The organism is Burkholderia sp. AU33803, from assembly GCF_002223095.1.
Lineage (GTDB): Bacteria > Pseudomonadota > Gammaproteobacteria > Burkholderiales > Burkholderiaceae > Burkholderia.
On sequence record NZ_NKFJ01000006.1, the window covers coordinates 229,220 to 452,679 of the forward strand.

Genomic DNA, 223,460 nt, shown 5'->3' on the forward strand with positions numbered 1-223,460 from the left:
CTGATTCGCTGGATCGCCGATGCCGTGATCAAGGCGGCCGAGCAGGCCCCGTTCGATTTCAACTTGCAGCAGCTGCGTTTCACTGCCGACATGGGTTGGCTCAAGCTGCATCGGGTCGGCGGGCGCGTGCTGGTGCTGTCGCGGCCCTGAGGGGTACGTCACGCGGCGCACATCGTGCATCGATCGTAGATTGGCCCCACAAGCAAGAAACCGGTTGATCACGCGTGCGTTCGCGATGTCGATAAAGAACGTGCAGACCATCGGCACGATCAGGAATGTCATGTACTACGTGCTGCGCCGCGCGGTGACGGCCAGTATGTTTGCGATCACGATCGCCGCGGCCAATTCAGCACGAACGCCATCGGCACGCCGAACAGCAGGATCCAGCGCACCGTGTAGTACACCAGCACGTTCGAGTCGAACAGGAAGAACAGAAACGGCAGCGGCCACAGTACGGCTCGCAGCGGCAGCCACTTGCGGGCGCGCTTGCCCGTGTTGTTCGGCGGCGGTGTGATCGCGATCACGCGGTGGCCGGAGCCACTGCGAAACCGGAAAGCGAGCGATAGCCGCAAGTCGTTACGCATCACGATCGGTTGCGTTGCCGGCTTGGGGAACGGACGAATTATCGGGATAGCAGGCTGGCGAGTATGTAGGGCAGTCCGAAATAGTGTGCGGCAGTTGCTAGGACTAGTCCGATTTAGGTGGGTGCGAGCGCGGTGCGTTTATAAGGCGGGTGTGGCGCGTGTGTCAAATGGAATCGGAAAGAAACCTTGGAGGCATGACGTGATTTGCATGGCAGCGTGTACGCGGCGGCGATCTCGATCGCGCCGGAGGCGATCGTCGCCGCGCCGGTGGCGGCGGTTTCGGCCATGGTGGATGCTGCGGCGGCGGATACATCGATCGCGTCGAATACGAAGCAGGGTGCGTCATCGGATGCCGCCCCGGCCGCAAGCGTGCTGGCTGGCGCGCAGAACGCACGCAACGGCGATACGGCGGCGACGCAGCCTGCGCGTGTTGCATCGCGGCCTGCGAAGGCGGTGCGCGGCAAGTCGGATGCGGTGTCGACGCGTTCGACGGTCGCGTCGAAGGTGGCCAGTGTCACGCGTAACCGGAATGCGCAGGGTGCCACGCCTGAGGGGCAGCGCGCGGCGCCGGTGGCCGAGGTTGCACGCACTGCGTCATCGAACACGCGTGACACTCATCGCCTTGCGGGACAGGTGACCGCTTCGTCACCCGGCACGGCCGAAGCAGTGGGCATGACCGCAGCCGAATTCACGCACTGGCTCGCGGCGACGCGCGACACGGCGCGGCCGGCTGCGCCGTCGTCGAAGACGGATGCGGGCGGCACCGATCTCACGGTCGATCTGCCGAACCACACGCGACTGGTCCGGTATTGAGTAGCCTGGACTGGACGGCAGCCTCGCTGCGCAGGCGTACGTCGGCGCAGCTACGTTGCTGCCGACACGCGGTGCGTTCACGTCACGCGCCGCGACGAATCGTGGAAGTTTCTCCCCTCCTTGGCGGCCGCTTGTCACGACTGGCTGCCGTTTTTTTGCCGTGTGTTCTTCAGCATGCGTCCGACATGCGGCGAGACCCTTCGGCCATTTGCGCGTGGGAATCGCATCGAGCATCGCTCCGCAAAATCAGACACGGCTGATTTCCCGCCTGCCCCGCTTCATCGACAATCGGGGTTCTGCGGCCGGCGCGCCCCCTGCGCGCGCCGGACTTTGAGGGGTGTCCTCCTGGCGGCCGGTCATCTCGACCGGTCGCCTTTTTTATTCCCTGTTCGTTACCGAGGAGCACGATCGCGATGCCGGTCGACCGCCTGATTCCAGAAATCCTGTTCGGCTTTACCGGCCTGATCGGCATCATCAATCCGTTCGGCATGGCGTTCGTGTTTCTCGAGCGCACGCAATCGCTGACGGAGGCCGAGCGCGCGACGCTGTCGAAAAAACTCGCGACGAACGTGTTCTTCACGCTGCTCGTGATCTTTTTCATCGGTGCGCCGGTGCTGAACTTCTTCGGGATTTCGATGGAGGCGCTGCGGATCGGCGGCGGCTTCGCGGTGGCCGTGGCCGGCTGGTCGATGCTCAACGCGCCCGACGTGCCGGGTGGCGACAGCGCCGTGCATGGCGACGATCTGCCGAAGCTGATGGCGCGTGCATTCTTCCCGCTCACGGTGCCGCTGACGATCGGCCCCGGCTCGATCGCGGCCGGCATCGCGCTGCATGCGAACCGGGCTCGTACGGCCGTTGACTATCTGACCTCCGGCGTGGTGTCGGTTGCGGTCGCGGCGCTCGTCGCGTTCGCGATCTGGCAGATCTACAGCCGCGCGACGACGCTCGCGCGCTATCTCGGCAGCGAGGGGACGAAAGTGGCGATGCGGGTGTCGGCGTTCCTGCTGCTGTGTGTGGGCGTGCAGATCATGCTGACGGGGTTGGCGGCGTTCGCGCAGACGCTGGGCGGGCAGGCGGGGTGACAAGGGTCAGGCGTGATTGTGTAGCGATATATCCATTTCTCGGTGGACGAGGGTTTTCGTCTGCTTGCGTGAGCGGTTGGTGCTAATATTGAGGCAATATTGCATCAATTTTGATGATGGGTGAATCATGCGAACTACAGTGACGATCGACGACGATCTCTATACGAAGGCACTGCAAATGGCTGAGCCAGGAATGGACAAGGCGGACCTGTTCCGGGAGGCAATCAAGACGTTTGTACGTGTCCAGGCCGCCAAGCGTCTGGCAGCGCTGGGCGGGACTATGTCTGACATGGCCGATATTCCGCGGCGGCGCGAAGAGCCGGAATCGCAATGAATGTGTTGATTGACACGTCTGTCTGGGTCGATCACTTTCGCAACAGAAATCAAACGCTGCTCGGATTGCTCGCGCTCGATGCCGTATTGATGCATCCGATGGTGCTAGGCGAACTTTCGTGCGGGACGCCGCCGGCGCCGCGGCTGCGAACACTCAACGACCTTGGGCTGCTTCAGGAGTGCAATCAAGCCAGCATGCAGGAGGTTATGGCATTCGTGGAGCGCGAGCGGCTATACGGCATGGGATGTGGCCTCGTAGATTTGACTTTGTTGGCGTCGACACTGATTACGCCTGGGGCGCGCTTCTGGACGTTGGACCGGCGCCTCGCCGCGTTGGCGGATCGCTTTGCCGTAGAGTTTCGCTCGACATCTGTCTAAGCGTCGGACGTGCCTTCGATGTTGGTTCGAGCCCCGTGGATCGACTAACGGGATATGGCGCGTGCCCGGGTTCAACTTGCCAAGATCCGCGCCACCGAGTTACAGCAATTTCGCTTGAGCGCGCGCGATCCCCTGCTGCGCACAGGCTTCATCGAGATGCCCGCCCGGCGCCCCGCCCACCCCCACCGCGCCGATCACTTCGTCGCCGACCTTGATCGGCACGCCGCCGCCCAGCACCAGGAACCCGTCGATGGCCGCCATCTGCGCGGCGGCCGGATTCTTCTGCAGGTTCGTGGCGAGCGTGCCGGTCGGCGTCTTCGTCGACAGCGCCGTATAGGCCTTGCGTTGCGACGCATCCACCGTATGCAGGCTGGCATGGTCGGCGCGCAGCATCGCGCGTGCGATGCCGCTGCGGTCGACGACGGTGACGGCCACGTTGTAGCCGCTGGCCGAGCAGGCCTGGATGGTCTGCTGCGCGATTTCGGTCGCGAGGTTCAGCGACAGGTTCTTTTCCTGAAGGACTTGTGCGGAAGCGGCGGTGGTCAGTGCAGCGGCGGCGAGCGTCGCCAGGGTCGATCGAATGATCATGTGAACTCCTTATCGAAATGGCTGGAAAGCGAGCGGCGAATTCGCGGCGCGCATCGCGTGTCGTGATGCCCGGCGATGCAGCGACCGGACCGCTCGATGAGCCCAGTTTCGACCAGGGGACGGTGAAGCTGAATAGGACGGGGCCTATTTTTGATGCGGCGTGTCGCTCGTGCCGCGCTCCGGCAGCGAGACGCCGCAATGCGGACAGCACGGCTCATCGCCCATGGCTTGCCGTGCGCTCGCCCGCGTGCGCTCCAGCGCCGACGCGACCAGCTCCGCGCCCATGATGCCGGTGGGAAACGCGATGATCCCGTAGCCGAGCAGGATTGCGCACGACGTGATGAGCCGGCCGAGCGGCGTATGCGGCGTCAGGTCGCCGTAGCCGGTCGTGCTCATCGTCACGGCTGCCCAGTACACGCCCACCGGAATGCTCGTGATGCCGTTCTCCGGCCCTTCGACGAGAAAGATCACGGTGCCGAGAATCACCGTCAGCACGAACATCCCGCCGATGAACGCGAAGATCTTGCGCCGCGCGCGGGTCAGTGCGCGCATCAGCACCTGCCCTTCCTCGAGATAGATCGACAGCCCGAGGATGCGGAACACGCGCAGCAGCCGGAGCAGCCGCACGTCGATCAGCGCATGCAGGCCGGGGAAGAAGAACGCGAGATAGGTCGGCAACACCGACACGAGATCGACGATGCCGAAGAAGCTGCGCGCATACGCGGCCGGCTTCTTCGCGGTGCAAAGGCGCAGCAGGTACTCGGCCGAAAACAGCAGCGTGAACGCCCATTCGGCCGCATAGAGCGTGTGGCCGTACTGCGCATGCAGCTCCTGCACGCTGTCGGCCATCACGACGAGCACGCTCGCGACAATCAGCACGAGCACCGCGATGTCGAGCTTGCGCAGGAACGAAGGGCGGCGCACGACATGCGTGAGCGCATTGCGCGCCGTATTGACGGAGGACTGGATCAGCGAAATCATGTGCAGCAGTGTACGGACGGCATCTCGCCCGGCCAATCGGACCTGTCCGATATCAACTTGTCTGAGGCCACGTTCTGGCCCTGTTTATAGGGGTGTGCCGAAAACCATAAAGATTGACGCAATGGCGCGTCTCGAGTTAGTGCCGCTCAGCCTATCGGTGCCATTCTGAGTCTTTAACGCATGTGCTTCGCAGACTTGCACCGGGCCGTATTGGCGCTCATCGAACGTAGTCCCGAGACGTTGTGCGCTGTGCCCGCTCAACGCAACTGATGTACCTTGCGCGCGCAACATGAGACGGGACGGAAAACCACCCGATGCCCGTCTAGGCCTGTTCGATCAGGAACCGCTCGCGCTTTTTCCCCTTGATCCAGCCGGGTTCGCGGCCGCGTCCACTCCACGTCGCGCCTGTTTTGGGATCGCGATACCGAGCCGGGATACGACCTTGTCCGACCCGCGTGGCGGATGCGCTGCGCCGGCGTCCAAAGATCTGCTCGGCAGTCAGCGCGTATTCGGCCACACGCGCGCGAACCTCCGCGAGAACAATGTCAAGCTCAGCCAGGCGGGCCTGTTCCGCTTGTTGTCTGAGCTGTTCAGCTTGCGCCTTCAATTCGAGATACGTTGGCATCGAATCGACTCCTATCGGATGAGCTCGCGTCGCAATTCGGAAAGATCGGCTCGTAGGACCAGTTAAACCAGCTCGCGAAAGCGAGGGTGCGTGCGTTCGAATGGATTGTCGCGGAAAACTTGAGGCTTCTGACCTCCATAGTCTCCTAGTTGACGACGCGTCGTTCTGCAATAAACACTGCATTGGCGGACCGGCCAACGATATGCGACGACGTCACACATCGAGTGCGTAGTGCTTCAGCCAGTTTTTTTGCGCGCGGTGCTGGCGCTTTTGAGTAGGTTGGTCCCGTTGTGGCTCTGTGCCGAGGTGATCATGGTCGTGAAGAGGTGGACGCATGGAACGCCCCGAGAAGGCTGACTACACGAACGAGCGGTGTTCGCCACCGCTCGACGAACACTCGTCGCTGCAAGCGCGGGTGCGGCGAGTAGAACAGGAAGTCGGTCGATTGCACAATCGCCTCGAACTGAAAACCCAGGAACTCGCCAAACTGACCCGTGTAATTGTCAATTCTTCGATCAGCCATTGCGACGTCGAGACGCGCTTGCAACGCGAGCTTCACGCGATGTATATGGGCATGGGCGACACCGCAATGCCAATGACCGATTTGCCCATGCGAGCTGATTCAACCGGCAAGCTTGTCACGGTCGAATTGCCTTATACGACCACGATCTTGGGCGTGCTGTTTGAGAGCATGTTCACGTTTTGGGCTGATTGTGATCCTCGACGCCTGCCCAAATCGTCGACCGTGGCGCGCGCCATCGACGAGCGCCTTGGGTTTTCTGCTCAGCCCAATGGCGAAGCGTCACGCAGTGCTCAGGCATACGCATCTGCGATTCGGCCGGACTGGGTGAAAGACGCGGATCGCCGACATCATCGCTCGGGCCCACGCACGTAGCAGGTTCGCGCCCAGTCGGCGTTTTCAAACCGGGAGCTGTGCGGCATCTCGCCGAGATGCGGCATCAGTTTCTGCTCAGACACGGAGTCCGGCACCGGCCAGCGGCCTGGATCAATGGTCGCTGGTTTCAGGTGGAGGCGCCAACGTCGAAAGTCCCACTCGCGCGTGACGGGCACCGAGCCATGTCACGGCACCCAGTAGCGCGTGAGCGTCGCACCCCAGGTTCGTGAACGTCGATCGGCTAAGTTCGATTGCACCGATCAGGTAGTCTGGACGACCTGCGTTTTCGACGGTGTTGACGAGTTGCAGCGCCAGACCGCAATGCTGGTATAGCCGTGCCACGGCACGTGTCATGGCACCAATGACGCATGTCGCGCCCAGCGACGCCGCAATCGCGAGAATCGATGGAAACAGCTGCATGCCAGTTGAGGCGCGTGTGGTTGGACTTACCCCGCAGCGCGCGGCAAACCGCGACAGTTCCCAAATCGTGGGGGCGCACGGTAAGTCCAGAGCCGCTGAAGGCGCGCATAGTGTTTGGAGCAAATACGGCTGTGTAGTCGGTATCAATCGCGCACACCCGCAAATGTGCTGAGCCTGATCGACCGAGACAACGTGAATCGTACGACCGCGATCAAATTGATCCCATTCGGTCAGGCTCGTCGCGTCCGCTCCGGGCAACTGCCAACCCAGTCGACCTACGAACACGTCGTATCGGAACACGCCGAGGCGTCGATGCATCGTGGTTGGCATGTCGTCGAGACCGCCAGCGAAGATGAATGGCACGGTTTTCCCCTCACGCAAAATAACCGATGCCACGCTATCAAGCGCGTGAGGTGAGGTGAACTAGTTAGGTGGGGAGGTGCGACGCTGCTGAAGTTGACAGGACGCTGGTTGCGACTCGCCCCCGCGCCGCATCCGATTGCGTGAGCACGGGGGACAAGCCCGAATGTGCTGATGGCGCCACGAGTCCACGTGAGACCCAGTCGTTGGTGGGGTGGCCGGCAGGAACTGCGGTCGATGGCCCCGCTGGCCGCTTACACCTGGATCAAGCCGGTTGCGACGGCATGCACAGCTGCCGCGGTTCGACTGTTGATGCCCAGAATCTTCATTGCTTCGGCGATATGGTAGTCGACGGTATGAGGCGATATGCCGACAATGGCGGCGATCGCCCATGAAGATTTACCCCGTGCGACCCAGGCAAGGCACTCTTGCTGGCGCGGAGAGAGTTGAAGTGACGGCTCAGGCCGACGTGGCTTCATCAATCGATGAAGCTCTTGATGAAAGAGTGCGCCAATTAAGCTCGCGAGCCGCAGGTGGACTTCTGTCCTGATCTCCGGTGACGGACTGGCGAGATTCACCAGCAGGATGTCGCCGTTGGCCTCGCGAAGCGGGATACTCACGCCACTGGTTAATCCCGCGTCGCGTGCTTCGCCGAGCACGCGTTGCTCGATGCGATTCAAGCCTCTGATGTCGGCCCATCGATAGGGTGTGGCACGGGCAAACGCCATTCGATGGACCGGATCGACCGGACCGTAGTCTCGTTGCGCGTAATGCGCGACCCAATGATCCGGATAGCATGCGCAAAGCGTCTCGACCGCCATTGCCCGACCGTTCCCCGCGTGTCTTCGCGATACTCGGCTAATGGCAAAGCGTGGGAAGCCCAACGAAGCGGACACGTCACCGAACAACTTTAGCAAAGACGATAGGTCCACGGTATTGAGAAAGGCAGTGGCCAGCGGTGCCCATCGGCTGGCCAGGTTTGATGTTGAAGGCAGCGGTACGATGGGTGGGTTACCCGCGCCGCATTGACAGACTCGATCCACTGGGGCCCTCTCGCAGGAACTTCGCGCGCTGGCGCACGGCGCGGTGGTCGTGCGTGCGTTGATTGAGATTGAAGTAGCACAATGCGTGGCGATTGAGGTGACGCTTGTTTTGCTAGTGACTGCTCGATGCGCCGTGCAAAAAAAGTGTAGTCGCTTGTCGCCAAATCACAGCCATAAAAATGTAATGTTTTGATACATCGACCAACACACTCGCGTATATCGCATCGACTCGCCGCTGCATGGCATGCGACCGTAGGTTTCCAGGGCCGACCGGGTGTGGAGTGTGCGCGTCTAATGAATCAGCAACGCGGTAGCTGAAAATCCTCCTACGCCCTGTGCATAGAGCAACAAGGGGGCGCCTGGCGCGAGTGGGCCGCAGTCGGCCAGGTTGATAAATGGATCGCATACGGTGACGTGCGCGATACGGGAAAAATTGTGCGCGAAAAGGCGTTCGGGTGGCAGACCCATCGATTGGACGAGACGCCGCCAGGCAGGCTGATTCAGATGAGGCGGCAAGATGCGATAGAGCTCGGTGAGCGCAATGTGTGCATCCTGAGTGACTTGCGTGATGAGTTTTCGCGCGACGAGCTGGTACTGCGCAAGGAAACTCGCTTCGGTCTGCCCTAGCATTCCGCGCCAGCCGCGACCACTTGCGTGTGTGGCCAGTGCGACGAGGCGATTGGTGCGCGCGTGGCGCTCGACCAACGCGGCGAATGCGCCGTCGCTGAGCAGCGCTGATGTGCCCATCGCGCGTTCGGTCTCCATAGGCATCACGTCTGCCCCAACGATCAGTACGCGATGGAGGGCGGGGTGTGCGATGAACATTGCACGAATGATGCGCAACGCACCGAGCGAGGACGCGCAGTGTTGCTGGGCAAACGAGAACGACTGGACGCCTACAAGGCCAAAATGCTCGCATAGCTGCCGCGGCAAAGATGCTGGTGGCGGCGCGATGCTGCCCTGCAGCGTGTGAGTGTAGACCAGGCAGTCGATTGACTCGGCGGCGATTGGTGCATTGCGCAGCAGCGAGTCGACAGCTTGGATCGCGAGACTGAAGGCACTTTGCCCGCGCGCCACGTGAAAATTGCGTACGCCCGCCTGCTCGAGCTTTGCCACCACGGCAGCGGGTTGACCGGTGCGGCGTGCCCAGTGGCGAACGGAGTCGACATGTTCAGGAAGATGGTAGGCGACACACGGGATGCCGATTGTGATGTCTACCATCAGGAGTTCGCGCCAAGGGAGCGCGCGAGCACAGGCGCACGATGTGCGTCGAGTAGCGCGCAGCCTACATAGCCGCACGAGGCGATATCCCATAGCAAGAGGATGCCTTGCGACGGCAAGGTATGCGTCTGGACCATGCACGTCAATTGTTCGATCGAATCCGCTGCACCGAGATTCGCATCGTGCGTGCGCACGCGTGCAAGCGAGGCGATACCCAGTTCCTGCTGCAGTGCAGTTACAAGCGCGTGCGTGTGGCATTGTCCGACGGCGGTGACATTGCACGGGGCAATCGCGTGTTTTGCGAGCAACGCGGTGATCAATTGGAGCATCGTCTGAAATAGATGTGAGTCAGGGTGCGCGTGACGATGCGGCGAGTCGCCGCGTGGTGCCGGACAAGGGTGTGTTTGAGCGTCGATGAGGCGTAAGCCGCGTGTGCTTGCACCAAAGCGCTCCAGAAGGACGGCGGCGGCCGCGTCCCCTTGCAGTGGGCCCATTTCAGTGCGGCGAGAAAACGGTGCCACCCACTTCTCTGCGGCAGCAATCAGGATCGTATGCACGTCGGGTTCGGCGACGAATAGGTCCCGAGCCAGCCGCAAGGCCGTGAATGGGGCAGCGCTGCCCTGCTGCGAAATTGAGAAGGAGAAACATGGGCTACTTGGAGCACCTACCACGCTTGCTAGACGCCCTGCGGTCGTTGTCGAGACATGTTCGTCGGCACTGCTGTGGCAAAAAATGACGACATCAACCGGCGCGGCAGCGCAAGGTCGAGCGGCACAGATCGCCCGCGTGACGCATGCCGCAAGCCCCGACAGATCGGTGGTGTGGGCGACCGGTGCACGCAGGGACCTATCGCCGGGACCGATACGTGGCATTGCTGTCGGCCCGAACGGCGTCCATTCTGTGCGCCACAGTGTCATCCACGCATCCCAGCCGGCAAGCGGCCTCGCCTCGGTGGACTCCATGGCCGATATCTGTCCGTCGAGCGCCATAACGGGCGGCACGTAGGAGCACAGTGCGGTGACGACCGGGGGCATCATATTGGCGTCGGAAGGCTTAGGTCGTGCGGGAGCAGGTCGTAGAGCAGACGCCCCGTGCGTTGGCCGTCGATGACATGGCAGTCGCGTTGCAAACCGATGAGGCGAAACCCCAAACGTGCGAGCAGTCGCTGTGACCGAATATTGCTTTGCGCCGCCCACGCACCAATGCAATGCAGTTGATCACGCTCGAAACCTTCTCGAAGCACCTGTCTCGAAGCTACGAGCGTCATGTTCGCGCAAGCGGCGCGAGTCGGGTCGCGCAGCACCCAGAAGGAGCCGAGACCAAACCGGTGAGTAACATCGCTGATTGCGACCAGTCCGCTTGGGCGGTTCGTGCCGTGCACGCCAAATACGCGTAGTCGATGTCGATCACTTTGTGTCATCGCCTGGACCGCGAGTAGGGTAAGCGATTGTCGACCGAGCCCGAAGTCAAACCACTGCGCAATGGCTGGACGCGCCAGCCAATCGGCGATATCGCGCATGTCGTCGCGATTCGCTTCGCGCAGCCAGCACTCAGGTGGCGACGTCGCGGATCTGACCGAATGGGGTTCGCACAAGCGGCGATGGTGGGAGAATTGGTGTGCATTCATGTCGATGCGCCTGTGCTGGAGTCGAGCGGATGTGGGGCCGTGAGCTGAGCGAGCGCCGTATCAACACGCATGAGGAACATCGCGAACCAGTGACATGTCGTCAGGCGCGCAGCGGGCGGCAACCCTGAGACATAGCCGTGTGCGCCGCAAAATTGAACAAGCTCATGGGTAAGCTCCACGTATTCGGCTGCAATGTGACGGACCAGCTGGCGCACGAGCGCGGTTGATATGTTCGGCTCGGCAAGCGTGAGCGCGCTCAAGAAAAGATGCGTGCCTTGCGTTGCAATGAGCATGTCGGCCAGCCGCGTGGCCACGCGCTGATGTAGCATGATCGGCTTGCGAAATGCGCGTCGCTCGGCTCCGTAGCGAAGTGCAAATGCAACGTCGTGCTGCATGGCACCGTTGAGCAAGGCCGACAAGTACAGGGCGATGTTGGTGAGCCATGTCTGCGCGGGAGAATCGCTTTGCGCATCGCACTGATCGATCGAGGCAAGTGCGGCGGCCTGCAGTGTTCCTTTGCAGCGCCATTGCTCGAGTGAAAGGGCGCCAAGTACAACGAGGCAGCGGCGGCATGCGTCAGCGCTCCCGTGGGTCGAGTCGATGAGGGCGAAGCCGCAGGCATGCGGTGCGAGCATCAGCGGTGCAACAGGCGTGCAATCTTGATCTTGCAGGTGCCAGAGCGTGGCGGCGTGAAAATCTGGCACTGTAAGCGCGATTGCGCGCGTGCCGTTAAAGTAGTCACCGATGGGATGAGGCGCGAGCGCGTCGAGCATGTCGTATGCGCGCAGCGTCATGAGCGCCGGAATGCTCTGAGTGAGTTGTGCGGCGCGTTCAATCGGGCCACAGGCCAACGTGCTTACAATACCGCTGAGATCGTGCTGGCCGATGGCCATACCACCTAGGGACGTCGGCAAAATCATGGTTCCCAGATCCAGCGAGCTTGCATGTGTGACGATATCGCGCCAGTCCGCTTGCGACGGCGGGGCAGCGAGCAAAGGCTCGAGCTGGTCTTGAGCGAAGCGTTGGCAGGCGGTGACGAGTGCGCGCTGATCGTCAGATACGGTCCATGTGGGCGGCACCAGATCGGACGATGGCGGTACAGGGTTGCGCATCATGGCTCTCTCCGTATTGGGTGTGAGTCATCGGTGTCAGACGAGCATCTCGATTGCTGCGGGATGACCGAGGAAATCCCGGGGACTTGCCGAGCGCGCGTAGGCACCCGATTGCAGAACGACAACGAAGTCGCCAATCCGAGCTTCGGGAAGCAGCACGTCATCGGCGATGTGATCAAGCGGAGTGCACGAGCAGCCGACGATGTGACATCGTTCAGTTGGCGTATCGCCGAACCGATTGCCGAGTACTACTGGGAAATTGCGGCGCAGTACCTGACCGAAGTTGCCCGAGGCCGCGAGGTGGTGGTGCAGGCCACCGTCGGTAACAAGGAAGGTGGTGCCGCGTGAAACTTTTCGATCGATGACGCGGCATACATAGGCACCGGCCTCGCCGACCAGGTAGCGCCCAAGTTCGAGCACGGGGCGCACACCGGGCAAAGCCCGTTGCATGCGCGAGAGCCAGGCGTGCATTGGCTGGGCGACGGCATCGAGATCGAGCGGCACTTCGCCTGCGAAATAGGGAATGCCAAAACCGCCGCCCAGATTCACGTACCGGGGCGGCAGTGGCAAATCGGATGCGAGCTGCATGACGAGCTCGGCACTGCGCCGCTGTGCTTCGACGATGGTAGCCGGGTGCAGGCACTGCGAACCCCAGAAGACATGGAAACCCGCCAGTGTCACGTCACATGCGCCCAGTTCTTGCAGTAGTGCCGGAACCTGTTCGGCGTCGATGCCGAACTGAGTTGCTCCCCCGCCCATGCGCATGCCGGCGTGCGTGATCTGAAAATCCGGGTTCACGCGAATTGTCACGTTTGGGCGCAGGCCCAGCTCCCAGCCAAGGGCTGCCACCAGATGCAGTTGAGTGAGCGATTCGATATGCACGTTCACGCCGCTGGCCACTGCACACCGTAGCTCCTCACGTGTTTTGCCCGGACCGGCAAAGCCGATCTGATCAGGCGGCATGCCTGCGTTGAGCGCCAATGCCAACTCGGCGCCGGAGGCCACGTCAAAGCCGTCGATGCGCGTGGCCAGATGGTGTACGACAGCAGGCATTGGATTGGCCTTGAGCGAGTAATGCAACTGTATCGACGCCGGCAGTTTTGCACGCAACTGGCACACGCGGGCATCGATTGCGGCGCGCGCATAGACGAAAAAGGGCGTGGACCCTGCACGATTGGCAAGCCGCGTGACATCGATACTGTCGGCGAACAGGACGTCATGGCGGCGGGTCAATGATCGATTCATATTGGCCTCGCTTGGTTGTTCGGCGCGCTCACGAGTGCTTCTCGCAAGGCCACGCGATCGAATTTGCCGTTGGCGTTGCGCGGGATGTCCGTCTGAACGATGATGCGATGCGGCACCATGTAGCCGGGCAGGCGTTGCTTGCACCACGACAGCAGCGTTTGGGCGAGAAACGGCGTGGCTGCCGGCACGACGACCAGCGTGATCGTCTCGCCAAGCGCATCATCGGGCACACCCACGGCGGCGACTTCGGAAACAAGACCACTTTCGTGGATGGTTTCCTCGATTTCTTCCGGGCTAATCCGGTAGCCGGAACTCTTGATTTGCGCGTCGTTGCGCGCAATGAAATACAGAAAGCCGTGTGCATCGCGTCGCACGAGGTCCCCCGACCAGACGGCGGTGTCCGGCGCAGCCCCGCCAGGTTTTTGCTCGGGAGAGGGACGATAGCGCTCAGAGGTTCGCGCTGCATCACCCCAGTAGCCCATCGTGACGCATGCGCCGACATGTACAAGTTCGCCGGGTTCATCAGGCGCACACGGCGAACCATCGGGGCGCACGACCAAAATGCGTGCGTTGGGCACGGCCTTGCCGATCGAGTCAGGACGGTGATCGACTTCGGCAGGGTCGAGGTAGGTCGAGCGGAACGCCTCGGTCAGACCATACATGAGGTAGGGTTTGGCCTGCGGAAACAGCGCACGCAGGCGTTGCAGTACTGCCCTGGGCATGCGGCCGCCGGTATTGGCAAAGTAGCGCAGCGCGGCGCGCGCTGCATCGGGCCAGCGAGCATGGGCCAGCTGCATCCACATGGGAGGCACGCCCGTGATCGCGGTGATTTGCTCACGCGCGCAGGCCTCTATCACGTCTTGTGGACAGAGATAATTGACAAGGATAGCAGTGGCGCCGCTCGTCCACGCCGACGTGAGTTGGCTCAGGCCTGCATCGAAGCTAAGCGGTAGTACGGCCAGAATTCGATCGGCGCGCGTATGGTTCAGATAATGAGCGACGCTCCACGCGCCTTCGAGCAGGTTGCGGTGGCTGAGCATGACGCCCTTGGGTCGCCCCGTCGAGCCGGATGTGTAGAGAATGGCCGCGAGGTCCGTATCAATGCCCGATGTCGGGACATCGGATGCTTTTCGTTGCGTGTCGACAGCGTCCCGGGCGAGGCACTCGCTCCAACGACAGACCCGTGCAGTCCCGTCGTATGTAGGTGCCGTTTCATCGGGGGCATCTGTGAGGATCGTATGGGTGAGGGCGAGCGGCCCGTTCTCGGCCAGCAAGCGTGCTCGAATTGCGCTGGTAATCAGGCAGATCGCGCCGCAGTCGTGCAGGATATGTGCGACCTGTTGCGGTTTGAGCAGCGGATTGATCGGCACAAAAACGCAGCCTGCGGCGGCAATACCCAGCAGCGAAACGACGGTTTCGATGCGCTTGTCCAGAAAGATGCCGATACGTGCGCCGGGCGCGATACCGAGCGAGGTGATCGCGTGGCCAAGTGCGCATGCGCGCTCGGCAAGCTCCTGGTAGCTCAGGCGGATATCGCCGAAGACGATCGCGTGCGAATTGGGTGCCCGATTTGCGGTTGTCTGCACGAGGTCAAGTATGTTTCGCATGGTGTGGAATGGAGTCGTCGGGTTGAGGAAGATGCTCGTTGGACGTCATTGACGAATCACCAGGGCGCCGAAGCAGCCGGCCAGACCGCTAGAAAAAAGCAACGACCATTCTCCGGCCTGCTGGTTGCGACAGGTCTCGAAATTGATGAACGGATCTGCACCGAATGCGTGGCCAACCGTGCCGAAATTCGTGGTGAATAGCCGCGCCTCGGGAATGGCGAGCATTCCCATCAACCGTGCCCAGCCTGGTAGATTGACGTGGTGAGGCAGTACGTGCGCGATGTCGTCGGGTGCGATGTTTGCCTGGCGAATAGCTGCGCGCATGGTGGTAAAAGCCGACCAGTAGTACCGATCGTCGGGAATCGGCTGCAAGGTGTCATCCGTACCGCGAAAGAAGCGCGCATCGGTATATAGATGCAAGCTGGCGATGACGTTGTGTTCGGCCCCCCGGTCAAGTAGCAACGCGCATGCGCCATCGCTATGCAGCGCCATGTCCCCGATCGCGCGAAGTCGATCGCAGCCCGAACCGATGGCGTCAGCACACACGATGATGGCGCGTTCGATGGTGGGGTGTCGCGCCGCAAGCGCGAGCAGCACCCTGATGGCTGCCATCGGAGACACGCACTGCTGCTGCGTGATGGAAAACGTCAATGCCCGGTTCAGTCCGCAATGGCGTTGAATGTAATGGGCAGTACTGGCAGGTGGCGCGAGCACGCTCGTCTGTATCGTATGTGTGTGAATGAGGGCATCGACTGTTGAGCGTGGTGTGGCGGTTTCGCGCAAAAGTTTCGCGATCGCATGTACGGCCAGATTTGCTGGTGACTCACCCTCGGCGTCGTGGAAATGCCCCACACCGTGATCGCGCAGTGCACGAGCGCGCGCGTTAGGCAGGCCGCAACGTTTGACCCACTGATTTACATGTACGGTTTGAGCCGGCAGACTGTGGGCGACCGCGGAAAGCGAGAAGGGACTCGTTCTCATGATGGCGCTTCGCAGAATTGAAGAATCGCACAGGCGACCTGGCCGTGAAATCCCGTAGACCATACAAGCAGATGTTGGCCATCGCGCGGTGACACAGCCCGTGTGAGGCTATCAAGACGCGCAGGTGTGTGTGCTGCGCAAAGATGGCCAGGCGTGTCACCTGCGAGCCAGATGCGCTCGAGCGGCAAGTCACCGTGCGTACGGATACTGCGCAACAGCCCGTGATCCGGCTTCGCTGGGACAATCCAGTCCATTTGTGTGGCCTGACAGGCAGCTCGTGCCAGCGCCTTGTTGATGGCGCCCATAAGCGTGGCGGAATCGACAGGCGTTGCGATGACGCTGGAGCTGCTGGGCGTGGCCGGCGTACAGATGGTCAGGCCGCGCACGCGCCAGCCAGGTGTCGGATGGCGTGTGACGAGGGCGGCAGCGGCTCCATCCGCGAGGAGCGTGTGTAAGCCAACGTGCCGAGAAAAGGGGGGAAGCCAACGCTCGGCCGCGACAATCAGGACGGTATTGAGCTCGGTGTCCGCATCCATCATGGCTAGCGTGAGATCGAGCGCCGTTGCAAACGAGACGTCCTGAAGCTGCCCGATCGCGAATGGCGGGCGACGCGATGCGAGCTCGTGATGCAAACGTCCCGCACAGGACAATGCCAGATCGTGTTCGAAGCTGGTCGAGCAAACGATGATCTGGTCCGGCCGCGGAAGTTGTGATGCACCGTCATACAGCAGGTGTGTCGCGCGCAGTGCCATATCGGACAGTGAAAGATTCGACTCGGCTACGACGAGCTCGTCTGAAAGCGTAGGCGGCGAAGGCGCCTTTGGACCGCGTCGGGACTCACATTCGTCACGCCAGCGCAGTGTGTCGCCATAGACCGCTTGCATCACGGAATCAAGCGGGCATCGCCGCAGCGGCGAGCTCACGTCGGTGCGTGTAGGGTGCGCGCTGCGTGCGAATGGAATGTACTGAGCGGTGGCGACGATCCTGGGCACGGGAACCCTGGACTCAGTTCGAGGGAACATGGGAGGCGACGAATGCAACCAGATTGTCGAATCGCAGGAAGAGGTCGCTGCTCAGATCGTCAGGGTCAAGCACAAACTTGAAGCGCTGCTCCACTTGCAGCAGGAGCTCGGTCATGTTCATCGAATCGACACCAAGGTCGAAGAGGTTTGTGTCGCCATCGATGAGCTCGGTGCTCAGATGCGTGCCGAGCGTTGACAGCAGACAGGATTTGAGCTCGGTAGCAATATCGTCAGGGCGATTTGATACGGAATTGGATGTCATGAACGTCTCCTGTATGAAGGGAAGGTGAGGTCATGCACGCGGCATGGCGACCGAATGTGCAAGCTCGTTTGAAGCGGATTCCCACGGCAATTGCGGCGCGCGTTGCGCCGCGCGGGCGATCATCAGGCGCTGCATGTCGCCGGTACCCTCCATGATGTCGAACGCCTTGGCGTCTCGGCAGCATTGTTCGAGCGATGGACAATGCGCGATACCGCCAAGCCCAACGAGTGCGAGTGCTGTTCGAGTGACGTGGGCTGTCACGCGTGCGGCGTATGCCTTGGCCATCGAGGCGTGCATGGCGCTCGGGTGGCCCTGATCTGCGAGCCATGCTGCGTGATGACAGAGCAGGTGCGCGGTCGTGATATGCCGGTCGAGATCCAAAAGATGCACGTCGATGTCGCCGGGACCGCATCGCAGGTCGGCCGGATGTGAGCCTGATTCGAAATAGGTTGCAAGTTCGTCACGTACCCGTCGACACGTACCGACCATCACTGCGGAGAGCAGCGGCCGAAAATAGTCCCATGACCGTTGTGCGCCGGAAAATGCGTCGCTCAATGGCGCTTGGTCGTCGTGCGTGAGGCAAGCATCGTCGGGCACTTCGCAATCGCTGTACGACAGCACGGCCAGTTGGCTGGCCCGCAGCCCGGCCATGTGTTCGACACGCGTGACCGAGAACCCCGGTGCGTCGTGCTCGACGCAAAATGCCCGGATGCCGAAGCGACCCGCGTTGCGGTTGATCGTTGCGAACGTAATGATCGTGTTCGCGCGCGCGCCGTTCGTGGTGAAACATTTGGTGCCATTGAGCACCCAGCCGTGCGCGGTTTTGCGGGCCGATGTCCGCATGGCTGTTGCGTCGGACCCGCAATCGGGCTCCGTAATCGCAAACGCGCCCCAGCGTGGCGCGTCGCTGTGAAAGCCCGCAAAGAATGCTGCCTGCTGCCGTTCATTGGCGAGCGCGAGAACCGGCGGCATGGCAAGTCCTGGGCCGGGCAGCGCCAGCGCGAGCGCGGCGTCCGCGTGGCCCAGATATTCCATCAGCATCACGCGTGAGGTGAGCGATTGCGCCCCGGGGCATCCCCCGTATTGGCTCGGCACGAGATTCAGGTTCAACGCGCGGACCATATCGCTCTGCCAGAACGTTGCGGGGATTTGTCCGGTCCGGTCGGCTTCGTCGCGATGTGCGCGTATTTGCGCGCACAGTCGATCGAGATCCAGCCCGGAGGCTGCCAGGGCCGCCTTAAGCGTTGCGACGTCATGGTGCGGTTGCGATGTTTGCAGAGCGTCTGGCATGTCCGATCGTTCCGAATGGCGCACGCGCGCCGGCCGATGGCGTGGCATGGACGACATGCTCGCGCGGCGTCCATGCCGTGTGACATGCAGCGTAGGCATCTGAGAGAGGGTTTGCTACCTCCCAACTTAGGGAGGGTGGCTTCGGGTGAGGAAGGTCAGGGATTTTCGCCAGCAGCGATAGCGATGTCCGATAATGGCGCCGATATGGAATGACGCTGGCCACCACGGACGTGACTAATATGGCAGAACGACAACGAGCAACGCGTAAAACGCAATCTATGTCGCCGGACAAACGCGGCCCGCGTACGACCAAGCGGGGCGATCAGGTGGCCGAGCTGATCAAGGGTTGGATTAATGACGGGCGGGTGCGCCCGGGCAAGCGCCTGAACAAGGAAGCTGAGCTGCAGCAGATGTTCAACGTGAGCCGCGGCTCAATGCGCGATGCGCTCAAGGCACTGGAAGTGCAGGGACTCGTGAGTCTCAGTACCGGCCCTGAGGGAGGCGCCACAATTACGCGTGTGCCGCTTGCGCGGGTGTTCCAAGCACTGCAGAACTATTTGTTCTTCGAGAACATCACGCTCGAGGAGCTCTATGCGGTGCGACGCACGCTCGAGCCGATTGTCGCTGCTGGCGCAGTAGCGCACTTGACGGATGCAGATTTCGAAGCACTCGAGCGCAGCATTTCAGTGTGTGAGCCATTTGTGGTCGGCCACGAGCAGGCGCTCGATCAGCGCTGCGAGGATATTCATTTTCACGACGTGCTGGCCGCGGCCCATCCGAACGCGTTTTTACGGTGCCTCTGCCAGATCATTAATCAGATGCTGCACTCGCTGGTGATCGTGGCGGGCAACGTCACGCAGCGTGACTATCAGGCGTTCGGCCGTACGACGCTCGCTGCGCACCGTGCAATCCTCGAGGCTGCAAGGCGGCGCGATGCTCAGGCAGTGGAGCGCTTGATGGCCGCGCATATGGACGAGGCCGAGGCGCAACTGCAGAAAGTACATGCCGCGTTGAGGCAAAGGCTTGTGCTCGACTCCGAACTCGATACGCAGATGAGCCGCGACGCGTCCTGAGGCGGCATCCACGCACAGCACGGGGGCGCCATCGCATGGTCTGCGGATGCCCGCCGAAGTTTATGACAGGTCGGTCACAATGCGCCGGTTAATTGCAATAAATAAACTAAATGAGAGTAGGTGCGCTCATCGCGAGCGTACATAGGCGGGGAGATTAATCGGAATTTCCGGGGGTAAACGCCGACATTTTGTCGCTTGACCAGGTGAGATATTCGATCGTAAATTTATGATAATAAATAGACGTCAAGACCGAAGCTGTGCGCTCGGCCGGTCCGACCGATCTCCGTGGTGGCTCATCGCGTCAGGTCGAGGCGGGCGAGGTTTTATTCCAAGGCAGCGGCGATCGTTGGCGGGCGGCTTGCGAGTGACGAATGGCCGATCGCCGCCGGCGAGAGGCTCATGGTTGCTGTATCTGTGAGGCCGACGGGATCTGGCGAAGATCTGCCCGAGCCTCTGCCGCTTTAACCAATTGCGAGAGAGAGGTGTCGAGGGCTGCAGCAAGCGTAAGTAGAGCGTCGATCTTTGGGATGATTTGGGCACGCTCGACCAAAGAGATCGTGTTGGGATGAACGTTGGCCCGCGTCGCGAGGCCCACTTGGGTGAGCTTCTTTGTTTGGCGACGAGTGCGAACTTCGTCTCCAAGGGCCTTGATAAAGTGCGCAGTGGGTGTGCTATTCACCGACGGGAGTGACGAGCTATTCTTGCGCGAGCGATTCTGCCGCTGCGACAAGGGCCCGCTTCTTTTCTTTGCTCAGTCGCCCAGCAATTAAGAGGAGGTTGGCCAGCAGGTCGTCCTCCTCGTACAGGAAGCTTGTCGGAATGAGAAGCGCTCGCGCGAGCCGCTGGCTGGTCTGTACGGTTGGAGCATGCTTGCCCTTCTCGTACTGGTTGACGCGAGCGCTGGCGGAAAATTCGTCGATTCCGGCGAGAATGCCAAGCTGTTCCTGGGTGAGGTCGGTACGCAACCGCGCCTGCTTCAGGCGTTTCGAAAACACAGAGGTGACGGTCGAGTCGCTGGACATGCATCAAGTGTCCCGGAATCGATTGCCCGGTTTGCTAAGTAACTCTTAGTCTGAGGCTGTATCAGGAATCAAGAGGTGGTGGCTCGTGACAGCCGTTCGGCGTATTCGAGAAGTGCTTCTTGGCTGTCCTGCGGGAGCGGTGCGGCCACGACGAGAAGCCGCGCAAGGAGGTCATTGCCTTCGTATAGGAAGCTGGTTGGGACGTGTAGTACTCGGGCGAGACGGTGCGCCGTCTGGAGCTTGGGCGCGTGTTTGCCGGTCTCGTATTGATTCACGCGTGCGCTTGCCGAGAATTCGTCAATCCCGGCTTCGATGCCGAGCTGTTCCTGGCTCAGGCCCGAGCGCAGACGTGCCTCTCTGAGGCGCTTGGGAAAGATCGAGGATGTCGATGAGGTCCGACGCATCCTAAGAGTTTCTTAATTTTTAATGGACTTTTCACTAAGTATTTCTTAGTCTGAAGGCTAAGAGTTACTTAGTTCTGGTGGCGACATGCATCATCTCTGTGTCGTCTTGGTGGGCTTCGCTGTCACATGTCTAGCGAGGGCTGGGTGGGTTAGGCGGTCATTGAATACAGGATTTGGAGTAATGGCGACGATCTTAAACATTCTTAGTTACGTTAGCGTGCTTACGCTTGTGGCATTGGGCCTTGCGATCGTGTTCGGCCTGATGGATATCGTGAACCTCGCGCATGCCGAGTGGGTGACGATGGGGGCGTACACGTTGGCGGTGGCGCAGTCCGTGGGAGGTCAACACGCGTTCTGGGCTGCGCTGCTCGCCGCGCCGATTGTCGGCGCGGGGCTCGGTTGGTGTCTTGAGCGCTTCGTCATCCGACTGCTCTATGCCCGTCCACTGGATACGCTACTGGCGACCTATGCGGTCAGCCTGATCGTTCAGAAGGCGATCGAGCTCGTCTTCGGCACTCAGCCGATGCTGGTCTATGCGCCGTTCAACGCAACCGTTGACGTGCTGGGCGGCAGCTATCCTGCCTATCGGATTTTCGTGATCGGTGTGGCACTGGCTGTTACCGCTGGATGCTGGGTGCTGTTCACCCGCACGCGTTTTGGTACGAAGCTGCGTGCAGTCATTCAACATCCGGCGATGGCTGAGGCCGTCGGTATCAATACCAGAAGGCTGAATCGGGTGGCCTTTTGTGGGGGCGCCGCACTCGCTTCGCTCGCCGGTGTTCTGGTGGCGCCGATGGTGTCGGTGGAGTCCCATCTCGGAGTGTCCTATCTTGCCAAGGCGTTTTTCGTGATCGTGCTGGGTGGGATCGGCTCGGTGGCCGGAAGCATACTCGGCAGCGCTTTTGTCGGCACGATCGAGACCTTGCTCAGCTATCGCGTCGATCCGTCGCTCGCGTCGGCGATTGTCCTGATTGTATCCATTGTCCTGATTCGTTTCCGGCCGCAGGGTCTGCTCCCCGGCTTTAGTGCGGCGCATCAGCTTCTCGGAAAGGGGTAAGGCAATGTTCGACCGTCATTTTTCTCGTGCGCGGACCTGGTTGTCACAGCCCGCCTTGAGCCGCAGCGATGTGTCTCCGGTTATGACCGGTTTTGCGATGGTTGTGGCCGGCGCGATTCTGCCTATTGTCGTTGGGGCGTATCAGCTTACCGTGATACGCGATGCACTCGTACTGGCGATATTGGCGCTCAGTTATGACTTGCTGTGGGGGCGTGCCGGTGTTCTGACGCTGGGCCACACGACCTTCTTCGGCATTGGAGCATACGGCTTCGCCGTGACTACTGTCCAGTTTGGGCAGACGCCGTTCGTCGGATTTCTCGCTGGCCTTGCCTGTGCTGCCGTCGCAGCGGCCGTTCTCGGTTACTTCTTGCTGTATGCAGGGGTGAGGCTGCATTTCTTTGCCATTCTCAGTATGGCAGTGTTGATTATCGCGCAGCAGCTTGCAACTAGCTGGCAGTCGGTGACAGGCGGAGACACTGGCTTGCTCGGTATTCCCGGGCTGTCCTTCCAGCTTGCGGGGCACACACTCGATTTGAGCGGCCCGGTCGCGTCCTGGTACGCCGTCGCGACAATCCTCGTTGCGCTTCTGGGTGCGGTGTGGCTGCTTTGTCGCAGCCGATACGGGAAGGTGCTCGCGGCGATCTCGACGAATGAATGGCGCGCGCTGGCGTGCGGATATCACACGTCCTGGCATCTTCTGTTGATGTTCATGGCCTCGGCGGTGTTGGCCGCGGTGGCGGGTTGCTTGATGGCAGCAACCGCCGGCGTTGTTGCGCCCGATGTGTTTTCACCGGTATTGGCCACCGAAGTCATCCTCTGGGTTGCCATAGGCGGACGTGGCTCGCTGGGCGGTCCCGTGCTCGCTGCTGTCGGCCTGACGCTACTCAAGCATGGTGCGTCCAGTCTGAGCACACAGTGGTGGCCGCTTATTCTCGGTGCAGTTTTTCTCGCGTGCGTGCTTTGCCTGCCGAACGGTGTGCGTCTTGGGGGCATGCTCAAGGGACTGCATCAATTCACTGGAATATCGCTCAAACGCATGCCGCGCTCTTGTGCGCAGCGCGTCGAAGGAGGGTCGTGATGAACGCGCCGATCATCAAAGGTGTCGGACTGTACCGTGCATTCGGCGGCATTAACGCGATTGCGGGCGTTGACGTAGAAATTGGCGCCCGAGACTTGCTTTGCGTCATCGGCCCGAACGGCGCTGGAAAAAGCACGCTGGTCGGGCTGATGTCGGGCGCGATTGTGCCTGGGGCTGGCGAGCTGTATCTCGCAGGCGAGCGAATGACCGGCCGACCGATGTATCAATACTGCCGGCGTGGCGTCGTACGGAAATTCCAGGGAACAAATGTTTTCCAGATGATGAGCGTACGCGAGAACCTCGAAGTGGCCGCGCTCGGTGTGTCGACTCGACAGGCATTTTCGATGCGCGATCTCGATGGCGTTCTCGAGCAAATCGGACTTGCCGCGCAAGCCGACATGCTGGCGATGCATCTGCCACACGGCGAGCGCCAGTGGTTGGAAATCGGCATGGCGATGATGTGTCGCCCCGCCTTATTGCTGCTCGACGAGCCTGCTGCGGGTTTATCTGCCACTGATGCTCAGCGGCTTGTGCACCTCATCCACCGCCTGCGTGAGCAGTGTGCGGTACTTGCCATCGAACATGACCTGCGTTTCGTGCAGTCGCTCAATTGCGAGACGTGGGTTATGCACCGGGGGCAAATCGTTCGCCAAGGGCGCTACGACGACATTGCGAAGGACGAGGAAGTCCGACGCATTTATCTGGGGCAGGGGGCAAGTCATGCTGCACATTGAAAATCTGTCGGCCGGATACGGCGACATCGCTGTCTTGCACCAGATCACGCTTGCCGTTCAGCCCAACGAAGTGGTGGGGGTGCTCGGATGCAATGGAGCGGGAAAAACGACGCTTGTGAAGGCGATCATGGGCTTTTTGCCGCACGTAAGCGGCGAGGTTCGCTTTGGCGAGCACGTCATCAACGGCATGCGCTCGCATGAAATCGCTCGACTGGGCATCGGCTTGGTGCCGCAGGGGCGATGGATTTTTCCGAAGCTCACGGTGCGCGAGAACCTCATGATGGGAACCGCGGCGGCGGGCGACGCCGAGATTCTGGAGGAGGTGTTCGAGTATTTCCCGGTATTGAAAACGCGGCTCTCGCAACATGGCGGAACGTTGTCGGGCGGCGAGCAACAGGTACTGGCTATCGCGCGTGCATTGTGTGGTCGACCGAAACTGTTGTTGCTGGACGAGCCTTCTGACGGCGTGCAACCCAATCTTGTCGAGCTGATCGGCGATGTGATCCCGGTGCTGTGCCGTCGTTCGAAGTTGGCGGTGCTGCTTGTCGAACAGAATCTTGACCTCGTCTTGCGCTGCGCGCAGCGATGCATTGTGCTCAAGAACGGGCAGCTCGCCCATGCGGGAAAAATCGAACCGCAACGCGGCACGGACAGCGCTCACCCGTTGGCCCAATTCTTGTCACCTGCTGCTGAACGAACCGCTGATTCGCAAGCAGCATTCGTTGAAAGAGAACCTACATGAATCGACGCGACTTTTCACGATCTGCTTTTTGGGGCGCGCTTGGGGCGTTGAGCGCCGCCGCTTGTCCGAACCTTGTCCGAGCGGCGGCGCCGATCAAGATCGGATTGCTTGCGCCGTTGAGCGGCCCACTTACCCGGGTTGGCGAGACCAATCGACACTGTGCGATGCTCGCCATTGAAGAAATCAACGCAGCCGGCGGGCTGCTCGGGCGGCCACTCGAACTAGCCGTCGAAGATACGCAGATGTCGACGGCAGTGACGCTCGAGAAGGCCAGGCAGCTATTGATGCGTGACGAAGTGGCGATGCTCACAGGCATGGTGCTGCCGTCTGAACGCGAGGCGGCGCTGCAGGCCGCTAAGACGTCCGCGCGTCTTGTCGTCTATCCGAATTTCGACGAGGGCCGCTGTGATCCGCTGTTGTTAAGTACCGGTCTGAGCGTTGCTCAGCGGGTCGAACCACTCATTACGTGGCTCATGCGTGGTGGTGCAAAAAGCGTCAGCGCGGTGGTCTCGGACGTCGGTAGCAACCGCAAGGTGCTGGTGCCTGCGCTGGAGGCGGCCGTATCTCGTCACGGTGGCCGCTTGTTGAACGTGTACTGGTTGCCGTTCGGCACGCGCGATTACGGTGCCGTGCTTCAACGGATTGCGGCACAGCAGCCGCAACTCGTATGGCACAGCATCGGTGATGATCCGGTCACGTTTGTCAAACAGTATCGGTCGTTTGCGATGAGGCCGCAGTTGGTCACGGATATCGCGCACGAATCGCTATCGATTGCAACTGCGGGCGCATCAACGAGCACCATCGGGGTGTCGTCGTACTTCATGAGCATTGATAGCGCTGAAAATCATCGCTTTCTTGCGCGCTACACCGCGCGTGTGGCCGACACCCGTGCGCCGCGATTAGGCCCCTATGCGGTGATGCTGCCTCACGGGGAATGCACGTACGCGGGTATTCGGCTCTTTGCGCAGGCCGCACAGGACGCTGGCAGCGTCGAGGTCATGCGTGTCAAGACGGCGTTGTCGGGTATTTCGCTGAATTTGCCGCGCGGTAAGACGGGCGTGAACCGGGCAGGCGATCACGTCACATGCACGACGCGCATCGCTCAGGCGCAGGCGGATAACAGCTTTGCGCTTTTGGATTCGGTCGGGCCGATTTTGCCAGCCTGTCAGGGATAAAGCGGTCACAACATCCCGTCATTACTTTATCTCTATCAATAAGGAGTGCGATATGAATGATATATCCATGATGAGTGCCGAGACGTTGCTTGTCGAGTATCGACGCCACGCACTGTCGCCACGTGAGTATATGGAGGCAGTGCTGGAGCGCGTCCAGCAGTTCGATTCGCTCGTGAATTGCATGTGCGGCTTCCATGCAGATGTGGCGCTGCAGGCGGCGCGCGAATCGGAGCAGCGCTGGATGCGTGGCGAGCCGCTTGGTTTGCTCGATGGCGTGCCGGTATCAGTCAAGGATCTCATCGATGTACAAGGTTTTCCGACGCGGTATGGCTCATTGACGAGCCCGGACACACTGCAACGTAGCGATGCGCCTGCGGTTTCGCGCCTGCGCCGCGCCGGTGCATTGTTGTTCGGAAAAACGACGACATCGGAATACGGCAACAAGATTGTGACCGACTCCCCGCTCACCGGCATTACCCGCAATCCTTGGGATCGGCGCGTGACGCCGGGTGGCAGCAGCGGGGGCTCGTCGGTTGCGGTCGCGCTCGGTATGGGTCCTTTGTCGCTGGCCACCGACGGCGGTGGGTCGATTCGTGTGCCGGCGTGCTGGAGTGGCGTCGTAGGCTTTAAGCCCACGTTCGATCTCGTGCCGACCGGTGTAGCCGGCTCCTGGACGCGACTGTCCACGCTCGGACCAATCGCACGCAATGTGCGTGACGCCGCGTTGATGCTCAGCGTTGCGTCGGGAGCGCACGATCCTTTTCGGTCAGAGTCAGATCGCCCGGTGGACTATCGCATTGGACTGGAGGATGGCGTCGCTGGGTTGCGCGTGGCGTATTGCCCTGGCATTGCGGGCGTGACGGTTGACCCCATGGTCGCTGCAAGTGTCGCTCAGGCCGCGGACGTATTCGCGGCCTTGGGTGCGCACGTCGAGCAAGTCGATGTGAAGCCGCTGGCCAATTATCTGGACAGTCATATGCACGCGATTCAGTGGTCGGTGTTCTTTGCGCAACGTGCATGCGCGATGAGCGAGACGCAACGCGCGCAGCTCGACTCGGACGTACAGGTCCTTGTGCAGTCCGGTCTGCAAGTCACCGCGCCAGAACTTGCCGGTGCACTGCGTGCACGTCATCTGCTGGGTGTCGAGATGGCCGCGTTCTTCGAGCGCTACGACTTGCTCGTGACACCGGTGTTTCACTGCGGCCCATTGCCGGTGCCCGGGTTGCCGAAGACATTGCTCACGGCACCTCAGCAGACATCGTGGTGCAACCAGACCGGGCTGCCTGCCGCCAGCATACCGTGCGGCCTGCCCGGTGGTTTGCCAACGGGAGTGCAGATCGTTGGGCGCCTGCACGCGGATGCGCTCGTGCTGCGCGCTGCACGCGCCTACGAGTCGGCACGCGGCGCGTTTCCCACGGCGCCCCTGTTGCAGGGCGAGCACGCAGTGGCCACGGAGGTAACCCCGTGAGCGTTCAAATCGCAAAGATCGTGGTGCATCTGGTTGATCGGCGTGCCGAGTTGGGCACCGCGATCTATCCAGCGCACCGCCAGGCCATTGCGGCTGCGGTCCTGTCGCGGCAGAACTGGCGAACAGACGATCCGCTCGAGTTTCTATACGAGCTCGGTGCGGAGCTGGGGACGTCGCTGACCGAACACGCCCGATGCGCACTGGGTGTGCAACGCTCCGCCATTCAAGTGTACGGCAAGGCTGCCTTGGTGGGCACGGCGGTGCCGCTCGAGTGTGCGGCCGCACTGTTACATCCACGAATGGGTAAGGCGATACGCGCCTGTTTACCGGGGACTACCTCGCTCATTCCGTCAGTCACGAAGCGCGGCACCGCAGGTGCGTGCCTGGACATTCCGCTGCATGGCGCGGTTGACATGTGGAACTTCGACCACTTCGATACCGCGTCGCTGATTTTGCCGGATTCTCCTGCGCCGGATGAACTCGTGGTGGCCGTCGCATTGGCCGAGCACGGTCGGCCGCTTGCGCGCGTCGTGCCCGCGTAGACGCGTCGCCCCGGTTGCGCGCGATCGATACGAACAACGAGGAGGAGAACCTATGCAGAAGTTGGTTTGGGGCATGGCGCGCGCTTGCGCCGTTTCGGTTGGGATGTGGGGCGCCACGGGAGTCGTCCACGCACAGTCTTCGGTATCGCTTTACGGGTTGATCGACGCATTTGTTGGCGAAACGCATGCGCCAGGCGCTGCCGGCAGTGCCTGGCAGGTTGGCTCTGGCGGGATGACGACGTCATTTTGGGGCGTGTCGGGATCGGAGGATCTTGGCCAGGGCATGAAAGCGGTATTCACGCTGGAGAGCTTTTTTAGAGTCAACGCCGGTCAGCTCGGTTCATTCAATGGTCAGTCATTCTTCGGCCGCAATGCCTTTGTCGGACTGAGCGGAGGCTTTGGGGAAGTGACGCTCGGGCGCAATACGGCACCCCTGTTCGTCTCCACGTTGCTCTTCAATCCGTTCGGTAACTCGTTCGCGTTCTCGCCGATGATCTCCCACGGATACCTAGGCTCGGCCATGGGGGCGGCTTCCGTGCAAAGCGATACGGCAATCGACAGTTCGGTCTTGTATCAGACACCGGAGGTCGGAGGGCTCTCTGGAAGCCTGCTCTATAGCAATGCGGGTGTGGCCGGCCACACTGGGCAGGCGAACTATAGTGCTAACGTGCTGTACTTCGCCGGCCCGTTTTCGGCAACGGCTGCGGTGCAAAGTCTGCACACAGCTTCGCTTTTTCTGAATGGTGCGACGGCACAAACGGCATGGCTTGTCGGCGGTGCCTATCGGATCCACGCAACGAAGCTCATGGTCCAGTACGAGCGGGTGGGCAACAATAGCAACGTGACCGACGACACCGTGCAGGTGGGAGCAAGCGCGCGATTCGGTATGGGCAGTATGCTGCTGTCGTGGGCGGGCACCCGTCGGCGTCCTGTCACCGGTTCCGGCATCCGGTGGTCGACGTTCGCGCTGGGCTACGACTACCCACTGTCGAAGCGCACAGACATCTACGCGGCGTGGCGCTATGACACGATTACGCATGCCTCATCGGGAAATGGCGTCGGAGCCGGGGTGCGGATGCGGTTTTGATTTGCTTATGCAAGCACGTCTAGTCGAAACGGATGTCGGTGCCTATGGCTGGTTTGGTGATCCCATTCAACTGGTGCCGGCGCTCGTTGGGACTATCACGCTCAGTCCCGGCAGGTCCGCAAAATCCGCCACGTTCAGCGTCATCAGTGCGTAGCCGTGCTCAATCGCCAGCGCGGCAATCCACAGGTCGTTGTAGCGGGGCCGCGGCGAGCGGCCAGTTTGCTTGGCGGCGGCGGCCAGCACGCCGAACTTGGCCGCGGTGTGGCGCGTGATGTCCAGCACAGGGCGGCGCTGGAGCTGGCGGAGGTGCGCGGCGCGGCGCGCGCTCGGCCGCATCCGCGCAGGACTGCACGCCGAACGCCGGTTCGCCGAGCGAGATCGTCGAGATAAGCACCGGCGCATCGCTGGCCACATCGATCACCGTACGCGGCCCGACCATTCCGCCGGCGAGCCCGACCCACACGCAGCTGTCGATGATCATGCCCACGAGTCACGCACTCCGTCTTCGAAGCCAGTGCGGCTGTCGCGTAGCCAACGGGCCGTGTCTTCGGCACCGATCATCGGCAGACCGGCGAGCGCCTGGGCGGCGTTCATCGCGGGCTCGGCGGGCACCAGGCGCGCGATCACGGTCTGGTTGCATTTGACCACGATGGTCTCGCCTTGGCGGGCAACTTGGTCGAGGATCTGGCGAGTGTGGCGCGCCAGATCGGTGGCGGTGATGGTGGGCATGACAGCCTCCTGACACAGTGAATACGTATTATGCGTGCTATACGTATTTTCACGGCTCGACGGCAGGGTGAGTTGCGGCCCTCAGTACGTGCCAGATTTTCAGCCCAACGGTCTCTCTAGCCGGCGGAAGGTTCGTGTTCGCGAACGGGCGCCGTCGGTTCGTGTGGTCTCGCGATCACGGAGCGCGCGTTACCGGTCGAGGGCGGGTCGACGCGTGTTACCCCGGCATTCGGAATGCTCGAGCGCATCGGGCATTTGGACCTGGGGGGCAACGGACATACCACGTAGTCATTTCATGGTGACATGAAAGTCGATTTCAGCCGGACATTGCGGCTTTAATTGTGGCAATGCTGCTGTCCCTGAAAGTCCGCAGGTTGGCCCAGGCAGCGAGCGCTGGTAGTGCGAGGACCGGGCACGGGCTCACGCTGCGCTGGTGTCTGTGGGCGACGCGACGAGCCGGTCGGCGATGCAGTACGTCACGCAAACTGAATCGACCTTCAGCTCTCTTGAAGCGGTGTGAGCGGACATCGAGCGGCACCGCAAACCGGGGTGGGCCACTGACACGGTTCAACTGGCACGCGCACATGCGCCCCACCGGCTGGGACGGCACAATAGTAGAGCCGGGCCCGCTTTTAATCAGTGTTCCCAGAGCCAACCCGACGGGAAGAACCCGTCGACAAGACGGGTTTGGGTCAGTGCTTATCGGCTGCTTGAATACCCTCGTGTTCCCGCCATCGTTTGCGCGGGGCCGACGGCGAGGGGCAGATCATGCGCGTGAACGACAATGTGGACCTGATATCGCTTCGCGGCCGAGCCGAGGGTGCGACTGCCATGCGGATGGCAGGGCCGTCCGTATTGATGATATGTCGATCCGATAATATCAGCGCGGGCTGCGCGAGCGGAGATGGGCGATGACCACTCAGGACTTCGTGGCGATGGCTCAGCAGTGTGCGCCTGCCGTCGCCCCCCAGACATTGGCGGCCATTGTACGGATCGAATCGGGATTCAATCCCTATGCTATCGGTGTCGTCCACGGCCGTTTGGTGAAACAGCCTCGGCACGAGGACGAAGCGATCGCCACGGTCCAGGCATTGCAAGCGGCAGGATGGAACTACAGCGCCGGCCTCACGCAAATCAATCGCGAAAACTGGTCTCATTACGGATTGACCGCGAGGTCCGTCTTCGACGTCTGTCGGAACCTGAGCGCTGGTGCGGCGATTCTTCGGGCGTGCTTCATGCGCGCTCGCGTCATTCATGTCCATCCCCAAGAGGCGTTGCGCGCTGCGCTGTCGTGCTATGCGAGCGGGAATTTCGTAACCGGATTTCGCGTCGGGTATGTACGGCGGATCGTGGAGGCCGCGGCGTCGGACGACACTATCGTCCCTGCGCTGTCGTCATCGGTAAAGCCGATTCCAGTGATTCCCGACCGTGTGACTGGATCGCGGGCTGAGAGCCGCGGGCGCTCGACACCCGTGGCTCCTTCGCCCTCGCCCCCGACCGGCGACGCAGCGCGAAGCCCAAATGACGGTGGAACTGAAAACAGTGCCGTGATCTTCTGAGCAAGGCAGGTGGAACTCGGCCGGATGGAGTGCGTTATGAGATCAGTACAACTAATGGATGTGAGCGATGTGAGTTTGAGAAAAGCGCGTATTGCGTGGATCTCATTAAATTGGCGCCGCATCGCCGTGCTCAGCGTGCTTGTCGTGGTGGCCCCCACGGCTTCTGCGCAACTCAGTCAGGTCAATACCTTGCTGATCACTATTCAGAACACGTTGCTCGGTGTGGGCGGGGTGGTGTGTTCAATTTCCATCATCTGGGCCGGCTTCAAGATGATGTTCCAGCACGCCCGGTTTGGCGATATCGCGCATGTTTTCATCGGCGGCCTTTTCGTTGGCTGCGCAACGGTCATTGCTGGCATGTTGATTCCGACGGCCTAACATGAACACGGAGATGATTGTGGACACACTCTCCGATCCCGTATTCAAAGGCTGCACGCGGCCAGCGATGCTATGGGGCGTTCCACTTGTCCCGCTGTTGATGGTCAGTGGCGGCATGCTGATCCCGGCTATCTGGGTATTGATGGCGAGCGCGCCTTTGGGTGTTGCAATCGTATTGTTGATCATTCCCGTATTCGCGACGATGCGCATGATTGCGCGCCAGGACGACCAACGTCTTGCACAGCGCATGCTACGCGTGAAAATGAGACTGCGCCAGCGCAACCGGCGCTTCTGGGGCGCGCATGCCTATGCGCCGATGCGGTTTAAGGCGCGAGGGTGACATGAGCACACCGTCGGCACATGCAACCCTCGTACCGCGCGAAGTGGTGCTCGCAGATTTCATCCCATTTTCGTCGCATGTCACGGACCGCGTGATTCGCACGCGCGAGGGTGACTATATACAAATCTGGAAGGTCCCCGGGATTGCATTCGAGACGGTCGATCCTGCCGATATTCTCGCGCGTCATGTCACCTTCAACCAGTTGGTGCGCAATTTGCCGGGTGGCCACGTCGCGCTATGGACGCATCGGCTGCGGCGGCGTACTACGGACAGGTTCGAGACGACCTATGCCAACCAGTTCTGTCAGGACTTGGCTGAGCGCTACTACGCGAGCTTTGCCGGTTACACGATGATGACCAACGAGCTCTACGTGAGCGTCGTATATCGCCCCCACCGGACGCGATTGGGGCGGCTGTTCAGCCGTGCGGCACGCCGTGCACTTGACGATATTCAGCGCGATCAGCAAGAAGCATTACGTGCGTTGTCCGATATCGCCGCGCAGATCGAGTCTGGTCTCAAGCCGTGGTCACCGCGTGCGCTCAGTGTGTATGAACGCTGCGATCCATTGACCAAGCGGCTCGGTCGCTACTCCGCCGCGCTCGAGATGCTTGGCTACCTGGTGAACGGAACGTGGGAGGCGGTACCAGTTGGATCCGGTCGAATTTGCGACACTTTACCAACCTCACGCCTGTTCTTCCACCGTGAGAAGCTCGAGATCCGCACACCTACGCGCACCCGCTATGCGGCATTGATCGACCTGAAGGACTATCCTGAGCAAACCGAGCCAGGCATGCTCAATGGACTGCTCTACGGCGACTTCGAGTACATCGAAACGCAAAGCTTTACCGTGCTCGACCGTCCCAGTGCCAAGGAGGCACTCGAGCGCCAGCGCAACCAACTGATTGCGGGAGATGACGTTGCAGTCTCGCAGATCGAGGCAATGGATCAAGCCGCGAATGATCTCGTCAATGGCGATTTCGTTTTGGGCGAGTACCACTACACGTTGGCTGTGCTGGGAGATACCCTGAACGAGGTAGTGCGGCATGTCGCTCAAGCACGAACGAAGCTTGCAGACGCCGGCTTTCAGAGTGCGCTCATTGATCTGGTCGCCGATGCTGCGTGGTTCGCGCAGTGCCCCGGCAACTGGCGATACCGACCGCGAGAGGCGAAGCTCACGTCACGCAACTTTTGCGCGATGGCCAGTTTGCATAATTTCGCGACTGGAAAGCGAGAGGGCAATCCGTGGGGCGAAGCTATCACGATTGTCAAAACGCCCAGCGGGCAACCGCTCTATCTCAATTTTCACGCAACGCCCGAGAAAGTCGACTCAAACGACGAGAAGGCGCTTGCCAACACGCAGATCATCGGCCGAGCAGGTGCAGGCAAGACGGTGCTTGAACTGTTCCTGCTCGCGATGGCCATGAAGTACGGTGTGATGGGCGTGCTCTTCGACAAAGACCGAGGAGCGGAGATCGGGATTCGCGCCATGGGTGGTCAGTACACGGTATTTCACCGTGGCGCACCCACCGGAATGAACCCGTTCCAACTGGAGGCGGACGAGGCGACACACAGCTTTTGGATACGTCTTGTGTGCAAGCTGGTCGACAACGGAGTACCGCTGTCCGCGAAGGATGAGCTCGATATTTCTCGCGCGATCCGGGAGGTCGCGCGCATGGATCGATCGCTGCGTCGATTGTCCATGGTCAGGCAACTCTTGCCAAACGTTGGAGATAACAGCCTTCATGCGCGGCTTGCCAAATGGTGCGCCGGCGGGCGCCTCGGGTGGGTGCTTGATAACCCGGTTGACCTGATTGATCTACATGCGCACCAATTGTTCGGCTTTGACGACACAGAACTGCTCGACGATCCGGAGGTATGTGCGCCACTGACGATGGTGCTGCTGCATCTGACCGAACGCCTGATCGATGGGCGGCGTTTCATCTATGTGATGACCGAATTCTGGAAGCGCCTGCGCGATCCGGTGTTCAGCGAGTTTGCCAACGACAAGCAAAAGACCATTCGCAAGCAAAACGGACTGGGTATCTTCGACACCCAGTCGCCTGCGGACGTGCTGAGCAGTCCGATCTCGCGTGCGCTCGTGGAGCAGACGGCTACGTTTTTCTTCCTGCCCAACCCGAGCGCGGACCACGATGATTATGTCCACGGTTTCAAGCTGACCGAAGCCGAATTCAACATTGTGAGACGCATGGGCGAGCATAGCCGGTTGTTCTTGGTCAAGCAGGGTCATCGTTCGGCAATCGGGCGACTCGATCTCTCGGGATTGGATGACGTGCTCGATGTCCTGTCGGGCACGTCAGACAACGTTGCGTTGCTCAATGCGATCCGGGCCAAGGTCGGGGACGACCCCGATGTGTGGTTGCCGCGCTTTCATGATGCCGTGACTGCTCGCCGGCGCCAGACGAGTGCGTTTCAAACCTCATTGTCGAGCACCGCTACACACGTGCAAGGTAGTGTTCTATGAATGGCCTCTTCAGCGCGGTGGGCGGTTCGCTCGAAAATGGAATGCACACGTACGTGAGCGATGCATCGTCTGCGTTGTCGTCCGCGTTAGTACCCGTGGCTACCACGGGAGCGGTGATCTGGATTCTCGCGTATGGCATGGCGGTGATTCGCGGAGAGGCACACGAGCCGGTGCCGGCATTTGCCTGGCGAGGTATGAAAGTCGTCATCACGCTCGCATTCGCGCTAAGTGCGGGTCTGTATCAGTCCCAGGTCGTCACCTCCGTGAGCGAGGCGACGACTGGCGCCGCCCAGGCAATTCAGGCAGCAGCCGTTCATACCGGCGCGGGAAATGTTGGATGCGGGTCGGTTGAACAAGCGAGCGAGGCAAGCGAACATGCCGCGGGAATTTACCGGACGCTCGATTGCTATGACCGGCAGCTTAACCTCGTGGTCGACGCCTATTTCGACAAGGCGACCCATGAAGGTCTGAGCATGAGCGGCATCGTCGCAGGTATCGGCGACCTCGCTTGTGGTCTGGTTGCGGCCTTCGGTGGCGCAATCTTCCTGATGGTGCTCGGCGTCGAAGTGATGATGGCGCGCATGCTGCTCGACCTAGTACTCGCGCTGGGTCCCATATTCATTACATGTGGAGCATTTAGTCCTACTGTTAGATTTTTCGAAGCGTGGACTGCCAAGCTTGTGAACTATGCGCTGTTGCAGGTGTTGGTTGCGGCTTTTCTCGGTCTCGCGCTCGCGGCGTTCTCGGCCAACCTCGCACCGTTTCAAGTGACGACTGCTGATCCGGACGCTTCTGCCGATGCGCTGGCCGCTGCAGCCCGTCAAGCACTTCAAGCAAGCGCCCCGTGGGCGGCAGCTTTCGGCATGTTTGTTACGTCCGTGCTGCTGGCGATGATTGGGTGGCAGTTGCCGGCCGTGGCTTCGGGGCTTGCGGGCGGTGCGACTGTCTCGGGTTTTGGAGCGTTTGTCGCCGGCTACGCATCCAGACAGGCCGCCGGTGCGATGGCCTTCGCACTGCGCGGTGCAAACCGAAGCGCATCTTCCGGCGGTCGAATATCGAGGCCAGGCGGATTCGCGAGCACCGTCTCGCCGCATTCTCCCGCCTATCAACGGGCTGCACGCGAGCAGCTTGACCGTGCGCACGACTGAACAGGAGACGAAGCCATGAAGCGATACCTATTCACGCATACCGTGCTGATGAGCGCCGTTGTTGCGGGTGTGGCGTCTTTTATTGAGCCGGCAAATGCGGAAATCTATTCGGTCTATGACGAGAAGAACGTCGCCCAGGCGATTGCGATGGTTGAGCAGCTCAAACAACAAGTGCAGCAGGAGATGGCGTTGTACCGCTCCATGAGTGGCGCGCGCGGCTTTGGTGCGTTGCTGGATCGACCGGGAGTGGTCAATGCGCTACCGGGCAATTGGCAGAGCGTGTATGCCGCGATTCGCGAGGGCGGGTATGCCGGGCTGACTGGTCCGGCTCAGGCGCTACGCGCACAAAGCAAGCTCTACGACTGTGAAGACCAGCGTGGCATCGATCAGCGAGTTTGTCAGCGCGCGTTAAACAAGCCATTTCAGGATAAGGCACTTGGCCTGCAGGCATATCAGACCGAGCTTGCCGAACTCGGCAGGATTGAGCGTCTGATGCAGCACATCGATACGACACGGGACCCGAAGGGTATCGCGGAACTGCAAGCACGAATCCAGTCGGAGAGCGTGGCAGTCGGCAACGAAATGACGAAGTTGCAGATGTTCAAGATGCTCGCGGAAACCGAGGATCGCTTGATTGCCGAACAGCAGACTGAACTGCTCCTGAAGCGAGCGGGCAACACACGTCGACTCCAGGATCAGATGGCGCCGGTCACATTTGGCCGATAAGGAGAACTGCGATGACGCGACGCTGGATGATATGCGTGCTTATCGAGTTGAGCATGTCGATGTCCGGGTGCAACGGTGTGCCGTCCAGGCTTGCGCTACCCGATGGGGCTCACCGGGTACCGGTCAATCAGCAACCGCCGGTGTCACCGGGGGCGAGCGTGTCGGTGGATGGAGCTTGTCCGTGAACGACCAAAGCGATTACCGGCGCGCGCTTGATTTTGAAGCGTCGCTCACCGCGTTGCAGGCATGCTCCGAGCGTCGCGCATGGAAAGTGGCGTTTGCCGCCGTTATTGTCGCGATCGGTTCTGTAGCGGCGCTTGCCGTGATGATGCCGTTTTATCGCGTGGTGCCGTTGCCTATCGAGGTGAACAAGCTCACCGGCGAGGCACAACTCATCGAGGTGGTCGACGCAAAACACGTACCACTGCGTGAGATCGAAGACAAGCACTGGGTCGAAGTCTATGTGCGCACTCGCGAGCGCTACGACTGGGGACTGCTGCAAATGGATTACGACCGTGTCCTGGAGATGAGCGACGATTCTGTGGCGCGCGCATATCGTCAAATCTACAGCGGTCCGAATGCGTTGGATCAGCAACTGGGCGCATCAATACAATACCGTACCCGAATAGTATCGACGACGCTCGTGCCCGACGAGCCGGGACATGCCGTCGTGCATCTCGAGCGCACGGTGCGCAAGAACGGCATCGATACCGGTGAGCCGGCAAAGCGCTTTGTGATTACGCTCGCCTTTACCTACCGTCCCACTGTGCTGGTGCGGGAGCGTTCGGCCATCGAGAATCCATTTGGCTTCAAGGTGACGGCGTACAGCCGAGATGCGGAGGATACGCCACCGGCTCTGCATCCCGGTGCAGGAACTGGCCAATGAATGCGCTCGCAACCGTGGCGATCCTGTTGGCGTGCTTTGCGACGCAAGCGGTCGACGCGCACGTCATGCCGGGCTGGACGCGCGATGCCAGGGTGCGCAAAGTGCGTTATGTGCCGGACGAAGTCGTGCGCATTATCGCGCAGCGCGGCTTTGCCACCCACGTCGCGCTCGATCCGACCGAGCACATTCTTGTGGTTGCGCCAGGGGACCGCGACGGCTGGTATGTGGTAGCCAATCGGGGAGACCATGACGTTTATCTGAAGCCGAAACTCGCCGCTCATGACACGAATCTCATTGTTCGGACCGATCGGCGCAGCTACAGCTTTGATCTTCTCGTTCTGCCCCTGAAAGCACGCTTTGGCAACGCGCATGAGATGTACCGGGTAAGTTTCGTGTACCCAGACACCGCTGCGTCGGATGCGTCTATTGCCACGCGCTTTGCGTGCCTGAAGCAACGGCTGTCTCAGCCGTCCGTCGTGCGTAACGCCGCGTACTCGATGCAGATCATGCCGCATGCCGAGGATATCGCACCGTCCGCAGTATGGGATGACGGTCGCTTTACGTACATTCGAATCCCCAACAATCGTCGTATACCCGCGATCTTCCGAGTCGAGGACGATGGCACCGAACGCGTAGTGGACAAGCACATGGACCGCGACGTGGTGGTCGTCCATGAGCTTGCCCGCCGACTTGTGTTGCGTCTGGGCGATGAGGCGGTTGGTTTGTGGAACGACGCATTCGACATTGATGGAGTCGCGCCGCAGCACGGGGTGACGGTCGACGGCGTACGCCGTACGCTGCGGAGTCGCGAACATGACTGACGACACTTCACCCAACGGCTCATCTGTAGACGACGGGATCCGTCGCGACAGCCATGCAGAGATGGATACAGGTACGGGATCCGACCCGTCTGTCATGCTCGATCGCGGCATGCCCAGCCTGGATGGGCTCGGGCGACGATCGTTCATCAACTGGCTGGTACCGCTCGCGATCATCGTACTTGCGCTACTAGGCGCAGTCTGGACGGTTCATGGTGTGCTTGCTCACCGAGATGATGCTGCGCGTGCGCGCCGCAGTGCGCTTCATGCGCGAGGCGAACACGAAAAGGTGTTCGACGAGGCGCCGGCACTTGCCGAGTCTGCGTCGGCCGCTGTAATGCCGACACCGACGCTAACACCGGCTGCGGTACAGGCTGCGCCGTCCAGTGATCGTGCTGCACCGATACGAAGCTACTACGACGCGCCGTTGCTCGCGGTGGGGACCAGCAATGGGCAAATGGCAGACGCGAGCGAGAGTGAGTCAGCTGCCCCCAGTATTTTGCCCGTGCACGCGGATCAGCAGCCGCCAAATGCGACTGCCGGTATGGTCGATGAGGGGGCGAAATCCTTCTCACAGCCGCTGTCTCACGCGCTCACGCCGACGCGCGTGCCGAAGGTGATGGCAGCGTTTATCGGCAACCGCAGTTTGCTACTCGCTCAGGGCACCAAGATTGATTGCTCGGGCGACACCGCTTTCGATTCCACCCAAGCAGGTATATCGACTTGCACGGTCGCACGTAACGTCTATTCCGACGACGGGCACGTGGTGCTCATCGAGCGCGGCTCGCAAATCAATTGCGAATATCGCGCGAATCTTTCGCCTGGACAACGACGTGTATTTATTCTGTCAGCACGGATTGCTACACCGCACGGTGTCACCGTACAGATCGATTCGCCAGTAGCCGACGCGCTGGGCCGCATGGGTATGGATGGATCGATCGATAATCACTGGGGCGCGCGCGTGGGCGCGGCCATGATGCTCGGACTGAGTCAGGACGCAATCGGTTATCTGGCCACGCGCGGCGGCAATGGCAACGGCACGATTGTCTACCAGAACACACAGGCGCAAGGCAACGACATGGCCACGCGCGTACTCGATCAGACCATCAATATTGCCCCGACTCTCAGGCAACATCAGGGTACCGAGTTCACGATCGTTCTGGCTCGCGATCTGGATTTCAGCTCGGTCTATGCACTGGAGCCGGAGGGTGTGCGATGAAGGCGTTCGAGGCAACACTTCAGCCGCAAACCGATCGCGTAGCCGATGCGATGCCGGTGTTGCCCGATGATGCATCGGTGACGGAGCTGATGCGTTCATTCGCACCGTTACTCGCCGACGAGGCAGTAACGGAGCTCGTGATCAACCGACCGCAGCGTATTTTGACCGAAACCCATCGGGGGTGGCAGGCACATGATTTACCGGAACTCGATTTCGAACGACTAATGGCGTTCGCCGTGGCGATTGCCACATTGACGAATCAGGGCGTCTCGTCCGAGCATCCGCTGCTTTCCGCGCTGTTACCAGACAACGCGCGCCTCCAACTCGTGGTGCCGCCCGTGGTGCCGTCGCGCACGGTATCAGTCACAATCAGGCGCCCAAGCGCGGATGAAAAGACGCTTGAGTGCCATCGCGCCGACGGCATGTTCGAGGACACGGTTTGGCGACACGTTGACGGTCTCGGTAAGACCGGCTTGGCGTTGCGCGGTGTCGATCGGATGCTCGTCGAGCGGCTCGAAGCGCGTGATTTTGCCGCCTTCTTCGAAAGCGCCGTGCGAGCACGCCGCAATATTGTCATTGTCGGCAGCACGGGATCCGGCAAGACGAGCTTCATGCGCAGCTTGTGCCGATACCTGAGCGCAAGCGAGCGCATCGTGACGATCGAAGACGTACGCGAGCTGTTCATTCGGCATCTCGAAAACTGCGTCCATCTGCTCTATAGCAAAGGCTCGCAGGGGCGCGCACGCGTAACGCCTGCAGATTTGATTGCCTGCGCCATGCGCATGCGTCCCGACCGGGTGTTGCTTGCCGAGCTCCGAGGGGCGGAAGCGTACGACTTCCTGAAGCTTTTGACCACGGGGCACGCCGGCTCCATGACGAGTTTTCATGCGTCCAGTGCGGGCATTGCCATCGAGCGGTTTGCGCTCATGGCAAAGGAGCATCCCGAGGCAGCCGCCTGGGACATTGCTTCGCTCAAGCGCGTGCTGCGCTTGACCATCGACGTGATCGCGCACATGGAGGCGCAGCCCGTATTGGACTCGCACGGTGTCCAGGTCGGCAAACGCTGGGCGATGACCGAAGTCTGGTTCGACCCGCGCGAGAAGGCCGCCGTCGAATTTAACCAGGCCGAAAGGTGCTGCGATGCATGACGTGTCTGAGACGCTTACTCAAGCGTGGCGTGTGACGGTTCTCACGCTTGCCATCACGATCGCGATATACGCCGGATTGGCCGCAGCCGAATGGTTGGCCTCATGTGTGCTGTATGCAAGCATGCACCGCAACCCCATCCTCGCAGGCTGGTCAACATGGCTTGATGCGTTAGAGGCATGGTACGACGGCCGTCTTCCGAATATGGGGCGACGTGTGGTCGGTGCGGGCCTCATGGGGTTGCTCGTCGCCTTCGGCGGCCCTGCGCTTGCCGTGTATGCGTGGCTGGAACAAGCGAGCCGCAGACCCTTGTATGGCGACGCGCGCTTCGCGAACGAGGCGGAGATTCGTCGAGCGGGGCTGTTATGAGACAGATTGCACCCGCGAATTCTCAACCGACGCTGGTGGTGGGCCGTTGGGGTGGCCGCTATCTGCGCTTTGCCGGTCAGCAATTCGTACTACTTGCCGCGCCCGCTCGTTCAGGAAAGGGCGTGGGGATTGTGATTCCGAATCTGCTGAGCTATTCCGATTCCGTGGTCGTGCTCGATATCAAACAGGAAAATTTTCGCCTCACGGCGGGCTTTCGGCGTGCGCACGGACACGCTGTGTACCTGTTCAATCCGTTCGCAGAGGATGGCCGCACGCACCGCTACAACCCGTTGTCGGTAATTGCAGACGGCATGTTTCGCGTCGGCGACATTCTGGCGATCGGTCACGTGTTGTATCCGGCCGGCGGGCATGACGAATTCTGGAAGGACCAGGCACGCAACCTTCTGTTGGGACTGGTCCTGCTGCTGTGCGATTGGCGTGAGGCCCGTCGTGCTGGCACGAGCGGGGTGCCCGACTACCCGATCACAATGGGCGAGGTACTGCGGCAATCATCGGGAAATGGTCTGCCGGTCAAAACATACTTGAATCGGATGCTTATACAGCATCGACAGTACTTGAGCCGAGCCTGTATTGATGCACTGAATCGGTTCCTCGCGAATGACGACAAGGTCCTGGCGAGCATTCTGGCGACTTTTAATGCGCCACTGACGATCTGGGCCAACCCGATTGTTGACGCGGCGACGAGCGCGAACGACTTTGATCTTCGAGACGTCAGACGCCGCAAGATGTCCGTATATCTTGGCGTGACGCCCGATCACTTAAGTGAGGCGGCGATACTGATGAATCTGATGTTCTCCCAGCTCGTGAATCTGAACACCAAAGAGTTGGCAGAGGACAATCCGGCATTGAAATATCAATGCCTGCTGCTGCTTGACGAGATGACGGCGATCGGAAAAATCCAGATTATCGCGCGTGCGGTGGCCTATATGGCGGGCTACAACCTGCGCCTGCTCTCGATCGTGCAGTCCGACTCCCAGCTCGAATCTGTTTATGGCCGAGCTGACGCGCGGACCATTGTCACGAATCACGCGATGCAGATCCTCTTCGCCCCGCGCGAACAGAAGGACGCCAATGCTTACTCCGAGATGCTCGGTACGCGCACGGAGCGATCGCGCACGACGAGCCGATCGAATGGCATGTTCGGTGCGCGCAGCGGTGCGAGCGAGAGCTTTTCCGATCAACGTCGTGCGCTGATGCTGCCGCAAGAGATCAAGGAGCTCGATCGCGACAAGGAAATCATTCTTCTCGAAAATACCAGGCCGATTTTGGCGGACCGGATCTGCTACTGGCGCGATCGTGCGTTCACTTCACGGTTGATGGCCGCGCCTACGGTGGCCGCGCTCGATCTCGTGCGATTTGGTGCACAAATTGAGCAGCGACTGCGCGAACTGAGCGATGACGAAGTCGATGATCAGACAGGCGAGCTGGCGCATGTGCGACCGGACTATCTGGAACTTGTACACGCCTGGGATCAGCGCGACCTGCCGCAGGCTTTGGACGATATCAGTTGCGAGGAGGCCGCTGCATATGTGGATCGGCATTTCACGCTGCTGGGGGTGCCGGCAGATGACGTAGCGCGCGCCGGACGTCGGTTGGCGCGTGACGAAGATGGCATGACCGATGCTGAGGCGGGCTCGCGAAAGCGCGACCGGAGTCCTGCTGCGCGGGCAAGCGGTGGTGTTCAATGAGCGTTGCATATATCAGTGAGGCCGATCGCGTGCGCGCGGCTTTGGCAACGATTCCGGCCGACGACTATACGACATGGGTCGACATGGCGTTCGCCGTGAAGCAGGGGCTTGGCGAGGCAGGTTTTGATCTGTGGGATGCATGGAGCCAGACGGCGCCAAATTACGATGCACGCTCGGCGCGTGCGACATGGCGCTCGGCGAGCGAAAGTGGGGCGATCACGCTTGCATCGCTTTTTTGGCTGGCCCGCGAGCATGGGTTCGATCTGGCCGGCTCGCGCGCCGTTGGCGATGTCGCAGCTCGGTCCGCGCCGGCGCGTGCACTCATTGTGGGCGCCGAAGCCCCGCTCGAGCGTAAGCGCCAGGCGCGCCGCACCGCCGTCGCCCGTGAGGCGCTGAGTATCTGGCATTGGGCACGGCCCGTGGCGCCCGATCATCCTTATCTGACGCGCAAGCAGATTGCGCCGTTGCCTACCCTGCGCGAGCTTGAGGCAGAAGAGTTGCACGTGCTGCTCGGCTACGCCCCGAAATCCAATGACGCCGCTCTCTTGGGACGTGTGTTGATCGTGCCTGTTCGTATCGGTCATCAGATCTCGACACTCGAACTGATCGATTGCGAAGGGCGTAAATCGTCACTGGCAGGCGGTGCGAAGGCGGGGGGCTGGTGGTCGGTTATGCCCGAACAGTATCGACGCGGGGCGTGCTTGCCGGTTCTGATTGCCGAGGGCGTGGCGACTGCCGTATCGGCATGGCAGGCGACAGGGTGGTACACGCTTGCGGCTTTGTCGAGCGGAAATTTGCCCAAAGTGGCAACGGTATGGCGCGCGCAGCACCCGAAGGATGAGCTTGTGATTCTGGCCGATCTTGGTGCTGGATATGCGCATGCGGAGCACGCGGCGCGCGATGCGCATGCACGACTGGTCGCTCCTCGGTTCGCATCAGGGGCGCGTATTGCCAATCAGTTGCCGACCGACTTTAACGATATGGCGGTGCTCGACGGAAAGGACGCGGTCGGCGAGCTGTTGCGGCGTGCGGTACTCGATACGCCAGCGCCTGCGTCGACTGAGGCCAAGGCGAGCCGAGCGCGAACCGAGGGTATGGCGTTTAACTTGACGGGAGACGGAGATATGGGATCGAGGAAGGCGGGCAACGGTACGGCGGCGGACGACGTGCGCCGGCACGCCGAGGTCGACAGCTCAGGTAGCGATCGCGCGTCGACACGGCCATCCGGTACCCCGGAGGAAGGGAAACAGGCATTCACTCACGAACCGGCGGCGAGCTCAATTACCGAAACCACGGGCGAGGGGCAGCATTCGAACCGTGGGCCACGTCATGCGGCAGGCGAACTCATATACGGGCTCGACGCCGTGCCCACTGACGTCAAGTTGGCGGCCGAGCGGCGTTTTGGGGCTGCGCTGAGGATGTCCACACCACGAGAAAACGGAGGCCCCTATCGCGGGGAGGTATTCAATACCGAGCATTACCTTGTTCAAGAGGTGGCACCACGCAGCGTGGTGTTTCATGCGAAGGGAAAGATGACATTCGTGTCGGACCGGTTGCGGTGGATGGATGAGCACCATCGCCTAAATGGCGCGGACGTACAGATTGTCTACGAAGGTGAGCGCGCGAAGCTGTACCCGTGGGACCGGGCCCGCGATCAGCTAGAGCGGGCGGTTGCGTCGCTGAAAAAATCTGCGCGGGAAATGGGATTCGATGGCATGGACGCGAAGCTCGATGCGCTGCATGCAGCGTCATGGGCTCGCGTGAAAGCCGCGCGTGCGGCCGCGCTCGCGCAAGCAAGGTCACGAGTGGACGGGCGTGGGGACGTCGATGACCCGCAGCGGTAGCGATGCGGTCGTCCGCAATATCAATATGTATGGTGACGCCGCGCAGCGCAGCATTGCGCGACGCAAAACCGGTGAGGTACATGATGGATGATGCCCAGTCGCCGACGCTTTTCGCACGCAGTGCGAACTTCGCCATGAACGCCATCGAGCCTGAATGGACTCCGGACGTCGACATCGCGCGACGCCACCCGTCGGAGCACTTTCCTGCACAACAATTCGGCTACCTCGCAATGCTTGCGCGTCGGCGCAGCGAGTTTGATGCGGCGCGCGCCCTGCTACGAGAGCAGGCTGGTGGCAGCCGCGTCGAGGCGGGGCGAGACGACGCCGGCACGGACGGTGTGTCCGACACCAGTGCGATAGATTCAGTGCCGAAGTTCACGCAGATCGCCGACGCGCCAGAGCGAGTTAGGCGAAGCTACCTGCGCGCCGGCGGTCAGTATTTTCTGAAGGATGCCCCATACTCGCTGGCATTCGAGGACCGGGGGCGATATCTCGTCACGGCGCACACTCATACAGACATTGTTGCTTCCATGATAGATATGGTGCAGGCGAAGGCGTGGGCGCGCATTCGCGTGTCGGGGCACGACGCTTTTTGCCGCGAAGTATGGCTGCAGGCCGCTTCAATCGGTATTGAGGTAAGCGGGTACACACCGAAGCCTGCCGACCTCGCACGTCTTTCTGAGTTGAACGGGCCGACTGAACACACGCGCGATCGCGATTCCGAGCATCTTGCGCTGCAGCCACAAGCAGCGGCGATTCCAGCGCCTGGGAGTGTCCGTGACGAGAGTCCAGCCCGTCCCGTGGATGCATCGGTGCGCCACGCGAAATGGGAGGACGACGGGATTCATCTCGCCGTGATTGTGGCGGCCATGCGCGAGCAGGGTTTCAGTGATCGTTCGGTCGATCGTGTTAAGCGTCGCGCTGTGCGCATGCTCGACGCGCTTCACGCCGAGGACGTCGAGCTTCCCCGACCTCGCGTGTTCGATCCGGCGGTACCGTCCGCGCGAGCGGAAAAGGTCGAACACCAGCAATCGTCTGCCCCGTCGCGAGAAATCGATCAGGCACCCGCCATGCCGTTGCCTGGCGAACGGTAGACGAACATGGGATCGCGAAACCGAGCGCGCATTGCGGTCGAACTGGGTCCGCTCAAGCCCTTGTGGCAGGCACGATGTGTGCAGAACGGGGTGAGCGCCGGCGAGGGGATCAGGCGGCTCGTGGCCGAAGCACTGGACATCGCCCATGAGCCGCCCGACACGTCTGCAGTACTTTCGGCGCCGAGTGAGCCGTTTGTACGAATCGGCGTAGGCCTTATGCCGGCCGAGTTGGAATGTATCAAAGGACTGGCCCATGTTCAGGGTTTCACCGCAAATCGATGGATTGCTGCGTTAATTCGCGCTCATCTGACCGGCGAGCCGCAATTGGGAAACCGGGAGATGATGCTGCTTGCGGAATCGAATCGGCAGCTCGCCGCGATTCGTACGCGGCTGGGTGAGCTTGCTCGCAACACGGGCGAGGGCCATCACGTGTCCGATTGGGAGCACTCGCGCGCCATAATCCTCACACATCTGCGTTTTGTCGCACAGTTGCTGCAAACTAATCTGGACCGATGGAGCCGTTGAGATGCCGTTTCCCAGACAGTACGTCGATGCGCTGCTCGTCAACTGGGGCGATCGACTGTTTCATGAGCCGCTGCGGCATGTGCGCGCCCCGCATCTGCCCGGCGTGGCATTGCCGCGCGATGCGCTGCGTCTGCGCGAACGACTGGCTTTGACGCTTCGACGCGCGCCCGAGGTCATGGTCAAGATTACCAACAGAGCGTCAGGCGCACAGGGCATGGGTGCGGTGCGGCGACATCTGCAATATATTTCACGCGCTGGCCATGTCGAGCTGGAAGACCAGGACGAGCACGTGTTGGTCGGAGACGCTGCCCTGCAGGACCTTTTTGACGAATGGCGGTGGGGTGGTTGGGGGATGCCGGAAGAGAGCCGGCGTCGGGAAACCTTCAATTTGATGCTATCAATGCCCGCGGGCACGGACCGCGCGGCCGTCCGAGAGGCGTCAAGGGCATTCGCGCGCGAGATATTCGGCGACGGACGATCGTACGTGTTCGCACAGCATGATGACCAACCGCATCCGCACGTACATCTGTGTGTTCGGGTGCGTGGTCCTGACGGACGGTGTCTGAATCCGCGCAAGCGGGACCTGCGCACATGGCGCGAGGTGTTCGCGCGACAGTTGCGCGAGCACGGGGTCGACGCCAACGCAACGCCGAGGCTGGTTCGCGGTGAGACACAACGCTTTCGGGCGCAGGCCGTTGTACGGATGCAGTCTCGTGGAGTTGCCCCACGCTTTTACCGATCAGTGCTCGATGAGCGGGCAACAATGGTGTTATGGGACGCACATATCGAAACATTGGCAGTCTGGCGCGGAGTCGCACAAGCATTGGCACATTCCGGTATCCCGGAAGACCGAACCATGGCAATGGCTATTGTGGATTTTGTGCAGCACATGCCGGCACGGCAATTGGATCCCGGCGCTACCCGACTCGAGCCGGCCACCGAGTGCTCACATCGTGACCGCCCCGTCGCGCACAGGTATATCGCCCACTTCACGGGAAGACAGCGCAGTGTCGATGACAGGCCAACCGAACCTGATCCGCCATTTGACCGAGACTGATACTACGCTTAATGTGCACGCGCTTGATGGTTCACGGGTGTCGTGCGGCGGTGCCGCCGGTGATTGGCACCGGGTGAAGCGCAGGCGTCCGTCTGTCTGACCGGCCCACGACGTAGGCCGGCGCCGTTCGTGCTGACGCATGCAGTGCGTGCATCTGCTTGCGCGCATGTTCTGGTCCGGCGTTGAAGCCACGTGGCCTCTTGTCGAGCCCTTCGGCGTAGGCCGATGCCACATCGGCGATGCCATCAGGCAGAGCGCCGCATACAGATACGTCGTGATGGCATCCGTCTCCTGGCCGATGTGCAGGCCGTCGCGCAAGTTGGACACGATCGGGCTGACGCATTCGGTGAGGCCTATCGGATCGGTCGTTGTGTACCGCCTGGCCGTGGTCGAAGCGCGGATGTGACGAAGCGGCGTGGCGGCGCTTTCCGGTCAGCCACCGGTATTACTGCCCGAAGCGCTGCGTGACGGTGTCCTTCAGCCGCGCGACGGTCAGCTCGCCCATGTGCGATTCGACGAGTTCGCCTTTTGCGTTGAAGAACAGCGTGGTCGGCAGTCCACGCGATCCATAGGCATGCATCGCGTGCAACGACGGATCGAGCAGCACATGATTGAAGCGCAGGCCCTTTTGTTCGAGGAACGCGCGCACGGTCTGCGCATTTTCGCCCTGGTTGATCATCAGCACCGTGATGCCAGGATGGTCACGCTGCACCTGTTCGAGGATCGGCATTTCGCGCTGGCACGGCGGGCACCATGTCGCCCACAGGTTCACGACGACCGGCTTGCCGAGGACGCTCGCCGGCAACACGGGCGTCGCGTCGAGCGCCTGAAGCTGCATCGCGGCGAGCGGCGGTGCACTCTGCTGCAACGTCGCCAGCGTGCCTTGCGCGACGCCCCACGCACCGAGGCCCGCGACGATGCCGGCCAGCACCGGTCGCCGCAGCGCGGGCAAGCGGCGCAGGCGCCAGCCCGCGAACATCAGGCCGGCCACCAGGCCGATGCGCCAGTCGAAGCCGCCGTCGCCGAGCGCGATGATCGAGCGTGGCGATGCCGCATAGTCGCTCCACCACCGCGCGATATAGCCGACGCGCGCGGCGATCAGCCCGAGCAGCAGCACGTCGAGGATCAAGCTCGATGCCGTCTTGTGATGCCCGTCAGGCGGGCGGCGCTGGAAGAAACGCGCGACGAGCCACGCCAGCAGCGCGGCGGCGGCTACCGCGACGACGCGGATCGAGAAGGGACCGATGCTCAGCATGAAAAGGGAACAGTTGGACGTGGACGAGCGAAGGAGGAGAAGTGATTGTCCGCCAAGGCGATGAAGCCGTCGACGGTCGTGCGGCGATTCGACAGGTCGCCGCGTATGGGGGTTCCCGTCGAGAACGTAACGGCGCGTTGCGGATTCGAACGAGGTGGCGGGCTCAGGACTCCGTGATTTGCAGGCGGGCAGGCTGCAAATCAGACCGGTCTGATGGTCATCGGAATCGCGTTCATCAACAATACTCAGGCCGGTCCGGAGTGGTGTCCGCCGGCATCCCGAATAGGGATCTCTCCTTGACGGCCGCTCTCCCCGGGCGGCCGATTTTTTGTCGTCAAGCGTGCGGGCGTGAATGCCCGGTGGCGGCCGGTGGGCGCGGCCGCGAACCGACTCATGTCGGCTGATCAAACGGAATAGGGCCGCTGCCAGATGCGAGCACCGGGCATTCACTCGCGCATTGCATGAATTGCATGAAGCCGGCCAGCGGCCGGCGGGGATCACCCGATGGAGGAGACACATGACGAACCATGACGCGGCACTTCGCACCGCGCCACCCGGCGATACCGCCACCACTGCGTCTACTGGCCGCTACGTTCAGCTTGCGCTGCTCGTCTGCGCGGCCGGTGCGATCTACCCGATGCTGTACCTGCGCCAGTTCTACCAGGACACGATGCTGGACCTGTTCCAGATCACGCGCACGCAGCTCGGTTATCTCTATTCGGCGCTCGGCACCACCTTTCTCGTCTGCTACCTGCCGAGCGGCTGGCTTGCCGATCGCCTGCCGCCGCGCTGGCTGATCGGCTTCTCGCTCGCGGGCACCGGCGCGCTCGGCTTCTGGTATGCGAATGCGAGCGCGCCGACGTATGCGACGTTGATGGCAATTTTCTGCGGCTGGGGCGTGACGACGGACCTGACGTTCTGGGCATCCGTGATCAAGCGCGTGAAGACGATCGCGCGACCGAGCGAGCAGGGCTGGTTCTTCGGGTTTCTCGACGGCGGCCGCGGGTTGATCGAGGCGCTGCTGGCGACCGCGTCGCTTGCGCTGTTCGCGTGGCTCGTCGACACGCGCGGCGTGTCGCACGGCGGCGCGTTCCGGCAGGTGGTCGTCGGCTATTCGACGGTATGCATCGCGCTCGGCGCGCTGCTGCTGTTCGTCAAGGATGCGGGCGGGGCGGCGGCGCACGATGCGGTGACGGCGGAGAAAGGCCACCTCGGCCGCGACCTGCTCACGCTCGCGCGCAATCGCCGGCTGTGGGTGTTCGCGCTGATCGTGTTCTGCGGCTACCACCTGTCGTGGGCGACCTACAGCATTTCACCGTATCTGCAGCAGAAGGGCGTCGGCATGTCGATCGTTGCGGCCGGCTTCATCGCGTCGCTGAAGCTGTGGATGCGGCCGATCGGCGGCATCGGCGGCGGCTTCGTCGGCGATCGCATCGGCACGCTGAACGTGCTCGGCGGCGCGCTGTTCTGCGCGGCGCTCGCGTTCGTCGGGCTGATCGCGTTTCCGTCGCTCAACCAGATTGCGCTGCTCGTGGGTGTCGTGATCGTGATCGGCCTGCTGACCTATGCGGTGCGCGGGCTGTACTGGAGCGTACTCGAACGCTGCGACGTACCGGCGCGGATCACGGGGCTCGCGATCGGCATCATCTCGCTGCTCGGCTATTCGCCGGACGTGTTCCTGCCGCTGCTGAACGGCTGGTTGACGACCGCGTATCCGGGCATGCGCGGCTATCAGCTGTACTTCGGCTATGTCGCGTGCGTGAGCGCGGTGGGTGGGGGCGCGTGTCTGCTGCTGAAGGGCATGCTGAAGGACGAACATGCCCGCTGAACGTCTCACCGGTCGATATCCGCTTCGTCGTCGAAGCGGCGCGCGCCGGGGTGACCGCCCGACGAGCCGCGCATGCGCGGCCCGTCGGGCGTCGACGATTACAGCTTCTTCGCCTGCGCGGCGTCTGCCTGTTGTTGCGCGTCAGCCGCCGGTTCGAGCGTCGTCAGCGTCTTCTCGGTGAACTTCTCGTAGAGCCAGTTCATGCGCGTGTCGTCCATGCCGCCGGCGATACCGCCGAGCGCATACGAAGCCGACACCTTGAAGCGGTCGACCTGATGATTGTCGGCGTCGACGAGCGTCACGGTGCCGTCGACATGATCGTTGCCCGCCATGAAGCCGAACATGACGGCCGAGAAGCTCGAGCGCACGCGAATGCCGTTGACTTCCACGTTCAGGTGCATCGCATCGGTCGAATCCGCCTTTGCCAGCAGCTTGCGTGCGGCCAGTGCGCTTTCGATTTTTCCTTTCAGGTTCTCAGGGCTGAATTTCAGATTGTCTTTCAGCGCTTCCTGGGCGGCGTTGTCGAGCGTGACTTGCACGATCACGGGTTTCGAGCCGAATTTGGGCGTCGATGCCGTTGCGATGGCCCCCGCCTGATCGCTGGCGTCGCGTGTCACGCTGCTCGCGCAGCCCGACAGGAAGCCGATCGTTACCAGTGCCAGTGCGGCATGACGGAATACAGATTTCATGATTTGGTCTTTTTTAGTTCGGGTTATGTGAGATGGCTCTGTGGCCGGGCGGAAATCTAGCACGGGACGATTCGATTCAAAAGGTCGAATAAATCGGAAATTGAATCGGCATGGCTTCATCGCCGCGTTTGGCATGCATGAAAAAGCCGCGGACTGCGTGGCGAGAGATTTTTCACACCCGTGATCGGGTCTTGCTGTCGCGGCGGGGGCCGCCGCGGGCACTCATTGCCCGGTGCCGGACACTGCGCCGCCGAGCCGATACGCGGTGAAGAATTCGTACCAGGGCGAGCCTTCCCCGACCGGCACGTTGAGTGCCGCCGTCCGCTGCTTCAACGCGCCGAACACGTCGTTGATACGCGCCGTCTGCCCCGCATCGTTGAACGGATAAGGCCGCGCCCGGCCGGCTGCGAACGCGCCATAGGCGATCGCGAGCAGCCGCGCGCCGTCGTCGGTCGACGCGATCGAGCCGTGGATCACGTCAGCGAAGCGCGGCCGGTCTTCCGCGCGTGATCCGGACAGGCACAGGAACACGATCGCCGACAGTTCGTGCAGATCCTTCACGCGTAGCAGGCCCGGCAGCCGCGCGACGATCTTGTCGACCGGCTCGTCACGCAGTGCGTCGCTGAAGTCGAGCACGGCGGTCATCGGATTCGTGTCCGCTTTCAGGCGATCGAGCGGTAGCGGTGCAGACGACGCGTTGGCCCCGTCCGGTGACGCTGCCGGAGCCGCCCGCAACGCATCGGCCACCTGCTGCGTCCATTCCGGAAAGATCATCCGCACGTTGCCGAACTGCTCGCCGCCTTCCGCGGCGGGATTCCATCGATACACGATCGTGCCGCCGCGAATGAACGGCGAATACAGGTGCTCGGGCGTTTGCGGCAGCGGCCGCCGGTTTATCGGCAGCCACGCAAGCGTCAGCCAGTCGTAGCGGCCGGTGGCGGGCACGGAAGGGCTCGAGCTCGCGACGACCTGCCACGTGCCGCGATTCGCATAGCGGCGTCGCGCGTCGGGTACCGGGACGGTCTGGCCTTTCGCAGTGTCGAAGTACGTCGTACCGGTTACGTTGGTGCCGCTGTCCGCGGCCGGCGTGAGGGTGGCGATGACCCACGACGCACCGTCCGCCGCACGGTAGTCGGACAGCTTGAGCGTCGCGACGTCGTGCACCATGCGCGTTTCGGCCGCGACGGGGCTCGGGGGGAGATTGGTGGGCGCGGCCAGGATGCTCGGCATGGGGTGTCCTCGGAATCGGGGGCGCGTCGTCGGGCGGCGGCGATGTGCAACGGCGCGGATTGTTTTATGTCACTGTAGAACGTCGTGGCTGGAAACGGAAACCAGTTGGCCGGTGCACCCCGCCGACGCGTGCCGCCGCTTCGGCTTACCATGCGCATCCGGAGCCAACGACGCACACCGGGCGGGAGCGCACATGACCGACACGACAGCCATCACCGAACACTGGACGCAAGTCGCCGACCAATGGATCGACTGGGCCGGCAAGCCGGGGCACGACGCGTTCTGGAAATACCGCGCGGGGCTCGCGGCCTATATCGGCCGCGACACCGGCCGCGCGCTGGAAATCGGCTGCGGCGAAGGCCGCGTGAGCCGCGAGCTGAAGGCGCTCGGCTACGACGTGACCGCGAGCGACGTGGTGCCCGCGATGCTCGACGCCGCGCGTCACGCGGATTCCGCGCATCGCTACGAGCTGGCCGATGCGGCGTCGCTGCCGTTCGACGCGGCCAGCTTCGATCTCGTGATGGCGTACAACGTGCTGATGGATCTCGACGACATGCAGCGCGCGTTGAACGAAGCGCGCCGCGTGCTGAAGCCGGGCGGGACGCTGTTCATCTCGATCGTGCATCCGTTCCGCGATCGCGGTGGCTTCGCGGGGCCGCAACACGATGCGCCGTTCGTGCTGAAGGGCAGCTATTTCGGGCGCGAGCATTTCGATGGCGTCGAAACGCGCGACGGGCTGTCGATGCACTTCGCGGGTTGGTCGCTGCCGCTGCAGGCAAACATGGAGGCATTGGAAGCGGCCGGGTTTGCGATCGTGTCGCTGCGCGAGCCGCCGCCCGATCATGCCGATACGGAGCAACTGAAACAGTGGGCGCGCGTGCCGCTGTTTCTCTGGATCAAGGCTCGGCCACTGCTTTGAGCGCATGCGAATGAGCGGCGACGCGGATGTTTCGCGCGGTTTTCAATTCGGATGTTTTACCGACTTATCGGGCGGCCCCTGTGCTAAACGAGCGGTAGCCAACGCTGTGCTTCGGCACCTCGACATCTTATTTGCGCGGAGTATCTGTAACGCTGATCTTGCGTTATACAACCTGCTGTTCGTCGCTGGTCTCGATCGAAACCGACAAGAACTGCTTGCCACGCGCCGGTGCACCCGCGGGTTCCAGTCGCAAGAGAAAATCGAAATATCGTTCCGGAAGCTTTCCAAGTTGTTCTTGGATCGCTGCCAGCTTGATGAGGCACTGGGCGTCCCAGTTCATTCCGACAACAAGCTCGCTCGTCACACCGTTCCACTCGCTAAGTAGAATAGAGGCCGCACGAGCATGCTCCTCGGCGAAGCGTTCGATGCGTTGTTCGATGTAACGCGCATCGTCACGCATCAACGTACCCGAGATGCACAATGAAACGGTATGCGCTACGGTGTCGTGTTTCACGTACACGGTGGCGATACCGCTCAGGTGCCGGGATACCCGATCGAGTTGTTCATCGTTCAAGTCGTCTTGGACGGGCAGTGCGCCTGAGAGGCTGTACGGTGCGGGCTCTTCCATTGCGAACCTCCAGAGGTTGGGGGGAAACCAGTGTCCCGATTGGGGCGAAAATCTCGGCTTTTAGATAGCCTTGGCGGATCATCCGAGCGGAGCCGACAGTATCTGAGTGTTTTGACTATCAGAATGCGGCGGCGTAGGCGTGTGATGCCGGACGTATTCTTTCGCCGGATCCTGCAACCGTTCGACGTGTCGGCCCGGCGCGAGGGGCATGAGGGATTGTTCGCCGAACCGTATGCGACTGAATACGGCGGCGGTTCGAGCCCACTTCTGGGAGAATTCTTTCAGATCGCCTTCGATAGAGGTGACCTCTTGATCGGTAAGTGCGCCGCGAACGCGGATCATGACCGAATGCGTGACGGCGTCAGTAACGCAGTACACGGTCGCGGAGGCGGGCAAGCGTTCCGCGAACTGCTGCGCGTGATTGCGTCGGAAGCTACCGACGACGGAAAGTGCGCCGCAGATTTCGTACGTGGATGGCATGAGTCCTCCGATACATCGAGATCGTGTGCAGGCAGGAGCAGGAGTTTCTCAGGGCTCTTGTCCATCCCGGGACACAACTGAGTACATGCTAACGATAGTCAACAAATGAGTTCATGTCAACAGAAAATCCACACATGAGTAACTTTCCGCTTCGCTTGAAGCAGGAGCGGCGACGCCTGCAAATGAACCAAGCCGAATTCGGCGAAGCAGGAGGTGTTCGGAAACAGGCTCAGTCCAACTATGAACAAGGCTCGAGGATTCCGGATGCGAACTATCTGACCCGACTTGCTGAGATTGGTGTCGATGTTCAGTATCTGCTTACCGGCCGCACGTCCGACCCCGGAACTTTGGCGCTAACTGGCGACGAAGAACTGCTCCTCGCGGGCTTCCGAGAATTGAAGCTGCGAGAAAAACGCGGGGTGCTGGCGCTAGTGGCTGCGATCAACGGCACGCCAATGGAACAACCGGGGACGGGGAGGGCGGCGGACGAGACCGAAGACGTTTGATTTCGTTGGACGTGCGGGAGATTTGAAGCTCCAGAGCAGGGGAATGGCCAGTCCAGAGAATTGATATGCCCCCATTATGAGCGACGAAAACTGACATATCGAAATGGTGTCCTTGGAGATACAAATATCCAGTGAAAGGACGAATTCGTATCCCGCGGGCTACCGTGGGGTTGGGACGGCACATGTCCACCGACGGTCTCGCGCACGTGGCGGGTCGCCAATGCGTCGAATGAGCGGGGGATAAATACCCGACTAACTGTACTCAGCGCGGCAGCGTCTTTCTGTAAACAATTCCGCCCGTTTTTTCCGCGACGGTGTCGTAGAGCCGCATCGCCGTGTGGTTCGTCTCGTGTGTCTGCCAGTACACGCGTTCGGCGCGATGCGCACGCGCGGCGTCGTACACGGCTTCGATCAGCGCGCGGCCGATGCCCTTGCCGCGCTCGCTGTCGAGCGTGAACAGGTCCTGCAGGTAGCAGGTCGGCCCGATATGCGTCGTGCTGCGGTGATACAGGAAATGCACGAGCCCGACGAGCCGGCCGGCGCGCTCCGCGACGAGCGCGTGCACGGGCTCGTAACCGTCGAAGAAGCGCGACCACGTGAGTTGTGTGACCCGCATCGGCAGAGCCGTGTCGTCGAAGCGGCCGTAGAAGCGGTTATAGCCGTCCCACAGCGGCAGCCACTGGTCGTAGTCGTGTTCCGTGACCGCGCGTACGGTCAGTCCGGTGTCGTTGGTGTTCATGTTGGCGGACCTGTCGAGGAGAAGAGGGGGCGCTGCCGATCCGGCCGGCGCGTCGCAGGTCTCCACGATAGGAAGGTCGCGGCCCCATGGGTAGGCCCATGGCGACCGCATTTCATGGTGCCACGATCCGACACATTCTCACGACTTCGACCGTCAGGCAGAACCTGCGGCGATCACGTCGGCTGCGCTTGGAGCCGTCAGGTTTGGCCTTCGCGCATCCTGGAGCCGCGGGCTTTCGTCCGCGCAACACCGCCGCCATCCCGTCCGAACGACGCCACGCCTTTCACTCTGTTAGACTTTTTCGCCCATCGCCGCCAACCGGGCTGCGCCGCGCCCGGTTCATCCCGCCATGAACGAAACCCGTGCGTCGCATCCGATCACCGAGGTCCTGCGGGCCTACTGGAAGGCCGATCGCCTGATGTTGCTGACGGTCGTGGCGGTCGTCATCCTGTCGAGCGCGAGCGCGGTTGCCGCCCCCTATCTGTTCTCGCGCCTGATCGACGCGCTGTCGCACCGCGGCGTGGTCCACGCGCTGATCCCGGGCTTCCTGCTCTACGCGGTACTGCTGGGCCTCTCCAGCGCGCTGCAACGCGTGGTGCAGTACCTGGCGTTCATGAGCTCGGAGAATCTCGGCTTCATCACCAGCACGCGCTTTTTCGAGCGCATCCTGAAGAAGACCACGGCGTTCTTCGTCGAGCACAATCCCGCCGAAATCCAGAACGCGAACCAGCGCGGCAGCCGGGCGCTGTCGGTGATCGTGCAGCTGAGCCTCATGGAACTGATCCCCGGCGCGCTGCAGATCGTGCTGACGCTCGTCACGCTCGGCGCACTGATCAATGTCGAAGTCGTGGCCATCACTGCCACCTACGGTGCGGTCGCGGTGACGATCGCGATCGTCGGCGCGCGGCGCTCGCGCGCGTTCCTCGATCGCGCGATCGAGGCCGGGCAGGAGAATGCGCGCTTCGTCGGCGGCGCGATCAACGCGATGGAGACGCTCCGGCATTTCGGCAGTCATCGCTGGATGCACGAACGTTTCTCGGAGAAAGCGCGTGTCGTGCGCGACAGCTGGCGCGCGTATGTGCTGCAGCACGTCCGCTATCTTGCGGCGCTGGGCCTCGGCCTCGCGATCCAGTTCGCGGTGACGTTCTGGCTGCTGCTGCCGCGCCATGCGGCGGGCGCGCTGTCGATCGGCGACATCGTGCTGTTCAACACGTTGCTGCTGCAGCTGAACCAGCCGTTCGAGATGATCGCGCGCGCGGTCGGCGAGTGCGCACGCTCCCGCGCGGCGCTCGGGCCGTTCGCGGCGCTGTGGATGGCGCCCGAGGAGCGGCAGGTGTCGCACGCGTCGGCGTTCGCGCCGCGCGACGGGCGCATCGTGTTCGACCGCGTCGCCTATGCGTACGACAACGGCCGCGGCGTGACCGACGTCGACTTCGTCGCCGAACGGGGGGCGATCACGTTCCTCGTCGGCGAAACCGGCGCGGGGAAATCCACCGTCTTCAAGCTCGCGCTGAAGTCGATCGAGCCGACCGGCGGGCGCATTCTCGTTGACGGCGTCGATCTCGCGGAGATCGATCGGGCCGACTGGTACGGCGCGGTGGCCGTCGTGCCGCAGGATGTCGTGCTGCTGAACGAAAGCCTCGAGGACAACATCCTGCTCGGCCGGCCGCGCGATGCGCAGCGTCTGCGTGAAGCCGCGGCGAAGGCGACGATCCTGACGTTCATCGAGAGCCTGCCGGACGGCTTCCGCACGACGGTGGGCGAGCGTGGGCTGAAGCTGTCCGGCGGCGAGCGCCAGCGCATCGCGATTGCCCGTGCGCTGTACGGCGAGCCGACCGTGCTGTTCCTCGACGAAGCGAGTTCCGCGCTCGACGAAGCCACCGAGCGCGACATCATGGAACACGTGCGGCTGCTGGCCCGCGACGTCACGGTCGTGGCGATCACGCATCGGCGCTCGGTCATCGGGCCGGCCGACAAGGTCGTGCGGCTCGGCGATGCGCGCGTGCCGGCTTAGCGCTGCACGGCCCCGTTCGCAGGCTCCGCCGGCCGTCGGCGCTTACCCGCGCAGCGGCGGATTGAGCTGCGCGAACGCCTGCTGGCGGCGATACGGGAAGTACGGATAAGGCGCTTCCACCGCGCTCGTCGCATCGAGCTTCGCGACCTGCGCATCGGTCAGCGCCCAGCCGGCCGCGCCGAGGTTCTGCCGCAGTTGTTCCTCGTTGCGCGCGCCGATGATCACCGACGACACCGTCGGGCGCTGCAGCAGCCAGTTCAGCGCGATCTGCGGCACGGTCTTGCCGGTTTCCTCGGCGATCGCGTCGAGCGCATCGACCACGTCGTACAGGCGCGCGTCGTCGACCGGCGGCCCGAAGCCGGCCGTTTCATGCAGGCGGCTGCCTTCAGGCAGCGGCGTGTTGCGCCGGATCTTGCCGGTGAGCCGGCCCCAGCCGAGCGGGCTCCAGACGAGTGCGCCGAGCCCCTGGTCGGCGCCGAGCGGCATCAGGTCCCACTCGTAGTCGCGGCCGACGAGCGAGTAGTAGACCTGGTTCGCCACGTAGCGCGACCAGCCGTGCCGATCCGCCGCCGCCAGCGACTTCATGATCTGCCACCCCGCGAAGTTCGACACGCCGATGTAGCGCAGCTTGCCCGCGCGCACGAGATCGTCGAGCGTCGACATCACTTCCTCGACCGGCGTGCTCGCATCGAATGCGTGGAGTTGCAGCAGGTCGATGTAGTCGGTGTCGAGGCGGCGCAGCGCGTCGTCGACGGCGCGGACCAGCCGCGCGCGCGACGTGCCCGCGTCGTTCGGGCCGCTGCCGGTCGGCAGGCCCGTCTTCGTCGAGATCAGCGCCTGGTCGCGGCGTCCCTTGATCGCGGCGCCGAGCACGCGCTCGGATTCGCCGTCCGAATACACGTCGGCCGTGTCGAACAGGTTCACGCCGGCTTCGAGGCAGATGTCGATCAGGCGGCGCGCTTCATCGACGCCCGTGTTGCCCCAGGCGCTGAACAGCGGGCCGGTGCCTCCGAACGTGCCGGCGCCGAAGCTCAGGGCGGGAACCTTGAGGCCGGAGCGGCCGAGGGTGCGGTATTCCATGGCGGGTTTCCTTTGGGTGATCGACGGGTCGAGGGGCGGCCGCGAGGCCACGCGTTGGCACACTGTATCGCTTGCGGATATTTCGGATAATTGGGCTGACTTCGAAAATATCGTTCGGAAGGAGCGAATAATGCTGCTCGACAATCTCGCACTGTTCCTGCGCATCGTGGAGAAGGGCGGACTGGCCGCGGCGGGCCGCGAGTTCGGGCTGTCGCCGGCCACCGTGTCCGAGCGGCTGACCGCGCTCGAGCGCCACTACGGCGCGGCGCTGCTCACGCGCACGACGCGCGCGATCAGCCTGACCGACGAAGGCCGCACGCTCGTCGACGGCGCGCGGCGCCTGCTGGCCGAAGCCGACGAACTCGAAAGCCGCGTGCGGCTCGGCGTGCAGACCTTGTCGGGCCCCGTGCGCCTGAGTGCGCCGGCCGATCTCGGGCGCGAGCGCGTGGTGCCCGTCGTCGACGCGTTTCTGGCCGAGCATCCGGGCGTCACGATCGATCTGCATCTCGGTGACGGCTACGTGGATGTCGTCGGGCAGGGGCTCGATTTCGCGATCCGTCGCGGGGTGCTCGCCGACAGCTCGCTGCGCAGCCGGTCGCTCGGCCGTGCGCGGCGCGTGGTGTGCGCGTCGCCCGCGTATCTCGCGGCGCACGGCACGCCGCAACATCCGGACGATCTCGCCGCGCACGACTGCATCGTGATGCGCTTCGGGCCGGACCTGTATGCCGAATGGCCATTCCGCATCGATGGCGAACCGCGGCGCGTGACGGTGCGTGGCCGGCGGGTGGCCAACGACGGTGCGCTTGTGCGCGCGTGGTGCGTCGCGGGGCACGGCGTTGCATTGAAGTCGCTGGTCGACGTCGAGCAGGATCTGGCGTCCGGCGCGCTCGTCGAAGTCCTGCGCGCGTTCTCGCCGGGCGATGTCGATTTGCAGATCGTCTATCCGGGCAACGCCGTGCAGCCACGGCGCGTGCGCGCGCTGATCGACAGGCTGGCGGAGGCGCTCGCGGCGTGAACGCGGATCGGCGTCAGTCCCACTTCGACGGGTAGTCGGGACCGCAGTCGATCTTGGCCGCGCTCAGCTCCAGCATCGCGCGAGGGGTGAACTTCCTGACCGGCGGCTGGGCAGCGACCCACTCGGGATAGACATTGCGCCACTTGTCGAGCAACTCGCCGCGGCGGGTTTCGCTGATGCTCGCCTGGTACAGGTCGCTTTGGCTGTATGGCATCGGGGCCGGCATCGCGAAGTCGGGAAGCGCGGGCGCCTGTTCGAGCCGGCTGCCGACGAGCGGAACGGCCGTCAGGTTCGGCAGCGTGCTCGACGCCTTGCGCATCCGGCGATAGGCGCAGACGGGTGCATCGGCGACTGATGCATCGGCCGTTGCCGGTTCGTCGGGCGGCGCTTGCGTCGCGGCCGGCAGCGCGACCGCGAACAGATAGACGGGCCCGCGCTTCAGCGGGCCGATCTTGTCGATGGGCCGCCGCACCTCGATCCCTTCGGGCCACGTGTAGGCGCGCCCGAGCGGTGTCGTGTGCTCGACGGCTTCGCCCGTCGACAGGACGGTCATCCCTTCGGGCCACCTGTTGACGCGCACGAGCGGCTTTGCATCCCCGCCCGCCGCGACATACAGGATGCCGCGCTCGACGACCATCGCCGGTACCGGAAACGGCGGCGTGCCACCGTGCCTGCCGGAGTTGCTGGAGATGGCGTGAGCGAGCGCGGGCAAGTCGATTTCGCGGTGCAGGAAGTGCTGCCCGCCGTCGGTCGAGAGCAAGATGTAGAGGCGCGGGCACGCCTGGCCCTTGGCGACGCCGGAGGTGCAGCGTGCGACTGCATTCTGTCCCGCATAAATGACGATCGTGTCGGGATTGTCGCTGCGGAACGTCATGTATTGGATCCCCGCGCCGGACGGGAAGGCGGTCGACATATGCCGTGCGCTGTCGACGAAGCGCCAGCGGGTCGCCGGGCCCGTGTACGCAACGGCTTCGGCCAGCAACGTGCGTTGTGCGTCGAACTGCATGAACGGGTAGGCCGGGCCGACGACGAGGCGCGGCTTGGTGACGGAAGTAGTCGCGCATGCGCCCAGCAACAGGGAGACGGTCAGCGCGGCGAAGACGCGCGCAGGCTGCGGCTTTCGATCGATCATGAATGGCCCCGGTGGAATGGATGATCTTGTTGTTCGACGAAGAGGGGGCACTTTAGCGCATCGTCCGACCCGGTTGATCACTTTTCGTCATTTAGCTAATATTCGAAACGTTAATCGCGCTCCGCACTCTCATGGACGACGTCACCCGTATCAGCGCACTGGCCAACGAAAGCCGCCTGGCCGTAATGCGCTGGCTCAAGCAGCCGCGCAAGCATTTCCCGCCGCAGCCGCACGGCGATGTCGACGAACTCGGCGTGTGCTGCACGTACATCACCGAGAAGCTCGGCATCGCGCCGGCCACGACCACGCGCCACATGCGCATCCTCGCGGATGCGGGGCTCGTGCAGGCGACCCGCGTCGGCAAGTTCACGTACTACAAGCGGATCGACGGCGCGCTGCAGCAGCTCGGCCGCGATCTTTTGCAACTCTGATTCCCCACGAGGCAACCGACATGGACGAACTTGCATTGCTGGCCGACGCCGACCGGCGCGCACACGCGTATCTGGCCGCGACGAACGAGCGGCGCGCGTTTCCCGACGCGGCCGCCTTGGCCGGCCTGACGGCGTTCGACGAGCCGCTGCCCGATACGGGCCGCCCCGCGGACGACGTGCTGCGCCTGCTCGACGAGCGCGGCACGCCCGCGACCGTCGCGTCGAACGGCCCGAACTACTTCGGCTTCGTGATCGGTGCCACGCTGCCGGCCGCGGCGGCGGCCGAGCGGTTGATGCTCGCGTGGGACCAGTGCGCGTCGTCCTATGCGAATTCACCGGTCGCCGCGACGATCGAGCGCCAGGCCGCGCGCTGGGTCGTCGACGTGCTCGGATTGCCCGAAGGCAGCGCGGTCGGGTTCGGCACGAGCGCGACGGCCTGCACGCTCGTCGCGCTGGTGGCCGCGCGGCGCGCGCTGCTCGCGCGCAAGGGCTGGGACGTCGATGCGGATGGCCTGATCGGCGCGCCCGAAGTGAAGGTCGTGATCTCCGAGCTGGCGCACATCACGGTGAAGAAGGCGCTGCGCGTGCTCGGTTTCGGGATGAAGCGCCTCATCGTCGCGCCGGTCGACGCGCATGGCCGGATCGATCCGGCACAGCTGCCGGCGCTCGACGACATGACGATCCTCTGCGTGCAGGCCGGCGAAGTGAACACGGGAGAATTCGATCCGTTCGCGGCGCTGATTCCGCCCGCGAAGGCGGCCGGCGCGTGGGTGCACGTCGACGGCGCGTTCGGCCTGTGGGCCCGTGCCTCGTCGAAGCGCGCGCTGACGGACGGCATCGACGGCGCGGACAGCTGGACGACCGACGGCCACAAGTGGCTCAACACGCCGTACGACGGCGCGATGGTGATCTGCCGCGACGCGGCCGCGCTCGCGACCGCGATGAACAGCGACGCCGTGTACCTGAGCGGCGCGCAGGACGCGCAGAAGAACCTGAACCTCGAGTTCTCGCGGCGCGCGCGTGGCATCCCCGTGTGGGCCGCGCTGCGTTCGCTCGGCCGCGCCGGCGTGGCCACGATGGTCGAGCAGCATTGCGCGCAGGCGGCGCGGGTCGCGGACGGCCTGCGGGCTGCCGGCTACGACGTGCTTAACCGCGTCGTGCTGAACCAGGTGCTCGTGCGCGCCGGCACCGACGATGAAACGGCGGCGATCCTCGCGGCCGCGCAGGCGTCGGGTGACGTGTGGTTCGGCACGACGGTGTGGCAGGGGCGGCCGGCGTTCCGGATCAGCGTGTCGTCGTGGCGCACCGACGACGCGCACATCGATCGTCTCGTGGCCTTGCTGACGGAGCTGTGCGGCGTGCACGTGCGCTGAGCATCATGCGCCGTCCGTGCCCTGAACGGTTGCAGCCGCCCCCTTCAGGCACTCGATGAAATGCAGCGCGGCCGGCGTCAGCAACGCATGCCGCCGCATCACGATCGCGACCGTCAACGCGGGCATCGGCTCGGTGAGATCCAGCGCGACGATGCAGCGTGACTTGCGTTCGACGTCGGCGAGCGGCCGCGCGAACACGCCGAGCGCATCCGTTTGCGACACGAGCCCGAGTGTCGCGGCAAACGACGGGCAGTGGACCACCCGCTTCGGTACGTCGATGCCGAACGGCTTGAAGATCGAGCGCACCAGATCGTCGCCTCCGTCGCCGTAGCGCGGCACGCACCATTGAGCATCGACGAGCTCGCGCAGCGAGCGGGCGCGTGCGAGCCGATGCCGGCTTCTCGCGACGACCGCGAACGCCGTCCGGAACAACGGAATGCTCGCGAATTCGTCGGGGTCCGGTATTGCGTTCGACAACTGATGCGTTACGATGAAGTCGAGCGAGCCGTCGCGCAGTCGCGCGAGATCCGTGGCGGTCAGCGCATCGTCGACGTTCAGCGTGGCGCCGGGCAGGTCGCGCGAGAACGCGGCGAACGCGCGCGGCAGGAGCGTCAGCGCGACGGTCGGGCTGACCGCGATCGACACCGAGCCGGTCGTGCCGAGCCGCAACTGCTCGATTTCGTCGCGCGTGCGCTGGATCTCCTCGACGATCAGCCGCGCGCGAATCGCAAACGCGCTGCCGTAATCGGTCAGCTCGATTCCCTTCACGCTGCGCACGACGAGCGGTACGCCGAGCTCCTGTTCGAGCTCGCGCACGATGCTGCTGATCGCCGGTTGCGTGACGCCGAGCGCGCGCGCCGCGCCGCGAATGGTGCGATGCTCGGCGACCGTGAGAAACGCATCGAGCTGCTTGAGCTTCATGAATGACCGATCCGAATACGAAGGAAGCGCAGGCCGGGCCGAACGCCGGGTGACAAGAGAAAGTTATCGTCCACAACGAAATCTTGGATTTTTCTTATTGGGTCGAGTGTATATGCTCGGTGCTTTTCAGGAGCGGTCACGATGATTCTCGTTAACCAGCAACGGCTGTGGGATTCGCTGATGGAGATGGCGACGATCGGCGCGACCGCGCACGGCGGCAGCTGCCGGCTCGCGCTCAGCGACGACGACGCGCGCGGCCGGCGCCGCTTCATCGCGTGGTGCGAAGCAGCCGGTTGCGAGATCCGCATCGATCCGATCGGCAACGTGTTCGCGCGCCGGCCGGGCACGGAACCGGGTTTGCCGCCCGTGACGTGCGGCAGCCATCTCGACACGCAGCCGCTCGGCGGCCGCTTCGACGGCGTCTATGGCGTGCTCGCGGGCCTCGAAGCGATTCGTACGCTGAACGAGCGCGGCATTGAAACGCGGCATCCGATCGACGTCGTTGCGTGGACCAACGAAGAGGGTTCGCGCTTCACGCCGGGCATGATGGGCTCGGCCGTCTACGCCGGCGCGCTGGATCTCGACTACGCACTGGATCGCCCGTGCATGCAGACGGGCGCGCTGCTGCGCGACGAACTCGAACGCACGGGCTTCGCTGGCCCTGCGCGCGAGCGGCAGATGCCGAAGGCGTATTTCGAAGCGCATATCGAGCAAGGGCCGGTGCTGGAGCAGGCCGGCGTGCCGATCGGCGTCGTGACGGGCGTGCAGGGCATCTACGAACTCGACGTCACGGTGACCGGCTTCGAGTCGCATGCGGGCACGACACCGATGAGCGTGCGTCGCGACGCGATGGGCGCGGCGGCCGCGATGATCGCGGCGATCGTCGAGCACGGTCACACCTTCGACGACGATGCGCGCGTGACGGTCGGCCATGTCGCGTGCCAGCCGAATTCGCCGAGCACGATTCCGGGCAAGGTCCGGTTCAGCGTCGACGTGCGCCACCCGTCGCGGCCGGCGTTGCAGCAACTGGTCGCCGACATCGAAGCGATCTGCACACAGCGCACCGCGCTGCGCGGCACGAGCGTGCAGGTGCAGACGATCGCCGAATACGAGCCGGTGGTGTTCGATGCGGAATGCGTCGAGCGTGTGCGGCAGGCAACGGCGGCCGCCGGCTATCCGTTCATGGAGATGTGCAGCGGCGCGGGGCACGACGCGGTGAACCTGTCGTACGTCGCGCCTTCCGCGATGGTGTTCGTGCCGTGCAAGGCCGGCTTGAGCCACAACGAAGCGGAAGAGGCCGATCCGGTGCACCTCGCGCAAGGCGCATCGGTGCTGGCGAACCTGCTGGCCGATTGCGCGCGTTAGCCGCGTGCGAGGGCGGGGCTCGCAACCCCTCCGCAAGCGTGAAAATGTCGGACAATGGCCGCTGCGCGCGCCACGCCGGCGCCGCGTTCAACCGAAGCATTCACGCTTGCGAGATCCCCATGTCGACTCCCTTTCCCCGAGAACTGCTGAAGGCCGCCGATATTGCGAACATGGAACCGACGCGCGCGGTGCATTCGCTGAATCCCAATGCCGTTCGTCTCAAGCGAACACTGAGCGACCTGACCGGCCTGACGCAATTCGGTGTTCACCTGCTCACGCTGATGCCCGGTCACGAATCGGCCGAGTATCACCGTCACCTGTACGAAGAAGAGTTCGTGTACGTGCTGTCCGGGACGGGCGCGGTCACGATCGGTGAACGCACCAGTGAAATCGGGCCGGGCGATTTTCTGGGCTTTCCACGCGGCGGAGAAGCGCATACGGTGCAGAACACCGGCGATACGCCGCTGGAGTTGCTCGTCGGCGGGCAGCGGCTCGAACACGACGTCTGCGAATACCCGCGACTCGGCAAGCGGCTGTATATCGCCGGCGAGCTCGAAGACTATGTGGATCTGCCGAAGCAGCCTTGATCACCAATCACGCATTCACCGCCCCATTCCACATAAAAACCGAATCAATAACGGCGTGTTTAGATAAACGAAATAAAAATTCGTAAAAACACGGGGTAGAGAAAACGCGTTTATTTGGGCACGCTTGTGCGCATTGTTCGTTGCGGGGCGCCGGTATTTCGACATGCCGGCGCGTCTGTTTCCAGGTGCGCGCATTCGGAAATAACGACAAGCAGCCGGGACTTTCGACCGATTGGCCGGGCAAGCGGAATTCATCAATAGCATCCTGATTGAAAGTTCAGTAGCTCGAATCAATATCCAGATTCAAGAACGATACGGAGACGGACGATGTCCAGGAACTGGGGGTTGGGAACGGCGCTGCTGGCGCTGTGCGTGGTCTTGTCTGCCTGCGGCGGTGATGGCGATTCACCGTCGGCGGCCGCGGCGAACCTGTCGGCTGCCGCGCAGTCGCAGGGCAATCAAGACGGCACCGGCGGCAACGACAACGGTAACGAGAACGACAACAGCAACGGCAACGAGTCGCTGAAGAAAAACGTCGACATCCACGTCGCGCAGTACGTCAATCCGCTGATCGGCACCGACTACGCGACCGACCAGCCGGCCGACCCGGTCGGCTCGGGCCTCGGCGGCGGCACGTTCCCGGGGCCGACGGTGCCGTTCGGGATGATGCAATGGAGCCCGATGACACCGACCGCCCAATACGACAGCAGCAAGGGCGACGGCTCCGGTTTCTCCGGCGGCTACTGGTACGGCGACACGTCGATCAACGCATTCAGCATCCTGCACCTGAGCGGCACCGGCTGCTGGGCGAACGGCGGCTACCTGAACGTGATGCCGCAGCTCGCACCGGCCGACGCCGGCACGCCGGCCAGCTTCAGTCATGCGAGCGAAACCGCGCAGGCCGGCTATTACGGCGTCACGCTCGGCAACGGCATCAAGGCCGAGCTGACGACGACGGTGCGCACCGGCTTCGCACGCTTCACGTATCCGGCGCTCGCGCAGGGCCAGCAGGCGACGATCGCGATCGATCCGACCGTGCTGAACAACCGCGCGCAGGGCACGACGAGCGACACGATCAGCCAGGTTGGCGACCGCGCGTTGTCGGGCACGATCGCGGGCGGCGGGTTCTGCTGGGCCGGGCACGCGGTGCCCGTCTACTACTACGCGGAATTCAGCCAGCCGTTCGCGTCGAAGCCGGTGCTGTCGAACAACAGCCCGGTGACGGTGACGTTCAATGTCGATCGCAAGCATCCCGACGTGATGATGAAGCTCGGCATTTCGTTCGTCAGCGAAGCGAATGCGAAGGCGAACCTGCGCGCGGAAAATCCGGAGACGGACGCGCAAGGCAACCGGAACTGGCGTTTCGACACCGTGCGCCGCGCGGCGAGCACCGCGTGGAACGCGCGCCTGAATGCGATCCAGGTCACCGGCGGCAGCGATGCGGACAAGACGAAGTTCTACACCGCGCTGTATCACGCGTCGCTGCACCCGAATGTGTTCAACGACGTGAACGGCCAGTACCCGGATTTCTACGCGTCGAACGGCGCAGCGGCCGCGCCGACGCGTCAGGTCGAGAAAGGCCGCACGATGTACGCGAACTTCTCCGGCTGGGACATCGACCGCACGTTCATCCAGCTGCAGGCGATGCTCGACCCGGTGCGGACCAGCGACATCGTGCAATCGCTCGTGCTCGATGCGAAGGCGTGCGGCGCGTTCCCGCGCTGGGCGTACTTCAATACCGAGACGGCCGTGATGCCGGGCGACGCGGGCTCGATCATCGTCGCGAACGCGCATGCGTTCGGCGCGACGAACTTCGACACGCAGGCCGCGCTGTCGATCATGAAGAACAGCACGGCGCCGGGCGCCGCGTGCGCCGGCACGCCGGTGATGGGCAGCCGCGCGGACTACGACCGGCTCGGCTACGTGCCGTCGTCGGGCTCGGGCGACAACCAGACCGCTTCGAACACGCTCGAATACGCGGTGCGCGATTTCGCGGTGTCGCGCTTCGCGACGGCGCTCGGCGATACCGCGACGGCCGGCACGCTGCTGAAGTCGAGCGGCAACTGGCACAACCTGTTCGACCGGGGCGTGATCCAGCCGAAGACGTCGGCCGGCGCATGGGTCACCGACGGCACCGGCTTCATGGAAGGAAATGCCGAGCAGTACACGTGGTACGTGCCGCACGATCTCGCCGGCGTGGTCGCGCAGGCGGGCGGCGCCGCACCGGTCGTCAAGCGGCTCGACACGTTCTTCACGCACCTGAACATCGGCACCGTGCAGCCGTATTTCTACGTCGGCAACGAAGCGACGATGGCCGTGCCGTGGGTCTATGCGTGGGCCGGTGCGCCGTCGCATACGCAGCGCGTGCTGCATGCGTCGCTCGCGAACGAGTTCGGCACCGGCGCGGCCGGACTGCCGGGTAACGACGATCTCGGCGCGATCTCCGGCTGGTACGTGTGGGCCGCGCTCGGTCTTTATCCGGTCGTGCCGGGCGTGAGCGGCGTCGCGCTGTCGAGCCCGCAGTTCGAGAAGATCACGGTGCGGGTCGGGCAGAAGGACGGCAGCTACCGTCTGCTGCACATCGTCGCGCCGGGGGCAGGCTCGGGCGACAACGCGTCGTTCTATGTGAAATCGTTGAAGCTGAACGGCGCACCTTACGCCACCGCGTGGCTGCCGTTCGAGCAGATCGCGAAGGGCGGAAAGCTGGCGTACGCGATGACGGCCGACGCGAGCGCCACGACCTGGGGCACCGACGCATCCGCGATGCCGTCGTTCCCGCAGGCGGCCAGCGCGCCGTAACAGCCAGGGAGATCAACGAGCGGTTCTTGCCGACAGGATCGACGCAGAGAGAGGGAGGGACGAACGGATGAAGCTACGTCATGTGGTGGGGATCGGGTGCCTTGCCGTGTTGTCGGGGTGCGGGGGCGATCGGGGTTCGACGGATGCGAGCGTGCTCGCGCAGCGGTCGAACGTGCAGGGCAACCAGAACGATCAAGGCAACCAGAACGACCAGGGCGATCAGAACGATCAAGGCGAAAACGGCGGCGCGCCCCAACGGTCGGTGCTGCACAGCGTCGACCCGATGATCGGCACCGCGAATCTCGACATCAACGCGGACTGGAGCAGCGGCGTGCGCGGCCACGGCCACGTGTACCCGGGCGCGACCGTGCCGTTCGGGATGGTGCAGCTCGGGCCGGACACGACCGGCGGCGCGCACACGCTGCCGTGGAACTGGGATCGCACGTCGGGCTACCAGTACGACGATCCGCTCATCACCGGCTTTACGCATACGCACCTGTCGGGCACCGGCATCGGCTCGGGCGGCGAAGTGCGGTTCCTGCCGACGCTGGCGCCGGTCGATACCGCGACGCTGGCGAAGGTCGCCGCCGATTCGTCGATCACCTACAACGCGTCGTTCAGCCACGACGACGAAACCGCGAGCCCCGGCTACTACCGCGTGAAGATGGCGCCGGTCGGCAGCGGCAACACGCCGTGGAACGTGCAGGGCGCGAAGATCCTCGCGGAGATGACGGCCACCACGCACGCGGGCGTGCATCGCTACTCGTATTTCCCGAGCGCGGCCGCGCAGAAGCGCAGCATGATCGTCAGCATCGACAACCCGATCGGCGGCTCGACCGCGAGCGGCAAGATCCAGGTCATCGACGCGCAGACGATCGCCGGCTGGGAGATCACGAACAACTGGGCGAACAACAAGCCGACGTATTTCGTCGCGCGTTTCTCGAAGCCGTTCGATACGAAGCACGTCGCGTTCAGCGCGGACGGCTTCAAGGCCTACCTGACGTTCGCCGACGGCAACGACGGCGGTGGCGCGGTTACCCTGAAGGTCGGCATCTCGCCGTCGAGCATCGCGGATGCGCAGGCCAATCTCGCCTCGGAAGTCGGCGCGAAGTCGTTCGACCAGGTGCGCGGTGCGGCCGAGCGCGTGTGGAGTGCCGCGCTCGACCGGATCCGGATCAAGGGCGGCAGCGCCGACCAGCGGACGATGTTCTACACGTCGCTGTACCGCACGATGCTCGCGCCGACCGTCTACAACAATGCGGACGGCAGCTACGTCGGTACCGATTCGACCAACGACGGCACGACGTCGCCGCCGACCACGAGCAAGCATGCGGATCCCGGCTTCGACTATTCGTCGACGTTCTCGCTGTGGGACACCTTCCGCGCCGAGTCGCCGTTGATGACGCTGGTTCAGCCCGAGCGCGTCGACGGCTGGGTGAAGTCGCTGCTCACGCAGTTCAGGCAGAACGGCAAGGGGGAGCTGCCGGTGTGGCCGCTCGCGCAGACGGAAACCTTCACGATGGCCGGCCACCCGTCGATCCCGCTGATCGCCGATGCGTACCTGAAACACCTGACGAGCGCGGGCATCGACGACATCTGGACCGCGCTGACGACCACGCAGAGCGCGAGCGCGCACGGCTTCGACCAGTATCGTCAGAGCGGCTACGTGTACGCCGGCGACAACGCGTCGGTGTCGACGACGCAGGATTACGCGTTCGACGACTGGGCGACGGCGGCAGTCGGCAAGGCGGCGGGCAAGAGCACGGCCGACTACCGGCCCTACCTGCAACGCAGCCAGAACTACCGCAACGTATTCAACCCGGTGCCGAACAACGGCTGGAAGTTTGCACAGCCGAAGGATTCGCAGGGCAACTGGGTGGCGGGCTTCGACCCGACGGCGGCGGAGAAGACGGACTTCTCCGAATCGAATTCGTGGGTCGATACGTGGAACATCTTCCACGACTTCCCGGGCCTCGTCGCGTTGCTCGGCGGCAAGAGCCAGTTCATCGCGCAGCTCGATCGCACGTTCGATCCGGCGAACCCGCTGACCTTCCTCTACAACCAGGGCTTTCCGGACCTGACCGGCCGCAGCGGCCAGTTCTTCGCCGGCAACGAGCCGGCGAACCACCTGCTGTACCTGTACGACGTCGCGGGCATGCCGTCGAAGACGCAGGATCGCGTGCGCACGGTGATGGACGACATGTACTCGTTGACGCTGACGGCCGGCGATCGCGCGCTGTTGAGCGGCGACAGCCTGAAGGCCGCGCTGGCGGACCCGCGCCGCGTGCGCGATTCGGCGATTCCCGGCAACGACGATTGCGGGCAGTTGTCCGCGTGGTACGTGCTGTCCGCGCTCGGCATCTATTCGCTGAACCCGGTGGGCGGCGTGTTCTACCTCGGCACGCCGCTGTTCGAGGAAGCGACGATCGACATTCCGGTTGCGTTGGCAGGCGGGGACGGAAAGGGCCTGAAGTTCGGCGCGACGCGGCGCTTCAGGGTGACCGCGCATACGGCCGGCGGCGGCGCGCCGTCATCGGTGAATCGTTACGTCCAGTCGGTCAGCCTGAACGGCACGCCGCTGCATCGGCCGTACATCACGTACGACGAGATGAAGGCCGGCGGCACGCTCGACTTCGTGATGGGCGCGACGCCGAACGACGCATGGGTCAGCACCTGGAACGGGCAGGATCCGAACAGCGCGCTCGCGCCGTCGCTGGCGCTGGCCGGCAAGTAGCGGCCGCAAGCGGCCCGTGTGACGCGGGCCGCTTCTCCTTCCCTCCACGTGACGGTGCGGGTCGCGGCCGCGAGGCAGGCAGCGGCCTGCTCCGGGGATATGGCTTCGGGGCGCGCGGCGGGGATGCCATGCGCCAACGCGGTGACTGCTTCGGTGACCAACACGCGATATGGGGCGCGACAGCAGGCGACGGTCTCCGTCCCGGCCGGCCACATGCTCATGCTGCTCCGGCTCGGCGTCGAACGGATCCGGCGCCTGGCGGCTGACCGCTTCGGCTTGACCGGTTCAATCCCGATGGGGGGCGCCGTCACGTTCGTGTCACGGAGCGTCGTCGCGCTTATGATGCGGGAACACCACTGACAGGGTTCCCCGATATGGACGCGCCGCTCCCGCCGATGTCTGCCCCGATTTCCGAAGCGGAACCTGAAACCGAAACCGTCGCCGAGCCGCGTGCGTCGCGCGTGCATCGGCCGGTCGCGCTCGTCACCGGATCGACGTCGGGGATCGGTGCGGCGATCGCGCGCCGCCTGGCGGCGGACGGCTACGCGGTGATCCTGCATTCGCGCCGCTCGGCCGACGTGGGACGCGCGATGGCGCGCGAACTCGGCGGAGCTTATGTGCAGGCCGATCTCGCCGACGATACCGAGCGTATGCGGCTGATCCGCGAAGCCGTTGCCGTGCACGGGCGGCTCGACGTGCTCGTCAACAATGCGGGCGTCAGCCGCGTGATTCCGCACGACGATCTCGCTGCGGCGACGCCCGACGTATGGCGCGAGATGCACGAGATCAACGTGATCGCACCGTTCCGGCTCGTTGCCGAGGCGGAAGCTGCGTTGCGCGAGGCGGCGTCGCACGGGCGGGCCGGGTGCGTGGTGAATGTCAGCTCGCATGCGGGCGTGCGGCCGAAGGGCGCGTCGATTCCGTATGCGGCGGCGAAGGCCGCGCTCAATCACACGACGCGGCTGCTCGCGAAAACGCTCGCGCCGGCGATTCGCGTCAATGCGGTTGCGCCGGGGCTCGTCGATACGCCGCTCACGGCCGACTGGACGGACGCGCAGCAGCTCTGGCGCGAGCGCGCGCCGATGCGCCGTGCGGCGACGCCGGACGACATCGCGCAGACGGTCGCGATGCTCGTCGCGTCCGACTATGTGACGGGCGAGATCGTGATGCTGGACGGGGGAATGAACCTGACGTGAGGCGAGCGTCGGGGACGCACCGAAGCACCGAAGCACCGAAGCACCGAAGCACCGAAGCACCGAAGCACCGAAGCACCGAAGCACCGAAGCACCGAAGCACCGAAGCACCGAAGCACCGAAGCACCGAAGGCGGATGCGGCTGCGCACCCGCGCACAGGCGTCACACGCGTGATTTCCGCGACCGCCAACTTGCCGAACGACGCGATCAGCCGAGGCGCGACCGCAGTTGCGCGAGTGCCTGATCGTGCGTGCGCTCGAATTTCAGCGGCGTGACGGCGACATACCCGTCACCCAGCGCGACCGTTTCCGAATCCGCATCGTCGTCGCGCGGCGCGCGGGCGAGCTTCAGCCAGTGATACTCGATGTCGCGCGGGTCGCGCCCCGACACGATCTCGACGCCCTGCAGCGTGCCGGCGCCCTGGTTCGTCACCTTCAGCCCTCGCACCTCGTCGGCGGGCCGCGGCGGGAAATTCACGTTCAGGCAGGCGTCGCTGTCCCAGCCCGCGGCCACGAGCCGGCGAATGACGTCCGGCGCAAGCGCGCGTGCCGTGTCCCACGGCACGGCGTTGCGATCGGTGAAGGCCTGGCTCAGTGCGATGGCCGGCACGCCGACCAGCATGCTCGTCATCGCGGCGCCCACCGTGCCGGAAAACACCGTTTCGGTGCCGAGGTTCCCGCCGCGATTCACGCCGGACAGCACGATGTCGGGCCGTGCGTCCTTCATCAGGTGGCTGGTCGCGATGGCGACGCAATCGCCGGGCGTGCCGCGCACCGCGAAGCGGCGTTCGCCCTTGCGATGCACGCGCAGCGGTTCGTGCAGGCTCAGCGAGTGCGACGTGCCGCTCTGGTCTTCCGCCGGTGCGACGATCCACACTTCGCGCGCCAGTTGCGTGGCGACCTGTTCGAGCACGTTAAGGCCGGGGGCGTCGATTCCGTCGTCGTTGGTGAGCAGGACGCGGTCGAACAGCGGGCGGGTTTCTTGCATCGGGACGATCCTCGCGGAGTTGGGCAATGAGAGGGGAATGCAGCGTGGCGCAAGCCACAAGGCTAGCATTCCCGCGTGAGGATCGTCGTGTCGCGCGATGGGCGCGGACGTGAAAACGGGCGCACTGCGCGCCCGTTCGTGGTGGCCGTGCCGCAGCGCGCGCGGCGGGTCGGAACCGTTCAGCCGAGCAGGTGCCGCAGCAGGCCGGCCGACACGACGCCGACGATGACGGTCGGCAGGATCGACAGGCGCGTCGCCGCGATCAGCGTCACGGCCAGCGCCAGCAGGTCGGCCGGGCGCGTCGACACGAAGGCCGGCGCGATCACCGAGATCAGCACGCAGCCGGGCACGTTCTCCATCACCGACGCCATCCGCGGGCTCAGCGTGCGGTTGCGCAGCAGCACGTAGCCGAGGATGCGCGACAGATAGGTGGTCGACGCCATCAGCACGATCGTCGCGACCGTACTGAAATCCGGAAGCTCAGGCATCGCGCGGCTCCCACAGCAGCGCGGCGATCAGCCCCGCGCAGGCACCGGCCGCGACGTACCATGCGCCGGGCACGGCCAGGTGCGTGGCCGCTGCGACCACGAGGCTCACGAACCACGGGCGGCTCGCACGCATCCCTTTCCACATCCCGCGCAGCAGCACCAGAAACACGGCCGTGAACGCCATGTCGAAGCCGTACTGCTCAACGTTGCCGATCGTCGGGCCGACCGCCGCGCCGAGCGTGGTCATCGAGATCCACGTCAGGTAGAGCCCCATGCAGATGCCCGCGTAATAGGGCACGCTGATGTGCGTGGCCGAGCGGGCCCGGGCGTCGGCGAGCGACATCGCCCAGCTTTCGTCGCACATGAAGAACAGCGCGAAGAACGCGCGGCGGCGCGGCAGGCGGCGGATATACGGCTCGAATGCGGCGCCCATCAGGATGTGGCGCGAATTCACGAGGAACGACATCGCGACGATCAGCGCGATGTGCGGCGGCGATGACCACAGATGGATCGCCGCGAATTCGGAGCCGCCGCCGAAGTTCATGCCGGTCATCATCGGTACTTCGAACAGGCTCAGCCCTTTTTGCGCGGCCTGTGCGCCCAGCACGAGCGCGAACGGCACGAAACCCAGCATGACGGGCAGCGCCGCGCGCAAACCGCGGCCCATCTCGGCGACATAGGCGGGCTTGTCGCGAAGCCCGGACGACGTTGAAACGCTACTGCTCATTACTCCTCCTTCGGGGGAGGAATTGTCTGCTTTTTTGACTCGAATCGGGTTGCGTTGTGGCCAGATTTTTCTCATAATTTGGCATTGAACACGCGATTTGAAAATTTTTTGGAATCGGATGCCAATGAAACTTGACGCCATCGACCGCCGGATCCTGAGCGCGCTCCAGCGCGACGGCCGCATGCAGAACGTGGAACTCGCGCACGAGGTCGGGCTGTCGCCGTCGCCGTGCCTGCGGCGCGTGCGCCTCCTCGAGGAAGCCGGCGTGATCGAGAAATACGTGGCCGTGCTGAATCCCGCGAAAGTCGGCAAGGGGCTGACGATCTTCACGCGCGTATGGCTGAAGGGGCAGGACGCGGAATCGGTGAACCGCTTCGCCGAGGCCGTCCAGCAGATGCCGGAAGTCGTCGAATGCCACCTGATGGCGGGCGACTGCGATTTCCTGCTGCGCGTCGTCGCGGCCGACATCGACGATTACCGGCGCTTCCAGATGGAAACCCTCACGCGCATTCCGGGCGTGCTGAGCGTGAAGACCGACATCCCGATGCAGAAGGTCAAGCTCACGTCGGCGCTCCCGACCTAGCGTGACGCACGTGCTCGGCCATGCGACGACGACGGGTCGACGAACGGTCACGGCTCGGTGACAATCGTCCGATAGACTGACGAATCACGCCGCTCCGAACCGGTTGCCCGAGCGATTGCGCGACGTTCGATGCGCAAGCAACTAACGGTCAATGTCGGCGTGAGCGGGCAGGCGGCGCTGCGCGCCGGGTCGTGCGCGGATGCGAATGCGTTTCTTCTTGTCGGGCCATTCATGCAGCCAATCAACACACCGTGGAATTCGCTGGAAATCGTCAAGCTCGTGCTGGGCGTGCTGACGCCGTTGTCGGTCGCGTGTCTCGGCTGGCTCGTCGCGCGCCGGCTGAAGCGGCTCGAACTCGTGCAGTGGACCAACCAGCGATTGATCGAGAAGCGGCTCGCGCTGTACGACGCGGTCGCGCCGCAGCTCAATGCGCTGCTGTGCTTCTACACGTGGATCGGCTACTGGAAGGACATCTCCCCGGACGACGTGATCCGCGCGAAGCGCGACCTCGACCGCACGTTCCACATCTACCGCTACCTGTTCGACGACGACGTGTACGACGCGTATCACACGTACATCCATGCGCTGTTCGACGTGCATACGGGCCCGGGCCGCGATGCGCGGATCCGTTCGCTGGTCCAGGCGCCCGACGGCGATCGCAGCGTGCACGGCTCGTATGAATGGAAACCGGCGTGGTCGGACCGTTTCGCGACCGCGAATGTCGTGCCGAAGGACGACGTGCTGCGGTACTACACGCAGTTGATGGAGCGGCTGCGCGTGGCGCTGGGCGCGACACGCTGAAGGCCGCGCGGCGTCCGCCCGGTATCGAAATTCGCCACCCGGCGGCGCGGATACCCGCCTTTGCGCACGAAGCGGATGCGGCGCGCGGCGGCGGCTGACATGCTCGCGCCATCCCCACTCGCGCGAGGTCCGTATGGTTGTCGATACCGGCTGCCGGCCGCTCATGATCCGTTCGCCCGAAGCGGGCCGGCGGCGTCTCTTTTCCGTGGGTTCACACGATCCGCATGACACGCGGTTGCCGATCGAGCCGGAGATCGGCGACATCGTCTTCATCCGCGTGACCGTGCGGCCGTTTCTCGAAGTGGCGAGTGCGACGCGCTCGTGGACGAATCACGTCGGGATCGTCGTCGGCGAGCGCGGCGGCGAGCCGTTGATTGCGGAGAGCACGTTTCCGCTATCGCGCGTCACGGCGATGTCGCGGTTTCTTGCGCGCTCCGATCGCGGCGCGTGGGTGATCGCGCGGCTGAAGCAGCCGCTCGATGCCGCGCAGCGGCGCCGGCTTGTTGACGCGGCGATGCGCCGGATCGGCGTGGTCTACGACACGGGGTTCAATCTTGCGTCGCGCCGGCAGTTTTGCTCGCGGTTCGTGCGCGAAGTCGTGCGCGATGCGACGCGGATCGTGCTCGGCGACGTCGAGACCTTCGACATGCTGCTGCGCCGGAATCCCGATCATCCGCTCGGCTTCTGGCGGATCTGGTACTTCGGCCGGATTCCGTGGCGCCGCCGCACGGTGACGCCGGCGAGCTTGCTGGGTAGCGGGGCGTTGCGGGTGGTGGCGGATACGCGCGAACGCATTGAAAACGTGTCCGAAGGTGACGATCCGGACAGCGTCTGACTCAAGCGAGCGCGATCACGAACCTTTTGTCACCGGCCGTCGCCCGCTTGAGGGGCGATCGCGTGATCGCGCATGCCGGCTCGCTATGAACGCGAGCCGGTGTTACTCCACAGTGGGCGCGCTCGGCTCCGTGTCTTCCACGATATCGGTCGGCATTACGCCGGCTGCTCGACGCGCAGCAAGCGTTACGTCGAGCGTTGCAAATTCCTCGCGGTTCAGTCGATCGTATTCAGCACGCAACTCGGGGTCGGACAATGCGCGTTTGCGCAGATCTTCATACGTTCCCATATCAAACCTCATCAACTCGATTGCACCAGCGTGATTCTCCGACAGCTTCACGACTACTGCCGCCCCGCCACCGCCAACCGCGCCGCCAGCCCCACGAACACCGACCCGAGCAAATATTGCGGCAGCTTCGACGGGCGGCGGCGCGCACCGATCCGCTGGCTCAGCCGGCTCGCGGACAATATGACCGCGCCGTTCACGACGAGGCCGATCAGGTTCAGCACCGTCGCGAGCACGAGAATCTGCACGGCGATCGAACCGTGTTCGGGCCGCACGAACTGCGGAAACAGCGCGAGCACGAACAGCGCCATCTTTGGGTTCAGCAGGTTCGTCGTCAGCCCCTGGCGGAAGATCGCCGCGCTCGAGTGGCGTCGCGGCGACGCGACGGGCGACACTGCGGTCGCATCCGAACGGAACGTCTTCCACGCGAGATACAGCAGATAGGCGGCGCCCGCGAAGCGCACCGCGTCATAGGCGAGCGGCACCGCGACGAAGAGTTGCGACAGCCCAAGCGCGGCCGCCAGCGCATGGCAGTAGGTGCCGGCCTGGATGCCCGCGAGCGTCGCGAAACCTGCACGCCGGCCCTGGCTCACGCTGCGGGATGCGATCAGCAGCATGTCGGGGCCCGGCGTGGCAGTCAGCGCGAGACACGCGCCGGAGAACAGCGCGAGCGTGGAGAGGTCGATCATGGAAGTCCCTTTTGTGGATACCGCGTAAAAGGGAGGTCAGTTTAGGAGGGCGCGCGAGGCCGGTCAATCGAACGAACGGACGATGGGCTGGCGAGCCGTTGAGGCCGATCGTCAACCCCGATGCGCTGCCCGCGGCACGCCGATCGTGCCCGCCGCTGCCTCAACGGCATACGCCCATGCAGCGCCTTGCGTGCGCGATCGCCGCCCTGCTCAACGCTTGCGGCAGGCCACCTGATAATCGATCACGGTATTCGCCGACGGCTTGTCCGGCTCGCCGCCGACCGTCGTCACGCCGAGCACGCCGGCTGCGTTCCGGTAGCGCAGCGCGCAATAGCCCATGCCGGTGCCCGAACAGGCTTCGGCTTCGATGATGCCGTGCTTCGCGAGCGTCGCCGCGCCGTCCGTCGCATCCGGCTTCTCGCGCGGGCGCAGCGGTTGCCAGCCTTTCGCGATCAGGATCCGGCGCGCGACGTCGAGCGGTTTGCCGTACACGTTGGGCACGACCGCGCGGCCCTGGCAGTAGGTGCTTTCAGCCGCGACCCGGGCCAGGCGCAGGCCGCCGTTCTCTTCGCGCAGTTCGCCGACGGGCGGCGCCGGGCCGTCGCCGCCCCAGATCAGCAGCGCGCCGCTTTCCAGCCGATCGGCCGTGCCGAGCTGCCAGCCCGCCTTGCGCGCCGTGTAGCCGAGCGCGACGAGCGTCGTGCCGTCGAACACGCCGACGTTGCCGTTGCGTGCGAAACAGATCGCGCTCGTGCCGGCACTGAATCCGCTCGCGAACGTGACGACCGTATAGCGGCCGAGCGGCGCTTCAGACGTCACGATCCAGTCGCGCTTCGCGACTTCACGGCCGGCCGCGGTGGTCGTCTTCGCGCGGTATTGCGTGCAGAACGAGTCCAGCGAACCGTTCTCCGGCGAGTGCGGCAGCACACCGAGCGACACCAGCGACGCACCGGCGATATCGGAGGTCGTACGCAGCGTGTCGGCCGACGCCGTACCGCTGAGCGCGGCACATCCGACGGCTGCGATCGACACGATCGACACGATCGACACGCTCGACGCAAGACCGCGGGCAAACGGCAACGCAACGAAACGGGACACTTGGGTGGTCTCCGGGGAAAGGGGGACGGACGCGATGATCGCGGGTTTGCGCTCGCGTGTCACGGCCGCGCACCGTCCGGCAGCAGGCGTGTGTGCCGCCGGCGGCTCAGCCCTTCGCGACGACGTCGATCCGCAGCGCTTCGCCGCCGTCGACGATGGCCAGCAGGCGATCGACGTTCGGATGCGCGCCCGGGCGATTGCGTGCGTCGGCCGTATGTTCGGCGAACACGGCGAGGCCGTGCTCGGCCGCTTTCGCGTCGAGCGTGCCGAATGCCTGCTTCAGGTAGTGGTACACCGCGAGCGAGCCTTGCTTGCCCGGCTGGTTCTCGATGGTCGCGACCACGTCGCCGTTTGCGCCGACGAGATCGATGCGCGCGACGCCGTCGATGGCCGGCAGTTGCGCGAGGTTGTCCTTGAATACTTGGGTCGGTTGAATCACTGAAAACACTCCGTCGGTTCGGTCAGGGGCCAATGAGCATGGCCGGCCGTATCTTATCCGATTGGCCTCTGCGCGCCGGCGGGCACGCGGGCGCCGGCCGTGCGCCACGCCGGCGCCGCGCTATCGTCCGGCGGCAACGATGCGGTTCAGGCATACGCGGTCGTTGCCCCGACGTGCTTGCCATCGCGCCCCACGCCGCTACCGCCCCGCGCCAGCCGGCACGCCCGCATCGCGCGAGCGCTCGATGTCCGGGCTGCGATACGCGTGCTCGGGAATCTCGGCGAGCCGCGATGCATGCACCTGATGCGGCGTAAGGCCGTAGAACTTCTGGAAACTCATGATCAGCGGCGACCACTTGTCCGGATCGATGCGGTCCGCGCGGCCGTCCATCAGCAGGTCGGGATGCACGTGCACGCGCTGGATGCGCAACTCGAACACGCGGATGTGGCCACGCACGTCGGGCGTTTCCTCACCGATGCCGTGCGTGGCCGCGACGACCGCCTCCATATGCACCGGGCATTCGAGCGCACGCGGCGGCGCGACGGTTTGCGATGCCGCTTCGGTGAGCCCGGCCGTGCCGAATTTGTCGGGTTCGTACACGTAGCCCTTCGCGCGCTTGCCATCCGGCACCGGGTAGGTGCCCGTCGTGCGCGCGATCCGGTCGACCGCGTGCGCCTGTGCCGACGACGGCAGGTTCAGTACGCACTCGCCGGTGCGCAGCAGGTTGCGGGTGGTTTGCGAGCTGGCGGCGATGCCGATCACGCCGCGCCAGCCGAGCCAGAACGCGGACGAGATCGGCGCGAGATTGGCCGTGCCGTCTTCGTTCAGCGTGCTGACCAGCACGACGGGCGTGCCGAAATAGAGGATGTTCGGTTCGGTGACGCAATGCGGAGCGTTCATGATCGGTGCCTTCGTTGAGGGATCAGTCCGCATGCTGATCCTGTCGCGACGGCGTCGCGCTCCGAATCTTGTCGTGTCATTCCGCAGGGGCGGGAACGGCCTTTGCGCGGGGCAGGAGCGCCCGGCATCGCGCGCGCTTTTCCGCTACAGTAGGAGATCGCAGGCCGCGCCCGCCGCGTCGAACGGGCACGCGCGGCCCCGTTCCGCAAACGCACACGAGGGCCCGATGGATACCGAGCAACGCTACACCGCCAACGCGCCGACGCGCGCGGAAGTCGACGCACTGGGCGGCCCGACCGTCATCGAATTCGGCGCGAACTGGTGCGGGATTTGCGCGGGCGCGCAACCGGCGATCGTCGCGTCGTTTTCCGCGCATCCCGCCGTGCGGCACCTTAAGATCGAGGATGGCCCGGGCCGGCCGCTCGGCCGCTCGTTCGGCGTGAAGCTGTGGCCCACCCTGGTGTTCCTGCGTGATGGTGTCGAAGTCGCGCGCGTCGTGCGCCCCGCCGACGCGAAGCAGATCGAAGCCGACGGCTTCGCCGCGCTGGCCTGAGGTCACGACGATGCAACAGGCGATCACGCATATCGGCATCGACACGCGCGGCAGCGGCCTCGTCGAATTCACGTCGCAGGTGCGCGCGTTCGTCGACCAGCAGGCGATCAGTACCGGCCTGCTCACCGTGTTCTGTCGCCATACCTCGGCATCGCTGCTGATCCAGGAGAATGCCGATGCGTCGGTGCAGCGCGACATCGAGCGCTACTTCGCGACGCTCGCACCCGAGGACGCCACGCGCTACGAGCACGACACCGAAGGCACCGACGACATGCCGGCGCACCTGCGCACGGCGCTCACGCAGGTGCAATTGTCGATCCCGGTCGAGCAGGGGCGCATGGTGCTCGGCACGTGGCAGGGGATTTACCTGTTCGAGCATCGCCGCGCGGCGCACCGCCGCGATATCGTGCTGCACCTGATCGGCGAGTAAGCGGCAACCAGCGCAACAAGCGGCAACGAACGGCAACTAGCGGCGCATCGCCGGCACACCGGCTCAGGCGAGCAGCTTCTCGACGAGCGCGCCGAGTTCGCGCAGGTGGACGGGCTTCGGCAGGAATGCGTCGAACACCTGCTTGTTCTCGCGCAGCGCAGCCGATTCATACGCGCTGACGCCGAGGATCGCCGGATGCCGGCCGTCGTCGTCGGGTACCGCGACCGTGCGAATGCGCCGCGCGACTTCGAAGCCGCTCACGTCCGGCAGTTCGAGATCGATCACGACGATGTCGTAATGGCCCGTGCCGAAGCGCGCGACGCCTTCCTGCCCGGTGCCGCACAGATCGGCGTCGATGCCGAGCGCCGACAGCATCGCGCCGAGCGTTTCGCGCGCGTTGTCGTCGTCGTCGACCACCAGCGCGCGCCGGTCGCGGTGCACGGATGCGTGCGGCAGCGCGAGCGCGTCGCCGGCCGCGTGGCCGGCAGTGTCGATGCCGGGCACTTCGGCCGGCAGCGTCACGACGAACTCGCTGCCTTCGCCCACGACGCTGCGCACGTCTACATGCCCGCGCAGCGTCGTCACGATTTCGCGCACGACGGCGAGCCCCATGCCGATCCCGTCCACATGCAGCCCGACCGCGTCGTTCGCGCGATAGAACGGCTCGAAGATCTTCGACAGGTGCGACTTCGCGATGCCGGTGCCCGTGTCGCGCACGGCGATCTTCAATTGCTGGCCGGCCGGCGCGTCGGCGAGCGTGATCGACACGTCGATCGACCCGCCGAGCGTGTACTTGACCGAGTTCTCGATCAGGTTCGACAGCACCTGGCGCAGCAGCTTGCGATCCGAACGGATCGTGAGGTCGTGCGGCTCGACCTGCTGCGCGATCGCGATCCGCTTGGCCGCGATCTTCTCGCGCAACGGGTCGAGCACCTCGGCGAGCAGCGACGCCATGCCGACGGTTTCCCGTTCGGCGAGGCGCTTCGTCGAGCGCAGCTTGATGTAGTCGGTCAGATCCTTGACGAGCGCCTCGAGCGACAACGCGGAATTCTGCAGCCGCCGGATCGTCTTCAGGTTCGCCTCCGACTGCGGGCGCGCGAGCAGGATCTCGACCGATCCGCAGATCGCCTGCAGCGGCGTGCGCAACTCGTGGCTGACCATCCCGAGGAACGCGTTCTTTGCCTCGATCATTTCGAACGCGCGGTCGGATGCCTTGCGTTCCGCGTCGAGCGCCGCGTCCTGCCGCTCGAGCAGGTCGTCACGCGTGCGCATCGTATAGAACAGCAGCAGAAACAGCGCACACAGGATCACGCCGAGCACGATGCCGAGGATCAGGATCGCGCGCTGCTTTTCCTTCAGCTGATGGAACGTGAAGTCGCGCTGCGCCATTTCGATCGCGCGGAAATAGTTCGCGAGCCCGTTGACTTTCGGCCAGTACGCATTGACCTCGTCGATGACCTGCTGCGCGCTTTTCGGCGAATCGCGCAGCAACGGGACTTCGCGCTTCAGGCGCGCCATGAATTCGCCGAGCGCGTCGATCTCGTTGCGCGCGCGCGGGATGCGCAGCCAGTATTCGGATACTTCAGACGGCCGCTGCAGAAAGCCGAACGACACCGACAGGCTGTCGAGCTGCATCTGCACGTGATTGAAGTCGTCGTCCTGGTGCGTCGTGTAGAGGATCAGCTGCCGGTCGAACCGCGTATAGACGTTGCGGTATTGCGCGGCGGTCCAGAACACGCCTTCGCGCGGCCCTTCGAGCACGCCCTCGTTGACCGAGGTGGCGAGGAGGTCCCACAGCAGGAACGCCCACGCGGCGAACCCCATGATCCACAGCGAGCCGAGGACCAGGATGATTTTTCTATTTTTCCATCGCCGGCGTTTCATTTCACCGTCAGGCCGATGATCTGCCACGCGAACTTGGCTTCGCCGAGCGGCGTCTTCAGTTCATCGGGATACTGGTCGCGCGGGTACATGATCCACAGCGGGCCGTAGTTGTCGTTGCCGAGCACCTTGCCGTTCATCGTCCGCGCGAGGATCACGCCGTAGCGATCGGCGTCGGACACCGGAATCGTGAACGTGTACTCGTCGATGCAGCGGAACTCGATCTGCGTGCCGTGCGCGCCGACGGTCTTCAGGATGTCGGACAGGCGCGGGCCGGTGAAGGCCGCCTTCGGCGTCCAGCTCGTCGACGTGACGATCGTGTGCTGCGGCAGCGCCATCAGCGCCTGCTCGGAAAACACGTACGCCGTCTTGCCCTGCTGGTTGTGCTTGTCGATCTTGCCATCGACGGTGAACGTAAACGACGAAGCGGCCCAGGTCGCGGCGGCCATGCCGAGCAGGCAGGCCGTCAGCAGGTGCTTGGTCCAGATGGTCGAAATTCGCATGTGTTGCCCTCGGTCGTGCGGTGGTGATTTGTCGTTGGCGTCTCAGTTCGCGGCGGCGGTGGTGGCGGCCGGCAGCGTGATCTTCAGTTCGCGCGCCACTTCGGCGAACAGGATCGGCAGGCGCACCGGCTTTTCCTCGCAGCGCGCGTTGTAGTGCGACACGATGTGCGCGATTTCGTCCTCGCTGGCTTCGCCGGTCGAGATCTTGCCGGTCAGCAGGAAGATCGGCGCGCCGCTGTTCTCGCTCGAGCGGATGCCGCGCACGAGTTCGGCGGCGGTCTGGTCGCCGAGCATCCAGTCGAGGATGTAGCCGTCGAAATCCTCGACCTCCAGTGCCTTGCGGAATGCCGCGCCGTCGAAGTACGGGATCGCGTTCACGCCTTTTTCGATGAAATATTCACATACCGTTTCGGCGACATCCTGCGAATCGTCCACCACGGCGATGCGCGCCGCATACACGTTCGGCTGGGCCGAGCGCAGCTCGATGACGTCGACCGGATACGTGCGGCCCTCGCGCGCGTGCTGACGCTCGGTGATCAGCCATTCGCCCTGCCACTGCAGCGCGACGAAATCCGTCTCGCTCTGGCTGCTGGCCTTGGTCGAGATCGCGGCGCGGCAGCGAAAGCGCCGCGACTCGATCACGAGCGTCGCGTCGATCATCTCGGCGGCGGCCGGCTGCGTGCCCTTGTCGTCGAGCAGGATCGCGGGCGGCACGCCGAAGTGCGTCGCGATGTCCTGCAACTGCGACAGGTTCCATGGGATCAGGCCTTTCATCTTGCGCGTGACGACCGAGAAGCTCAGGCCGAGCACGTTCGCGATCGTCGTGTTGTGACTTCGCGGCGGAATCCCGTTCCGGTTCAGTAGGTCGCGCACCTTGTTGGCGGTGATCAGATCGACGTTGGCCTGCTCGCTGTTGGACATCTCGATGGGGTCTCCAGGGGTTTTTGGCGAGGGTGAGCATATCAAAACTGACGCGTCATGCAAGCTTTGAAAAAGCGAATGACCTTGACATGCCATTTTTCTTCATTATTATTGCTCACCACGTCACTATTGTTTGTCGCGTCATGTTTGGAGATCGATGCCGGCCACCGCCGGAACATCGAAAAGCGACCGCAAGGAAGCAGTGACGGAACGATTCGAAGAGAGAACCTGAGAGAGCCTTGGAGTGCGTGTCGGCGTCGGCGGATTGTATCCGTTGCGCCGCGCGCCGCCGGGTACGAGCTCGCGGGGGTGGGATAGCTCGAAGAATTGCGGCGCCAATAAAACCTGAGGAAAGTAACAATGTACCGCCGTTTGATCGCACCGGGGCTGCTGCTGCTATTGGCCGCGTGCGCGCAGGATCCGTCCCTCACCAGCAACACGGTGCGGATCTGCGACGACACAGGCTGTTCCGACCGTCCTAAAGATCAGGTGTCCTATCAAAAAAGGGGCGATTCGGAAGACCAGGAAAGCCCGCGCATCGCTGCGCTGAAGCAGACCGCGAAGACCCAGCCGAAGGCCGCCTACGACCTCGGCCTGCGTTATTTCCGCGGCGACGGCGTGCGCCAGGACAGCTACCAGGCCCTCAAGTGGATGCGCGAGGCCGCCGAGCGTGGCGACCTGCAGGCGCAGAAGGCGCTCGGCAGTTTCTACCTGTTCGGCCTCGAGGAAATGGGCTCCGACGCGCGCGAAGCGGAGAAGTGGCTGTCGATCGCGGCCGGCCGCGGCGACAAGGAGTCGAAGAAGCTGCTCGACCTGGCGCGCAAGGCCAAGAAGGAAGACGAAGAAGACTGGAAATGGCGCACGGAATGGCGTGACCGCTATTACGGCTACTGGTACTCGGGCTATCCGTACTACGGCGTCTGGCAGCAGACGTACTGGTACTACTGACCGGGCCTGAAGCAACGGGGGCAGCAGCGGGGAGACCACCATCGCGCGCCAGCCGGGGGGCTTATCGAAGTTCGCACGAACACATAAGCCGAACAACGACTCTAAATCGACCGACAACGACATGAAGACCAACCTTTCCCAACGTCTCACTCAAGGTGCGCTGGTTGCAGCGCTTTGCGCGTCCGTGGCAGGCTGCGGTGGCGTGGTGACGCCCGGCGGCCAGAATGCGGGCGTGACCGGTGCCGCCGCGGGCGGCGCGAGCGCCGGCGCCGATTCGCAGCTGCAGCGCTGCACGTCGCCGCTCGGCACGATCGCGGTCGACGACGGCCGCAACGCCGACTGGTGGGGCCCGTTCGGCAGTGCGACCAAGGTGACGAGCATCGACCCGCTGCTGCGCCTGGCGGTGCAGCAGTCGAACTGCTTCGTGATCACGTCGATCGGCAACCAGAAGAGCGACGCGCGCCTGTCCCGCATCACGCAGCTGCAGCGCAACTCAGGCGAATACCGTGCGGGCTCGAAGCAGCAGAAGGGCCAGCGTGTCGCGGCCGACTATTACATGGAACCGCAGATCGTCATCAACGATTCGCCGATCGGCGGCATCGGCAGCATGATCGGCGGGCTGATCGGCAACAGCGCGGTGGCCGCGGTAGCGGGCCATCTGCAGACGAAGGCGTCGGTCGTCACGCTGACGCTGTTCGACGTGCGCTCGGCGGTGCAGATCGCGGCGTCGGAAGGCAGCTCGACGGCGACGAACTACGGCGCGGCGCTGGGCGGCTTCGGCGGCGGCGTGGGCGGCGGGCTCGCCGGTTTCTCGACGACGCCGGAAGGCAAGGCGACGGTCGTTGCGTTCATCGATGCGTGGAACAAGATGGTCGTCGCGCTGCGCAGCTACAAGGCGCAGGACGTCAAGGGTGGCCTCGGCCGCGGTGGCCAGCTCCAGGTCAACTGACGTTCGCGGGCCGGCGGTGCGCCGCCGGCCGCTTCGTGATTCCTGATTCGTGATGCTTGACTGTCCGTGCGCGCGGCGTGATCCGCGCGTGCCGGCTTCGTTCGTCCTTTTTGCACCGAGGTGATCCCGATGAGAGCCGTTGCCCTGATCGCATTGACTTGTCTCGCGCTGACCGCTTGCGGCGGCGACGACTCCTCGCCCGCGGCGTCCGGTGGATCGGGCACGAGCAACAACGGGGGCACCGGTGGAAACGGCGGCACGGGTTCGGGCGGGACGGGAAGCGGCGGCGGTGGTTCGGGCGGTTCCGGCGGTTCCGGTGGCTCGGGCGGCGGCACGCTGACGTGGCGCTACGAGGCTCAGCCCGTCGCGGCCGACAAGGCGAGCTTCCTGACGCTGGTCAACAATGAAGGCGCGAAGGGCTACCGCTATCTGGGCGACTACTACTACAGCGCGAGCAACGGCGGGACGCAATCGATCTTCGTGAATGACGGCACCGCGCAGACCTACACGTACCAGCTGCAGAACGCCTCGGCCGACCTGACGTCGTTCGTCAACACGGCCAACGCGCAAGGGTCGAGCGGCTACCGCTACGAAGGGCCGCTCACGTACGGCGATCTCTATCGCAAGGACGGCGGCTCGTCGGCCACCTACACGTACACGACAACGGGCCTGCCGACCGACGCGAATGCGTTCCTCACGCAGGCGAACGGCCAGGGCCAGTCGGGCTACTGGTTCCTGGGGCCGATCGTGGTGGCGTCGGTGCAGGCGAACATCTACATGAAGAACAACGCGTCGAGCGCGACCTATACGTACGACGCGCTGGCGCCGGCGTCGACCGTCAGCGACTTCATCGCGCAGGCCAACAGCGAAGGGGCGAAGGGGTATCGCGCGAAGGGCGCGATGACGTTCGGCACGGCGATCTCGTGGGTCTACGTGAAGGACCAGACGCAGTCGCCGACCTTTTCGTACCAGTCGGCCGCGATCCAGTCGACCGGCGCGAGCTTCGTCCAGCAGTCGAACACGTTCGGCGGCCAGGGCAGCGCGTACCTGAGCGACATGGCGCTCGGCACCACGCCGCCGCTCGCGATGGCGTCGTTCTATTTCAACCCGAAGAACTGCACGGGCTTCCTGTGCACGACGCTGAATCCGCTCACGCAGAACTGAGCGGGCAACGCGGCTGCGTCCGGTAGCCGTTTTTCTGTTTTTTCCGAAGCGGGGGGGCACCGGTAAGACGGTGACCGCCCCGCTTGCTTTCGTTCGTAGCCAATCGGACGATCTCTGCGATCAAGGTGCCGGCAAGTGATCCTGGCGCACCGGCGTTTCATCTCGAATGCGTCACCCGTTCCGGAAAATCTCGCTATACGCACTCAACGCCGGCACGCCGCCGAGATGCGCATACAGCACCTTCGACCCCGGTTCGAATTCCCCGAGCCGTACCTTGTCGATCATCCCGTGCATCGACTTCCCTTCGTAGACAGGGTCGGTCAGTATGCCCTCTAGCCGCGCACACAGTCGAATCGCCTCGAGCGTGCCATCGTTCGGCAGCCCGTATTCGGGGCCGGCGTAGCGCGTGTCGAGCACCACGTCGGCTTCAGTGATCGGCCGGCCGAGATCGACGAGTTCGGCGGTGTGCCGCGCGATACGCGTGATCTGCTCGTGCGTGCGCTCGGGCGTGGCCGACGCGTCGATCCCGATCACGCGGTCGGCGCGCCCGTCGGCCGCGAAGCCGACAACCATCCCCGCCTGCGTGCTGCCCGTCACCGAGCACACGACGATGTAGTCGAACTTGAAGCCGAGTTGAGCCTCCTGCGCACGCACTTCTTCCGCGAAGCCGACGAAGCCGAGCCCGCCGAGCGGATGCTCCGAGCAGCCGGCCGGAATCGGGTAAGGCTTGCCGCCCGCCTGCCGCACGCTCTCCATCGCTTCTTCCCAGCTGCGGCGGATGCCGATGTCGAAGCCGTCTGACACGAGCCGCACGTCCGCGCCCATCATGCGCGACAGCTGGATGTTGCCGACCCGGTCGTACACCGGATCGTCGTAGTTGACCCAGTGCTCCTGCACGAGCACGCATTTCATCCCGAGATGCGCGGCGACGGCCGCGACCTGGCGCGTCTGGTTCGACTGCACGCCGCCGATCGACACGAGCGTATCCGCGCCCTGTGCGAGCGCATCCGGGACGAGGTATTCGAGCTTGCGCGTCTTGTTGCCGCCGAACGCGAGGCCGCTGTTGCAGTCCTCGCGCTTCGCATACAGCTCGACCTTGCCGCCGAGGTGCTCGCTCAGGCGCTTGAGCGGCTGGATCGGCGTCGGGCCGAACGTGAGCGGATAACGGGGGAAACGTTGCAGGTTCATCGGCGGGCTCCGGAAAGCGGTGGACAGGGCGGGAAACGGAATCGTTCGTGCGCGGCCGGGAGGCCGTGTTTCGATCAGAAAAATGATAGGCAGAAGCGCGCGAAATGAGCTTGCGAAAACAATTGCGGCAGCCTACGTTATCGACGATACGAGAATAAGATAAGCAATTTCGATTCGTTGAAAAGGAGGATGACGCAATGAAATTAGAGCGAGGCAGCGCATCGCCGGCCGACCCCGCACCGGCGCTCGATCGCATCGACCGCGCGATCCTGCGGCAACTGCAGCAGGACGCGTCGATCTCCAACGTGAGCCTCGCGGCGAAGGTGAAGCTGAGCGCGCCAGCATGCCTGCGGCGCGTCGAGCGGTTGAAGGACATGGGGCTGATCCGCGGCATCGTCGCATTGCTCGACCCGAAGCCGCTCGGTGCGGGGATGCTGGTCGTGATCGGCTTCGTGCTGGATCGCTCGACGCCCGAAGCGTTCGCCGCGTTCGAGAAGGCCGCGCAGAAAGTGTCGGGGTGCGTCGAGTGTCACGTCGTGACCGGCGAATTCGACTACTTCATGCTGGTGCGCACGCGCGACAACGACAGCTTCAACCGGCTGCACGCCGAACAGCTGCTGTACCTGCCGGGGGTGCGGCAGGTGCGCTCGTTCATGGTGCTCAAGGAGATTCTTTCGACGCATGCGCTGCCGTTGTAAATCCGCGTGGTCGACGAGTGCGCGCCGGGCTTGCGCCTGGCATGCCCGTCAACCGGTCCATTGGCCGACGAAACGGCGACAGTCGCCCGACACCGCCGAAAGGGACCGAACGACCCGCGCGCCAGCGCGTCGCACCTTCACGACGCGGCGCGAAACGATCGCGTATGCTCGTCCGGTCGGTGGCGCAGGGGCCACCGCAGCCGATTCATTCGTGTGACGACCCATCAACGAGCGAGGACAGCATGGCCAAACAGACGATGGCGGAATACCTGGCGAAGACGCTGGCGGCAGCCGGTGTCGAGCGCATCTGGGGCGTGACGGGCGACAGCCTGAACGGCCTGTCGTTCAGCCTGAGCCAGATCGGCTCGATCCGCTGGATGCATACGCGGCACGAGGAAAGCGCCGCGTTCGCGGCCGGCGCGGATGCCGCGTCGACCGGGCGGCTCGCGGTATGCGCGGGCAGCTGCGGCCCCGGCAACCTGCACCTGATCAACGGGCTGTACGACTGCCACCGCAATCATCAGCCGGTGCTCGCGATCGCCGCGCACATTCCGTCGACCGAAATCGGGCTCGGCTACTTCCAGGAAACCCATCCGCAGGAACTGTTCCGCGAATGCAGCCACTTCGCGGAGCTCGTGACGAACGCGTCGCAGTTTCCGCGTGTGCTCGCCCGCGCGATGCGCACCGCGATCGACGAGCGGGGCGTCGCGGTGATCGTGCTGCCGGGCGACATCGCGCTCGGCGACGGCCCCGACGAAGCACCGGCGTGGAGCGAATCGTCACCGCCGTCGATCCTGCCGGCCGATGCCGATCTCGACCGGCTCGCGGCGCTGCTCAATGCGTCCGACGCGGTCACGCTGCTGTGCGGCAGCGGCACGCAGGGCGCGCATGACGAGGTGGTCGCGCTGGCCGACACGCTCGGCGCGCCGGTCGTGCATGCGCTGCGCGGCAAGCAGTTCGTCGAATGGGATAACCCGTTCGACGTCGGGATGACCGGGCTGATCGGCTTCAGCTCGGGTTATCACGCGATGGAATCGTGCGACACGCTGCTGATGCTCGGCACGGATTTCCCGTACCGGCCGTTCTATCCGTCGAACGCGAAGATTGCGCAGATCGACTGGAAGGGCTCGCAACTCGGCCATCGCGCGCCGCTCGCGCTCGGCCTCGTCGGCACCGTGAAGGAAACGATCGCGGCGCTGCTGCCGCGCTTGACGCGCAAGACGCAGCGGCGTTTCCTCGAGAACGCGCTGAAGCACTACGCGGCGGCGCGCAAGGGGCTCGACGATCTCGCGGTGGCCGAGCCGCCGGGTCGCGCGATCCATCCGCAATACCTGACGAAGATCGTCGACGAAGTCGCAGCGGAAGACGCGATCTTCACGGCCGACGTCGGTACGCCGACGCTGTGGGCCGCGCGCTACCTGACGATGAACGGCAAGCGGCAGCTGCACGGCTCATTCAATCACGGCTCGATGGCGAACGCGATGCCGCAGGCGCTGGGCGCGCAGGGCGCGCATCCGGGACGGCAGGTGGTGTCGTTGTCCGGCGACGGCGGCCTGTCGATGCTGCTCGGCGATCTGCTGACCGCACGCCAGCTCAAGCTGCCGATCAAGATCATCGTGTACAACAACAGCCTGCTCGGCTTCGTGTCGATGGAGCTGAAGGCGGCCGGCTATCTCGACACGAACGTCGACCTGAGCCCGACCGACTTCGCGGCGATCGCGAAGGGCGCGGGCATCTTCAGCGTGCGCGTCGAGCACTCGGAGAACGTCGAGGAAGCGCTGCGCATGGCGTTCGCGCATGACGGGCCGGCGGTCGTCGACGTCGTCACGTCGAAGTACGAGCTCGCGATGCCGCCGAAGATCGAACTCGCGCATGCGAAGGGCTTCAGCCTGTTCATGCTGCGCGCGATCCTCAGTGGGCGCGGCGACGAGATCGTCGAGCTGGCGAGAACCAACCTGCGGTAATGCGGTGCCGCGCGCGATGCCGTGGGCAGCGTGCGCGGCGTGACGCATTGAACAACACAAGCAACATGGCAATCGAGATTCGCGCCTACGAGGCATCCGACCTGCACACACTGTCGGCCATCTGGTTCGACGCATCGCTGCTCGCGCATCCGTTTCTCGGCGAGGCGCGGCTGCGCGAGCAGCGCGCGCTGATCGAACAGGTTTATCTACCCGAGGCGGAAACCTGGGTCGCGTGTCGTGGCGACGAACCGGTCGGCTTCATCGGCTTGCTCGACGCATCGATCGGCGGATTGTTCGTCGCGCCGGCGTTGCACGGCCACGGGATCGACCGCGCGCTGGTCGAGCATGCGCTCGCCCTCAAGGGCTCGCTCGATCTGGAGGTGTATGCCGACAATCGCGATGCCCATGCGTTTTACACGCGGCTCGGCTTCGACGAAATTTCGCGGCGCGACGAGGACGAAGAAGGCCTGCCGTTCGCGAACATCCTGATGCGGGCGACGCGCTGAGCGAACGGGCATGCCGACCGTCGACGATCTCGCCGCGATCGAGACCGCACTGCAGCAAATCAGGATCGTCGGCGCGCGCTATCCCGCGCATTTCCAGCAGCGCATCGACCGCTGACCGGGCGCGCGCTAGCTGATCCGGCACGAATTGATCAGGCAAATCAGGGTCAATCTTCACGTCAGCTTAAGTTTGCGTTTCCTAGAATCGATTGACACGTCGCGTGTACAGCGACGGACCGGTTCGCTTAGGAGGAGGATGCGCATGAACCCAACCCGTGTCGCCGTAGCCCCGTTCCGCGCGGTCATCGGCACGCCGCCGCTGGCCGCGCAAGCGCCGGAGGCCCGCCGATGATGTGGCCGAACGCGTGGCGTGTCTCGGCACTGTTCGTGCGCGAGTGGGTCGGCCGTCCGGCCGCGGTGGGCGCGTTGTGCCCGAGTTCGCGGCAGCTGGCGCGCGAAATGGCCGACGCGGTGCCGGACGGCGACGGGCTGGTCGTCGAGCTCGGCGGCGGTACCGGCGCGATTACCGCGGCGTTGCTCGAACGCGGTGTCGCGCCGCGGCGGCTCGTCGTGGTCGAACGTTCGCCGGCGTTCGTCCAGCATCTGCGGCGACGCTTTCCGGGCATCACGATCGTGTCGGGCGACGCGCGGCAGCTCGAGCGGCTGCTGCCGCCCGATGCGCGCGTCGACGCGATCGTGTCGTGCCTGCCGCTGCGCACGCTGCCGCGTCAGGACGTGACGGCCATCATCGACCAGTGCCATCGCGTGCTGTCCGCCGACGGCGTGATGATCCAGTTCACGTACGACCTGCGGCCGCCCGGCCGTCATCCGCTCGGCGATTCGGCATTCGTTTCCTGCAGCAGCCGGATCGTGTGGGCAAACATACCGCCTGCGCGCATCGTGACCGTGCGAAGCTTCACCGCCGAACACGCGGAATGACGCAGCCGTGCGCGGGGCGCCCGATCGTGGCGCCTCGCCTGATCCTTTCGTAACGCCTTCTGATCCTTCCAATTTCCATTCATATTGCCGTCACATCAGGTTCCTACCATCGCCTTTCATTTCGAAAGCATCAATGGCGGGGGGAGCGGGCAACATGAATCGAATCAAACTGGCGGCGCTGCTGTGCGCGGGCGCCTTTGCACTGGCCGGATGCGGCAGCGACGACGGCTCGACCAGCAGCACGTCGCTCGCGCCCGTGCAGGCGGCCGCGCGCAACGTGATCTTCTTCCTCGGCGACGGCATGGGGATCACGACGTTGACGGCCGCACGCATCTACGCGGTCGGTGAAGACGGCGCGCTCACGATCGATACGCTGCCGGAAACCGCGTTCGTGAAGACCTATTCCAACGATGCGCAGGTGACGGACAGCGCGCCGTCGATGTCGGCATACATGACCGGCGTCAAGACCAACAACGAAGTGATCTCGATGTCGCCGGACACGAAGGCGATCGAGCCGACCGCGAGCCTCACCGGCAACTGCGGCGCGAACAACGGCAAATCGGCGACGACGCTGCTCGAGATCGCGAAGGCGCAGGGGCTGGCCACCGGTGTCGTGACGACCACGCGCGTCACGCACGCCACGCCCGCCGCAACGTATGCGCACGTGTGCCATCGCGACGCCGAGAACGACATCGCCGCGCAGCTCGTGCCGGGCGGCGCGGGCTACAACGGCGCGCTGGGCGACGGCGTCGACGTCGTGCTCGGCGGCGGCACGCAATTCTTCGTGCCGAAGGACGGCGGCGGCAAGCGCACCGACGGGCGCAACCTGGTCAACGAGCTGAAGGCGAAGGGCTATGCGGTCGCGCAGAACCGCGACGACCTGCTGGCCGCCGATGCGACGAAGGGCGGCAAGCTGGTCGGCCTGTTCTCGTCGAGCCACATGAGCTACGACCTCGATCGCGGCGCGACCAAGGAGCCGAGCCTCGCCGACATGGCGACGCGCGCGCTCGACGTGCTGCAGAAGAACCCGAACGGCTATTTCCTGATGGTCGAAGGCGGCCGGATCGACCACGCGCTGCACGACACCAATGCGAAGCGCGCGCTGCAGGACACGGTCGCGTTCGACAACGCGATCAAGGCCACGATCGACAAGGTGCGCAAGACGGATCCCGACCTGAAGAACACGCTGATCGTCGTGACGGCCGATCACGATCACACGCTGGTGCTGAACGGCTATGCGGCGCGCACGGGCAAGACCGAGGCGGGCAAGCCCGGCGTGCTCGGCGTGCTGCGCAGCTACCAGACCGGCGCGGTCGCGAAGGATGCGGACGGCGCGCCGTACACGATCATCGGCTTCGGCAACGGCGAGAACCGCGTGCAGGGCAGCCGCGCGGGCACGGCACTCACCGACGCGGTGACGGGCGCCGACGACTATCGCCAGGAGGCGGTCGTGCGCATGGACAAGGGCAACGAGACGCACGGCGGCACCGATGTGTTCCTCGGGGCGATCGGCCGCGGCGCGGACGCGTTCCACGGCGTGATCGAGAACAACAAGGTGTTCGAGCTGGTGCGCAACGCGGTGCAGCTGTGAGCGCCGACCATACGGGTACAGGGGAATACAGGATGTCGACCATCAAGTGCATCGCGGCGGCGCTGGCCGTCGCGGGTTTCGCGTGCGGCGCGGCGCAGGCCGCCGGCCAGGCGAAGAACGTGATTTTCTTTCTCGGCGACGGCATGGGGCCGACGACCGTGACGGCGAGCCGGATCTACAAGGTCGGCGAGTCGGGACAACTGACGATGGAGAAGCTGGCCCGCACCGCGCGCGTCAAGACCTTCTCGAACGACGCGCAGACGACCGACAGCGCACCGTCGATGGCCGCGTACATGACCGGCGTGAAGATGAACAACGAAGTGCTGTCGATGTCGTCGGACACGCGCGCGGTCGCGCCGGGCAACGACGCGAACGGAAACAAGACCGTCAACAACTGCGCGCCGGGCAACGGCCAGCCGGTCGCGACGCTGCTGGAGCTCGCGAAGGCGCGCGGCAAGGCGGTGGGTGCGATCACGACGACCGAACTCACGCACGCAACGCCCGCCGCGACCTATTCGCACATCTGCCATCGCGATGCGCAGTACGACATCGCCGCGCAGGCGGCGCCGGGCGGCGCGGGCTACAACGCGGCGCTCGGCGACGGCGTCGACGTGCTGATGGGCGGCGGCCGCAACCACTGGACGCCGTTCGATCCGGTGGCGAACAAGCGCGGCCGCGCGGACGGGCGCAACCTGCTGGGCGAGATGAAGGCGAAGGGCTACACGGTCGTCGCGACCCGCGATCAGCTCGCACAGGCCGGCAACGGCAAGCTGGTCGGTCTCTTCAGTTCGACGAGCCACCTCGAGTACGAACTCGACCGCGTCGCGGGCAAGGGCGAAGGGCCGACGCAGCCGAGTCTCGCCGAGATGACGTCGAAGGCGATCGACGTGCTGTCGAAGAATTCGAACGGCTACTTCCTGATGGTCGAGGGCGGCCGGATCGATCACGCACTGCACGGCACCAACGCGAAGCGCGCGCTCGAAGATACGGTGGCATTCGACGAAGCGATCCGCGTCGCGCTGTCGAAGGTCGACCTGTCGAACACGCTGATCGTCGTGACGGCCGACCACGACCACACGATGACGATCAACGGCTATTCGAAGCGCGGCAACCCGATTCTCGACATCAGCCGCAACTATCGCGACGGCCAGCCGAGCAAGGACGCCGACGGCAACACCTACACGACGCTCGTGTTCGGCAACGGCGCGAACCGGCCGAACGTGCGCGCGTCGGTCGATTCGGCCACCGCGACGAACGAGGCGTATCTGCAGGAAGTCGGCGTGCGGATGGGCAGCGCGGGATCGGAGACGCACGGCGGCGGCGACGTGATGCTGTTCGCCGACGGCGCGGACGCGAAGGCGTTCAAGGGCACGATCGACAACACGAAGGTGTTCGGTCTCGTGCGCTCGGCGTTCGGTTTCTGAATCCGTTGACTGCATGAGGAACGGGAACGCCCGATGAAACGACAGCTTCTCTGCGTGCTCGCCTGCGGGTGGGTTGCGCTGCCGGCCGTTGCAGCGGCCGACCTCGACGCGGTGCTGGTGCACGAGAGCCGCACGGTGTCGGCCGATGGCGTGACGCGCACGACGCTGTATCGCGAACGGATGGTGCGGCGCGACGCTCACGTGTGGGTCGAACGTGTACTGCCCGTCGCGGCAGCGGGTGGTCATGGCGACGATCACGATCATGACCACGATGCGGGCGGTCGCACCGGTGTGCAGCCGGCCGCCGCCCACGCGGGCCACAAGCATTTCAACTTCCAGGCGGCCGCGCGGCACGTGACGTACGACGGCAAGACGGCGCGCATCGAGTACGTGGACGCGGCGAACCGGACGGTCGTCAGCGTGCCGCCGGCCGAGTACGAAACCACGGGCTTCGACGGCTCGTGGGACAACGCGTACTACGTCACGCCGCCGTCGCAGTTGAAGCGGCTCGCGGCGGCGAAGCGCGGCGACGTGCCCGGCACCCGCTGGTACGAGCAGGCGGTAGATACGCCCGGCGCGCGCGGCGTGAACCGAATCCTGTGGAGCGAGACACTGCAGGCGCCGCTGTCGGTCGAATACCGGAGCGCCGACGGGCGCGTCGTGCGCAAGTTGACGCTGACACCGGCGCCGGCCGCGCGGCGCGAGACGTTGCCGTGGCAAACGCTCGGTAGCTATACGTGCAAGGAATACGCGGATTATCTCGACTGATCGACGAGGTCGACCGTCTGTACGCGGGGCTTGCGGTCAGGCCGGCCGGTATCGTCAAGCGATGCGGCCGGGCCCTGGCCGGTTTTTTTGCGGCTGCCCGGCAGCCATTGCCGATGACACGCTAGAAGCGCGCGCCGTCCGGCACGCGCGTTGAAGGCCGCGACGCGACCCGCTTGATGAAGCGGTCGAGCGGTGTCGCATAGCCGTGCGCGATCACCGCGCTCAGTGCCGCCGACAACACCAGATACGCAATCAGCAACAGCAGCTTCGCGTCGCCGTGCGTGGCCGACGGCGGCCAGAACGTGCGTAGCCCGCCGAGCACGATCAGGTGGAACAGGTACAGCTCGTAGCTCAGCTTGCCGGCCCGGCCCAGCGGCGCGAGCAGGCGGCCGTGCATGCGCTCGCCGTTGACGTGCGCGCCGATCAGCAGCACGGCCGTGCCGAGCGCCATCGCGGTGACGCCGGCGACATGGCTTTCCGCGATCGGCCACGTCAGATAAAGCGCGGCCATCGCCGCCGCGACGAGCCACTGCACGAGCGGCGCGGCCAGCCGCTGCCCGTTTGCGCGTTCGGCCAGCAGCGCGGTGCAGCAGCCGATCGCGATGCCGTCGAACGACGCGAAGTACGCGTAGAGGAACCCGCCTTCGTCGCCGGCGTGCGTGAAGCGGTACACGGGCCCGATCGCGGCGACGACCACCCAGAACGCGACCAGCCGTGCATCGCGGCGCAGCGCGATGCACAGCAGCGGGAACGACAGATAGAACACCTCTTCGACCGACAGCGACCACAGCACGCCGAGCGCGTAGTTGACCCACCCGTACGCGCCGATCAGCACGTTCATCCAGAACGTCAGCGACGCGAGATTCACGCGCCAGAACGACACGGCGATGCCCTCCGGCGCATGGTTCTGGAAGATCGGCACGCCGGCCGCCGCGAGACCGTTGACGAGCGCGAGCAGCAGGAGCAGGCACGGGACGATGCGCGCGAGACGCGACACGTAGAACGCACGCACGTCGACCGCGCCGAGGCTGCCCCAGCGGCGGCGCGCATTCGACGTGATCAGATAGCCGGAGATCACGAAGAACATCGTCACGCCGTAGTTGCCGTTGCGCGCGATCGCATGCACGGCATCCCAACCGAATACGCGTGCCAGCGACGTGTCGCGCAGCGAATAGGGGATGTTGAAGTGATGCAGCAGGACGAGCACGATCGACACGCCGCGCAGCAGGTCGATCCGCGCGTTGCGCGGGCCGGTGCTCATTGCGGCCTGCCCGGTTCGGCGAGGGCCGGCAATGTTGCGAGGAACGTATCGCGTGCGCGCAGGCCGGCGTTCGGCGTCTGCCGCTCATCGTCCTGGATCAGGTACGCGAACGCGACCTTGCGCGGCCCCTTGGCCGCCCAGCCGACGAACCAGCCGTACGCGTGCGACGCATCGTACTTGCGCCCCGGCGAGCCGGTGCCCGTCTTGCCGTGCACGATCCAGCCGCCAGGCTGCGTGTCGATCAGCGTGATGCGCTCGGTCATGTCGTACGCGTGCGCGCTGACGGGCAGCGTCCGGTTCGCGATCTTGCGCATGAAGTCGACCTGCTCGAGCGGCGAGATGCGCAGCGACGCGTTGACCCACGCGCCCATCACACCGTTCAGTTCGCCCGTCGGACGGGTCGCGTCCTCATTCCCGTAGCCGAATGCGGTCGTGTATTGCTGGAAGCGCGCCTGCCCGAGCGCCTGCGTGACCTGCTGCGAGTACCAGAACACCGACAGCTTCATCCAGCGCGCCGGGTCGGTCGGCGCGCGCCACGGTGCGCCGCCCCAGTCGGGGTAGCCGGCGTGGAAGTCGAGCGTCGGGGTGTGTTCGTCCTTCAGGACGCCCGCATCGAAGCCCATCAGGCTGATGGCGACCTTGAACGTCGACGCCGGCGTCACGCGGGTCGCGCAGTCGCCTTGCTGCACGAGCAGCTGGCCGGTGGCGGCGTCGGCGACGACGGTGCAGATCGGGCGGGCATCGGAAGTCGCGGCGGCCAGGAGGCCGGCGGCGAAAGTGAACAGCGCGCGGCGCCAGTGCTTCAAGTGACACTCCTTCGGGTGGGGTGGCGCACAGTGTATCGACGGATGGCCGGCTGTCGACCTGTCATGGTTGACGGGACGGCAGGCGGTTCATGACACGGGATGACACGATCGAACCCGGATATCCGGGGATGTCGTGCAGTCACGGGGCAATGCGCCGCCGATCAATATCCGGCAATGGCGTAATAGATCCCGAGGCACGCAACGGCGATGAGCGGGAGCGCGATGATGATGAAGGCAATACGACCGATGCCGCGCAACCATGAAAAAACCCGCCGGCAGGCTGGCGCTTGCGGGCGGGCAAAGACACCTCGGGCAGACCCGCGCGGGTGTCGCGTGAAGAACGGAGAACCGGGTTACATCAGAATTTGTGGCGCAGCGCGACGCGCACGGCCACCTGGTTCGACGTCGACGACGGCGCGTCGGTACCGGGGATGAACGCGTTGTCGAGGATCGAGTTCGTCTTGTCGCCGGCGATGTGCTGGTACGCGGCCTGCACGTACACGTCGGTGCGCTTCGACAGGTTGTAGTCGGCCATCAGCCCGGCCGAGTGGATCTTCGGCTTCGCGTTGCCGGTCGATGCGTCGTACTTCTCGAGCGACAGCACGTACTGCGCGCCGACCATGAACGCCGGCGTGACCTGGTACGAACCGTTCACCTCGAAGTTCTGGTACTTGATCGCGCTGACCGTCGCGCCCGGGGCGATGATCGCGCCCGGCGTGCCGAGGTAGCCGTTGCCGGTCGGGTTCTTGTAGTTCGAGTTCGTGTACGCGAAGCCGACCGTCGCCTGGCCGAACGTGTAGTTGATGCCCGCGCCGAACACGCGCATGCGCTCGGCGATGTAGCTCGCGTCGTTCGCGGTGATCGCGCCGGCCGAGCCGTCGCCCGGACGGTTCGCCTGCAGGTACGCGGCGCCGATCAGCAGGCCGTTGTTCTGGTACTGCGCGCCGAAGCTGTACGCGCGGTTGTCCGAGAAGTTCGTGCTGTTGCTGAAGCTGTATGCACCGCCGAACTGGAAGCCGCCGAAGTTCGGGCTCGCGTACTTCACCGTGTTGTCGAGGCGGAACGAGTTGTCGGTGTTGTCGTTGTCGAACGGGTGCGCGAGCAGGTAGCCGCCCCAGTTGCCGTTGGCCGTGGTCGGCGCGAGATAGTCGACGACGGAGTCGTACTGGCGGCCGAACGTCAGCGTGCCGTACTGCGCCTGGCTCAGGCCGACGTAGGCCTGGCGGCCGAACATGCGGCCGCCCTGGTTGAGCCGGCCGCTGTTCACGTCGAAGCCGTTTTCGAGCTGGAAGATCGCCTTCATGCCGCCGCCGAGATCCTCGCTGCCCTTCAGGCCCCAGCGGCTGCCCTGCGCGTAGCCGCTCGCCATCTCGTAGACGTGGCCGGTGCCGACGTTGTTCGTGTAGTTCAGGCCTTCGTCGATCACGCCGTACAGCGTGACGCTGCTTTGCGCGAACACGGGGGCCGCGAAGGTTGCCGTTACGGCGAGCGCCGTCAGGGTCTTTTTCATTGAGAGATCTCCGTGATATCCAGCTGGTATCGGTTGTCGTGAGCGCGCCCGGCGTGGCGCGCCCCGTCATCCGGGGCGACCCGGTGCAACGCGTGCGGCGCCGGTTCGCGCAACGCGCGGCGGCGCGGCAACCGGCAGCGTCGGGTCGTGTCTCCTCCGATGACACCGCGCATTCTTCCCAAGCCGGCCAGGAACCGAAAGCGAGTAATTTCGATGGATGGGATCGGGTTCGCCAATGGGGTCGCGACCGCCGGTTTCGGCAGTCGAAACGGGGGCGCCGTGCCGCGCTGCAACGCCGGCCGAGCAACGGCCGAACGTGGGGGCGACATAGCCCGCGCCGGGCCTTGAACGGACTCGGAAAATCAGCTGAAGGGCCCGTCCGGCGGGCCTGGCAGGGGTGCCGGAGGATCGATTGGCGCCGCCGATTGCAATGATCGGAATTACTCGTTTCCCTAAACAAATTGGCGGCGGAAACATGCAGGCTGACCGGACGTGGATGCGTTCACGCTTCGCCGGTCGCCGCGCATGCCGCGACGCACAAACAACAGATTCGATTTGGAGACGACCCACCATGCAGATTCGACGACTGAAGACGGTCCTTCTCGCCGCCGCGGCGATCCTGTCCGCGCCTGCCGCCCACGCGGCCGGCGGCGCGTGCACCGACGGCAAGACGGTCCATTTCGCGGGCATCACGTGGGAAAGCGGGTCGTTCGCGACCGAAGTGCTGCGGCAGATCATGGAGAAGGGCTACGGCTGCAAGACGGACGTCGTGCCGGGCAGCACGGCTGCCACCGAAACGGCGCTCGCGCGCAACGACCTGCAGATCTGGGCCGAGCAGTGGACGGGGCGCAGCGAGATCACCGCGAAGGCCGTCTCGTCGGGCGCCGTGAAGCTGATCGGCGACACGCTGCCGGGCGGCACGACGGAAGGCTGGTTCGTGCCCGACTACGTGGTGAAGGGCGATCCGGCGCGCAACATCAAGCCGGTCGCGCCGGGGCTCGTGTCGGTCGACGATCTGCCGAAGTACAAGCAGGTGTTCGCCGACGAGGAGGAACCGGACAAGGGCCGCTTCCTGAACTGCCCGACGGGCTGGGACTGCGAGCGCGTGAACACGCGCCTCTTGCGCGTACTGAAGCTCGACCAGTCGTACACGAACTTCCATCCGGGCACGGGCGCGGCGCTCGACGCGGCGATCGCGTCCGCGTACCAGCGCGGCGCGCCGATCGTGTTCTATTACTGGGGCCCGGCCGCGCTGATGGCGAAATACAAGTTCACCGCGCTGAAGATGCCGGCCTATAACGAAGCATGCTGGAAGACGTTGCGCGACGAGAGCAGCACGCACCAGTGCGCGTCGTCGTACATGGTGTCGCGGCTGACGGTCGGCGTGTCGAAGCCGTTCGGCGATGCGAACCCCGATCTCGTCGGCGTGTTCGGCAAGGTGCGTTTCCCGATGGACTTCCTGAACCAGACGATCCTCGAGATGACCACGAAGAAGATCGACGGCGCGGCGATGGCCACGCAGTTCCTGAAGACCCGCCAGGACATGTGGAAGCAGTGGGTGCCGGCCGACGTCGCGCAGAAGATCGCCGGCAGCCTGAAGGGCGCGTAACCTGCGCGCGGCGGCGGGCCCGCGCCCGTCGCCGCCGTCACGCGCCTTCGCGGCGCGACGGAGAATCAAATGAACGGCTTCTTTCTGCACCTGTCGATCGCCGACTGGGTGAACAGCGCGCTCGAGACGTTCGTCGCGCAATACGGCGACGGCTTCCATCACTTCAGCGTGCTGGTGCTGCGCTACCTGCTCGTGCCGCTCGAAGGCGCGCTGCGCGTGGCGCCGCCGTGGCTCGTGCTGCTGGTCGTCGGCGCGATTGCGTGGAACGCGACGCGCCGCATCGGCCTCGGCGCGCTTTTCATGCTGCTGCTTTACGCGATCGGCTGCTTCGGCCTGTGGGACAAGCTGATGCAGACGCTCGCGCTGATGCTCGTCGCGACGGTGCTGTCGGTCGCGATCGGCGTGCCGGTCGGCATCCTCGCGTCGCGCAGCGCGTGGCTGCGCCGGATGCTGCTGCCGGTGCTCGACGTGATGCAGACGCTGCCGAGCTTCGTGTACCTGATCCCGGTGCTGATGCTGTTCGGCCTCGGCAAGGTGCCCGCGATCCTCGCGACGATCATCTATGCGCTGCCGCCGCTGATCCGCCTGACCGATCTCGGCATCCGCCAGGTCGATCCGGACGTAACGGAAGCCGCGCGCGCGTTCGGCACGACGCGCTGGCAACTGCTCGTCAACGTGCAGTTGCCGCTCGCGCGGCCGAGCATCATGGCCGGCATCAACCAGACGACGATGATGGCGCTGTCGATGGTCGTGATCGCGTCGATGATCGGCTCGCGCGGGCTCGGCGAGGACGTGCTCGCGGGCATCCAGACGCTCGACGTCGGCAAGGGCACGCAGGCCGGCCTCGCGATCGTGATTCTCGCGATCGTGATCGACCGGATCAGCCAGGGCTTCGGCCAGGAGCGCCGCGCGCGGCGGCGGCTCGCGCAGCAGCGCCGGCAGAAGGGCGCGTCGCGCGTGCCGTACCGGCTGCCGCGCAAGGCGCAGTCGGCGGGCGTCGATTCGAATCAGGCGACGCAGTCGTCGCGGGCATAGGACGGGAGACAGACATGGCGACCATCGACGTCAAACACGTGTACAAGCTGTTCGGGCCGCAGGCCGCGCATGCGCGCGTGCTCGACCTGCTGCGCGCGGGCAAGCGCAAGGCCGACGTGCTGGCCGAAACGGGCTGCAACGTCGGGCTCAACGACGTGAGCCTCGGCATCGAGTCGGGCGAGATCTTCGTGATCATGGGGCTGTCGGGTTCGGGGAAATCGACGCTCGTGCGGCACTTCAACCGGCTGATCGAGCCGACGGCCGGCGAGATCGTGATCGACGGCCGCGACGTGATCAAGCTCGACGCACACGGGCTGCGCGAGCTGCGCCGCTTCAAGGTCAGCATGGTGTTCCAGAACTTCGGGCTGCTGCCGCACCAGACCGTGCTCGACAACGCCGCGTATGCGCTGCGCACGCGTGGCGAGAAGCGGCACGATGCGGCCGAGGCCGCGCGCAACTGGCTGACGAAGGTCGGCCTCGACGGCTATGGCGATCATTACCCGGACGAGCTGTCGGGCGGGATGCGGCAGCGCGTCGGGCTCGCGCGCGCGCTGGCGGCCGATACCGACGTGCTGCTGATGGACGAGGCGTTTTCCGCGCTCGATCCGCTGATCCGTACCGAGATGCAGGATCAACTGCTCGAGCTGCAGGCGACGCTCGCGAAGACGATCGTGTTCATCACGCACGATCTGGACGAAGCGCTGCGCATCGGTGATCGCATCGCGATTTTGCGCGACGGCACGCTCGTGCAGGTCGGGACGCCGGACGATATTCTCTCGCGGCCGGCGGATGATTATGTCCGGCGGTTCGTGGAGAAGCGCACGAGTGTGAATTGACGGCGGCATGAAGAACGGCACGCCGCGACAGGCGGCGTGCTTCGTTCCGGCGCCACGGCGACGACACTTCATCGTCCACGAAAAACCGCCGCGAGTCTCGTGGACGCGCGGCGGTTTCGTCGTGATCGTCGAGTACCGATCTGTGACCAGTAATCAGTAATCCCACAGAACCGGCACGAACCGGAATCCGTCGCCGTTCCTGGCGATATGACCGATCGACGGAAACGCGACGTGCGCGGCGGCCAGCAGCGCGCCGGTCTCGGCGGCTTCATTGAACAGTGCGATACGCACGGCGGCAGCCGTTTCAGGATCATGCTCGAAGCCGTTTTGCCACTCGGGATGATCGAAGTTGACTTCGAAGATCGCATCGCCCGCGAACGTCAGCTTCTCGCCGTTCGATGCGATGTCCACGACGCAGTGCCCGGGCGTGTGCCCGCCCGTCACGCGCGCCGACACGCCTGCGGCGACTTCCACGCTCTGGTCGAACTGGACGATGTTTTCGCCGTAGAGCGTCACGAACTTCTCGGCTGCCTTGCGCAGGGCCGGCGGCACCGTTTCCGGCATCACCGTCTTGCTGAAGTCCGGATTTTTCCAGAACGCCACTTCCGCGGCCGACACGTGAATGCGCACGTCCGGGCGCAGCTTGGCCTTGACGCCGTCGACGTTCAGCCCGCCGACGTGATCCATGTGCATATGGGTAATCACGATATCGGTGAGCGCGGACAAGTCGATGCCGGCCGACTCCAGACGCATCACCGACTTCCCGGCGCGCGTGAAGTACTCGAAGCCGTCGCCGACGCCGGAGTCGATCAGGATCAGGCGTTCGCCGCTGCGCACGAGCGCGATGTTCAGCGCCCAGTCGAACATGTCGCGTTGCAGGAAACGGCCGTCGAACCAGGCATTGCGGTCCGCTTCGCTTACGTTGGTGGACATGGTGGAGGTCGGCAGCGGCAGGATGCCGTCGCTGATCAGCACGACGTCGACGTCACCCACGCGCACGGCGTAGCGGGACGGCACGAGTTCGCCTGAACCTGGCTTGCCGAGGTCGGAGATAACCGGCTGAACATTGGGGGTGGTTTCGCTCATCATCAATAGTCCTATTCATCGAGTGGGGTAAGTCGCACTGCAGGGTGCGGTTCACGAGCACGACCACGACTTTCGCGCGTTTCGCTTCGCTCGCCTTTCAACCGGGCGTGAGAAGGATTGTAGTCAGGGGGATGAAAGGCGGAAGCACCGGGCGAGCACACATCATGTTGTTCGACCGGCAACAATCGACGACGGGCGGGAAACGACGGGCAATGCGAGGGGGATGGATCGACGCGCCGTTCAACGACCGCGATGCGTCATATCCGCAGACGGTTGCGTGGTGGCTGCACGCTGCGCCTGGCGTGATTGGGCCGAACCTGACTTCGAGTGCCCGCTCGCCGTCGCCGATCGCGAGCAGCGACAGCGTCCAGATGTTGTCCGGCCGGGTTGCCCGAGATGCGTGGTCATCGCGTTCTCCTTCCGTGACGACCTTCCGTCTCGTCCGGCGGACGAGTCGGTGTGAAGGTTCTACGTCGCCATTCCTTCGCGTCCGTCGGCCGAAATCCTCATGCCAATCGATCACCCGATCCGCGCGTGCCGGCGCTACCCGCTGACGGGCGCCGAAGAAAAAAGGCGACCTATCACATTCGAAACATTTCTGAATGGCGCTTTATCGGGGTTTTTAACGCCTCGGCGGAACGAATTCGCGCGCGTCCTTGGTGGTGCGCGGGTTTGCGATCGAGATCGAATATCCGGCACGACAGGCCAACCCGAATGGGCCCTCGACGGCAATCTCAAAAATGAAACATGGCGCATTTGCCGTGCCCGCGCCGGCTTGATCGGCAAGCCATTGAATGCAAACGGGAAAGGCATCTGCGCATCGCGGACGCCTCGGTATCGTGCCGCTCCGCACGTTTCAGCGTTGAAACATGAGTGGCGTGCCGGCGTCGCACGGGGCTGGCCATCTCGCATGAAAAATCCCACGGTCTCTTGGTATTCGGGCCGCTTGGCGGCGTGGCATCGCCGATGCGTGTTGTCGTCCGGATTGGTGCGGTCGGCCAAGCCGTTCCTCGTTACTTCAGGAGGATTTCATGCGTAAGACTTTATTGGCGTCCGCTGCGCTTCTCGCCTTGGGATGCAGCGGCTACGCGATGGCGAATCCATGCAGCAGCAATGCCAGTTCGACGTGCAGCCAGAAAGCGGATGACGGATCGAACACGCTCAGCAATTCGGTCAGCTCAAGCCAGACCAGCACCACCGGGTCCAATGCAAATGAAGTCTCGCCTGGCGCGAGCGTCTATCAGGATTCCTACAACAGTACCAAGATCGTCGCGATCAGCAAACTCGACGGGTACGTGAGCAATGTCCAGGTCTGGGGCATTGGCAACAACGCGACCAATTCGGGCAGCGCGGCCGGCGGAAGCGGTGGCAAGGGCGGCAACGGCTACGGCTACGGCGGAGCGGGCGGTAACGGCGGCGGCGGCGGCGCGGGCGGCGGCGGCGGGAAAGGCGGCAGCGCGCATAACGGCAGCGCCACGGCAGGCAACGCCAGCAACGGCAGCGCGACGGCCGGCACCGGCAACGGCGGTGGCGGCGGAACCGGCGGTTCACCTGACGCCAGCGGCGGGGCCGGCGGCAAAGCCACGGCGAGCGGCGGCTATGGCTCCGGCAAGGGCGGCGGCGCCATCGCGGCTTCGGTCGGCGTAGGCGGCTCCGGCACGGGCGCCGGCACCGGCTGGGGCGGCGGCACCGGTGCGGCCGATGCGGGTTCCGCGTGGGCCAAGAATCATGGCAGCGGAAGCGCGTCCGCATCGGCCGGCAGCGGTACCGGTACGGGCACGGGCACCGGCAGCGGTTCGGGTAGCGGCACGGGCGGCGCAGGGTCGGCGGGTACGTCGACGGCTTCGGGCGGATCGGGCTCGGGTACCGGCGGCAGCGGTGCGGCCGCGGGCGGCACCGGCGGCGCGGCGACGGCGGCGGCAGGCAATGGCGGAGCCGGCGGCGCGGGCACGGGTGGCGGCGCGACGAACGGTGGTGCGACGACGACGGCCAGCAACGGCAGCGCGACCGCGGGTAGCGGCGCGGTGGGCGCGATGGGCGGAGCCGGCGGCGCAGGCGGCGCGGGCAACGGCGGCGTCGGTAACGGCGCGGTCGGCGGCGCGGGTGGCGCAGGCGGAGCCAATACGGTCAACGCAGGGACATTCAACATGTCCAACGCAATGGCGAGCGTCGGCCAGACCGCGGCGGGCATCATGGTCGCCAACCAGAACAGCGGCATGGCGTCGCTCGTTCAGCAGGCCGTGACCGTGCAGGCCAACCTGTCGGTCGGACGATAGAACGGCCGGCTGGTCCCGGCGAGCCGGATGCGTCGACGCGGGCGCTGGCGACCCCGCGGCTCGCGTTCCATCGCCAAGGGACTGGCGCGCCGGCAAGGGCGGGATGGCCGAATGGCCGTCTCGCTCTCGTCGGCGCAGGCCGGGCCGATTTCCGTCGATCGACGATCACGCGGATTCCGCTCCCCGTGCGCCCGGTTCGTGCCGGCTCGCGCGGGGACCAAGGAGACAGCCATGCGAATCCGAACGGCACTTTCGCAGGTGATATTGCCCGCAGCGCTGCTGCCGGGTATGACGGCCCATGTCATGGCTGATGAGGCGCGAACCGTTACGGTGGCTGCAGCCGCCGGCGTGGCGCCGGCCGCAGCCCCTTCTCCACCCGTTGCACGCGCGGATCAGGCTGATCCGGCCGCGACCGTCTCCGCCCTCGCGACGGCGACACCCTCCGCGACAGGCGCCGCGACCGCGCAAGCGGCCGGCTTCGGCGTCGCGATGACGCCCGACCAGCTCGACGAGCATCGGGGCGGCGATGCGCTGATCGGCCAGAACTATCTGACCGGCACGGTGGCCGACAACGTCGCGAACCGGGTGTCGACCGGCTCGAATGCGATCACCGACGGCTCGTTCGCCAATGCGAGCGGCCTGCCGACGGTCATCCAGAATACCGGCGCGAACGTGCTGATCCAGAACGCGACGGTGCTCAACGTGCGCTTCGGGAATTGAGCGATGAGACAGCTTGCCGCCGCGCGCATCGTGGCGCTAGCGTACGCGCTGTCCGGCCCGGTTGCATCGGCGGACGAGATGACGATCGTCGATCCGGCGGGCGCCGGTTATGCGATGCACGTCACGAGTCTCAAGGAAGCGCGGTTCAAGCGCACCGTCAAGCAGCAGTTCGATTTCAGCTGCGGGTCGGCCGCCGTCGCGACGCTGCTGACTTATCAGTATGACTATCCGATGACCGAGCAGACCGCCTTCGCCCAGATGTGGGAGAACGGCAATCAGGAGAAGATTCGCCAGCAGGGCTTCTCGCTGCTCGACATCCGGCGTTTTCTCGACGCGCACGGCTTCGTCGCGGATGGCTTCGAGTTGCCGTTGCAGACGCTTGCGAAGACGCACACGCCGGCGATCGTGTTGATCACCGAGCACGGCTATCACCATTTCGTGGTCGTGAAGGGGCTGCGTGACGGGCGTGTGCTCGTCGGCGATCCGGCCACCGGCACGCGGCCGATGTCGCTGGCGAGTTTCGAGCAGAAGTGGGAAGACCATGTGATTTTCGTGATCCACAACCGGCCCGAGCGGGCGGTGTTCAACGATCCGCGGGACTGGCGCGTTGCGCCGAGCGCGCCGCTCTACACCGGCATTGCCCACGACGGCCTGTACAACGTCGTGATGCCGAAGCACGGCCCGAGCGACTTTTGAGGATCGTCATGAGATCCGAGACCAGGAGGATCGCCGGCATCGCCGCGATGGTGTGCGGCGGGGCGACGTGCATGAGTGCGGCGGCGATGCAGGACGGCGCGCCGACCGCGACGGTCGAGCCCGTCGCGCAGACGAGCAGCGTCGTGTCGGCAGCCGCCGCGAACGCAGGCGTCGATACGGCGCCTGCGGAGTCGGCGGCCGGGGGCGCGCCGATCGAGCGTGCCGGGCCGCTCGCGATGGCGGAGTGCGCGGCCGGGCCGCCGGCCCCGGAACCGGAGTCGGGCGGCGCGCAGCAACGAAACTGGGCGGCAACCGGTGCGATCGCGCTCGGCGACGCGCGCCTCGATGCGATGCGCGGCGGCTTCGATATGCCCAGCGGCCTGAAGATTTCGTTCGGCGTGTCGCGTGTCGCGTTCGTGAACGGCACGCTGGTGACGACGACCAGCTTCAACATCCCGGACATCAGTCATATCACCGCGCAACAGGCGCAGGCGCTGGCGGCCGCGAACGCGGGCGCGTTGATCCAGGTGGGCGCGGGCAACGCCGCGCAGCCCGCCGCGCTGCCGGCGCTGACCGGCGCGGTGATCCAGAACACGTTGAACAACCAGCAAATCCAGGCGCTGACGACGATCAACACGACCGTCAACACACTGGCGACGTTCAAGAGCCTGAACGTGATGTCGACGCTGAACCATGCGCTGCTCGGCGCGTTGCCGGGACGATGAGGTTCGGCGAGCGGTCGATGATCGGCGGAGGGGCGGGTCATCGCACGCGGGTGCCGGCGTGCGTCGCGCGGGCCGCCGTCGGCGCGTGTCGGCGCATGTCGGCGATCAGAATGCAATCGGCACGCGCAGCGTCATGACCACGTCCGGCGTGTCGCGCGTGAGGCCCGCGCCGATCGAAAGATTCAGCGTGGTCTTCGGCGACAGCCGGTACGAGTAGCCGAGGAGCAGTGAACCGAGGATCACGCGTACCGAGCTTGGAATCGTCTGGCCGTTCTGTTTCGTGGGCAGCACGATGCTCTGGTCGTAGCCGAGGCTCACCGACGCTTTCTCGTTCAGCGCGAGGCCCATGCCGATGTTGAAACCCCAGATGTCGCCGGGTTGCAATTTTCCGATGAAATCCTTCTGCCCGTCGCGAATCGTGAGGCTCAGATTGTCGCGGCTGAAGCTGTGCAGATAGCTCAGGTTGCCGAAGAACACCACCGGGTCGGACGGAAAGAGCCAGGTGAGGCCCGGCTGGATCGCGTAGAAGCCCGAGCCCGTCGGCTGCTCGAGCGGCAGGCCGGTGCCGGTGGCATTGCCGACGCAGCGCGTGACGCAGTCGGTGACGACGTCGAACGGGCTCTTGCCGGTGGCGGTCTTGAAGCGCAGCCAGCCGATGTAATAGAACTTGTCGGGGCCGCCGGTATTGAACTGGTAGCGCAGCGTCATTTCGACGTCGCCGAGGCCCTTGCCGTGACTGTTGAACGCGTTGTCCTGGGCGGAACCGGTGAAGATCTCGCGACTGATCGTGTCGTTCGTCGAGTACACGTAGGGGACGCGGACTTCGACTTCCATCCGGTTGGTGATCCCGTAGCGCACCGCGACCGCGCCGGTCAGCGTGGTCGTCTTGACTTCCCGCACGTCGACCAGGCCGATCAGCAGCGCGGGGATGATCGTGTAGCCGACGAGTGCGACGCGGTTCGACGACGAATAGTTGAACTGGAACGACGGCTCGACGACGAACTTGTGCTTCGGCGTCAGCACGCCGGGCTGATCGAAGATCGGCGCGACGGGCGGCGGCGCGGTTTCCGCCACCGGCGCCTGGCCGATCGGCTGGCTCGGAGGCGCGGCGGATCCGGCCGCGGATGGCACGTTGTCTGCCGTGCCGGGTGCGCCGCCCGGGGCGCCGGTATCGGCCGGCGCCGCCGCGTCGCCGGAGCCGCCGGCCTCACCGGGGCCCGCACCGCGCCGGGCCGCGAGTTCCCGGTCGTCAAGCGCCCGGCTCAGGCGCGACAGATGGGCTTCTTCGTCGTTCAGTTTGCGCTTGAGCGCGTTCAGTTCCTGCAGATGACGATCGACTTCGTGGCGCAGGGCGGAAATGTTCTCCTCGGTCGACTGGGCGTCCAGCGACTGCGCCTGCGCCTGGGCCTGAAAGAGCAGCACGCTTGCATACGTGATGGCACGGATGCAGCGAAATGGCATGCGTTTCACGGCGCGTCTCCCCCATCGGGCCTGCGGTTCCCCCTTGGGGCACACCGCCGGCAGGCCGGCGCGTGCGTTGCCCTGGATCGCTTCGCTTCGCGTCGCGCTACGCGTTCGCCGAACGCGCGTCACATCGCACGCGAGCCACCCGTTTTTCGGGGACTTTCGTCAAACCGAATGCACGTTTCGAGCCTGTGCACACGGGTCGCGCGGCCTGTTCGTGGCAGTGTTTTCCCGTGTGCCGGCGGGCATTGTCCCGAGCGGACGAGGCGGAGGGGGGCGGCGCGTCAGTGCGGGACGGTTTCGCGGGTGTGCGCCGGCGCGCCGGCGGTTGCCGTGCGCAGCGCATCCGCCAGGATCAGATCCGCGCCTTTCTCCGCGACCATCATCGTCGGCGCGTTGATGTTGCCCGACGTGATGTTCGGGAACACCGACGCATCGACGATCCGCAGCGCCTGCAGCCCGTGCACGCGCAGCGACGCATCGACCACCGACGTCGCCGCGTCGGGCCCCATCGCGCACGAGCCGCACAGGTGATAGATCGAACCCGACTGCTCGCGGAAGTACTGCAGCATCGCTGCGTCGGAATCGACCTGCGGCCCCGGCGAGATTTCCTCGACGGTCATCGACTTCAGCGCCGGAGCACGCATCAGCGCACGGATCACCTTGCTGCCCTGCACGGCTTCGTCGAGATCCTTCTGCGTGGTCAGCGCGTTGATGTGGATCTTCGCGGCATCTTCCGCGCGGTTCGACGCGATCTCGATCGTGCCGCGGCTCGTCGGCCGGCACGGGTTGAACGCGATCAGGAACCCCGAATAAGGCTCGGGCTTGATGCTCGCGCGGTCGCTCTTCGGGATCCGGTACGACAACGGGTTGAAGTAGAGCTGGAGGTTCGGCTCCGGCGTATCGTCCGTGCCGCGGAAGAAGCCACCGGCCTGGTTCACGCTCATCGCGAGCGGGCCGCGCTTCGTCAGCAGGTAGCGCAAGCCGATCTTCATCTTGCCGATGAGCGTGCCCATCTCGTCGTTCAGCGTCGGCCGGTTCGCCTTGAAGTAGAAGCTCACGCACAGGTGGTCCTGCAGGTTGCGGCCGACGGCCGGCAGCGCATGCACGAGCGGCACGCGCCGGCGCGCGAGCAGCGACGGATCGCCGACGCCCGACAGTTGCAGCAGCTTCGGCGTATCGACCGCGCCGGCCGCGAGGATCACCTCGCGCGCGGCGACGAGCGTTTCGTCGCCGTGTTCGCCCGCGACGACCACGCCGGTCGCGCGCGTGCCGTCGAACGTCACGCGCCGCACGAGCACGCCCGAGCGCAGCGTGAGGTTCGCGCGGCCCAGCGCGGGGCGCAGGTACGCGAAGCTGCTGGAGCAGCGCTCGCCGTTTTTCGTGTTCAGGTCGTAGATGCCCGCGCCTTCGAACCGCGCGCCGTTGAAATCGTCGGTGCGCGGCAGGTTCAGTTGCCCGCAGCCCTTCAGGAATTCGTGGACGATCGGGTGCACGTCGGCCTTCATCGACGTGATGTGGATCGGCCCGGTCGAGCCATGATGCTGCGGATCGGTCGCGCCGGCCGCGTGCGTTTCGAGCTTGCGGAAATACGGCAGCACGTCGTCGTACGCCCAGCCCGAGTTGCCGGCGTTCGCCCAGTCGTCGTAGTCGCTGCGCTGGCCGCGCACGTAGACCATCGCGTTGATCGAACCCGAGCCGCCGACCACCTTGCCGCGCGGGCAGTACAGCTTGCGGTCGGCGAGCTGTGCCTCGGGCTCGCTGTAGTACATCCAGTTGTAGCGGCGGTTGTAGTAGGTCTTGGTGAAGCCGACCGGCACCTTGAACCAGAACGACGCGTCGCGCTCGCCCGCTTCGAGCAGCAGCACCGAGTGCCGGCCCGATTCGCTCAGGCGGTTCGCGAGGATGCAGCCGGCCGAGCCCGCGCCGACGATGATGTAGTCGTAGCTCATGTCTGTCCTTTGTGCTCAGCCCTTCGCGGGGGCGAGATCCTTCACGTCGACGGGGTGCTCGCCCATCTGCAGGTGCAGCCGTTCGCCGGTGTACGGTGTGTGGCGCTTCACGACGTCCATGTCGAGCTCGATGCCGAGGCCCGGTTCGTTCGACGGGACGATGTAGCCGTCTTCCCAGCGGATCGGCGTCTTCACGACCTCCGCGTGGAAACCGCCCCACGTCATGATGCTTTCCTGGATCAGGAAGTTCGGCGTGCAGGTCGCGAGCTGGATGCTCGCGGCCGCGCCCACCGGGCCGTTGTACAGGTGCGGCGCGATCTGCGCGTAGTGCACTTCGGCGAGCGTCGCGATCTTCTTCGCTTCGAGCAGGCCGCCCACGCGCGCGACGTTCAATTGCAGGATCGATGCGCCGCCCGCCTGCAGCAGCTTGTGGAATTCGTACTTGGTCGTCAGGCGCTCGCCGGTCGCGATCGGAATCGACGTGTGCTTCGCGACTTGCGCGATCGCTTCTTCCTGGCCGGGGGGGACCGGCTCCTCGAACCACAGCGGGTCGTACTTCTCGAGCCGCTTCGCGAGCCGGATCGCCGACGACGGCACCATCTGCCCGTGCGTGCCGAACAGCAGGTCGGCCTTGCTGCCGACGGCTTCGCGCACGCGGCGGCAGAACAGCTCGCAGCGGTCGAGTACCTCGAGCGACAGCTGGTGGCCCGAGTAAGCGGTGTACGGGCCGGCCGGATCGAACTTGACGGCCGTGAAGCCGAGCTTCACGTTCTCGGCCGCGCATTCGGCGGCGAGGTCGGGATCGTCGTAGTCGTATTCGCCCTTCGCGTTCTTCGGGTACAGGTACGTGTACGAGCGCAGCCGCTCGTGGATTTTCCCGCCGAGCAGTTCGTACACCGGCTTGCCGGCGGCCTTGCCGATGATGTCCCAGCATGCCATCTCGAGGCCGCTGACGACGCCCATCATCGTGAGATCGGGCCGCTGCGTGAAGCCGCTCGAATAAGCCTGGCGGAACAGCCGCTCGACGTGATGCGGATCGCGGTTGAGCAGGTGGCGTTCGAACACGTCGTCGATGATCGGCGCCATCGCCTTCGGGCCGAACGTCGCCGAGTAGATCTCGCCGACGCCTTCGATGCCGTCGTCGGTCTTCAGCTTCACGAAGATCCAGTACATCCCGCCGACATGCGGCGGCGGCACGGCGACGATATGGGTTTCGAGCGAAACGATCTTCATGCGGACTCCTGGATGCGGTTGAGGCGGTACTTGAGGAAGGCGGCGGCACCCGCGCCGCAGAGCGCGATGGCCGCGATATAGCCGAAATAGAGCTGGTAGCCGTGCGCGCCCGGGTAGGTCTGCGTCACGTAGCCGTTGATCAGCGGCACGAACACGTCGGGCGAATAGCCGAGCACCGAGATCAGGCCGATCGCGAGGCCCGCGCAATGCGTCGGTACCTTGCAGTCGTCGAGCAGCGACCAGTACAGGCCGCGGACCGCGTAGGTGAGGATGCCGATGAACAGCACGAGCACGACGAGCATCGCCTGCGGGCTGTGTGCCGGTGCCGCGATCAGCCCGACGAGCGACAGCGCGGCGAGCACGAGCGCCCAGAACAGCACGGACACCTTCGATACGCGGTCGCCGAGGAAGCCGCCGCCAATGCCGCCGACGGGGCGCATCCACAGCTTGAGCGTCGTGATGAAGCCGGCCGCCGTCGCGCTGAGCCCGAAATTGCCTTCGTGCAGGTACGCGGAGAAGCTGTAGGTCGCCCAGAACACCTGGTAGCCGCAGAACACGATCGCGGCGACGAGCCACAGTTCGGGGATCGCCGCGAGCGTCTTCAGGTCGGTCAGCACGTTGCCCCGGGTGCGCTTCGCGGCCGCGGCACGGTCGCCCGTGTTCGACGGATCCTTCACCAGCGCGAGCAACACGCCGAGCGCGATGCAGAAGAACGCGTACAGGTGGACGACGAGCTTGAAGCCGGCTGCGTCAGTGCCGCCGCGCGCCTGCGTGACGTATGCGAACAGCGTGATGGCAATCGTCGCGAGCAGTGCCTCGACGAGGCCGCGGCCGCCGTCGAGCAGGCCGAAGAAGCGACCCTGTTCGTCGGGGCCCGCGATCATGTTCACGCGCTTGATCACGGCGGCCCAGAACGTGAGGCCGGTGGTCAGCCCCCAGCCGCCGAAGATCAGCACCAGCATGTCGAACGACGGCCCGGTCGCGTAGACGAGCCCGAGCGCGCCGGTGGCGAGCAGCGAGAAACAGATCAGCCAGCGCGGCGACAGGCGGTCGGCCAGCCAGCCGCTCGGCAAATAGCTGATCAGGAAAATCGTGCCGAGCGACGAATACAGGTAGCCGAGCTGCACGTCGTCGATACGGAAGAACTGCAGCATCGTCGGCTGGTACACCTGCCGCAGATACAGCATCGGGTAGATCGCGCCCGCGGCGATCACGACCAGCAGCAGTTGCAGGTAGCGTTGCGCGCGGGAATGCTGCGACGCGTGGGCGTCGCGCGCTTTGTCCTGCAACGCGAGCGACGCGGCGGGTGTCGACGGTTGGGTCGGCATGATGTCTTCCTCCATCAGGCGTCCTTAAGGCGGACGCCTGCAGATTTTTTATGTTCTGGTTGGGTCAGGGGCGGCGCGCGCGGCGTGGTGTCCGGGTGCGCGCGCCGGAAACGGTGCGTTGGCGTGACGGCGTCAGTACTTCATGACGACGAGGCGCGTCTGCGTGAATTCGAGCATCCCGTGCTTGCCGTCGTCGCCGCCGAGGCCCGAGCGCTTCCAGCCGGCGTGGAAACCCTGGTACGGATCGGCCGGCGTGCGGTTCACGTACAGCTCGCCGGCTTCGATCGCGTTCGCGACGGTCATCGCGGTGCGGTAGCGCTCGGTGTAGAGCACCGACGACAGGCCGAACTGGTGGTCGTTCGCGAACCCGATCGCTTCGTCGATCGTCGTGTAGCGCAGCACGGGCATGATCGGGCCGAAGGTTTCCTCCTGCACGATCTCCATGTCCTGCCGGCAGTTCGTCAGCAGCGTGGCCGGGTAGAAGAAGCCGGGGCCGGCCGGAATCGCCCCGCCGGTTTCGAGCGTCGCGCCGGCCGCGATCGCGCGTTCGACCATCCCGTGGATGTGCGCGCGCGCCGATGCGCTGACGAGCGGGCCCATCCGCGACGCGTCTTCCGCACGGTCGCCGATGCGCACGGCCGCCATCTTCTCCTTCAGCAGCGCGACGAAGCGGTCGTGCACGCTGTCGTGCACGTACACGCGTTCGATCGCCGTGCAGAGTTGGCCGCAATGGGTCGTCTTCGATGCGACGAGCGCGGCGGCCGCGCGTTCGAGGTCGGCGTCGGGCTCGATGATCGCGGGCGTCTTGCCGCCGAGTTCGAGCGACGGCTTCGCGATGTTCACCTTGCAGTAGTCGAGCACCTTGCGGCCTGCGTTCACGCTGCCGGTCAGCGTGATCATGCCGACGGCCGGATGCGTGCACAGCGCTTCGGCCGTCGCGTGATCCATCGTCAGGATGTTGACGACGCCCGGCGGGAAGCCGGCATCGTCGGCGGCTTTCGCGATCTCGAACGCGGACACCGGCGTGTGGTTGCTCGGCCGCACGACCACGGTGTTGCCGGCGATCAGCGCGGGCGCGACCTTGCGCAGCAGCGTGTAGACCGGGTAGTTGAACGGGATCAGGCACGCGACGACGCCGATCGGCTCGCGCTGCAGGAACAGGTTTTCGTCGGGCGTGTCGCTCGGGATGATCTCGCCCTCGATCCGGCGCGCCCACTCGGCGTGGTAGCGCGTGATCTGGCCCGCGTAGACGGCTTCGTTCGACGCGTCCTCGACGCTCTTGCCGGATTCCTGCGCGAGCGCCGCGCCGATCTCGGGTGCGCGCGCGGTCAGCGCGTCGGCGAAGCGGTGCAGGTAGGTGGCGCGCTCGGCGCTCGGCAGCGTGCGCCACGCCTTCTGCGCGGCGGCCGCGGCGTCGACGGCGGCGAGCGCCGCGGCCGGCGTGGCGGCCGGCACGCGCGCGAACGGCGCTTCGGTGGCGGGATTGTGGACGACGATGAACGTGTCGCTTTCCGGGGCGACGAAACGGCCGTTCACGTAATTGCGTTCGGTGCGCATGAAGTGACTCCTCCGATGAATGCAGGCGGATCGCTTCGAGTGGCGACACGCGTGGCACGGGATAGCGGCCATTCTGTTCATGCGTTTAGCGCACGACAAACGACTTATTTTCGCGTCGAACATGAGAAAAACGCACGTTACTCGGCGAATCGGCTGGAGTCGCCCGTCCGGCAAGGGTGTCGTAGCGTGGGCCTGGAGTGAAGCGGGCGGAGGGCTGTCGTATTTTCCGACTGGTCCGAGTGCGGACGGGCGTGGAAGCCGGTAAGGTGTCGCCCGCGGCGGTGGGTGGAAGGGCGGTTGGGGCCCTAGGGCGTGTTCACGCCCTAGGCCAGCGGCACCTGCGGCAGCGGCGACGACGGTTCGAGATGGCGCTTCGCGAGCCACACTTCCTGCTGCAGCCAGTCGCGGAACTGGACGATGTGCGGCAGGTTCGTCTGCTCGGGCCGCGTGACGAACCAGTACGACTGGTGGCCGTCGACGTGCACGTTGAGCACCTGCATCAGTTGCCCGGTCGCGAGTTCGCGCGCGACCATGTGGCGGTCGGCGATCGTGATGCCGAGACCGTCGATCGCCGCGCGGATCGCATGGTCGAGCAGGTCGAACTCGTAGCCGCCGCGCGTGTCGACGTCGGCGATGCCGGCTGCTTTCAGCCAGTGCTGCCAGGTCAGGTAGCGCTGGTCGTCGGTGGCGAGCACGTGCAGCAGCGTGAAGCGGTTCAGGTCGATCGGCGCGCCGTCCTGCCGCAGCCGCGCATACAGCGCGGGCGCGCAGACGGCGATATGCTGCTCCTGCATCAGCAGCGCGTTGTCGAAGCCGTCCCATTCGCCATCGCCGAACCGGATCGCGCAGTCGAGCACGCGCGATTCGCCGAGGCTGTCGTGGATGCGGGTCGTGAGGCTCAGCTCGAATTCGGGATGCGCGTCGCGCAGCCGGCCGAGGCGCGGCATCAGCCAGCGCGCGGCGAAGGTGGGCGGCACGTTCGCGCGCAGGCGGTTCAGGTGGGTTTTCTCCTGCAGGCTGCGCACGGTCAGCTCGATCTTGTCGAACGACTGCTGCAGCGCGCGCAGCAGCACGCGGCCGGCCGCGGTCAGTTCGAGCTGGTGATGGCGGCGCTCGAGCAGGGTTTCGCCGAGCTGGCCCTCAAGCTGGCGAACCTGGCGGCTCACCGCGCTCTGCGTCACGTTGAGCAATTCGGCCGCGCGCGTGAAGCTGCCGGTGCGGCCGGCCATCTCGAAGGCTTTCAGCGCATTCAGCGCCGGCATCTTGCGTCTCACGGGGCGGTGTCGTGTGGGGTGCGGGATGCTTATTGTAGGCGGGTGGCGCGGGCGCGGCGACGCTGAATGGCGGCGACGGCGGCCGCGGGGTTTTATGGGATGGCGGCTGGCGTGCCTTGTCGCGACAAGGCTGCCCGCAGGAGGGCCGGCTCTGCCGGCCGGCAACGACACGAACGATACGAACGATATGAACGAAGGGGACACACATCATGCGACGCCTGCCATCGTTGATCGCATTGCGATTTTTCGAGGAGACCGCGCGTCACCTGAGCTTCAACCGCGCGGCGGTTTCGCTGTGCGTGACGCAAGGGGCGGTGAGCCGGCAGATCCGGCTGCTCGAGGAAGCGCTCGGCACGCGGCTGTTCGAGCGCGATCACAAGGGCGTGCGCCTGACCGATGCCGGCGAGCGCTTGCTGCCGTTCATCGGGCAGGCGTTCGACACGATCGAACGGGGCGTCGGCGAAATCGCCGCCACGCGGCCGGGTGCGAAGCGGCGGCTGACGGTGTCGCTGCCGCCGACGTTCGCGACGCAGTGGTTTTCGCCGCGGCTCGGTACGCTCGCGGAGGCGCTGCCCGACGTCGAGCTGTCGATCCGCACGGAGCCGGATGACGATTGCCATTGCCACATCCGCTTCGGGCGCGCGGCGCGCGCCGGGATGCAGTCGGAGCTGCTGATGATGGAGCGGCATGCGCTCGTCGGCGCGCCGCGCTATCGCGGCGATGCGCTCGACGTGCTGCTCGGCCGGTTGCCGTCGCTGCATGTGCTGCACGAAGGCAAGCGCCTGACGCTGTGGGCCGACTGGTGCGAGCAGGCGGGCGTGCCGCCGGCGCGGATCGGCGACGGCATCGAGTTTTCGACGCTCGAACAGGCGATCCGCGCGGCGCGCAAGGGCGCGGGGCTCGCGGTGGTCGACCTCAACATGATCGAGGAGGAGATCGGCGAGGGCAGCCTCGTGCGGCTGTCGCCGGTGCAGCCGATCGGGCCGTTCGGGTATTGGCTCGATGTCGAGCCGGAGAGTGTGGCGGTCGAGCCGGTGGTCGCGTTTGCTGCGTGGTTGCGGGGGCAGGCGGGGAGAAGGGGGTAGGGCGGCCTCGTTGCTGAGACGCGGCTGATCTTTCCGTGGAAACAATCGGATCAGTCCGCGCCGGTCGTGTCGTGTTTCCTGCCTGGATATCTGTCAAAGATCGTTACGAGCTGAAGACTGGCTAGATCGTCGTTGAAGCGAGCCGTGCGGTTGCGCTCCATTGCCGCGGGTTACAGGTCGGGATCCTGTCCGAAGTGCATGAGTGTTTCCCGGCGACAGCGGGCTTCGGCATCGGCCATCGAGATGATCTGCAACGTGCTCTTCGAGTGATCGATCGGTCCCACGTCGAAGACTTTTCTTTGTGGCGGTGATACCGGCTTGCCGGCCGGTTGCGCGGGGTATTCGGCGGCAGATGTCAGCGCCGCCGGCGCTTGACCCTGATGGCGTGCGTTCGCGACGAGTTCGCCGATGAGCAGCCGGATTTCCGAAAGACGAATGGGGCGATTCTCGTTCGTCGTGCGGCTGCGCCTGGCTATTTGCTTCGCGGAACGGAAGCCCGTGATCGGATGGTGCTTTAGGGTCATTCGTAAATTCCTTTTTCGATCAGGTATTGCTGCAGCGTCAGCACTGAATGGGCATGCGGGGCAACCTCGAATGTCATCCAGCGATGCGACCCGGCGACGCGCCAGAAGTCCCGCCCGAATCGCGTTGCGTAGAGGGCACGTAGCGACCGAAGCGACCGGTCGGCCAGCCCGACCGGATATCCGGGGAAATACTGGAACAGCGCAGCCTCGTCACCGTGCCGATCCGGAATGGGCGCATCGAAACCGAACCTGGGCCATGCGTAGTATCCGGAGAGCCGCGGCCCGCCGGGTTCCGGCGCGGCTTTGCGACCGCCTATCCCGAACGCGCTGATCCGGGCAATCTTCAACCTATCGCACGCTCTAACGATTCGCCATAGCATCGCTGCACCGAGTCCGGCGACAGCGTTATCGACGAGATCGATGGATCCCAATTCGAGTACGGACGAGTCCCGGGTTTGAAGCACGGAGACGCGATTCTCCGATCGGATCAATGTCGGATGCGTGACGGCGAACGTCAGCCTGTCCGTGCTGTCGAGATAGGCTTGAATGTCCGATCCGGCAGGCGCGCCGCACAACGCAACGAGCAGTTCGTCGGGGACGTTGCCGCTCACCCCGAGCAACGCGGAAATATCGAGATCGTTTCGATCGACCTCGAGCCGATCGTCGAAGTACGACGTTTCATAGGGCAGGACATGACCGAGATCGACAGGTTGAGCGGGCATGGCTTCCGGCAATGAATGGAAAGCCCCCAGCATATCGGCGCTCATCCGGCGGGCAGAGTCCGCCAAACGGCCAATCACGAGGCGGCGCGACCGCCCGTCCCGCCCGCCCTACGACCAGTCGAACGTCAGCAGCGCCACGCGGCTGGCCGGCTCGTAAAACAGGAGAATCGAGTCCGCGCCCATCGCGCGGTATTCCCAGCCGGTGACGCGGGCGACGAAGCGAAAGCGCGCACCGTCCGGGCCGATCGGCCGGATGTCGTCGGGATTGCGGTCGTCGACCGGAAAATCCGACGCGCCCGACCAGTTGCCCCAGCCGACCGATCCGCCGAGCTGGTCGATCAGGTTGCACGGCTTTTCCTGGCTGAAATCGCGCTCGTCCGGCGCGTACTGGTTGGACGAGTAGAGCACGCCGTATTCGGCGAACCGCTTGCGCGCGGTTTCGAGGCTGGCCTGCTGCTCGGCGTAGTGCGCCTCCAGTTCCGCGCGATAGCCCGCGTCATGCGCGCCGGGCGGGTTTTCCAGATAGAAGTAGCGCGGGTCGCCCAGCAGCGTGTAGCGGTTGTTCTCGTCGAGCCGGAACCCGATCCAGTTCGCGCGCAGATAGTCATTGTGATACGCGGCCGTGTCCTGCCCGACGAGCCCGTCGTACGGCTCGACGGGGCTGAGCAGGTGGATCCAGCCCTCCCACGACGCATTGACCGTCGACAGGTCGATCGATATCAGCGGATGCAGGTGGCGAGCGAGTGCGGCGTTGGACTCGGCAAAGACGTCGGCGTCTGGCGGGTAGACCTTCAGGCCAGGTTGTGGCGTGACGATGTCTTGAATCATGATCGCTGCTCGCACGGTGAGGGTCCGGTAAGGCTACACGAATGTGCACGAAAACCGGATGAAGGTCCGGCGCCAGAGCAGCCTGCCTGAAGCGCGTCCCGTTCCTTTCTTCCGTCCGATCGGCACGTCGAAAGCATTCGCGCCGATCCTTTGGAACTCGTCTCATTGATAATAGTTGATAAAGTGAATACGCTCGACGGATCGAATTCAATCCGGTCGGGAGGTCGACATGATCAGTGCGGAACTGGGCCAGCAACTGGAGGCTTACGTCGCGAAGCTGGTCGAATCGGGGCGCTACGGATCCAAGAGCGAAGTGCTTCGCGAAGGTGTACGCCTCATCCAGGATCGCGAGGCACAGCTGAACGCGCTGGACGCGGTGATCGCGCGCAGCCTGTCCGATGCGGAAGCCGGACACAGCGCCGACGCAGCGGAAGTCTTCGATCGTCTCGAGGCGAAGTATCGGGCCCAGGCGGATCGGCAGGCCTGACCGTGCGCCTGCCCGATTTTGCGATTGCCGAACTCGAAGCGATCGCCGATTACATTGCACGCGACAACCCGCAACGCGCCGTAACGTTCGTGCGGGAGATTCGCGATCAATGCCTGAGCCTGGCCGCGATGCCGCCGGCGTTTCCGCTGGTGCCGCGCTACGAGCGTCACGGCGTGCGGCACCGCGTGTACGGCAACTACCAGATCTTCTATCGGGTCGTGGGCGATCCGCCTGCGCGGATCGACATTCTTCACGTCCTGCACGGCGCGCGGGACTACGCATCGATCCTGTTCTGAGCGAACGTGCGCATCGCATCGCATCCGAAATGAACGAACCCGGCCGCGGCCGGGTTCGTTCGAATCGAGCGCAGCATCGCCGCGACCCGTCAGCGGCTCGTCGACACGAAAGCCTCGATCGAGCACGATGAAGCACGCGGCCACACAACCTGCCGCCCTCATCAATGCCCCGACGCCTCCTCCAGCGTCAGGTGCTTCGTCTCCGGCGCCCACGCGATCGACACGATCATCCCCACCAGCAGCACGCCCGCCAACGCGAACATCGTCGCGTGAAAGCCGAGCGTCGCGATGCCGACCGGCAGCAGGAACGTGCCGATCGCCGAGCCGAGCCGGCTGCACGCGATCGCCAGCCCCACGCCGCTCGCGCGCACTTCGGTCGGGAAGCACTCGGGCGGGAACACGCCCACGAGGTTGCTGAACGCCGACATCGTCAGCGTGAAGATCGCGAACGCGACGATCATCGCGACGGCCGCCGACGACGGCAGCACCGCCAGCGCGACGAGCGACGCGCACGTCACCGCGAACGAGCCGATCAGGAAGCCGCGCCGCGACAGCCGGATCGTCAGCCAGATGCCGATCAGCGCGCCGAGCACCAGGAAGCCGTTCAGTAGCAGGTCCGCGCCGAAACCTTCGGCGAGGCCGATCGTCTTCAGGATCGTCGGCAGGAACGTGTAGATCGCGAAATACGGAATCACGAGGCACACGAAAAACGCGCAGTTGAACATCGTGCGGCGGATCAGGTCACGCTGGAACAGCCGCGCGAAGCCGCCATGCGCATGCGGCTCGGTCGAACCGTCGAGCATCACGTGCGGCCCGAAATGCTTCGCGACGATCGCACGCGCTTCCTTCTCCCGGCCCTTGCCGAGCAGCCAGCGCGGCGATTCGGGCGTGCCGATCCGCAGCACCAGCACGATCAGCGCGGGCACCGCCGCCGACGCGAGCAGCCAGCGCCACGCGTCGGGCGTGACGTCGCTGTACGCGAGGCCGAGCACGTTCGCGGCGACATAGCCGATCGTCCAGATCACGCTGAACGAACCGAGCAGCGCGCCGCGATGCTTGCGCGGCGAGAATTCGGCGAGGATTGCATGGCCGACCGTGAAATCGCCGCCCATCCCGAAGCCGATCAGCACGCGCAGCACACACAGTTCGAGCGGTGACGTGACGAAGAACTGCGCGAACGCGGCCGCCGTGATGATCACGAAGCTCGTCAGGAAGATCTTCTGCCGGCCCATCCGGTCGGACAGCCAGCCGAACACGAGGCTGCCGAAGAAGATGCCGATCAGCGCGGAGCTGCCGATCATCCCCATCCAGAACGCGTCGATCGGCATCTGCCGGCCGAGCGCGGCGAGCGCGTAGCCGATCGTGCCGAGCGTGTAGCCCTCGGTGAAATGCGCGCCGAACGTCAGGCCGGCGATCTTCACGTGGAAGCGGTTGAGCGGCACGTCGTCGAGCGCGACGGGACGGTGCGGCGCATCGGCGCCACGCGACAGCGGCAACGCGCGTGCGGTGCCGGATTGAACGTTGGCTTGAGTCAAGCTGCCTCCTGGATTGTTATCGGGCGCGCAGCGGCGCGCGCAGGCGGAGCACCGCCGCGCGTGCCGTGCTGGGCGCCGCGCGGCCGGACGGCGCGCGGCGCGGGTCGGCCGCGGGGAGCGGCCGGCGGTCAGCGCCCAAGGCCGGCCATCAGCGTGTACTTGAGTTCCACGTATTCGTCGAGGCCGTACTTCGAGCCTTCGCGGCCGAGCCCCGATTGCTTGACGCCGCCGAACGGCGCGACTTCGGTCGAGATGATCCCGTCGTTGACGCCGACCATCCCGCTCTCCAGCGCACCCGACACGCGCCATGCTCGGCCGAGGTCGCGCGTGTAGACGTACGCGGACAGCCCGAACGGCGTGTCGTTGGCGGCGGCCACGGCTTCTTCCTCGGTCGCGAATCGGAAGCAGCCGGCGACGGGGCCGAAGGTTTCCTCTTCGGCGATCAGCATGTCGGCGGTCATGCCGGTCAGCACGGTCGGCTCGTAGAACGTGCCGCCGAGCGCGTGACGCTTGCCGCCGGTGAGCGCATGCGCGCCCTTCGCGGTGGCGTCGGCCACGTGCCGCTCGACCTTGCCGAGCGCCGCTTCGTTGATCAGCGGCCCCTGGTCGACTTCACCCGCGAGCGCGTTGCCGACGCGCAGCGTGCGCACGGCATCCGCGAGCTTGCGGGTGAACGCGTCGTACACGCCGTCCTGCACGAGAAAGCGGTTCACGCACACGCAGGTCTGGCCCGTGTTGCGGAACTTCGACGCGATCGCGCCTTCGACCGCCGCATCGAGATCGGCATCGTCGAACACGATGAACGGCGCGTTGCCGCCGAGTTCGAGCGACAGCTTCTTTAGCGTGTCGGCCGACTGCTTCGCGAGTAGCTTGCCGACCCGCGTCGAACCGGTGAACGACAGCTTGCGCACGACGGACGAACTCGTCAGCGTTTCGCCGATCGCGACCGCATCGCCCGACACCACGTTGAACACGCCGGCCGGCACGCCCGCGCGCTCGGCGAGCACCGCGAGTGCGAACGCCGACAGCGGCGTTTCCTCGGACGGCTTCAGCACCATCGTGCAGCCGGCCGCAAGCGCAGGGCCGGCCTTGCGCGTGATCATCGCCAGCGGGAAATTCCACGGCGTGATCGCCGCGACCACGCCGACCGGCTCGCGCGTGACGACGATCTGCGTGTTCGGCTTCGGGCTCGGAATCACGTCGCCGTACATGCGCTTCGCTTCTTCCGCGAACCATTCGAGAAAGCTCGCCGCATACGCGACTTCGCCGCGCGCTTCCGCGAGCGGCTTGCCTTGCTCGCGCGTCAGCAGCTCGGCGAGCGCGTCGCGGTTGTCGAGCATCAGCTCGCCCCAGCGCTTCACGCGGGCGCCGCGTTCCTTTGCGGTCAATGCGCGCCATGCCGGCAACGCGTGGGCTGCCGCATCGATTGCGCGTTGCGTGTCGTCGGCACCGCCCTTCGCGACCTTCGCGATCGTCTCGCCGGTCGCCGGGTTCAGCACCGGATAGGTTGCATCGCTCGCGCCATGCGATTCGTGCCATTCACCGCCGATGAAATGGCCGGTCCTCAGAAATTCGTTCATCGTGTGTCGTTCCTTCAGTGCCTCGGAGCTTCGTGCATCAGTGCATCAGTGCTTCAGTCCGTCGCGAAGCTGCCCTGCGCCGGACGCGATTCGCGCGCGATGCGCTTGCCGGCCGTGTAGTCGTTGATCAGGTCGCACGGCGTGTAGTTGCGTTCCAGCTCGTGCAGCTCTTCGTCGGTGAGGTGCGTTTCGAGCGCGCCGAGCGCGCTGTCGAACTGCGCGACCGAATCCGCGCCGACCAGCATGCTCGCGATGCCGGGGCGGCTCAGCACCCATGCCTGCGCGATCTGCGCGGGCGGCACGCCGCGGCGCTTCGCGACCTTCGCGACCGATGCCGCGATCGCGAGCGACGACGCATCGCCGTACATCTGCGCGGTGAAGAAGTCGGTCTGGTTGCGGGTCGATTGCGGCTCGCAGGTGAGCAGGCCGCGCGCGAGCGGGCTGAACACCGATACGCCGACGCCCTGGTCGATGCAGTACGGCACCATCTCGCGCTCTTCCTCGCGATACGCGAGGTTCAGCTGCAGCTGCATGTTGATCGGCTTGTCCCAGCCGTTTCGTTCGCAGGCCTGCATGATCTTCGCGAACTGCCACGTGTACATCGTCGACACGCCGATATAGCGCGCCTTGCCCGCGCGCACGATGTCGTGCAGCGTGCTCATCGTTTCCTCGACGGGCGTGTTCACGTCGAAGAAGTGCAGCATGAAGATGTCGACGTAATCCATCCCGAGGCGCTTCAGCGACCCGTCGATGCCGTCGAGTACGTGCTTGCGCGAATGGCCGCCTGCGTTCGGATAGCTGCCCATGTCGTAACCGACTTTCGTGGTCACGACGAGCTCCTCACGGCGCGCGTTGCGCTTCAGGATGCGGCCGACCACTTCCTCGCCGACGCCCGTCGAATAGAAATCCGCGAGATCGATGAAGTTCACGCCGGCGTCGAGCGCGCGGCGCACGATCGGCTCGCTCTGCGCTTCGTCGAAGATCCAGGGCTTCCATTCGGGGGTGCCCATGTTCATCGTGCCGAGACACAGGCGGGACACCTTCAGGCCGGACTGGCCGAGGCGGACGTATTCCATGTTTCCTCCAGATGCGGCCGTCCGTCGCGCGTCGGCCGCTTGTCGTCGTCAGTTTTTCTTCGGGGTGTAGAACGGGTTCGACACGTCGCGGGCGGCGGCGAACACCGCGTCGCGATGCGGCAGCCCTTCCATCGCGGCGACGATCGCGTTGCGGCACGCGCGGTAGTTGTTCTCGAACACGGCGTCGAGATCGTCGGTCTGCGGGTTCACCCAGTTCGCCGACACGACGACCCAGTCGTTCTCCGCTTCGGGCGGCAGCGTGCCGTTCTCGAGCGCTTCGGCCACAGCCTTCGCGATGCCGGCCTGCGACGCGCCCCACGTGGCATTGCCGTGGAAATCGCTGGCGATCTGCGCCTTGTTCACGTACAGCGTGAGCGGCTTGGTCGGCACGCCCGGCTGCGCGATCACGACGAACGGCGCATGGCCGGCCGACGGTGTCGCGAGTGCGGTGGCGAACGCCTGGCCCGCCGGGCCGTTGCGCGGGCCGACCAGCACGTTGATGTGCGCGAGGTTGACGCCGGGGCCTTCGAAGCCTTCGCCGATGTAAAGCTGCCTGGGTTGGGATGCGGTCATTGCGGTGTCTCGTCGATGAGGTGGGGTGAGGCGATTGTGGTGGGCCGCGATGCGGCCGGTGAATCGATGTTTTCTGATCGGGCCATGAGTTTTCGTCGTCTCCGGGAAAGCCCTGAAGCCGGCACGCGCATGCCCGCCGGGCGGGCCTCGGCCGGTGTCGTAACCGTCAGCGGGGCGGGATCGGCGGGTGGGCATGCGCGTACCGGCTCCGGGTTTGTCATACCCGGGCAGGGGTTGGAGGGCCGAGCGCATCTGGACAACAATCGGCGTACTCCGAGCCCTATCTTTCGTCCTCCCTTCTTTTTTCGAAAGCGAGTAATTTCGATGGCTGCCATTCAAAAGCCCGATTGGTCGAAGCTCAGTTCGCTGGATCCGGAACTGATCCGGGCATTCGTCGCGGTCGTCGAAAGCGGTGGCTTCACCGCGGCGGCCCGGCAACTGCATCGCACGCAATCGACGATCAGCCTGCGCATCCGCACGCTCGAGGAACGGCTCGACACGCACCTGTTCATGCGCAACAGCCGGCGGCTCGAGCTGTCGCGCGACGGCGAGAATTTCCTGATCCATGCGCGCCGGATCATCCAGGTGCAGAACGACGCGATCCTCGCGCTGAAGCAGGCGAGCAGCGACCGCGGCGTCGTGCGCTTCGGGCTGCCCGAGGACTACGCGGAGCTGTGGCTGCCCGACCTGCTGAAGTCGTTCTATGCGATGCGGCCGGGCGCGCGCCTGCACGTGCATTGCCGGATGTCGCTCGAACTGCTCGACCGGCTGCAGGCCGGCGAGCTCGACGTGGCGCTCGTCGTGCGGCACGGGCCCGGCGCGGGCGGGCGGGTGCTCGGCCGGCACGACGTCGTGTGGGCCGCGCACCGCGATTTCGCGCTCGACCGCCATGCGTCGGTGCCGCTCGCGCTGTTCCCGGAAACGTGCTGCTACCGGCAGCGCGGGCTGCAGGCGCTCGCGACGGCCGACCGCTCGTTTCATGTCGTCTACACGAGCCAGAGCCCGACCGGCATCAAGATCGCGGTGAACCACGGCGCGGCCGTGACGATGATCGACCGCTGCACGCTGCCCGAGAACTGGCGTGTGCTCGACGAGGCGGACGGCTTTCCGTCGCTGCCGGCGGCCGACCTCGAACTGCATCGCTCGCCGGGCATCTGCGATCCGCTGACCGACGATCTGGTGTCGCTGATCGAATCGATGGTCGACGAGCGGCGGCGCGCGTCGCTCGAGGCGTTTGCCGCGTGACGGGAGCAACGCCAAGGCGACCGCGGCGCAGGTGAAGTCGACGCGAGCCGCGGCGCGTGATCACCGGGCGCGGACGACGGCGCACCGCCGGCCGCCGGTCACCGGTCACCGCCCGGTGATATGTGATGTGTCCCCCCATGCCGTTTTTTGCATCGGCGGGACGTTTTTTTGCACGACGTTTATGTCGTCTCTTCTAAGCTGGGGACGTGTCGAACAGCCGAGACGGCTTCCGTCCGCTCCATGACCTTCATTCGTCCCGTTCCCGCCTTCCACGTCGCCGGCCGCCCGTTACGCGCCGGCGCACCCGACAACGTCATTCCGTTCCCGCCGCCGCGCCCGCGCCTGCAGTTGCCCGTCACGCTGACGGCCGACTCCGGCGAAGCCGCGCACGCCCGCCTCGCGGCACTGCTGCATTCCCCGCTCGGCGTGTACGTCGTCCGCGCGCGCGCCGTGCGCGACGTGGTGCACGTGCATTTCGACATCGCGCCGGAAGACCTGGATTTCACGCTGCACATGCTGATCGCGCAGCAGGCCGATGCGGTGATCGGGCCGGTCGCGCGCCGCGTGCGCGTCGGGCCGAACGCGCGGTAAGTCGAGGAACGGTTGTTGCTCGTTCCTGAATGGTTTGTCCGATCCGCCGCCCGGGTGCCGGTCGCCGTGCCGTCCGCCCGCAGGCCGCGGACAGGCGCGCGACAACGCGTGCGCGGCGCCGATCATGAATACGGAGGGGTCATGGGCCTCATGGAAGCAGTACCTGTCGTGCGGCCGGAAAGCCGTCGCGTAAGGACGGCGTCGCTGCCGTCGGGCCAGCAGCTCGCGCGTCAGCTCGTGACGACGGTGCGCGTGGCCGAAGTGCTGCTGCACCAGGCGATCGTCCTGCCCGACCGGCATCAGTGGTCGGTCGACACCGAACGGGTCGACGCGGCCGGCGGGCCGCTCGAGGCGTGGGAAACCTGCGTGACCTGGCGGATCGGCAAAGTGTTCGCGTCGACGATCAGCCCGGCCGCGCGCGTCAACGATCGCGACCAGGTCGCGGTCGAGATCCGGCTCTATTTGCCCGAACAGGACTACGTGGCCGGGCGGCACGTGAACACCTTCGGCCTCCGCCACGGCAACGCGTTCGGCGCGACGCTGTCGGTCGCGGCGGGCGCGCAGTGGGGCTGGCAACGCAAGGAGCACGTCGCGCCGGAACACCGGCACGTGCGCGCCGACACGCTCGAGGCGCTCGTCGATACGGTGGCCGCGAACGTCAACGCGGCGCTGGGCGCGGCCGGGTTCGGCGCGACGCGCTGATCAGGCTTCGCCGGTCTGCCCGGTCTGCCGCTGCAGGTCTTCCATCAGCTGTTCCGCGAGAAAGTCGCACGGCGGCCGCTTCGACTTGGTGCTGCGCGCGAGGATCAGCTCGAGCGGCGGCAGGTCGGGCAGCCCGTGCGAGCGGCCGAGCATCGACAGCTGCGCGGGAATCGCGCAGCGCGCGAGCGGCGCGACGGCCAGGCCGGCCTCGACCATGCTGAGCAGCCCGAGCAGGCTCGGGCTTTCATAGGAGGTGCGGTACGGCACCTTGGCGCGCTCCAGGCTACGGATCGCGTTCTCGCGCGCGACGCTGCCCGGCATGAATACCGCGATCGGCAGCGGCCGCTCTTCCCACACGCGCGGCCCGTTCGTCATCGCGGCCCACGCCATCGGCTCGTGGCGGATGAAGTCGCCGGACAGCCCCTTGATGCGCGTGCCGCACACGAGATCGACGGTGCCGTCCTTGATCAGCGGCGCGAGCGCGCTGCTCGGCAGCCCCATCACCTGGATCTCGACCTTCGGGTAGGTCGCCGAGAATTTCTTCAGGACCGACGGCAGCAGCGACGACGCGTAGTCGTCCGGCACGCCGATCACGACCTTGCCGGTCACTTCCGGCCGTACCACGGCCGCCCAGGCCTCGTCGCGCAGCGCCAGCATTCGTCTGGCGAATCCCAGCAGCACCTCGCCTTCGCGCGTCAGCACGATGCTGCGCGGCTTGCGCACGAACAGCGGCCGCCCGATCGCGTCTTCCAGGCTCTTGATCTGCATGCTCACGGCCGACTGCGAGCGGTTCACGGCCTCGGCGGCGCGGGTCATGTTGCCGGTTTCCGCGACGGCGACGACGGTGGCCAGCACGTCGTGATCGAGCATCTTCATGGGTATAAAAAAAACTGAACGTAACGATCAGCATTATGCGTTTTTATTGTTGCTGTGTGTCTGCCATAGTGCGATCACGCTGGCGTTTCACCCGAGGGTGGCGCGGCGTTCGGGCCGGCCGAGCCGGCGTGCAGCACTGAACAGGAAAGCGTGGTGTCTCGATGATGGACCATCCGTTGCGCGCCGCACTGGCCGCGGAATTGCATGCCCGGCCGTTCCTGCGGCTCGCCGAAGCCGTGTCGCTCACGCATTACGCGATCTACGCGGACGGCCAGCCGGACATCCACGAAACGCTGCTGCACGCGCTGTGCCGCGACACCGGCATCGCCGCGCCGCACGAAGGCGCGACGCACTACGCGGTGCAGTCGCCGAGCGGCTGGCACCTGAAGTGGGAACGCCACACCGAATTCTCGACCTTCACGTTCGTCGCGCCGCGTCGCGACACCGGCTATTTCGACGATCTCGCGATCGAAGGCATTCCGGCTGCGTGGTTCGCGCGGCTGGCCGGCATCCGTTTCGTCGCGGTGCGCATGGAGCTGCTGTCGGGCGACGCCGCGCGGCTCGTGTGCGGCGACCTGCGCCGCTGGATCGACGGGCCCGCGCTCGTCGGCAGCAACGTGCTCGGCGGCGGCAAGGTGTTCTGCGACTGGCACGTGCGCGACGACGGCTTCATGCGCTTTCTCGTGGTCGACGAGGATTTCCGCGAGGAGCAGGGCGGCCGGCTGCTGCAGCGCCTGTATGAAATCGAAACCTACCGGATGATGGCGCTGCTCGCGCTGCCCGTCGCGCGCCGGATGAGCCGCGAGCTCGACGAGATCCACGCGGCGCTGCACGCATTGATGCAGCGGATGGACGCGAGCGGCGCGGACGGCGACGACACGGCGCTGCTCGTCAAGCTCACGCATCTCGCGGTGCGGGTCGAATCGCTGTCGGGATCGGGCGCGCGTTTCAGCGCCTCGCGGGCGTACGAAAAGCTCGTGCTGGCACGCATCCACGAGCTGCGCGAGGAGCGCATCGAAGGGATGCCGACGATCGCCGAATTCATGGAGCGCCGCTTCGCGCCCGCGATGGAAACCTGCCGCAGCGTATGGGCGCGCCACGAGCAGATCGCCGCGCGGATCGCGCGGGCGGTCGACCTGCTGCGCACGCGCGTGAACCTTGCCCAGGAAAAGGACGTGACGCGCCTGCTGGCGGGCATGGAGCGTACCGCGCGCAATCAGCTGCATCTGCAGCATGCGGTCGAGGGGCTGTCGGTAGCAGCCATTTCGTACTACGTGCTGTCGCTCGCGACGGCGGCGTTCAAGGCACTGCATGTAATGAACCTGCCGGTCGATCCCGAGCTGGCGGAAGGCCTGCTGATCGCGCCGGTCGTGTTCGCGGTGATTCACATCACGCGGCGCACGCGCGCGCAGCTGGCGCGATCGGAGGCCGCGCATGACGGTGCGCCCGTGCATGCGGCGGCGTTGAAGCAGGCTGGTTAGAACATCTAAAACACAATCAATGAAAGGAATGGAGATGACTTTTTCGCAGACACAAGCAGGCTTTTACAGCGGTTTCGATGCCGCGTTTGATGAGCCGGCAATGGATGAGCCGGGTGCGTCGGACGAGCCGCGCGTCACGTCGTATCAAGCCGTGCTGCAGGAGCCGATGACGTGGCTCGTCGGAAACACGATCGATCGGCCGGACGTCGCGTCGGTGGCGATTCTCGGGTACAACTGACGGGGAATGTGCGCCGCCCGGCTGCGCAGGCAGCGGGCGGGCATGCCGGTTGATGCAGCGGGCGACGGATGTCGCTCAGTCGCCGGAGAGGTCGCCGATCGACGCGCCGTGAGGAATCTGGCCGGACGTGACCTGCTTGACGTATTCGTCCTGCGCGTCTTTGATGTTCTTTGAGATGTTGCCGAGGACTTTGTGCACGTAATCCTTGGCGGCGTCGGTCTGGCGCGCCATCCAGCCTTTTTCCTCGATTTCGCGAAGCGTCATGAACACGCCGTCGCCGAGTGCTACGTTATTAAGTCGCGTAATCGTGTTGTGCACGAAGTTGTCGAAGAACGCGATGACTTCCGGCGTCAGCTTCGGCGGGTGCACCCATGCGTTGGCCAAGGCCCGCACGGTCTTGTCCGAGATGTCGTCGACTGTTCGGCGTTCACCGAATGTGTACTGCGGGACCTTGGAGTTCGGGTCTTGGCTCTTGTAGTACCAGTCCCGGCCCTCGTAGTTCGGCAAGCCGCCTCCATGCGGGAATACCGCGTTGTAGACGTCGGCATCCACGGTGTTAATGAACAGATTGTTGCCGGTGCTTTCATGCGCCGTGCGGTCATGGACGTAACGTGCCCACGACACGAACAGCTTCTGGTGCTCGAGAAAATGCGTTTCGAGCGGGCCGTTAGATTTCGGCAGCATCGCCGTGTAGGCCGCGAAGAGATCATTTACGGTGAGATTCTTTCCGTTGACGTTAACGGTCTTCTGGAAATCAAACTCGCGAGCAACCCTGGGGTCGGTTTTTCGAAGTTTGTCGAGTGGCAGAAAGGGTACGCCGGCCGACCAGGCACGATCGAGCATATTCCGAGCGGATACGCGCGCCAGTTCGGCCGATTTGTGATCCTCTCCTTCACGAAATCCGCCTCCTACGTCCGCCTGACTGCCCGGATAGACGATCTCCAGGAGGTTTGCGTGGTCGGAAGATTTTCTGGGCGAATCCAGATTTTTGTAGAAGCGCAATTCTGTCGCCGCAACGTGATGGACGATCGACTTGAACTCCTTTTGGATATCGTATTCACCAAGCGTCTGCTTGGAAACGGCGAGAAACACACTCAGCCCCTTGATGGTGAGGCTGGCGCCTTTCCCTGCGGCCGGCACGACACCAAGAACGGGGGCGACTGCCTTTGTGAATATCGAGTCGGCGTAGGATGTCGAGACGCAATCAAACAGCCCCATGAAGTCGAATTCGACCGGTATCCCCTTGTATGCCGGCTTCCCGTCCTTTGCCTTGCATACCTTGCCGATCAATTCGTTTGCGAATTTCCGAGCAATGGTGCCGCCTCTGTCGTAACCGAAAACTGCAACACGAATGCGCTTGATTTCGCGCGGGTCGCTGGTAGCACGGTCGACATTGGCTTCAAAGTCGGCAATCGCCTGACTGACGCGAATGTCGAATCCGGTGCCCAGGTAGGCTGCCGAGAATTCGCTGTCACGGACTGCCGGCACCGAGTCGGCCACGGTCGAGATCCCGGCAGGAATCAGATCGACGCCGATCTTTTTGACTGTAAAGGATTCCTTGAGGGATTTTTTTATGGTGTCAGGGGCGTTGCTGATGGCATCGAGTATCGACGATTTCGCGTGTGAGAATATCGATTGATTGGCGCGATCAGAAATTAGGCGCTTGCCAATATCATCCCTGACCTTTTTGGCGGGATCATCTATGCCTTTGCCTTTGGCCTCCTTGAACAGTGCGGAGCCAGTATCGGTTACCGCCTTCTTGAGCGTGCCTACTGTCTGGTTGGGTAGTTCCCTCCCCATGCCTGCATAGTACGTTCGGTAGACGCCCGTTGAATTATCGCTTTCCATGTGGGCCTTATACAGGCGCGCGATATTCGAAGAATTCTCGTCATCGAGGCTCTGTCCGAAGCCGTCAAAAAAGAATGACTGGTAGATTTCCTGGTGGCAACGGAAGCAGGGGCTGGGAGGGTCAGCGGGAAGTTGCGTGCTGACGCTGGCTGCCCGCGTGGCGCGCGCCGCGCCGGCATTGGCGCTGGATTGTGCTGGCGCGGCGCCTTGTGCTGGGATCGTGTCGTTAGGCATACTTTTCTCCCGTTTTACTGCAGATTCGGATTGTGCGGATCAGTCGGAAGCTTGGCCCATCGCGCTTCAATCTTTTGTTGCGGCAAGAAGTAGAATTCGATATATCCGTCGTGCTTGTCGGGAAGCGGCGGAATAGCAATATCGGTCTCGAAGACGTCACTGGGCAGATTTTTTTTGTATTGCTCTTGCGTCAACTCGTACTCGAGTTTGATATGCCAAGTTTTTTTACCCCGAGGTACGTCCATGCAGCATACGGTTCCACCACCTCCACCGGGCTTGTTCGCACGAACGTTTCCTGCGCCAAATTCGTCGATCTTGACGCTATAGATGCTGCGATTGGTGAAGTTATAGCCAATGACGCGATACGGCCCGTAGCTTGCGGTCTGCGCATGTACCCACCACGCTCCGCCAAGCAGCACCACCGCGATGACGACCGGGTTGCGAATGAGGCGGCGAAGAAAATTCAGCATGTCGATGTTCCTGTCATTCAGTTCGCCGTGGACGACGCGTTGCTCGTTGTATTCGGGTTGCGCGGATCGGGCGGGTATTCGACCCATTTGGCTTCGATCTTGCGGTCGGGTAGGAAATGAAACTCGATGTAGCCGTCGTGCTTGTTCGGTAGCTTAGGGACGGCGACTTCTGTTTCGTAGATCTCCGGCGACAGGTTCCTGGCATCTTCTTCCGGCGTCAGGTCGTATGTGACCTTGAGGTGCCAGGCCTTCGTGCCGCGCGGCACTGCCATGCAACAGACCGTGCCGCCACGGCCGCCGAATTGACGGGCATGCACGCTACCTGCGCCAAAGCCGTCGACGACGAAGTTGTAGATGCCTCGGTCGGCGTAGTTGAAACGCACGACGCGATACGGACCGTAGCTCTCAAGCTGAGCCTGCACATTCCACGCGCTACCCATCATCAACATCCCGACCGCGACCGGCTTGCAAACCGCACGACGCATCCCGTTCAACATCCCCGTCTCCTGCCACTCAACCGGCTTCGGGCAGCACATTGGCCGCCGCCATCTCTTGTTGCCGCCCGGCTGCATACCCCGCCAGCGGATGCGCATCGAGCAACGCGGCCCACACGTCCGCGTCGACGTCCGCGAGTGTTGCCGACAGCGGCGGCGGATGTTCCCCGCGCGCGGCGATTTTCCCGGCGATCGCCGGATGCGCGTCGAATGCCGGATGCACGTTCATCCCGACCAGCACGAAATACGCGAGATCGTTCTCGTTCGCGAGCCCGTGCTGTGTCCGTGCCCGCGTGACGAGATCCTTCGCATAACGAATGCCCCATCGACTCGGCACCGCCGACATCGGCGGCAGGAATTCGTCATGCAACTGGAAATACAGCGTCTCCGCGAAACCCCCGCGCGCCAGCGCTTCATACTGTGCATCGGTGAACACGACCGGCGTCGCGGCGGCCGCAGGCAGCGGCCCTTGCTCCTCTCCGACCATGCTCTCCCACGGATCGAACCGGTAGCGCAGTTCGACGAACGTCGCCAGCAGTTCGCGCCGCTGCGGCGCTGTCAGGACCGGCAAAAGGTTCTCGAGAATCGACGGATCGTAGTAACGCAGCAGTGCCTGGCGCGTGTCGGGCAGCGTCGCTTCGGCGAGCGGATGCAGATAGGCAGCGAGGTCCGGCATCGCATGGCCCGTCGCGAGCCACACGACGAGATCCGAATCGCTGCCGGCATTCAGCAGGTCGAGCACCATCGCGCGCGATGCGTCGTCGTCCGCCGTCAGGTCGAGCAGGAACGGGCCGATCTCGGGCCGCGAAGACTCGAGCATCGTGGCCGGATACAGCGACTGCCAGGCGATCCCGCGCCAGCGGGCCGCATCGAGCATCGTGTCGTCCAGTGCGCCGTCGACGAGCGCCAGCAGGCGCAGCGGGCGCCCATCCGCGACCTGCCGCGTACGATGCCAGTCGCGCAGGTCGTCGTGCCGTTGCGCGGCGTTCGTGCGCGGCCATTGCGCCGGCAGCGGCAGTGCGCGCGTCAGGTCGTGAAACGGCTTCATCGAGGCGACAGGTGTCATGTGCGGGGCGTGAGGGCGGATTTCATCTTCGCCGCGCTGCGCCGGCATTCCGAGCACACGCCTTCGGGCAGCCGCGGCAGCGGGTAGTCGTTGCTGGCCGGCCCCGAGAAGCTGTGGTTGCCGCCCTTGAAATCCACCTTGCCGGGTGCGTGGATCTCGATGTTGCCGTTGCCGATGCGGATGTAGGCGCCACCGGACGTCAGCAGCAGCGGCTGCTTCGACGCGACGTCGATCTGCCCGGTGGCGGCGACGATCTTCACGGTATTCTGCGCGGTCAGCTCGATGTTGTCGTCGTGCGCACGAATCTCGACCTTGCCCTTGCCGGCGAACAGCTTGATCCCGGCATTCTGCGCAAACAGGCTGACCGACGAGATCACGCTCGCGACGAGCGATTTGCCGACCGCGAGATGGGTACTTTGTCCGCTCACGACGTTGACGTGCCGGTCGGCGACCATCTGCAGCGACTGCTGGCTCGCCATCCCGATGCCGGCCGGGCTGCCGAACAGCATCACGGGCTGCGCGAACGCGTTCGCGTTACCGGTGCCGCCGCCGCCCGTTCGCCCGCCCGACGCCGTGCCGGGCTGGCTTTGCTGGGTCGCGTCGGTGAACGTCTTGAGCGCATCGCGGCCCGGCTTCAGCGTGTCGGCCTGATGCGTCTCGCTCACGTCGGACAGCGATTCGAGCAGACTTTCGGCACCGACGAGCTGTTGCTGCGTTTCGCACACGTCGAGCGGCTGGCTCGACACGGTCTTGGGATGCGTCGTGACGTACAGGCCCTGGTTCGCGCGCACGGCGCCATACGCATCGGTCTTCAGGTCGAAGCCGCTGCCGACGTACGCGCCGCGTGTGTTGCCGGACTGCTCGATCAGATAACCGACATGCAGCAGGCTGTTTGCCACGCTGCTGTAGAGCTGCGCGCGGTTCTGCCCGGTCGCGTCGTCCATCACGAGCTGGTTGTAGCCACTGCCGCCGTATTCCTTCGAACGGAAGCCGGACAGCAGGCCGTCCGTGTGCCATTGCGGCTTGGTCGCGCCGTTATAGAGCCGGGCGGTGACGATGGGCCGGTCACAGTCGCCGGACATCCAGTTGATCACGACTTCCTCGCCGATGCGCGGAACATGCACGCTGCCGTACCCGCCGCCCGTGTCGGACGACGCGACGCGCAGCCAGCACGACGCGCGCTCGTCGCCTTCGTTCAGGCGATCCCAGTGGAACCGGACCTTGATCCGGTTCAGTTCGTCGGTATGAACCTCCTCGCCCTTCGGTCCCGCGACGGTGGCGGTTTGCAGATGCATCTCGGGCTTCGGATGCTCGAACGGACTGCGGAACGGCACCGTCTGGCGCTGCGCTTCGATTTCGACGAGATAGAAGCCTTCGCTGCCGTCGGCGTGATGCACCGTCATCGCGCCGGCCGTGTCGCCGAGCCGTGCCTTCATCGCGTCGAATTGCGCGGCCACGCCGTGCGGAAAATGGGACGGCGCGGCCGGAATGTTGTTCGTGATCCACCAGACGGTTTCGATGACGGCGAACCGGTTGCCGTCCTGTTCGGCCGGCGGATGGGCTGGATGGTCGGTCAGCTCGAACACCCGGCCCGCATCGATGCCGCGCATGCCGCCAATACCGTGGAACCGCTTCGCGCGCGATTCCCATTCTTCCATCCGGATGGTCGACTGGCGGTTGCCGTCGCCCTGAGCGCCGTATGTATAGGCGCCCGTGTACGTATAGACCTCGGTCTGGTTCGGCAGGTCGCCCTGATCCTGCCGGGTCGGAACGTCGGTGCCTTTGGGATTGAGCGCGGTACCGGGCGATTTGTAGTCGAACGTGCGCGTCGTGTAGTGGCTGCTCTGCAGCGTGCGCGAGCCCGACCACTGGACGAGCGCCTGGGTCTCGTTATCCGAGGCCGCGCGCTGGAACGGCACACGGGCCGGCGCGGCGGCGGGCAGCGCATGGAGCGAATCGGTGATCACCAGCGTATGGTGCGAACCGTCGTCGGCCTGCTCGAAGTAGCCGAACAGGCCTTCATCCTCGAGCAGTCGATGGACGAAATGCCAGTCGTCCTCGAATTGCAGGCAGAACGACCGGTTCCGCAGCGGCGTGGAGAGCGCGAACCGGAACATGCCGGAGGCTTGCGGATGCTGGTTGAACACGTCGGTCAGGATTTCGTCGGCGGTGCGGTCCTGCCAGATGCGCTGGTCGCGGCGGTACCGCAGGAACCCGAGCCACGACATGAAACGGATCTGGTAAGCGGTGATGCCGCCGTCGAAGCCGAGCCGGCGTGCGGTTTGCACGTAGCCGTGCCACGGCAGATAGGTGTCGCCTTGCTGTTCGATCCACAGCGTGACGGGCTGCGCGATCAGCTTCTTCAGTTCGACATCGTCGCGCGTCGAGACGGCATCGACCGTCAACATGAAATCGCGGCCCAACCGCGATACGCCGTGCACCGTCTGAGGCAGCAGGACATGCTGGCCGAGCGGCGTATCGAGCTTGAGCAGGCGAGCCTGCTGAAACAGGCCGCCACTGATGGCGCGAACCAGTTCTTGGGAATTCATCGCCGTGGCCCTCTCGAATCGGGAACGATGAGTAATGGTTACCGGATGACCGGTTTTGTCGTACAAATTCTCTCGATTCGCGATTTTACAGGATAAATCGCGGGATTTTGGCGTCGGCAGCCGGCTGGAAGCGGGGTCTGGCGCGTCAGGTGCAGCCGACGCGGACGCCCGTCAGCGTCCAGGCGTGCCCCTCGAAAGCCGGTTTCATCGCGAACGCGTGCCTTTCCCCGCCTGCTGCGCCAACGCCAGTTCGACGAACGCGCGCGCGGCCGCGCTCCGGTACGCCCCCTTGCGCTGCAGCAGCACGGCCGTGCGCCGCAGGACGGCCGGATCGAGCGCGACGGCAGCGAGATCGTCGTGCCCGGCCGCGATCGTCGCCGGCAGCAACGTCGCGAGATTCGTGCGGCGCACGATCTCGATCACCGCCCCCAGTGAATTTGCCTCCATCAACACGCGCGGCCGCACGTCGTGCTCGCGGAAATAGCGGTCGATCTGCACGCGTGTCGCGAACTCGGCCGTGAGCAGCACGAGCGGCGCATCGTGCAGCGCGCGCAGGCCGGCCTTGCGTTTCCCGGCGAGCGCATGCGCGCGGTTCACGACGAGCGCGAGCGTTTCGACCAGCAGCGTTTGCGCGTCGATATCCGCCGTCTGCACGTCCTCGAACGCGATGCCGACATCGAGCTCGTCGTCGGCGAGCAGCGCCTCGATGCGCTCCTGCGACATCTCGCGCACCGACAGCGACACATCCGGGTAGCGGCCGTGAAACGCCTCGACGAGCGGCCCGACGAGATAGCTCGTGAAAGTCGGCGTGACCGCGATCCTCAGCGAGCCGCGGCTCAGGTCCTGCACGTCGTGAATCGCGCGCCGACCTTCCGCGAGATCGTGCAGCGCCTGCCGCGCATAGCGGAAATACACGTCGCCGGCGTCGGTCAGCCGCGTCACGCGCCCGGTGCGGTCGAACAGCTGCGCGCCGAGCGTCTCCTCGAGCTGGCGGATCTGCTGGGACAGCGCGGGCTGCGACACATGCAACGCGGCGGCCGCGCGCGTGAAGCTGCGATGCTCGGCGACGGCGAGGAAGTAGTGGATATGGCGCAGCAGCATGGCGGTTCCTATAAGTCCTGCTTATCGGGGAGATCATAAATCAGTCTTTTACGTTATTGGAAGTCCGGCGTAACCTGCCCTTCATCGATTCCACCTGCACCGGAGAACACACGATGAAGGACATCATCGAAGGCTTCCTGAAGTTCCAGCGCGACGCCTATCCGGAACGCGCCGCGCTGTTCCGCGATCTCGCGCGCAGCCAGAACCCGCGAGCGCTGTTCATCTCGTGCTCGGACAGCCGGCTCGTGCCCGAACTCGTCACGCAGCGCGAACCGGGCGACCTGTTCGTGATCCGCAATGCCGGCAACATCGTGCCGTCGTACGGCCCCGAGCCGGGCGGCGTATCGGCATCGGTCGAATACGCGGTGGCCGCGCTGCGCGTGACCGACGTCGTGATCTGCGGCCATTCCGATTGCGGCGCGATGACCGCGATCGCCACCTGCCAGTGCATGGATCACATGCCGGCCGTCGGCCACTGGCTGCGCTACGCCGATTCGGCGCGCGTCGTGAACGAGGCGCGCACGCATCGCGGCGAACGCGAGCGGATCGACTCGATGGTGCGCGAGAACGTCGTCGCGCAACTCGCGAACCTGAAGACGCACCCTGCCGTGCGGCTCGCGCTCGAAGAAGGGCGCCTCGCGCTGCACGGCTGGGTCTACGACATCGAATCGGGCTGCATCGACGCCTACGACGGCGCGACCGGCCGGTTCGTCTCCCTGGCGGACCACCCCGAGGTCCGCGCCACGCCCGCGACGCTTGCCGTCGCGGCCTGAATCCGGATTGCTCCCACCCCACCACGAGGAATTGCCATGATCCAGTCCCAGCACAGCCAGACCGCCCGCCACGCGCTTGCCGAAACCATCGTGCTCGCGAAGGCGCGCAAGAACCTGTCGTTCGCGCAGCTCACCGAAGGCACGGGCCTGAGCGAAGCGTTCGTGACGGCCGCACTGCTCGGCCAGCACGCGCTGCCGGCGCAAGCCGCACGCAGCGTGGCCGACAAGCTCGGCCTCGACGACGACGCGGTGTTGCTGCTGCAGATGATCCCGCTGCGCGGCAGCATCGACGATCGCGTGCCGACCGACCCGACCATTTACCGGTTCTACGAAATGCTGCAGGTGTACGGCACGACGCTGAAGGCGCTGGTCCACGAGAAGTTCGGCGACGGCATCATCAGCGCGATCAATTTCCGGCTCGACGTGAAGAAGGTCGACGATCCCGAAGGCGGGTCGCGCGCGGTGATCACGCTCGACGGCAAGTACCTGCCGACCAAGCCGTTCTGACGCCGGCGCGGCGCCGCGGCAGCGGTGCCGCGTCGGTTCCCGCCCGACGTGCGTGGGCCGCCGGCCGGCGCACGTTCCCGCCATTCCGTTTCAACGAGGACGCAGCCATGGATTTTGTGAAACGCACGATCGATCTTGCGATGAAGAACGTGGAAGAGGGCGGCCGCCCGTTCGCGACGGTGATCGTCCGCGACGGCGAGATCGTCGCGGAAAGCCCGAACCTCGTCGCGCAGACCAGCGACCCGACCGCGCACGCCGAGATCCTCGCGGTGCGCGATGCATGCCGCAAGCTCGGCACCGAGCACCTGAGCGACTGCGAGATCTACATTCTCGCGAGCCCATGCCCGATGTGCCTCGGCTCGTTGTACTACTGCAGCCCCAAACGCGTGATCTACATCACGACGCGCGAGGACTACGCGCCGTTCTACCGCGACGATCGCAAGTATTTCGAGCTCGACACGTTCTACGCCGAATATGCGAAGCCGATCGACGAACGCCGGTTGCCGATGGTGCAGCAGAAGCACGGCGACGCGATCAACGTCTACCGGCGCTGGAAGGAACTGAACGCGAAGTGACGTGATTCGCGCGGCGCACCGGCCGCGCGCGGCAGCCGCCCGGCTGCTCGTTTTCCCCACCCTCCGTTTCACCCGGCGGCGTCCATGCCGCCGGGCGCCCGCGCTGCCGCACGGGGCCGGCTCGTGCCCCCGTTTTCCCGCCTCGCCAAACATCGATCCCGTTCAATGTCCGGAACCGAAATCCGCGATCCAAAAGCTTTTTGACGGGTTTAAAAATTCGCACTGGAGACGGCAGAAACGTGCGGAAAGCCCGATGAAAACCAATGAAATCTTCATGACAGCCAGCGCGACGCCCGCGGTCGGTCGCGACTGACAGCCGCCGATCGCCGTGCGTTCCGCCACCCCTGTTTCATTGCGCCATTCGTTGCGGACGAGGAATCGCTCGATCCCTCCCCGCCAGCACCGCGCGACCGGCCGGCCGGTCGCGTCTGACGCCTGAGATTCGCTTACCTGCCTAACACGGACCATCATGAAACGGGATTCATTCAGTACACCTGATGCGCTGCATCGCCCGGCGACGGACATGCTCAAGCCGAACGACGCCTTCGTGCGCATCGAAAACGTCGTGAAGAAATTCGGCGACAGCACCGCCGTCGACAACGTGAACCTGACGATCGCGAAGAACGAGCTGTTCGCGCTGCTCGGCAGCTCGGGCTGCGGCAAGTCGACGTTGCTGCGCATGCTCGCCGGGCTCGAGACGGCCACCTCCGGCAAGATCTTCGTCGACGGCGAGGACCTCGCGTCGCTGCCGCCGTACCGCCGCCCGGTGAACATGATGTTCCAGTCGTACGCGCTGTTCCCGCACATGACGGTCGAATCGAACGTCGCGTTCGGCCTGAAGCAGGAAGGCACGCCGAAGAACGAGATCAAGGAGCGCGTGGCCGACGCACTCGCGCTCGTGCAGATGAGCAAGTACGCGCAGCGCAAGCCGCATCAGCTCTCCGGCGGCCAGCAGCAGCGCGTCGCGCTCGCGCGCTCGCTGGTCAAGCGCCCGAAGCTGCTGTTGCTTGACGAGCCGATGTCCGCGCTCGACAAGAAGATCCGCCAGAAGACCCAGCTCGAACTCGTGAACATCATCGAGAAGGTCGACGTGACCTGCGTGATGGTCACGCACGACCAGGAAGAGGCGATGACGATGGCCAGCCGCCTCGCGGTGATGAGCGAAGGCAAGATCGTGCAGATCGGCGCGCCGGGCGAGGTGTACGAATTCCCGAACAGCCGCTTCTCGGCCGAATTCATCGGCTCGACCAACCTGTTCGAAGGGCGCGTGGTCGAAGACGAACCCGATCACATCTTCGTCGAGAGCGACGACCTCGAAGCCCGCATGTACGTGAGCCACGGCATCACGGGCCCGCTCGGGATGCCGGTCGGCATCTCGGTGCGCCCCGAACGCATCCACGTGTCGCGCGAGAAACCCGGCTCGAAACACAACTGGGCGCGCGGCGTGGTGACCGACATCGCATACATGGGCAGCTACTCGCTGTACCACGTGCGCCTGCCGAGCGGCAAGACGGTCGTGTCGAACCTGTCGAGCTCGCACCTGATGAACGACAACGCACCGGCGTGGAACGATGACGTGTTCGTGTCGTGGTCGCCCGCCAGCGGCGTCGTGCTGACGCAGTGAGGACGCCACGATGAGAACCTCCGCCTCCAATCCGTCCGCACCGGTGCCGACCGGCGCCGCGAGCGCCGGCACCGGCCGCGCCCGCCCGGGCCGCCTTGCCGCGCTGTCGCGCTTCCTGCCGTCGGGCCGCAGCGTCGCGATCGGCGTGCCGTTCGTGTGGCTGGCCGTGTTCTTCGCGCTGCCGTTCGTGCTGGTGCTGAAGATCAGCTTCGCCGACCAGGTGATGGGCATCCCGCCGTACACGTCGCTCGTCGAGTTCAAGGACGGCGTCGTGCACTTCGCGCTGCAGCTGTCGCACTACGCGTTCCTGCTGCAGGACGACCTGTATATCGCGACCTACCTCAGCTCGCTGAAGATGGCTGCCGTGTCGACGGTGCTGTGCCTGCTGATCGGGTACCCGATGGCGTACTACATCGCCCGCTCGGAGCCGAACCGCCGCAACGTGCTGATGATGGCCGTGATGCTGCCGTTCTGGACGTCGTTCCTGATCCGCGTGTACGCATGGATCGGCATCCTGAAGGACGACGGCCTGCTGAACCACACGCTGATCGCGCTCGGCATCATCCACACGCCGCTGCGCCTCTACCACAGCGACGCGGGCGTCTACATCGGGATGGTCTATTCGTACCTGCCGTTCATGGTGATGCCGCTGTACGCGCACCTGGTGAAGATGGACCTCACGCTGCTCGAAGCCGCGTACGACCTCGGCGCGAAACCGTGGGTCGCGTTCACGCGCATCACGCTGCCGCTGTCGAAGAACGGGATCATCGCCGGCAGCCTGCTGGTGTTCATCCCGGCAGTCGGCGAGTACGTGATTCCGGAGCTGCTCGGCGGCGCCGACACGCTGATGATCGGCCGGGTGATGTGGGATGAATTCTTCAACAACATGGACTGGCCGATGGCGTCCGCGGTGACGGTCGCGATGGTGATGCTGCTGCTGGTGCCGATGGCGCTGTTCCAGTACTACCAGGTCAAGGAACTGGAGGACGCGAAATGATCAAGCCGAGCAAACCGCTGTCGACGGGCGTCCTCGCCTTCGGCTTCCTGTTCCTGTACATCCCGATCATCAGCCTGGTCGTGTACTCGTTCAACGAGTCGAAGCTGGTGACGGTGTGGTCGGGCTTCTCGCTGAAGTGGTACTCCGCGCTGCTGGACGACGACGAGCTGCTGACCGCCGCGTGGCTGTCGCTGAAGATCGGCCTCTTGACGGCCACCGCGTCGGTCGTGATCGGCACGTGGGCGGGCTTCGTGCTCGCGCGCTTCGGCCGCTTCAAGGGCTTCACGCTGTACACGGGGATGATCAATGCGCCGCTGGTGATCCCGGAAGTGATCCAGGGCATCTCGCTGCTGTTGCTGTTCGTTGCGCTGGAGCAGATGTTCGGCTGGCCGAAGGGGCGCGGGATGGTGACGATCTGGATCGGCCACGTGATGCTGTGCGTGTCGTACGTGGCGATCATCGTGCAGTCGCGCGTGAAGGAGATGAACAAGTCGCTGGAAGAGGCCGCGCTGGATCTCGGTGCGACGCCGCTGAAGGTGTTCTTCGTGGTGACGCTGCCGCTGATCTCGCAGGCGCTGCTGTCGGGGTGGCTGCTGTCGTTCACGCTGTCGATCGACGACCTGGTGCTGTCGGCGTTCCTGTCGGGCCCGGGCTCGACGACGCTGCCGCTGGTGGTGTTCTCGCGCGTGCGGCTGGGGCTGAACCCGGAGATGAACGCGCTGGCGACGCTGTTCATCACGGCGGTGACGATCGGCGTGATCGTCGTGAACCGGATGATGATCGCGCGCGAACGGCGTCGCATCGCCGACATGAAGGCGGCGTTCGCGGTGGCGTGAGCGCGGGCATCGGGCACGGGCATGAACGCGGCCGGCCACGTGATGCGTGACGACGGGTGACGAGGGCGGCGGGTGAGCCGGCACGGCATGCCCGCTGCCGCGCTGTAGTCGTACGATTCCCGCCCGGGGCGTTGCATGCCCGGCGGTGTCTCTCTTCGACCGAACCTGCCCCATGACAATGCAACCCGACGTTTCCATCCGTCTCACCGACACCGAGCAGCCGGCCGCACACGACTTCATCAGCCGCAAGCTCGGCGAATTCAATCACGCGATGACGGGGCGCGCCGACGCGGCCACGCTCGACGTGTATGTGAGCGATCCCGCGACCGGCGAGATCATCGGCGGCCTGACCGGGCGCACGTCGCTCGGCCTCTTCTTCATCGACCTGTTCTACCTGCCCGAATCGCTGCGCGGCAGCGGGTTCGGCAGCCGGCTGCTGCGCGAGGCCGAGGCGGAAGCGAAACGACGCGGCTGCGCGCGTGCGGTGCTCTACACGATCTCGTTCCAGGCACCGGATTTCTACCGGAAGCAGGGCTACGAAGCGTTCGGCGAAGTGCCGTGCGAGCCGGAAGGGACGTCGCGCGTGTTCATCGCGAAGGTGCTTTGAGCCGGTTCGGCCGGCTCGCGTCGCGCGGCAAGCACGCTGGCGTGGCGCGAATGCCGGCAACCGGGCGCGGGCGGCGTCGCTGAATACACGCACCGCGCCCGCCGGCTTCACCCCTGCGAACCGCCACGGGGTGCATGCGACGCAGGTCAGCAATGCTCCAGCGCGTACGACAGGTCGGCGATCAGGTCGTCCGGGTGTTCGAGCCCGACCGACACGCGAATCAACCCTTCCGACACGCCCGCTGCCGCCCGCGCGTCGGCCGGCACGCCCGAATGCGTGGTCGACGCCGGATGGCAGATCAGCGACTCCGTGCCGCCGAGACTGACCGCCGACTTGAAGAGCGTCAGGTGGTTGATGAACCGGAACGCCTGCTCGCGGCCGCCGTCGAGGATAAACGCGAACGTCGAGCCCGGCCCGCTGCACTGGCGCTGATAGACGGCCTGATACGCCGGATCGTCGATGAGCTCAGGGTGCAGCACGCGCACCGGCCGATACGGATTGTCGGCGAGCCAGCGGGCGACGGCGCTGCCGCTGCGGGCGGCCTGCTGCATGCGCAGCACGAGCGTTTCCATCGAGCGCGTGATCATCCACGACGAATGCGGGTCGAGCTGCGAGCCGAGCGTGCTGCGGACCGAGCGGATCTTCGTGATCAGCGCGCGGCTGCCCGTGACGCCGCCGGCGACGAGATCGCTATGCCCGCCGATGTATTTCGTCAACGAGTACACGCTCAGGTCGATGCCCTGTCGCGACGGCTTCTGGTACAGCGGCCCGAGCAGCGTGTTGTCGCAGACCGACAGCGGGCGATAGCCGTGGCGCGCCTCGAACGCGTCGATCTCGCTGCGCAGCCCGTCGAGGTCGAACAGCGCGTTGGTCGGGTTCGCGGGCATCTCGATGTAGCACATTCGCACGTTGCCCTTTTGCGCGGCCGCTTCGAGCGCGGCGCGGATTGCGTCGGTGGACAGCCCGTCGGCGATCACTTCGGAGCGGATGCCCCACTCGGGCAGGAACTTCGAGATCAGTGTTTCGGTGCCGCCGTAAAGCGGCACGGACTGGACGACGCAGTCGCCCGGCCGCAGGAAGGTCAGCAGGATCGCGGCGATGGCCGACATGCCGCTCGACGTCACGACGGCGGCTTCGGAATCGTCGAGCAGGGCGAGGCGATCCTCGACGATCTCCAGGTTCGGGTGATTGAAGCGGCTGTAGACGAGGCCCGCGCCTTCGCCTTCCGGTGAAGGCTTGCGCCCGGCCACGACGTCGAAGAATTCGGCGCCGTCCTCGGCCGTGCGGAACGCGAACGTCGACGTGAGGAACACGGGCGGCTTCACCGATCCTTCCGACAGGAACGGATCGTAGCCGTACGACATCATCTGGGTTTCGGGATGAAGCTCCCGGTCTGCAATCTTGCGCTTGTGATAGTTGCGGTAGGCCATGCAGTGCTCCTTGCAAGGGTGGTGAGGAACGGCCGTTGCAGCGGTGGCATGACGCGCGCGGCGCCGGGTAGGCACCGGCCGTTGCGACCGCGTGTGGCGATACTACCCCGAAGGCGCTGCTTCGTGATGCACCCCTGACACAGTCGTCAGGGTGTCGCCTGTTCGACGATCATGTCGTACAGCGCACGCGCGGCCGGCGACAATTGCGCGCTCTTGCGGGTGACGAGCACGAGCGTGCGCGACACCGCCGGCTCGACGAGCTCGATCGTGCGGATCATCGGATACGCGTTCTTCTGGATCGCGAGCTTCGGCACCACGGCCGCGCCGAGCCCTTCCGCGACGAGCCCGAGCGCCGTCGAGCTGCGCTGCACTTCGTAGAACGAATGCAGCGATACGCCGCTCGTCTTCAGCGCGCCGTCGAGCAGCCCGCGATTGCCGCTCACTTCACCGGCGAAGATCAGCGGATGCGGCTGCAGTGCGGCCCAGCGAATGCGCCGCCGCTTCGCGAGCGGATGATCGTCGCGGCACACCAGCACGTACGGATCGCTCGTCAGCGGCACGTTGACCAGTTCGGGATGCTGATCGCCCGCGATGCCGATGCCGAACTCGGCCTCGCGATGCAGCACGGCCTGCAGTACCGACGCCGATGCATGATCGAGAATCTTCACGCGATCGTGCGGCCGGTGCGCGGAGAAGGCGCGCAGGATACGCGGCAGGTATTGCACGCCGACCGTCGGCACGCACGCGATCGTCACGTCGCCGCGCTGGCTCAGGCCGGTCTCGCGAATTTCGGTGAGTGCATCGGACAGTTCGTTCAGCAACCGGCGCGCTTGCGGCAGGAAACGCCGGCCGATTTCGGTGAGCGTGGTGCGGCGCGTGGTGCGCTCGACGAGCGCGACGCCGAGGAAGGTTTCGAGCTTGCGCAGCCGCTGCGTGATGGCTGTCTGCGTGACGTGCAGCGTGTCGGCCGCCTGCCGGAAGCTGCCGCCGTCCGCGATGGCGACGAAGGCCTGGACACCGAGCGTATCGATCTTCATCAGAAATTTGAATCAATCACGATATTAAATTCATTTTACTGAACTCGGTGACGATCGCAGAATGCGGTGCATCGACGGCCACCGGCATCCCATCCGCATGGAAGCCAAGGCCGTCCACGCCGACCAGGAGAAACGACATGACGACCCCACTCGATCGATACGCGGCCCAGTACGTGCAATTCGAGGACGAACGCACGCGGCCGATCCGCGACCTGCTGGCCGCCGTGCCGAACACGCCGATCCATACCGCGATCGACATCGGCTGCGGGCCCGGCAATTCGACCGAGGCGCTGATCGCTCGCGCGCCGGATGCAACGGTCCACGGGATCGATGCATCGGCGGACATGATCGACGCCGCGCGCACGCGCCTGCCGGACCTGCGTTTCGACGTCGTGGATATCTCCACCTGGGACGATCCGGGCGGCTACGACCTGATTCTCGCGAATGCGGTGCTGCAATGGGTACCCGCGCACGACACGCTGTTTCCGGCACTCGTCGGCCGGCTCGCGCCGGGCGGCCATCTTGCGGTGCAGATGCCGGACAACCTCGACGAACCCGCGCACCGGCTGATGCGCGAGGTCGCCGCGGCCGGGCCGTGGGCGGACAAGCTGAAGGGGGCGGCACGTACCGAGCGGTTCGATGCCCGTTACTACCATGCGCTGCTGTCGCCGCTGTGCTCGCGGGTGGACGTATGGCGCACGACTTACTACCACCCGCTGCGCGGCGGCGCCGACGCGGTCGTGGAGTGGTTCAAGGGCAGCGCGCTGCGGCCGTTCCTCGCGGCGCTCGACGACGGCGAGCGCGCGGCGTTTCTTGCGCAGTATCGCGATGCGCTCGCCGGCCCGGGCGGCTATCCGGCGCTCGCCGACGGCACCGTGCTGCTGCCGTTCCCGCGTCTGTTCATCGTCGCGACGCGGAAGTAAGTCGGCAAGGATTCGGCCATGACGCGCAGGCGGCCGTGCGTCAGCGCACCGGCCGCACCGATTCCGGGTCGACCGTGCGGATCCGCGCGGTCTGCCCGTCGTGCAGGTCCTTGTACCAGAACAGCGCCACTTCGCCGTCGTTCTCGTCGTCCGCATACAGCAGGCGATCGTGTCCGCCCAGCACGAAGCCCGAGCGCGCATACGTGCTGCACGCGGCGACATTGTTCGACTGCGTTTCCAGCCGCATGAAGCCGAACCCGTGGCCGCGCGCCCATGATTCGGCGGTCGCCAGCAGCAACTGCCCGATGCCTTGCCGCCGGTATTGGCGGTCGACGGCCAGCTCCGCGATCTCCGCCATCCCGTTCCAGCTCTGGCCGATGGCCACGAACCCGGCAAGCCGGTCCCCGGCCGTCGCACGAAAGAGCGCCGTCTTGCCGGTGGCTTCGTCCGCCCAGCCGGCCGGATCGAACCCGTAGTTCTTGCGGCGTGCAGGCAGCGCGCGCAGATCGAGCAAATCCTGATACGGCGCGTTCAACTCCCAGGCGATGTCGAACGAGAAGTCGCATCGGTCCAGCTCGTCGGCGGGCAGCCCGCTCGTCTGTTCGATGCTGATGTGCTCGGCGCGGTCCATGTGTCGGTGTCCTGTCTTCTGCGGGATGCGTGGTGGTGTCCGTGATGCGATTGCTGGCGCCATGATATGCGCCGCATCGAGTGTGTTTCTGCTTCGATTTTTTGTGCCCGCACAATCTACCGCGCGTGAGACCGGCACAGACCGGCTGCGTCCGTGCCGGCGGAATGCGGTCAAGCGACGAACCGGACGGCCGCGCAAACGTGTGCGGGGTTCGTGCGCCGGCAGAGGCGCTCGTTCAATCGCCTGATTATGCTGGATTTCGGCGGTGGCGCCGTGCTCGCATCGCTGCGATGACGGCCGTCGCGTGTCGTGCCTCCGATCCGCATGGTCGCCGGTTGCATCTGGATGAAAGACGACAGGAACCCGAACCATTGTCTACGGCAGTCTCGGTGATACGTTCTCGAAGCTCGACGGTCGCTTCGATGGCAAGTGGCGCTAGTTCAACGCCGCGGTCGACCATGCGCTGCCGAAGCGCACGGACGTGTACGCGAGCGCGGCCTGCCGAAAGGCGTCGGGCAGCAACACGATCACCGGCCGCGTGGTGCCGGTGCAGGCCGAGATCGGCTCGTCGGGATCGTTCATCGGCAACGCGGGCGCGAACACGCCGTTCGTCACGCGGATCGGCCCGCGTCACAAGTTACGACGTTCAACACAGCCGTACGGCGCGTGCGACGAGGATCCGCTCGTCTAGCGCGTAACGTGTGGCTGAAAAAGCATTCGGGCGCGACGGGGTGCGTCACGCCCGAATGCGTGTCGGCCCCATGCGGGCGCCCGACACCGGCTGGTCATCCCGTCAGATGTTGATCGTGACGGGGCCCGCGAGCGGCGTGTAGCCGTCGTCGAACAGGAACCACGCATCGTACTGCCCCGACGCCAGCGAACTGTTCGCCGTGGACGAGAACAGCAGCGAGCCGCAGCTCTTCGGCAGGTACGCCCACGACTTGTAGCTGCCCTTGGTCGGCTGCGCGCCATGCGCAAAGATGCCCACCCAGTTCTTCGGGCTGTGGCTCCACGGCGGCGCGACGTAGTCGAACCGCAACGTGCCGAACGTCGAACCCTGCGACGCGAGTGCCGCGACGAACTTCTTGCTGGTATTGCCGATCGCCGAATCCGTGAGCAGCGTGCCGGATTGCGTCTGCACGCAGCCGGCCACCCGGCGCAGGAAGTTCGGATCGTTCGCGTCGCGGATGCTGGCGTCATACCAGCCGCCGTCGCCGTACCACGTGACGGCCTGCGTCGCGCCGGCGGCGACGGTGACCGACTGCCGCGCGTTCATCCCGTAGGCGTTGTCGGTGAGCTGGAACGTCGTCGCGCTGGTCCCCGCCGAGTTGTCGAGCGTGATCTGCACGTTGCCGTTCGCCACGTCGTAGCACAGGCTGATCTCGGCGGTCGATCCCGTGTTGCCGGACGAACCGATGCTGCCGCGGAACGTCTGCAGGAAACCGTTCGGGCCGTAGACCGAGTAGTCGTAGCCGCCGCCGCTGTTCAGCGCGAGCGAATCCGACAGGTTCGTGCACGGGCTCGCGCCGGCCGCGATCGTGTAATGGCGGGGGATCGTGCTCGTGCCGTCGACCCACGCCTGCAGGTGCACGCCCGCGGGGCCGGTGTTGGTCATCGTCAGCGCGAGCGCGCGGCCGGCGCGGTCGACCTTGCCTTGCACGAAGAACTCGTAGGGCAGGCGGCAGGCCGTGCTGCGGCCGGTGGCCTGCGCCGGCACCGCGGTGGTGGTCGGATAGGGGATCAGGACGGCCGGGCCGTTCGGGTTCATGTTGCTCACCGGCGGCTGGATCGCGGGCACGGTCTGGTCCGCGTTCGAGAAATCGAAAGCCGACGTCAGGTCGCCGCACACCGTGCGCCGCCACGGCGTGATGTTGGTTTCCTGCAGCCCGAAGCGCGCTTCCAGAAAGCGGATCACCGAGGTGTGATCGAACACCTGCGAGTTGACCTTGCCGCCCTTCGACCACGGCGAAATCACGAACATCGGCACGCGCGGGCCGAGCCCGATCGGCACGTCGCCGCTGGCCGAGCCGTCCGATGCGGCGCCGCTGCTCGCGACGAATTCGGCGGCCGTCGAGACCGTCGACTGCCCGGTGCCGGCCGCGGCGCTGGCCGGGACGGCCGGCGGCATGTGATCGAACAGCCCGTCGTTCTCGTCGTACATGACGAGCAGCACGGTGCTGGCCCATACCGCCGGATTCGACGTCAGCGCATTGAGGACGTTGCTCACGTACCATTCGCCGCCGCTCGCGGCCCACGACGGATGTTCGGAGTAGGCGTAGGGGGCGGCGATCCACGATACCTGCGGCAGCGTGCCGTTGGCGACGTCGGCCCGCAGCTGGCTGAAGAGGTTCGTGTCGTATTCCTTGCCGCCGCCTGACGGGTCGATCTGCGTGCCGTTGAGCGCCGGCGCGAGCGGATCGCTCGCACCAAGGTTCTGGTACTGCTTGAAGTTCAGGATGACGTTGTCGCCGTAATTGCCGTTCCACCAGAGATCGCTCTTCGAGCCGTTGTATTCGCCGTAGCCATGGCCGGCATCCAGGCCGTTGCCCTTGTCCTGGTAGAACTTCCACGTGACGCCCGCCGTGTTCAGGCGCTCCGGCATCGTGGTCCAGCCGGTGCCCGTCATCGTGTTGGTCGTGTACGGCGAATAGCCGGGGACGTTGCCGCAGCACCCGGTCCACAGATACAAACGGTTCGGGTCCGTCGGGCCGAGCATCGAGCAGTGGTACGCGTCGCACACCGTGAACGCGCTCGCGAGCGCGTAGTAGAACGGAATGTCGTTCTGCGTGAAGTAGTACATCGTGCCGCTGGTCTTCGCGGCGGTCCAGTTGTCGTAGCGGCCGTTGTTCCAGGCGCTGTGCGTGGTGCCCCAGTCGTGAGGGAGGTCGCCGTAATAGGTGTCGCCGTTCGCCGTGCCGGAGGGCGAGGACGGGTTGAACGGGAACACGTAGGACAGCATCCAGGGCTGGCGCCACACCGGATACCCGCTCGAAATCACGACCGGCCGCGGATCGCCGAAGCCTCGCGCACCGCCCAGCGTGCCGAGGTAGTGGTCGAACGAGCGGTTTTCCTGCATCAGGATCACGACGTGCTTCACGTCCTGGATCGTGCCGGTCACGGTGGCCGCCGGAATGGCCTGCGCGCGGGCGATGCTTTCGGGCAGCATGCCCGTGATCGCGGTGGCGCCGGCGAGCTTCAGCGCATCGGCGATGAATTGACGTCGTGTTGTGGGTTTGTTTTGCATGATCGCTCTCTGTCTTGGATGACGGGCTTTGCGGCCGGCGTCGGTCAGTGGCACGCGCTCGCGCAGTGCAGGACGGGCGTGGACGCCGAGCCCGGTGCGGCCGCATGCGCGGCCGCCACGCTGGCTGCCGTGCCCGAGTCGCCGTCGCCGCAAGCGGCCAGCGTGCACAGGAGTGCGATCATGAAAACGCCGCGCCATTGCGGAAAGCAGTTTTCCGGCTGGCGCGAGTTGATGGCAGGCTTTCGATCCGATTCGAGTCGGATTCCTGAATGATCTAGACTGTTGCTGCGTGCTCCGTATTTCATTACCCCTCCAGACATGAAAAATGGACAGCAGAGGATATCGCCCGAATCAGAACAACTTCATGACAGGCCACCCGCGCGTGCCTGCCACGTGCAACAGCTTCGAGTCGGGATTGGTGGCGACCGGATGCGTGACGTAGTCCAGCAGCGGCACGTCGTTGATCGAATCGGAGTAGAAGTAGGTGCGTTCGAAATCGGACGGCGTGTAGCCGAGTGACGCCAGCCACGCGGTGGTGCGCACGATCTTGCCTTCGCGGAAGCTCGGCACGCCCATGCTGCGTCCGGTGAACGTACCGCCCGGCGTGCCGTCGTCGGTATCGAGCTCGATGCCGAGCAGGTGCTCTATGCCGAATTCCGCCGCGATCGGCCGCGTGACGAACACGTTGGTCGCCGTCACGATGCAGCAGAGATCGCCGTTCTCGCGATGCCGGTCGACCAGCTCGCGCGCCTGCGACGTGATCGCCGGGCGGATCACCTCGTCCATGAACTGCGCATGCCAGCGTTCGAGCACCTTGCGCGGATAGCGGGTGAGTGGCGCGAGCGTCACGGCGAGATACGCGTCCATGTCGAGCGTGCCCGCCGCATAGTGAGCGTAGTGCTCGTCGATCAGCGCCACGTGTGCGTCGTCTTCCCGCCAGCCGACCCGCGTGATGAAGCGGCTCCAGGCCTGGTCGCTGTCGAGCGGCAGCAGCGTGTGGTCGAGGTCGAACAGCGCGAGATGCTTGTGCATGGAGGGTTCCTTGTGTTGCGGGGTCATGTGCCGATGCGCTTCTCGATCGCGTCCTTCGCGCGCTTGCCGTCGATGGTCGTGACGCCGTCGAGCCACTTCGACAGCACGGCGGGGTTCTTCTTCACCCATTCCTTCGCCACGGCGACCGGATCGGCGTGATTCATGATCGGCACCATCAACTGGTTCTCTTCGTCGGTCGTGAACTTCAGGTTGGTCAGCAGCCGGCCGACGTTCGGGCAGCGTTCGAGATAGCCGGGCGTGACGAGCGTGTAGACCTTCGCGGAGCCGTAGTTCGGGCCGAATACGCTGTCGCCGCCGTCGAGATAGGCGATCTTGAGGTCGATGTTCATCGGATGCGGCTCCCACGCGAGGAACACGATCATCCGGTGCTCCTGCACCGCGCGCGTCACTTGCACGAGCATCCCGGCCTCGCTCGATTCGACCAGCTTGAAGCCGCCGAGCCCGAACTCGTTCTTGTCGATCATCCGCTGGACCAGTGCGTTGCCGTTGTTGCCGGCGCCGATCCCGTAGATCTTGCCGTCGAGCTGGTCGCGGAATTTGGCAATGTCGGCAAAACGCTTGAGGCCCTTGTCCGACGCGTATTGCGGCACGGCCAGCGTGTAGCGCGCGCCGACCAGGTTCGGCTGCGGCAGCTGGTGGACGGCGCCGGCATCCACGAACGGCTTCACCGTGGGCGTCATGCTCGGATCCCAATAGCCGAGGAACGCATCGATCTGCGCCTTCTTCACGCCGGCCAGCACGATCGGCGGCGACGCGATCGTCTTGGTCGCCTCGTAGCCGAGCCCGTCGAGCAGCATCATCGCGACACCGGTGGTGGCCGCGATGTCGCTCCAGCCGACATCGCCGAGCGTCACCTTCTTGCAGACGTCGCCTTCCGACGCGTGAGCGGGGGCCGTGGCCAGCGCGGCCAGCAGCGTGGCTGCCAGCATCCATGCGTTCTTTATCATGTGGGTATCCTAAGCAAGTGTTCCGGATCGTGCTGCCTAAATGGTATGACGATTGGTCGTGCTGATCGGATGAAACAAGCGAACCTGGGTCTGGCTTTGTAGTTTTGCGTACCGTATATTAGAAAGCACAAAATCGCAAGATCGCACAAAAATACAACTTGCCGGTTGCCGAGGTTGGCCACGGGTGGGCGAGGGCGGGAAGGATCGGGCGGCGGCCCAGACGTTCCGTCAATCCCTGCAGACCCTCGTCGGCATCAAAGAGATGGAGGAAAGCGCAGCGTAGTCCGCCGTTCGAATAACATTGGCGTTCATTCCAAGGACATTCCATGTGGCAAGAAGAGCGATACCAGAGGATCCGGCTTCTGTTATCGAAGATGCAGCGCGTTTCCACCGACCGGATCATGGCCGACCTGAACGTGTCGCGGGAAACCGTGCGGCGCGATCTCGTCGATCTCGAGGCGCTCGGTGAATTGAAGCGGGTACACGGCGGCGCGGTGCAGGTGGGCGACGAAGCGCCGATCGCCGAGCGCGCGCAGACGCACGTGAAGGCGAAGCAGGCGATTGCCCGAGCAGCGGCCAGGCTGGTCACGGGCTCGCAGACGCTGTTCATCGACGCGGGCACGACCACGACGCTGCTGGCCGAGGAACTGGCGAAGCTGTCGGGCCTCACGATCGTCACGAACTCGATCGACGTCGCGCTGAAGATGCGGTCGAGCGACCCGGCGCAGGCGAGGAACGAAACGATCCTGCTCGGCGGGATGATCGGCAGCCGCGCGGCCGCGACCGTCGGCGACGGCACGGTCGCCGAGATCTTCCGCTACCGCGCCGATCTCGCGCTGCTGTCGCCGGTGGGCGTCGATGCCGTGCGCGGTGCGACCAACTACGACCGGATGGAAACCGAAGTGGCGCGCGCGATGGTCAGCAACGCGGCGGACGTCGCGATCCTGGCCGATTTCAGCAAGCTCGGCACGAACAGCCGGATCAGCTTCTGCGAGCCGGCGCGGATCGGCGCGCTGGTGACGGATGCGAAGGCGGAATCGGTCGACAGCTTCAAGGGCCTCAAGAAAGTCATCAAGCGCATCGTGCTGGCGTAGCGCCACGCGCTGCGCGGCACGATCGGTGGCCGTTATGCCGCGCATGCGGCGCACATTCTGTCGGCGCGCTTTTTAGCGGCGCAATAGATTCGCCGAGACATTCCGGTTCATATGCGTTCTCCTTGAGAGGGCCAGGGGTACGTTGCCGATACTCGGCTACTTTGCACTACTATTGATTTCAAAATGCCGTGTGGCGTCGTGAGCGATCATGTCACGACGCAATCGCCCGCTGATTCTGGCAACTGCGACCATTTCGTCGCGACCGGCGCGCCTTCAGGACAGCGCGCGTAAGGATTCCGCGTACGGCCAGTTGACGCCGGAGACGTTGACGACGGCCTGCCACGCCGCTTCTTGATTCGCGCCATCGACGAGGTGCGGGTGTCGCTGCGCCTCAATTGGGCCTGAGAACTTCCCTTGAGCGGAGGCGAAGAATTGCCCTGAGACCTCGGTTCCGAACTTCGAGGCCTGGATATACCGGCCCGCTGCCGTCTCCGGCGTTTGATTCATGCCGGGAATGAGGTTCGCGATCGGGATAAACAGATACTTCACGGCCAGGCTGGCTTGTCGCGAAACGTTGGTCGCAGTCGCCGCACCCGGGGAGACAGCGTACACGGCCATGCCGGAGGGTAGCCGCCGCGCCAGCGCGGCGACCCACCAAGCGACGAAGAGCTTCGCGTCGGCATACGCATTGTTGGGCACGTACTTCACGTTCGGCCCGTTGCGAATCAGGGCTTCCATGGCAGCGGTCAGGTCGCCCCGGTGATATTGGGCAGCGAGTGCGTCCACGTCGGTGTATTTGAACATCGGTACGCCCCCCCGGGCAGGCTCCGCGCTGGTGATGACAATTCGCGCGTTGAGGCTCAGCAGGTTGGCGCGGAGCAACCCGACAGTCAATTGATGATGACCGATGAGCGGGGCCTGAGAAGCCTCGACCCCCTCCGCAGTGATCACGCGCACCTTGCCAGGAACCATCCCTGCATTGAGCAGCAGGAAATCGATCGGCCGGCCTCGCTTGACGAGTTCGGCGAGCGCGGACTGGACGCTGGCCGGCTTGTCCAACTCCAGTTCCAGTGGCGTGAAGACCTGCCTTTTTGTTTCCGTTGCGAGTTGAGCGGCCGTTTCCTGGGCTCGAGCCAGGCTGCGGCCAGTGACGATGATCTCGCGCCAGCCCTCTCCGGCAAGTGTGCGGGCAGCCGCATAACCGAGCCCGGAGGTGGCACCGGTGACGAGCACGATCGAATGTTCCATGAGCGACTCAGTGGCAAAGGGGAAAGGAGGAAGGTCAAGTCGCGAGGCCACGGACGACTTGCTAATTTAGAACTATTCAGTTATATATTCGTGCGCTGACGAGTGTCAAGGAGTTTTGAACCAAATGATTCAAAATACTGCCAGGCCGAGGGGCCGACCGCGCAGCTTCGACGAGGCAGGGGCGCTGGAAAAGGCAACTCAGGTGTTCTGGTCGAAAGGCTACGACGGAGTGACGATTGACGATCTCGTCGCCGGGATGGGTGTGGGACGGCCGAGCCTCTATGCCGTCTTTGGGGACAAGCGGGCGATATTCTTGCGGGTCCTCAAGGCGTACGCGGAACGGAAAGGCGCATCGGCCGCGAAGGCACTCCTCTCACCACTGAGTCTTCGCGACTCGATTACGGGCTTTCTGAGGTACGCCGTCGAAAGTGCGACCGAGAAAGGGTCCGCCCGTGGCTGCCTTCTGATTTGCGTCGCGCCGCTTGTGGACGACCCTGAGGTCCGGCAGTTCCTGCAGAACGCGGCCGCTGGTGGCGCCGCGCTGGTGGAAGGTCGTTTCCGGGACGCAATCGGCGCGGGAGAAATCCCACCTGACTTTCCCGTCGCCGCGCGCGCAACCCAAGTCACGGATTTAGCGCGTGGGCTAACCATGCGTGCGCAGCTAGGCGTGCCGCGCAAGATGCTCCTCAAAGATGCCGAGGAAGCGGCCGACCTGGTGCTCCTGCCGCGACGCGTCTAACGAGTTATTGGACAAAAATTCATCGAGAAATGACCGCGACAACTGACATGAGCGGGGGATCCGGGCGTTTCGTCGTCTGATGAACAAAGTGGCGACGTGGTCAATCGACTCCAAGCGCCACGTGAAGCGGCTGGCCGGCGTCGTCGCGCACGCGCTGGAGATCTGAACCGGCGCGTGCCGCACCGGCCATCGTGTATGCTTGCCCGCATCGTTCAAAGGGCAGGACAACATGAAGAAACCGGCACACCCCAAGCCTGAGGTGCGGTTCAGGATGCGTATCCAGCAGGCCGACACGATCGCGCTCGGGCCGGGCAAGGTCGCGCTGCTCGAAGCCGTGCGCGAGCACGGTTCGATTTCGGCGGCGGCGCGCAGCCTGAAGATGTCGTACCGGCGCGCGTGGTTGCTGATGGACGAACTGAACCGCTCGCTGAAATCGCCGGCGACGGTGTCCGAACATGGCGGGCAGAGCGGCGGCGGCAGCGTGCTCACGCCGGTCGGCGAGGAGATCATCCGGCTTTATCGCGGGATCGAGGCGCGTGCTTACGCGGCCTGCGCCGACGACATCGCCGCGCTCACGAAAATGGTGCGGCGTTGAGGGTGGGCTGAACGTGTGTGTTCCCGCGGGGCCGCTTCAGGCTGACGACGGGCTTTCACCGACGTGCTGAAGGGCAGCGCGCGACGCCTGCCGCGATACGCACCAGGCCTCAACCGTGCCGCAGGCAGAAACGCGACGCGTCGCCCGAGGCGGCATCCGGTGCCGACACATCGCGCGCCTGCGCATCGAGCCGCCCGATCAGCTCGACGAAACTCGCGACGCTCGCCGTCCGCAGCGGGTAATACGCGATGTGATGGCGTTCGCAGATGCGCTTGAGCAGGTTCATCGAATCGTGGTCGATACAGTCGACCGGGAACACGACCATCCGCGCGCCCGGTAGCGCAGCGGCCAGCAGGCCCTTGCGATCCTCGATGCCGCCGTCGTGCAGCGTCACCTCGCCACCCGCCGTTTCGACGATCCGCTTGATCGCGCGATTCGAACCCGGGCGCCCGCCGACATACACCAGACGCGTACCTTGAAGGATCGACAGCGGATCGGCTGCGCGTTCGGCCGGATCGTTCGCGGACGCCTGCACCGCCTGCTCGATCGCGCTCGCTTCGGCGCGCAGCGTCTTCACCATCGCCATCAGTTCGTCGAGCCGCGCGCGCATCGCGCGGGCGCTCGCCTGTTCCGCGGCGATCCGTTGCTCGGCCGCCTCGCGGCGGCTCGTGTGCAGCGCGAGCCGCTCGTCGCGCGCGGCCAGTGCTTCGCGCAGTGCGTGGACTTCGTCACGCAAGGCGCTTTCCGCCGCCAACGGCTGCGCGTTCCGGCGCGCGGCAAGGGCATCGAGTTCCTGCCGCGCCGCGTCGCGCTGCACGCCCATTTCGTGCAGGCGCACCTGCTGCCGTTCGATCGTCGCGTGCAGCGCCGCATTCTCTTCCTCCAGCGCGACCAGCCGCCGGATATCGGCGCGATTGGCCGCGCCGACCAGGTGCGACAGCATGTGCAGGTCGCCGAACGCGGCCTGGCGCACGCCCATCGTCGTGCGCGGATGCGTCATCAGCGCCCAGTACGCGGGCGGAAGGTCGCCGCTCTTCAGCGCTTCCTTCCAGCGTGCGAGGAGTTCGTCCGCATCCTGTGCGCTGTCGAACGCGCGGATCGCACCGGCGTAGCGCTCGTCGAGCGCCTTGTGCAACGCCTTCGCGCCGGCCGCGCCGTCGATGGCGAGTTCGACGGCCGCGTGATGAATCTCCAGATCGGTTGCGTGCCGGCGATCGAGGTCGGTGAATTTGGGCACGAGCTTGCGCAGTTCGTGCGTGGTCAGGCAGGTGCCGATGATCGAGCAGTGCAGGTTCGCATCGAGTTCGGACAGGCGCGTGCGGCGCTTCAGCTCGGTCAGTTGCGCGCTCGACGGCGCGCAGCATGCGTCGATCCGCGTGCCGGTTGCCGCGGGCAGATTACCGCCGGGCGACGAGAGATCCGCCGTGCGGGACAGGCGAAAGGGCGGAGCGTGCATGTTGACCTCTGTCCGGCAGGGTCGGGCCGGAGACGGATGCGCGAAAGATTGGCGAAATATACCACGGAATATAACGCACGAAATTCCGGGGAAATCACGGGGTAACGCGGTGTGGCGCGGTCGGCAGCGCGCGGTTGAATGGTCGGTGAGCGGCAGTGCGGCGGGGGCCGGGGCGGCGGCCTCGGGCGAAACGGGGCGCGCTGCCGGCGCATGACGCGCCATCACGTGCTCGACGCACAGTCCGACGAACAGCACGTCGACGCGCGCCAGCGCGGCGACCGCGTCGCGCATCGCGGCCGGATCGGTGCTGAACGAGTCGGAGAACACGTCGTCGCGTGTGCGCTCGAGACGGCGCGCGTGGCCGCACGCATCCGGCTCGAAGTTGTGAATGTCAATGCGCCTAATGCTGCCGCGTCGTCGCCGCCGGCAGGGCGACAGCCCGCGCGCCCGCCGTCTCGTCCACGGTCGCTCGGCCACCGTCGTGAAAGAACGCCTGCTCGGCGGCATTGTTCATCACGAGGATGCTGATGCGGCGATTGGTCGGCTCGTCCGCCACGTTCTTGTCGAGTGGCAGGACATCCGCCAGCCCGCGCACCTGGAGCAGCTTCTCCTCCCGCAACCCGCCCGCGACCAGCGCGCGCCGCGCGGCGTTCGCGCGATCGCTGGAGAGCTCCCAGTTCGAATAGCCGGTAGAGCCGCCGGAATACGGCGTCGAGTCGGTATGCCCCGCGATCGACACGCGGTTTTCGACATCGTCGAGTGTCGTCCCGATCTGGGAGAGGATCGCGGTGGCATAGCCTTCGGGTTGCGCACTGCCCGACGCGAACATCGGGCGCTTGAGCGAATCGACGATCTCGATGCGCAGGCCCTCGTTGGTGATCGCGATCCGGATCTGGTCCTGGTACGCGCGCAACGACGGGCTGTGTGCGATCGCCGTGGTCAGCTTCGCCTTCAGGCGTTCGAGCTTTTGCGTATCGACGACGCCGGCGAGTGCCGCGGGCGAGCTGGCCGGCACCGGTTGCGCCTGGGCGTCGATCGCCGGCGCCGGGTTCGTCATGTCGCGGCCGCCCCCTTGCAAGACGCTCGGACGCGGCGCCTGCCCGTCCTTCCCGCCGGAGAGAAGGGTCGACAGTGGCGTGTTGAAGTAGTCCTCGATCCCCTGCTTGTCGTACTTGGACACCGAGCCCAGCAGCCACATCAGCAGGAAGAACGCCATCATCGCCGTGACGAAATCGGCGTACGCGATTTTCCACGCGCCACCGTGGTGGGCGTCGTGGTCGTCGCCTTTCCTGCGGCGCACGACGACGAGCGGTGCCTGTTTCGGCGGATTGGAGCGACTGTCAGCCATGGCGCCCCCGTTACGCGGCCTTGGGCGACTTCGTCGCGCGCACGGCCTCGTCGAGCTCCTTGAAGCTCGGACGATCGGCGGTGAACAGCACCTTGCGGCCGAATTCCACCGCCACCGCCGGTGCGTAGCCGCTCATCGACGCAAGCAGCACGGCCTTCACGCAGTGGAACGGCTTGGCCGCCGCGCGGCCCTTCGCATTGAGCAGATCCGCGAGCGGACCGACGAAGCCATACGCGAGCAGGATGCCGAGGAAGGTGCCGACGAGCGCGCCGGCGATCATCTTGCCGAGCACGGCGGGCGGCGCGCCGACCGAGCCCATCGTATGCACGACTCCCATCACCGCGGCGACGATGCCGAACGCCGGCAGGCCGTCCGCCATCTTCTGGATCGCATTGGCCGCGACCGATGCCTCCGCGTGATGCGTATGCAGTTCCTCGTCCATCAGGTCCTGCATCTCCAGCACGTTCACGTTGCCGCCCGACATCATCCGCAGATAGTCGACGATGAAGTCGAGCAGGTGGTGATCTTCCAGCACGTGCGAATACTTCTGGAACAGCGGGCTTTGCTCGGGCGCATCGACGTCGGCCTCGAGCGCCATCATGCCGTCCTTGCGCGCCTTCTGCAGCAGCTCGTACAGCAGTGCGATCAGTTCGACGTATTGCTGCTTCGTGTAGCCGCCGCCCTTGAAACAGGTGGGCAGGCTCTTGAGCGTCTTCTTCAGCGTCGTGACCGGATTGCTGACGACGAACGCACCGAGCGCCGCGCCGAAAATGCACAGGAGTTCGAACGGTTGAAGCAGGGCCGGCACGTGCCCGCCCACGCCGACGAAACTGCCGATCACCGACCCGATGACGACGATCCACCCGATGGCTACAAACATGATTACCTCGTCCGCGACTTGCGCTGCTGCATCCGTTGTCGAAAAGCGAGCGGGACGTCCGGTTGTTCCGCTCCATGTCCGCGACGGCGTCGGGTCTCTGTAAGGCGACGTCAGCCGGCGGGTGTGGATGCAATAACGGCGATCGTATGGACGACTGAACCCGTGATTCCACGTATCGCGCGGGATTCACGCCCGGCACACGTTTGCGGGTGCCGATGCGAACGATTTTCTTGATCGAAGTCAAAAAGCGCGCGACCATCGCGTGAATTTCCATAGCGAAGCGCCCCCGGGAAACACGGCGGCGGATCACGTCCCTGTCCCCAAAATAGGTTCATCGCGGGATGCCGGGATCGCGGGGTACGCGACGCGTGGCGCGCATCGTCGGGCGGCCGGCCGGGGCCGCCTGCCGGCAGGGTTTTCATCAGGACATCCGGAGCGTCGCACGATCCATCATGGCGAATCCACCGTCGCCGCCAACCGCAGGAGGGCGCACCGTGACGTCCGATTCCATTCCCTCGACCGCCTTCGTGTTCGCCGGCGGCGGCAGTCTCGGTGCGATCGAGGTCGGCATGCTCCGCGAGCTGGTCGCGAGCGGCGAACGGCCCGATTGCGTGATCGGCGCGTCGGCGGGCGCGATCAACGCCGCCTATTTCGCCGGCCGGCCGGATGCGGACGGCGTCGCGATGCTTGAAGCGCTGTGGTGCAGGATCCGCCGCCAGGACGTGATGCCGTTCTCGATGCGCAGCCTCATCGCGATGCTGCTGCGCAACCGGCCGCATCTGGTCGAGGCCGATGCGCTGCGCCTGTTGCTGGAAAAGAACCTGCCGTATCGCCGGATCGAGCAGGCCGCGTTGCCGCTCCATATCGTCGCGACCGACGTGCTGAGCGGCCGCGAAGTCGTGCTGTCGGCCGGCTCGGTCGTGGATGCGGTGCAGGCCAGCGCGGCGATTCCCGGTGTGTTTCCGTCGGTCAGCATCGACGGGGTGGAACTCGTCGACGGCGGCGTCGCGAACAATACGCCGATCTCGGTTGCGATCGCGCTCGGCGCCAAGCGGATCGTCGTGCTGCCGGCCGGCTTCGCCTGTGCGTTGCGCGTCCCGCCGCGCAGCCCGATCGCGCATGCGACGCACGCGCTGACGCTCGTGATCGCGCGGCAACTGGTGCGCGATCTGGAGCTATACGGGGCACGCGCGCAAATTCATGTCGTGCCGCCGCTCTGTCCGCTCGAGGTGTCGTCCTATGACTACTCGCAGTGCGCGCAACTGATCGACCAGGCAGCGGAACGCACACGCGTGTGGATCGAGGAGGGCGGGCTCGCGGCGTGTGCGATTCCTGGTCAGTTGCGCGAGCACGATCACGCCGCGGCGTTGTCGCATTGACGGCGGCTCGCATGCCATGCAAACGCAGGACCGACGAACGCCGGTTGCCGGGCTGTCCGAGCCTCTTTCCGGAAATCGGTAAAAAAGCGGCACCGTGCCACGAGACACGGTGCCGACAACGGCCTGGAAGGCCCCACTGGTCAGTCGTCGTCAGTCGATCGCGCGCATCGCGTGGCGCAGTTCCTGATAGCTGCGCAGCCCTGCCACGCCGAGTTCGCGCCCGATTCCGCTGAGCCCGAACCCGCCCCAGCACACGTGCGGGTAGATGAGCTGCGGCGCGTTGATCCACACGAGCCCCGCGCGCACGCGCTGCTGGAATTGCTTCGCGACGGCCGCATCGCGTGTGACGACGGTCGCGACGAGCCCGTAGCGCGTGTCGTTCGCGAGCGCGATTGCTTCGTCGTCGGTGCGGAACGATTTCACGCACGCGACGGGGCCGAATATTTCGTCGGTCCACAGCGGGTTGTCGGCCGCCGGCTCGGCGATCACGACGGGCGCCATGAAAAAGCCGTCGCCGCCGGCATCCGCCACGCGGCCGCTGAAGGCGATGCGTGCGCCCGCCTCGATGCCTTGCTGGAGCATCGCTTCGACGCGCGTACGCTGCGCGGCCGAGATCAGCGGCCCCATCGCGACCTGTTCCGCGGCCGGCGGCGCGACGACGAGCGCGCGCACGGCGGTCTCGAACGCGGCCATGAAGCTGCGGTACACGCTGTCGTGCACGAGGATGCGCGCGGTGGCCGAGCACATCTGGCCCGCGTTCGTGAAGGCGCCCGCGACCGCGAGCGACACCGCGACGTCGAGGTCGGCGTCGTCGCGCACGATCAGCGACGACTTGCCGCCGAGTTCGAGCGTCACGCGCTTCATGTCGACGGCGGCGGCCTGCATGACCTTGCGGCCGGCCGCGGTGCTGCCGGTAAACGAGATCTTGTCGATCAGCGGATGCGCGGTCAGCGCCGCGCCGACCTCGGCGCCGCCGTTCACGACGTTGACCACGCCGGCCGGCACACCGGCTTCGGCGACGATGTCGAGCAGTGCATGTTCGGTCGGCGACGTGAGTTCGGACGGCTTCAGCACGACCGCGCAGCCGGCGGCGAGCGCGGGCGCGAGCTTCCATGCGGTCGTGACCATCGGGAAGTTCCACGGCATGACGAGCGCGGCGACGCCGACGGCATCGTAGAAGCGCTCGGCGGTGACGGCGTCGCTCGGCAGTGCGACCGGTTCGGCCGCGAACAGCGCCGGGTCCTCGCACAGCTTCGCGTAATACGCGAACGTCGCGGCGACATCGCCGACATCGGCGTCGGCTTCGAACGGCGGCTTGCCGCTCACCTGCATCTGCAGCGCGGCCAGGCGATCGCGGGACGCTTCGACGCGTTCGGCGATCGTCGCGAGAATCCGGCCGCGTGCCGCCGGCGGCGTATCGCGCCAGCCGGCGAACGCGTCGCGCGCGGCGCGCACCGCGGCGTCGACGTGCGCAGTCGTCGCGAATGCCTGCCAGCCGATCGCGGCACCGGTCGATGCGTCGAAGATCGGCGCGCCGGGTGCGTCGGCAGGCGTGCGCACGGGCTGGCCGGCGATGTGCGCCGCGGGCAGCACGAACGTGGCGGTGGAACGGGAAAGCTCGGCGGGGGACATGAAGGTCATCCTGTCGGTCGGGTTAGCGGTAGGCGACGCCCGGCATCACGCAGAGCATCTCGAACGCGAGGTTCGCGCCGGTGAGCGCGGTGGTGCCGGTCGGATCGTACGGCGGCGCGACTTCGACGAGATCCGCTCCGACGATGTTCAGGCCCTTCATCCCGCGCACGATTTCGAGGCCCTGCTGCACGGTGAGGCCGCCGATTTCGGGCGTGCCGGTGCCGGGCGCGAACGACGGATCGAGGCCGTCGATGTCGAAGCTCAGGTAGACCGGCGTGTCGCCGACGCGTTCGCGCACCTGCGCCATCAGCGGCGCGAGCGACTTGTTCCAGCACTCTTCCGCCTGCACGACGGTGAAGCCCTGCTGGCGGCACCAGTCGAAATCGTCCGCGTGGTAGCCGGTGCCGCGCAGGCCGATCTGCGTGACCTTGTCGCATTGCAGCAGCCCGTCTTCGACCGCGCGGCGGAACGGCGTGCCGTGCGCGATCTTCTCGCCGAACATCGTGTCGTTCACGTCAGCGTGCGCGTCGACGTGCACGACGGCGACCTTGCCGTACTTTTTATGCAGCGCGCGTAGGATCGGCCACGCGATCGTGTGGTCGCCGCCGAGCGTGATCGGCCGGCAGCCGTTCGCGACGATCTCGTCGTACGCCTCCTCGATGCGGCGCACCGAGTCCTTCAGGTCGTACGGGTTGGTCGCGACGTCGCCGATGTCGGCCACCTGCAGCGAATCGAACGGCGCCGCGCGCGTGGCCATGTTGTACGGGCGCAGCAGCACGGATTCGGTGCGGATCTGGCGCGGGCCGAAGCGCGAGCCCGAGCGGTTCGACGTGCCGAGGTCGAGCGGCACGCCGACGAAGCACGCGTCGAGGCCGTCGGTCGTCGCGGCTTGCGGCAGCCGCATCATCGTGGCGATGCCGCCAAAGCGCGGCATTTCGTTGCCGCCCATCGGTTGATTCAGTTCGCGGGGCATGGGCCGTCTCCTTTATTTGAGGTCAAGCGATCGGCCGATGGTAGAGGAGAACACGCGCGCGAAGATTTTGAAGTCGCAACGTTTACATCGACGGGCTTCGATGCAAGTGGCGCCGCCGCATCGACGCGGCGCAACCGAACGCCGCCGCGCGGCGCGGCCGGGTGTGTCAGCGCGAGATCCCGGGCGACGCGGTGCCGTCGTGTGTGCCGGCGGAAGGGAACGCGGTGGTGGCCGAACCCCACGCGGCGAGTTCGCGCTTCGTGCGCACGCCGAGCTTCGCGAATGCGCGCTTCACGTACGACTCGGCCGACGCGACCCGCACGCCGAGGATCTCGGCCGTCTCCGGCACGGTCTTGCCGGAGAGCAGGTGCTTGCAGGTTTCGTATTCGCGCTTCGACAGCTTCACGCCGTCAGCGGCGATGCGCGCATCGAACTGCGCGAGCGGATGGACGTCGGGCGTCGGGTGCGCGACGCGCCGCACGGCCGTGGTCGACGCATGCAGTTCGAGCAACGGGAACAGCATGTCGCTGATGCTGCGAAAGCGGTTCATCTCGGCGAGCGTGAACGGCGGCCGGTCGCGGCCGCGCTCCAGCGCGATCGAATGCTGCGAATAGCGCGTGCCGCGCGCGAGCACGCATTCGTGCCCGATATGCACGTCGTCGAACAGCCGCTGGCGGAATTCGCCGGGCGGGATCGCCGCGATGTCGCGCACCACCAGCATCGTGCCCGTCTTGCCGCGCAGCCCCGCGAACAGCGGGTCGCTGTCGAGAAAGCGCTCGTAGTAGAGCGTCATCACGTCGGAGATTTCGGTGGATTCGGTATCGATGCCGCTGCTGCCGATCCATTCGCATCGATAGCCGGTGGGCATCGAGCCGTCGACGCGCGAGCGCTCGACGTGCGCGACGTCGAGCGGCACGACTTCATTGAGCAGTTGCGTGAGGCGCGGCACGAAGTGCGGCGTGCCGACCGTCTCGATCAGCTCGCCCAGCGCCTTGAACGACACGTTGAAACGGTCGTTGTCGCGGTGGAAGGGGTTCACGTTGAGCAGCATGCGGTTCCCCGGGTGAAAGGCGGCGCGATTGTAGCGGTCACAACGAAAAACGTCATTAGGGGGAAACACCGTCGGTTGTCCTGCCGACCCGTTCGCCCCGGAAAACACCGTTTGTCCCCCCCGGAGGGGGGCATACCGGGGCAGTGTAAATGAGTAACTTTGTCTCTGCTTTTTTCAATCAAGAGACGAAAGATTCACATGACCAAACTGATCAAGGACATCCTGCCGCTCGGCGCAGGCATCGGCGAATTCACGAAGCTCGACTTCGGCATGGACGAAAGCGACTGGCGCGCGGCGGAGGGCAAGAGCGGCAACTACATCGTCGGCTGGTGGGAAGGCAAGGTCGGCTCGGTCGAGTTTCCGGAAACCGCGGCCGACGAAGCCGTGTGGCTCGTCGAGGGCCGGATCGCGCTGACCGACGTCGAAGGCAACCGCAAGGAATTCACGCCGGGCCAGGGCTACCTGCTGCCGGCCGGCTTCGCGGGCCGCTGGGAGACGATCGAGGACGCGAAGAAGTTCTACGTGCTGCTCGAGCAGTCGTGATGTCCGAAACCGCCGCCGCGGTGTCGTCGTCCGTGTGACGCGCGCCCGGCGGCGGTTTCGTTTTTCGCGTGTGATGGCTGGGATCATGGAAATGGAAGTCAAGACAAGAGAGACTGCACCGGAGCAGGCGCACGCAATGCGTGGCGCGCCGGTCGCACTGGGCGTCGAGGCGGCGCTCGCGAATACGAAGCTGTTCCCGTACTGGCTCGACAACCCGGCGGCGCCGGCCGCCGAGCCGGAACTCGTTGGCGACGCGACGGCCGACCTGCTGATCGTCGGCGGCGGCTTCACGGGGCTGTGGGCGGCCGTGCAGGCGAAAGAACAGATGCCGCACCTGAACGTGGTGCTGATCGAGGCCGGCAAGGTGGCGCACGGCGCATCGGGCCGCGCGGGCGGGATCATCTCGACGTCGGTGATGCACGGGCTGCCGAATGCGGTGCGCGTGTTCCCGAACGACATCGCGCAGCTCGAGGCATTCGGCCATCACAACCTCGACGGCTTCGAGGACACGTTGAAGCGCTACGACATCGACGCCGACATCGAGTGGAACGGCGAGATGACGGTCGCGGTCGATCCCGAGCACATCGCGCACCTGAAGGGCGACTACGACCTGCATCGCGAGTACGGCCACAACGTCGTGCTGCTGAACCGCGAGGAAACGCTCGAACAACTGAATTCGCCGCTGTTCGCAGGGGCATTGTGGTCGCGCAACCGCAGCGGCATCGTGCATCCGGCGAAGCTCGCGTGGGGGCTGAAGCGCGCGGCGCTGCAGCTCGGCGTGAAGCTCTACGAGCACACGCCGCTCGTGACCGTGAGCGACGAAGGCAGCACGGTGTTCGTGACGACGCCGAAGGGCAGCGTGCGCGCGCCGCGCGTGGTGTTCGGCAGCGGCACCGCGAAGGTCGGGATTCCCGACATCAACCGCCGCGTGATGCAGGTGCGCGACCACGTGCTCGCGACCGAACCGCTCACCGACGAGCAGCTCGCGCGCATCGGCTGGAAGAATCGCCAGGGCGTGTACGACACGCGCACGCAGCTCAACTATTTCCGGCTGACGAAGGACAACAACATCATCTTCGGCGGGCTGGTGAGCTATCACTTCGACGGCGACCCGGAACCGCACCAGGACGGCCAGCGCGAAACGTATTACCGGCTTGCGGAAGCGTTCTACCGCACGTTCCCGCAACTGAGCGACGTGCGCTTCTCGCACGCGTGGGGCGGCCCGATCGACTACTGCTCGCGCGGCTCGGTGTTCGCGAAGCGCTATCTCGGCGACAAGGCTGTGTTCGTCGCCGGCTATACGGGCTTCGGCGTCGCGGCGAGCCGGTTCGGCGCGTTCATGGGGCTGAACATCCTGTTCGATCGCGACAGCCCCGAGCGCAAGCTCGACATCGCGAACCAGAGCCCGAGCTACATCCCGCCCGAGCCGGTGCGCTGGGTCGCCGCGAAGATCACGTTCCATGCGTTCGACGGCGCGGATGCGGAAGGCGGCTGGAAGCGCGCGTGGATCAGCGGCATCAAGGCGATGGGTTTCCCGATGTAAACGACGACGGGGCGGCCCCACGCCGGGGCGCCCTGGCATGGCGGTACAACAAAAAACGATCCCCAGAGGACACGGTCCGCGCCGCGGACACGGAGAGAGACACCAGATGAATGTAGTCAACCTGCAGGATGAAGCGCGACAGGAAAGCGCGCTGTTCGTCGTCGTGATGCTGCTGCTCGGCGTGCTCGGGCCGACGGTCTTCCTCGGCCTGCCCGCGATCGTCGGGCAGGTCGAGCGTCATTGGGGATTCGGCGAAGCGGCGCTCGGGCTGTCGAGCTTCATCGAGGTGCTCGGCGAATCGACGGGCACGCTGCTCGTCGCGTTCGTGCTCGGCCGCCAGCCGGTGCGGTGGGTGCTCGCGGGCGCGGTGACGCTCGCGGCCGGCGCGAACCTCGGCACGCTCGCGACACACGGGCTGGTGGCGTATTCGGCGTTGCAGTTCATCGCGGGCGTCGGCTCGGGCGGGCTGAACGGCATCGCGCTGCGCTACCTGTCGTATTCGCGCGCGCCGGAACGCAATCTCGGGATCATGCTGATGGGGCAGGTGGCGTGGAGCATGGTGCTGCTCGCGACCATCTTCCCGATGCTGAGCGACACCTGGGGCGCGCACGGCGTGTTCGGCTTCGTCGCGTGCGTGCTCGGCGTGTTCGTGCTCGCGACGCCGCTGTTTCGCCGCGGCGAGACGCTGGCCGCACCGGCACCGGAAGGCGTGGCCGGCCGCATCGACCGCAAGGGCGCGATGCTCGTGCTGTGCGCGCAGCTCGCGCTGTACGGCGGCGTCGGTGTCGTGTGGACCTTCCTCGAGAAGATCGGCACCGCGGCCGGCCTGAGCGGCCAGTCGGTGTCGCTCGTGCTCGGCGCCGCGAACATCGCGAGCCTGGTGATTTGCGCGGCGATGCCGAAGCTCGGCGCGGGCGCGGGCCTGCGCCGCTGGGCGCTGGTGAACCTCGGCGGGTGCGCGGTCGCGGCCGTGCTGCTCGCGCTGCCGGCCTCGGCCGCGACGTTCGCGCTCGGCGCGATCGTTTTCATCGGCTGCTGGACCGGCGGCGCGCTGCTGATCTACGCGACGATTCCGCAGTACGACCTGGTTGGCAAGTCGGCCGCGTTGTCGCCGGGCTGCGTCGCGCTCGGTTATGGCGTCGGCTCGGTCGCGGGCGGATCGCTGATCGAGCGCGCGGGCACGCAGTCGGCGCTGATCGCGGCGATCGTGCTGTGCGCGGTGGCGTTCCTCTGCTACCGGCGGCTGCGGCCGGCCGTGTTCGGCATGGAGCGCGCGCTCGCAGTGGCATCTGAATGACGGTGGCGACGCGCGCCGCTGCCGATGGCGGCGCGCGTCCGGTTCGGTTCATCGGCGCAGGCGGCGAGCGTGGCGTGCGAGGCGCGTCGGGCCAGCCGGCCGGGTAACGCGCACACGCGCAGCGGTTTGAAGCATGTTCTCGAATACTTCCGATCTCGATCTCCGGCTCATCCGGGTCTTTCTGGCCGTCGTCGATGCACGCGGCATCACGGCCGCCGAGGCGTCGCTCGGCGTGCGGCAGTCGACCATCAGCACGCAGCTGTCGGCGCTCGAAGCGCGCGTCGGCTTCAAGCTGTGCGATCGCGGGCGCGGCGGCTTTCGCCTGACGTCGAAGGGCGAGCGCTTCGCGGCCACCGCGCGCACGCTCGTCGCGGCCACCTCCGAATTCGTCGCGCGGGTGCGCGACATCGACCGCAAGCTGGTCGGCACGCTGTCGATCGGCCTGATCGGCCAGGCGCCGCTCGTCGAGAACGCACGCGTGGCCGACGCGATCGGCGCGTTCCGCAAGCGCGACCAGGCGGTCACGTTCGCGATGAAGGTCGCGTCGCCGCAGGAGCTGGAGGAAAGCCTCGTCAACAACCAGCTCGATCTCGCGATCGGCTATTTCTGGCATCGCGTGCCGGGGCTGCTCTACACGCCGCTGTTCACCGAGCAGCAGGTGATCTATTGCGGGCGCGGGCATCCGCTGTTCCATGCGTCGCGGCCCGTGACCGCGGACGATCTGCAGCTTCACGACTGGGTCTGGCGCACCTACCCGGTGCCGGAGGAGCAGTATCCGCTGCCCGAGCGGCGCGTGACCGCGAGCGCGGACAGCATCGAGGCCGCGACGATCCTGATCCTGTCAGGTGGCCATCTCGGCTACCTGCCCGCGCACTACGCGGAGCCGTTCGAGCAGCGCGGGCTCGTGAAGGCCGTCGACCGCGCGACGTTCAGCTTCGACGTGCCGCTGCATCTCGCGATGAAGCGCAGCGCGAGCGACAAGCCGATCGTCGACGCGTTCTGCGAGGACCTGCTGCGCGCGTTCAACATCAAGGCGGCCGCGCTGGCCGCTTAGGGCCACGCACGCCGCGCGTTCAGCAGTCGACCAGCACCCAGTCGAACAGCTCGCGGCGCGTGCGCACGCCGAGCTTCGCGAACGCGCGCTTCACGTACGACTCGGCCGTCGACAGCTTCACGTCGAGTTGCTGCGCGGCCTCGGGCACCGAGCGCCCGCACAGCATCAGCCGGCAGATCTCGTGCTCGCGGCGCGACAGCTGCACGTCCTGCCGTTCCAGGCGCGCGTCGAAGCTCGCCTGCGACGCGGTGTTCGCCGTCCCCGACGCCACGCGCCGCGCCGCGCAGCTGCGCGCATGCAGCTCGAACATCGGGAACAGCAGGTCGACCATCTGCCGGAAGTGGAACAGCTCGTCCATCGTGAACGCGGGCCGGCCGACGGTGCGCGCCAGCCCGAGTGCGTATTGCAGATGCGCGTTGCCGTGCACGAGCATGCATTCCTGCTCGATGCCGGGTTCGTCGAAGATCCGGCGGCGGAACTCGCCGTGCGCGATCCCTTCCACGTGGCGCTGCACCAGCAGCGTGCCGGCCTTGCCGCGCAGCGGCGCGACCAGCGGATCGATCTGGCAGTAGTCCTGGTAATAGACATCCATCACGCGCAGCGTGTCGGCCGCGAAGCGCAGGCTGCCGCTGCCGATCCATTCGACGACGAAGCCCGACGTGCTGCCCGTATCCGCGCGCCAGCGTTCGAGGTGCACGGCGTCGGCGTCGATGCTGTCGTTGACGAACTCCGTCACCGCGCCGACGAAATCCGGCGTGCCGACCGCGCGCAACGTCGCGCCGAGCGTATCGGGGCGCACACCGATCAAGTAGTGGCCGCGGGCGGACGGGTCGGGCTGGAGAAGTCGCATGGTCGGGCGTGGGCGGTCAGGGGACAGTGCGACGTTACGCGAACGATATACGCGCGTCAGCCGGGAATTCACCGAATCAACCCGACCAATTTCGTGCGTTGTCCCCAAAACGATGACAAGACCGTGCGCGCGGCGGCCGGAATTCGTCCAAGCCCCGGCGGCGGGGGGGCATACCGCCGTGAATCGTCTGCCTATAGTGAAAGCACTTCGAAAACCTGATCAACAGAAAGGACAGGCCATGCAGATGCAACCGACGCCCGCCGCCGTCAAGGATTCGGCACCGGCGGATTTCGTTCTCACCAACGCGAAGGTGTACACCGTCGATCCGCACAAGCCGTGGGCACAGGCGGTTGCCGTGCGTGACGGCCGGATCGTCCACGTCGGCGACACGGCGGCCGTGCAGGCGTACGTCGGCGCGGATACGAAGGTCGTCGACGCGGCCGGCCGGCTCGTGCTGCCGGGCTTCGTCGAATCGCACTGGCACTTCGAGACGACCGCGTTCGCGTTCCAGGCATTCGTGAACTACGAGGATCCGCAGAAGGTGCTCGCCGCGCTGCGCGCGTACGTCGAGTCGCATCCGCACGAACCGGCGATCACCGGGATGGGCTGGGTGCAGGCGACGATTCCGCCGGCGCTGCTGCGCAAGGAGACGCTCGACGCGATCTGCGCGGATCGCCCCGTGTGCCTGCTGTCGACCGATTTCCATTCGATGTGGGTGAACTCGAAGGCGCTGGAGATCGCCGGTATCGATGCGTCGACGCCGCCGGTGCAGGAAGGCGCGAGCTGGTTCGAGAAGGACGCGGTGACCGGCGAGCCGACCGGCCTGATCGTCGACGGCGCCGCGTATTCGTTGCTGATGCAACGGATCAGCGCGGCCGGCCTGCTGCCGACCGGCATCGACCTGTACCTGAAGTCGATCCCGCCGTGGCAGAAGAAGCTGTGCGCGGCCGGCGTGACGACCGTATTCGACGCGGGCTTCTTCGACGCGAGCGGCGACCAGTCGCTGCTGTACGAGACGCTGCAGACGATGGAGCGCGCGGGCGACCTGAAGCTGCGCGTGGTGGGCAGCGTCGCGGTGATCGGCGAGATCGACGATCCGGTCGGCACGCTCGTCAAGTACCGCGAGCAGTACGATTCGCCGCTCGTGAAGGCGCGCGCATTGAAGCTGTTCCTCGACGGCACGGAAGCGAACCATACCGCGTACCTGCTCGAGCCGTACGCGGATCGCCCCGACACCTGCGGCGCGCCGACGATGCCGGCCGACACGTTCAACCGCTATCTGGTCGAAGCCGATCGCGTGAACGCGAACGTTATGGTGCATTGCGTCGGCGACGCGGCGGTGCGGATGGCGCTCGACGGCTTCGACGCGGTCAACCGCACGAACCCGCCGCGCGACCGCCGCCACGTGATCACGCATGCATTCCTCACGCATCCGGACGACATCCCGCGCTTTCGCCGCGCAGGCGTAATGGCGAACACGCAGCTGCAGTGGGGCGTGGTCGATGCGTACACCGAGCAGCTGCGCGACCACTACGGCCACGAGCGCTGGAGCAACATGTACAAGTTCCGAACGTTCCTCGACGAAGGCGTGACGGTGTCGATCGGCATGGACGGCCTCGCGTGCCAGTGCCGCTGCCAGCACAAGCCGCTCGAGCACATCGAGTCGGGCCATACGCGCCAGCTCGCGGGCGAGCCCGATGCGCCGGTGTTCCCGGACATCGCCGAGCGCCTGAGCATTCCGCAGCTGATCGCCGCGTACACGATTCACGGCGCGTACCAGCTCGGGATGGAGCACGAGGTGGGCTCGCTCACGCCCGGCAAGCGCGCGGATCTCGTCGTGCTGGAGAACGACCTGTTCGAGGTCGGCCAGTACGACATCGGCCGCATCGACGTCGCGCTGACGATGATGGACGGCCGCGTCACGCACGTGGGCGAGGACTTCGGCGTGCGCACGGGCGTGCAGGCATCCTGAGCGGTTTTGGGTTGGCGTGACGAAGCGGCGAAGAGAGCTTTCAAATCGCTTCCGCTTAGGGGCGCTCGGGGCATCCGCCCGGAACCGGGTGCCCCGATTGTGCGGCGTGTCCCCCTAACGGCAGGGCAGACCGGCCAATTTCCTCTGGCTACATTTTTCCGGACCGAAGCACACACCGTTCATCGCGAGCGGATCATGATATCGACGGAGGAAACCATGGCAGGGGAATGGAGCAAGCATCTGAAAGCGGCATGCGCGGCGCTCGCGCTGGGCGGCGGGCTGTGGGCCGGCGCACCCGCGGCGCACGCGGCGGACGTCGTCAACGTGTACAACTGGGGCAACTCGATCGGCAAGGCGACGATCGCGAACTTCGAGAAGGCGACTGGCATCAAGGTGGTCTACCAGGAGTTCGATTCGAACGAGACGCTGCAGGCGAAGCTGCTGTCGGGCACGTCGGGCTATGACGTCGTCGTGCCGTCCGACATCTTCTGGGCGCGGCAGCTGCAGGCCGGCCTCTACCGCAAGATCGACAAGAGCCAGGTGCCGAACTACGGGCTGCTCGATCCGGAAATCATGAAGGTGCTCGCGAAGGACGATCCGGGCAACCAGTTCGGCATTCCGTGGACCTGGGGCACCGACGGGCTCGGGATGAACGTCGAGAAGGTGAAGGCCGCGCTCGGCAACGACGCGCCGCTCGACAGCTGGGCGCTGTTGTTCGACCCGAAGTACGCGCAGAAGCTGAAGCACTGCGGCATCTCGGTGCTCGATTCGCCGGTCGACGCGTTCGGGATGGCGTTCGTGTACCTGAAGAAGGATCCGAACACGACGAACCCGGCCGACTACCAGGCCGCATACGAGCTGCTGAAGACGGTGCGGCCGTACATCACGCAGTTCAATTCGAGCAGCTACATCAACGACCTCGCGGGCGGCGACATCTGCCTCGCGCTCGGCTGGTCGGGCGACGTGAATTCCGCGCGGATCGCGGCGGCTTCCGCGAAGAAGCCGTATCACATCAAGTACGTGATCCCGACCGAGGGCAGCGCGATGTGGTTCGACATGATGGCGGTGCCGAAGGATGCGCCGCACCCGGACGCCGCGCTGAAGTTCGTCAATTTCGTGCTGTCGGAGAAGGAGAGCGCGAACCTGACCAACGACACGTCGTACCCGTCGGCCGTGCCGTCGTCGAAGCACCTGGTGCGCGCCGACGTGACGAGCGATCCGGCCGTGTTCCCGCCCGCCGACGTGATCCGCAAGCTGAGCCTCAGCAAGCCGGTTCCGCCTGAGCTGATGCGTCTGCAGAACCGTCTCTGGACGAAGCTGAAGACCGAGTAAGCCGGCCGCCGCTTCTCCCCAACTCCCGCATACCTTTCGCGCGCCCCGCCGCTCATCGCGGCGGGCGGGGGCGCGCGCGTCCCGACGACCACCCACACCATGAAAATCACACACATGACGGCGCTGTGCCTGCTGGCGTTCGAAGCCGCCTCGGCATTCGCGCATACGCCGCAGGCGACCGACGCGAGCCGGATGAAGGCGCTGCAGGCGCAGGTCACCGCGCTGCAGCAGCAGGTGAACGCGCTGCGCGCGAGCATGCTGGCGGCGAAGCCGGCCGGCGCGGCAACGACGGCCAATGCCGCCCCGGGCGGCACGCAGATCGGCACGATCAACACGGCGGCAGCCGCCGATGCGGCGTCGGCGTTCACGAACGACGACCTGCAGCAGATGCGCGAGCAGATCGCGAACGCGTCGCTGAAGGTCGACTCGCTGCAGGAAGCGGCGACCACCGGCCCGCTCGCGGGCCTGAGCATCACCGGCTACGTCGATCCCGTGTACCTGTTCAACCGCGCGCAGCACACGTCCGGCTTCCAGTTCCTGAATCATGACCCGGGCGCGTACGACTACTTCAACAGCACGATCGGCGACGTCTACCTCGACATCAAGAAGACCTTCGGCGTCGGCCCGATGGCGCCGGCGGCGGAAATCGTGATCCAGCCGAACCGCGGCTTCGGCAACGTGTTCAGCAACGCGCACGGCGGCGTCGGCAACAACATCATCACGCAGGCGGTGGTCACCGTGCCGCTCAGCACGACGCGCACGTTCGAGATCGGGATGATGCCGAGCCTCGCCGGCTACGAGGTGCAGCCGTCGAACCAGATGCTGACGCTCACGCACGGGCTGCTGTACGACTTCAGCGAGCCGGGCAACCTGATCGGCATCGGGCTGAAGGGCTCCAACGCGGCGATGACGCGCTTCTGGCAGGTCGTGATCGGCAACGAGGTGCTGCGCACGGCGGGCGCGATCGCCAACGCAGCGAACAACACGACGAAGACCAACTGGACGCCGACGATCACCGCGCGCTTCGACAACGCGACGTCGACCGCCTTCGACTTCGGCATTTCCGGGATGCTCGGCCGGCAGTCGCTGTTCTCGCCGTGCGCGCAGGCGGGCGGCTACGGCTACCAGTGCAACGGTTCGTCGCCGACCGGCCTCTACAAGTACGTGGAAGCCGACGTGACCTATACGCACGACAAGACGCAGGTCAACGCGCAGGTGGACTACGGCGAACTGCAGAAGGGCGCATGGAACGGCGGCACCGCGCGCTGGTACGGGATGTCGCTGCTCGGCCATACGAAGTGGACGACGTCGTGGGTCGGCCGCATGGGCGCGACGCTGCGCTTCGACTACCTGAACAACACGTCGAACGGTGGCGGCGGCACGAACATCCAGTACGGGCTCGCGGGCGGCAATCCGTCGGTGAACGGGTCGAGCGGCTTCGGCATCGATCCAGCGTGCTTCCGGGGTTCGTCGACGAACGGCACCGAGTGCAAGGGCGCGCAGCGTTATGCGATCACGGCCGACCTGCTGTTCTATCCGACGCAGCAGATCACCGTGAAGCTCGAATACCGCCACGACGCGGCGAACCATCCGGTGTTCCTGAAGAGCAACGGCACGTACGCGCGCAGCAACGACCTGGCCGGGATGCAGTTCATCTACTCGTTCTGACCATTCTGACCGTGCTCGCCGTTCCGGCCGGCGTGCGTGCCGGTCGGGCGGCTGCGCGATGCATCACGTTCCGGGCCGCGCAGGCCCGGCACGCATTCAACCCAGGAGATTTGACCTTGAAGCTGCACACCTTCGTGACCGACATCACCGATCCGCGCGAGCGCGGCCGCCTGATCGGCGAGCGCTTCGCGCCGGCGATCCGCGAGACGGTCGCGCTGTATCTCGCGTTCTTCCCGAAGCTCGGCATCGCGCCGCAGCGCGCCCGGGAGATCGGCGAAGCGAGCCTTGCCACGCTCGGTGCATGGTGCCCGCGCCTCGCCGCCGAAGTCGAGGCGATCGCCGACGGCGTCGACCTGCCGCGCTGGCAGCTCGCGTGCCTGAACGCACGCACCGAGATTCTCGCCACCGCACCCGCATCGGCCGAGGGCGAGTGCTCGACGACCGTCTACGCACCGGCCGGCCCGTATGCGCCGCGCACGCTGCAGACGTGGGACTGGCACGACAGCCTCGCGCCGCAGGGGCTGCTGATGCAGATCACGACGCCGCACGGCCGCACCGTCAAGCTGTTCTCCGAATTCGGGATGCTGGCGAAGCTCGGTGTGAACAGCGCGGGGCTCGGGCTGCACTTCAACATCCTGCATCACGCGAGCGACAACGACAGCGCCGGCGTGCCCGTGCATGCGATCGCGCGGCGCCTGCTCGAAGACGCGACGACGGTGCAGGAGGCGATCGACATCGCGCGCACCGCGCGCGTGAGCGCGTCGACGGTGCTGACCGTGTTCACGCGGCACGACGCGAACCCGCGTGCGGCGAGCATCGAGCTGAGCCCGTCGGGTGTCGGCGTGGTGGTGCCGCGTCCGGACGGCTGGCTGCTGCATACGAACCACTTCCTCGATTGCGCGTTGAGCGGCGGCGAGTGCATGCCCGACAGCTCGACCACGCGCGAGCGCTTCGCGCACCTGAATGATGTCGTGAACGGGATGACGAGCGCCGATGTGCGCGAGCGCGCGGCGGCCATGTGCGGGGCGGCCGGCGATCAGGCCGTCGTGTGTTTCCATCCGGACCTGTCGATGCCCGACACCGAGCGCTGGGAAACGCTGCTGACCGTCGGCATCGACACCGATGCATGCGCGCTCGACTATGTGGCAGGCAATCCGCACGACCTCGCACGCGATGGGGCTCAGCGGTTCTGATGTGACGCACGACGCACGACGCGTGGTCAGCGGTAGCGGTAAGGTCGGGCGGCACGAGCGTGCCGCCCGCGTGACGTTTACGCGTCGATGCGCTCGACCTTGCCGACCAGCAGCCCATACGACAGGCTGCCGGCGAGCGCCATCGCGGCGATGTAGGTGATCGCGCGCGAGAAGTCGGCGCCGTCGACCAGCAGCCCGATCACGATCGGCGTCGCGATCGCGGACAGGTTGCCGATCAGGTTGAACACACCGCCGGTGAGGCCGAGCAGCCGCGCGGGCGCGAGCCCCGACACGAGCGACCACGTGATCGACGCGAAGCCGTTGCCGAAGAATGCGATCGTCATGAACGCGATCACCCAGCCGGTCGACGTCACGTAGTTCGCGCCGATGATGCAGGTCGAGATCAGCAGGCCCGAGATGATCGGCAGCTTGCGCGCGAAGCCCTGCGATGCGCCGCGGCGCATCAGCCAGTCCGACAGCACGCCCGAGCACAGCACGCCGACGAACGCGGCGAGGAACGGCAGCGACGCGAGGAAGCCGGACTTGATGAAGTCCATCCCGCGATACTTGACGAGGTAGGTCGGGAACCACGTGAGGAAGAACCACAGCGTCGAGTTCAGCGCGAACTGGCCGAGATAGATGCCCCACAGCTTGCGCCGGCCGAGTACGACGCCGAGGTCGCGCCACGTCGACGGCGCGCGTTCGGTGCGCGCCGCGACGCGGTCCTCGAGATCGACGAGCCCGCCGCCGTCGCGGATCAGCGCGATCTCGGCCGCGTTGACGCCAAGAAACGCGCGCGGCTCGCGATACACCGCATACCAGATCGCGGCCCACACGATGCCCGCGAGGCCGGTCGCGACGAATACCATGTGCCAGCCGAGATGCACCTGCAGCCACGCGAGCACCGGCGTGAGGAACGCGAGGCCGACGAACTGGCCCGACGTGTAGCCGCCGATCGCGCTTGCACGTTCGCGGGTCGGGAACCAGGTCGTTACGACACGGTTGTTGATCGGATAAGCCGGTGCTTCGAGCGCGCCCACCGCCAGGCGCAGCACGATCAGCCCGACGAACGAGCCCGCGAAGCCGAGCAGCAACGTCGCGGCCGACCACAGCGCGAGCGCACCCGCATACAGCACGCGCGGCGACACCTTGTCGACGAGCCAGCCGCCCGGGACCTGCATCAGCGCGTAGGTCCAGCCGAACGCGGAGAACACGAGGCCCGCGCGTACCGGATCGATGTTCAGTTCCTTGAACAGCGCGGGCGCGGCAATCGACAGGTTACTGCGGTCGAGATAGTTGATGACGACCGTGACGAACAGCAACGCGAGGATCAGCAGCCGCTTGCGGCTGGCTGGTGTGGCCTGCGCCGCGGCTGTGCGGGCGGCGGAATCGGATGCGATGTCGGCGCGCGCGGGCGGTTGTTCCGGTGGGTGGGCGTGGGTACGCGACGCGGATTGGGCCACGGTTGTCTCCTGTGTTCTGTGCCCGGCCGTCGCCCGCGAGCGGGGCGGCCGAATCGAATGGCATTGGGGCGAACGTTAGAGCCGTGGAACGACGTGCGTCAACATCTGGGCAGGCATCCCTAATAATGGGACGTGATCCGCTCAATATGTGGGAATGATGGTGTGGATACGGTGCCCTAGTCGTGCTTGCTGCACTGACGTTCATCCAGGTATTCACACACATCGTTTCGTATGGATGCGTCGATACATAGCTGATTGGCCCGCCACGTATAAATGACCACGCCATGGTCCAGGCTCTGCGATTTCGTTTCGCCCAGCGTTGCGATCAGGCGCTGCGCGGGCTTGCCGATGTAATCGGCGCGGTCGAGCAAAACCTGGCGCATCAGGGCTCCTTTCGCGTCCCTGTCCCTGCGCACGGGCGCCGTGAATCGTAAGTAGCGCGAACGAAGCCAAAGCACGATCGCAACCGTCAACGCCAGGATGAGCAGCATCTTCATGTATGTGGACCTCGAGCCGGGCTACCGTCGTGGCGCTTCGATTGGCGTGACGACACGTCAGCCGCGCGTGCTGTCGTCCCGAAAGCCGCTCTTGCCGACGAAGATCTCCTTCAACGCGGCGCGCAGCGTGACCGGATCGTATTGGCCGGGCGCGAGATGGATCACGTAGCGCGTCTGGCCGTCGAGCCGCGCGGCGAGGGCGGGTTCGAGCTCGATGTCGATCGTGTCGTCCGTCAGGCGCACCGACAGATCCTTGACGCGCGCGTTGACCTGGTCGCGCACCATCACTTCGATCAGCGCGTCGTCCGGAAAGCGCGACAGCGCGAAGCAATAGTCCTGCTCGGCGTCGTGACAGTAGATGTTGGCGAAGCTTTCGTCGTCGTCGAGATCGGACGTCGCCGCGCCGATGGTGGCGTGAAGTTCCATGAGTGTGGGTTCCTGCGTAGGGGAGTCGGGGTTATTGGGTGGAATGGTGTGCTGTTTCGATCGCGGCGGCCGCATCGGGCGCGGCGCCGATATCGCACGACGCATCGGCATCGCGTGCCTTCAGCCACAGGCCGAATTCGCGCATGACTTCGACGACGGGCCGCAGCCGGTCGCCGTCGGCGGTCAGATCGTACTCGACCCGCACCGGCACTTCCGGATAGACGGTGCGCCGCACGAGCCCGGCGTCTTCGAGCGCGCGCAGGTCGAGCGTCAGCATGCGCTGCGAGATGCCGGGCATGTCGCGCCGCAGGTCGCTGAAGCGCCGCGGCCCGTCGAGCAGATACGACACCAGCAGCAGCCGCCAGCGGCCGCCGAGCAGGCGCATCGCTTCTTCAACGGAACATCCTGTCGCACTCGTTTTCATCGTGCCGAATCCTGGTCGGTAAATTTTTTGTGACTACGGCACAAACGACTGCCGTCTTCTCAGCCCTGCGCCGATGCGAGATATTAGCGCCCGCGTCGCGGCGAATCGATACATGGACAACCCACGAAGGACACGCATGAAGCTCTATCACGCTCCCGGAAGCTGTTCCCAGGCGATCTGCATCGTGCTGCGCGAAGGCGGCATCGACGCGGAAATCATCAAGGTCGACGCGCGCAAGCATGTCATTGAAGACGGGCGCAATTACTACGATGTGACCGAACTCGGCTACGTGCCGCTGCTCGAACTCGACGACGGCACGCGGCTGCGCGAAGGGCCGGTGATCGCGCAGTATCTTGCGGATCTGTGTCCGGATGCGGGGCTCGCGCCCGCGTACGGCACGCTTGCACGCTATCGGCTGATGGAGTGGCTCAACTTCCTCGGCACTGAGATCCACAAAGGCTTCATCCCGCTGCTGTACGCGGTGCAGGCGGGCAAATACGTCGACCCGGCGAGAGCGAAGCTCGACAGCCGCTTTGCCTGGATCGATCGCCAGCTCGACGGCAATCCGTTCTTGATGGGCGACACGTTCACGCTCGCCGATGCCTACCTGTTCGCATTGACCGGCTGGGGCAAGGCGGAATGGCTGCGGTCGGTGTACCACGCCGATATCGACCTGACCCGGTATGCGCATCTGCGTGCGTGGTACGAGCGGGTGCGGGCGCGGCCGGCGGTGCAGGCGGTGCTGGAGGCCGACGGGCTGGCGCGGTAGCAGGCGACGGCGGTCGCGGAGTCGGCGCGTCGTTACGCTTCATCGACGCGCCGCCGCACAGCAAATCCGCGCGCTATAATCCCCGCCATGAAATTCCTCCGGACCGTCATCTTGCTGCTGCTCTGCGCGGTGCTGCCCATCAGCGGGCTGGCAGCCAGCGGCCTGGCCGGGGAATGTCCGATGATGCAGCAGGACATGTCGATGTCGATGGACATGGACGCCGGCATGTCCGCGGACATGCCGGGCTGCGATTCGATGCAGTCGTCTTCCGTCGACAAGGCCCACGCGAAAGCGAAGGGCACGGCCTGCAAGCTGACGGCGCAATGCCAGTTCGGCAGTCTCTATCATCCGGCCGCTCGCGCCGAAGTCAGTCGTCCCGCTGCCTACGCCAGCACCGTCGCGTTCCACTACGCGCAAATCCTCCCGGTCCGCGATCCGAACGGATTGTGGCGCCCTCCACGCATCAGCTGATCCCGATCCGATAGGTCCGCCGCATTCGCGGTGAGGTTCGTCCTGTATCAGGACGTGGAATCCCTATGGGGTTCCGCCGTTGGGGTTCAACCATGTCATTCCATCCCGGCATGCCGCTTGCGCGGCGTGCGCGTCGGCGCGCGCCCATGCTTTGGGCGGCGCTGCTGGTGGCGGGCGCCGTTCACGCGCAGCCATCGCCTGTCACGCTGGACGCCGCGCTGCAGTCCGCCACCGATCATTCCGCTTCGATGCAGGCCGCGCAGGCGTCGGTGCGCGCGAGCGCGGAGGCGGCCGTGAAGGCCGGCCAGCTGCCCGACCCGATGCTCAAGGCCGGCATCGACAACCTGCCGGTCAATGGCGGCCAGCGCTTCACCGTCGGCCAGGACTTCATGACGATGCGCCGCATCGGCATCGAGCAGGAGTGGGTGTCCGGCGACAAGCGGCGCCTGCGCTCGGCGCTCGCCAACGAGCAGGTCGGACGCGAGCGCGCCGGCTATCTCGCGCAGCTCGCGAGCGTGCGCCAGCAAACCGCGACGGCCTGGCTGAACGCCGTCTACGCGAAGCAGGCGCTCGCGCTGCAGCAGGCGCTGTTCGATCACATGAACCATGAGCTTGAAGCGACGAAGGCGTCGTATCGCGGCGCGAAGGCGAGTGCGGCCGATGTCGTCCAGGCGCGGGCGATGCTCGCGCAGACGCAGGATCAACTGCTGAAAGCGCGGCAGGTCTACCAGACCGCGCTCATCGCGCTGTCGCGCTGGACCGCCGTGCCGGTCGACGACGTTGCGGGCACGCCGCCCGCGCCGGAGTCGTTCGTGTCGTCGCTGCCGCCGGACGAACTGCGACTGTCGCAACCGGCGCTGATTACCGCCGCCGACGATATCGCGGTGGCCGAGGCCGATACGGCCGTCGCGGACAGCGAACGCAGCCCGAACTGGACCTGGGAAGTCGCGTACCAGCAGCGTGGCGGCGCGTATTCGAACATGGTGTCCGTCGGCGTGTCGATCCCGCTGCCGCTCAATCGCAAGAACCGCCAGAACCGCGACGTCGCCGAAAAGGCCGCGCTCGCGACGAAGGCGCGCCTGATGTACGAGGACACGCTGCGCCAGGTGCAGGCCGATATCCGCACGCAGTCCGCGACGCTCGCGAGCGGTCGTGCGCGCATCGCGAATCTCGGCGACGCATTGCTGCCCGCCGCCGACCAGCGCGTGCAACTGGCGAACGCGGCCTACCGCGCCGGCACGGGCTCGCTCGCCGATACGTTCGCCGCGCGCCGCGCGCAACTGGAGGCGCAATTGCGGGTGCTCGATCTCCGGCGCGAGGTGTCGCAGGTCTGGGCGCAGCTCGAATACCAGGTCGTGCCGTCGACGCTGGCCGCCGCGCAATAAGGGAGAACGACATGACGAAGCAAACATGGGCCCGCGCGGCCGTGCTGGCGTTCGCCGGCGCCGCGCTGCTCGGCACGGGCTATTTCGTGGGCGCACGCCATGCGGCAAGTGCCGCGACTGACGCCGCCGCGTCGGCCTCGAACGGCCAGCCCGGTTCGACGAGCGGACGCCAGGTGCTGTACTGGCACGACCCGATGGTGCCGAACCAGCACTTCGACAAACCGGGCAAGTCGCCCTTCATGGACATGCAGCTGCAGCCCGTCTACGCGGACGAAGGCGGCGGCGCGTCCGGCATCCGGATCGATCCCGGCCTGCAGCAGAACCTCGGCATCCGCTATGCGACCGTGCGCCGGCAACAGACGGCGGCCGGATTCGATGCGGTGGGCACCACGCAGTTCGACGAATCGCGCGCGGACGTCGTCCAGTCGCGCGTGACCGGCTACATCGACCGTCTCCATGCGCGCGCACCGATGCAGCGTATCGCGAAGGGCGCACCGGTGGCATCGCTGTTCGTGCCCGACTGGCTCGCGCCGCAGGAGGAATACCTCGCGCTCAAGCGCGGCGGGATGGACGCCAGCCTGCTCGATGCATCGCGTGCACGGATGCGGGCGCTGTCGATTCCCGACGGCATGATCGCGAGCCTCGATCGCACCGGCCGCGCGCAGACGCATGTCGTGCTGACCGCACCGGAAACCGGCGTCGTCAGCGAGCTGAACGTGCGGGACGGCGCGATGGTCGCGCCCGGTCAGACGCTCGCGAAGATCGCCGGGCTGTCGACGCTGTGGCTCATCGTCGAGGTGCCGGAAGCGCTCGCACTGAACGTGGAGCCGGGGATGGCGGTCGACGCGACGTTCGCGGGCGACCCGGCGCAGCACTTCACCGGACGCATCCGCGAAGTGCTGCCCGGCATCAGCACGAGCAGCCGCACGCTGCAGGCGCGCGTCGAGATCGACAACGCCGCGCTGAAGCTCACGCCCGGCATGCTGATGCGCGTGCGGGTCACCGCGCGGCAGACCGTATCGCGCCTGCTCGTGCCGTCCGAAGCGGTGATCGCGACCGGCAAACGCTCGATCGTCATCGTGAAGAACGGCGACGGCCGGCTCCGGCCGGTGACGGTGACGACGGGCAACGACGTCGGCAGCGACACCGAAGTGCTTGGCGGGCTGAAAGAGGGCGACACGGTCGTCGCATCGGGGCAGTTCCTGATCGATTCCGAGGCGAGCCTGAAAAGCGTGCTGCCACGGCTGGAAAGCGGCACCGGCGCGAGCGGGGCAGGCGCGATGCCCGCGTCGGTGCCGACAGCGGCGGCACCGGTTTACGAAACCACCGGCAAGGTCGAACAGGTCACGGCCGACGACATCACGTTCTCGCATCAGCCCGTTCCGGCGCTCGGCTGGGGCGCGATGACGATGGCGTTCGGCAAGCCGTCGGCCACCGCGTTCCCGGACGTGAAGCCGGGCCAGACGGTGCGCTTCGCGTTCACGCAGGGCGACGACGGTTACCGGCTGACGAAGGTCGAACCGCAGGGAGGCGAACGATGATCGCGCACGTCATTCGCTGGTCCGTCCACAACCGCTTCCTCGTGCTGCTCGCCACCGTGCTGATTGCCGCATGGGGTGTTCATTCGCTGCGGCAGACGCCGCTCGATGCATTGCCCGACCTGTCGGACACGCAGGTGATCGTGAAGGCGTCGTATCCGGGCAAGGCGCCGCAGATCGTCGAGGATCAGGTGACCTATCCATTGACGACCACGCTGCTCGGCGTGCCCGGCGCGAAGACCGTCCGCGCGTATTCGTCGTTCGGCGACGCGTTCGTCTACGTGCTATTCGACGACCGCACCGATCCGTATTGGGCGCGTTCGCGCGTGCTCGAATACCTGAGCCAGGTGCAGAGCCGTCTGCCTGCCGGCGCGACGGTGTCGCTCGGGCCGGATGCGACCGGTGTCGGCTGGGTGTACGAGTATGCGCTCGTCGATCGCACGGGCCGTCACGATCTCGGGCAACTGCGCGCGCTCAACGACTGGTTCCTGAAGTTCGAGCTGAAGGCGGTGCCCGATGTGTCGGAAGTCGCGAGCATCGGCGGCATGGTTCAGCAGTACCAGGTCGTGCTCGGTCCCGACAAGCTGCGCGCATACGGCATCACGCAGGCGGAAGTCGCGAGCGCGCTCGGCAACGCGAACCAGGCGTCCGGCGGTTCGGTCGTCGAGCTGGCCGAGTCGGAGTACATGGTGCGCTCGACCGGCTACCTGCGCACGCTCGACGATTTCCGGCACGTGGTGCTGCGCACGAACGACGCCGGCACGCCGGTGCTGCTCGGTGACGTCGCGCGCATCCAGGTCGGCCCGGCGATGCGGCGCGGGATCGCGGAGCTGAACGGGCAGGGTGAGGCGACGGGCGGCGTCGTCGTGATGCGCTCCGGCAAGAACGCGCTGACCACGATCGACGCGGTGAAGGCGAAGCTCGCCGACCTGAAGCGTTCGCTGCCGCCCGGCGTCGAGATCGTCACGACCTACGATCGCTCGCAGCTGATCGCGCGCGCGGTGGGCAACCTGAAGGACAAGCTGATCGAGGAGTTCGCGATCGTCGGCATCGTCTGCGCGGTGTTCCTGTTCCACCTGCGCAGCGCGTTCGTCGCGATCCTTTCGCTGCCGCTCGGCGTGCTGGCCGCATTCATCGTGATGCGCTATCAGGGCGTGAACGCGAACCTGATGTCGCTCGGCGGGATCGCGATCGCGATCGGCGCGATGATCGACGCGGCGATCGTGATGATCGAGAACGCGCACAAGCATCTCGAAGCGTACGACCACGCGCATCCCGGCGAGCCGATCACGCCGGCCAGACGATGGGAGCTCGTCGCGACGTCGGCCGCGGAGGTCGGGCCCGCACTGTTCTTCTCGCTGCTGATCATCACGCTGTCGTTCATCCCGGTGTTTTCGCTGGAAGGGCAGGAAGGCAAGCTGTTCGCGCCGCTGGCGTTCACGAAGACCTACACGATCGCCGCGGCCGCCGGCCTGTCGGTGACGCTGGTGCCGGTGCTGATGGGCTATCTCGTGCGCGGCCGCATTCCGCACGAGCACGCGAACCCGATCAACCGCGTGCTGATCCGCGCGTACCGGCCGCTGCTCGAAGCGACGCTCAGGCGCCCGTGGGTCGCGATCGGCATCGCGGTCGTCGCGCTCGTGCTGACGGCCGTGCCGCTGTCGCGGCTCGGCGGCGAATTCATGCCGCCGCTCGACGAAGGCGACCTGCTGTACATGCCGACCGCGCTGCCCGGCATCTCCGCCGACAAGGCGAGCGAGCTGTTGCAGCAGACCGACCGGCTGATCAAGAGCGTGCCCGAGGTCGACACGGTGTTCGGCAAATCGGGCCGCGCCGATACCGCGACCGATCCCGCGCCGCTCGAGATGTTCGAGACGACGATCCGCTTCAAGCCGCGCAGCGCCTGGCGGCCCGGCATGACGCCGGAGAAGCTCGTCGACGAACTCGATCGCACGGTGAAGGTGCCGGGGCTGTCGAACGTGTGGGTGCCGCCGATCCGCAACCGGCTCGACATGCTGTCCACCGGGATCAAGACACCGGTCGGCGTGAAGATTTCCGGGCCGGACCTGGCCGGCATCGACGCGATCGCGAAGCAGGTCGAGGCGGCCGTGAAGCCCGTGCCGGGCGTGACGTCCGCGCTCGCGGAACGGCTGAACGGCGGCCGCTATATCGACGTCGACATCGACCGGCTCGCGGCCGCGCGCTACGGGCTGTCGGTGGCCGACCTCCAGTCGGTCGTGTCGACGGCGGTCGGCGGCGACGACGTCGGCGAAGTGATCGCGGGGCGCGAGCGCTTTCCGATCAACCTCCGCTACCCGCGTGAGGTGCGCGATTCGGTCGAGAACCTGCGGCAGCTTCCGGTCGTCACCGCGCGCGGCGCGCAGATCCGCCTGGGCGACGTCGCACGCATCGCGATCGCCGATGGCCCGCCGATGATCCGCAGCGAGAACGCCCGACTGTCCGGCTACGTGTACGTCGACCTCCGCGGCGTCGACCTGAGCACCGCCGTCCGCACGATGCAGCAAGCCGTCGCGCGGCAGGTCGCGTTGCCGCCCGGCTATTCGATCGCGTGGTCGGGGCAGTTCGAGTATCTCGAACGCGCGGCGGCCAAGCTGCGCACCGTCGTGCCGGTGACGCTCGTGGTGATCTTAGTGCTGCTGTTCCTCACGTTCGGCTCGGCGGCCGATGCGCTGCTGCTGATGTCGACGGTGCCGTTCGCGCTGGTCGGCGGCTTCTGGCTCGTGTGGGCGCTCGGCCACGCGGTGTCGGTCGCGACGTCGGTGGGCTTCATCGCGCTCGCGGGCGTGGCCGCCGAATTCGGCGTCGTGATGCTGCTGTACCTGAAGGGCGCGCTGCAGCGCCGGCTCGACGCCGGCGAACCACTCACCGATGCGCTGCTGCTCGACGCGATCCGCGAAGGCGCGGTGCTGCGCGTGCGGCCCAAGGCGATGACGGTGGCGGTCGTGCTCGCCGGCCTCGTGCCGATCATGGTCGGGCACGGTGCCGGTTCCGAAGTCATGCAGCGCATCGCCGCGCCGATGGTCGGCGGCATGGTCACCGCGCCGCTGCTGTCGATGTTCGTCATTCCCGCCGCCTGGCTCCTGCTGCAGCGCCGTCGTGCGCGAAGCGCGGGCCATGCGTGGCATTCCGAAGCAGTTCCTCACGGCACGAACGTGCCATCCATCCCAACCGGAGAATCCCGATGAAGAAGTTGATTACCGTCACCGTTGCTGCTGCCGCCGTGCTTGCTGCCGGCACGTTCGTCACCCCCGCCTTTGCGGCCGGCGACATGGCCGGCATGGACATGTCCGGCATGAAGATGTCGTCGGGCGGCATGGCCGAATCGAATGCCGCGCTGACCGACGCCGAAGTGAAGAAGGTCGATGCCGCGACCGGCAAGATCACGCTGAAGCACGGCGCGCTCGAGAACGTCGGGATGCCGCCGATGACGATGGCGTTCAAGGCGAAGGACGCGGCGATGCTCGAGCACGCCCATGCGGGCGACAAGGTCAAGGTGCGGATCGAGAAGGTCGACGGCACGCTGACGATCGTCAAGCTGGTGAAGGCGTCCTGACCTGAGCGCATGCCGGTGCGTCGCCTGTCCGTGAGACGGGCGGCTGCACTGCCATGCGCGTCGGGCCGGAAGCCGCGCGTGCGGCCGGGTTTGACGGTGCGCGAAGAGTTGGGGAGTGGCCATGCACGGGATCGGCACCATCATTTCAACAATACTTGAAATATCGAAATGAAGCCGCTATCCTTCGCGCCATGGACTCCAATCTCGTCGTGCGCGCGCTGGGCGCGCTTGCTCATGAAGCGCGCCTCGCCATCTTTCGCGCGCTGGTCGTGGCCGGGCCCGAAGGGCTGCCGGCTGGCGCAATCGCCCAGCAGATCGGGCTGTCGCCATCGAGCCTGTCGTTTCATCTGAAGGATCTGTCGCACGCCGACCTGGTCACCGCGCGTCAGGATGGCCGGTTCGTCTATTACGCGGCGAATTTCGAATCGATGAGCGGGCTCATCGGGTTCCTCACCGAGAACTGCTGCGCCGGCGCGGCCTGCGGCGTGCCGGCTGCCCCCGACTGTTGCGGAGGCGACGCATGACCGGTTCGAACGTTGTACGGTCGCCAGCCGTGGCGGCCCCGCCCGCCATCGGCTTCTTCGAGCGCTACCTGAGCGTGTGGGTGGCGCTGTGCATCGTGCTCGGCATCGCGCTGGGCCAGGCGCTGCCCGGGCTCTTTCAGCACATCGGCCGCATGGAATACGCGCAGGTCAACCTGCCCGTCGGGGTGCTGATCTGGGTGATGATCGTGCCGATGCTGGTCAAGGTCGATTTCGGCGCATTGCATGAGGTTCGGCAGCATGTGCGGGGGATCGGCGTGACGCTCGTCGTGAACTGGCTCGTCAAGCCGTTTTCGATGGCATTGCTCGGCTGGCTGTTCATCCGGCAGCTATTCGCGCCGATGCTGCCTGCCGACCAGATCGACAGCTATATCGCCGGCCTGATCCTGCTGGCCGCCGCGCCGTGCACGGCGATGGTGTTCGTGTGGAGCCGGCTGACGGGCGGCGATCCGCTGTTCACGCTGTCGCAGGTCGCGCTGAACGACAGCATCATGGTGATCGCGTTCGCGCCGCTGGTCGGCCTGTTGCTGGGAATGTCCGCGATCACGGTGCCGTGGGCGACGCTGCTCACGTCGGTCGTGCTCTACATCGTCATCCCGGTGATCCTCGCGCAAGTGTGGCGCCGGCTGTTGCTCGCGAAGGGGCCGACGGCGTTCGACCGCGCGATGGCGAAGATCGGCCCGTGGTCCATCGCCGCGTTGCTGGCCACGCTGGTGCTGCTGTTCGCATTCCAGGGCGAGGCGATCCTGAAGCAGCCGCTGGTGATCGCGCTGCTCGCGGTGCCGATCCTGATCCAGGTGTTCTTCAACGCAGCGCTCGCCTATGGGCTCAATCGTCTCGTCGGCGAGAAACACAGCATCGCGTGTCCGTCGGCGTTGATCGGTGCGTCCAATTTCTTCGAGCTGGCCGTGGCCGCCGCGATCAGCCTGTTCGGCTTCCACTCGGGCGCCGCGCTCGCGACCGTCGTCGGCGTGCTCATCGAAGTGCCGGTGATGCTGCTCGTCGTGCGTGTCGTCAACCGTTCGAAGGGCTGGTACGAGTGCGCATGAAACCATTCAGGAATCCGTAAATGACCGACATCACGATCTATCACAACCCCGATTGCGGCACGTCGCGCAACACGCTGGCGATGATTCGCAACTCGGGCGTCGAGCCGCGCGTCGTGCTTTACCTCGAAGCGCCGCCGAGCCAGGCAGCGCTGCGCGCGCTGATCGCGGCGATGGGCGTGCCCGTGCGCGACGTGCTGCGCCGCAAGGGGACTCCGTATGAAGCGCTCGATCTCGACAATCCGAAGTGGAGCGACGACGACCTGATCGGCTTCATGGTCGCTCACCCGATCCTGATCAATCGCCCGATCGTCGTGACGCCGCTCGGCACGCGGCTGTGCCGTCCGTCCGAGCAGGTGCTCGACATCCTGCCCGATCCGCAGAAGGGGCCGTTTGCGAAGGAGGACGGCGAAATCGTGATCGACGCGGAGGGCAAGCGTGTCTGACCGACTGAACGATCTGCCGCAACTCGATGCCACGCTGTTTCGCGTGCCGGACGCGAGCCGGCTGCAACCCGCGCGGCCGTCGACGCATCCGCCTCGAATCGTGTTGCTCTACGGGTCGTTGCGCACGCGCTCGTTCAGCCGGTTGCTGGTCGAGGAGGCGGCGCGGTTGCTGGCGGCGATGGGCGCCGAAGCCAGGATCTTCAATCCGGCCGGCTTGCCGCTGCCTGACGATGCGCCCGACGACCACCCGAAGGTGGCCGAGTTGCGCGAGCTCGTGCAATGGTCGGAGGGCATGGTGTGGTGCTCCCCCGAGCGGCACGGCGCGATGACCGGCGTGATGAAAGCGCAGATCGACTGGATTCCGCTGTCGGTGGGCGCGGTGCGGCCGACGCAAGGCAAGACGCTGGCGGTCATGCAGGTCAGCGGCGGATCGCAGTCGTTCAATGCGGTCAACCAGATGCGCGTGCTCGGCCGCTGGATGCGCATGCTGACCATCCCGAACCAGTCGTCCGTCGCGAAGGCGTTCATGGAATTCGGCGACGACGACCGGATGAAGCCGTCCGCGTATTTCGACCGGGTCGTCGACGTCATGGAGGAACTGGTCAAATTCACGCTGCTGACGCGCGACGTCGGCGCGTACCTGACTGACCGGTACAGCGAGCGCAAGGAAAGCGCCGAGCAACTGTCGCAGCGTGTGAACCAGGCGCGCCTCTGAACCGCTTTCCGGCGAGCGCCGCGACGATGCGTCGTTCGCGCCGGGCAGCAGGGTCGTGCCCGGCGTGTCCGTTGAGCCGGATCAACGCGCCAGCGTCAGGAACAGATACCCCGCATACCCCGCGCCGTTCGCGAGCAACGCCCAGATCGCGAGCCCGCGCGCTCGCGCATTGACGCGCAGCCATGCCGCCGCCGCGAGCGTGATGATCACGCCGGTCAGTACCTCGGGGCGCGGCTCCCACGGTGTCAGCATGATGCCGATCGCCGGCAGCAGCGTGCCCTGGAACACCATCGCGCCGGTGATGTTGCCGAACGCGAGCGTGTCCTTCCTGCGGCGGATCCACAGCACGCTGTTGACCTTCTCCGGCAGTTCCGTCGCGATCGGCACGATGATCAGCGACAACAGCAGCGCCGATACGCCCAGCGCGTGCGACACGCCTTCCACGCCGTGAATGAAGCCCTTCGCCCCGCCGACCAGCAGCGCGACGCCGAGGAGCAGTTGCAGTGCGATCGTCGCGAGGTTGGTCGGCACGCCGAGGCGCGACAGGAACATCATGTGCGGCGCCTCGGTGCCGTGCCCGGCATCGACGAGCTGGTTCGATGCCCGGAACGTCATCACGACATACATCACGTAGATGCCGACCAGCATCGCCGCGAGCAACGCACGCACGGCCCCGTTGTGATGCGGGACGAACATCGCGGCGGTGGCCAGCGAGAACGCGGCGAGAAAGTAGTTCATGTCGCGCACGAAGCCCGTGCGTTCGGGCGCGATCGTGCCGCGCAGCCCGCGCGAGCGGATCACGGCGAGCGTCATCAGGAAGGTGGTGAGCGTCGCGAGCATCAGCGGCGCGCCGAGAATCGCGCCGACGCCGATCTCCTCGTTCACGGCCTGGTTCGCGGTGCCGCCGGCGAGCGCGAGCAGCGGCACCATCGTTTCGGGCAACGCGGTGCCGACGGCGGCGAACAGCGAACCGGTGACGCCTTCGGAAATCTTCAGGCGCTCGCCGAGATGCTCGAGCGCATTGGTGAAGACTTCGGCGGCGACGAGGATGACGACCAGCATGAACGCCAGCTCGACAAACATGAAAGTCATGCGGCACCTCCGCAGGCATGCGCGCGGACGGCGGCGAAACGCGGGAAGAGGGCGGTGAGGAACATGGGGACTCCGTGGTCGGACGCTGACGAACCATGGCGCATCCGCCGACGTCCGACCAGGAACGACGCGATGCACCCATGGTCTCGCCAGGCCAATCAGGCTGATCGTGCCACGGCCGCAGGCCGAGTGTGTTGACACGATCGCTTTCCGGGGACGGAAAGCAGGCTACTCCCCAAAGACGAAGGGCAGTCTAGCCGGGAGGATTGCTTTCGACAAGCCTTCATCTCAAAAAATATACCCCTCTCCCCTATAGGGGATGCCTTCCGGAGATATACTCCCCCTCCCTATCCAGGAGTCTCTCACCGATGAGCCATACCATTCGTGAAAAACAGAAGCTGCTGAACCGCGTGCGCCGTATCAAGGGCCAGGTCGAGGCGATCGAGCGCGCGCTCGGGGACGAGCGCGGCTGCAACGAGGTGCTGCAATTGATCACGAGTTGCCGCGGTGCGATGAATGGGCTGCTGGCCGTCGTGCTGGAAGACCACATTCGCGAGCACATGGTCGATGCACATGGGCCGGACGAGCACGAAGGCAGCGCGACCGAGCAGCTGATCGACGTGGTGCACAGCTATTTCAAGTAACCGGGGTGGAGCATGAGCAATTTCACGAATGACGCGTTCGGCGCGGGGCACGACCATATCTTCCTGGGCGCCGCGCACGAGCAGAACGAGCGGCGGACATGGATGGTGATCGGCCTGTGCGCGGCGATGATGGTGGCGGAGATCGTCGGCGGCACGCTGTTCGGGTCGCTGGCGCTCGTCGCCGACGGGCTGCACATGTCGACGCACGCTGGCGCGATGCTGATCGCCGCGCTGGCCTATACCTATGCACGCAAGCATGCCGACGATCCGCGCTTCGTGTTCGGCACCGGCAAGCTGGGTGACCTGGCCGGGTTCACGAGCGCGATCGTGCTCGCGATGATCGCGATCCTGATCGCCTACGAGGCGGTTGCGCGGTTGCTGGCGCCGGTGCCGATCCATTTTGGCGAGGCGATTCCGATCGCGGTGCTCGGTCTCGCGGTCAACCTGGCGAGCGTGTGGCTGCTGAGCGGCGGGCCTCACGGGCACGATCACGGCCACCATCATGGGCATGGCCACGGCCACGCGCACGACGATCACGCGGATGAGGCCATGCGGGTGTTCTCGACAGCCGGCGTGTTCGACGTATCGGTGTTCGAGGACGGTGTGCCGCCGGTGTTCCGGATCGCGCCTGCCACCGGCGAGTCGAGCGTCGACGGGGTGTCGGCATCGATCACGACCGTCCGTCCCGACCAGTCGCGACAGCATTTCACGATGGTGGCGCGCAACGGCTTCCTGGAATCGCGGGAGACCATTCCCGAGCCCCATGCGTTCGATGCGATCGTGACGCTGGACGGTCACGCGCACCCGCTGACGTTCGTCGAACACGATCATCATGAAGGCGCGCACGCTGCCTCGGCCCGCGATCACAACATCCGGTCGGCCTACGTTCACGTGATCGCCGATGCCGCGGTATCGGTGCTGGCCATTATCGGGTTGCTGCTCGCGCGCGCTTTCGGCTGGGTCTGGATGGACCCCGTCGCGGGCATCGTCGGCGCGCTCGTCATCGCGAACTGGTCGTACGGGCTGATGCGCGATACGGGCGGCATCCTGCTCGATGTCAATGTCGATCGCAAGCTGGCGGAGCGCGTGCGTCAGGCGATCGAGGCGTTTGGCGACAAGGTCAACGATCTTCACGTGTGGCGTGTCGGCCCCGGCCACATGAGCGCGATCGTATCGGTCGAGACCGTCGATGCGGCGCGCGACGCGCGCTTCTACCATGCGCTGGTCGAAGGCTTCGGCGGCGTGTCGCACGTGACCGTCGAAGTGATGACGCCGGCAACGGCAGCCTGACCGTGGCCGTGAAATCGCCGTGCGTCGAGCTGTGCGCGTTCGACGGCCGCACCGGATTCTGCACGGGCTGCCTGCGGACGCGCGACGAGGCACGTGACTGGAAGAAGCTGACCGATCACCGTCGGCACCAGATACTGAACGACCGCGTGCGCCGGCAAGCGAAGATCCGGCGCGACACGGGGGAATAGCATGCTCGCGTGGCGGCCGGCATGCGCGGCCGTGTCACCGGCCTGCAGTAGTATCACCGGCATCCCGTGTCGGGATGCCTGAACCGCGAGCGACCCATGCAGACCGAACCGTCGACCGGCGTTCTTCGCCAGATTCCGCGCAGTGTCTGGGTGCTGGGCTGCGTCAGCCTGCTGATGGACGTGTCGTCGGAAATCATCCACAGCCTGTTGCCGATGTTCCTGATGGCGGGGCTCGGCGCGAGCGCGACCGCGATCGGCGTCATCGAGGGGATCGCCGAGGCCACGGCGCCGGTCGTCAAGGTGTTTTCCGGCACGCTGAGCGACTACCTGCGCAATCGCAAATGGCTGGCGGTCGCCGGATACGGGCTCGGCGCGCTCAGCAAGCCGCTGTTCGCGATCGCGCCGACGCTTGGCCTCGTCGTGACGGCGCGGATCGTCGACCGGATCGGCAAGGGAATCCGCGGTGCGCCGCGCGATGCGCTGGTGGCCGATGTCACCCCCGTCCACCTGCGCGGCGCCGCCTACGGGCTGCGACAGTCGCTCGACACCGTGGGCGCGTTCCTCGGGCCGTTGCTGGCCGTCGTCATCATGCTGGGGTGGCACGACGATTTCCGCCTCGCCTTCTGGCTGGCCGTGATTCCCGGCGTGCTGGCCGTGGCGTTGCTCGCGTTCGGTGTCGACGAGCCGGCGCGTGCGCCGGGCGAACCGCGTGTCAACCCGATCCGACGCGATGTCGTCGCGCAACTCGGCGCGCGCTACTGGTGGGTCGTCGCCGTGGGCGCCGTGTTCGCGCTGGCCCGCTTCAGCGAGGCGTTCCTAGTGCTGCGCGCGATGGGCAGCGGCGTGCCCGTCGCGCTCGTGCCGCTCGTGATGGTGGCGATGAACGTCGTGTACGCGCTGTCGGCCTATCCGTTCGGCAAGCTCGCCGACACGACGAGCCACACGAAGCTGATGGTGGCCGGGCTCGTCCTGCTGATCGCTGCCGATATCGTGCTTGCGCTTGGCGCGCATTGGGCAACCGTCCTGGCCGGTGTCGCGTTGTGGGGGCTCCATATGGGGATGACGCAGGGGTTGCTCGCGACGATGGTCGCGCAAGCCGCGCCGTCCGCATTGAGAGGCACGGCGTTCGGGGTGTTCAATCTGCTCAGCGGCGTGGTGACGCTCGTGTCGAGTGTCGTCGCAGGATTCCTGTGGGATCGGGTGGGCGCCGCGGCGACGTTCTATGCAGGGGCCGGGTTCAGCGTGGCAACCATCGTGTTGCTCGTCTGCTTGCGCGGATCGTCCGTCGCTGCACAGGATTCCTAGTCGCGATACGGCGACGAACGATCGGGTTTCTACACGACGTAGCGCGACGCTGCGGCAGAGAGGGCACGCGGGGCAATCGTCACGGGCACGGCGGATTTTCATCAGACGATTTCCCCGCTTTTTCAGGCGTAAACACACGCTCGACGGCAATCGCAGCGTGATAACGACAATTACATCCGCCTATCTTTTCATTACCAAAAACTGTCATTGAGCGCCGCTAAGCTTTCGCCACCCTCACAACCGGGATTCCCCGTCATGCGCTCGACAATCCGCCTCATCACCCCGCTATTGCTGCTTCCGACGCTCGCCGCGCCGGTTTTCGCCGCCACTGCCGCGCCCGTCAGCCCGAACTGCGGCGGCAGCACGACGCCGATCGCCGATATCCAGGGGCCGGGCGCGCCGTCGCCGCTCGCCGGCCAGAACGTGTCGATCGAAGCGGTCGTCACCGCCGATTTCGGCGGCACGGACGGCTTTGGCGGCTTCTTCGTCCAGCAGGCCGACGCGCAGCGCCGCAACCAGCCGGGCGTGTCGGAAGGGCTGTTCGTCTACGCGCCGAAGGTGCGGGCGAAAGCGGGCGACCTCGTGCACGTGACGGGCAAGGTCGAGGAGAAGTACGGCCAGACGCAGCTCACGCAGTCGGGCGCGATCGCGGTGTGCGCGAACAACCAGACCGTCACGCCCGTGACGCTCACGCTGCCGGTCGACAGCCCGAACGCGTTCGCCGCGTATGAAGGGATGTTGGTGCGCCTGCCGCAGACGCTGAACGTCACCGACAACTACGAGCTCGGCCGCTACGGCAGCGTGATGCTCAGCAACGGCCGCCTGCGCACGCCGACGAGCGTCGTGCCGCCCGCGCAGGCGCAGACGCAGATCGAGGCGAACGCACGCAACCGCCTGATCCTCGACGACGGCTCGAACAAGCAGAACCCCGCCACCGTGCCGTACCCGGCGCCGGGCCTGTCGGCCGCGAACACGCTGCGCGCGGGCTACACGGTGCGCGACGTCGAAGGCGTACTCGAAGTGCGCTACGGCGCATGGCGCGTGCAGCCGCTGCCGGGCGCGGCCGTGCCGGCATTCGACGCGCGGCCGAACCCGCGCACCCAGGCACCGGCGCGCGATCCGAAGTCGAACCTGCGCGTGGCGTCGTTCAACGTGCTGAACTACTTCAACGGCAACGGTCTCGGCGGCGGCTTCGACGATCCGAACAACCGCGGCGCGAAGAACTTCCAGGAATTCCAGCGTCAGGAAGCGAAGATCGTCAGCGCGCTGAAGGCGCTCGACGCCGACGTGATCGGCCTGATGGAAATCCAGAACAACGGCTACGGCGAACTGAGCGCGGTGCGCCAGCTCGCGGCGAAGCTCGGCAACAACTGGCGCGTCGTCGATCCGGGCGTGTCGCGCCTCGGCGGCGATGCGATCACGGTCGCGATGATCTACGACAGCCGCAAGGTCGAACCGGTCGGCCGCGCGGCGACGCTCGCGATCGACGACAAGAACCGCCAGCCGCTCGCGCAGTCGTTCCGGCTGATCAACGGCAACAAGCAGTCGCTGACGGTGGCGGTCAACCACCTGAAGTCGAAGAACTGCCCGGATGCCGCGAACGACGATCTCGACCAGGGCGACGGCCAGGGCTGCTGGAACCCGACGCGCACGCGCGCGGCGGCGAAGGTGGCCGACTGGCTCGCCGGCAACCCGACGGGCGTCGCCGGCCAGGGCGTGCTGCTGATCGGCGACTTCAACAGCTACACGTACGAAGACCCGATCCGCGCGCTCGAATCGCGCGGCTACCGCAACCTCGTCGCGCGCTGGATCGGCGCGAATGCGTACAGCTACGTGTACAACGGCGAAGCCGGCTACCTCGATCACGCACTCGCGACGCTGCCGCTCGCCTCGCACGTGAAGGCCGTGCACGAATGGCACATCAACGCGGACGAGCCGCTCGCGCTGCAGTACACGCTCGCGTACAAGTCGGCCGAGCAGCAGAAGACGTTCTATGCGCCGGATGCGTATCGCTCGTCGGATCACGATCCGGTGCTGATCGATATCGCGCTGCCGGGCGGCGGGAAGTAATGGCGGATTGAAGGCGGACGAAGCGCGGCGTGCGGCGAGGCTGCATGTCACGCTTCATCCCTATTGCAAGCGCCGGCAGGAGAAAAGGGTAAATAATTCCGCTGAATTTATTGGAACTCGAGAAATCGGTATTTTATGGATGACGCGGTGCGGATAAACGTATCGATTGAAGAATGGCTGAAGTGACTTGAATCATTGAATGGCCGCCGGAACATGCCGTCACGCTGAATTAAGCGATCAAGAATAATTAAAATGAAAGAGTAATTCTAGTGATCTGAAGGATTTCGTGCCGCAACATCATTGCCAGTAAAGGATTGCTGGTTGTTCGATAAAAGCGGCTGATTCGGCTGATTATTGTCGACAGCGCGCGCAATGCACGCATAATCCTGTTTTCTTTCAATTGCCAGACACTGTCCGTCGTTAGCATCATTGCGGGTTTTTTAATATCCGAATGATCTTTGACAACGCGGCGCAGCACCGCCTATTTTTGTGTTGTCGTAAATTTGGGTCATATAAAAGTTGTCCAAACTGCAGGGGGCGTCCGAGCACCATTCTCGCCAGCAGTTTGCTGTGTCTGTATCAAGTTCAGTCTCTTGGAAGTCCAATCCCCAACCGCCGACTGCCAACCGTGCAACGCGAGTGGCGGGTTCGCCTGCGCGTTCCGCAGGCGTTGGCGGCCTGTGTGAAACGGTATCCGAATCAAAGGACAGAGATGAAACCAGACAGGAGCTGTACCGGCAGCCGCCGTGGCCGTCACGGCCGGTTGGCCGGGCTAGGTGCATTGACCGTCATGACACTGGCGCTCGCGGCATGCGGCGGCGACGATTCGTCGTCCGTCGGTGCGTCGAGCCTCGCGCAGGCCACCGCCAGCCAGCAGGCCAGCGCGCAACAGGCGGCCGCGCAGACGCCGGCCAACCAACCGTACGTCGACCCGGTCGCGTATTCGATGAATGCGACCGACGGCCTCGCTCCCGGGCAGGTGTCCGAGAAAACCGCCGTCATGCATTACCAGTGGAAGAACGGCGGCACGACCGTCAACTACACGACGACCACCGGTCACCTGACCGCGCAGGACGCGAACGGCAACCCGGAAGCGTCGATGTCGTATGTCGCGTACACCGCGCCGAGCACGAACGGCAAGCCGCGCCCCGTCACGTTCGTCTATAACGGCGGCCCGGGCTCGTCGTCGATCTGGCTGCGGCTCGGCTCGTTCGCGCCGACCCGCGTGGCCACGCCCGATCCGCTGTTCGGCAGCAACTGGCCGAACTATCCGCTCGTCGACAACGCCGAAAGCCTGATCGACACCACCGACCTCGTGTTCATCGACCCGCCCGGCACCGGGCTGTCGGAAGCCGTGTTGCCGAACACCAACCAGAAGTACTGGGGTTCCGATGCGGACGTGAACATCATGCGCGACTTCATCCAGCGCTACCTGAACGTCAACAGCCGGAGCACGTCGCCGATCTACCTGTACGGCGAATCGTACGGCACGCCGCGTACCGACATGCTCGCGCTGGCGCTCGAATCGGCCGGCGTGCACCTGACGGGCATCGTGCTGCAGTCGGCGATCCTCAACTACTTCGCGGATGCGGTGGAAGCCGTCGCGATCACGCAGTCGACGGAGGGGCTGCTGCTCGAAACCGATACCGTGGCCGGCTACCTGCCGGGTTATGCGGCGGTCGCGGCGTACTTCAACCAGGTGTCGCCGGCGCCGGTGAACCCCGATCTGTACGCATTCCAGACGGAACTGTTCACGACGCTGATCTACAACCAGCTGCAGAAGTATTCGCAGTCGTGGGTGTTGAGCCAGCTCGGCATTCCCGATGCGCTCGGCACGCCGGTGTTCCCGAGCGATGCGACGCTCAGGCTGTGGTCGATCCCGTCGAGCCTCACGCAACAGGCGCTGCGCGGCTACTTCAACGCGAATCCGTTCGGCACGAGCCTCTTGCCCGGGACGACGATCGGCCGGTATGACGGACGCGTGTCGTTGCCGAACTCCGATCCGCGCCTGCAGAACGACGGCGACCCGTCCGACATCCTGATTTCGCAGCCGTTCACGAACGCGCTCGCGACGCAGATGCCGGATTACCTCGGCTACACCGCACCGAACGCGACGTACCTGCCGCTGAACGACAACATCATCGGCGTCTGGGACTTCACGCACGACGGCCAGCCGATGCCCGACACGATCCCCGATCTGCTCGGTGCGCTGCAGCTCAACCCGAAGCTTCGCGTGCTCGCGGAGAACGGCTTCCACGATCTCGCGACGCCGTTCTTCAACACCGAGAAGCAACTCGCGCGGCTGCAGACGGTGAAGGGCTTCAATCCGAAGCTGCAGGTGAACTTCTTCCAGGGCGGCCACATGATCTACCTGGACGACGTCGCCCGTCCGCAGATGAAGCGGGACCTGAAGACGTTCTACAAGGGCGCGCGGATTCCGACGGCGCTGACGCTGCACACGCTGCCGCCGCCGTGGCCGGATGAAAACCCGCCGAGCGTGCCGACCGGCAGCGTCCCGGGCGCGACCGCCGGGACGACGCTGGCGGCGGCCCCGTGAGCGGCCCCGAGCGACGGACTCCTTGTCAAAGGAACCCTCTATTCATCCATTGAATGCGAGTGATCATGTCCCTAATCAAATTGATGCGGCGTATGTCTCCGTTGATCGTCCTCGGTGCCGTGATGAGCAGTGCCTATGCGTTGCCGCCGCAGGCGGTGGCGCCGGTGAAGCTGCCGCACGGCGGCCGCGGTGTCGACGGTCCGTTCTTTCCTGCCACGAAGGCGGCGCCGGTGTTGCCGTCGACCGGCGCGACGCTGCAGCAGCAGGCGCAGCAGCGTGTCGATGCGCGGCTCGGCGCCAATACGGTGCTGAGCAACGGCGCGGCCGTGACGAAGGCGCAGGCGCAGAGCAGCGGTCTCGGCTTCGTGTCGAAGCACTTCGACGAGATCGATGCGAAGCACACCGGCCGCGTGACGATGAGCGATGTGCGGCAGTTCATCCAGCAGCGGCAGGTGCAGGCGCAGCAGGAACAGCAGGACGAGTGACGTAGCAGGCAGGGCGGCGGCCGGTGCGGAAGCCTTCGCACTGGCCGCCGGAAGATGAACGACAGCGTGAACGACAGGCGCTAGAGGGCCTGGCGCGCGTAGCGCTTCGCGGTGGCCGACGGCAGTTCGCCGAACATCGCGCGGTAGTCCTGCGCAAAACTGCTCAGGTGCCAGAAGCCCCACTTGGTGGCCGCGGTCGTCACGGAGTCGCCGAGCCGAAGCTCGCGGCGCACGTGGTTCAGCCGCACGGCCCGCAGGTACGCGATCGGGTTCAGGTTCAACGTGTCCTGGAACGCGTATTGCGCGGTGCGCCGGCTGACGCCGAGTTCCACGCACAGCTCGGCGATCGACAGCGGGCACGTCGATGCATCCTGCAGCCGCTCCCGCACCGCATTGACCAGCGACCAGTACTTCGTCGGACGCACGAGCTGTGCGCCGGCCTCCGGCGTCGCGGCCGTCATCACTTCAGAGATCGCGTAGAGCACGGTGCGTTCGAGCAGTTCGATCCTGTCCTGCGTCGTCACGTCGTCGATGCGGGTGGTTTTTACGGCGGCGGCCAGTGTCTGGCGCAGCAGGTCGCGCAGATGATCGGCCACACCGGTCGCCATCGGGATCACCGGCGCATGGGTTTGAGCGCGCAGCGACGCGGCCACCGTGCGCAGCGCCTGCGTCGACAGCTTCTCCGGCTCGATTTCGACGTTCACGAGCAGATGGCGGTCGGGCGAATAGAACTCGAAGGCCGGCTGGCTCGAGAACACGTGCAGGCTGTCGCGCCCGCTCTTCTCGCCGCACAGGCGCGCATGCCCTTCCAGTTCCAGCGGCACGGCCACGGCGATCCGCTCCGTCGGCACCGCGCCTTGCTGCAGGATGACCTTGTCGAGATCCTCGACCAGCAACTTGATGCCGCCCAGCGACACGATCGACGACGAGCCGTGAAACCGCCCGCCGGAGATCTGCGTGTAGTTCATGTTCCAGCCGTCGAACGCGCGCGCCTGTTCCTCCACGTCGGTGAACGCGCAGAACGCGACCGTTCGCGCGAACAGCGGGTCGCCGGAGAAATCGCTCGGGTGGGCAGGCGGCGTCATCGAGGGCGGAGGGCGGGAACGGGCGGGCCGGATCGATTCATTGTAGCCGCTCGTCGCGTCGGTCAAAAAGCGCCGGACGGGCATCGCCTCGTCAAAACCCTGACTTGCCGAAATCCGATAGTGGAAAACCTTTCGGCACCCTATCTTTGGCAGCAATAGAACGCTGGAGAGACGGTGATGGAACTTCCCCGTGGCGGATTCTGGAGAAACTGGGTCGGCAATCAGTCGTGCGTGGCCGCGCACCTGGCCGCGCCCACCAGCGAGGCCGAGATCGCGGCGCTGGTGCATGCCGCGACGCGGCAAGGCAAGCACGTGCGGTGCGCGGGGTCGGGGCACTCGTTCACGCCCGTGGTGGCCACCAGCGGGCTGCTGCTGTCGCTGCAGGACTACCAGGGCATCGTGGAGGTCGACGAAGCGCGCAAGCGCGTGACCGTGAAGGCCGGCACCAAAATCAATGCGGTGACGCGGCACCTGAAGGCGCTCGGCCTGTCGCTCGTCAACCAGGGCGACATCGATTCGCAGGCGATCGCCGGCGCACTGGCCACCGGCACGCACGGCACCGGGACGACGCTCGGCAACCTGTCGTCGCAGGTCGTCGGGATGCGCATCGTGCGCCCGGACGGCTCGATCATGAAGGTGAGCGACCGGCAGGACCCCGACCTGCTGCATGCGACGCAGGTGAACATCGGCATGTTCGGCGTGGTGTCGGAGATCACGCTGCAGGTGACCGATGCGTTCTGGCTGCACGACCGCGTGTGGCGCGAGGACTTCGACGCGCTGATGGAGCAGTACGACGACCTGGCCGCGAAGCACCGGCATTTCGGTTTCTTCTGGTGCCCGACGTCGGCTAGCCGCGAGCTCTACTGCCTGCCCGACACCACGAAGGTGTCGAACTCGAAGAAGGACTACGACGTGTGCGAGATCAAGGTGATGGATATCACCGACGCGCGCACGTTCCATGAAGGCGAGCACGAGAAGATCGCCTACAGCTCGGAGGTGTATGCGATCCACTACGTGCCGAACTTCCACGAGCTCGAGTACGCAGTGCCCGCGCAACACGGCAAGGAAGCGCTGCGCCGCGTGCGCGAGCTGATTCTCACGAAACATCGCGACTGCATTTTCCCGGTCGAGTACCGCTTCACGAAGGGCGACCCGGCGTGGATCAGCCCGTTCAACCACCAGGACAGCGTCACGATTTCATGCTCGGGCGGCCCGAACGGCGTCGACTACTGGCCGTTCCTGAAGGACGTCGACGCGATCCTGCGCGACTACGGCTCGCGGCCACACTGGGGCAAGCTGCATTTCACGAACCGCGAGGACGTCGATCGCTGGTTCCCCAAGGCCGAAGCGTTCCGCGCGCTGCGCCGCAGCGTGGACCCCGAAGGCTATTTCCTCAACGATCACCTGCGGACGCTGTTCAGTTGAGCAGACCGAACGAACCAGAATGGAGCACGCAACATGAATGTCAAGATTGACGGCCGCCTGGCCGGCAAGGTCGCGATCGTGAGCGGCGGCGCCGGCGGCTGCGGCGGCGCGGCGTCCGAACTGTTCGCCGCCCAGGGCGCGAAGGTCGCGATCATCGACCGCGACGGCGTCGCCGCCGAAACGCTCGCGTCAAAGCTGCGCGACGCGGGCCTGCAGGCGATCGGCCTCGGCGCCGATGTGTCGAAGCAAGCGGAAGTCAAGCAGGCCGTGAGCGCCGCACGGGAGCAGTACGGCAACGCGGACATCCTGTTCAATCACGCCGGCACGCTGATCGTCAAACCGTTCCTCGACATCGAGGAGTCGGAGTGGGACTGGCTGATGGGCGTGAACGTGAAAAGCATGTTCCTGATGACGCAAGCGGTGCTGCCGCAGATGCTGGAGAAGGGGCGGGGCAGCATCGTCTGTACGTCATCGATTTCCGCGGTGTGCGCGACGCCGGGCGAGGTGCTGTATGACGCGACCAAGGGCGCGTGCCACATGTTCGCGCGGGCGATAGCGGTCGAGTATCGCGACCGCGGCATTCGTTGCAACGCGCTCGCGCCGGGGTTCATTCGCACGCCGCACGGGATGCGCGAACTGAAGGACCTGCAGGCGATGGGCGTCGACGCGACCGAGGCGGCGATCGCGGTTCAGCAAGGCCGCCTGTGCGAGCCGTCGGAAGTCGCGGCCGCCGCGCTGTTCCTCGCGTCCGACGAGTCGAGTTTCGTCAACGGCACGCACCTGTTCGTCGACAACTGCTTCTCCGCCGTCTGATCGCGGATGCCCGCAAGATTCAACCGCTGCGAGGCGGTTGAATTTCGTCGTTGCGCGTAGAGATAAAAAACCGACTCGCGGCACGAAGCCGGCGAGTCGGTTTTTTTCAACCTGCGTCGAAGCCGCTTCAGACAGACGGATCGATGTTCGCCTCGAGTTCGCGGATGCGCTCGAGATTGCGCGTGTCCCTCAGCACCGGCGGCCCCGCGAACGTGTTTCGCACGCCGAAGCCATACCAGATCACCGTCAGCACGACGACGAAACCGACGAGCACGTACAGCACCTTCCCGTTCGGCGGCTGGATGCCGACATACGCGAGCACGCAGGCGCCGACCAACGCGAGCAGCGCACACGGCTTCGACCAGATCCCCAGCTGAAAGGGACCCTTGTCGGTCCACGAGCGGCCTTCGGCCAGCATCCCGGAGCCGATCGGCATCGCATACGAGATGAACAGGAACACCGCGCTGCCGGCGCTCAGCACCGAGAACGCGTCGCCGTACAGCGTGACGACGATCGCGAGCACCGCGCACGTCCAGATCGCGGGGCCGGGCGTCCGGTGCGTCGGGTTCACGCTGCGCAGCAGCTTCGACGCCGGCAGGCCGCCGTCACGTGCAAACGCGTACACCATCCGCGACGTCGACATGATCGCCGCGAGCCCGCACACGTAGTTGATGAAGAACATCGCGAGTTCGAGGGTGACGCGCAACGCCTTCGGAATCGGCGCGAGAATCGCCTCGAAAAAGCCGGTGCCCTGCTTCATGCTGGCGGTCAGGTCGGGCATCACCAGCACGAACGCGCACACCATCACGTAGCCGAACACCGCGGACCAGAACACCGACCCGATGATGCCGCGCGGCACGTTTTTGGCCGCGTCGTGCGTCTCTTCCGACGTGTGCGCGGAAGCGTCGAAGCCGGTGATCGTGTAGGTCACGAGCAGCAGGCCGGACAGGAACGCGAGCGGCGTGGCCTGCTTCGGCCATGCGCCGCCATCGACGCCGGTGAAATTGGTGAACGTCACGAGGCGATGCGCATCGAACGCGACCGGCGAGTAGACGAGCAGCGACACCACGAGCGCGATCGTCACCACGAAGATGAGGTAGCCCGACAGGTCGGTGATCTTGCTCGCGATCCTGATGCCGCGCGCATTCAGGATCGCCTGCGAGATCGTGATGAACGTGATGAACGCCGTCTGGTGCCACCAGGTCAGGCTGTCCGGGCTGACGCCGAACATCGGCGCGATCAGCGTCTTGAAGAACGGATCGTAGGTGCCGAAATTGATCGCGGCGATCACGAAGATCAGGCCGATCAGGTTGAGCCACGCCGTCATCCACCCCCATTTCTTCCCGCCGAGGATCGCGCCCCAGTGATAGAGGCCGCCGGCCGTCGGAAACGCGGACGCGATCTGCGACATCGACACCGCGACGATCAGCGCGAACAGCGAGCCCAACGGCCAGCCGAGGCCGATCGACGCGCCGCCGGTGGCCGAAAACGCGAGCTGGAACGCGGTAATGCCGCCCGACAGGATGCAGATCACGGAAAACGACACCGCGAAGTTCGAGAAACCGCTCATACGTCTCGACAGTTCCTGCGCATAGCCCATCTTGTGCAGCAGACTTACGTCACTGTCGGTGCCTGAATCAGGCAGGCGTTTTGCATCCATGGTCGCTCCGTCACGAATGTCCTGCTTGGCAGGACCGTCATCGCCGCCCGGGCCAGGCAAGCTGGCCCGCTCCTGGGATTCGTCGGCGGCTCGCGATGCCGTGTGGAGCGGCCATCGTTTGCCAGTCCGATGCGTGAACGGTATGAAATCAAATTTCCTGGCTCTATCAGATTTCGGCAATGGAGTGAAAATCCCGAGGGATGCACCGGAACAGGGCGTGTCGGCCCGTTTCGTCGCCGGGAGGAATGGGAGCGTGACGGGGGCGCGGCGGCGGCGATGGGCGATCGCCGCATCGCCGCCACGCCAGTGGCCCCGGACGCACGCCGGAGCCGGCGACGGCCTATTCCGCTTGCGGCTTGCCCTGTCGTGGTCCGAAGCGCGCGCGATAGTCGCGCGGCGATACGCCGACCTGCTTCGCGAACGCGCGCTGCAACGCGTCGACGCTGCCGAATCCCGACCGCTCGGCGATGCGTTCGAGCGGCCAGTCGGCCCGCTCCAGTAACGCCTTCGCGCGCTCGACGCGTGCGGCCAGCACGAACTGCGCGGGCGATCGTCCGGTCTCCTTGAGAAAATTGCGCGCAAACGATCGTTCGCTCATGTGCATCCGCGCGGCCAGCGCGGCGACGCCGAGATCGCCGGCCGGATCGTCGGCGATCTCGGCGAGCAGCGCGCGCATGCGCGGCGTTGCGTTGGCCAGCGAGCCGAGCCCGACGCTGAACTGCGCCTGGCCGCCGGGCCGGTGCATGAACAGCACGAGTTCGCGTGCGACCGCGAGCGCGGTCGGCGCGCCGCAATCCGCCTCGACGAGTGCGAGACACAGATCGATGCCGGCCGTCACGCCGGCCGACGTATGGAACGGCGGATCGCTGACGTAGATCGCGTCCGGTTCGATCCGCGCGTCGGGACGGAGTGCCTGCAACATCGCGCACTGGTTCCAGTGCGTGGTTGCGCGTCGGCCGTCCAGCCATCCGCCCGCCGCCAGCACGAATGCGCCCGTGCAGATGCTCGCGATGCGCCGCGTGCCGGCGATCCGCGTGCGCAACCACGGCAGCACGCCGGCTTCCGACGCGGCATGGCGCAGCGCCGCTTCATCGCCGCCGGCGACGATGAGCGTGTCGATCCGCTCGGGCAGCGCCGCGAGCGCGGCCGTGCCGGCGAGGCGCAGGCCCGCGTGCGTGACGATGTCGCCGCCGTGTTGCGACGCGAGCGTGAGCCGGTACGGCGCGGCATGGTCGGGAAGGTGACGGTTCGCGACCGCGAACACTTCCATCGGGCCCGTGATGTCGAGCGACTGGACGCCTTCGAAGCCGACGACGACGATGTCGCGTGCCGAACAGGTTGACTGGGACATGGCGGAAAGTGCGGTGGAGTTGTCCTTGTGACCGCGAGCATGATCCTTGTAATTTTCGGGACATGCAATCGACGGATGCGGGTGAACGATGCGGGGACGGAAGACAGGCGGGGCGGTGCTGCTGGTGTGCGCGATGCTGGGCGCATGGGCCGCGGGGTGGCATGTGCCGGTGAAGGCGGAGGACGCACGGCCGGTCGCCCAGGCGCTGACGATCGGCGCGCCGAAAGCGGGCCGCACGCGGCCGCTCGTGGCGATCGTCGCGGACAACGCGGGTACGGAGACGACCGATTTCATCGTGCCGTACGCGATGCTGAAGGCATCCGATGCGGTCGATGTCGTCGCCGTATCGGCCGCCGAGGGCGAAGTCGAACTGATGCCCGCGCTGCGCATGCTGGCCGATACGACGTTCGACCGGTTCGATGCCGCGACGCCCGCGGGGGCCGACGTGGTGATCGTGCCCGCGCTGCATCGCGCGGACAGCCCGGCGGTGCTGACATGGTTACGCAAGCAGGCCGCCGCCGGCGCGACGATGGTGGCGATCTGCGAGGGCGCGGAGGTGCTCGCGAACGCCGGCCTGCTGCGGCATCGCACGGCGACGTCTCACTGGTATGCGCGCGACGGCCTGCGCCGGCGCTTTGCCGATACGACGTGGGTCGACGATCGCCGCTATGTGATGGACGGCAACGTCATGACGACGACCGGCGTATCGGCGTCGATTCCCGCTACGCTGGCGTTGGTGAATGCGTTGGCGGGGCCGGCAGTGGCGCGCGAGACGGCGCGGCGCGTCGGCGCGCAGTCATGGAGCGACGTTCACGACGGCAGCCGGTTCGCGTTGACGGCGCGTGCGGTGGCGGTCGCGCTGACCAACCGTGTCGCGTTCTGGCGGCACGAGACGTTCGATCTTCCGGTCGAACCCGGGTTCGACGAGCTTCCGGTTGCATTGACCGCCGACGCGTGGTCGCGGACCTGGCGCAGTGACGTCGTCGCGACGGCCGACGCGCGCGTAATCGAGTCGAAGCACGGGCTGCGGTTGCTGGCGCAGCCGGCGAATGCTCGGCACACGCGCATGGCGATGGCGGCCGACCGGCGCGGGGACGCGGTGCTGCCCGGTGTGCTCGGCGACATCGCGGCACGCTATGGCGATACGACGTCGGGTTGGGTCGCGCTGCAACTGGAGTATCCGAGGTAGCGGCGCGTCGTGCGCGCCATGCGGGCATTGCGTGCCGCGCTTGTGACGGAATTCGCCGGCGCGGGGCAGCGGGATGTCGAGGCAGGGCAGTGTCATGTCGATCTCGTCGCGAACGATGTGCTGCCGCCGCGCGCGCCGCGAACCGCGACGCCCGCTCGGCGACACGCTGGCCGAGCGGCGCGCCGACATCAAGGCGCAATCACCGTCATCCTGAACGGGCCGCCATGCGCCGCCGCATGCGCGACCGCGTCGTTCGCTTCGTCGAGCGGGAAGCACGTTACGTCGAACAACCCGAGGTCGAGCAACCCGCCGCGGACGAGCCCCGCCATCAGCGTCACGGCTTCGGTCGGGTACATCCACTTGCCGCGTAGCGTGATGTCGTTGCGCATGATCCACGGGTACGGCAACTCGAGCCCCGCGCCGCCGAGCATGCCGACGCCGCCCATCAGCACCACCCGCCCGTAGGGCCGCACCGCCATCACGGCGGCGCGCACCGTCGTCGCCGGCACCGACGGCGGCATCAGGTCGATCACGCAGTCGATCGGCCCCGGTGCCGCCTGCTGCATGCGGGTGCGATCGGTGGCTTCGTCGCCGGTCAGCGCGACGGGGCGCACGCGTTCGCCGAAGCGGCGCGCGAGATCGGCGAGCACACCCGCATTGCGGCCGGGCGCGACCACGCACTGCGCGCCCATCGCCAGCGCCACCGCGATGCATGCGCTGCCGAAGTGGCCGGTCGCGCCGCTCACGAGCACGATCTCGCCCGCGCGCAGATCGGACGCGAGCAGCCCGCCGTACGGCACGAGCAGCGTATTGAGCGCGCACCACCGCGCGGCGTCGGCCGGCGCGATCTCGCCGATGCGCACCGCGTTCTCGGTCGGCACGCGCACCCGTTCGGCAAACGGCCCATCGTGGAAATGGCGCTGCAGTTGCTGGCCGCCGTCGCCGCGTGCGCTCCAGCCCTGCAGCACGATGTCAGGCATCCGTGCGTCGTCGCGCGAGCGCACGGTCGGGTCGCAGAACACCCAGTCGCCGGGCTGCAACTGCGTCGCATCGGGGCCGCTTTGCCGGACCCGGCCGATGGCGCCGCAGCCGGGCACGATCGGCAGCGCGAGCGGATAGCGGCGCTCGCCGCTGAACACTTCCTGTGCGTAGGGCAACACCGGCGTCGCGACCACGTCCACGATGACCTCGCCGGTGCCGAGCACCGGATCCGGCATCGTTTCGATCGCAAGCGGCGTGCCGAACGACTTCAGAATCGCAGCTTTCATGAGGCTTCCTGACGGCAGGGGACGCGCCGATTCTGGCAGGCTTAGAATCCGCAACAAGGCCCGGCACGAACCCAGGATTGCCCGATACCACCCTGCACGGAGCGCACCCGATGACCGTCACCCCGCGAACCCCGTTCGGCGATTTCCTGCGCTCGCGGCGCAAGAAACTGCGCCCGGATGCCGTCGGCCTGCACGACGGCCCGCGCCGGCGCACGCCCGGCCTGCGGCGCGAGGAAGTCGCGGAACTGGCCGGCATCGGCGTCGACTGGTATGTGCGGCTGGAACAGGGGCGCGACGTCAACCCGTCGGAGGCGACGCTCGATGCGCTGGCGCGCGCGTTGCGGCTGGACAAGGCCGAGGCCGCCCACCTGCGCGCCCTCGCGCGGCGCGACGCATCACGGGCATTCGTGCCGGAGCGGGTGCCGCCGTCCATCGCGCGGCTCGTGGCGAACCTGAACCAGCCCGCCTACGTGACCGGGCGTCGCTGGGACATCCTCGTGTGGAATGCTGCTGCGGCCGACCTGCTCGGCTTCGACCGGCTCGCGCAAGCCGACCGCAACATCCTCGTCTACATGTTCGTCGAGCCGCACGCGCGTGAGCTCTTCGCCGCGAGCTGGGCCGACGAGGCGCGCCGGATGATCGCGTTGTTTCGCGCGAGCCACGATCTCCATGCGAGCGATCCGGCGTTCATCGCGCTGGTGGCGCGCTTGCGCACGAGCAGCAGCGAGTTCGCGCAATGGTGGGATGCGCATGACGTGCGCAGCGGCGTGTCGGGGCAGAAGGTGTTCGCGCATGCGCGACAGGGCGTGCAGCGCTACGAATACGCGACGTTCCAGGCGAACGACGATCCCGCGCTGAAGCTGGCGATCTATACGCCGGTCAGCGGGGATGATGGGGATTGAAGTAGCTTCAATTGCCGCCGCCATCCGGCCACGCTTCGAAGTGTCGGCCTCGTGCGTGAATGCCGGTGGCGGGGCGTAATGGGGCGATGTTCCTGATCGATCAGACAGAGGCCGGAGCTTCGGCCGTCCGCCGGGCGGACAGCCGGCTCCACAGCAAGCCGGAGCGATTGCCGCTGCGGCAATACGCGAGCACCGGCTTCTGCAGCGTGTCGATCAGCTCACCGAATGCGTCGATCTCCGCATCGCCGATGCCGTCGCGCTCGACTGGCAGGTAGCGCGCTTCGATGCCCAGTTCGCGGGCCGCCGCGGCGATTTCGTCGAATGCCGGATGTGCGTCGCCTTCGCTGTCGGGACGGTTGCAGATGACCGAGCGGAAGCCGGCATTGCGGATCGCCTTCAGGTCGGCCGGCGTGATCTGCCGCGACGCGGAGAAGCCGTTCGCCGCCGTCGCGCGACACTGCTCGATCGCCTGGCGGAAACAGGCGATCGCGAAGTCGACGTCCTGCTCCGTCGTGAAGCGGCCGAAGCTCACGCGTACGGTGCGGCCTGCCGTCTCCGCATCGAGGCCGATCGCGGTCAGCACGTGGGACGGTGCGCCGCTGGTCGAGTTGCATGCGGACGTCGACGACACGGCGAGCGCTTCGCCGAGCATGAACGGGAAGAAGCCCGGCGCGTTCACCGTCAGGCTAAGCGTGTGCGGGATCCGGCGTGCCGTGGCCGCATTCTGCGTGACGTCGCCAAGTGCGACCAGCGCGTCCGTCAGGCGGGCGCCGAGCGCCGCGATCCGTGCGGCTTCGCCGTCGAGCTTGTCGGCGGCCAGTTCGCATGCAACGCCCATGCCGACGATCTGGTGCGTCGCGAGCGTGCCCGAACGCAAGCCGCGCTCATGCCCGCCGCCGTGAATCTGAGGGGCGATCCGGTGCGCGATGTCGCGGCGGACGAACAGCGCGCCGATGCCCTTCGGGCCGTACACCTTGTGCGCGGACATCGACAGCATGTCGATGCCGAGCGCGCGCACGTCGATCGGCGTCTTGCCGAGCGCTTGTGCGGCGTCGACGTGGAGCAGCGCGCCCGCGTCATGCACGATGCGCGAGATTGCGCCAATATCGGTCAGCGTGCCGAGCTCGTTGTTCACGAGCATCAGCGACACGAGGCCCGTATCGGGACCGATCGCGGCCGCGACCGAGTCGGCGGTGATTTCGCCGTCGCGGGTGGGCGTCAGGAACGTGACCGACGCGCCGTGCTTCGCCAGGTTCGCCATCGTGTCGAGAATGGCCTTGTGCTCGATGCGGCTCGTGATCAGGTGGCGCTTGCCGGTCGCGTTTTCCGCATAGCCCTTCAGCGCGAGGTTGTTCGATTCGGTGGCGCCCGACGTCCAGACGATCTCGTCGGCGTCCGCGCCGATCAGCGCGGCGACTTGCGCGCGGGCCTGCTCGACCTTGTCTTTCGCGAGCCGGCCGGCGGCGTGCGAGCTCGATGCCGGGTTGCCGAAGATGCCGTCGAAGCCGAGGCAGGCCGTCATCGCTTCGATCACGCGCGGATCGGCGGGCGTCGTGGCGGCGTAGTCGAGGTAGTGCAGCGGGGTGGTGTCGCTCATGTCCTTCTCATGCTCGTTTCTTTCGGAATGGAAGAAATGATACGGGGAACAGAAGGGAAAAAGGATCCAAAGTTGGCTGGTGATTCAGCTTGATATGGAATAACGTTTTATCGGAATGTGGATTTGGGGAATTTATTTTTCCTGTGGCGAGCGGGTGCGATGCACGTGTCCGCAGCCCATTTTGCGAGGGATGATCGACATGCAGTATGAACTGACAACGCTGTCGTGTTTGCTGCTGGAGCAGGATGCCGTTTCCGCCGGTGCGCATCGGTGGGTATCGGATCCGGGGGCCGCGGGGCGCCTCCTCGGCGCGTGGCGTTCGGAAATCGGCGAGCTGGGGCAGATCGTCGTGTTGCGAGGCTTCGACGATGCCGACGAACTGCGGCAGGAGCGCCGTCGTGCGTTGATGAGCGGCGGGCCGTTCAATATCGACGGTGACCATGTGGGTCTCAGCATGGAAACCTACGAACTCTTTCCGTTCCTGCCCGAGATCGAGCCGTCGAAACTCGGCAGGTTCTACGAATTTCGCCGCTACTGGCTCAAACCGGCCGGGATCGCGCCGACGATCGCCGCGTGGGAGCAGGCCGTCGGCCCGGCCGAAGCCTATACGTCGCATCTCGTCGCGAACCTGTACGCGATCGATGGGCCGCCTCGCATCGCCCATATCTGGGGATTCTCGAGCCTGGAGGAGCGCATGGCATTGCGCGCGCGCCACTATGCCGAAGGGCTTTGGCCACCCAAGGGCGGACCGCAACAGATCGAGCGGGCCACGTCGACGATTTGCCTGCCGGAGGCGTGGTCGCCACTGTGCTGAATGTCCGGTGAGGCGTCGATGATGTCGCGCTGCCCGTTGCCGCCGAGGCCGCGCTATGCGGAGGCAACGGGCTGTATCGGCCACGACGAAGCGGCTTGCGTGCCGCGTTTTACTGCTGACCAGCGGCGAGCACCATGGCGTGCTCGAACGACGGTTCGCCGTTTTCATACGGCGAATCGCAGGCGCCTCCCTGTCTATGAGGGATTCCCCCGTACCACGCGAGTGAGCGCCACTTCAACGCCGCTTTCGTTCGCGCCGCGCTTCTGCGCCCATGCTTCCCGCCCACCCCCCGCGATTATTTGCGTTTCGCGAATGGCGCGTTCGCCGGTTGTTCCCTACCCGATTGGCGGCCGTGCACCTATCGTGGTGACGTCGGCTGATTGAACCCAACGCGTCGCACCCGAACGCCAGCCGGCACTTCCTCGCGATTCGCGTCGCACACAAAAACCATCGGACCTGGCTCATGCGCAGGCGCTGCGGCGCGCGCAGGCGGACCTGTGTCCACGGAGACGGACATGAAAGCAAACGAGTGGGATACCTCATACGAGTGGAAGGCGGTCACGCTGCTGGCGCTCGGCTTCGGGCTGGTCGGCCTCGATCGCTGGCTGATCGCGCCGCTGTTCCCTTCGATCATGAAGGACCTCAACCTGAACGCGCAGGACGTCGGCAACTGCATCGGCGTGCTCGGCCTGTCGTGGGGTATCTTCGCGGCGCTGATGGGCGGCATCTCCGACAAGATCGGCCGCCGCAAGGTGCTGATTCCGGCCATCATCGCGTTCTCGCTGCTGTCGGGCTTCTCGGGGCTCGCGGGCGGCCTGCTCGGGCTGATGGCGATTCGCGGCCTGATGGGCGTCGCGGAGGGCTCGTTCTGCCCGACGAGTTTCGCCGCGACGGCCGATGCATCGCATCCGCGGCGGCGCGGGCTGAACCTCGGCCTGCAGCAAAGCGGCTTCGCGCTGTTCGGGCTCGCGCTGTCGCCGATCATCGCGACGCAGCTGCTCGGCTTCGTGTCGTGGCGCTGGGTCTTTGCGCTGGTGGCCGTGCCCGGCCTGATCCTCGGCGCGAACATGTTCTTCGTGATCCGCGAGCCGAAGGTCACGAAGGCCGTCGCGTCCGAGCATGCGCCGGCATCGCTCGGCCACGTGCTCAAGAGCCGCAACATCCTCGTCGCGATGGCCGCGTTGTGCTGCGCGATGACCGGCGTATTCGTGCTCGGCGCGCTGTTGCCGCTGTACCTGACCGACTACCTGGCGCTCGGCACGCAAAAGATGGGCCTCGTCGTGTCGGCGATCGGTTTCGGCGGTTTTCTCGGGCAGTTCGGCTTGCCGGGCCTGTCCGACCTGGTCGGCCGCCGCGTCGCGAGCATCGTCGGCTTCGCGGGGACGGCCGTGATTCTCTACATTTTCCGCGGCCTTGGCCCGCAGCCGGTCGTACTGTTCGGCGTGCTGTTCGTCGCGTCGTTCTTCACGCTCGGGCTGGTGTCGCTGCTGTCCGGCCCGGTGGCGACCGAGGCCGCGCCCATCGGGCTCGTGTCGACGTCGATCGGCGTGGTGGTCGGTGTCGGCGAGATCTTCGGCGGCGGCATCGCGCCGGCGATGGGCGGCTATGTCGCCGCCCACTTCGGCATCCAGAACATCCTGTGGCTGCCGATGTGCGCGGTCATGCTGGGCATTGTGGTCAGCCTGCTGCTGAAGGAAACTGCGCCGGCCGTGCTGCAGCGTCGCGTGGCCGTGCAACCGGAACTCGCGGCGGGCGAGCAATCGCGGTAAGGGCCGCGCATGCGGGGGCCGGCGTCATCGGCGATTGACATCGATTGGGTGACAGAGAGACGCCTCCCGCATGACACAGCTCGTCATCCGCACGGGTAGACTGCCGGTTTCGCTGTCGAAAAAGGGCGCGGTATGGACCGGTTTCTGAGCATCGAGGCATTCGTCAGGGTGGCGGAGGCGAGCAGCTTCGCCGAGGCGGCGCGGCAGCTCGGCGTGACCAGCTCGGTCGTGACGAACCGCATCCAGCAGCTCGAGAAGTTCGTCAACGCGCCGCTGTTCCATCGCAGCACGCGCCACGTGCGCCTGTCCGAAGTGGGCGAGGCGTTCTATCGCGAGTGCGCGGAGGTGGTGGGGCGCGTCAACGAGCTGACGGACCAGATGCGCGAGCTGCGTGCGACGCCGACCGGCCGGCTGCGCATCCAGATGCTGCCCGGTTTCGCGCTCGATCACTTCGGTGCGCCGCTGATGGAATTCAACCGGCGCTACCCGGGCATCCAGCTCGACATCATCGTCAATGACCGTGTCGTGGACCCTGTCGAAGAAGGGTTCGACATCGCGTTCCAGATCTTTCCGCCGATCTCCGAGTCGTTGATCGAACGGCGGCTGTTCACCGTCAGGCGCCTCTTCTGCGCGTCGCCCGCGTACCTCGACGCGCATGGTGCGCCACAACATCCACGCGACTTGCTGCAGCACACCACCGCGCTGTATTCGGGCTATCCGTCGCGCAACCGCTGGACGATGACGCGCGGCGACGAAGTCGTCGAAATGGAGCTGCCGGGCATGATCCGCTCGAACTCCGTGCACCTGCTGCGCGAGTACGCACTGTCGGGCGGCGGCGTCGTGTGCCTGCCGACGCTGGTGGCGAGCGAGGCGCTCGTCGCCGGCCGGCTGGTGCCCATCCTGACCGATTTCCAGCTCGCGCCGCTGAGCTTTGCCGCGGTTTATCCCGCAACGCAGCGACAGGCGCTGAAAGTGAAGGCGCTGGTCGAATTCCTCGCGGAAGCGATCGGCGACGAATCGCCGTGGGATCGTCCGCTCCTGGAGCGCGGCTGGGTGCGTTGAACCGCGCGGATTATTCGCGAAACGCAAATGCCGTAGTCGCCGTCCCGTGCCTTGTTGCGGTGGGTCCTTGCCCCTAGAGTGGAATCCAACAAGCGGTTCAACTCAGGAGACAGAAATGACCGACACGGCATTCCATACCGTCTTTGGCTCGCTCGACCATTACCGGAAAGGCGAGATCGAAATCACGAGCGGCAGCGCTCAACACTACGCGTTCTCGAATGTCTTCGAGGTCGCATCGAAGTCGGCCCCTTACGAAAAGGTCGTCGCCGGCAAGAACCTCGAATACGTGATCGAAGTGCTGCGGACCGACGGTCAGTCGCCGTGGTTCGCCTGCTCGCACGATGAATTCGTGATCCAGATGGACGGCGAAGTCCGGATCGAATTCATCAAGCTCGATACGCCGCCTGCATCGAGTCGCGGCACCGTCAGCGCCGGCACGCAACCGGCCGGCCGCAAGATGGGCTACGTCGTGTTGCGCCAAGGCCATCAGGCGCTGCTGCCGGCCGGCTGTGCATACCGCTTCACCGCCAGCCGGCCGGGCGTCGCACTCGTGCAGACCGTCCTGGGCGAGCTGTCCGTGGAGAAGTGGGCCGACATTTGCCTGCACTGATTCGTCCGACCTCATTCGACACTTCCAGGAGACACGTCATGGCCACGCTCGACACCCTCGACACTTCCGCTGGCTTCGCCGCCGATCTGGTGCAAGCCACCGACGCCGACGCCGTTACCGGCTACCGCCGCTTCCGGCTCGGCGCATTCGAATTCCAGCGCGACGAATATTTCGTGAAGATCAGCTGGCCCGCGAAAGGCCAGACCCGCACGCACGCGATGCCGGCGGACGCGTTCCTGCGCGCGATGATGCGCGACGTGGCGTGGGGATTCTTCTACGGCTGGGTGAACTTCGACCACGTGTTCGGCACGCGCAATCACTACGGCAAGGTGGACATGTATGCGGGCACCTTCAACGGCATCCTGAAAGACGCCGGCGTGGACTACACCGAGACCTTCGAAACGCCCACGATCATGGCGACCTTCAAGGCGATGCTGCACGACTGGACGAACGAAGGCTTCGATCCGTTCGCGGCGCCCGAGGAAACCGGCACGGCGTTCGGGCGCAAGCACGGCGAGAACGGCTCGGCGATCGAGCGTACGCGGATCGCGACGCGCCGCATGCCGGGCCTCGAAGGCGATTCGCCGCTGCGCGACGACCTGCCGGTCAACCGCGCGTTCCTGGACGTCGCGCAGGACGAACCGGAGGTGCATGTCGAGCCGGGCTTCGAAGGCGAGTTGCACGCGTTCAACCTGTTCAAGTACCTGTCGCGTTCGGACGTGACGTGGAATCCGTCGGTCACGTCGGTGTGCGGGCGCAGCCTGTTCTGCCCGACCACCGAGGAATTCATCCTGCCGGTGTTCCATGGTAACGACCGCGTCGAATGGTTCCTGCAACTGTCCGACGAAATCGTGTGGGACATCGGTGACAAGAACACCGGTGCGCCGCGCGCACGCGTGACGATGCGCGCCGGCGACATCTGCGCGATGCCCGCCGACATCCGGCATCAGGGCTACTCCACGAAGCGGTCGATGCTGCTGGTCTGGGAAAACGCGACACCGAACCTGCCGCAGCGCTACGAGAGCGGCGAGCTCGAGCCGTATCCGATCGCGTTCTGAGCGGCGTGCCGGTTTCCGCTTCCGCTTCAAGCCATACACCGAGGACGATTCATGCAAACCCAACTTTTCATCGACGGGCGCTTCGTTGACGCCGTCGACCGCGGCACGATCGACGTGCTGAACCCGCACGACGGCTCCGTCATCACGAAGATCGCCGCAGCCACCGCGGCGGACGTCGACCTCGCCGTCGAAGCCGCGACGCGCGCGTTCCCCAAATGGTCGGCGCTGCCGGCGGCCGAACGCGGCCGGTTGCTGCTGCGTCTGGCCGACGCGATCGAGGCCAACGCGGAGGAGCTGGCGCAGCTCGAATCGCTGGACACTGGCCACCCGATCCGCGATTCGCGCGCGCTCGACGTGCCGCGCACGGCTGCGTGCTTCCGCTACTTCGGCGGCATGGCCGACAAGCTGCAGGGCTCGGTGATTCCTGTCGAGACCGGCTTCCTGAACTACGTGCAGCGCGCGCCTATCGGTGTCGTCGGCCAGATCGTGCCGTGGAATTTTCCGCTGATGTTCACGAGCTGGAAGATGGGCCCGGCGCTCGCCGCCGGCAACACGGTGGTGCTCAAGCCGTCGGAGATCACGCCGCTGTCGACGCTGCGCATCGTCGAGCTGATGGCCGAGGTCGGGTTTCCCGCAGGTGTGGTCAACATCGTCCCCGGCTACGGGCATACCGCCGGCCAGCGGCTCGCCGAACATCCGGGCGTCGGCAAGATCGCGTTCACGGGATCGACGGCCACCGGCCGGCGGATCGTCGAAGCGTCGCAGGGCAACCTGAAGCGCGTGCAGCTCGAACTGGGCGGCAAGGGCGCCAACATCGTGTTCGACGATGCCGATCTCGACGCGGCCATCAACGGCGCCGCATGGGCAATCTTCCACAACCAGGGGCAGGCGTGCATCGCCGGCTCGCGTCTCGTGCTGCATGAGCGCATCGCGGATGCGTTCCTCGAACGCTTCGTGGCGCTCGCGTCGTCGATCCGCCTCGGCAACCCGCTCGACGCGAACACCGAGATGGGGCCGCTCACGTCGAAGCAGCACCTCGAGCGCGTGCTGTCGTTCGTCGACGTCGCGCGCGAGCAGGGCGGCCGCGTGCTCACCGGCGGCACCGCGCCGCAGGATCCGGCGCTCGCCAATGGCTACTACGTGCGCCCGACGGTCATCGAAGCCAGGAGCGCAACCGACCGCGTCGCGCAGGAGGAAGTGTTCGGCCCGTTCGTCACGGTGCTGCGCTTCGGCAGCGACGACGAAGCGCTGGCCATTGCGAACGCAACCGAATACGGGCTGGGCAGCGGCCTTTGGACGAAGGATCTTTCCCGCGCACACAAGATGGCGTCGCAGATCAACGCGGGGATGTGCTGGATCAACTGCTACAAGCGCGTCAATCCGGGCAGTCCGTTCGGCGGTGTCGGCAAGTCGGGCTACGGCCGCGAGATGGGCTTCGAGGCGATGCACGACTACACCGAGGCGCGGTCGGTGTGGGTCAACGTCGACGGCAACGTGCCGCCGCATTTCAAGCGCTGAGGTTCGCCATGGATCGCTTCATCTATCAGGGCACCCCTTCCCGCGTCGTGTTCGAATGGGGCGCGCTCGACAGGCTGCCGGACGAGCTGTCGACGCTCGGCGCCCGCCGAGCACTCATCTTGTCCACGCCCGAGCAGCGGCCGCTTGCCGAGCGGGTGGCGGCGATCCTGGGCGAGCGTGCGGCCGGTATCTGCGCGCAGGCAGTGATGCACGTGCCGGTCGAGGTTGCACACGCGGCGCGCGAGATGGCCGGCGAGCTCGGCGCGGACTGCTGCGTCGCGATCGGCGGCGGCTCGACGATCGGGCTCGGCAAGGCCATTGCGCTCGAGTCGGTGCTGCCGATCCTGGCCGTGCCGACGACTTACGCGGGTTCGGAAATGACGCCGATCTTCGGGCTCACGGAAGGTCGGCTGAAGCGCACCGGGCGCGACGCGCGCGTGCTGCCGCGCACGGTGCTCTACGACCCGTCGCTGACGTTGTCGCTGCCGCCGGACATTTCCGCGGCGTCCGGCATCAATGCGATGGCGCATGCCGTCGAGGCGCTTTATGCGGAAGACGCGAACCCGGTGATCAGCCTGATGGCGGAAGAATCGATCCGCGCGCTCGGCGAAGCGCTGCCCGTGGTCGTGCGCGATCCGGCGAACCGCGATGCCCGCAGCCGTGCGCTGTACGGCGCGTGGCTTGCCGGGACTTGCCTGGGCGCGGTCGGCATGGCGCTGCATCACAAGCTGTGCCACACGCTCGGCGGCACCTTCAACCTGCCGCACGCGCAGACCCACGCGGCGATGCTGCCGCATACCGCGCACTACAACCACGCTGCCGCGCCCGATGCGCTGCGCCGCGTGGCGCGCGCGTTGGGCGGGAGCGACGCGGCCGAAGCGGGCCCGCTGCTGTTCGCGCTGAACGCACGGCTCGGCATCGCGCCGGCGCTGGCCGACCTCGGGATGCCGGAGGCGGGCCTCGATGAAGCGGCCGACCTCGCATGCCGCAACCCGTATGTGAATCCGCGGCCGATCGAACGCGAGGCCATTCGCGCGCTGCTTCAGCATGCATGGGAAGGGCGCGCGCCGCAATGAATGGCCGGATGCGCCAACGGAGACAACCATGAGCCTTGACCACCATGACGGTGACGCCACGCTGGCCGAGTCGGTCGTCGCCCGCTTCGACGGCATGCCGAGCCGGCGCTTGCATGCGCCGATGCGGCGCGTCGTGCGACATCTTCATGCGTTCGTCGTCGATCGGAGCTGACCGCCATGGCAAGATTTTTTGCGGTGTTTGCGACGGATCAGCCGGGTATGCGCGACGTGCGCGATCGCGTGCGGCCGATTCACCGGACTTACCTGCGCTCGGCCGACCAGCACGGCGTGGTGGTGCGGCTCGGCGGCCCGACGCTGGACCCGCACGGCGACGCGATGAACGGCACGCTGCTCGTCGTGGAGGCGGACGACATTCAGGCGGTGATGCGGTTCATCGGCAACGATCCGTATGTGAAGGAGGGGTTGTTCTCGCACGTGGAAGTGCGGCCGTGGGACTGGAGCCTCGGCAACCCCGAGCAGAGAGTGTGAATCATGGACGCCCGACAACTCTGCCGGTTTGCCGATGTGCCCGACGGCGGCGCGCGGGTCGTCGACGAAGCATGCATCGGGCGTCCCGTGATCGTCGTGCGACGCGGCGAGCAGGTGTGGGCTTATGTGAATCGTTGCCCGCACTTTTCGGTGCCGCTCGATTTCGTGCCGGGTAGCGTTTCCTGCTATCGGTCGCAGGTATTGATGTGCGCCCATCACAGCGCGCTGTTCCGGTTCGACGATGGCGTGTGTATCGACGGGCCTTGCTCGGGATCGGCGCTGGAGGCCGTGGCGGTCGACGTGGATGCCGCCGCGTGGGTCGTCTATCGAGGCGCCTGATTTCGGTGTTTTGATGAAGGGCGAGCGGGGCCGTTCAATGCGATGGCCATCGTTTTTATCGATCAGTAAAGCTAATCATATTTCGGGTGTCTGGTAATCGACACCTGAATGATGGCGATTCCTTGTGCGGTACCGAGCGCGCACCTGCCACGTAGCGGGTGGTGGCGTCGCTTTTTCATAAAAAAGACGGAGACAAAATGAAACTCAGGTTTGGAGCAGTGGCGATTCTCGCCGTGGCGCAGGGCGCATGGGCACAGAGCAGCGTGACGATGTTCGGGCTGATCGACGCGGGCGTCTCGTATGTCAGCAACGAGGGCGGCGGAAAGAACGTCAAGTTCGACGACGGCATATTCGCGCCCAACCTCTTCGGCTTTCGCGGCACGGAAGACCTCGGGGGCGGATATCGCGCGATCTTCGCGCTGGTGAACCAGTTCTCGATGGCGAACGGCGCGATCATCGGGACGGGGATTTTTGGGCGCAACGCGTACGTGGGCCTCGAAAGCAACCGGTTCGGCAGCATCACGCTGGGCAATCAGTATGACTTCATGGTGGATTCGCTGTTTTCGAAGAACAACGCGATTTCACGGGATATCTCGGGGCTGTACGGCTTTCGCAATGGCCCGTTTCAACGTCTCGCGCTTCCGGACAATCCCACCGGTGCATTCGATTGGGACCGCACGGCGGGTAGCAAACCGATCGCGAATTCCGTCAAATACAGTTCGCCGACGGTGTCGGGTTTTTCCGGCGGCGCGATGTATGCGTTTGGTGGGGTGGCCGGGTCGGTCGGGGCGGGCAATGCGGTCAGCGCCGGGCTGAACTACGAGATGGGGCCGTTCGGCGTGGGCGCGGCGTACACGAACGAGAAGTACGGCCCCGCGCCCGGCGTGCCGTCCACCAGCGTGCGCAACTGGGGCGTCGGGATGCATTACGACTTCGGTGTCGTCACAGCGAACGCGCTGATGACCACCGTACACAACTCGTTCAACGACGCCGGCGTGTGGATGGCCGAAGCGGGCGGGCTGTGGCACGTGAGGCCCGATGTCGTGCTCGGTGCGAAGTACATGTACATGAAGGGCAATGAAGCGGTGAACAACAACCACGCGCATCAGCTCAGCGTGGCGCTTCAGTACCTGTTCTCGAAGCGGACGATGGTGTACGTGTCGGCGGATTATCAGCGCGCGAACAACGGCGCGAACGCGCAGGTCAATGGCGTGCTGGATCCGAACGGGGCGTCGAGTTCCGCGAGCCAGACGGTGGCGCGGGTGGGGTTGCATACGGTGTTTTGACGGGGTGTGGTGCCCCGTTCTTCAAGCGCGCAGGGCGACCCATGCTCGCCCTGCGTCGATATTCTCCGTCACCGATATGCGTCGCAGGATTGGCGGCACGACGATATTTTCCTGGTAAGTGAGCGGTAAGTCGACTGGTCCTACAGTAGCCCCCGTTTCGATCGTCGACTCCAGGAAAATGATTGTGAAAACAGCCTTCCGCCGCGAACGTCCGTTACTGCTGCTTGCCGCTTCATTCGCATTTGCGTCTGCTTCCGCCTGGGCGGACGACGGCATGATCCCGCCCGATCCCGATAATTCGGGGCTGACCATTCTCAACAACGCGACGAATGTGACGCATTGGGGACTGGGGGCCGGCGTCGGCTTCGAGCCATCGACCTACAAGGGCGACAGCACCCGCGTGTTGCCGTTTCCGCTGGTCTATTTCGACAACAAATGGGTACAGGTCATCGGTACCACCGCCGATCTGAAAATCGGGAGCTGGAGCGGCGTCAGTGTCGCGCTTCGCGGCCAGTTCTCGCTGTTCGACGGATACAAAGGCTCCGACGCACCGATCCTGAGCGGCATGGAAAATCGCAAGGGCGCACTCTGGTACGGGCCTGCACTGTCATGGGGCACCGGGTTCGGAACGTTATCGGGCACTTTCCTGTTCGGCGGAAACAAGGGCAAGCGCGCGAAAATCGGCTTCGAGAAGGCATTTGCGTTCGGCCAATTCTCGATCACGCCGCATGTCGGCGCGGAATGGCTGAGCAACAAATACGTCGACTACTATTACGGCGTGCGACCATCGGAGGCGCGCGCCGATCGTGCCGCCTACAGTGCGGGTTCGACGGTGAACGTGTCGGCCGGCACGCGTATCGACTTCCGCCCGACGAAGCAGCAGACGATATTTCTGGACGTCGGCGTGTCGCGTCTCGGCGACGCCATCACCGACAGTCCGATCGTTGGAAGACGGTTCGTTCCCGAAGCAAGAGTGGGCTACATGTACCGGTTCAAGTGAGAGCGGCGATGCCGAGAGTTGCGATTGTCGAGGATCATGAGCGCCTGGCCGACATGTTGAGCCAGGCATTGGCCGCAGCGGGGATCGAATCCGACCGCTTCGGCAATCTCCGTGAAGCCGCCTACGGTGTCGACCGGGCCGACTACGCACTGCTGATCGTCGACCGC

At 65.4% G+C, this 223,460-nt stretch carries 221 protein-coding genes, 2 pseudogenes and 1 riboswitch (2 of these 224 running past the window's edge); of the genes and pseudogenes, 129 read left to right on the forward strand and 94 right to left on the reverse strand.

Features of this window, described 5'->3' with window-relative positions; all coding sequences use genetic code 11:
* Positions 1–150: the end of a peptide ABC transporter ATPase gene (locus CFB41_RS18170; protein ID WP_089457370.1), read on the forward strand. Its footprint begins 255 nt before the window's first position; only the last 150 of its 405 coding nucleotides appear in the window; its start codon lies off the left edge, out of view; it ends in the stop codon at positions 148–150.
* Positions 151–326: 176 nt separating this feature from the next.
* On the opposite strand, the gene CFB41_RS18175 is transcribed toward CFB41_RS18170, so the two are convergent.
* Both CFB41_RS18175 and CFB41_RS37575 read right to left on the reverse strand, forming a co-directional pair.
* Entirely contained in the window at positions 327–524 is a 198-nt protein-coding gene (locus CFB41_RS18175) for a hypothetical protein (RefSeq protein ID WP_089457371.1), read from the reverse strand.
* A gap of 173 nt (positions 525–697) precedes the next feature.
* On the reverse strand, positions 698–1,102 hold the full coding sequence (locus CFB41_RS37575; RefSeq protein ID WP_144029948.1) for a hypothetical protein: 405 nt from the start codon (positions 1,100–1,102) through the stop codon (positions 698–700).
* Positions 1,103–1,256: 154 nt separating this feature from the next.
* On the opposite strand from CFB41_RS37575, the gene CFB41_RS38190 reads away from it, so the two are divergent.
* The 4 genes from CFB41_RS38190 to CFB41_RS18195 all read left to right on the forward strand — a co-directional run bounded on the left by CFB41_RS38190 (position 1,257) and on the right by CFB41_RS18195 (position 3,190).
* Positions 1,257–1,397, forward strand: a complete 141-nt coding sequence (locus tag CFB41_RS38190; RefSeq protein ID WP_179250097.1) for a hypothetical protein — start codon at positions 1,257–1,259, stop codon at positions 1,395–1,397.
* 413 nt (positions 1,398–1,810) lie between these two features.
* On the forward strand, positions 1,811–2,479 hold the full coding sequence (locus CFB41_RS18185; protein WP_089457373.1) for a MarC family protein: 669 nt from the start codon (positions 1,811–1,813) through the stop codon (positions 2,477–2,479).
* A 127-nt stretch (positions 2,480–2,606) separates the two neighbouring features.
* Positions 2,607–2,813: a type II toxin-antitoxin system VapB family antitoxin gene (locus tag CFB41_RS18190; RefSeq protein WP_089457374.1), complete on the forward strand. Its 207-nt coding sequence runs from the start codon at positions 2,607–2,609 to the stop codon at positions 2,811–2,813.
* The gene (locus tag CFB41_RS18195) at positions 2,810–3,190 is read left to right on the forward strand and encodes a type II toxin-antitoxin system VapC family toxin (RefSeq protein ID WP_089457375.1); all 381 of its coding nucleotides are present in this window, start codon (positions 2,810–2,812) and stop codon (positions 3,188–3,190) included. Before CFB41_RS18190 ends, CFB41_RS18195 begins: the two co-directional genes overlap by 4 nt.
* 99 nt (positions 3,191–3,289) lie before the next feature.
* Here CFB41_RS18195 and CFB41_RS18200 read toward each other — a convergent pair whose 3' ends face one another.
* The 3 genes from CFB41_RS18200 to CFB41_RS18210 all read right to left on the reverse strand — a co-directional run bounded on the left by CFB41_RS18200 (position 3,290) and on the right by CFB41_RS18210 (position 5,384).
* The gene (locus CFB41_RS18200) at positions 3,290–3,778 is read right to left on the reverse strand and encodes a heme-binding protein (RefSeq protein WP_089457376.1); all 489 of its coding nucleotides are present in this window, start codon (positions 3,776–3,778) and stop codon (positions 3,290–3,292) included.
* Positions 3,779–3,922: 144 nt separating this feature from the next.
* Positions 3,923–4,759, reverse strand: coding sequence for an ion transporter (locus tag CFB41_RS18205; RefSeq protein ID WP_089457377.1), 837 nt, complete (start codon positions 4,757–4,759; stop codon positions 3,923–3,925).
* A gap of 322 nt (positions 4,760–5,081) precedes the next feature.
* A complete protein-coding gene (locus tag CFB41_RS18210) occupies positions 5,082–5,384 on the reverse strand; it encodes an H-NS histone family protein (RefSeq protein ID WP_089457378.1) in 303 nt (100 codons plus the stop codon).
* 334 nt (positions 5,385–5,718) lie between these two features.
* Here CFB41_RS18210 and CFB41_RS18215 point away from each other — a divergent pair, with 334 nt between their 5' ends.
* On the forward strand, positions 5,719–6,279 hold the full coding sequence (locus CFB41_RS18215) for a hypothetical protein (RefSeq protein ID WP_089457379.1): 561 nt from the start codon (positions 5,719–5,721) through the stop codon (positions 6,277–6,279).
* A 111-nt stretch (positions 6,280–6,390) separates the two neighbouring features.
* Here the strand turns inward: CFB41_RS18215 and CFB41_RS18220 are convergent, their stop codons facing one another.
* The 12 genes from CFB41_RS18220 to CFB41_RS18275 all read right to left on the reverse strand — a co-directional run bounded on the left by CFB41_RS18220 (position 6,391) and on the right by CFB41_RS18275 (position 18,469).
* On the reverse strand, positions 6,391–7,029 hold the full coding sequence (locus CFB41_RS18220) for an acyl-homoserine-lactone synthase (RefSeq protein WP_306427074.1): 639 nt from the start codon (positions 7,027–7,029) through the stop codon (positions 6,391–6,393).
* A 284-nt stretch (positions 7,030–7,313) separates the two neighbouring features.
* Entirely contained in the window at positions 7,314–8,102 is a 789-nt protein-coding gene (locus CFB41_RS18225) for a LuxR family transcriptional regulator (protein ID WP_089457381.1), read from the reverse strand.
* A 291-nt stretch (positions 8,103–8,393) separates the two neighbouring features.
* Entirely contained in the window at positions 8,394–9,323 is a 930-nt protein-coding gene (locus CFB41_RS18230; protein WP_089457382.1) for a 3-oxoacyl-ACP synthase, read from the reverse strand.
* Positions 9,323–9,880, reverse strand: a complete 558-nt coding sequence (locus CFB41_RS38670) for a hypothetical protein (RefSeq protein ID WP_256941080.1) — start codon at positions 9,878–9,880, stop codon at positions 9,323–9,325. The genes CFB41_RS18230 and CFB41_RS38670 overlap by 1 nt, the downstream gene beginning before the upstream one ends.
* Positions 9,881–10,356: 476 nt before the next feature.
* Positions 10,357–10,950, reverse strand: a complete 594-nt coding sequence (locus tag CFB41_RS18240; RefSeq protein ID WP_089457384.1) for a GNAT family N-acetyltransferase — start codon at positions 10,948–10,950, stop codon at positions 10,357–10,359.
* On the reverse strand, positions 10,947–12,065 hold the full coding sequence (locus CFB41_RS18245) for an acyl-CoA dehydrogenase family protein (RefSeq protein ID WP_089457385.1): 1,119 nt from the start codon (positions 12,063–12,065) through the stop codon (positions 10,947–10,949). Before CFB41_RS18245 ends, CFB41_RS18240 begins: the two co-directional genes overlap by 4 nt.
* Before the next feature lie 33 nt (positions 12,066–12,098).
* Positions 12,099–13,307, reverse strand: coding sequence for a pyridoxal-dependent decarboxylase, exosortase A system-associated (locus tag CFB41_RS18250; RefSeq protein WP_089457386.1), 1,209 nt, complete (start codon positions 13,305–13,307; stop codon positions 12,099–12,101).
* Positions 13,304–14,914 (reverse strand): acyl-CoA ligase (AMP-forming), exosortase A system-associated, encoded by a 1,611-nt coding sequence (locus tag CFB41_RS18255; protein ID WP_089457387.1) that lies wholly within the window; start codon positions 14,912–14,914, stop codon positions 13,304–13,306. Before CFB41_RS18255 ends, CFB41_RS18250 begins: the two co-directional genes overlap by 4 nt.
* A gap of 45 nt (positions 14,915–14,959) precedes the next feature.
* Positions 14,960–15,895: a 3-oxoacyl-[acyl-carrier-protein] synthase III C-terminal domain-containing protein gene (locus tag CFB41_RS18260; RefSeq protein WP_089457388.1), complete on the reverse strand. Its 936-nt coding sequence runs from the start codon at positions 15,893–15,895 to the stop codon at positions 14,960–14,962.
* Positions 15,892–16,779, reverse strand: a complete 888-nt coding sequence (locus tag CFB41_RS18265) for a 3-oxoacyl-[acyl-carrier-protein] synthase III C-terminal domain-containing protein (RefSeq protein ID WP_256941081.1) — start codon at positions 16,777–16,779, stop codon at positions 15,892–15,894. The genes CFB41_RS18260 and CFB41_RS18265 overlap by 4 nt, the downstream gene beginning before the upstream one ends.
* Positions 16,780–16,900: 121 nt before the next feature.
* Positions 16,901–17,179, reverse strand: a complete 279-nt coding sequence (locus tag CFB41_RS18270) for an acyl carrier protein (protein WP_089457390.1) — start codon at positions 17,177–17,179, stop codon at positions 16,901–16,903.
* A gap of 30 nt (positions 17,180–17,209) precedes the next feature.
* Positions 17,210–18,469, reverse strand: a complete 1,260-nt coding sequence (locus CFB41_RS18275) for an acyl-CoA dehydrogenase family protein (RefSeq protein ID WP_089457391.1) — start codon at positions 18,467–18,469, stop codon at positions 17,210–17,212.
* Between the two features lie 239 nt (positions 18,470–18,708).
* On the opposite strand from CFB41_RS18275, the gene CFB41_RS18280 reads away from it, so the two are divergent.
* Positions 18,709–19,542, forward strand: coding sequence for a FadR/GntR family transcriptional regulator (locus CFB41_RS18280; protein ID WP_089458912.1), 834 nt, complete (start codon positions 18,709–18,711; stop codon positions 19,540–19,542).
* A 397-nt stretch (positions 19,543–19,939) separates the two neighbouring features.
* Here the strand turns inward: CFB41_RS18280 and CFB41_RS18285 are convergent, their stop codons facing one another.
* From CFB41_RS18285 to CFB41_RS18295, 3 genes are all read right to left on the reverse strand, one after another.
* Positions 19,940–20,221, reverse strand: coding sequence for a helix-turn-helix transcriptional regulator (locus CFB41_RS18285; RefSeq protein WP_089457392.1), 282 nt, complete (start codon positions 20,219–20,221; stop codon positions 19,940–19,942).
* Positions 20,222–20,237: 16 nt separating this feature from the next.
* Positions 20,238–20,564 carry a helix-turn-helix transcriptional regulator gene (locus CFB41_RS18290; RefSeq protein ID WP_012338904.1) on the reverse strand — a complete coding sequence of 109 codons (327 nt, stop codon included), beginning with the start codon at positions 20,562–20,564 and terminating at the stop codon, positions 20,238–20,240.
* 68 nt (positions 20,565–20,632) lie between these two features.
* Entirely contained in the window at positions 20,633–20,968 is a 336-nt protein-coding gene (locus CFB41_RS18295; protein WP_071333376.1) for a helix-turn-helix transcriptional regulator, read from the reverse strand.
* 181 nt (positions 20,969–21,149) lie between these two features.
* On the opposite strand from CFB41_RS18295, the gene CFB41_RS18300 reads away from it, so the two are divergent.
* The 8 genes from CFB41_RS18300 to CFB41_RS18335 are packed head-to-tail and all read left to right on the forward strand — an operon-like array spanning position 21,150 to position 28,851.
* The gene (locus CFB41_RS18300) at positions 21,150–22,025 is read left to right on the forward strand and encodes a branched-chain amino acid ABC transporter permease (protein ID WP_089457393.1); all 876 of its coding nucleotides are present in this window, start codon (positions 21,150–21,152) and stop codon (positions 22,023–22,025) included.
* A gap of 4 nt (positions 22,026–22,029) precedes the next feature.
* Positions 22,030–23,103 carry a branched-chain amino acid ABC transporter permease gene (locus CFB41_RS18305; protein ID WP_089457394.1) on the forward strand — a complete coding sequence of 358 codons (1,074 nt, stop codon included), beginning with the start codon at positions 22,030–22,032 and terminating at the stop codon, positions 23,101–23,103.
* On the forward strand, positions 23,103–23,837 hold the full coding sequence (locus CFB41_RS18310) for an ABC transporter ATP-binding protein (protein WP_071333373.1): 735 nt from the start codon (positions 23,103–23,105) through the stop codon (positions 23,835–23,837). The genes CFB41_RS18305 and CFB41_RS18310 overlap by 1 nt, the downstream gene beginning before the upstream one ends.
* A complete protein-coding gene (locus tag CFB41_RS18315; RefSeq protein WP_089457395.1) occupies positions 23,824–24,579 on the forward strand; it encodes an ABC transporter ATP-binding protein in 756 nt (251 codons plus the stop codon). The genes CFB41_RS18310 and CFB41_RS18315 overlap by 14 nt, the downstream gene beginning before the upstream one ends.
* Positions 24,576–25,754, forward strand: a complete 1,179-nt coding sequence (locus tag CFB41_RS18320) for an ABC transporter substrate-binding protein (RefSeq protein WP_089457396.1) — start codon at positions 24,576–24,578, stop codon at positions 25,752–25,754. The genes CFB41_RS18315 and CFB41_RS18320 overlap by 4 nt, the downstream gene beginning before the upstream one ends.
* A 52-nt stretch (positions 25,755–25,806) precedes the next feature.
* A complete protein-coding gene (locus CFB41_RS18325) occupies positions 25,807–27,222 on the forward strand; it encodes an amidase family protein (protein ID WP_089457397.1) in 1,416 nt (471 codons plus the stop codon).
* On the forward strand, positions 27,219–27,764 hold the full coding sequence (locus CFB41_RS18330) for an amino acid synthesis family protein (RefSeq protein ID WP_071333369.1): 546 nt from the start codon (positions 27,219–27,221) through the stop codon (positions 27,762–27,764). The genes CFB41_RS18325 and CFB41_RS18330 overlap by 4 nt, the downstream gene beginning before the upstream one ends.
* Positions 27,765–27,816: 52 nt before the next feature.
* Positions 27,817–28,851 carry a porin gene (locus CFB41_RS18335; RefSeq protein WP_089457398.1) on the forward strand — a complete coding sequence of 345 codons (1,035 nt, stop codon included), beginning with the start codon at positions 27,817–27,819 and terminating at the stop codon, positions 28,849–28,851.
* A gap of 66 nt (positions 28,852–28,917) precedes the next feature.
* Here the strand turns inward: CFB41_RS18335 and CFB41_RS18340 are convergent.
* Together CFB41_RS18340 and CFB41_RS18345 are read right to left on the reverse strand one after the other, a co-directional pair.
* Positions 28,918–29,290: pseudogene (locus tag CFB41_RS18340) on the reverse strand (PIN domain-containing protein).
* A 38-nt stretch (positions 29,291–29,328) separates the two neighbouring features.
* Complete coding sequence (locus CFB41_RS18345; protein ID WP_089457399.1) at positions 29,329–29,580, reverse strand: type II toxin-antitoxin system Phd/YefM family antitoxin; 252 nt, start codon at positions 29,578–29,580, stop codon at positions 29,329–29,331.
* Positions 29,581–30,491: 911 nt separating this feature from the next.
* Between CFB41_RS18345 and CFB41_RS18350 the strand changes: the two genes are divergently transcribed.
* The 16 genes from CFB41_RS18350 to CFB41_RS18425 all read left to right on the forward strand — a co-directional run bounded on the left by CFB41_RS18350 (position 30,492) and on the right by CFB41_RS18425 (position 46,880).
* Positions 30,492–31,139, forward strand: coding sequence for a lytic transglycosylase domain-containing protein (locus tag CFB41_RS18350; RefSeq protein ID WP_083417661.1), 648 nt, complete (start codon positions 30,492–30,494; stop codon positions 31,137–31,139).
* A gap of 24 nt (positions 31,140–31,163) precedes the next feature.
* The gene (locus CFB41_RS18355; RefSeq protein ID WP_089457400.1) at positions 31,164–31,517 is read left to right on the forward strand and encodes a TrbC/VirB2 family protein; all 354 of its coding nucleotides are present in this window, start codon (positions 31,164–31,166) and stop codon (positions 31,515–31,517) included.
* 19 nt (positions 31,518–31,536) lie between these two features.
* Positions 31,537–31,857 (forward strand): type IV secretion system protein VirB3, encoded by a 321-nt coding sequence (locus CFB41_RS18360; protein ID WP_175813272.1) that lies wholly within the window; start codon positions 31,537–31,539, stop codon positions 31,855–31,857.
* Between the two features lies 1 nt (position 31,858).
* Complete coding sequence (locus CFB41_RS18365) at positions 31,859–34,339, forward strand: VirB4 family type IV secretion/conjugal transfer ATPase (RefSeq protein WP_089457402.1); 2,481 nt, start codon at positions 31,859–31,861, stop codon at positions 34,337–34,339.
* Entirely contained in the window at positions 34,336–35,487 is a 1,152-nt protein-coding gene (locus tag CFB41_RS18370) for a type IV secretion system protein (protein ID WP_089457403.1), read from the forward strand. Before CFB41_RS18365 ends, CFB41_RS18370 begins: the two co-directional genes overlap by 4 nt.
* A 15-nt stretch (positions 35,488–35,502) precedes the next feature.
* The gene (gene virB5 / locus CFB41_RS18375) at positions 35,503–36,213 is read left to right on the forward strand and encodes a P-type DNA transfer protein VirB5 (RefSeq protein ID WP_089457404.1); all 711 of its coding nucleotides are present in this window, start codon (positions 35,503–35,505) and stop codon (positions 36,211–36,213) included.
* Between the two features lie 181 nt (positions 36,214–36,394).
* Positions 36,395–37,099 (forward strand): virB8 family protein, encoded by a 705-nt coding sequence (locus CFB41_RS18380; RefSeq protein ID WP_089458913.1) that lies wholly within the window; start codon positions 36,395–36,397, stop codon positions 37,097–37,099.
* Positions 37,096–37,920, forward strand: a complete 825-nt coding sequence (locus CFB41_RS18385; protein ID WP_089457405.1) for a TrbG/VirB9 family P-type conjugative transfer protein — start codon at positions 37,096–37,098, stop codon at positions 37,918–37,920. Before CFB41_RS18380 ends, CFB41_RS18385 begins: the two co-directional genes overlap by 4 nt.
* On the forward strand, positions 37,913–39,136 hold the full coding sequence (gene virB10, locus CFB41_RS18390) for a type IV secretion system protein VirB10 (RefSeq protein ID WP_089457406.1): 1,224 nt from the start codon (positions 37,913–37,915) through the stop codon (positions 39,134–39,136). The genes CFB41_RS18385 and virB10 overlap by 8 nt, the downstream gene beginning before the upstream one ends.
* Positions 39,133–40,284 (forward strand): P-type DNA transfer ATPase VirB11, encoded by a 1,152-nt coding sequence (gene virB11 / locus CFB41_RS18395; RefSeq protein ID WP_089457407.1) that lies wholly within the window; start codon positions 39,133–39,135, stop codon positions 40,282–40,284. Before virB10 ends, virB11 begins: the two co-directional genes overlap by 4 nt.
* Complete coding sequence (locus CFB41_RS18400) at positions 40,277–40,651, forward strand: hypothetical protein (protein ID WP_175240713.1); 375 nt, start codon at positions 40,277–40,279, stop codon at positions 40,649–40,651. Before virB11 ends, CFB41_RS18400 begins: the two co-directional genes overlap by 8 nt.
* Positions 40,648–42,360, forward strand: a complete 1,713-nt coding sequence (locus CFB41_RS18405; protein ID WP_089457408.1) for a type IV secretory system conjugative DNA transfer family protein — start codon at positions 40,648–40,650, stop codon at positions 42,358–42,360. Before CFB41_RS18400 ends, CFB41_RS18405 begins: the two co-directional genes overlap by 4 nt.
* Entirely contained in the window at positions 42,357–44,204 is a 1,848-nt protein-coding gene (locus tag CFB41_RS18410; protein ID WP_089457409.1) for a PriCT-2 domain-containing protein, read from the forward strand. The genes CFB41_RS18405 and CFB41_RS18410 overlap by 4 nt, the downstream gene beginning before the upstream one ends.
* An 80-nt stretch (positions 44,205–44,284) precedes the next feature.
* Positions 44,285–45,298: an LPD7 domain-containing protein gene (locus CFB41_RS18415; protein ID WP_179250099.1), complete on the forward strand. Its 1,014-nt coding sequence runs from the start codon at positions 44,285–44,287 to the stop codon at positions 45,296–45,298.
* Between the two features lie 6 nt (positions 45,299–45,304).
* On the forward strand, positions 45,305–45,823 hold the full coding sequence (locus tag CFB41_RS18420) for a hypothetical protein (RefSeq protein WP_083417660.1): 519 nt from the start codon (positions 45,305–45,307) through the stop codon (positions 45,821–45,823).
* Between the two features lies 1 nt (position 45,824).
* Positions 45,825–46,880, forward strand: coding sequence for a relaxase/mobilization nuclease domain-containing protein (locus tag CFB41_RS18425; RefSeq protein ID WP_089457410.1), 1,056 nt, complete (start codon positions 45,825–45,827; stop codon positions 46,878–46,880).
* A 445-nt stretch (positions 46,881–47,325) separates the two neighbouring features.
* Here the strand turns inward: CFB41_RS18425 and CFB41_RS18435 are convergent, their stop codons facing one another.
* A complete protein-coding gene (locus CFB41_RS18435) occupies positions 47,326–48,135 on the reverse strand; it encodes a TlpA disulfide reductase family protein (RefSeq protein ID WP_089457411.1) in 810 nt (269 codons plus the stop codon).
* 517 nt (positions 48,136–48,652) lie between these two features.
* On the opposite strand from CFB41_RS18435, the gene CFB41_RS18440 reads away from it, so the two are divergent.
* Positions 48,653–49,963, forward strand: coding sequence for an MFS transporter (locus CFB41_RS18440; RefSeq protein WP_089457412.1), 1,311 nt, complete (start codon positions 48,653–48,655; stop codon positions 49,961–49,963).
* A 98-nt stretch (positions 49,964–50,061) separates the two neighbouring features.
* Here CFB41_RS18440 and CFB41_RS18445 read toward each other — a convergent pair whose 3' ends face one another.
* Together CFB41_RS18445 and CFB41_RS18450 are read right to left on the reverse strand one after the other, a co-directional pair.
* A complete protein-coding gene (locus CFB41_RS18445) occupies positions 50,062–50,652 on the reverse strand; it encodes a DUF4410 domain-containing protein (protein WP_089457413.1) in 591 nt (196 codons plus the stop codon).
* A gap of 222 nt (positions 50,653–50,874) precedes the next feature.
* Positions 50,875–51,882: a hypothetical protein gene (locus tag CFB41_RS18450; protein ID WP_089457414.1), complete on the reverse strand. Its 1,008-nt coding sequence runs from the start codon at positions 51,880–51,882 to the stop codon at positions 50,875–50,877.
* Positions 51,883–52,075: 193 nt separating this feature from the next.
* On the opposite strand from CFB41_RS18450, the gene CFB41_RS18455 reads away from it, so the two are divergent.
* Positions 52,076–52,801 carry a class I SAM-dependent methyltransferase gene (locus tag CFB41_RS18455; RefSeq protein WP_089457415.1) on the forward strand — a complete coding sequence of 242 codons (726 nt, stop codon included), beginning with the start codon at positions 52,076–52,078 and terminating at the stop codon, positions 52,799–52,801.
* Positions 52,802–52,964: 163 nt separating this feature from the next.
* Here the strand turns inward: CFB41_RS18455 and CFB41_RS18460 are convergent, their stop codons facing one another.
* Together CFB41_RS18460 and CFB41_RS18465 are read right to left on the reverse strand one after the other, a co-directional pair.
* Complete coding sequence (locus tag CFB41_RS18460) at positions 52,965–53,429, reverse strand: hypothetical protein (RefSeq protein ID WP_069250557.1); 465 nt, start codon at positions 53,427–53,429, stop codon at positions 52,965–52,967.
* 78 nt (positions 53,430–53,507) lie between these two features.
* On the reverse strand, positions 53,508–53,909 hold the full coding sequence (locus CFB41_RS18465) for a hypothetical protein (RefSeq protein ID WP_089457416.1): 402 nt from the start codon (positions 53,907–53,909) through the stop codon (positions 53,508–53,510).
* A 134-nt stretch (positions 53,910–54,043) separates the two neighbouring features.
* Here CFB41_RS18465 and CFB41_RS18470 point away from each other — a divergent pair, with 134 nt between their 5' ends.
* Entirely contained in the window at positions 54,044–54,415 is a 372-nt protein-coding gene (locus CFB41_RS18470) for a helix-turn-helix domain-containing protein (protein WP_089457417.1), read from the forward strand.
* A 262-nt stretch (positions 54,416–54,677) separates the two neighbouring features.
* Here CFB41_RS18470 and CFB41_RS18475 read toward each other — a convergent pair whose 3' ends face one another.
* The gene (locus tag CFB41_RS18475) at positions 54,678–55,154 is read right to left on the reverse strand and encodes a GNAT family N-acetyltransferase (RefSeq protein ID WP_089457418.1); all 477 of its coding nucleotides are present in this window, start codon (positions 55,152–55,154) and stop codon (positions 54,678–54,680) included.
* 349 nt (positions 55,155–55,503) lie between these two features.
* On the opposite strand from CFB41_RS18475, the gene CFB41_RS18480 reads away from it, so the two are divergent.
* Positions 55,504–57,168: an ABC transporter ATP-binding protein gene (locus CFB41_RS18480; protein ID WP_089457419.1), complete on the forward strand. Its 1,665-nt coding sequence runs from the start codon at positions 55,504–55,506 to the stop codon at positions 57,166–57,168.
* Positions 57,169–57,210: 42 nt separating this feature from the next.
* Here the strand turns inward: CFB41_RS18480 and CFB41_RS18485 are convergent, their stop codons facing one another.
* Entirely contained in the window at positions 57,211–58,248 is a 1,038-nt protein-coding gene (locus CFB41_RS18485) for an aldo/keto reductase (protein ID WP_089457420.1), read from the reverse strand.
* 130 nt (positions 58,249–58,378) lie between these two features.
* Here CFB41_RS18485 and CFB41_RS18490 point away from each other — a divergent pair, with 130 nt between their 5' ends.
* Positions 58,379–59,263: a LysR family transcriptional regulator gene (locus tag CFB41_RS18490; RefSeq protein WP_089457421.1), complete on the forward strand. Its 885-nt coding sequence runs from the start codon at positions 58,379–58,381 to the stop codon at positions 59,261–59,263.
* 13 nt (positions 59,264–59,276) lie between these two features.
* Here CFB41_RS18490 and CFB41_RS18495 read toward each other — a convergent pair whose 3' ends face one another.
* The gene (locus CFB41_RS18495; RefSeq protein WP_089457422.1) at positions 59,277–60,395 is read right to left on the reverse strand and encodes a hypothetical protein; all 1,119 of its coding nucleotides are present in this window, start codon (positions 60,393–60,395) and stop codon (positions 59,277–59,279) included.
* 131 nt (positions 60,396–60,526) lie between these two features.
* On the opposite strand from CFB41_RS18495, the gene CFB41_RS18500 reads away from it, so the two are divergent.
* Positions 60,527–60,826, forward strand: coding sequence for a helix-turn-helix transcriptional regulator (locus CFB41_RS18500; RefSeq protein WP_085038359.1), 300 nt, complete (start codon positions 60,527–60,529; stop codon positions 60,824–60,826).
* A 20-nt stretch (positions 60,827–60,846) separates the two neighbouring features.
* A complete protein-coding gene (locus tag CFB41_RS18505; protein WP_089457423.1) occupies positions 60,847–62,199 on the forward strand; it encodes a pyridoxal-dependent decarboxylase in 1,353 nt (450 codons plus the stop codon).
* A 3-nt stretch (positions 62,200–62,202) separates the two neighbouring features.
* Here CFB41_RS18505 and CFB41_RS18510 read toward each other — a convergent pair whose 3' ends face one another.
* Positions 62,203–63,120, reverse strand: coding sequence for a LysR family transcriptional regulator (locus CFB41_RS18510; RefSeq protein WP_089457424.1), 918 nt, complete (start codon positions 63,118–63,120; stop codon positions 62,203–62,205).
* Positions 63,121–63,261: 141 nt separating this feature from the next.
* Between CFB41_RS18510 and CFB41_RS18515 the strand changes: the two genes are divergently transcribed.
* The 5 genes from CFB41_RS18515 (at position 63,262) to CFB41_RS18540 (ending at position 71,801) form a co-directional block, all read left to right on the forward strand.
* A complete protein-coding gene (locus CFB41_RS18515; RefSeq protein ID WP_089457425.1) occupies positions 63,262–64,485 on the forward strand; it encodes a Zn-dependent hydrolase in 1,224 nt (407 codons plus the stop codon).
* A gap of 119 nt (positions 64,486–64,604) precedes the next feature.
* On the forward strand, positions 64,605–65,072 hold the full coding sequence (locus CFB41_RS18520) for a cupin domain-containing protein (protein WP_089457426.1): 468 nt from the start codon (positions 64,605–64,607) through the stop codon (positions 65,070–65,072).
* A gap of 327 nt (positions 65,073–65,399) precedes the next feature.
* The gene (locus CFB41_RS18525; protein WP_089457427.1) at positions 65,400–67,871 is read left to right on the forward strand and encodes a GH92 family glycosyl hydrolase; all 2,472 of its coding nucleotides are present in this window, start codon (positions 65,400–65,402) and stop codon (positions 67,869–67,871) included.
* A gap of 67 nt (positions 67,872–67,938) precedes the next feature.
* Positions 67,939–70,605 carry a GH92 family glycosyl hydrolase gene (locus CFB41_RS18530; protein WP_089457428.1) on the forward strand — a complete coding sequence of 889 codons (2,667 nt, stop codon included), beginning with the start codon at positions 67,939–67,941 and terminating at the stop codon, positions 70,603–70,605.
* A gap of 374 nt (positions 70,606–70,979) precedes the next feature.
* A complete protein-coding gene (locus CFB41_RS18540) occupies positions 70,980–71,801 on the forward strand; it encodes an SDR family NAD(P)-dependent oxidoreductase (RefSeq protein ID WP_089457430.1) in 822 nt (273 codons plus the stop codon).
* Positions 71,802–72,006: 205 nt separating this feature from the next.
* Here CFB41_RS18540 and surE read toward each other — a convergent pair whose 3' ends face one another.
* The 3 genes from surE to CFB41_RS18560 form a co-directional block, all read right to left on the reverse strand.
* Complete coding sequence (surE, locus tag CFB41_RS18550; protein WP_089457431.1) at positions 72,007–72,786, reverse strand: 5'/3'-nucleotidase SurE; 780 nt, start codon at positions 72,784–72,786, stop codon at positions 72,007–72,009.
* Between the two features lie 179 nt (positions 72,787–72,965).
* The gene (locus CFB41_RS18555; protein ID WP_089457432.1) at positions 72,966–73,274 is read right to left on the reverse strand and encodes an AzlD family protein; all 309 of its coding nucleotides are present in this window, start codon (positions 73,272–73,274) and stop codon (positions 72,966–72,968) included.
* Positions 73,267–74,001: an AzlC family ABC transporter permease gene (locus tag CFB41_RS18560; protein WP_043178862.1), complete on the reverse strand. Its 735-nt coding sequence runs from the start codon at positions 73,999–74,001 to the stop codon at positions 73,267–73,269. The genes CFB41_RS18555 and CFB41_RS18560 overlap by 8 nt, the downstream gene beginning before the upstream one ends.
* A 124-nt stretch (positions 74,002–74,125) precedes the next feature.
* Between CFB41_RS18560 and CFB41_RS18565 the strand changes: the two genes are divergently transcribed.
* From CFB41_RS18565 to CFB41_RS18575, 3 genes are all read left to right on the forward strand, one after another.
* A complete protein-coding gene (locus CFB41_RS18565) occupies positions 74,126–74,584 on the forward strand; it encodes an Lrp/AsnC family transcriptional regulator (protein ID WP_012365188.1) in 459 nt (152 codons plus the stop codon).
* A gap of 231 nt (positions 74,585–74,815) precedes the next feature.
* A complete protein-coding gene (locus tag CFB41_RS18570; protein WP_069252831.1) occupies positions 74,816–75,385 on the forward strand; it encodes a hypothetical protein in 570 nt (189 codons plus the stop codon).
* Between the two features lie 133 nt (positions 75,386–75,518).
* Positions 75,519–76,220: a YebB family permuted papain-like enzyme gene (locus CFB41_RS18575; protein WP_089457433.1), complete on the forward strand. Its 702-nt coding sequence runs from the start codon at positions 75,519–75,521 to the stop codon at positions 76,218–76,220.
* Between the two features lie 102 nt (positions 76,221–76,322).
* Here CFB41_RS18575 and CFB41_RS38675 read toward each other — a convergent pair whose 3' ends face one another.
* The 5 genes from CFB41_RS38675 to CFB41_RS18600 all read right to left on the reverse strand — a co-directional run bounded on the left by CFB41_RS38675 (position 76,323) and on the right by CFB41_RS18600 (position 79,631).
* On the reverse strand, positions 76,323–76,559 hold the full coding sequence (locus tag CFB41_RS38675) for a hypothetical protein (RefSeq protein WP_256941082.1): 237 nt from the start codon (positions 76,557–76,559) through the stop codon (positions 76,323–76,325).
* A 2-nt stretch (positions 76,560–76,561) separates the two neighbouring features.
* Positions 76,562–77,194 (reverse strand): LysE family translocator, encoded by a 633-nt coding sequence (locus tag CFB41_RS18585; protein ID WP_089457434.1) that lies wholly within the window; start codon positions 77,192–77,194, stop codon positions 76,562–76,564.
* 210 nt (positions 77,195–77,404) lie between these two features.
* Positions 77,405–78,292 carry a hypothetical protein gene (locus tag CFB41_RS18590; protein ID WP_373558624.1) on the reverse strand — a complete coding sequence of 296 codons (888 nt, stop codon included), beginning with the start codon at positions 78,290–78,292 and terminating at the stop codon, positions 77,405–77,407.
* 106 nt (positions 78,293–78,398) lie between these two features.
* A complete protein-coding gene (locus CFB41_RS18595; RefSeq protein ID WP_041493406.1) occupies positions 78,399–78,731 on the reverse strand; it encodes a DUF2322 family protein in 333 nt (110 codons plus the stop codon).
* Positions 78,732–78,929: 198 nt separating this feature from the next.
* Complete coding sequence (locus CFB41_RS18600) at positions 78,930–79,631, reverse strand: flavin reductase family protein (protein WP_089457436.1); 702 nt, start codon at positions 79,629–79,631, stop codon at positions 78,930–78,932.
* A 226-nt stretch (positions 79,632–79,857) separates the two neighbouring features.
* On the opposite strand from CFB41_RS18600, the gene CFB41_RS18605 reads away from it, so the two are divergent.
* A complete protein-coding gene (locus CFB41_RS18605; protein WP_039369742.1) occupies positions 79,858–80,184 on the forward strand; it encodes a thioredoxin family protein in 327 nt (108 codons plus the stop codon).
* Between the two features lie 10 nt (positions 80,185–80,194).
* On the forward strand, positions 80,195–80,614 hold the full coding sequence (locus tag CFB41_RS18610) for a secondary thiamine-phosphate synthase enzyme YjbQ (protein WP_089428528.1): 420 nt from the start codon (positions 80,195–80,197) through the stop codon (positions 80,612–80,614).
* A 63-nt stretch (positions 80,615–80,677) separates the two neighbouring features.
* On the opposite strand, the gene atsR is transcribed toward CFB41_RS18610, so the two are convergent.
* From atsR to CFB41_RS18625, 3 genes are read right to left on the reverse strand one after another with little or no spacing between them, the layout of a single operon-like run.
* A complete protein-coding gene (gene atsR / locus CFB41_RS18615; protein WP_089457437.1) occupies positions 80,678–82,498 on the reverse strand; it encodes a hybrid sensor histidine kinase/response regulator AtsR in 1,821 nt (606 codons plus the stop codon).
* Positions 82,495–82,998 (reverse strand): molybdopterin-dependent oxidoreductase, encoded by a 504-nt coding sequence (locus tag CFB41_RS18620; RefSeq protein ID WP_089457438.1) that lies wholly within the window; start codon positions 82,996–82,998, stop codon positions 82,495–82,497. The genes atsR and CFB41_RS18620 overlap by 4 nt, the downstream gene beginning before the upstream one ends.
* A gap of 42 nt (positions 82,999–83,040) precedes the next feature.
* A complete protein-coding gene (locus tag CFB41_RS18625; RefSeq protein ID WP_089457439.1) occupies positions 83,041–83,919 on the reverse strand; it encodes a helix-turn-helix domain-containing protein in 879 nt (292 codons plus the stop codon).
* Positions 83,920–84,279: 360 nt separating this feature from the next.
* Here CFB41_RS18625 and CFB41_RS18630 point away from each other — a divergent pair, with 360 nt between their 5' ends.
* The 3 genes from CFB41_RS18630 to CFB41_RS18640 all read left to right on the forward strand — a co-directional run bounded on the left by CFB41_RS18630 (position 84,280) and on the right by CFB41_RS18640 (position 86,980).
* Positions 84,280–84,867: a tetratricopeptide repeat protein gene (locus CFB41_RS18630; protein ID WP_089457440.1), complete on the forward strand. Its 588-nt coding sequence runs from the start codon at positions 84,280–84,282 to the stop codon at positions 84,865–84,867.
* A 121-nt stretch (positions 84,868–84,988) separates the two neighbouring features.
* Positions 84,989–85,816 (forward strand): hypothetical protein, encoded by an 828-nt coding sequence (locus tag CFB41_RS18635; RefSeq protein WP_089457441.1) that lies wholly within the window; start codon positions 84,989–84,991, stop codon positions 85,814–85,816.
* 129 nt (positions 85,817–85,945) lie between these two features.
* On the forward strand, positions 85,946–86,980 hold the full coding sequence (locus tag CFB41_RS18640; RefSeq protein WP_089457442.1) for a hypothetical protein: 1,035 nt from the start codon (positions 85,946–85,948) through the stop codon (positions 86,978–86,980).
* Between the two features lie 171 nt (positions 86,981–87,151).
* Here the strand turns inward: CFB41_RS18640 and CFB41_RS18645 are convergent, their stop codons facing one another.
* Positions 87,152–88,168 carry a 1-aminocyclopropane-1-carboxylate deaminase gene (locus CFB41_RS18645; protein ID WP_089457443.1) on the reverse strand — a complete coding sequence of 339 codons (1,017 nt, stop codon included), beginning with the start codon at positions 88,166–88,168 and terminating at the stop codon, positions 87,152–87,154.
* A 197-nt stretch (positions 88,169–88,365) separates the two neighbouring features.
* Here CFB41_RS18645 and CFB41_RS18650 point away from each other — a divergent pair, with 197 nt between their 5' ends.
* From CFB41_RS18650 to CFB41_RS18680, 7 genes are all read left to right on the forward strand, one after another.
* Complete coding sequence (locus tag CFB41_RS18650) at positions 88,366–88,866, forward strand: Lrp/AsnC family transcriptional regulator (protein ID WP_089457444.1); 501 nt, start codon at positions 88,366–88,368, stop codon at positions 88,864–88,866.
* 242 nt (positions 88,867–89,108) lie between these two features.
* The gene (gene poxB / locus CFB41_RS18655) at positions 89,109–90,830 is read left to right on the forward strand and encodes a ubiquinone-dependent pyruvate dehydrogenase (RefSeq protein WP_089457445.1); all 1,722 of its coding nucleotides are present in this window, start codon (positions 89,109–89,111) and stop codon (positions 90,828–90,830) included.
* Between the two features lie 65 nt (positions 90,831–90,895).
* Positions 90,896–91,336 carry a GNAT family N-acetyltransferase gene (locus CFB41_RS18660; RefSeq protein ID WP_089457446.1) on the forward strand — a complete coding sequence of 147 codons (441 nt, stop codon included), beginning with the start codon at positions 90,896–90,898 and terminating at the stop codon, positions 91,334–91,336.
* Positions 91,337–91,681: 345 nt separating this feature from the next.
* The gene (locus CFB41_RS18665) at positions 91,682–92,272 is read left to right on the forward strand and encodes a class I SAM-dependent methyltransferase (protein ID WP_089457447.1); all 591 of its coding nucleotides are present in this window, start codon (positions 91,682–91,684) and stop codon (positions 92,270–92,272) included.
* A 154-nt stretch (positions 92,273–92,426) separates the two neighbouring features.
* On the forward strand, positions 92,427–93,863 hold the full coding sequence (locus tag CFB41_RS18670; protein WP_089457448.1) for an alkaline phosphatase: 1,437 nt from the start codon (positions 92,427–92,429) through the stop codon (positions 93,861–93,863).
* 32 nt (positions 93,864–93,895) lie between these two features.
* Positions 93,896–95,287, forward strand: a complete 1,392-nt coding sequence (locus CFB41_RS18675; RefSeq protein WP_089457449.1) for an alkaline phosphatase — start codon at positions 93,896–93,898, stop codon at positions 95,285–95,287.
* Between the two features lie 33 nt (positions 95,288–95,320).
* On the forward strand, positions 95,321–96,055 hold the full coding sequence (locus CFB41_RS18680) for a hypothetical protein (RefSeq protein WP_089457450.1): 735 nt from the start codon (positions 95,321–95,323) through the stop codon (positions 96,053–96,055).
* Positions 96,056–96,176: 121 nt separating this feature from the next.
* Here CFB41_RS18680 and CFB41_RS18685 read toward each other — a convergent pair whose 3' ends face one another.
* The 3 genes from CFB41_RS18685 to CFB41_RS18695 all read right to left on the reverse strand — a co-directional run bounded on the left by CFB41_RS18685 (position 96,177) and on the right by CFB41_RS18695 (position 99,632).
* A complete protein-coding gene (locus tag CFB41_RS18685; RefSeq protein WP_089457451.1) occupies positions 96,177–97,316 on the reverse strand; it encodes an acyltransferase in 1,140 nt (379 codons plus the stop codon).
* A complete protein-coding gene (gene blaOXA, locus CFB41_RS18690) occupies positions 97,313–98,122 on the reverse strand; it encodes an OXA-1043 family class D beta-lactamase (protein ID WP_089443505.1) in 810 nt (269 codons plus the stop codon). Before blaOXA ends, CFB41_RS18685 begins: the two co-directional genes overlap by 4 nt.
* A 358-nt stretch (positions 98,123–98,480) precedes the next feature.
* A complete protein-coding gene (locus CFB41_RS18695; RefSeq protein ID WP_089457452.1) occupies positions 98,481–99,632 on the reverse strand; it encodes a porin in 1,152 nt (383 codons plus the stop codon).
* 571 nt (positions 99,633–100,203) lie between these two features.
* Here CFB41_RS18695 and CFB41_RS18700 point away from each other — a divergent pair.
* The 3 genes from CFB41_RS18700 (at position 100,204) to CFB41_RS18710 (ending at position 103,112) form a co-directional block, all read left to right on the forward strand.
* Positions 100,204–101,241 carry an ABC transporter substrate-binding protein gene (locus tag CFB41_RS18700; protein WP_089457453.1) on the forward strand — a complete coding sequence of 346 codons (1,038 nt, stop codon included), beginning with the start codon at positions 100,204–100,206 and terminating at the stop codon, positions 101,239–101,241.
* 69 nt (positions 101,242–101,310) lie between these two features.
* Positions 101,311–102,276: a proline/glycine betaine ABC transporter permease gene (locus tag CFB41_RS18705; protein WP_089457454.1), complete on the forward strand. Its 966-nt coding sequence runs from the start codon at positions 101,311–101,313 to the stop codon at positions 102,274–102,276.
* Between the two features lie 14 nt (positions 102,277–102,290).
* Complete coding sequence (locus CFB41_RS18710; RefSeq protein WP_089457455.1) at positions 102,291–103,112, forward strand: glycine betaine/L-proline ABC transporter ATP-binding protein; 822 nt, start codon at positions 102,291–102,293, stop codon at positions 103,110–103,112.
* A gap of 153 nt (positions 103,113–103,265) precedes the next feature.
* On the opposite strand, the gene CFB41_RS18715 is transcribed toward CFB41_RS18710, so the two are convergent.
* Positions 103,266–104,198 (reverse strand): MBL fold metallo-hydrolase, encoded by a 933-nt coding sequence (locus tag CFB41_RS18715; RefSeq protein ID WP_089458915.1) that lies wholly within the window; start codon positions 104,196–104,198, stop codon positions 103,266–103,268.
* Between the two features lie 508 nt (positions 104,199–104,706).
* On the opposite strand from CFB41_RS18715, the gene CFB41_RS37585 reads away from it, so the two are divergent.
* From CFB41_RS37585 to CFB41_RS18740, 5 genes are all read left to right on the forward strand, one after another.
* Entirely contained in the window at positions 104,707–105,237 is a 531-nt protein-coding gene (locus CFB41_RS37585) for a hypothetical protein (RefSeq protein ID WP_144029949.1), read from the forward strand.
* Entirely contained in the window at positions 105,230–106,474 is a 1,245-nt protein-coding gene (locus CFB41_RS38195) for a hypothetical protein (protein ID WP_179250101.1), read from the forward strand. Before CFB41_RS37585 ends, CFB41_RS38195 begins: the two co-directional genes overlap by 8 nt.
* A 111-nt stretch (positions 106,475–106,585) precedes the next feature.
* Positions 106,586–107,194 (forward strand): hypothetical protein, encoded by a 609-nt coding sequence (locus tag CFB41_RS38680; protein ID WP_256941083.1) that lies wholly within the window; start codon positions 106,586–106,588, stop codon positions 107,192–107,194.
* A gap of 3 nt (positions 107,195–107,197) precedes the next feature.
* Positions 107,198–107,890 (forward strand): C39 family peptidase, encoded by a 693-nt coding sequence (locus CFB41_RS18735; RefSeq protein ID WP_089457459.1) that lies wholly within the window; start codon positions 107,198–107,200, stop codon positions 107,888–107,890.
* An 8-nt stretch (positions 107,891–107,898) separates the two neighbouring features.
* Complete coding sequence (locus CFB41_RS18740) at positions 107,899–108,615, forward strand: hypothetical protein (RefSeq protein WP_144029951.1); 717 nt, start codon at positions 107,899–107,901, stop codon at positions 108,613–108,615.
* A 105-nt stretch (positions 108,616–108,720) separates the two neighbouring features.
* Here the strand turns inward: CFB41_RS18740 and CFB41_RS18745 are convergent, their stop codons facing one another.
* The 6 genes from CFB41_RS18745 to CFB41_RS18770 all read right to left on the reverse strand — a co-directional run bounded on the left by CFB41_RS18745 (position 108,721) and on the right by CFB41_RS18770 (position 117,411).
* On the reverse strand, positions 108,721–110,085 hold the full coding sequence (locus CFB41_RS18745; protein WP_089443497.1) for an acetate kinase: 1,365 nt from the start codon (positions 110,083–110,085) through the stop codon (positions 108,721–108,723).
* 278 nt (positions 110,086–110,363) lie between these two features.
* On the reverse strand, positions 110,364–112,031 hold the full coding sequence (locus CFB41_RS18750) for a GMC family oxidoreductase (protein WP_089457461.1): 1,668 nt from the start codon (positions 112,029–112,031) through the stop codon (positions 110,364–110,366).
* 15 nt (positions 112,032–112,046) lie between these two features.
* Positions 112,047–113,264 (reverse strand): mandelate racemase/muconate lactonizing enzyme family protein, encoded by a 1,218-nt coding sequence (locus tag CFB41_RS18755; RefSeq protein WP_089457462.1) that lies wholly within the window; start codon positions 113,262–113,264, stop codon positions 112,047–112,049.
* Positions 113,261–114,592, reverse strand: a complete 1,332-nt coding sequence (locus CFB41_RS18760) for a nitrate/nitrite transporter (protein WP_179250103.1) — start codon at positions 114,590–114,592, stop codon at positions 113,261–113,263. Before CFB41_RS18760 ends, CFB41_RS18755 begins: the two co-directional genes overlap by 4 nt.
* A 132-nt stretch (positions 114,593–114,724) precedes the next feature.
* On the reverse strand, positions 114,725–116,149 hold the full coding sequence (gene aldA, locus CFB41_RS18765) for an aldehyde dehydrogenase (protein ID WP_089457464.1): 1,425 nt from the start codon (positions 116,147–116,149) through the stop codon (positions 114,725–114,727).
* A 323-nt stretch (positions 116,150–116,472) separates the two neighbouring features.
* Positions 116,473–117,411, reverse strand: a complete 939-nt coding sequence (locus CFB41_RS18770) for a LysR substrate-binding domain-containing protein (protein WP_011356424.1) — start codon at positions 117,409–117,411, stop codon at positions 116,473–116,475.
* A gap of 221 nt (positions 117,412–117,632) precedes the next feature.
* On the opposite strand from CFB41_RS18770, the gene CFB41_RS18775 reads away from it, so the two are divergent.
* Complete coding sequence (locus CFB41_RS18775) at positions 117,633–118,508, forward strand: LysR substrate-binding domain-containing protein (protein WP_089457465.1); 876 nt, start codon at positions 117,633–117,635, stop codon at positions 118,506–118,508.
* 170 nt (positions 118,509–118,678) lie between these two features.
* Here the strand turns inward: CFB41_RS18775 and CFB41_RS18780 are convergent, their stop codons facing one another.
* From CFB41_RS18780 to CFB41_RS18790, 3 genes are all read right to left on the reverse strand, one after another.
* Entirely contained in the window at positions 118,679–119,032 is a 354-nt protein-coding gene (locus CFB41_RS18780; RefSeq protein ID WP_089443491.1) for a hypothetical protein, read from the reverse strand.
* The gene (locus CFB41_RS18785; RefSeq protein WP_256941084.1) at positions 119,029–119,799 is read right to left on the reverse strand and encodes a hypothetical protein; all 771 of its coding nucleotides are present in this window, start codon (positions 119,797–119,799) and stop codon (positions 119,029–119,031) included. The genes CFB41_RS18780 and CFB41_RS18785 overlap by 4 nt, the downstream gene beginning before the upstream one ends.
* Before the next feature lie 63 nt (positions 119,800–119,862).
* A complete protein-coding gene (locus tag CFB41_RS18790; RefSeq protein WP_105771231.1) occupies positions 119,863–120,582 on the reverse strand; it encodes a hypothetical protein in 720 nt (239 codons plus the stop codon).
* A gap of 229 nt (positions 120,583–120,811) precedes the next feature.
* Here CFB41_RS18790 and CFB41_RS18795 point away from each other — a divergent pair, with 229 nt between their 5' ends.
* Both CFB41_RS18795 and CFB41_RS18800 read left to right on the forward strand, forming a co-directional pair.
* Complete coding sequence (locus CFB41_RS18795; RefSeq protein WP_089457468.1) at positions 120,812–121,069, forward strand: type II toxin-antitoxin system ParD family antitoxin; 258 nt, start codon at positions 120,812–120,814, stop codon at positions 121,067–121,069.
* Positions 121,070–121,071: 2 nt separating this feature from the next.
* Entirely contained in the window at positions 121,072–121,365 is a 294-nt protein-coding gene (locus CFB41_RS18800; protein WP_089457469.1) for a type II toxin-antitoxin system RelE/ParE family toxin, read from the forward strand.
* Positions 121,366–121,526: 161 nt separating this feature from the next.
* Here CFB41_RS18800 and CFB41_RS18805 read toward each other — a convergent pair whose 3' ends face one another.
* The 4 genes from CFB41_RS18805 to fae form a co-directional block, all read right to left on the reverse strand.
* Complete coding sequence (locus CFB41_RS18805) at positions 121,527–122,861, reverse strand: MFS transporter (protein ID WP_256941266.1); 1,335 nt, start codon at positions 122,859–122,861, stop codon at positions 121,527–121,529.
* Positions 122,862–123,028: 167 nt separating this feature from the next.
* Positions 123,029–124,480: an NAD-dependent succinate-semialdehyde dehydrogenase gene (locus CFB41_RS18810; protein ID WP_089457471.1), complete on the reverse strand. Its 1,452-nt coding sequence runs from the start codon at positions 124,478–124,480 to the stop codon at positions 123,029–123,031.
* A gap of 53 nt (positions 124,481–124,533) precedes the next feature.
* Positions 124,534–125,556 (reverse strand): aldo/keto reductase, encoded by a 1,023-nt coding sequence (locus CFB41_RS18815; protein WP_089428472.1) that lies wholly within the window; start codon positions 125,554–125,556, stop codon positions 124,534–124,536.
* Between the two features lie 48 nt (positions 125,557–125,604).
* On the reverse strand, positions 125,605–126,129 hold the full coding sequence (fae, locus tag CFB41_RS18820) for a formaldehyde-activating enzyme (RefSeq protein ID WP_011356415.1): 525 nt from the start codon (positions 126,127–126,129) through the stop codon (positions 125,605–125,607).
* A gap of 324 nt (positions 126,130–126,453) precedes the next feature.
* On the opposite strand from fae, the gene CFB41_RS18825 reads away from it, so the two are divergent.
* The 3 genes from CFB41_RS18825 (at position 126,454) to CFB41_RS18835 (ending at position 128,667) form a co-directional block, all read left to right on the forward strand.
* On the forward strand, positions 126,454–127,374 hold the full coding sequence (locus CFB41_RS18825; protein ID WP_089443484.1) for a LysR family transcriptional regulator: 921 nt from the start codon (positions 126,454–126,456) through the stop codon (positions 127,372–127,374).
* Between the two features lie 240 nt (positions 127,375–127,614).
* Positions 127,615–127,965 carry a hypothetical protein gene (locus CFB41_RS18830; RefSeq protein ID WP_089457472.1) on the forward strand — a complete coding sequence of 117 codons (351 nt, stop codon included), beginning with the start codon at positions 127,615–127,617 and terminating at the stop codon, positions 127,963–127,965.
* Between the two features lie 141 nt (positions 127,966–128,106).
* Positions 128,107–128,667, forward strand: coding sequence for a hypothetical protein (locus CFB41_RS18835; protein ID WP_089443482.1), 561 nt, complete (start codon positions 128,107–128,109; stop codon positions 128,665–128,667).
* Here CFB41_RS18835 and CFB41_RS18840 read toward each other — a convergent pair whose 3' ends face one another.
* The gene (locus CFB41_RS18840; protein WP_089428468.1) at positions 128,668–129,543 is read right to left on the reverse strand and encodes a LysR family transcriptional regulator; all 876 of its coding nucleotides are present in this window, start codon (positions 129,541–129,543) and stop codon (positions 128,668–128,670) included. It lies immediately after the preceding gene.
* A gap of 161 nt (positions 129,544–129,704) precedes the next feature.
* On the opposite strand from CFB41_RS18840, the gene CFB41_RS18845 reads away from it, so the two are divergent.
* A complete protein-coding gene (locus tag CFB41_RS18845) occupies positions 129,705–131,024 on the forward strand; it encodes a DUF3422 family protein (protein WP_089457473.1) in 1,320 nt (439 codons plus the stop codon).
* A 34-nt stretch (positions 131,025–131,058) separates the two neighbouring features.
* Positions 131,059–131,262, forward strand: coding sequence for a hypothetical protein (locus CFB41_RS18850; protein ID WP_089458916.1), 204 nt, complete (start codon positions 131,059–131,061; stop codon positions 131,260–131,262).
* Between the two features lie 75 nt (positions 131,263–131,337).
* On the opposite strand, the gene CFB41_RS18855 is transcribed toward CFB41_RS18850, so the two are convergent.
* The 6 genes from CFB41_RS18855 to cynR form a co-directional block, all read right to left on the reverse strand.
* Positions 131,338–133,344 carry a phospholipase effector Tle1 domain-containing protein gene (locus tag CFB41_RS18855; protein WP_089457474.1) on the reverse strand — a complete coding sequence of 669 codons (2,007 nt, stop codon included), beginning with the start codon at positions 133,342–133,344 and terminating at the stop codon, positions 131,338–131,340.
* 14 nt (positions 133,345–133,358) lie between these two features.
* Positions 133,359–133,814 (reverse strand): DUF3304 domain-containing protein, encoded by a 456-nt coding sequence (locus CFB41_RS18860; RefSeq protein ID WP_089457475.1) that lies wholly within the window; start codon positions 133,812–133,814, stop codon positions 133,359–133,361.
* Between the two features lie 17 nt (positions 133,815–133,831).
* On the reverse strand, positions 133,832–134,311 hold the full coding sequence (locus CFB41_RS18865) for a DUF3304 domain-containing protein (protein ID WP_089457476.1): 480 nt from the start codon (positions 134,309–134,311) through the stop codon (positions 133,832–133,834).
* A 16-nt stretch (positions 134,312–134,327) separates the two neighbouring features.
* Positions 134,328–135,374: a DUF4123 domain-containing protein gene (locus tag CFB41_RS18870; RefSeq protein WP_089457477.1), complete on the reverse strand. Its 1,047-nt coding sequence runs from the start codon at positions 135,372–135,374 to the stop codon at positions 134,328–134,330.
* Positions 135,371–137,923: a type VI secretion system Vgr family protein gene (locus CFB41_RS18875; RefSeq protein WP_089457478.1), complete on the reverse strand. Its 2,553-nt coding sequence runs from the start codon at positions 137,921–137,923 to the stop codon at positions 135,371–135,373. The genes CFB41_RS18870 and CFB41_RS18875 overlap by 4 nt, the downstream gene beginning before the upstream one ends.
* A gap of 204 nt (positions 137,924–138,127) precedes the next feature.
* Positions 138,128–139,024: a transcriptional regulator CynR gene (gene cynR, locus CFB41_RS18880; protein ID WP_089457479.1), complete on the reverse strand. Its 897-nt coding sequence runs from the start codon at positions 139,022–139,024 to the stop codon at positions 138,128–138,130.
* Between the two features lie 113 nt (positions 139,025–139,137).
* Between cynR and CFB41_RS18885 the strand changes: the two genes are divergently transcribed.
* From CFB41_RS18885 to CFB41_RS18895, 3 genes are all read left to right on the forward strand, one after another.
* On the forward strand, positions 139,138–139,797 hold the full coding sequence (locus CFB41_RS18885; RefSeq protein WP_089457480.1) for a carbonic anhydrase: 660 nt from the start codon (positions 139,138–139,140) through the stop codon (positions 139,795–139,797).
* 36 nt (positions 139,798–139,833) lie between these two features.
* A complete protein-coding gene (cynS, locus tag CFB41_RS18890; protein ID WP_089428464.1) occupies positions 139,834–140,304 on the forward strand; it encodes a cyanase in 471 nt (156 codons plus the stop codon).
* Between the two features lie 107 nt (positions 140,305–140,411).
* Positions 140,412–140,879 carry a nucleoside deaminase gene (locus CFB41_RS18895; protein WP_089443473.1) on the forward strand — a complete coding sequence of 156 codons (468 nt, stop codon included), beginning with the start codon at positions 140,412–140,414 and terminating at the stop codon, positions 140,877–140,879.
* Between the two features lie 162 nt (positions 140,880–141,041).
* On the opposite strand, the gene CFB41_RS37600 is transcribed toward CFB41_RS18895, so the two are convergent.
* On the reverse strand, positions 141,042–141,410 hold the full coding sequence (locus CFB41_RS37600) for a hypothetical protein (protein ID WP_179250074.1): 369 nt from the start codon (positions 141,408–141,410) through the stop codon (positions 141,042–141,044).
* Between CFB41_RS37600 and CFB41_RS18900 the strand changes: the two genes are divergently transcribed.
* From CFB41_RS18900 to CFB41_RS18915, 4 genes are all read left to right on the forward strand, one after another.
* Positions 141,403–142,503, forward strand: coding sequence for an ABC transporter ATP-binding protein (locus CFB41_RS18900; protein WP_242808629.1), 1,101 nt, complete (start codon positions 141,403–141,405; stop codon positions 142,501–142,503). The genes CFB41_RS37600 and CFB41_RS18900 overlap by 8 nt on opposite strands.
* A gap of 10 nt (positions 142,504–142,513) precedes the next feature.
* On the forward strand, positions 142,514–143,500 hold the full coding sequence (locus CFB41_RS18905; RefSeq protein ID WP_089457056.1) for an ABC transporter permease subunit: 987 nt from the start codon (positions 142,514–142,516) through the stop codon (positions 143,498–143,500).
* A complete protein-coding gene (locus CFB41_RS18910; protein ID WP_011353448.1) occupies positions 143,497–144,336 on the forward strand; it encodes an ABC transporter permease subunit in 840 nt (279 codons plus the stop codon). Before CFB41_RS18905 ends, CFB41_RS18910 begins: the two co-directional genes overlap by 4 nt.
* Before the next feature lie 172 nt (positions 144,337–144,508).
* On the forward strand, positions 144,509–144,943 hold the full coding sequence (locus tag CFB41_RS18915) for a GNAT family N-acetyltransferase (protein ID WP_089457482.1): 435 nt from the start codon (positions 144,509–144,511) through the stop codon (positions 144,941–144,943).
* Positions 144,944–145,089: 146 nt separating this feature from the next.
* On the opposite strand, the gene CFB41_RS18920 is transcribed toward CFB41_RS18915, so the two are convergent.
* The 3 genes from CFB41_RS18920 to CFB41_RS38685 all read right to left on the reverse strand — a co-directional run bounded on the left by CFB41_RS18920 (position 145,090) and on the right by CFB41_RS38685 (position 147,549).
* Positions 145,090–146,373: a cystathionine gamma-synthase family protein gene (locus CFB41_RS18920; protein WP_089457483.1), complete on the reverse strand. Its 1,284-nt coding sequence runs from the start codon at positions 146,371–146,373 to the stop codon at positions 145,090–145,092.
* 146 nt (positions 146,374–146,519) lie between these two features.
* Entirely contained in the window at positions 146,520–147,410 is an 891-nt protein-coding gene (locus tag CFB41_RS18925) for a LysR family transcriptional regulator (RefSeq protein ID WP_089457484.1), read from the reverse strand.
* A 16-nt stretch (positions 147,411–147,426) separates the two neighbouring features.
* Positions 147,427–147,549: a hypothetical protein gene (locus CFB41_RS38685; RefSeq protein ID WP_256941085.1), complete on the reverse strand. Its 123-nt coding sequence runs from the start codon at positions 147,547–147,549 to the stop codon at positions 147,427–147,429.
* Between CFB41_RS38685 and tam the strand changes: the two genes are divergently transcribed.
* Positions 147,548–148,333, forward strand: a complete 786-nt coding sequence (gene tam / locus CFB41_RS18930) for a trans-aconitate 2-methyltransferase (RefSeq protein ID WP_089457485.1) — start codon at positions 147,548–147,550, stop codon at positions 148,331–148,333. The two genes, CFB41_RS38685 and tam, sit on opposite strands and share 2 nt — an antisense overlap.
* Positions 148,334–148,373: 40 nt before the next feature.
* Here tam and CFB41_RS18935 read toward each other — a convergent pair whose 3' ends face one another.
* Positions 148,374–148,964, reverse strand: coding sequence for a GNAT family N-acetyltransferase (locus CFB41_RS18935; protein WP_089457486.1), 591 nt, complete (start codon positions 148,962–148,964; stop codon positions 148,374–148,376).
* Positions 148,965–149,343: 379 nt separating this feature from the next.
* On the opposite strand from CFB41_RS18935, the pseudogene CFB41_RS38690 reads away from it, so the two are divergent.
* Positions 149,344–149,655: pseudogene (locus CFB41_RS38690) on the forward strand (hypothetical protein); the annotation flags it as partial.
* 102 nt (positions 149,656–149,757) lie between these two features.
* On the opposite strand, the gene CFB41_RS18945 reads toward CFB41_RS38690, so the two are convergent.
* The 4 genes from CFB41_RS18945 to CFB41_RS18960 form a co-directional block, all read right to left on the reverse strand.
* Positions 149,758–152,208 carry a phosphocholine-specific phospholipase C gene (locus CFB41_RS18945; RefSeq protein ID WP_089457487.1) on the reverse strand — a complete coding sequence of 817 codons (2,451 nt, stop codon included), beginning with the start codon at positions 152,206–152,208 and terminating at the stop codon, positions 149,758–149,760.
* 44 nt (positions 152,209–152,252) lie between these two features.
* The gene (locus CFB41_RS38695) at positions 152,253–152,390 is read right to left on the reverse strand and encodes a hypothetical protein (RefSeq protein ID WP_256941086.1); all 138 of its coding nucleotides are present in this window, start codon (positions 152,388–152,390) and stop codon (positions 152,253–152,255) included.
* Positions 152,391–152,559: 169 nt separating this feature from the next.
* Positions 152,560–153,240, reverse strand: coding sequence for an HAD family phosphatase (locus CFB41_RS18955; RefSeq protein WP_089457489.1), 681 nt, complete (start codon positions 153,238–153,240; stop codon positions 152,560–152,562).
* 23 nt (positions 153,241–153,263) lie between these two features.
* On the reverse strand, positions 153,264–154,208 hold the full coding sequence (locus CFB41_RS18960; RefSeq protein ID WP_089457490.1) for a choline ABC transporter substrate-binding protein: 945 nt from the start codon (positions 154,206–154,208) through the stop codon (positions 153,264–153,266).
* A gap of 326 nt (positions 154,209–154,534) precedes the next feature.
* Here CFB41_RS18960 and CFB41_RS18965 point away from each other — a divergent pair, with 326 nt between their 5' ends.
* On the forward strand, positions 154,535–155,302 hold the full coding sequence (locus tag CFB41_RS18965) for a DeoR/GlpR family DNA-binding transcription regulator (protein ID WP_089457491.1): 768 nt from the start codon (positions 154,535–154,537) through the stop codon (positions 155,300–155,302).
* A 273-nt stretch (positions 155,303–155,575) separates the two neighbouring features.
* Here CFB41_RS18965 and CFB41_RS18970 read toward each other — a convergent pair whose 3' ends face one another.
* Positions 155,576–156,550 carry an SDR family NAD(P)-dependent oxidoreductase gene (locus tag CFB41_RS18970; RefSeq protein WP_089457492.1) on the reverse strand — a complete coding sequence of 325 codons (975 nt, stop codon included), beginning with the start codon at positions 156,548–156,550 and terminating at the stop codon, positions 155,576–155,578.
* 124 nt (positions 156,551–156,674) lie between these two features.
* On the opposite strand from CFB41_RS18970, the gene CFB41_RS18975 reads away from it, so the two are divergent.
* The gene (locus CFB41_RS18975; RefSeq protein ID WP_089457493.1) at positions 156,675–157,289 is read left to right on the forward strand and encodes a TetR/AcrR family transcriptional regulator; all 615 of its coding nucleotides are present in this window, start codon (positions 156,675–156,677) and stop codon (positions 157,287–157,289) included.
* Positions 157,290–157,518: 229 nt separating this feature from the next.
* Entirely contained in the window at positions 157,519–157,884 is a 366-nt protein-coding gene (locus CFB41_RS18980; protein WP_223274264.1) for a winged helix-turn-helix domain-containing protein, read from the forward strand.
* A gap of 109 nt (positions 157,885–157,993) precedes the next feature.
* Here CFB41_RS18980 and CFB41_RS18985 read toward each other — a convergent pair whose 3' ends face one another.
* The 3 genes from CFB41_RS18985 to motA all read right to left on the reverse strand — a co-directional run bounded on the left by CFB41_RS18985 (position 157,994) and on the right by motA (position 161,568).
* The gene (locus tag CFB41_RS18985) at positions 157,994–159,340 is read right to left on the reverse strand and encodes a DUF2325 domain-containing protein (protein ID WP_089458917.1); all 1,347 of its coding nucleotides are present in this window, start codon (positions 159,338–159,340) and stop codon (positions 157,994–157,996) included.
* A gap of 400 nt (positions 159,341–159,740) precedes the next feature.
* Positions 159,741–160,688: a flagellar motor protein MotB gene (motB, locus tag CFB41_RS18990; protein ID WP_089457494.1), complete on the reverse strand. Its 948-nt coding sequence runs from the start codon at positions 160,686–160,688 to the stop codon at positions 159,741–159,743.
* Positions 160,689–160,698: 10 nt separating this feature from the next.
* The gene (motA, locus tag CFB41_RS18995) at positions 160,699–161,568 is read right to left on the reverse strand and encodes a flagellar motor stator protein MotA (protein ID WP_089457495.1); all 870 of its coding nucleotides are present in this window, start codon (positions 161,566–161,568) and stop codon (positions 160,699–160,701) included.
* A 452-nt stretch (positions 161,569–162,020) separates the two neighbouring features.
* On the opposite strand from motA, the gene CFB41_RS19000 reads away from it, so the two are divergent.
* A complete protein-coding gene (locus CFB41_RS19000) occupies positions 162,021–162,947 on the forward strand; it encodes a patatin-like phospholipase family protein (protein ID WP_373558625.1) in 927 nt (308 codons plus the stop codon).
* Between the two features lie 150 nt (positions 162,948–163,097).
* Here the strand turns inward: CFB41_RS19000 and CFB41_RS19005 are convergent, their stop codons facing one another.
* The 3 genes from CFB41_RS19005 to CFB41_RS19015 form a co-directional block, all read right to left on the reverse strand.
* Positions 163,098–164,579 carry an aldehyde dehydrogenase family protein gene (locus CFB41_RS19005; RefSeq protein WP_089458918.1) on the reverse strand — a complete coding sequence of 494 codons (1,482 nt, stop codon included), beginning with the start codon at positions 164,577–164,579 and terminating at the stop codon, positions 163,098–163,100.
* Positions 164,580–164,601: 22 nt separating this feature from the next.
* The gene (speB, locus tag CFB41_RS19010) at positions 164,602–165,552 is read right to left on the reverse strand and encodes an agmatinase (RefSeq protein ID WP_089457497.1); all 951 of its coding nucleotides are present in this window, start codon (positions 165,550–165,552) and stop codon (positions 164,602–164,604) included.
* 166 nt (positions 165,553–165,718) lie between these two features.
* Positions 165,719–166,603 (reverse strand): helix-turn-helix transcriptional regulator, encoded by an 885-nt coding sequence (locus CFB41_RS19015; RefSeq protein ID WP_089457498.1) that lies wholly within the window; start codon positions 166,601–166,603, stop codon positions 165,719–165,721.
* Between the two features lie 198 nt (positions 166,604–166,801).
* Between CFB41_RS19015 and CFB41_RS19020 the strand changes: the two genes are divergently transcribed.
* From CFB41_RS19020 to CFB41_RS19035, 4 genes are all read left to right on the forward strand, one after another.
* Positions 166,802–167,146 carry a cupin domain-containing protein gene (locus tag CFB41_RS19020; protein WP_089457499.1) on the forward strand — a complete coding sequence of 115 codons (345 nt, stop codon included), beginning with the start codon at positions 166,802–166,804 and terminating at the stop codon, positions 167,144–167,146.
* A gap of 85 nt (positions 167,147–167,231) precedes the next feature.
* Positions 167,232–168,689 (forward strand): FAD-binding oxidoreductase, encoded by a 1,458-nt coding sequence (locus CFB41_RS19025; protein WP_089457500.1) that lies wholly within the window; start codon positions 167,232–167,234, stop codon positions 168,687–168,689.
* Between the two features lie 106 nt (positions 168,690–168,795).
* Positions 168,796–169,986, forward strand: a complete 1,191-nt coding sequence (locus tag CFB41_RS19030) for an MFS transporter (protein WP_089457501.1) — start codon at positions 168,796–168,798, stop codon at positions 169,984–169,986.
* Positions 169,987–170,119: 133 nt separating this feature from the next.
* Positions 170,120–171,040, forward strand: coding sequence for a LysR family transcriptional regulator (locus CFB41_RS19035; RefSeq protein ID WP_089457502.1), 921 nt, complete (start codon positions 170,120–170,122; stop codon positions 171,038–171,040).
* A gap of 19 nt (positions 171,041–171,059) precedes the next feature.
* Here CFB41_RS19035 and CFB41_RS19040 read toward each other — a convergent pair whose 3' ends face one another.
* The gene (locus tag CFB41_RS19040; RefSeq protein WP_089457503.1) at positions 171,060–171,890 is read right to left on the reverse strand and encodes a helix-turn-helix transcriptional regulator; all 831 of its coding nucleotides are present in this window, start codon (positions 171,888–171,890) and stop codon (positions 171,060–171,062) included.
* Between the two features lie 238 nt (positions 171,891–172,128).
* Between CFB41_RS19040 and CFB41_RS19045 the strand changes: the two genes are divergently transcribed.
* From CFB41_RS19045 to CFB41_RS19060, 4 genes are all read left to right on the forward strand, one after another.
* Positions 172,129–173,862: an amidohydrolase gene (locus CFB41_RS19045; protein WP_089457504.1), complete on the forward strand. Its 1,734-nt coding sequence runs from the start codon at positions 172,129–172,131 to the stop codon at positions 173,860–173,862.
* A gap of 216 nt (positions 173,863–174,078) precedes the next feature.
* Positions 174,079–175,194, forward strand: coding sequence for a polyamine ABC transporter substrate-binding protein (locus CFB41_RS19050; protein ID WP_089457505.1), 1,116 nt, complete (start codon positions 174,079–174,081; stop codon positions 175,192–175,194).
* Between the two features lie 99 nt (positions 175,195–175,293).
* On the forward strand, positions 175,294–176,862 hold the full coding sequence (locus CFB41_RS19055) for a DUF3138 family protein (RefSeq protein WP_089457506.1): 1,569 nt from the start codon (positions 175,294–175,296) through the stop codon (positions 176,860–176,862).
* 116 nt (positions 176,863–176,978) lie between these two features.
* The gene (locus tag CFB41_RS19060) at positions 176,979–178,055 is read left to right on the forward strand and encodes a C45 family peptidase (protein WP_089457507.1); all 1,077 of its coding nucleotides are present in this window, start codon (positions 176,979–176,981) and stop codon (positions 178,053–178,055) included.
* Between the two features lie 77 nt (positions 178,056–178,132).
* Here the strand turns inward: CFB41_RS19060 and CFB41_RS19065 are convergent, their stop codons facing one another.
* From CFB41_RS19065 to CFB41_RS19080, 4 genes are all read right to left on the reverse strand, one after another.
* Positions 178,133–179,518, reverse strand: coding sequence for an MFS transporter (locus CFB41_RS19065; RefSeq protein WP_089457508.1), 1,386 nt, complete (start codon positions 179,516–179,518; stop codon positions 178,133–178,135).
* A gap of 176 nt (positions 179,519–179,694) precedes the next feature.
* Complete coding sequence (locus tag CFB41_RS19070; RefSeq protein ID WP_089457509.1) at positions 179,695–180,015, reverse strand: hypothetical protein; 321 nt, start codon at positions 180,013–180,015, stop codon at positions 179,695–179,697.
* Between the two features lie 57 nt (positions 180,016–180,072).
* Complete coding sequence (locus CFB41_RS19075) at positions 180,073–180,441, reverse strand: hypothetical protein (RefSeq protein ID WP_089457510.1); 369 nt, start codon at positions 180,439–180,441, stop codon at positions 180,073–180,075.
* Between the two features lie 31 nt (positions 180,442–180,472).
* Entirely contained in the window at positions 180,473–180,865 is a 393-nt protein-coding gene (locus CFB41_RS19080) for a helix-turn-helix domain-containing protein (protein ID WP_089457511.1), read from the reverse strand.
* Positions 180,866–181,001: 136 nt separating this feature from the next.
* Here CFB41_RS19080 and CFB41_RS19085 point away from each other — a divergent pair, with 136 nt between their 5' ends.
* The 10 genes from CFB41_RS19085 to arsH all read left to right on the forward strand — a co-directional run bounded on the left by CFB41_RS19085 (position 181,002) and on the right by arsH (position 191,351).
* Complete coding sequence (locus CFB41_RS19085) at positions 181,002–181,634, forward strand: glutathione S-transferase C-terminal domain-containing protein (protein ID WP_089457512.1); 633 nt, start codon at positions 181,002–181,004, stop codon at positions 181,632–181,634.
* 87 nt (positions 181,635–181,721) lie between these two features.
* Complete coding sequence (locus CFB41_RS19090; RefSeq protein ID WP_089457513.1) at positions 181,722–182,105, forward strand: hypothetical protein; 384 nt, start codon at positions 181,722–181,724, stop codon at positions 182,103–182,105.
* A 92-nt stretch (positions 182,106–182,197) separates the two neighbouring features.
* Positions 182,198–183,490: a TolC family protein gene (locus CFB41_RS19095; protein WP_089457514.1), complete on the forward strand. Its 1,293-nt coding sequence runs from the start codon at positions 182,198–182,200 to the stop codon at positions 183,488–183,490.
* An 11-nt stretch (positions 183,491–183,501) separates the two neighbouring features.
* On the forward strand, positions 183,502–185,031 hold the full coding sequence (locus CFB41_RS19100; protein WP_089457515.1) for an efflux RND transporter periplasmic adaptor subunit: 1,530 nt from the start codon (positions 183,502–183,504) through the stop codon (positions 185,029–185,031).
* A complete protein-coding gene (locus CFB41_RS19105; RefSeq protein WP_089457516.1) occupies positions 185,028–188,234 on the forward strand; it encodes an efflux RND transporter permease subunit in 3,207 nt (1,068 codons plus the stop codon). The genes CFB41_RS19100 and CFB41_RS19105 overlap by 4 nt, the downstream gene beginning before the upstream one ends.
* Complete coding sequence (locus CFB41_RS19110) at positions 188,231–188,602, forward strand: copper-binding protein (protein WP_089457517.1); 372 nt, start codon at positions 188,231–188,233, stop codon at positions 188,600–188,602. Before CFB41_RS19105 ends, CFB41_RS19110 begins: the two co-directional genes overlap by 4 nt.
* 191 nt (positions 188,603–188,793) lie before the next feature.
* Positions 188,794–189,126, forward strand: a complete 333-nt coding sequence (locus CFB41_RS19115) for a helix-turn-helix transcriptional regulator (protein WP_089443434.1) — start codon at positions 188,794–188,796, stop codon at positions 189,124–189,126.
* Positions 189,123–190,193 carry an ACR3 family arsenite efflux transporter gene (arsB, locus tag CFB41_RS19120; protein ID WP_089457518.1) on the forward strand — a complete coding sequence of 357 codons (1,071 nt, stop codon included), beginning with the start codon at positions 189,123–189,125 and terminating at the stop codon, positions 190,191–190,193. The genes CFB41_RS19115 and arsB overlap by 4 nt, the downstream gene beginning before the upstream one ends.
* A gap of 20 nt (positions 190,194–190,213) precedes the next feature.
* Positions 190,214–190,636 (forward strand): arsenate reductase (glutaredoxin), encoded by a 423-nt coding sequence (arsC, locus tag CFB41_RS19125; RefSeq protein WP_089457519.1) that lies wholly within the window; start codon positions 190,214–190,216, stop codon positions 190,634–190,636.
* Entirely contained in the window at positions 190,629–191,351 is a 723-nt protein-coding gene (arsH, locus tag CFB41_RS19130; RefSeq protein ID WP_089457520.1) for an arsenical resistance protein ArsH, read from the forward strand. Before arsC ends, arsH begins: the two co-directional genes overlap by 8 nt.
* 81 nt (positions 191,352–191,432) lie before the next feature.
* On the opposite strand, the gene CFB41_RS19135 is transcribed toward arsH, so the two are convergent.
* Positions 191,433–192,443 (reverse strand): sodium:calcium antiporter, encoded by a 1,011-nt coding sequence (locus tag CFB41_RS19135; RefSeq protein WP_089443430.1) that lies wholly within the window; start codon positions 192,441–192,443, stop codon positions 191,433–191,435.
* 81 nt (positions 192,444–192,524) lie between these two features.
* Positions 192,525–192,692, reverse strand: a riboswitch (yybP-ykoY riboswitch).
* A gap of 119 nt (positions 192,693–192,811) precedes the next feature.
* On the opposite strand from CFB41_RS19135, the gene CFB41_RS19140 reads away from it, so the two are divergent.
* The 7 genes from CFB41_RS19140 to CFB41_RS19175 all read left to right on the forward strand — a co-directional run bounded on the left by CFB41_RS19140 (position 192,812) and on the right by CFB41_RS19175 (position 200,982).
* Positions 192,812–193,087, forward strand: a complete 276-nt coding sequence (locus CFB41_RS19140; protein ID WP_089443429.1) for a metal/formaldehyde-sensitive transcriptional repressor — start codon at positions 192,812–192,814, stop codon at positions 193,085–193,087.
* Positions 193,088–193,099: 12 nt separating this feature from the next.
* Positions 193,100–194,377: a CDF family Co(II)/Ni(II) efflux transporter DmeF gene (gene dmeF, locus CFB41_RS19145; RefSeq protein WP_089457521.1), complete on the forward strand. Its 1,278-nt coding sequence runs from the start codon at positions 193,100–193,102 to the stop codon at positions 194,375–194,377.
* Positions 194,378–194,379: 2 nt separating this feature from the next.
* Positions 194,380–194,565, forward strand: a complete 186-nt coding sequence (locus tag CFB41_RS19150; RefSeq protein ID WP_089443427.1) for a DUF1289 domain-containing protein — start codon at positions 194,380–194,382, stop codon at positions 194,563–194,565.
* 96 nt (positions 194,566–194,661) lie between these two features.
* Entirely contained in the window at positions 194,662–195,870 is a 1,209-nt protein-coding gene (locus CFB41_RS19155; RefSeq protein ID WP_089457522.1) for an MFS transporter, read from the forward strand.
* 255 nt (positions 195,871–196,125) lie between these two features.
* Positions 196,126–197,940: an ExeM/NucH family extracellular endonuclease gene (locus tag CFB41_RS19160; RefSeq protein ID WP_089457523.1), complete on the forward strand. Its 1,815-nt coding sequence runs from the start codon at positions 196,126–196,128 to the stop codon at positions 197,938–197,940.
* A 712-nt stretch (positions 197,941–198,652) separates the two neighbouring features.
* Complete coding sequence (locus CFB41_RS19170; RefSeq protein ID WP_089457524.1) at positions 198,653–200,497, forward strand: peptidase S10; 1,845 nt, start codon at positions 198,653–198,655, stop codon at positions 200,495–200,497.
* 92 nt (positions 200,498–200,589) lie between these two features.
* On the forward strand, positions 200,590–200,982 hold the full coding sequence (locus CFB41_RS19175; protein ID WP_244132267.1) for a 2-oxoglutarate dehydrogenase: 393 nt from the start codon (positions 200,590–200,592) through the stop codon (positions 200,980–200,982).
* Positions 200,983–201,062: 80 nt separating this feature from the next.
* On the opposite strand, the gene CFB41_RS19180 is transcribed toward CFB41_RS19175, so the two are convergent.
* Positions 201,063–202,067 carry a helix-turn-helix domain-containing protein gene (locus tag CFB41_RS19180; protein ID WP_089457525.1) on the reverse strand — a complete coding sequence of 335 codons (1,005 nt, stop codon included), beginning with the start codon at positions 202,065–202,067 and terminating at the stop codon, positions 201,063–201,065.
* 177 nt (positions 202,068–202,244) lie between these two features.
* Between CFB41_RS19180 and CFB41_RS19185 the strand changes: the two genes are divergently transcribed.
* Both CFB41_RS19185 and CFB41_RS19190 read left to right on the forward strand, forming a co-directional pair.
* Positions 202,245–203,492 carry a D-arabinono-1,4-lactone oxidase gene (locus CFB41_RS19185; RefSeq protein WP_089457526.1) on the forward strand — a complete coding sequence of 416 codons (1,248 nt, stop codon included), beginning with the start codon at positions 202,245–202,247 and terminating at the stop codon, positions 203,490–203,492.
* Positions 203,493–203,525: 33 nt separating this feature from the next.
* Complete coding sequence (locus CFB41_RS19190; protein WP_089457527.1) at positions 203,526–204,305, forward strand: SDR family NAD(P)-dependent oxidoreductase; 780 nt, start codon at positions 203,526–203,528, stop codon at positions 204,303–204,305.
* A gap of 127 nt (positions 204,306–204,432) precedes the next feature.
* Here CFB41_RS19190 and CFB41_RS19195 read toward each other — a convergent pair whose 3' ends face one another.
* Together CFB41_RS19195 and CFB41_RS19200 are read right to left on the reverse strand one after the other, a co-directional pair.
* Positions 204,433–205,965 carry an amino acid permease gene (locus tag CFB41_RS19195; protein ID WP_089457528.1) on the reverse strand — a complete coding sequence of 511 codons (1,533 nt, stop codon included), beginning with the start codon at positions 205,963–205,965 and terminating at the stop codon, positions 204,433–204,435.
* Positions 205,966–206,305: 340 nt separating this feature from the next.
* The gene (locus tag CFB41_RS19200; protein ID WP_089457529.1) at positions 206,306–207,316 is read right to left on the reverse strand and encodes a GlxA family transcriptional regulator; all 1,011 of its coding nucleotides are present in this window, start codon (positions 207,314–207,316) and stop codon (positions 206,306–206,308) included.
* 88 nt (positions 207,317–207,404) lie between these two features.
* Here CFB41_RS19200 and CFB41_RS19205 point away from each other — a divergent pair, with 88 nt between their 5' ends.
* Positions 207,405–208,505: a DJ-1/PfpI family protein gene (locus CFB41_RS19205; RefSeq protein WP_089457530.1), complete on the forward strand. Its 1,101-nt coding sequence runs from the start codon at positions 207,405–207,407 to the stop codon at positions 208,503–208,505.
* 188 nt (positions 208,506–208,693) lie between these two features.
* On the opposite strand, the gene CFB41_RS19210 is transcribed toward CFB41_RS19205, so the two are convergent.
* A complete protein-coding gene (locus CFB41_RS19210) occupies positions 208,694–209,773 on the reverse strand; it encodes a zinc-binding alcohol dehydrogenase family protein (RefSeq protein ID WP_089457531.1) in 1,080 nt (359 codons plus the stop codon).
* Between the two features lie 110 nt (positions 209,774–209,883).
* Between CFB41_RS19210 and CFB41_RS19215 the strand changes: the two genes are divergently transcribed.
* Positions 209,884–210,675: a helix-turn-helix transcriptional regulator gene (locus CFB41_RS19215; protein WP_089457532.1), complete on the forward strand. Its 792-nt coding sequence runs from the start codon at positions 209,884–209,886 to the stop codon at positions 210,673–210,675.
* A 100-nt stretch (positions 210,676–210,775) separates the two neighbouring features.
* Here the strand turns inward: CFB41_RS19215 and CFB41_RS19220 are convergent, their stop codons facing one another.
* The gene (locus CFB41_RS19220) at positions 210,776–212,272 is read right to left on the reverse strand and encodes an aminotransferase class V-fold PLP-dependent enzyme (RefSeq protein WP_089457533.1); all 1,497 of its coding nucleotides are present in this window, start codon (positions 212,270–212,272) and stop codon (positions 210,776–210,778) included.
* A 199-nt stretch (positions 212,273–212,471) separates the two neighbouring features.
* Here CFB41_RS19220 and CFB41_RS19225 point away from each other — a divergent pair, with 199 nt between their 5' ends.
* The 13 genes from CFB41_RS19225 to CFB41_RS19285 form a co-directional block, all read left to right on the forward strand.
* Positions 212,472–213,086 carry an NIPSNAP family protein gene (locus CFB41_RS19225; protein ID WP_089458919.1) on the forward strand — a complete coding sequence of 205 codons (615 nt, stop codon included), beginning with the start codon at positions 212,472–212,474 and terminating at the stop codon, positions 213,084–213,086.
* Between the two features lie 515 nt (positions 213,087–213,601).
* Positions 213,602–214,855, forward strand: coding sequence for an MFS transporter (locus CFB41_RS19230; protein ID WP_089457534.1), 1,254 nt, complete (start codon positions 213,602–213,604; stop codon positions 214,853–214,855).
* 132 nt (positions 214,856–214,987) lie between these two features.
* Positions 214,988–215,917, forward strand: coding sequence for a LysR family transcriptional regulator (locus CFB41_RS19235; RefSeq protein ID WP_089457535.1), 930 nt, complete (start codon positions 214,988–214,990; stop codon positions 215,915–215,917).
* A gap of 115 nt (positions 215,918–216,032) precedes the next feature.
* Complete coding sequence (locus CFB41_RS19240; protein ID WP_039354096.1) at positions 216,033–216,527, forward strand: hypothetical protein; 495 nt, start codon at positions 216,033–216,035, stop codon at positions 216,525–216,527.
* A gap of 38 nt (positions 216,528–216,565) precedes the next feature.
* Positions 216,566–217,585, forward strand: coding sequence for a hydroxyquinol 1,2-dioxygenase (locus CFB41_RS19245; RefSeq protein WP_089457536.1), 1,020 nt, complete (start codon positions 216,566–216,568; stop codon positions 217,583–217,585).
* Between the two features lie 51 nt (positions 217,586–217,636).
* Complete coding sequence (locus CFB41_RS19250; protein WP_089457537.1) at positions 217,637–219,103, forward strand: aldehyde dehydrogenase family protein; 1,467 nt, start codon at positions 217,637–217,639, stop codon at positions 219,101–219,103.
* Positions 219,104–219,111: 8 nt separating this feature from the next.
* Positions 219,112–220,179: a maleylacetate reductase gene (locus CFB41_RS19255; RefSeq protein ID WP_089457538.1), complete on the forward strand. Its 1,068-nt coding sequence runs from the start codon at positions 219,112–219,114 to the stop codon at positions 220,177–220,179.
* A gap of 28 nt (positions 220,180–220,207) precedes the next feature.
* Positions 220,208–220,351, forward strand: coding sequence for a hypothetical protein (locus CFB41_RS38215; protein WP_179250108.1), 144 nt, complete (start codon positions 220,208–220,210; stop codon positions 220,349–220,351).
* A gap of 5 nt (positions 220,352–220,356) precedes the next feature.
* Positions 220,357–220,668 (forward strand): YciI family protein, encoded by a 312-nt coding sequence (locus CFB41_RS19265; protein ID WP_039354114.1) that lies wholly within the window; start codon positions 220,357–220,359, stop codon positions 220,666–220,668.
* A gap of 3 nt (positions 220,669–220,671) precedes the next feature.
* Positions 220,672–221,007, forward strand: a complete 336-nt coding sequence (locus CFB41_RS19270) for a Rieske 2Fe-2S domain-containing protein (RefSeq protein ID WP_089457540.1) — start codon at positions 220,672–220,674, stop codon at positions 221,005–221,007.
* Positions 221,008–221,204: 197 nt separating this feature from the next.
* Positions 221,205–222,293, forward strand: a complete 1,089-nt coding sequence (locus CFB41_RS19275) for a porin (protein ID WP_089457541.1) — start codon at positions 221,205–221,207, stop codon at positions 222,291–222,293.
* A gap of 184 nt (positions 222,294–222,477) precedes the next feature.
* Entirely contained in the window at positions 222,478–223,293 is an 816-nt protein-coding gene (locus tag CFB41_RS19280) for a MipA/OmpV family protein (protein ID WP_089458920.1), read from the forward strand.
* Positions 223,294–223,301: 8 nt separating this feature from the next.
* Positions 223,302–223,460 carry the start of a response regulator transcription factor gene (locus CFB41_RS19285; protein WP_089457542.1) on the forward strand. The gene runs 516 nt beyond the window's last position, so the window shows 159 of its 675 coding nt (coding positions 1–159); its start codon is at positions 223,302–223,304; its stop codon lies beyond the right edge, outside the window.

Bases quoted from the DNA above. Each gene is read 5' to 3' on its own strand.
- CFB41_RS18780 (WP_089443491.1), bottom strand. From the start codon at position 119,032: ATGACCCTAAAGCACCATCCGATCACGGGCTTCCGTTCCGCGAAGCAA.
- aldA (WP_089457464.1), bottom strand. From the start codon at position 116,149: ATGCGCACCGAACGCAATTACGTGAACGGCCGTTTCGTCGCCCCGGAA.
- CFB41_RS19085 (WP_089457512.1), top strand. From the start codon at position 181,002: ATGAAGCTCTATCACGCTCCCGGAAGCTGTTCCCAGGCGATCTGCATC.
- CFB41_RS19025 (WP_089457500.1), top strand. From the start codon at position 167,232: ATGGAAATGGAAGTCAAGACAAGAGAGACTGCACCGGAGCAGGCGCAC.
- CFB41_RS19170 (WP_089457524.1), top strand. From the start codon at position 198,653: ATGAAACCAGACAGGAGCTGTACCGGCAGCCGCCGTGGCCGTCACGGC.
- CFB41_RS18570 (WP_069252831.1), top strand. From the start codon at position 74,816: ATGCAGCCAATCAACACACCGTGGAATTCGCTGGAAATCGTCAAGCTC.
- CFB41_RS18770 (WP_011356424.1), bottom strand. From the start codon at position 117,411: ATGCCGGCGCTGAATGCGCTGAAAGCCTTCGAGATGGCCGGCCGCACC.
- CFB41_RS19070 (WP_089457509.1), bottom strand. From the start codon at position 180,015: ATGAAGATGCTGCTCATCCTGGCGTTGACGGTTGCGATCGTGCTTTGG.
- CFB41_RS18470 (WP_089457417.1), top strand. From the start codon at position 54,044: ATGAGTAACTTTCCGCTTCGCTTGAAGCAGGAGCGGCGACGCCTGCAA.
- CFB41_RS18305 (WP_089457394.1), top strand. From the start codon at position 22,030: ATGTTCGACCGTCATTTTTCTCGTGCGCGGACCTGGTTGTCACAGCCC.
- CFB41_RS19245 (WP_089457536.1), top strand. From the start codon at position 216,566: ATGGCCACGCTCGACACCCTCGACACTTCCGCTGGCTTCGCCGCCGAT.
- CFB41_RS18705 (WP_089457454.1), top strand. From the start codon at position 101,311: ATGAACGGCTTCTTTCTGCACCTGTCGATCGCCGACTGGGTGAACAGC.
- CFB41_RS18210 (WP_089457378.1), bottom strand. From the start codon at position 5,384: ATGCCAACGTATCTCGAATTGAAGGCGCAAGCTGAACAGCTCAGACAA.
- CFB41_RS18490 (WP_089457421.1), top strand. From the start codon at position 58,379: ATGCTGCTCGACAATCTCGCACTGTTCCTGCGCATCGTGGAGAAGGGC.
- CFB41_RS19200 (WP_089457529.1), bottom strand. From the start codon at position 207,316: ATGTCCCAGTCAACCTGTTCGGCACGCGACATCGTCGTCGTCGGCTTC.
- CFB41_RS19255 (WP_089457538.1), top strand. From the start codon at position 219,112: ATGGATCGCTTCATCTATCAGGGCACCCCTTCCCGCGTCGTGTTCGAA.
- poxB (WP_089457445.1), top strand. From the start codon at position 89,109: ATGGCCAAACAGACGATGGCGGAATACCTGGCGAAGACGCTGGCGGCA.
- CFB41_RS18245 (WP_089457385.1), bottom strand. From the start codon at position 12,065: ATGATGCGCAACCCTGTACCGCCATCGTCCGATCTGGTGCCGCCCACA.
- CFB41_RS18755 (WP_089457462.1), bottom strand. From the start codon at position 113,264: ATGAAGATCGTTTCGCTCGAAACCCATATCGTCGCCGTGCCGCCGCCG.
- CFB41_RS38215 (WP_179250108.1), top strand. From the start codon at position 220,208: ATGAGCCTTGACCACCATGACGGTGACGCCACGCTGGCCGAGTCGGTC.
- CFB41_RS19040 (WP_089457503.1), bottom strand. From the start codon at position 171,890: ATGCGACTTCTCCAGCCCGACCCGTCCGCCCGCGGCCACTACTTGATC.
- motA (WP_089457495.1), bottom strand. From the start codon at position 161,568: ATGTTTGTAGCCATCGGGTGGATCGTCGTCATCGGGTCGGTGATCGGC.
- CFB41_RS19155 (WP_089457522.1), top strand. From the start codon at position 194,662: ATGCAGACCGAACCGTCGACCGGCGTTCTTCGCCAGATTCCGCGCAGT.
- CFB41_RS18760 (WP_179250103.1), bottom strand. From the start codon at position 114,592: ATGCCGACCCAACCGTCGACACCCGCCGCGTCGCTCGCGTTGCAGGAC.
- CFB41_RS18420 (WP_083417660.1), top strand. From the start codon at position 45,305: ATGGGATCGCGAAACCGAGCGCGCATTGCGGTCGAACTGGGTCCGCTC.
- CFB41_RS18735 (WP_089457459.1), top strand. From the start codon at position 107,198: ATGAGACAGCTTGCCGCCGCGCGCATCGTGGCGCTAGCGTACGCGCTG.
- CFB41_RS19210 (WP_089457531.1), bottom strand. From the start codon at position 209,773: ATGAAAGCTGCGATTCTGAAGTCGTTCGGCACGCCGCTTGCGATCGAA.
- CFB41_RS19190 (WP_089457527.1), top strand. From the start codon at position 203,526: ATGAATGTCAAGATTGACGGCCGCCTGGCCGGCAAGGTCGCGATCGTG.
- virB10 (WP_089457406.1), top strand. From the start codon at position 37,913: ATGACTGACGACACTTCACCCAACGGCTCATCTGTAGACGACGGGATC.
- CFB41_RS38195 (WP_179250101.1), top strand. From the start codon at position 105,230: ATGCGTAAGACTTTATTGGCGTCCGCTGCGCTTCTCGCCTTGGGATGC.
- CFB41_RS19215 (WP_089457532.1), top strand. From the start codon at position 209,884: ATGACCGTCACCCCGCGAACCCCGTTCGGCGATTTCCTGCGCTCGCGG.
- CFB41_RS18385 (WP_089457405.1), top strand. From the start codon at position 37,096: ATGAATGCGCTCGCAACCGTGGCGATCCTGTTGGCGTGCTTTGCGACG.
- CFB41_RS18200 (WP_089457376.1), bottom strand. From the start codon at position 3,778: ATGATCATTCGATCGACCCTGGCGACGCTCGCCGCCGCTGCACTGACC.
- tam (WP_089457485.1), top strand. From the start codon at position 147,548: ATGACGACCCCACTCGATCGATACGCGGCCCAGTACGTGCAATTCGAG.
- CFB41_RS19265 (WP_039354114.1), top strand. From the start codon at position 220,357: ATGGCAAGATTTTTTGCGGTGTTTGCGACGGATCAGCCGGGTATGCGC.
- CFB41_RS18315 (WP_089457395.1), top strand. From the start codon at position 23,824: ATGCTGCACATTGAAAATCTGTCGGCCGGATACGGCGACATCGCTGTC.
- CFB41_RS18260 (WP_089457388.1), bottom strand. From the start codon at position 15,895: ATGAGAACGAGTCCCTTCTCGCTTTCCGCGGTCGCCCACAGTCTGCCG.
- CFB41_RS19075 (WP_089457510.1), bottom strand. From the start codon at position 180,441: ATGGAACTTCACGCCACCATCGGCGCGGCGACGTCCGATCTCGACGAC.
- CFB41_RS18255 (WP_089457387.1), bottom strand. From the start codon at position 14,914: ATGCGAAACATACTTGACCTCGTGCAGACAACCGCAAATCGGGCACCC.
- CFB41_RS18700 (WP_089457453.1), top strand. From the start codon at position 100,204: ATGCAGATTCGACGACTGAAGACGGTCCTTCTCGCCGCCGCGGCGATC.
- CFB41_RS18610 (WP_089428528.1), top strand. From the start codon at position 80,195: ATGCAACAGGCGATCACGCATATCGGCATCGACACGCGCGGCAGCGGC.
- CFB41_RS38695 (WP_256941086.1), bottom strand. From the start codon at position 152,390: ATGATCGCACTCCTGTGCACGCTGGCCGCTTGCGGCGACGGCGACTCG.
- CFB41_RS19180 (WP_089457525.1), bottom strand. From the start codon at position 202,067: ATGACGCCGCCTGCCCACCCGAGCGATTTCTCCGGCGACCCGCTGTTC.
- CFB41_RS18540 (WP_089457430.1), top strand. From the start codon at position 70,980: ATGGACGCGCCGCTCCCGCCGATGTCTGCCCCGATTTCCGAAGCGGAA.
- CFB41_RS18220 (WP_306427074.1), bottom strand. From the start codon at position 7,029: ATGCCAACCACGATGCATCGACGCCTCGGCGTGTTCCGATACGACGTG.
- CFB41_RS18680 (WP_089457450.1), top strand. From the start codon at position 95,321: ATGAAACGACAGCTTCTCTGCGTGCTCGCCTGCGGGTGGGTTGCGCTG.
- CFB41_RS18585 (WP_089457434.1), bottom strand. From the start codon at position 77,194: ATGATCGACCTCTCCACGCTCGCGCTGTTCTCCGGCGCGTGTCTCGCG.
- surE (WP_089457431.1), bottom strand. From the start codon at position 72,786: ATGCAAGAAACCCGCCCGCTGTTCGACCGCGTCCTGCTCACCAACGAC.
- CFB41_RS18435 (WP_089457411.1), bottom strand. From the start codon at position 48,135: ATGCTGAGCATCGGTCCCTTCTCGATCCGCGTCGTCGCGGTAGCCGCC.
- CFB41_RS18695 (WP_089457452.1), bottom strand. From the start codon at position 99,632: ATGAAAAAGACCCTGACGGCGCTCGCCGTAACGGCAACCTTCGCGGCC.
- CFB41_RS18530 (WP_089457428.1), top strand. From the start codon at position 67,939: ATGAAGCTACGTCATGTGGTGGGGATCGGGTGCCTTGCCGTGTTGTCG.
- CFB41_RS19005 (WP_089458918.1), bottom strand. From the start codon at position 164,579: ATGTCCCCCGCCGAGCTTTCCCGTTCCACCGCCACGTTCGTGCTGCCC.
- CFB41_RS18195 (WP_089457375.1), top strand. From the start codon at position 2,810: ATGAATGTGTTGATTGACACGTCTGTCTGGGTCGATCACTTTCGCAAC.
- CFB41_RS19135 (WP_089443430.1), bottom strand. From the start codon at position 192,443: ATGACTTTCATGTTTGTCGAGCTGGCGTTCATGCTGGTCGTCATCCTC.
- CFB41_RS18835 (WP_089443482.1), top strand. From the start codon at position 128,107: ATGGGCCTCATGGAAGCAGTACCTGTCGTGCGGCCGGAAAGCCGTCGC.
- CFB41_RS18830 (WP_089457472.1), top strand. From the start codon at position 127,615: ATGACCTTCATTCGTCCCGTTCCCGCCTTCCACGTCGCCGGCCGCCCG.
- CFB41_RS18605 (WP_039369742.1), top strand. From the start codon at position 79,858: ATGGATACCGAGCAACGCTACACCGCCAACGCGCCGACGCGCGCGGAA.
- CFB41_RS19115 (WP_089443434.1), top strand. From the start codon at position 188,794: ATGGACTCCAATCTCGTCGTGCGCGCGCTGGGCGCGCTTGCTCATGAA.
- virB5 (WP_089457404.1), top strand. From the start codon at position 35,503: ATGAAGCGATACCTATTCACGCATACCGTGCTGATGAGCGCCGTTGTT.
- CFB41_RS18635 (WP_089457441.1), top strand. From the start codon at position 84,989: ATGAAGACCAACCTTTCCCAACGTCTCACTCAAGGTGCGCTGGTTGCA.
- motB (WP_089457494.1), bottom strand. From the start codon at position 160,688: ATGGCTGACAGTCGCTCCAATCCGCCGAAACAGGCACCGCTCGTCGTC.
- CFB41_RS18970 (WP_089457492.1), bottom strand. From the start codon at position 156,550: ATGGAACATTCGATCGTGCTCGTCACCGGTGCCACCTCCGGGCTCGGT.
- CFB41_RS18905 (WP_089457056.1), top strand. From the start codon at position 142,514: ATGAGAACCTCCGCCTCCAATCCGTCCGCACCGGTGCCGACCGGCGCC.
- CFB41_RS38680 (WP_256941083.1), top strand. From the start codon at position 106,586: ATGGCCGTCTCGCTCTCGTCGGCGCAGGCCGGGCCGATTTCCGTCGAT.
- CFB41_RS18555 (WP_089457432.1), bottom strand. From the start codon at position 73,274: ATGCCTGAGCTTCCGGATTTCAGTACGGTCGCGACGATCGTGCTGATG.
- CFB41_RS18240 (WP_089457384.1), bottom strand. From the start codon at position 10,950: ATGAATGCACACCAATTCTCCCACCATCGCCGCTTGTGCGAACCCCAT.
- CFB41_RS18485 (WP_089457420.1), bottom strand. From the start codon at position 58,248: ATGGAATACCGCACCCTCGGCCGCTCCGGCCTCAAGGTTCCCGCCCTG.
- CFB41_RS18850 (WP_089458916.1), top strand. From the start codon at position 131,059: ATGACTTTTTCGCAGACACAAGCAGGCTTTTACAGCGGTTTCGATGCC.
- CFB41_RS18350 (WP_083417661.1), top strand. From the start codon at position 30,492: ATGACCACTCAGGACTTCGTGGCGATGGCTCAGCAGTGTGCGCCTGCC.
- CFB41_RS19020 (WP_089457499.1), top strand. From the start codon at position 166,802: ATGACCAAACTGATCAAGGACATCCTGCCGCTCGGCGCAGGCATCGGC.
- CFB41_RS18270 (WP_089457390.1), bottom strand. From the start codon at position 17,179: ATGACATCCAATTCCGTATCAAATCGCCCTGACGATATTGCTACCGAG.
- CFB41_RS18295 (WP_071333376.1), bottom strand. From the start codon at position 20,968: ATGCGTCGGACCTCATCGACATCCTCGATCTTTCCCAAGCGCCTCAGA.
- CFB41_RS19195 (WP_089457528.1), bottom strand. From the start codon at position 205,965: ATGGATGCAAAACGCCTGCCTGATTCAGGCACCGACAGTGACGTAAGT.
- CFB41_RS18775 (WP_089457465.1), top strand. From the start codon at position 117,633: ATGCGACGCCTGCCATCGTTGATCGCATTGCGATTTTTCGAGGAGACC.
- CFB41_RS18280 (WP_089458912.1), top strand. From the start codon at position 18,709: ATGGCAGAACGACAACGAGCAACGCGTAAAACGCAATCTATGTCGCCG.
- CFB41_RS19205 (WP_089457530.1), top strand. From the start codon at position 207,405: ATGCGGGGACGGAAGACAGGCGGGGCGGTGCTGCTGGTGTGCGCGATG.
- CFB41_RS18345 (WP_089457399.1), bottom strand. From the start codon at position 29,580: ATGCCCACCATCACCGCCACCGATCTGGCGCGCCACACTCGCCAGATC.
- CFB41_RS18410 (WP_089457409.1), top strand. From the start codon at position 42,357: ATGAGCGTTGCATATATCAGTGAGGCCGATCGCGTGCGCGCGGCTTTG.
- CFB41_RS18645 (WP_089457443.1), bottom strand. From the start codon at position 88,168: ATGAACCTGCAACGTTTCCCCCGTTATCCGCTCACGTTCGGCCCGACG.
- CFB41_RS19055 (WP_089457506.1), top strand. From the start codon at position 175,294: ATGAAAATCACACACATGACGGCGCTGTGCCTGCTGGCGTTCGAAGCC.
- CFB41_RS38685 (WP_256941085.1), bottom strand. From the start codon at position 147,549: ATGTCGTTTCTCCTGGTCGGCGTGGACGGCCTTGGCTTCCATGCGGAT.
- CFB41_RS18980 (WP_223274264.1), top strand. From the start codon at position 157,519: ATGAAGAAACCGGCACACCCCAAGCCTGAGGTGCGGTTCAGGATGCGT.
- CFB41_RS18400 (WP_175240713.1), top strand. From the start codon at position 40,277: ATGCATGACGTGTCTGAGACGCTTACTCAAGCGTGGCGTGTGACGGTT.
- CFB41_RS18670 (WP_089457448.1), top strand. From the start codon at position 92,427: ATGAATCGAATCAAACTGGCGGCGCTGCTGTGCGCGGGCGCCTTTGCA.
- CFB41_RS18675 (WP_089457449.1), top strand. From the start codon at position 93,896: ATGTCGACCATCAAGTGCATCGCGGCGGCGCTGGCCGTCGCGGGTTTC.
- CFB41_RS18300 (WP_089457393.1), top strand. From the start codon at position 21,150: ATGGCGACGATCTTAAACATTCTTAGTTACGTTAGCGTGCTTACGCTT.
- fae (WP_011356415.1), bottom strand. From the start codon at position 126,129: ATGACCGCATCCCAACCCAGGCAGCTTTACATCGGCGAAGGCTTCGAA.
- CFB41_RS18640 (WP_089457442.1), top strand. From the start codon at position 85,946: ATGAGAGCCGTTGCCCTGATCGCATTGACTTGTCTCGCGCTGACCGCT.
- CFB41_RS18205 (WP_089457377.1), bottom strand. From the start codon at position 4,759: ATGATTTCGCTGATCCAGTCCTCCGTCAATACGGCGCGCAATGCGCTC.
- CFB41_RS18465 (WP_089457416.1), bottom strand. From the start codon at position 53,909: ATGCCATCCACGTACGAAATCTGCGGCGCACTTTCCGTCGTCGGTAGC.
- CFB41_RS18250 (WP_089457386.1), bottom strand. From the start codon at position 13,307: ATGAATCGATCATTGACCCGCCGCCATGACGTCCTGTTCGCCGACAGT.
- CFB41_RS18370 (WP_089457403.1), top strand. From the start codon at position 34,336: ATGAATGGCCTCTTCAGCGCGGTGGGCGGTTCGCTCGAAAATGGAATG.
- CFB41_RS18600 (WP_089457436.1), bottom strand. From the start codon at position 79,631: ATGAACGCTCCGCATTGCGTCACCGAACCGAACATCCTCTATTTCGGC.
- CFB41_RS18715 (WP_089458915.1), bottom strand. From the start codon at position 104,198: ATGAGCGAAACCACCCCCAATGTTCAGCCGGTTATCTCCGACCTCGGC.
- CFB41_RS19110 (WP_089457517.1), top strand. From the start codon at position 188,231: ATGAAGAAGTTGATTACCGTCACCGTTGCTGCTGCCGCCGTGCTTGCT.
- CFB41_RS18505 (WP_089457423.1), top strand. From the start codon at position 60,847: ATGGACGAACTTGCATTGCTGGCCGACGCCGACCGGCGCGCACACGCG.
- CFB41_RS18810 (WP_089457471.1), bottom strand. From the start codon at position 124,480: ATGAACGAATTTCTGAGGACCGGCCATTTCATCGGCGGTGAATGGCAC.
- CFB41_RS18875 (WP_089457478.1), bottom strand. From the start codon at position 137,923: ATGAATTCCCAAGAACTGGTTCGCGCCATCAGTGGCGGCCTGTTTCAG.
- CFB41_RS18560 (WP_043178862.1), bottom strand. From the start codon at position 74,001: ATGAGCAGTAGCGTTTCAACGTCGTCCGGGCTTCGCGACAAGCCCGCC.
- CFB41_RS19000 (WP_373558625.1), top strand. From the start codon at position 162,021: ATGGCGAATCCACCGTCGCCGCCAACCGCAGGAGGGCGCACCGTGACG.
- CFB41_RS18320 (WP_089457396.1), top strand. From the start codon at position 24,576: ATGAATCGACGCGACTTTTCACGATCTGCTTTTTGGGGCGCGCTTGGG.
- CFB41_RS18460 (WP_069250557.1), bottom strand. From the start codon at position 53,429: ATGGAAGAGCCCGCACCGTACAGCCTCTCAGGCGCACTGCCCGTCCAA.
- CFB41_RS18710 (WP_089457455.1), top strand. From the start codon at position 102,291: ATGGCGACCATCGACGTCAAACACGTGTACAAGCTGTTCGGGCCGCAG.
- CFB41_RS18515 (WP_089457425.1), top strand. From the start codon at position 63,262: ATGATTCTCGTTAACCAGCAACGGCTGTGGGATTCGCTGATGGAGATG.
- CFB41_RS19230 (WP_089457534.1), top strand. From the start codon at position 213,602: ATGAAAGCAAACGAGTGGGATACCTCATACGAGTGGAAGGCGGTCACG.
- CFB41_RS18440 (WP_089457412.1), top strand. From the start codon at position 48,653: ATGACGAACCATGACGCGGCACTTCGCACCGCGCCACCCGGCGATACC.
- CFB41_RS19100 (WP_089457515.1), top strand. From the start codon at position 183,502: ATGACGAAGCAAACATGGGCCCGCGCGGCCGTGCTGGCGTTCGCCGGC.
- CFB41_RS18985 (WP_089458917.1), bottom strand. From the start codon at position 159,340: ATGCACGCTCCGCCCTTTCGCCTGTCCCGCACGGCGGATCTCTCGTCG.
- CFB41_RS18630 (WP_089457440.1), top strand. From the start codon at position 84,280: ATGTACCGCCGTTTGATCGCACCGGGGCTGCTGCTGCTATTGGCCGCG.
- CFB41_RS18915 (WP_089457482.1), top strand. From the start codon at position 144,509: ATGACAATGCAACCCGACGTTTCCATCCGTCTCACCGACACCGAGCAG.
- CFB41_RS18685 (WP_089457451.1), bottom strand. From the start codon at position 97,316: ATGAGCACCGGCCCGCGCAACGCGCGGATCGACCTGCTGCGCGGCGTG.
- CFB41_RS19235 (WP_089457535.1), top strand. From the start codon at position 214,988: ATGGACCGGTTTCTGAGCATCGAGGCATTCGTCAGGGTGGCGGAGGCG.
- CFB41_RS18955 (WP_089457489.1), bottom strand. From the start codon at position 153,240: ATGCACAAGCATCTCGCGCTGTTCGACCTCGACCACACGCTGCTGCCG.
- arsC (WP_089457519.1), top strand. From the start codon at position 190,214: ATGACCGACATCACGATCTATCACAACCCCGATTGCGGCACGTCGCGC.
- dmeF (WP_089457521.1), top strand. From the start codon at position 193,100: ATGAGCAATTTCACGAATGACGCGTTCGGCGCGGGGCACGACCATATC.
- cynR (WP_089457479.1), bottom strand. From the start codon at position 139,024: ATGCTGCTGCGCCATATCCACTACTTCCTCGCCGTCGCCGAGCATCGC.
- CFB41_RS18920 (WP_089457483.1), bottom strand. From the start codon at position 146,373: ATGGCCTACCGCAACTATCACAAGCGCAAGATTGCAGACCGGGAGCTT.
- CFB41_RS18900 (WP_242808629.1), top strand. From the start codon at position 141,403: ATGCTCAAGCCGAACGACGCCTTCGTGCGCATCGAAAACGTCGTGAAG.
- CFB41_RS18275 (WP_089457391.1), bottom strand. From the start codon at position 18,469: ATGCCAGACGCTCTGCAAACATCGCAACCGCACCATGACGTCGCAACG.
- CFB41_RS18750 (WP_089457461.1), bottom strand. From the start codon at position 112,031: ATGAGCTACGACTACATCATCGTCGGCGCGGGCTCGGCCGGCTGCATC.
- CFB41_RS18665 (WP_089457447.1), top strand. From the start codon at position 91,682: ATGATGTGGCCGAACGCGTGGCGTGTCTCGGCACTGTTCGTGCGCGAG.
- CFB41_RS18185 (WP_089457373.1), top strand. From the start codon at position 1,811: ATGCCGGTCGACCGCCTGATTCCAGAAATCCTGTTCGGCTTTACCGGC.
- CFB41_RS18510 (WP_089457424.1), bottom strand. From the start codon at position 63,120: ATGAAGCTCAAGCAGCTCGATGCGTTTCTCACGGTCGCCGAGCATCGC.
- CFB41_RS18895 (WP_089443473.1), top strand. From the start codon at position 140,412: ATGGATTTTGTGAAACGCACGATCGATCTTGCGATGAAGAACGTGGAA.
- CFB41_RS18475 (WP_089457418.1), bottom strand. From the start codon at position 55,154: ATGAACACCAACGACACCGGACTGACCGTACGCGCGGTCACGGAACAC.
- CFB41_RS19240 (WP_039354096.1), top strand. From the start codon at position 216,033: ATGACCGACACGGCATTCCATACCGTCTTTGGCTCGCTCGACCATTAC.
- CFB41_RS18960 (WP_089457490.1), bottom strand. From the start codon at position 154,208: ATGATAAAGAACGCATGGATGCTGGCAGCCACGCTGCTGGCCGCGCTG.
- CFB41_RS18840 (WP_089428468.1), bottom strand. From the start codon at position 129,543: ATGAAGATGCTCGATCACGACGTGCTGGCCACCGTCGTCGCCGTCGCG.
- CFB41_RS18790 (WP_105771231.1), bottom strand. From the start codon at position 120,582: ATGATTCAAGACATCGTCACGCCACAACCTGGCCTGAAGGTCTACCCG.
- CFB41_RS19220 (WP_089457533.1), bottom strand. From the start codon at position 212,272: ATGAGCGACACCACCCCGCTGCACTACCTCGACTACGCCGCCACGACG.
- CFB41_RS18265 (WP_256941081.1), bottom strand. From the start codon at position 16,779: ATGCAAGCGGTCTATGGCGACACACTGCGCTGGCGTGACGAATGTGAG.
- CFB41_RS18945 (WP_089457487.1), bottom strand. From the start codon at position 152,208: ATGCAAAACAAACCCACAACACGACGTCAATTCATCGCCGATGCGCTG.
- CFB41_RS19175 (WP_244132267.1), top strand. From the start codon at position 200,590: ATGTCTCCGTTGATCGTCCTCGGTGCCGTGATGAGCAGTGCCTATGCG.
- CFB41_RS19030 (WP_089457501.1), top strand. From the start codon at position 168,796: ATGAATGTAGTCAACCTGCAGGATGAAGCGCGACAGGAAAGCGCGCTG.
- cynS (WP_089428464.1), top strand. From the start codon at position 139,834: ATGATCCAGTCCCAGCACAGCCAGACCGCCCGCCACGCGCTTGCCGAA.
- CFB41_RS18450 (WP_089457414.1), bottom strand. From the start codon at position 51,882: ATGCCGAGCATCCTGGCCGCGCCCACCAATCTCCCCCCGAGCCCCGTC.
- CFB41_RS19035 (WP_089457502.1), top strand. From the start codon at position 170,120: ATGTTCTCGAATACTTCCGATCTCGATCTCCGGCTCATCCGGGTCTTT.
- CFB41_RS18575 (WP_089457433.1), top strand. From the start codon at position 75,519: ATGGTTGTCGATACCGGCTGCCGGCCGCTCATGATCCGTTCGCCCGAA.
- CFB41_RS19045 (WP_089457504.1), top strand. From the start codon at position 172,129: ATGCAGATGCAACCGACGCCCGCCGCCGTCAAGGATTCGGCACCGGCG.
- CFB41_RS19105 (WP_089457516.1), top strand. From the start codon at position 185,028: ATGATCGCGCACGTCATTCGCTGGTCCGTCCACAACCGCTTCCTCGTG.
- CFB41_RS18815 (WP_089428472.1), bottom strand. From the start codon at position 125,556: ATGGAATACGTCCGCCTCGGCCAGTCCGGCCTGAAGGTGTCCCGCCTG.
- CFB41_RS18870 (WP_089457477.1), bottom strand. From the start codon at position 135,374: ATGACACCTGTCGCCTCGATGAAGCCGTTTCACGACCTGACGCGCGCA.
- CFB41_RS18230 (WP_089457382.1), bottom strand. From the start codon at position 9,323: ATGGTAGACATCACAATCGGCATCCCGTGTGTCGCCTACCATCTTCCT.
- CFB41_RS18415 (WP_179250099.1), top strand. From the start codon at position 44,285: ATGATGGATGATGCCCAGTCGCCGACGCTTTTCGCACGCAGTGCGAAC.
- CFB41_RS18785 (WP_256941084.1), bottom strand. From the start codon at position 119,799: ATGAGCGCCGATATGCTGGGGGCTTTCCATTCATTGCCGGAAGCCATG.
- CFB41_RS18935 (WP_089457486.1), bottom strand. From the start codon at position 148,964: ATGGACCGCGCCGAGCACATCAGCATCGAACAGACGAGCGGGCTGCCC.
- CFB41_RS18885 (WP_089457480.1), top strand. From the start codon at position 139,138: ATGAAGGACATCATCGAAGGCTTCCTGAAGTTCCAGCGCGACGCCTAT.
- atsR (WP_089457437.1), bottom strand. From the start codon at position 82,498: ATGAAACGCCGGCGATGGAAAAATAGAAAAATCATCCTGGTCCTCGGC.
- CFB41_RS18500 (WP_085038359.1), top strand. From the start codon at position 60,527: ATGGACGACGTCACCCGTATCAGCGCACTGGCCAACGAAAGCCGCCTG.
- CFB41_RS19275 (WP_089457541.1), top strand. From the start codon at position 221,205: ATGAAACTCAGGTTTGGAGCAGTGGCGATTCTCGCCGTGGCGCAGGGC.
- CFB41_RS18480 (WP_089457419.1), top strand. From the start codon at position 55,504: ATGAACGAAACCCGTGCGTCGCATCCGATCACCGAGGTCCTGCGGGCC.
- CFB41_RS18455 (WP_089457415.1), top strand. From the start codon at position 52,076: ATGACCGACACGACAGCCATCACCGAACACTGGACGCAAGTCGCCGAC.
- CFB41_RS18190 (WP_089457374.1), top strand. From the start codon at position 2,607: ATGCGAACTACAGTGACGATCGACGACGATCTCTATACGAAGGCACTG.
- CFB41_RS19080 (WP_089457511.1), bottom strand. From the start codon at position 180,865: ATGAAAACGAGTGCGACAGGATGTTCCGTTGAAGAAGCGATGCGCCTG.
- speB (WP_089457497.1), bottom strand. From the start codon at position 165,552: ATGCCCCGCGAACTGAATCAACCGATGGGCGGCAACGAAATGCCGCGC.
- CFB41_RS18355 (WP_089457400.1), top strand. From the start codon at position 31,164: ATGGAGTGCGTTATGAGATCAGTACAACTAATGGATGTGAGCGATGTG.
- CFB41_RS18825 (WP_089443484.1), top strand. From the start codon at position 126,454: ATGGCTGCCATTCAAAAGCCCGATTGGTCGAAGCTCAGTTCGCTGGAT.
- CFB41_RS18520 (WP_089457426.1), top strand. From the start codon at position 64,605: ATGTCGACTCCCTTTCCCCGAGAACTGCTGAAGGCCGCCGATATTGCG.
- CFB41_RS18855 (WP_089457474.1), bottom strand. From the start codon at position 133,344: ATGCCTAACGACACGATCCCAGCACAAGGCGCCGCGCCAGCACAATCC.
- CFB41_RS19090 (WP_089457513.1), top strand. From the start codon at position 181,722: ATGAAATTCCTCCGGACCGTCATCTTGCTGCTGCTCTGCGCGGTGCTG.
- CFB41_RS18975 (WP_089457493.1), top strand. From the start codon at position 156,675: ATGATTCAAAATACTGCCAGGCCGAGGGGCCGACCGCGCAGCTTCGAC.
- CFB41_RS19160 (WP_089457523.1), top strand. From the start codon at position 196,126: ATGCGCTCGACAATCCGCCTCATCACCCCGCTATTGCTGCTTCCGACG.
- CFB41_RS19270 (WP_089457540.1), top strand. From the start codon at position 220,672: ATGGACGCCCGACAACTCTGCCGGTTTGCCGATGTGCCCGACGGCGGC.
- CFB41_RS18290 (WP_012338904.1), bottom strand. From the start codon at position 20,564: ATGTCCAGCGACTCGACCGTCACCTCTGTGTTTTCGAAACGCCTGAAG.
- CFB41_RS19185 (WP_089457526.1), top strand. From the start codon at position 202,245: ATGGAACTTCCCCGTGGCGGATTCTGGAGAAACTGGGTCGGCAATCAG.
- CFB41_RS18660 (WP_089457446.1), top strand. From the start codon at position 90,896: ATGGCAATCGAGATTCGCGCCTACGAGGCATCCGACCTGCACACACTG.
- CFB41_RS18910 (WP_011353448.1), top strand. From the start codon at position 143,497: ATGATCAAGCCGAGCAAACCGCTGTCGACGGGCGTCCTCGCCTTCGGC.
- CFB41_RS18445 (WP_089457413.1), bottom strand. From the start codon at position 50,652: ATGAAATCTGTATTCCGTCATGCCGCACTGGCACTGGTAACGATCGGC.
- CFB41_RS18405 (WP_089457408.1), top strand. From the start codon at position 40,648: ATGAGACAGATTGCACCCGCGAATTCTCAACCGACGCTGGTGGTGGGC.
- CFB41_RS18215 (WP_089457379.1), top strand. From the start codon at position 5,719: ATGGAACGCCCCGAGAAGGCTGACTACACGAACGAGCGGTGTTCGCCA.
- CFB41_RS18525 (WP_089457427.1), top strand. From the start codon at position 65,400: ATGTCCAGGAACTGGGGGTTGGGAACGGCGCTGCTGGCGCTGTGCGTG.
- CFB41_RS19015 (WP_089457498.1), bottom strand. From the start codon at position 166,603: ATGCTGCTCAACGTGAACCCCTTCCACCGCGACAACGACCGTTTCAAC.
- CFB41_RS18625 (WP_089457439.1), bottom strand. From the start codon at position 83,919: ATGTCCAACAGCGAGCAGGCCAACGTCGATCTGATCACCGCCAACAAG.
- CFB41_RS18925 (WP_089457484.1), bottom strand. From the start codon at position 147,410: ATGAAGATCGATACGCTCGGTGTCCAGGCCTTCGTCGCCATCGCGGAC.
- CFB41_RS18965 (WP_089457491.1), top strand. From the start codon at position 154,535: ATGTGGCAAGAAGAGCGATACCAGAGGATCCGGCTTCTGTTATCGAAG.
- CFB41_RS19225 (WP_089458919.1), top strand. From the start codon at position 212,472: ATGCAGTATGAACTGACAACGCTGTCGTGTTTGCTGCTGGAGCAGGAT.
- CFB41_RS18740 (WP_144029951.1), top strand. From the start codon at position 107,899: ATGAGATCCGAGACCAGGAGGATCGCCGGCATCGCCGCGATGGTGTGC.
- CFB41_RS18495 (WP_089457422.1), bottom strand. From the start codon at position 60,395: ATGATCGATCGAAAGCCGCAGCCTGCGCGCGTCTTCGCCGCGCTGACC.
- arsB (WP_089457518.1), top strand. From the start codon at position 189,123: ATGACCGGTTCGAACGTTGTACGGTCGCCAGCCGTGGCGGCCCCGCCC.
- CFB41_RS18845 (WP_089457473.1), top strand. From the start codon at position 129,705: ATGATGGACCATCCGTTGCGCGCCGCACTGGCCGCGGAATTGCATGCC.
- CFB41_RS38190 (WP_179250097.1), top strand. From the start codon at position 1,257: ATGACCGCAGCCGAATTCACGCACTGGCTCGCGGCGACGCGCGACACG.
- CFB41_RS18620 (WP_089457438.1), bottom strand. From the start codon at position 82,998: ATGCGAATTTCGACCATCTGGACCAAGCACCTGCTGACGGCCTGCCTG.
- CFB41_RS18335 (WP_089457398.1), top strand. From the start codon at position 27,817: ATGCAGAAGTTGGTTTGGGGCATGGCGCGCGCTTGCGCCGTTTCGGTT.
- CFB41_RS18795 (WP_089457468.1), top strand. From the start codon at position 120,812: ATGATCAGTGCGGAACTGGGCCAGCAACTGGAGGCTTACGTCGCGAAG.
- CFB41_RS18865 (WP_089457476.1), bottom strand. From the start codon at position 134,311: ATGTTGAACGGGATGCGTCGTGCGGTTTGCAAGCCGGTCGCGGTCGGG.
- CFB41_RS37585 (WP_144029949.1), top strand. From the start codon at position 104,707: ATGCCAATCGATCACCCGATCCGCGCGTGCCGGCGCTACCCGCTGACG.
- CFB41_RS18365 (WP_089457402.1), top strand. From the start codon at position 31,859: ATGAGCACACCGTCGGCACATGCAACCCTCGTACCGCGCGAAGTGGTG.
- CFB41_RS18860 (WP_089457475.1), bottom strand. From the start codon at position 133,814: ATGCTGAATTTTCTTCGCCGCCTCATTCGCAACCCGGTCGTCATCGCG.
- CFB41_RS18325 (WP_089457397.1), top strand. From the start codon at position 25,807: ATGAATGATATATCCATGATGAGTGCCGAGACGTTGCTTGTCGAGTAT.
- CFB41_RS19050 (WP_089457505.1), top strand. From the start codon at position 174,079: ATGGCAGGGGAATGGAGCAAGCATCTGAAAGCGGCATGCGCGGCGCTC.
- virB11 (WP_089457407.1), top strand. From the start codon at position 39,133: ATGAAGGCGTTCGAGGCAACACTTCAGCCGCAAACCGATCGCGTAGCC.
- CFB41_RS18425 (WP_089457410.1), top strand. From the start codon at position 45,825: ATGCCGTTTCCCAGACAGTACGTCGATGCGCTGCTCGTCAACTGGGGC.
- CFB41_RS19095 (WP_089457514.1), top strand. From the start codon at position 182,198: ATGTCATTCCATCCCGGCATGCCGCTTGCGCGGCGTGCGCGTCGGCGC.
- CFB41_RS19250 (WP_089457537.1), top strand. From the start codon at position 217,637: ATGCAAACCCAACTTTTCATCGACGGGCGCTTCGTTGACGCCGTCGAC.
- CFB41_RS18650 (WP_089457444.1), top strand. From the start codon at position 88,366: ATGAAATTAGAGCGAGGCAGCGCATCGCCGGCCGACCCCGCACCGGCG.
- CFB41_RS18565 (WP_012365188.1), top strand. From the start codon at position 74,126: ATGAAACTTGACGCCATCGACCGCCGGATCCTGAGCGCGCTCCAGCGC.
- CFB41_RS19140 (WP_089443429.1), top strand. From the start codon at position 192,812: ATGAGCCATACCATTCGTGAAAAACAGAAGCTGCTGAACCGCGTGCGC.
- CFB41_RS18310 (WP_071333373.1), top strand. From the start codon at position 23,103: ATGAACGCGCCGATCATCAAAGGTGTCGGACTGTACCGTGCATTCGGC.